The following is a 230,686-nucleotide window of genomic DNA, read 5'->3' as shown; positions in this document are numbered from 1 at the left end:
CGCAAGGGTGATGCCATTTCCAACGTACAGACAGATGGTGTTAGTATCCACTGACTCCACCTGTCAACGTGAACATTCCGTGATTTTATTTCTGCTTCTCTGACGCCAACGCTTGTGCGCAAGCCCAAGCCGAACTCCAAGCCCACTGGAAGTTATAACCACCGAGCCAGCCGGTAACATCAACCACTTCGCCAATAAAATATAATCCCTTCACTTTATGCGCTTCCATTGTCTTGGAAGATAGCTCATTGGTATCCACGCCACCCAGAGTCACTTCTGCTGTGCGGTAACCTTCTGTGCCATTCGGCTGTACCTGCCAGCATTGCAGGGTGGTGATCAGCTCCTTTTGTTGGGCTGCGTTCAGTTGCTTGAGCGATACCTCCGGTAATTGCCCAAGCGACTGCAAACATTCGACGAGACGTTTAGGCAGTAGTTTTGCCAGCGCGTTTTTTAAACTCTGATTCGGATGAGAATCCCGCTCTTGTTCCAGAATGCCTGCCAAATCTGTATCGGGAAGTAAGTTAATACTCACATATTCTCCGGGTTGCCAGTAACTGGAAATCTGCAAAATGGCTGGGCCAGACAGGCCACGGTGGGTAAACAGGATATTTTCCCTGAATACAGTGCCATCTTTTGCCGTGACAATAGAAGGAACAGCAACACCGGAAAGTACTTGTAGTTGCTCCAGTAGAGGTTTATGCAGAGTAAAAGGAACGAGTGCCGCACGTGTTGGCAGGATATTAAGCTCAAATTGTTCTGCGATACGATAACCGAGAGGGGAAGCGCCCAAGCCCGGCATGGACAATCCACCGGAAGCCACTACCAGTGAGTGCGTACTTACTTCTTTCCCTGCTGCGGTAACGACAAAACCCGCTTCTTTCTTTTCAACATGCGTGACTTCACTGCGCAATCGAATGGTAACCTGTCCTTTTTCGCACTCTTTCAACAATAAATCCAAAATTTGTTGTGCCGAATCATCACAGAAAAGCTGCCCCAACGTTTTTTCGTGATAAGGAATGTTATGGCGCTGTACCAGATCAATAAAATCCCACTGAGTGTAGCGAGCAAGTGCTGACTTACAAAAATGGGGATTGGCAGAAAGGTAAGCTGCGGGTTCGGTATACATATTGGTAAAATTACAGCGCCCGCCTCCGGACATCAAAATCTTGCGACCCGCTTTTTTGCCATTATCCAATACCAGAGCGCTTAACCCCGCTTGCCCCGCCTGAGCCGCACAAAACAAACCAGCCGCGCCAGCACCGATAATAATTACATCATATTTTTCCATTAATTAGTCTCTTTTGGCCGAGTTTTTTGTAGGAAATTACTGCATAGTGGGGGCAGCGTTCACGAACTACGGAGAAAAATGCGTATTTGGTTTAACTTTTTGCCGTGAAAAATAATTTTTCATTAAAAAAATATCAAAACATTAAAAGAAGATAATCAATTGATATTATTGATAAATGCAAATATTTTGCTGACACCATATTGTCATTAAATCAAAAAAAGGTCATATTTCTCTTTTCCCGCTAACGTTTGTCACTGATAATGCGCGCGTTCATGTCCTACTAACTGGCTTAACGTTTATGCTACATCTGTTTACTGGCCTGGAATTTTATACCGGCCTTATGTTAGTACTTGCTCTGTTGTTCGTGCTTTTCTATGAAGCCATCAATGGGTTTCATGATACCGCAAACGCAGTAGCAACTGTTATCTATACCCGGGCGATGCGCTCGCAGCTTGCCGTTGTTATGGCAGGCGTTTTTAACTTTTTGGGTGTTCTCCTTGGTGGATTGAGTGTCGCTTACGCGATTGTGCATCTATTGCCTACGGATCTTCTGCTGAATGTCAGTTCCTCTCACGGGTTAGCTATGGTCTTTTCCATGCTGCTGGCGGCAATTATCTGGAATTTAGGCACATGGTATTTCGGCATTCCAGCATCCAGCTCCCATACGTTGATTGGTTCAATCATCGGTATTGGCCTGACCAATGCGATAGTGACCAGCTCTTCTGTGGTGGATGCGCTGAATATTCCGAAGATGATACAGATTTTCATGTCCTTGATCCTGTCTCCTCTGGTTGGTCTGGTGATTGCCGGAGCGATGGTATTTTTGTTGCGCCGTTATTGGAGCAACACAAAGAAACGTCGTCGCATTCACATGACGCCTGCTGAACGTGAAAAACAGGATGGTAAACGTAAACCACCATTCTGGACACGTACGGCGCTGATCCTTTCCGCTGTTGGGGTGAGTTTCTCCCATGGTGCAAATGACGGCCAGAAAGGTATTGGTCTGATCATGCTGGTTCTGATTGGTGTCGCGCCTGCGGGCTTCGTCGTCAACATGAACTCAACCAGCTATGACATTGCCCGTACCCGCGATGCCGTTGTTCATTTGAAACAGTACTATGTTCAGAATGCTCCCGCGCTGGCTCATGCAATTGAGCTGAATCCTGCGTCTCCTGGGGTTGAAAACCAATTGGATATGGAATTCCATTGCGATAGCGCACGTGCTGAACAGGTGTTGAATAGTGCTGAAACCATGCTGGGGAATATCCAGAATTACAGCGAGTTGACACCGGATCAACGTAACAGCATGCGCCGCATGCTGATGTGTATCGCAGATACAACAGGTGTCGTGGCTAAATTGCCGGAAACCAGCCTTGAAAACTCCCGTTTCCTGAATACGCTGCGTAAGGATCTATTGAATACGGTGGAATATGCGCCGTTGTGGATCATTGTTGCAGTGGCATTCGCATTGTCTTTGGGAACGATGGTGGGTTGGAGGCGTGTAGCTGTCACCATTGGTGAGAAGATTGGCAAAAAAGGCATGACGTATGCCCAAGGTGTTTCTGCTCAGGTTACTGCTGCAGTCTCTATTGGCGTTGCCAGTTACACTGGTATGCCCGTGTCTACAACGCAGGTACTTTCTTCTGCGGTTGCGGGAACAATGCTGGTTGATGGGGGTGGTGTTCAAAGCAAGACCATCAAAAACATCATGCTGGCGTGGGTACTGACACTGCCGATTTCCATCGGATTGTCAGGCCTGCTGTACTGGTTTGCCCTGAAACTGATTTAATGGCGTAATCGAAAACGTAATAAAAAAGGGTTGGTTATTGCATGATTGCAAGCCAACCCTTTTGTATTTTCATTTGCCTTCTTTCCACGTTAACTTCCTGGGGTATCACGCTATCCTAGCGGTCTGCTTAAATGACGTTGACGATAAGACACAGCGCAACGACTCCACATAATATTTCCGTCAATATAAATTGCTTCCTTAATCTTTCGCACTGAGAAACGACATCGGGATCGTGATGATTGATATAACTTTGTGAATTGATATAGCGCACTAACCGAATCTGTTTGCTGAATTGACCACCGGCCGTGAAAAAACCGTTACCGTCAACGGATTGATACAGCATGGGGTCAGACTCACGTAAAATTGACAGGAGCACACGGAGTGAAGAGAAGTAGCGTAGCATGTTCACAATGCAGATTAGGCCAATAGCCCAAAAGAATGCCATAGTATTAAACATACTTCCTATATGAATACATCCCGTTTGTAAGGCAATAGTCATTTGTCATGAAGAGTAACTTCGTCATAAATAGTCACTTTGTCATGACTACTGTTGTCTCAGCAACCTTTCTGCATTCACCCTGTATCGTTGAAAGTTAATAGGTAACAGTGAAATGCCATCAATGGGGCCTGACACTGGCGTAATCATTCTCCTAATTGTCGCGGTTGCAACCGCCGCCAATAAGTGGGAATTAATCGAAAAAAAATTTCAATTCGAATAGTCACTATATTAAATATTAGGCAGAAATACAGTGTTTTGCGCATTTATGTTCAGGTGAAAATTAACACATCATGTAGATTGAATTCAGGTAAATCCCACGATAAATTTTTCAGCGATATGAGATATTTCAATTAGTTAAAGAAGTAAAACAATAAGTTGTGATCAAAACAACACTCAAGAGAGTGCTTAAGAAGTTATAGTATAAATATCAAATCATGGCGTTTATGCTGCCAGTCTATTTAATCGACGTTATGGAAGGAGTTCTTATGGCTTACAAACATATTCTTGTTGCGGTTGATTTATCCCCGGAAAGTCGGATTTTGGTGGAAAAAGCTGTATCAATGGCTAAACCGTACAATGCCAAAGTTTCCCTGATCCATGTTGATGTTAACTACTCAGATCTTTATACCGGCCTGATTGACGTTAATCTTGGTGATATGCAGGAGCGCATCGCGGATGAAACCCGTAACTCCTTGAAAGAGCTGTCTGCCAGCGCAGGTTATCCTGTTCAAGAAACGTTAAGTGGTAGTGGTGATTTAGCTCAAGTTCTTGTTGATGCTATCAAGCAATACGATATGGATTTAGTCGTATGTGGCCACCATCAGGATTTTTGGAGCAAGTTGATGTCTTCAGCCCGCCAGCTTATTAACACCGTTCATGTTGATATGTTGATTGTCCCTTTACGTGATGAAGAATGATACGACGAAGAATAATCTCCGGTTGATTATTTATTCTATAAAATCGCCTGCTTATGCAGGTGATTTTTTTGCTGATAAAAAAGAAGATGAAACTGATTTAGAAATTGTCAAAGTTATTTTTGAGGAAACCAATAAAAAATAGTTGTTGAAATTTCAGCATAAAATAGTGATATATTCAGAAAGCAAACCGTAATCACCTCACATTTTCGACAAAAAAATAATATGAAAATAGTTGAGGGTCATCACATCTGTATGACAGAAGGAAGCTTTAAATGAATGTTTCATCATCTTTAGTCTCGTTTCTCGATTCAATTCAATACCATCATCCACATCAACCAGAATATTTACAGGCAGTGCGCGAAGTGTTTACTTCTCTCTGGCCTTTCCTTGAACAAAACCCGCAATATCGCGAGCAAGGATTATTGGAACGTCTGGTTGAGCCGGAACGCGTGATTCAATTCCGGGTCTGTTGGGTTGATGATCAAGGCAAGGTACAGGTTAACCGCGCATGGCGGGTACAATTCAATTCAGCCATTGGGCCATTTAAAGGTGGGATGCGTTTCCACCCTTCTGTAAACCTTTCTATTCTGAAATTCTTGGGCTTTGAGCAGACATTGAAAAATGCGCTGACCACCTTGCCAATGGGAGGCGGGAAAGGCGGTTCTGACTTCGATCCCAAAGGTAAAAGCAACGGAGAAATCATGCGGTTCTGTCAGGCGTTGATGACAGAACTTTACCGGCATTTGGGGCCTGATACGGATGTGCCGGCGGGTGATATTGGTGTGGGAGGGCGTGAAGTTGGTTTTATGGCGGGCATGATGAAAAAACTGTCCAATGACACTTCATGTGTTTTCACGGGCAAGGGGCTTTCTTTTGGTGGCAGCCTAATCCGTCCTGAAGCGACCGGATATGGGCTGGTTTATTTCACCCATGAAATGCTTAAACGCCACGATATGGGTCTTGAAGGCATGCGGGTATCGGTATCGGGTGCCGGAAACGTTGCCCAATACACCATCGAAAAATGCATGGAACTCGGCGCGAAAGTCATTACGGCATCAGACTCTGGCGGTACTGTCTTGGACGAAGATGGTTTCACGCCGGAAAAGCTTGCCCATCTTGAAGAGATCAAGAACCAGCGTTACGGTCGAGTGGAAGAATATGCCAAAGAGCGTGGCTTAATTTTCCTCAAGGGGCAGAGTCCGTGGGAAATTCCGGTTGATATCGCCCTGCCTTGTGCGACTCAGAATGAGCTGGATTTGGAAGCAGCGAAGACACTGATTAAAAATGGTGTAAAAGCCGTTGCCGAAGGTGCCAACATGCCAGCAACAATCGCTGCTACGGATGCATTCGTTGAAGCGGGCGTTTTGTTCGCACCGGGTAAAGCGGCCAATGCGGGAGGTGTGGCAACATCGGGTCTGGAGATGGCACAAAACGCGGCACGTCTGAGCTGGAAAGCGGAGAAAGTGGATATTCGCCTGCATCACATTATGCTCGATATCCACCATGCCTGCGTAGAATATGGCGGAGAAGGTAAACAGGTCAATTACGTACAAGGTGCTAACATCGCGGGCTTTGTGAAAGTCGCGGATGCGATGTTATCGCAGGGCGTTGTGTAACCCGGCATGGGGTTTGTTCGATGCTTGATGTGCTGTATAACTTCAGCCTTGTTTAAGAATGGCAGTACCACAACTTGAATTCCATTGAAGCCGTTACTGGGAAAATGTAGAAAACTTTCAGTGACGGTTTCTTCCTTTTAAATCCTCAAGAAATCACCTTGCGTTATCATTTCATCAATTGATATAGACAGGTACTGAATTATTCCCGCGGTGATAACAGTCTGATAAGCGCATTTAATGTATGTCGTTCATTGTCGGGAAGAAGGACAATTGGATATTGATTGACGGATATGTAAGATAAATTTGATTCATATACTTGGTTCATATCATTCTAAGATAGGTCAAGGATACAATACTTAAAAATCATCGGGAAAATAATAATTATGTGTGTATATGAGCATCCTAATTATAATATAAATCCACCAACAGATGATGTTTCTCTATATCCATCCAATAATGCCATGAAGTGACTTAAATTTGACAATGAGAGTAACTATTTAATATAAAAGGATAACGGATGCTTGAAGTTACCGATATTTATTATAATAACGGAAGTCTCAATGTTATTAATTCTCTGTCCTTTTTATTAAAAGATGGGAAATTTCTCGCAATCACCGGTGAAAATGGGAGTGGTAAATCAACATTACTCGATATACTGTCAACGGTACTTAAGCCATCAAGTGGTCAGATATTTTTTCAAGGCAAGGAAGTCTATGGTGATCTGTTTTGGTATCGGAGGCAGATAGGCATTTCTTTTGGTGCTCCATCCGGTTTTTATCCCCGCCTGAATGCAATAGATAACCTCGTTTTGTTCTCTTTTTTAAAAGGCAATAAATTAACAGAGAAGGAAGCCAAAAAATTGGCTTTGGCTACCGGACTTAAAGAATTGGATATTGATAAACCTTATGCCAATTATTCATTGGGAATGCGCCAAAGATTACATTTAGCAAGAGCATGTCAGGCATATCATCCATTATGGATTTTAGATGAACCTACCAATGGTCTGGATAGTGAAGGAATAGGTTTTTTAAGTGCTAAAATACAGGAACATTGCGCCAATAATGGTATGGTCATCTGTGTTTCTCATAATAAAGATTTTATCGCAAAGCATCGTCACCAAGAGGTTAAATTGTTAAAACATGGAATAGATAACCAATGAAAAACAATTTTATAAGCGAACTGGTCTTTTTTACGAAAATTCAGTGGAAAGAAAGAATTGTAACATCATCGTTCTTGATAGGGATCAGCTTGCAAAGTATTATTTTTGCAATTAGCTGTTATCTTTATAATGGAGATCACAACAGTGCATTGTTTTTTACCATAAGAGCCGGCTTATTTACGTGTATTGGCATATTACTGTTTTCCGCCATGTCCAATATATCTAATGAATTCAAATTTGAAACTATTTCGTATGCGATTTCATCAGGAACACCATTTTATAAAATAATTTTATTGAAATCGGCTGCTAATGGTCTTATCAGTTTACCTGCCATAGTTATCCCTTTTTTGGGCTATCTGATGCGTGACGTTAACTTTCAGATTGAAATCATTTTTTATATGATTGGCGAATTATTGTTTGCCTGCGTTTTTTGTTTTGTTATCTCTTTTTTCATTAACCTATGGAAACAACCTGTTTTGGCTTTACCGTGGTTTGGCTACATCATGTTTATTATTGGGCTGGATTTGTTCAATATTCCTTATTTCAATATATTATCAATGTTATTTCCTTCATATTGGTTATTGCAAGATATTGCTTTCCCCAGTGTTTTTTTCTTTTTTTTAACGATCTTCATTTGGCTTTCGAGTGTTTATTGGCTGAATAAGAAAATAAGCCATAAGCTGGAGGGATATTTACAAGATGGTAGAATGAGGATGAGCTGATGAGAATAAGTGTTTTGATTTTTAAAAACTACTTGAGGCAAATCACCATTAAAGAATATCTCATCATGGCGTTGATTCACGTTCCTCTTAGTGTTGTTATTCTGGTTATGGTATTTGCTGAAAAACAAGATACTTTCATCAATGTCTTTTTAAATAAATATCCTTATTTATTTGCATCTCAGTCGTTTATTTCTGGCTTGTTATCTTGGGATATCGAGATTTATGCGGGCATCTACCCCTATATGCATGCAAAACCCCATAAATTAGTCCTCTCAAGAACACTGTATTTTGTGATGAGAATGCTGCCAATCACTTTTTTTTCTATCCTGCTATTTATTATTTTTGGGGAAAATTTATACGGTGTTGTTCATATTTTATTATTAATGGTGGTAATGGGATTACTCGGTATTGGTTTTGCATTGTCTTATGGTTTCAATTCTGAAAAATCACTAAATAATATTAACCACTTGAGTATTTGGATACTCTCTCTGACTCCCGGCATAGCGATACCGGTAAATAGTGGGTTATCACCCTATTTATCCTTAATTTTTCCGCAAAATGTTTCATCCGTGGATGAGTTTATGATTGAGTTATTGAAATTGGCGAGTTATCTGACTCTTGCCGTGTTTTTAATTTATAAGGGATGCCAGCCTTCCGGTCGGATGTATTTCAGAAAATAGCCCCATATATACCCGTCGTACTTCAAGATGCATTTATGTTCTCCCCGCGACGCGGGGAGAACATAAGTTGCTTCCTGCAATTTGAAGTTAATTGCGTATAAGCAGATATAGGGCTTATTTTTTCGTTCAACAAGGGTACATTCAGCAAGGGTAAATGTCGAAACGGTGATTTTTGGTTGTAATGGCGGCAGAGGCTTTAACGCCCGCCAATGGCTCGGCATAATCTGGCCGTTTTACTACAACCCGGCGTTTCGCCAGTGCACGGGCGGGTTCCAGTAAACTGTCCGCATCTTCATCGGCACCGACCAGCGATTGGAAAACCCGCATCTCTTTTTTAACCAACGCGCTTTTTTGCTTGTGCGGATACATAGGATCAAGATAAACCACATCCGGAGGCGGGGTGATATCCGTCAACGCGGTAATACTTGAAGCATGGATCAGCGTCATGCGCTCTTTCAGCCAACTGCCGATCTCCTCATCCTGATAGCCACGTTGCAGGCCATCATCCAGCAATGCAGCGACCACCGGATGGCGCTCCAGCATTCGGACTTGGCAACCAATGCTGGCCAATACAAAAGCATCGCGGCCTAAACCAGCGGTCGCATCCACTACCGTGGGCAAATAATCTTTTTTGATGCCGACAGCTTTCGCAACCGCTTCACCACGGCCACCACCAAAGCGGCGGCGATGAGCCATCGTTCCGGCAACAAAATCAACAAAAATCCCGCCCAGTTTGGGTTCATCGCGCTTACGCAATTCCAGCCGTTCGAGAGTCAGAACCAAGGCCATAGCTGAATCTTCATCGTGCAGCAGACCCCAGCGTTCAGCCAATAACGATAAGGCGCTGCTGTCAGCGCCTTCTTCACAAATCAAACAAATCTTCACAAGTTTTATCCACCGATGCCGTAGCTCTTCAGCATAGCATCCAGTTTTGGTTCGCGGCCACGGAAACGTACAAACAGCGTCATTGGATCCTCTGAGCCGCCACGGGACAAGATATTGTCGAGGAACGACTGACCCGTTGTCCGGTTGAAAATGCCTTCTTCAGAGAAGCGGGAATAGGCATCCGCAGCCAGAACATCAGCCCACAGATAGCTATAATAGCCTGCTGCATAGCCGCCATTGAAAATATGGCTGAAGGAGTGCGGGAAACGGCCCCAATCAGGCGATGGCACAACAGAAACCTGCTTCTTCACTGAACGGAGTGTTTCCAGAATTTGCGCACCTTTGGCTGGGTCATATTCCACATGCAGACGGAAATCAAACAAACCGAACTCAAGCTGGCGCAGAATACGCATCGCGGCCTGATAATTTTTGGCTGCCAGCATATTATCCAGCATCTCTTTTGGCAGCGGCTCCTTGGTTTGATAATGGCCGGAAATAAATTCCAGTGCCTCAGGCTCCCAACACCAGTTTTCCATAAACTGACTTGGGCATTCCACTGCATCCCACGGTACTCCGTTGATACCGGAAACATCCAGCGTTTCAATCTGAGTCAGCATTTGATGCAATCCGTGACCAAATTCATGGAACAGCGTGGTGACTTCACTGTGTGTGAACAAGGCAGGTTGATCGCCGACGGGTTTATTGAAGTTACAAGTCAGATAAGCAACCGGATTTTGCACTTCACCGGAAGTGTGGCGCATCCTTTCGACATAACTATTCATCCATGCACCGCCGCGCTTATGCTCACGGGCATAGAGATCTAAATAGAAGCTGCCGCGCAACGTCTGCTTATCGTCATACAGATCGAAGAAACGTACATCAGGATGCCAGGTATCAACACCTTGGCGCTCTTTGGCGGTGATGCCATAAATACGGCGAACAACCTCAAACAGCCCTTCCAGCACACGTTGCTCAGGGAAATAAGGACGCAGTTCTTCATCATTGATGGAGAAATCATGCTGTTTTTTCTTCTCAGCATAATAGGCCAAATCCCATGCTTCCAGCTCATCGGCCCAGTAGTGAGATTCTGCGAACTCAGCCAAATCATCCAACTCATCTTTACCTTGTTGATGCGCGCGTTTAGCTAAATCATTCAGGAAATCGAGTACTTGCTGAGGCGTTTTCGCCATTTTGGTCGCGAGGGATTTTTCAGCATAATTCTTGAATCCCAGCAATTGAGCGAGTTCATGACGCAACGCGAGTAACTCCGCCATGATTGCACTGTTATCCCACTTGCCGGCGTCAGGCCCTTGATCGGACGCACGGGTAGTGTAGGCGTAATACATTTCTTCGCGCAGGTCGCTATCATCTGCATAAGTCATGACTGGCAAATAGCTTGGCGCATTCAGCGTGAACAGCCACCCGTCTTGCCCCTTGGCTTCCGCGGCGGCTTTGGCTGCGGCTTTGGCGCTATCCGGCAGCCCGTCCAGATCACACTCATCGGTAATCAGTTTGGTCCATCCCATCGTGGCATCCAGCACGTTATTGCCGAATTTCGCACCAAGTTCAGATAAACGGGCGGTAATCTCGCCGTAACGTTTTTGTTTTTCTTCCGGCAGACCAATACCTGTCAATTCAAAATCACGCAGGGTATTTTCAATCACTTTTTTCTGTGGCTGGGAAAGCGTTTCGAAAGCTTGACTTGCTTTCAATGACTTATAGGCTTGATACAACCCTTTGTGCTGTCCGACCCAAGTATCGAACTCAGAAAGCAGGGGAAGGCTCTGTTCATAGGCTTCGCGCAGCTCAGGGCTATTCTTGACGGCATTCAGATGATCGACAGGAGACCAGACACGGGAAAGTTTATCTTTCTCTTCAGAAATTGGCTGGCACAGATTATCCCAAGTAAAAGTGGAATTTTCTGACAAAATCTTCTCAATTACTTGACGGTAGTTAGCTAACGTCTCTTTCACAGCAGGCACGACATATTTTGGTTCAATTGCAGAGAACTTAGGCAATGCAGAAGGTGTCAGTAACGGGTTAGTCATAATGAGCGCCTTATATGTGTAGTAGGGTATAGGCTGAAACCAGCCATTGATATCCCAATGGGTTGTTGACGATAGATGGGGATAAGATACAGTGAGTTCAATGCTAATGCCGCACTTTTATGCGAGTAATCAGGCTCTTTTTATATCAGATATCTGTGAAGCAACAGAGAAGTTTAGATATCTCGCGAGACGCGCTATAATCCCTGTCCCTCATTAGTTTCCTTAATGGAAGATCATCGTCCCCGGTGGGGCGGCTGGGCTTCAAATCCAGATGGGGCCGCCAGCGGTCCTCGGCAGGTTCGACTCCTGTGATCTTCCGCCACTCAAGTGCTGTTAAATATCACTAATTCCTTAATAGATATGTAATTAAACTACTTGGAATTCTATTAATACCGATTTAGTTCAGCCCAACGAAATCCGTTTATAGGGCATATTGGGGTATATTTATTTGTATAGGAAAAACAATATTACCAAAATTCTAAAATTGGCTAAGATGCCGATAGCAGGTAACTAATGGGTTTGAGTATTTTTATATTTATTTTTCTGGGTATATTAGTACTATCGGTTCTTCATCTATCTGAGATAATGTCTAGTAAAACGGAGGCAATTTAATGAGTGATAATCTTTCCGAAGCACCTCAGGGCGAATTTATTTTGTTCCGAAGTGATGATGGTCAGACACACGTTGAATGCCGTTTTGAGTCAGATACTCTCTGGTTATCTCAAGCAATGATTTGTGAACTTTACGGTAAAGCAAAAGCCACTATAAGTGAGCATATCAGTAATATCTTTGCGGAGGGTGAACTCGTTGTCATTAAATTCAAGTGGATTTTTATCCAATGGGGACATAAAAAATGTTGCGCCACTAAAGAAACATTCGGAATTTAACTTACAATAACAATCAATCAATATTTTCTTTTTCTACAAAATAAATTTCATCCTTTGAATAGGAAAGATTGGCTATTATATACACATAATTGTGAGTGTATTTTTCAAATAAAATTCTTCTTAATATTTCATGATCATCTAAGTTCTCCCAGTTATCTATTTTATCTAATAATTTTTATCTGTCATCTCTTGTTAAATCAATATGTTATAATACTGATATATTTCCACCTAATATAGGATGCAAAATATCATTTGCTTGTTTCATAGTATATTGCTTATGGTTTTCCATCATGCTTATCTCTGCCTTTTATGAAAATTTTATCTGTTACAGAATAACGAGCTACATCAAAGTCTCTGATAGTAACATGCGGCCTCTCATTAGTGTTTTTATGCCCTACCGGATTCCACTCTATTTTTCCTTGTTTTCTATCTGGGCTGGATTAGCCCAAATCAGTTTGAAGTCATGAGAGATTAATCGAATCTCTTAACTTTCTGTACGGAAAAGAGAACCCTCTCCACGCGCCTTACTCAGTTGGTGTCCAACTTTTGAGGCGCAGTTCAATATTAATGGCTTTTTTCTTGTGTTTTAGACTTCACAGATCTTCATCCAGAGCAAATTCAATAGCTTCTTTTACACGATAATAATCTTTATTTGTTTGTGTAAACTCTGGACAATTTAGGATTTCATTAAATTTACTATTTCCTAAAATCTCTTTTATATCAGAAAACATAACATCTAGATCAGCAACTTGATCGCGAGGAGAGTTTTCTAAATCAACCGACAAATATCGTCTTTTAAAAAGAGATACTGCATCTTCTGGGTAATTATTTAATAAAATAGAGAATGCTTTAAGTTGATAGACTCTTAATGTAACTAATTTCTCTAAGTTATTTTTAAAATTCTCATCAGATTTAAAAGAATCTGAATCTTTCACACTAGTAATGCAATCGACCAATTCATAATAACTTTTTATAAATTTATCCAATATAACAGGGAAATCGTTTCTCACTTTTCTACTCTCCCATATTTAATAATGTCGTCTTCTGTAACATTATCCTTAATTTTCCAATCCATGACACCTCCTTTAGTTTTGCCCTTTAACTCGACGTTTTTTTTGCTTGTATCAATATCCATATAATAGTCAGCTCCTAAGGCTCCTGTGCTTCGTTTTATTGAGTCTGGATTTTTAGGATCAACTTTTATAGAGGTAACACTAATCCCTCCTCGTGAATCATTTGGATCATAGATGAATCCCTCTTTTTTGAATTTTTTATATTCCTTTGTTGACATAAATCGCCTTACAGTACCTGGATTTCTCGGTATACCATCGATTAACCCACTACCTTTATCATGATTACTACTCAAATAAACATAAATCGCAGGAATATTCGATATTGGGAAAATCAGAATATAATCGCGGAAATCCTTTTCCTGCGGGGCGGGAGTAGTTAGCTTAGTTGTCCCATTATCTCTTGCATCGGGTATCGGCGTAGATGTGCTATTCTCACCCAGCTTATTCGGATCCTGCTGTGGGTTGGCGTAAATGCTATCCCGCCAATCCCTCTGCTCCGGCATCGGGAGTCCCGGTGTCTGATCGTTGATTTTGGGATCAAGTACGGCCACTTTGACATTGGCGGTCGAATTCTGTGAAACAGGGTTATCAATATGCTGCTGGGATAATTCACCAGAAAGCGCATCCTGATACCAGATCAATGTCGGCGAGGAAGCGCCATCTTCCCAGAATTCATACCGATTTAAGGATTCGTTATGCTGCACATGGCGAACTTTGACTTTTTCCAACCCACTTTCTTTACTGGTATGGTATCCCACGGCAGTCAGTTGCCCGGTTTGGGGATTTTCGGCAAAACGGTAGCGGATACGGGTTGGCGCAGTGCCTTTCTTGTCGGCAATTTTTCTCAGATTTTCAAGATGCAATAAGCCCTTGTCACTGCCATCCCACCACTGCCGCAACATGACACCCAAAATTGTCGTGGACATACTGGCAAGGCGATATTCCTTGGATAAACCAAACTGAACCCCCTCCAGTGCTTGTATTTCATTATGGGATAACAGCGGCTTTGATTCCTTTTTATGTCCGTTATTATCCTGATTTGCTGCCGCTCCTATCGTTGCCGTCGTTTGAGCCTGTGTTTGTTGCACCATTTGTAGATAAGGCTCTATAAAGACCGGATTCGCTTCTGCACGCGGGAATATCTGATTACCTACCCAGGCAACTGCCTCGAAAATCAATGGGTCAGAATGATTCTTTCTGCCCTGCTCTGCCGTTTCCATCCAATCCGATTTCGGTACGGTTTGGTAAATTTGCATCTGTCCAAAATGGGTATGCGGTTCTGTTTCTGTACCCGCATCTGTACAACCCGCAGGTTGCAGGCAAGATTTGGCAAACACCGGATTCACAATTCGTTCAACGACTATCATATGTCGACGATTATGTTCAGGCATAACTGTTATGCCCGGATATTCGGGGTTAGCGTAATAATCTGTTTGCAGGGCGTCTTCTGTCCAGCCTTTAATTTTCGGCAGACCATCACTGAGTTCACCCGGCATAATCGTCGACAAAGAACCCAGTGCTTTTTTGATTTTCATGACGTCAGCAGTGGGTTTCTCGACCAATTGATCCGCCAGCTTTTGCGTTTCCACATGCAATGTCATCGGCAGAGGCGATAAGTCTTCTTCCCGCAGTATGCCCTGACCATCAGTAACGCCCTTGGCATTAATAACTCCATCCCGGCTTTTAAGAATATATGGAATACCCGCTAATGGCGTGCCCTGATTGTCCAATAACTGAAATTCCAGCCAGTATTTGAATTTACTGCAGGGAACACAATCTAATCTGCCTATATCACTCATTCGATTAAATCCTTCTTTGCACAGATATCCAAATTAATGCCTATAAATATTTCATTGGAAATATTTATAGGCATTAATTTGGCTATAATACGCAATTATCAGTAAATTTAATTGATGGGTTCCGGTTTTTTGATCTTTCAAGAAAAATCTTAAAAAAGATTGGTATCAGGCTGATAATATTGCTAAATAACTTCATACCCTAGCCGTGTGATACAGCAACATTCGAGATCATTTATCTCTCATGGCTGCGTAGCTCTCTTAAATTGCATTACGAATATACAAACTCAGATAAAATTTTCTGGGAGTATTTAAGGGGAATTATCAAAGAACAGCAGTAGAGAATTTGCAGAAGTTAGCCTCAGCGATTTAGCGACTTTTGTATTATTTTTATGGAGGAAAATAACCGGAACTTTGATTGAATTCCCATCATTAACTAGTTGGATTTTTTGGAATTGGCTATTTACCCAAAATCTCCGGATGTAATGACAGCCACTTTTCCAGCAGAGACACGACTTGGTCACTTTCCTCACCATATTGCGCCATGACAATGGCACCCTCAATGAGCAATGTGATTTGCTTGGCCAGAACCGATTTTTCAGATGTAGCCGGAAGATATCCTGCGAGGATCTCCGTCATTTCTTGCTTATGAGATTGCACGACACGCTGTATTTCTGGTAATGCCTGAGAGAATTCAACCGTAGAGTTGATAAAAGCACAGCCACGGAATTCTGGGTTGATAAACCATTTTCCCAATACAGCAGGCAGCGCTTTTACGAGCGTGCCATACACCGATATCTCAGCGGCTAATGTTGTGCTGAACCAGTTAATCCAGCGCTGATGCCGGTATTCGAGAAAAGCCATAATCAGATCATTTTTAGACGGGAAATGCCGGTAGAAAGTGACTTTGGTGACATTGGCTTCTTTGATAATGCGGTCTATTCCGGTTGCCCTGATGCCTTCCTGATAAAAGAGATCATGGGAAACTTGGAGAATGCGTTCACGGGCAGTTGAAATATTTTTTGACATGTTGGCTCCTTTAATAAAATTATCAACCAAGTAGACAGATCTGTCTACCTGTATTACGATAAAAAATGTAGACAGACCTGTCTACCTAATCAACCAGGAGTAACACTATGCAAGTTCGTCTCCCAACGCCTCCTTTCAGCAAAGAAACCGCAATGGAAAAAATTCGCTTGGCTGAAGATGCATGGAACAGTCGTGATCCACAGAGAGTTGCAGGGGTATATGCTCTGAATACCCACTGGCGCAATCGTGTTGAATTTGTTGATGGACGTGAAGCTGTTGTGGAGTTTTTACGTCGGAAATGGGCCAAGGAATTAGAATATCGGTTAATTAAGGAACTATGGACTTATGATGAGAACCGTATTGCGGTCAGATTTGCCTATGAATGGTGTGATGATTCAAGAAACTGGTATCGCAGCTATGGCAATGAAAATTGGGAATTTAATGAACAGGGGCTGATGATCAATAGATATGCCTGCATTAATGATATGCCGATCAGGGAAGAAGAGCGCCTTTTTTTATGGCCAATGGGACGCCGACCTGATGAGCATCCTGGGCTTTCGGAGTTAGGGCTTTAATTTTCAATTAAACCTAACCTGATTTAGTTTGAGACAATCAGTAGATATTGAGTAATTTCAGCGCTGAAAAATAGCTGTAATTTACTTTGTCAAAATCATGCTTGGTTAATATACCTGCCTCATATTTTCTGATTTTTATTATCTGAAATTTAGAGGCTTTTTTATTAATTTGTTTTTTATTGGTATTTTTCTTAAAAAAGTTAATAAATTAAAATTAGGTGGAATTAATGAAATGTTGCTTTTAAATGCCGAAGGTTTTTAATAAAGTGTTTGGCTTGAAGGGACAACACGTTAAAACTGATGAAATAAACTCCCCTGAAAATTAGAAATAATGAAAATCAAAGGGTTATTTGAATTGATGTGTTTTTTCTTGCTTTGATGATATAACTGCTTTTCACTTATTATTTGAATCCATATAACATTATTATATTAATGGATGGGTAAAAATAAGACGTAATTTCTTGTAAATTAGTTGTTCTTTTGCTTTTTTTGGTTTGCGATCCTTTGAATGCACAACATAATTATTAGGGAGTAACAATACAGTTATGGCACAAAAAATAACGTCTCTACCTATTCTGAAAGCAGCCAAAACGATTCTTGAAAGTGGTGTTGTTCCAGAACAGCCTTTTTTTATTTTTGATGCCGACAGCGTGCGGCAAAAAGTAAAAGTACTTCGTTCATCCTGTGCTAACTTTTTCAATAACTTTGAAATTTCTGCCTCACTGAAGTTTTGTTCGTTGGGGCTTTTCTGCCGCATAATGGCAGAAGAAGGCGTCAGTGCCGAAACTTGTTCCATTGAAGAAATGTACATGAGTTCTGCGGCAGGATTCCCACATCATCGCATCATGCTGGGTGGCCCACTGAAGTTATCCAGAGAACTTTCATATGCCGTTCAAAACGATATCCTTATTCAGGTGGATAGTGTTGAGGAATTGAAAAGGCTGGAAGAAATTGCCGCCAAGCAAGGTAGGCAGTGTGGCGTGGGTATTCGTCTTTCACATATGTATCGTGAGAGTAAGCCGTCCCGTTTTGGGGTGACTGAAGATGAGTATCTGACAAAAGTCTTACCGTTATTATCTAAATCCAGGACGTTGTATCTGGCTGGCTTTCATTTGCACACCGGCTCAAATCAATCCGGCTCCTATAAGTTAATCGAAAACCTGAGTAGCTGGTTGCCTTTTCTCGTTGAAAACCTCCCGGCAGGAGGGCATCTCAGCCTCGGCAGTGATTTTCCTGCGGAGGCATTTTCTGAAAGTTCGGAGATCGAAACGTTATCGCCAGAGGTGTTTTTTAGGAAAATCAACATATTGCTGGAAGGTGATGCCAGTGATTATTATAAAAAGTGGAAACTGATTTTTGAATCCGGTCGTTACCTCAGCGAAGACAATGGGTATCTGTGTGGCAAAGCTTTCGGCAGCAAGTGGCGCTATAACGCGGAAGTTATTCAGACGAATTTGGGGATGAATTGGGTTCCATCAATACATAAATCTGCCCATTCCTTTACGGTCATAGATGCCGGTTGCATGACTGAGCCAAATTATGCTCAGGTTGCTGCTGGCTATAATTGCGTTGAAAATGACACTTTCCTGCCGGTGGGACGGCACGGTTTCAGGCAAGGGTGCCATTTCCTTATCCGGGGATGTGGCGCGTATGATCTACAGACTGGCGCAGAGTGGAGCCGTCGGAAACCCGCTGTATATGCGTTACTGGATGGCAAGATTGAACTTGCCCGAGTACAGCAGCCAGAGTCTGAGCTATTTCCCCGCGATCTGCTACACAAGCGCGATTCTATCATCGTCAATGCGTATTTAGCCTTGGTTACTCCGTCACGAAATTATGCTCGTGGCCTTTATACTATTATCAATGAACACCGTGATTACTTTAGTCAATTTATGGCATGGCCGCGCTATGTGACCTGTGAGAACGATACTGCGGAATTCATGGACTCATGTCAGCTCTCACACCAAAAAAGCGAAGGAAAGACGTATATTATTTTGCACCAGAATGCACCGGTGGGTTTATTGTCATTCAATAGTATTGATAGCGGAAATAAAACCGCTTATATAGGTTACTGGCTCGATCCTCAAATGCAGGGGAAAGGTATCGTCACGGAATCATTGAATGCGCTGATTAGCCATTATTCTGACAAGGATATAATTAAGCGATTTGTCATCAAATGCAGCGTTCAGAATGCAGCCAGTAACAATGTAGCGAAACGTTGCGGTTTCCAGTTTGAGGGTAAACTGCACTATGCTGAATTACTTAATGGGATTTTTCATCACCAGAATATATATGCAAAAATTGCCTCAAAAGGTGTGGAAGAAAATTAAATTATCAGGCAGTGAAACTATTTTTATTCCGGTATTACCAGAGAATTGATGTTAATCATAATGAACTCAACAACATATAGGTATATACCCTATTAACTCAAAGTTTCAGGAAGCAACGTATTATCATTCCGCGTCGCGGGATGATAATACATGCACCTTGAAGTACGACGCGTATATCAACTAATAAGGCATTAAGGAAAGGTAAATTATGCATGAAAACTTTCATTGGATAAAAGAAGGTTATAAAGTCTCAACAGATAAATCGCTATTAAATATTACAGCCATTCATCAATTTCTTGCACATTCATCAGGTTGGGCTAATGGAATTGATCACGAAACAGTAAAGTGCTCGATTGAAAACAGTCTGACATTTGGGCTGTATAAGGATAACACCCAAATAGGTTTTGCCAGATTTGTGACGGATTTTGCTACCTTCGGCTACCTATGTGATGTTTATGTATTAGAAGAATATCAGAAACAAAAATTAGGTCGTTGGTTAATCGAATGCTGCCAAACTCATCCGGCGATACAGCGGTTACGAAGAATTATGCTTGTTACATCAACGGCGCCTTGGCTATATGAAAAATTTGGTTATTCTCCCGTTAATTCTGAACATCATGTTTGGCAAATAGCGCGTCCGGATATTTATAAGCAAGGGCAAAATGGTTGTTAGATATAAAAAACTCAAGGAAAGAAAATCTCTCCTTGAGTTCCTGAATCTTTGCCATTAAATGGGTTTATCTATCGAGTTATACAGCGTATCCAATTGATTGATGCGTTGATGATAACTCTGCATTAAGCAAGCGGTATCACCTTTGCATTTTTGGCGCTGCTTCAACCATGCTGTTTGGTTATCATACATTTCGCCTGAAACGCCCATCGCGAACAACCCTCGCAGAAAGTTATATTTCACACTCATTTCCACATCCAGATCATTCAGCTTCTTGTTTGCGCAAATTGCTTTTTCATCAGGTGCCTTGGCTTTTGCACAGTCAAAACTGGCGGCAAAACTGAATGGCGACAGGAGCAGTAGCATCAACCAGAGAGATTTCATTTAGTTCTCCTTATGAGGCAGAACAACAGGCCCTGGGCCAGTTTGCAACTTGGGCAGCACTATTTTTTCGAATGTAAAAGAGTGTGCTTTACCTGTCGCATCCAATTTGCAGGTAAATCGAATATCATGCCAATCCATGCCTGTCCGGTACATGCCTATACCAACCAATTCAGAAGCCGATGTCAGTTTTATATCATCTGGTGATACCTCACCAAGAAAAATTTTGTCAGCATCTTTATGCTGTTTTTGAATAACAGGCAAAGCAAAAGGGCGGCAAATAAATTCAGCGACTTTTTTGGTATCAGACCAACTTTCTACGTCTTTCAGTGCAGACTTATCTGTGACGTGTTTACTAATCTGCTTTTCCAGATATTTTTTCTGGCTTAAAGATAATTGATTCGATGGTGTTTGCGCTTGTGCGAGAGAAGACAAGAGTAGACAGCTAGCGCCAAAATAAATTAAATATTTTGAAGAAAACATAATGGCATACCCCTTGTTTGAGATTAAAAAAGTATGACACAGATTTTGAGAGTATGCCATTGTACGAATATATTCAGTATAAATATAATGTTAACTTTTCTATTTTGGCTTATAGGAGAAAACTGTCCAATTGATGGCGAGAGCAAGAGTTGCTACTAAGTCATCTTTCACATTATCAATATGAATAATATTAGGATATATTGTTTTTGTCATGCGGGGGTATATAGTTTGAATTAAATTCTCATTTGCATAATCAGCTAACTTCTTGATGCTGTAGGAATCAACCACATTACATGTTGATACTTGTACGCCTTCTTGAGTTAAAGTCCATGATAATAGGAAATATTGTGAAGGAGAATGTTTATTCATTTTATCGATTTGATCTTCGGTCATTTTATATAAGTCACTTGTATGTGAATACTTATCATACATATTTATATCACTAATATAAAAGAATCCTTTATTCTTATATTCTCCCAAATCAATATAGGTTTTTTTGTTTTCAGCAAGGAATAAGACCGCTGGGCGAGTTCCATTGTTTGTCAGCTTATTGACGGTTAATTTTGTAATATTATTTGAACCATCATGATGATACAGATGATTGACAGTAGATAATTTCTTGAATAATTTAAACCATTCTTCTTGATTAAATTTACGATAAGACTGAAAAAAACCCACATCTAAAGTTAGGGAGTGGTCAAGCCTGAGTATAATGACTTCATTATGGTTTTTTGTGAACTCATTAATACCATCAATGATAGAATCAAGCGACTCTCCGTTAGCGCCTTCCCATATGTTAATTATTTTTGAATAGTGTCCAGTATAAAATTTAGCATTTTGGATGACTGGCCTGATATCAAAATAGCGTATACCTAATTTCAATTGCCCTAAAACATTATGTGTCTGGGTTAACGTATTGCATGCGCTGGCCAACAGGGTTTTCCATGTCACACTACTCATTCCGGCATCGTGGGTGCCTGGAATGCATACTGCATCCAATGCGTGATCCCCCAATATATTTCGGTGATCTTGCATCCAAGATTCCGTTTTTATACTAGGCCCTATATAATGACCAGACTCACCAATGAAAAATAATAGGTAGGTGTTTTTAGATCTTCTGGGGAGTATTACTACTGAACCTTTTGCTTGGTTTTCTGTTTCTAGATTTTCTAGATAAATTTCTAAATCGGGGTCTTTAGCACCATCAATTTTTCCACGAATGGTGAAGGTGCTGTTTTGTGAATCCATTATTTGGTATTTTATTTCAAAATAATCATTTGTAATTGTATTCTCTGAATTATAAATGAGATTTAATATGAAGATGCTTCTGGGTTTTATTAATTTTTCCTGTTCTGGATATGCAACCTTTATATTCGGTAAGTGCTCGTCAATCACTTTCCAGTCATGAAGTGTGCTGTTCATGACAACAATATCTTTCTGCCACCATGACATAATAATATCCCCTTGTTTGCAAGTGATGATATGTTTTTCTATTTTAATTTAAGTATAGCAGATGCTATCAAATGTCAAACTTACTCTGAGGATATTTCTACAGCGAAGGAATATTGTTTTGTTAATTGGTTATTTTATTTTTCGTTAATTTATTTAATATTTTTTAGATGTACGCATCCCTTTTTTTAAAGGGATACGTATTTATTTATTTTACCAGTCATTTATTATGAGAATGGCATTGCATAATAAATGGTTTTATGAAGTGGAAATTAAGTACGCGGCCTCATAAGGTCTGATTTCATAATCTTTATTGATGGAAAACGGATAATTACTGATTAATACTTGCCATTCTTTATCTGCCAGCGAAGGTGCCGGAGACCACAATTGAGTCTCATTGCTCAGGTTGGCGATAACCAGTAAGGTTTGATTCTGCCAACGGCGCAAATAACACCATAGTGACGGATGCTCAGGAAGCAGATCCAAATAATCGCCGTAGATCAGAATAGGCTGCTGTTTTCTCAACTTAATCAGATCGCGGTAGCAATAGAAGACAGAATTTTTATCCTGTAATACGGCTTCGGCATTGATTTCTGAGTAATTACTGCAAAGGCCAATCCACGGTGTACCTGTTGTAAAACCGGCATTTGCTGAATTATCCCATTGCATAGGGGTTCGGCTATTATCACGGGATTTCTGCGCCAGAATTGCCAGTATGTTTTCTGGCTGCATGCCTTGTACTATGCGCTCGTGATACATGTTCAGGCTTTCGATATCCCGATAGTCTTCAATATGCGTGAAATGCGGGTTCGTCATGCCAAGCTCTTCGCCTTGAAAAATGTATGGCGTTCCCTGCATACCGTGCAACACCATAGCCAGCATTTTGGCCGATATATTGCGCAGTTCATTTTCATCGCCAAATCGCGAAACGATGCGGGGTTGATCATGATTGCACCAGAAGAGCGCATTCCAGGCCTTTTGGTGCATTCCTTGTTGCCAGGTTGAGAAAATCTTTTTCAATTCCACATAATCTGGTTTGGCGCGAGTCCATTTTTCCCCATTCGGGTAATCAACTTTCAGGTGATGGAAATTAAACGTCATGGACAGCGCTGTTCCATCCAATGCACTGTAGCGCTGGCAGTGCTCAAGGACTGTGGAAGACATTTCACCGACAGTCATCAACCCCTTGGGCTGAAAAACATCACGGCTCATCTCTTGCAGGAATTCATGTATCCGGGGGCCATCGGTGTAGAATCGGCGCCCATCCCCACGATCATCATCAGGATAATCTTGTTGCTTGGAAACAAGATTCACGACATCCAACCGCAATCCATCTACGCCTTTATCGGCCCAGAATTCGCAGATTTTTTTCAATTCAGTGCGAACAGGTTCATGCTCCCAGTTCAGATCGGCCTGTTCTACAGCAAACAGGTGAAGGTAGTACTGCTGGCTCTCTGCATGCCATTGCCATGCATTACCGCCAAATTTAGATTTCCAATTGTTGGGCAGGGTGCCTTCAACGCCATCTTTCCAGATATAAAACTGACGATAAGGGCTGTGAATATCCTGAGCGGCCTGAAACCATGGATGTTGCGTGGAAGTATGGTTAAAAACCATATCTAAAATAATGCGGATGCCTCGTTGATGGGCGTTTTGCACCAAGTTATCAAAATCCGCCATAGAGCCGTAATCGGGGTTGATGGCACAGTAATCGGCAACATCATAGCCATTATCAATTTGTGGAGAGGGATAAATGGGGGTGATCCAGATAGCATCCACACCGAGTTGCTGCAAATAGTCCAGCCGTCGGGTGATCCCGTTGATATCCCCCGTGCCTTTACCTGTGCTGTCCTGAAAACTTTTTGGATAAATTTGGTAGATAACGCTGTCCATCCACCACGGTTTTTGTTCGGTCATATTTATACCTGTTAATTTAATGCGCTTGATCGGATTTTTATTGATTACATTAACTGGTTATTTCATTGGCCTGAGCTGCTTTGCGCTCATTTCTGCGATACGCCAGAATGGTCAGCAACATTGGAATAACTATGGCAACAAGCATTGCGACCAAATAAATCATCCAGAACTGGGGCTTAATGGAAAGGATCCCAGGGATACCGCCAACGCCAATACCATTGGCTGTCACGTGATTGAAACCACAAATTAAACCAGCCAGACTCGCGCCTATCATCGCGCAGAACATCGGATAACGATATTTCAGATTAATACCGTACATAGCAGGTTCAGTAACACCCAGATAGGCTGAGATGGCTGCCGGAACGGAAATCTCCCGCTCTTTCTGTTTTTTGCTTGCCCAGATAATGCCAGCGACAGCAGAGCCTTGAGCGATATTGGAGAGTGCAATAATCGGCCAAATTGGGGTTCCCCCGGTGCTCTGTATCATTTGCAAGTCGATTGCCAACGTGGTTTGGTGTACACCCGTAATGACCAGCGGAGCATAGAAGAAACCGAACAGAGCCGCCCCGATGGGAGCAAAGCTGCCTGTCATTAACCCTTTCACCGCCCAAGCGACACCATCACCGATAGCACGGCCGGCTGGGCCTATCAGGGCGTGGGCAAGGAAAACGGCCAGTAATAACGAAACAACAGGGACAATAACAAGATAGAGGTAATCCGGAATCAATTTTTTCAGTCGGGTTTCAATCCAGCCCAACGTCAGGCCTGCCAATAGGGAAGGAATAACTTGAGCCTGATAGCCGACCTTGGCAATGGTAAACCAACCGAAATCCCAAACCGCGGGGGTTTGTTGGCCCAAGAGATAAGCATTCATTAATTGTGGGGAAACCAGCGTGATCCCCAGAATAATCCCCAGAATAGGGGTGCCTCCCATTTTTTTAACGGCAGACCAACAAATGCCTACCGGGAGGTAGAAGAATATCGCTTCACCGATGAGCCAGAGGAAATCATAAATACTTTGCCAAACAGGATAGATTTGTGCGAGTGACTTGCCATTACTGAATGGGATATCGCCGATTAGGTTGCGGAAACCGAGAATCAAACCGCCGCTGATAAGTGCAGGCAGTAATGGGAAAAAGATCTCGGCAAAATGTGAAATTGCATTTTCATACCATTTCATATTTTGACGAGCGGCTTGTTTAACTTCTTCTTTATTGGCGGATTCTTTGCCCGTAGTTTCAATAAGGGCTTTATAATAAGCATCCACATTTGTCCCGATAACCACCTGAAATTGACCAGCATTGGTGAAACAACCCTTAACCATAGGCAATTCTTCAATGGCTTTGGTATCGGCTTTTTCTGGTGCATTGAGAACAAATCTGAGGCGGGTAATACAATGGCTGACGGAGGCGATATTCTCTTTTCCGCCGATTAAAGTAATAAGTTTATCAATATCCTTTTGATCTATAGATTTTTTCTTCATGCCTTTTCTCCTTGGTGTGGCAGGAGTGATAAATAATGGGATTTTCTCTCTACAATGCGATTAACAGAATGATTATGCTCGTGATGAGATAATGGATAGACTGAAATAATAGCAAATTTATCCTAGTCAGATTTCACGCCTTTTAATATGAAAATATGTATTGTTTGAGTTTTGGATCACACTTTGTACTATCACATTGAATTCAATTGAATATTTATATTCACAAAACTTATTTATGAAGAGTGTATTAATTACTTGTGGTATTAATGGCTACTGATTATGATTATGATTCTGGTATCCGTGTCCATACTTACAATATTCTTCCTTGAAAATATCAGCCCGCTTTGTGCATTAGTATCAATTTAAAACACAATATGGTTTTATTTGTCTTTATATATAAGAAATGTTGAGGTTAATTATGAGAGACATAAATGAAGAAAAAAGGATAAATGCTGCTAATCTTATTAAGAGAAGTATGCGCCAGTACTTTGAAAATAAAGCAATTGATAGAATGAGTAGCACACTGATCCATAGACATAGAAGGCATCATAGTAAAAAATTATTTGATTTTCATAAGACTAAAGATGGACGTGATTATCCAGACTTGCACTCAAATATGAAAACGATTGCAAAAGACTTAAAAAATAAGCTAGGTGCATTTAATGAAGATGAGTTAGGTTTTGTAAGAAATTTTTATTCAAAAGAGTTTTATATTGTCCATGCCAGTGATTATAATCTTATAGATAGAGCTAAAAAATCATTAACTCTTTTATCAAGGGTTAGTCTTCAGGAGAGGAAAATTCCGTTTGATGAGGCAAATTCTAAGGACGATGCAACTTTTTTAGGAAATGATAAATATGTATTTTTTTCACTTGAGGTAGGCAGGGAACCTAAAAAAAAGAGAAGTAATTTTGGAAATCATTTTTATCGCATTAGGTATTCAGCTAATAAATACTCACTTGTTTATTCCTCAATGGTATTATATGATCAGCTCTATAAATGTAAGCATTTAAATATGTTGGAACATAGCGTAAGGATAATCGATAGAATTGGTATTAGTTCCGATTCAGTAGAGCAAATTGAGCTTTCAATATTACGCAGAACGAATGGGGGCAGTGCTTTTTCTGGATATTTTAATTCTATTAATGGACTCTTGTATTCTCTTCTTATTGATATTCGTGAGTTAAAAAACGAACAGGATAAGAAAAAACTCCTTTCCGCCAGTACAGATGAAGAATTCAATAATATTATCAATGGGTTTTATCGCCCTGAAGTTAGGATTCCGATAGTGGCAGGATTTTTTCAGTGGGAGTATGAATATATAGAACGCAATATTTAAATATGAGTTTTTATTCCGGGTTGTATCTATTCTTTAATTTTTCACAAAAATGAGAACGCTTTGCGTATGGAGGGAATTAAATTATAGTTTTGTTTTTCTTTATGTATAAGAAGTAATGAGGTTGATTATGAAGAGCATGAATGCAGAAAAAAATATAAATGCTGCTAACGTAATTAAAAGAAGTATTCGCCGGCACTTTGAAAACAATGCGATTGATGAAATGCGCAAGACAATGATCAATGCCGCTAATAATCATAATTTTGGCGCGATATATGATTACCACAAACTTAAAGATGGAGATAATTATCCAGATTTGCGTTCGAATATGAGAACGATAACGCAAGACTTAAGAAATGAATTAGGTATTATTAACGAAAACCAGCAGGGTTTTGTACAAGCTTTTAAGTCAAAAGAATTTTATATTGTTCATGCCAGCGAAAATAATCTGATAGATAGTACTAAAAAATCATTAAATCTTTTCTCAAGAGCTACCCTCATGGAGAGAAAAATGACATTTTGTGATTATAGCGGCGCAACCCAAAAAGATTTGTCCTACTTAGGAAATGATAGATTTGTGTCGTTTTCACTTGAAGTCGGCAGAAATCCTAAAAAATGCAAAAGTAGGTTTGGGCACCATTTTTACCGAATTAGATATTCTGGAAATAAATTTTCACTTATGCATTCTTCTATGATGTTATTTGATCAATTAAACCCCTATTTATATTTGGAGGGGAGTGCCAATAGAGAAAGGTTGTTCAATCATTTTAATATTAGTGCGGAATCAAGAAAACAACTTGAGGGCAGAACGATACGCAGAGGAGACAGTTCTTTTTCAGGTTTTGATAATTCTATTAATGGGCTATTGTATTACATCTTAAATGACATCAGTAAGTTGTGTAATGAACACGATAGGAAAAAGCTCCTTTCAGCGCGCAGTGATGATGAGTTTAACCTTATTATCAATGGGCTATATCGCCCTGAAGTAAGAGTGCCAAGAATGGCGGGATTTCTTGACGGTGAGTATGAATATATAAAACACGGTTCTTCCGGTTGTTGTATTTCGTAATTAAAGCTATCAATCTACTTTGGTAGATAACTGATTTTATTAGGCGTGTGATCTGGTTTTATTAATGACGAAGGGTTTTTTAGAAAAACAGCCATCAGTACATTTTAAATGTGGATTGTTGGCTGTTTGCATAGTAACTTTTTTATTTTTTCAAATATCTCAAACCCGCTCGCAAGTTTCATTGAAACTCCACTATTTACTGGCGATATGTGATTTCTTTGTCCTAACTTTCCAGAACCATACGGGGCCGCTGACAGATCTCAGGGGAAAAGAGGGTATTTTTAGTCATCCTGTTTACTTCTCTCAAGGAGTTTAGTTTCCAGGACTCCCGGGGCGGTTCAATTCATTACGGGTGAAATTCGTGGCTTAAATAAAAACTATTACACATTAAAGTAATTATAGTTCTTATTACCACTGAAAATATTTAACTTTTTTTTTAATAAACCTGGATGTATAAATATGGAAACGATATATATCGTATTCCTTTTAAAGGAGGCTAACACTGTGTAAACTTCATAGGAAGTATTCCTCATAACTCTTCCTAGCGGCAGCATGCAACATCAAGATATTGCAACGAATGATAGGACATATATCATATTCTGTGAGCCACCATATAAACCCATAGTCACCATATAAACCCATAGTCACCATATAAATCCATAATCACAATATAACCCCATAGTCACAATATACTTACTTGATCATTATATTGAGGACAACATAAATGGTACTACTATATAAAAAACGTGATGTGATTGGCATACAACCCATGATCATGGAAAGAAAATTTCCGACATGGCATTTTTCTATGTTGAATGATAAATTAAGAAATGAAGCAATAAAAGAAGCTATTACTTATTATGGTGTTGATAACAAAGTTGTTTTAGAAATAGGTACTGGAGCAGGCCTTACTGCGATATATTTCGCAAAACATGGTGCTAAAGTTGTTTATACGTGTGAAATGGATGAACAACTTTATCATGTAGCAGTGAAAAATATAAAAGAAAATAATTTTGAAAATATTATAAAAATATATCACATGACTAGCAGTGAACTAATAAAATCAGGCATTATGAAAGAACCGCCTGATGTCATATTCACTGAAACATTAGACTGCGGTATTGTTGGCGAGGGATTTTGGTCAGTCGCAAAAGATATTCGCACAATAGCAAGTTCCAACACAAAAATAATTCCTGATATAATAAAACAATATGGCTTTATGATTGAATCAGAAGAAATTTATAACCAAAATAAAATATCAGGAAATTTTAATGGAATTAAACTAACTCATATTAACGATCACTCAACAACAACATATTTTCCTATCAGATATAACAATTTCAATGTAAAAACATTATCTGAAAGTATGAAAATCAATGAATATACATATACTACTCTCGAACATGGCATAAGGTCATCAAAGTTCATTGCCTACCGAACAGGTATATGCCACGGTATAATTTCATATTTTCAGGCCCGAATGGGGCCATCGATTATTTCAAATGATCTTAGGGATAAAGGGCATTGGCACCAAGCGTTCCATCCATTACAAGAACCAATAAATGTTAAAGCTGGGAATACATACATAATGAAAATTAACAAAAATGGCTCAATAACTATTGTATCAGAGAAGGGGTAGAATATGAAAACAGATATCAAAGACACAAAGGTTATTGCCGACTTTAGTACAAATAACCATGAATTATGCAGGGATGCTATTCTTAACTTTTGCGATGATACACTATTTATCGATAATGAACATCGTTATGAGGAACTATATTGGGGGCGACGCCTACGGCCTCACGTAGTTAAATTTCTAAACTTCAAAAACCCACTCAAAAAAGAAAATCTCAATGAATATTCAGCCTTTGCTGCTAATAGAATACTATTTGCAATGAATGAAGTAGATTTTTTAATGTTACCTAATTCTGGCGAGGACATCGATCTTTTAGGGAAACGATACAATACAACAAAATCCGCCGAAGCATATATAGGAATGCCATACCTTGAGAAATATTTATTTTCATTCCTTGATGATGATATTAAAATATCAGAACACTGGAGTAAGGCCCAAGTTAAAGAGTATTTTTATTCATTTGAAAATGATATTCGCACAATAAAAACACTACCTTCCTCTGAGGTTATTCTTAATTCGAAAAACCCAGAATTAGCGGCAAAAGATTTTTTAGTTCAACTTTGTCCTGATTTTCTCATTGAATCAAGCCCTATGGCACGGTATGCTCCAGGAAATTACGGCCAACTATCCTCATCTCTATTTAAAGTCATTATTGATGAATTAGGCTATGGATGCCATAATTCCAAACACTCAACTTTATTTGAAAATACATTAAATTCTGTGGGGTTAAGTTCAGAACCACATAAATACTGGCAATATTATTTAAATGGTAGTTTATTATTAGCTAATTATTACAATTCAATAACTCGAAATAAAAATAATTTTTTCAAATATATTGGCGCTATTTACTTAGCAGAAACAGGGTTCATACAAAGTTGTAAAATTTGGAAAAAATGCTTAGAAACCGCATTACCAGGAATAGACACTAAATATTTCAGTGAACATCACCATATTGATGTGGATCACAGCAGAATGGTACTTGAAAATTTAGTCATGCCAGCAATAGATAAATATGGCAATTATGCCGCAAGGGAAATTATCAGAGGCTTTGAAGAAGCCCGGTTAATCTCTGATATTGCTGATAGCGACTTTGTGAAACAAACTTTATGGAAAGACAGTGCTGAAGATTATGTAAATATCTACAAAAAAATCTGGCCTGACGTAAAAAATGCTGCAAATAATGGGGATATCCCTTTAGCCAATTTAGATGAACCTCTAGGTGAACTATCAATCACTCACAGTCACGATAAAGATGAATTGTGCCACGTGATTGAAGGGCAAATGGAGTTCCTTAATGGATTCGGTAAATCAACCATGTTAGGCCCGGGGGATGGAATTATAATCGAGCACAACAGACTACATGGCGCTTTGATTCACTCTGAAAATTGCAAATATCAGATTTACACTATAGGGGATGTGAATAAATGGCAATAAAGAAAATTAGCACAAAAGGTGCAAAAAGTCTTATTGTTGACCTTACATCTACCAACGATCGGGTGGCTATTTACCTAGATGAAAAAAGTGTTAAGGCTTTGAATGATAAATGCACTCATCGAGGTGGGCCACTTCATTTGTGCTATAGAGATAGCAATAATATCCGAAGATGCCCTTGGCATGACAGACCAAATCCGTCGGACCGCTACAGTTCGGAAGTTGCATTGATATACTATCCGAAAGATGAAACTATTATTTTAGTTGCGCCCAACCAACATGATGAACCATGGCCTGTAAAAGTATGCATTTGAATCCAGAGCAATATAATTATCGTACTGCCCCGGAACATCGGGGCAGTTAGCACTCTCCCCATAAGCTTCCCTCTCATCACTAGGCTGTGTCCCGCAATAGATTTTGATAGAGTAACACCCCCTATTTTTCACATAGTTAACTCTTTTGTTTCCATATTGCATATTGTTCTGGCATACAGGCAGCACAGGGTCGGTAACCCGCTGCAATTGCAGTTTTCTCATCTAGAAAAAAAATCCGATTATTCACATATCCACCTCGTTCAATTGCCCGGACTGCTACCTGACAATCAAGCATCCCATAAATACGTGTTAGCTTGTTTCCCCCAATAGTTCCTGGGATTTCGCTTAGATAAATCTTACCGTTCAGCCCAACTAGCTTCCATATTAATTTTGAATTTGATTTATTTTCCATGATGAAAAAATACCTCTAATCCAATGCGTTGCCCACGACGAACCCGACTAATGGCATGCTTCAGGTTCGCGCGATAGTAGCCTCGCGCTCCTTTTACTGGTCGATCTGATAATGCAATAAGGGCAACATCCCCCTTTTCTAAGGGGACAACAATTGGACGTGATTGCATGCGAGGACGTTGTTCGACCATAACAAACTCACCTCCTGAAAAATCCGTTTCAGGTGAGGAAAAAAGGCCAATCAATTTAAATGGAAAAGTTATTGTAGTACTTTCATTATTTTTTAGCGGAATTAAATTTTTTCTGCGCAGGATATTTAAACAAGATAATTCTTTCCTTTGGCCTATTTCATAGTTTAGTTTCTGAAAATCGTGGGGAGTATCTGGAAAACGAAACTCCTTACCGAGAATCTCGTTCCATTGGTTAGCAATTGGCATAATTTTGCGGTAAAACATATCTCGACAGACTGTAAGAATTTCGCTTGTAGGTATTTTAAAAAAAGACTGTTCACCTTGCACATCAACCAGTTCACTATTTGGAGATAACGCTAAATCCATTGATGAATATAAACTATCATGAAGAGCTTCAAAATATGGGTGGGATAGCATATTAGAAAATATAATATACCCCTCATTTTGTAACTGCTCTGCAATATATTCACAATCCAGTTTTTCTATATAACTATACAAAGTATTTAACTGGCTCATGATTTCTTCCCATTCTGTTCGCAACTTAAGAGCTGTTGTTTACGCTCTACGCCCCAACGATATCCAGAAATATCACCGTTATGACGTATAACCCGATGGCAAGGAATCGCTACCGCAATATGGTTGGCAGCACATGCCCGTGCAACTGCACGAACAGCTTTCGGGGACCCAATACGTTCAGCAATGTCACTATAGCTGGCTGTTGTACCAGGCGGAATTTCCCGTAGTGCCTGCCAGACGCGTTCTTGAAATGCTGTACCCTGAACATCTAATGGTAAATCTAATCCTATAGTCGGTTGCTCTACAAACCCGATAACTTGGGCAATAAGTTGCTCAAACTCACTATCTGCACCTATCAAATTAGCCAAGGGGAATTGATCCTGCAGATCGCGTACAATCTCTTCCGGATCGTCTCCCATGAGAATGGCACAGATGCCTTTTTGGCTCTGAGCCACCAGTATAGCCCCCATGGAACATTGACCTACTGCGAAACGAATCCGTGTTCCTTGCCCTCCACGTCGGTAATCTTTAGCCCTCATTCCAAGTCGAGCATGTGATATTTCATAAAAACGGCTATTGGAATTGAAACCTGCTTCATAAATTGCATTTGTTACAGTTTGCTTTTCATTTTCCAATTGTTCTCGTAGGCGGCGCACTCGTAATGCAGCAATATATGCTTTCGGTGTCAGTCCCGTAATCGATTTGAAGATCCTATGAAAATATGCCAGGCTCATACCCGCATGCTTAGATAACGTTTCCAGGTTTGGTGGAGGATCCGATGTTTCAATGAATCTACATGCTGCAGTGACAACGTCTGTCCAACGAGACGTCGCGCTGCTGCGATCTCCGGAATTATGGCGGCTTGGGCGATAACCTGCTGCTTCAGCTTCCTGTGGAGAATCGAAAAACATCACATTTTCTCGTTTAGGAAGTCTTGCCGCAGAACTTGGTCGGGCATAGACCCCCGTTGTTTTGACTGCATACACGAAATGGTCATCTGCGATACGATTCCGAGTTCGCACCGCTTGCCAGCGCTGATCATCTGTTTCGAATGTAGAATAGTCCGATGGAGAGGCACTCATATAAACCTCCAAATTATCGTGAGCTTAAGTTCAATATAGAAAGAAATCTGTTCACTGAAAATACGATTTTATCAGTTAGCTTCTTCTCCGCTCCGGTACTCGCCGCAAATACCAGGAAGCAGTTGTCCGTTATGGGCTCTATATGTGTCCCAAGATACGCATCTGGATTACTGTGGGGGATTTATCCATATCTTTAAGCCGCCGATAACTTTCATGAATGCCAAAGTCATCAGCAGAAAAAATATCGGTTCGTTTCAACATATAGATTAAGAGCATCTCGACAGTCCAACGGCTAATGTCATGGAGTGAAGTTGAATATTTAATTGAACCATCGTCTGTAAGCTGCATTGCCTAGACATGCGAACTGATAAACTCATCATTGTCAGTCGCATCCTCGGAAAACAAATCATTCTGATTCATCATATAAGTTCCTCATCGTGAATCATGGAAAATGAGGCCCAGCGTATGTCGCTGCCCATAACGAATCCTGCTAACACCATGTCGCATGACTGCACGACGCATGCGCCCACGTTTCCCAGGGACTGGCCGTGAATGGACTGGAAAAATCACACCATCCCCCTGCTTTAGCGGGACCACATCAACCGACCGTGAATCTGCCCCAATACTTTGAGTCACAATGAACTCCCCACCAGTAAAATCTTCCCCAGGAACGGATAGCAGAATCGCAATCTGAAGAGGAAATACAAATTCTCCATAAAGATCTTGATGAAGGTTATTATAATCCCCCTCCATGTACTTGAAAATTAGCGGGGTTGGTCTCACTTGCCCTGCCGAATGACAATGAGAAAGAAAAAGCGATAAGTTATCTGGATATACAGCAGGCTTTCCTAACTGTAAATTCCATCGATTAGCTATCTCAGCCAAAGGACCGTACAATTCCTGACGCAGCGCCTGTATCTTCTCAGGCAGGGGATAAGTAAAGTATTTATACTCACCACGCCCAAATCCATGACGGTTCATTTGAATGCGAGTTCGGTAAAGTTCATCTTTATTGAACAATGTTGCAAACTGTTCACAATCAATTTTATCAAGAAGTAAATCCAATACGGCATACCCAGATTGCTGAATCGTGTTTTCAATTGCTAACCAGTCATACCGTTCTGACATCGCATTCCTCTCTTCAGATGTTTCAGACGCGATTTTTGCCGAATGTTGTGTCTGAGTTAACTTCATATTTAGGTACCTATTTCTTTATGTCCGAGGCCGTCGATGGATGAAAGGCGGGATGGGGCTGACAAGGCAATTATTCCCAATTGAATAGAAAAACCAATGGCCACTGCGATCAAGCAGCTTGTGACGCTAAAAGTGGCACTAATCCAAGCGCCTAAGGCTGCCCCTAGCGGACGTGCACCAAATGTTGCAGTCATGATGACAGATGAAACCCGGGCAATCAGTCCACTGGGCGTTACAATCTGTCTTAACGATGTTGTCGAAATGGTCCAAACAATAGGGCCAAAACCAAAAAGAAAAAAGGCAATGAATACAATAAAATGAATCGGTACTAACATCGTTCCAACCATTAAAAGCGCTGCCGAAAATGCACAAATTGGCCCCAGCATAATTTGCCGGCCGAAACTTATGTATCGGGAAATGAATGGATACAGAAAAGCGCCAACAACCATCCCTGCGCCAAAAAATCCAAGAGTTCCGCCTACCGCTGATGCACTGAAGTGCAGATTATTAATTGCGTAATATGCGAAAATAGCCAGTAGCAGATACCATGATGTGTTGAATATAAAGGCAGTCGCCACAATAGGACGCAGGAAACTATTATGGGCAATGAAACGTACGCCTTCGGATAATTCCTGCATTACATGCCTACCTGAAGGGGGCTGACGTTTTTCATTTGGCAAGCGGGACAAATACCAGACACTTACCATAGACAATATAAATGCAGCGAGAAAAGCAAATATTCCAGATGACCAGCCAGCTAAAACACCACCAACTGATGGGCCGGCAGTAAATGCAATACTTCTGGCGATTTCAAGTTTCCGATTCGCAGTCAGTAAATGATCTTTATCAACCACTGCAGCGACTAATGCCGGTGTTGCTACACTATAAACAACTGTTCCGGTAGTAATCGCGAAGCTCAGAGCCGCCAACTCATATAGTCCGAGGGATTTGGTATAGAACAAAAAAAACAGTAAAAACAGAGCTAAAGCCCGAATTATCTCAGTACCAATCATCAGATGTTTTCGTCGATATTTATCAGCAAGAAGACCCGCAGGGATCGACAGCAGCAGAAAAGGGAGTGTATTGACGGCCTGCAATGAGGCCGATTGTTCTGCTGAAACACCTAAAGCGACGACAGCAAGTATTGGAATCGCTGAAATGGCCATTTGCTCGCTAAATTGAGCAGCCAAATTGGAGCTTGAGAGGCGCCGAATAATGACGTTTGTGTTTTCACTGTGCATAGTTCATTAGCCTATGATCTTTTTAATATTTTCAAGCAAAGAATCATAGGCGCTACGTGCAAAACGGTAATAATAACGAGCACGGATTGAACCGTGAATGGCAATTTCATCAATATGAATATAGGTAACGGCACCGACTTCCTTTAAGCGTTTATGCATTTGGTCTGCTTCAACAGAAAGTGGATCAGATTTTGCAGCAAAAAAGATAGTTGGTGGCATACCTTCCACATTCTCAATCAGAAGTGGTGACGCATACTCTGGAAATACATCTTGGTTCTCACCTAAATAATGACTTGTAAAAAAATACATTTCATCCTGATATTCTTTTGAGCAATCATGAACTTGCCGGTTCGCCCAGCGATGGGTATTTAATACAGGGTTAATTGAAATAACACCTGCTACTTGCAGGAGGCCTTTATCTCTAAGCATTAGGGGCACGGCAACAGCAATACATCCGCCGCTACTTTCACCACTAAGGAAAATCTTATTTGGATTTATTCCATATTTTTCAGCATGCATTCTGACATGCTGAACCCCGGCCATAAAATCTAATGGGCCAGTAGGGTGTCTGAATTCAGGTGCCCCGCGGTAGTCTACAGCGATGACTGTCACCCCTAAATCAAAAACGAAATCCTGGCAGAGGCCATCGACAAGTTCGAATCCACCACCGATAAACCCTCCCCCATGAGCATATATAATGCACGTATCGCCATTTAAATTTTTCTGACGTGTATCATTTTTGTATATTTTTATTTGGATATCACACCCGTCCCGCTCAAAGGATTCTAGCGTTGTTTTCAGATGCGGATTAGGGGGAACTGGAAACCGTGCGAACTTAGCTTTGAAAGTCTCACGAAAATACTCAACTCCAATATCGTAGAAGTAGGGATCTTGGGCTACAGAACAAGCATAATTATAGTCGAGAATAGAATCAGTATATTGAGTCATGTTGAGATTGCCTCTTAGCGAACCAATAGTTTGTACTACACGACGACTGGTTTCCCAGATATTACAACCGTTGCCGCTAGCTGCTACTTGTATGCTAAATTCTGATAGGCATTCCGATCTATCCGATTCTTGTACCCGAATTCGAAGTGTTACAGCCCACCCTCCTTATGGTGGCTTGTCATCTATACGCAATCCACCTCCGACCTTTCGTTAGCGTCACATTAATACAGACTGTGTTGACGCTCGGATGTAGCGACTCTCTGAACAATTTGCGTTAATCGAAAGATTCAGCGTGCATTACCCCGTCGTTCTGCTTTGCTAACTCTTTGGAGTACGGCGCCGCATTTATCAGGCCTAGCAAATGCGAGGAAATTGCCAAACCCCGAACTATTACGTTGATGGTTACCGCGAAAGGTCGGCCATTAGGGCGTTGGCTGGTGGGCAAATTAATGGTTGGAGCTGGTCAGCCATCAAGGAAATGGAGTATGCGAATCTAAAATTGGAAACAGGTGATGAGTCGTTTTATGATTAACGGGCAAATACACAGAGTTATTTACAAGTTCCATATCAATTTTGGATACGAGTATTGTAACTATTGAAATGCCCATACATGGCTTCCCTATTTTTAATACTTACTCAGAAATTTTCTAAAACAATTTTCCCTTTTGATCTGCCAGACTCAATCAGCTCATGTGCATGCTGTAAGTTTTCAATATTGATTTTACCTAGGTTCTGATTCAACGTGCTTCTAATTTTTTTATCATCTACAAGTTGTGCGACTTCTTGCAGGAGATTTTTCTGTGCTTCAATATCATCAGTTTCAAACATGGAACGCGTGAACATGGATTCCCAATGCACAGAGATAGATTTTCTCTTAAATGGCATAATATCAAATAATGCTGGGTCGTCGATGAGACTTAATTTTCCTTGAGGAGCAATCAGTTCGACAATTTGCTTAACGTAGGTTTCGGTATGATTGGTTGAAAATACATATTTCGGTTGTTCCAGATGTAATGATTGAATCTGCGCATTGAGATCTTTGGTATGATCAATGACGTAATCCGCTCCCAGTGATTCAACCCAAGATTTCGTTTCTTCTCTAGACGTAGTTGCAATAACAGTAAGGTTTGTTTTTGCTTTTAGTAGCTGAATGGCAATAGAGCCTACACCACCAGCCCCGCCAATAATGAGAATATTACCTGATTGCTCTGCGGAAATATTGAAACGGTCAAATAATACTTCCCATGCTGTTATCGCTGTTAAAGGTAATGCAGCCGCTTCCGCATTAGATATTGTCTTAGGTTTAAGGCTAATAATTCTTTCATCTACAGCTTGAAATTCTGCATTGCTCCCATCTCGAGTTAAATCTCCAGCGTACCAAACCTGATCACCGACTTTAAAATGTTCTACGTTAACGCCGACTTCAACAATTTCACCTACCGCATCCCATCCCAAAATCCGTAATTTATCGGATGGAATGTCGCCTCTTCTCACTTTAGTGTCTACCGGATTGACAGATATCGCCTGGACTTTGACAAGGACATCACGTTCTTTCAAATTAGGCTGCGCTTTTTCAATTTCAATGAGTGGGTTTTTAAACGTGTTATCAATATTAGCTATAAATGATATTGCTTTCATCGGATTATCCTCTTGTTATGTTTTTTTAGTTTAACTAATATCCAAAAATAAGTTATACAGATAAATTAGTCATATAGTGACCAAAAGGATACTATTGCAATGGGTAAACTTAAGCATTCTCGTTTTGATTGCACTCCCGGATGTTCTGTGGAGGCTGCTATTGGGATAATTGAAGGCAAGTGGAAAAGTATTATCCTTTGGCACCTACTTTGTGATGATGTATTGAGATTTAGCGAACTAAGAAAGAAGATTCCTGCAGTGACCCAAAAAGTGCTGACACGTCAGTTGCGTGAGCTTGAAGAAGATAAAATTATTATAAGAAAAGTCTATGCACAGGTTCCTCCGAAAGTTGAATATCGGCTCTCAGATTTAGGGGTTTCATTAACTCCTATCCTTACTGCTTTGAAGGAATGGGGGGACAAGAATATAAATCTGTATGGAAAATCACTCTAGCGATATTCAGGTTCATGCATCTTAAGCGGCCCAGCGCTTAGGTTATAACTGAAAAAACCATGTAAGCCGTCAAAATGCCACCAACAGGCTATTTTTCCAAAATTTCCATGGTTTTTTAGCCACCGATGCCAGTTGTGGCTCGGTTATGGTTGGTCGCTTGGATTCGATCAATAATATGGCTTGTTTCAAACGGTCTGTATAAGATTGCTGGGCCGTAACTCGTTGCTTCAAGTGCTGAGGCTAAACACTGAGTACGCGCTTAATTTCCACAATAATGGTATCAAGTTGAGCAGATGTCACACTGCGAATATCAACTTCGATTTTGCCTTCATCCGCTTTATATTCCCGGAAGTAGATGGCAATCGTCCCTTGCCGGAGTTGTGCCAGAATATCGAACGTGTTTTTGCCAATTAACCGTTCATCAAAAGTAATTTCTGTTCGGGCGATATCACGGTTTGCACTGTCCCAAACGACTTTGGCGGAAACCCCCGCAATACCGTTCAATTTCTCAATGAACGGCGTCATTTTTGCAACCATCTCAGCGCCTGTTTCTTTCGTTTTTTGAAGATAGTTTTCGATAGCCAGTGTCAGGCCGAGAATGCCTTCTTTGCCGATCTTCATGGCACGCCCGATCCCATAGCGCTGCCGCTTAACCCAATCAACATAAGGTTGTTTGCCAATCACCAGCCCGCTGGTAGGGCCTTCGATGGCCTTTGCCCCGCTGTAGATGACCAAGTCAGCCCCTTGCTGATAATAGAAGGTTAAATCTTCTTCGGCAGCGGCATCCACAATCAAGGGTAAGTTATGTGCATGTGCGACGTGTGCCGCCTCCGCCACCGTCAGCATGCTTTTTTGTACGGTATGGTGTGATTTGATATAGAGGATCGCTGCGGTTTGTTGTGAGATTTTATTGGCAATTTGTGTGGCGCTGCATTCATTGGCAAAACCCGCTTCAACGACTTTACCGCCTCCCAATGTAATCATGGTTTCAACAGGTGCGCCAAAATTGACGTTATGTCCCTTGGGCAGAATGATTTCACGGGGAATTGACGCTTCTGAATAGGGATTAAGCAGGCGTTCGCCATTATCTTGGCAAATCACTGCCGCAACGGATTGGGCAATGCCTGCTGAGGCGCAAGACACAACAACGGCACTTTCTGTATCAAGTAATCCGGCGATGTGATCACCGGTTTTTTCTATCAAATCGTCCATTTCAAAATAGTGTTTCAGCCCTTCCGTGATTTGATTGATAACCGGCTCGGAAGGCGTTGAAACACCCAATATGGTCAGGCGTCCGGCTGCATTGATCACTTGGCGCAATTGGTATTTTTCATTGAGAGAGGTCATTGATTGCACTCCTGTCAGCAGTTGTATTTTTGACGGTCAGGTCAACTGTTGCGGTATTTTCGGTCACGGCGATATGCGTTCCGGAGACAATGGCCGCAATGGGGATAAATTGTTGCGAGCCGATTCTGACTTGCCCTTCAGCATCGACAAGCTCGATACGTTGGTCTTTTAGTTCAAATATGGTGATATCAGCGTCGCAGCCCCGCTCCAATCGTCCTTTCTGCGGCAGATGAAGCAAATTCGCCGCGTTGATTGTTACACAGTTTAGAATGTATTCAGCAGGCAGCCCCATGTTGAGGAATTTCGTCATCACACTGGCAAGGCTGTAGACTGGCCCGCCAACCCGGTTTCTTTGATAAATATCGGAGCTGATCATATGGGGATGGGCGCCGAACTTGATGGCTTGCTCGGCAACAGAAAAACTGAGGCTCTCTGTTCCATGACCTACATCCAGAATAACGCCTCGCGCCAGCGCTTTTTGGACTGCGTGTTTCAGCTTGCCGGTACCGTCAAGAATGCGGTTGGGCTTGCCGTTAAAACAGTGGGTAATGATATCGCCCTTGGTCAGCAGATCGACCATGGCTTCCAGATTGGGGGGAGGATTGCCAATATGCACCATCAATGGCAATCCGTTCGTTTTCTGCATGATTTTGGCTTTGAGCAGGGGCAAAAGCCCATTTTCACCAATGACGCTTTTACTCATGCGTGCTTTTAGTCCGATGACAAAGCCTTTGTGCCGCCTGGCCGCATCCTGAAATTGTTCATTGTCAATGCTGTTCATGTCAGCCAGTTCATTTTGGCTGCGGATACCCGTGCGGGCGATATTCAAAAAGGCATAAACATGGGTCTTGGCCTTACGTGACACCGCATAAAAATGGTCGATATCGTCAGCACCGGCACTGCCGGCATCTACTACCGTGGTAACGCCACTGGCTATACCAATCAAATCTGGTTCGTCAAAATAGAGGGGGGATTGTGGGTAGCAATGGGTGTGGGCATCAATCCACCCGGCACTGATATGATAATGCCCATGCAAGTCAATTTCCTTGATAGCGTTCAGGCCCGTTGCTGCGAAAGGGCCAATGGCGGTGATTTTTCCATCATTGATGACAAGATCGATGATAGTCCCATTGATGAGTTTGCCTTGCTTGATGATTAAGTCATTCATGAGATACCTGCCCTTAATATGAGTTATGCTGCGACAGGGAAAAAGTAGCCGAGTACCATCGCTCCCAAAATTGCGCCGCCTGCTACGGGCTTTTTCCACAGATAAAACAGCAGGGCGCCAGCCAGAGAACCCAGGCCAATCGGGATGGATGCGGTCATTGCGGCCAGAATGATGAGGGGGCCGAGGAAGCGGCCGGATGCGTTTCCTGCTCCCATCATGACATCGGCACCGAAAGTGGAGTTGCCCTGTGCTACCGTGAATTTACGGGCGAAAATAATAATCAGGCCAATGGCAACCCCCAGCAGCATGCCCGTGAGCAGCGACGCCCAGAAATTCGTAACCAGAAAATCAAAGCCTCCCGCCAGCAGTAACGCAGGAATGCCCAAACCAACGCCAGTTTGCAGCGCTCCCCCGATATCGAGGATCCCAACCAGCGAGCCTTCAACGACGCGGGCAAACAGAAAACTGGCACCGAATGCGGCAACTGCGCCATAAACACCAGTATCAAGGCCGGAACGCAGCATTGCGACGAACGCCACTTCATTAAATGCCCCAAACCCATACACCACGTACATATGTGTACCGGCAAAGATCCCCGCAGACAGCAGGCCGACAAATAGGGGAAACGTCCACTCGGCGTACCAAAAATCGTGTTTTTTCAATTCATTATTCATGGTTATTTCCCGCTCAGGATTTGATGGATACGGTGCAGCCAGTTTGGTGCATCCAGCATGAAGGAGTGCAGGAGTTTCAGATCGAACTCACGGAAGAAGCCGCTGAGAATAAACAGTAAAACGACGGCAACCAGCATGGTCAGGGTGATTTTGTTCCAGCCGCTGTCATCAACGCCTTTGCCTATCAGGATACCCAGCACCAAGCCGGGAATGGCATTGCCCATGATGAGCTGGGCACAGCCACCAAACAGCGTGGCCCAGAAACCCGAGCGGCGTCCGGCATCCATTGCGGCGAGCCAAAACAGTACGGGCATTACGGTATTCACCAGCAAATTGGCGGCGGGGACAAGGACATTGGCGGCAGTGGTTTGTAAGGCAGCAGGCACGGCGGAAGCGGTTGTATTTAAAAATGCCACCAGCAGTGCGCCAATCACCCCGCAAGCTATCGCCATTTTTTTCGGATTGTGCAGCGTTTCCGCGACGTTGCGGTTCTTGATCATCAAAACGGCAGCGCCCCAGTTGGGGATGATGCGGTGATCCACATCCTGCGTGAATGCCCCTACGGCGACCGATGACGCCCAAGCGTTAAAAAAGAAACCGAGACCAAAAGAGAAATGGGAAGCGGGATCGCCTTCACAGGCATTCAGCTCACCCAGCGTGCGAAATGCGCCCATGCCCTGAACGGTCGGAGCGTGGAACATTCGTGCCGCTCCGGCTCCGAGGCCGAAGCCACACAGCCCGCCGATAATCAAAGACATGCCCAGTATTTCGATAAAAGAGGCAGCAGTATTCATGATTTTTCCTCCCTATCATGGCTTGCCGGAATAGTATTTTTTTTCGGCGTGGCCCTGTCCGGATAAACCAGATGATTGTTTGGATAAAACTGATGATTTGGATGCAGCAAATGGTTTGGGTACAACAGACGCTTTGGGTACAACAGACGCTTTGGGAACAACAGAAGGTTCGGATAAAACGGATTCCTCGAAAGGAATCGCCTGAACATCCAACGAAGTGACACTGACGGCAACGTCCAAGACGATGGAATAGTTTTCACGCCGACGGGGCAGAAAAAAGAACAGGAATTTTTCGGTTGTCACTTTGCAAACAGCGCTGACGATGGAAATATCTTTCGGTTCAATGCGCAGGATAATGTGGGACGTTCCTTGCAATACGGTACGCTGCACTGAGTTTAAAGCATCAGCGATGGCTTTCTGGCGCGAATCACCGGAGCCGCTGACACGGACGGAGGTTTCAAATGATTCTTTCATGATGTTTCGCTCCGTTTTTTTATAAAGGCATGAACAAGACGTTCCCCCAGCTCGGCTTTGTCCATAAAACCAAATCCGAGCACAATACAGTTTTCACGGATTGCGGTTTCTCCTTCCTCAATGGAACGCATGCCGTGGCGGGCGGAATAACCATATTTATTCTGCGCGGTGATGGCGCCGGCACCACCGCTGCCACAAAACGAGATGCCGATATCGGCTTGTTCTTGGTGCATGACATCACCCAGTTTCATATCGGCAGCCATGCCCGGAATGACAATCGCTTTGCCGCCAGCGGCCTCAATGCCAGCGGCAACGTTTTGCCCTTTGCCCAATCGATCGCCAATAACGACGACCACTTGTTTTTTAATGGATTGTTCTTTAGAAAATAGCTTGTTGCCCATAGGTTCTGCCTCCATTTAATCAAGGATTGGAACGCGCAATTTCAAAATGTACCGAGAGTAAATAAACCTCTTCGACAGCCAGCTCAGGCAGGATTTCGACGATTTGTGCAGCCAGTTTTATGGACTCCGGAGAAATCTCATCAAACAGAGAAAGATCGACTTCCGGTAAGGACTCACCGGTCTTGGCTCTCAAGACCATTGCGTTAACATGGGATGCCAGCATCTGCTGCTGGGTTGGTGTGGTATAGGCGCCTTCTGCCGTCAGCCATTTTTCGATAAGAGTAAGCAACTCTTGGCTCACCGTTTCGGGATCAATGTGGTGATCAGTTGTGTGATCAGAAGGCTGATCAAGCGTGTGATCAAAAGTGGCTTTCGTCATATTGAAACGTATGGAGGAGTTATTCATAAAAAACCTCTCAGTCAAATTGATCGCGACGAATCACGCATTGCCGCAAACAAATGCAATTTTGTTTGCTGAAATCACCTTATCGATTTTATTTCTGGTTTTGGAGCAAGCTAATTTCCGTTTCAAAGTGGAAATCAATTAAAAATGGGGGGAAGGCATGCATTATTGTGGGGTTTTTAAGTGAAAAAATGAGTAAAAATAGAACAATATGATTTTCTTATCCTTTGAATGCGGTCACATTAAACCTGTGTAGATTCTTTTGATGGCCGCTATCTGGCCCTGCCAAGGCTATCTTTGGCGATTAGCTGAAAATCATCGAAGTTCCGGCTATGCAACAACCTTTTAGTGGCTTTTTCCCTGATAAATGTAACAAACAGGTCGTAAATCGACATGGCTTCTTCATAATCTTCTTTGCTGATTGCGAGCAGAAAAATGACATTGGCCCGTTCCCTGGTTTCTTTATTCCACTCGACACCGTTAGGGGCGAGGATAGTCACAACAACTGTTTTGAGGGCCAGTAACCCCAACGTATGTGGCAGGGCAATATTTTCTCCCAGCAAGGTAGAAACAATGGATTCCCGCTCAATTAATGAGGGGTAGAAATCATCATGGATATAACCACCCAGTTGTAATTTACGGCAGACTTTTTTGAACAGGGCTGACTGCGTTATGTCTTCCTTGATCACCATAAAATAATGGCGGTCAAAGAAACGCTCCAGAATATAAGCGCGTGACTGGTCTGCTATTGTCAGTTTCCCAATCATCTCTAGCTGATAAGGGGTAGGAAACGGGGAGATTCTGGTGATGGGCTTATTTTTATCGGTCAGGTGCAGGGTTGTAATAATAAAGTCCTCCTCCACATAAGCCAATTTATTATATTCATGGAATGGCAATGCACGTTGAATCTTGAGTTGCGGGAATTTGCGGGCAATTTGCGCTTCAATCATCCTCCGTATTGCGTTGCCGGCATCGGTCACAAGCAAGACAGGAATAGCGCGGTTGTTGCCTGTGCCGTAATGGCGCTCCAGCCCAACGGCGATATGCACGGCCAGATATCCCAGTTCGTTTTCATTAATGACGCCGGGAAGCTTATCTTCAATGCGTGCCAGCGCGCTGACGGTGACTTCGTAGGCGAAGGGATAATATTGCTTGATGTCCGCCAACAACGGGTTTTTTGAGCTGATTTGGTGCTGCAACCGGCTGGTTAGCAAACTTAAGTGGGCGGCCAGATCATTTCTCAGCTTGCTGTCATGGCGTAAATCATAGTTATATGACGTATTGATATCATTGAGTATTTTATCAACCCAACTCAGGCTTTCATGCATTCTGCAAACCGGGTCGTCATGTTGGGGAATACGCTGTGCGGCGATTTGCGTTCCGAGATAGTGGATTTCTGCAAGCGGCATTTCATTATCTAAAAACGCAGCCAGCGCGGTTGAGATTTCCTCGCTCGCCTGTTGTATGGCGCTATCTGGCTGGTCAGGCGGGCTATATGCCATTGAATGAGACTGACAAAGGCGGAGCAGAGACGCCGCACAATTGAATATCAGATATTGGCGCCCTTCATCGGTGAGCTGGATATTAAACCGACTAAGGCTGTTTTGCAGGATCTCTGCGATATCCGCCAGATCGATATGTGCCAGTAAACCGCCATTGAATGGAAACGGTGACAGCGCCATCCCTTGTGCGCTGTGATGCAAAAATTGATGCGACAATGTGTCTGTCAGGCAGGCCCGAACCAAACGTTCGTCACCCTTCAACCGAGTACCCAAGTGGGGAATACTTTCCAATCGCAGGGAATACCTGCTGAATATTTCGCGTATTGCGCTCATGTCATGCTGTAGCGTGCCACGGCTGATGCACCATGCTTCGGCGATATCATCCAGTTTGATCGGATGCGATGCCAGCAATAATTTCAGCAGCAACGCATCAACACGATCCCGTGCGGCGCGGGGGATCGTCTGGATCACTTGTTGCTGTTTTGGCAGGGAGGAAAACAGCAAATGATCTTCAATGTGAAGAGCGTAACCTTTCCCACGCTTGTAAGCGATCTTCGCCCCATAAAGATGCAGGATATCATTTAATGTACTGATATCCGTGCGAATGGTACGGCTGGAAACACTAAAGCGCTTTGCCAGTTCTTCCTGTGGCAAACTTTCGGCTTGAATCGCCTCAAAGAGTTGGGCAAGTCGCGGATAGGGAAACAGAGCCATGTGGATACCCTGACGCGGTTATTCTTTTGTTTTGATATCGACGATCATCTCAATGGCGCCGCTGCGTAAAAAACGTCGTTGAGTCGGGACTGCATGGATAGCTTGACTAACAGGCAGGAGAGGGATGCCTGATCCCAAAAATATAGGAACGCTGGTGATAAACAGTTGCTGTAACTCCCCTGCGTCGGCAAAACTGGCAGCGGTTTTCCCTCCACCAATAACCCAAACATCTTTGCCCTTGGCGGCATCCCTTGCTTTAGCGGCAATATCCTTGGGGTGGCCTTGCATGACGGTAGCATCAATACTGGCTGGAATGCTTAAGCTTCTCGATGAAAGAATAAAAGAAGGGATGTTTTGGTACGGCCATTCACCCGCAGCATTTTTCATAATCCATTCATAGGTGTTTGCCCCCATAATTGCGGCACCGATATTTTTATAGAACTCATCATAAGGAGTGGCATCATTACCCAGCGGAGATGCGTATAGCCAGTCTAACTCATGGTTTTCTGTAGCAATGTAACCATCCATTGTAGCGGCGACATAATAAATGAGTTTTGACATATTTTTTCCTTATTTTATTTTATACGTAGGGATAACCAATCAGGAGATGATGACGATACTTGATTAGATAAAAGTAATACACATAAGCTAATTTATTACCATACCAAGAAGAGAAAAAATGATCTGCTTTTTTAAGTTATCTTTCTCCAAAAAAGAAAGTAGGAAAAAAGAAAGTAGAAAACTTCTATATTTATTCGGTGAGTGAAAATAACAAAACTATATTGTGTACTAATTATTATTTATTTCACAAAGTGACTTTTACACAATTTAAATATTGTGGTGTCTGGCAATTTGGTTAACATTTATATTTGCCAGCATAATATAAAACAACATTCATTTAATGTTCAAAAACAGGATGTAACTCACTCGACAATAATCTTATTTATTTATAGAATTTTTCTATTATAAAGTCGTTATCTCTTCAAGAAAATTTATTACATGAGTGTGTTTTTATTGCGAACTCAAAAAAACTTATAATTTTTCTGATAGTTATATTAGATAAGAGATCATGTATGAGACTTTTATTTTTTATTTTTTTCACTTCATTGACTACTACTGCTTTTTCACAGCAAAGTGATCTTAACTTCAATGCATGGGAGAAAAAAGGCGGCTGGGGCATATATAATAAAAAACCTGATAGTCACTTTAACCCATTGAATATTAAGAAATATAGAGAAGGTTATTTAATTTCATTTAGTTATATTATTGGCCTGTTTGAATTTAAAAATGTAAATAATAAATACTGTCTGATTGGCTATAAATGGAATGCAACAAAAGAGAATAAGGAACATAAAAGCATTATTGTCTTTTGGGAGAATGCTAATTATTTGATTGATTGGGATTTACCTGATGAGAAAATGGAAAACCGTTACAAGGCCATAATATTTAGTAAGCTCTTTATTGATATCAATGAATCTGTTGTTCCTTATAAGGAAATAGGGAGAGGGCAAATTTTATGGGCTAAAGAAGGGGTAGTGCAAGTAATTGAGGATTGTGGGCGGTATGGGCAGAAAATCACAATCAAGCCTTCTGAGGTGCTGAATATTGAGTAATTTGAAGTTGAATAAATTAAAGTAAAATAATTTAAGGTTAAATAACGTAAGATTAAATAATAGAAAGCCTGCCCGTGAACTACGGGCATTTTCGAAAGACTTCATTTTTTAAACACGGGCTTATAATCCTTTGAAAAATTAAAGTTTATTTTTCGGCACAAAATCTTGGCTAAAGACCATACGCTTGCGGTCAGGCTCAACTTCTGTCAACGGTTCGACTTCTTGCAGTGTCTCTTTGCAGCGTGTGACGAGCGTATGGTATTCACGGGTACTGACGCGTTTCCATTCCAGCTCTTGCTCTGTCAAATCACGCAAGGCGCGGGCGGGGGAGCCGATTATCAATTTATTGGCATCAAACCTCGCTTCTGCCTTGATAAACGCCATGGCGCCGACAATGCAATTCTCGCCAATTTCCGCACCATCCATAACCACTGAATTCATGCCAATCAGCACATTACGGCGGATCTGGCAGGCATGCAGGATTGCGCCATGCCCAATGTGCCCATTTTCTTCCACGATCGTATCTTGCTGGGGATAACCGTGGATAACACAGTTATCCTGAATGTTAGAACCATCCTTTATCACCAGACGCCCGAAATCTCCGCGCAGGCTGGCATTGGGGCCAATATAGACTTGTTTGCCGATAATGACATCACCGACCAAAACGGCGGTAGGATGAACATAACTGCTTGGATCGATAACTGGGGTCAGGCCGTCAATCTGATAGATTGGCATGATTTATTCCTCCAAAACGTTGGTAGTAAACCGCGGCGGGTTGGGGCAACTGGCCAATGGTCGTTTCACAGTGTTCACTGACGTAGCGCGTTGCTCCAAGGTCAATGTGCTGATAAATATTTATACACAAGTTGCGGGCGATTTGCCCTTCCCATTGTGCGGGTAGCAAGGCATCCGGCAGCAGAGGGTCACGCAGTGCCACGCGCCGGTAAAAATGGATCAGTAATAAGCGTAGTTGGAAACAGCGTTCTGGTGTCAGGTCATCTTGAGGGCAATCCCGCAACAGGGTCATCAAGGGACGGAAAATCACGATAAATTCATGATAATGCTGTGATACTTGATCCAACGCCCAACTGGTTGCCACACGCTCTTTCAGAGTCTGCTCTGAACGGGGGTAAGGATAATCAGCACGGAAGTAGATGACAGAATCGCTGGCGTTGAGTTCGCCCAATAAAGCCGGGATATCGCTTTGGGAACTGCTTGGCGCGGCCATCAGTGTGCTGTTGAGTTGACCAAATCCAAGCCAGCCCAGCTCTTTTTTCAGGCGGGCGCGTTCGTTTTTGGGGGTATTTTCCAATAACAGCAGATCCCACTTCCCATCCCAGGCGGGTTGCCCGTTAAGGTAGATTTTCCCCTCGGCATGACGAAACTGATTCATGCCTCGTTCGGTGATACGGTAATAACTGCGTCGGCCTAACTTTTCGACTTCGAGCCAACCTTCTTTTTGCAAGCGGAATACGGATGTCCTCACAAAACGATCACTGAAACCCATCGGTTCCAGCAAAAGACTTAAGCTGCCAAGCCAGACTTCACCGCCGCGGTGGCTGAGTGCATCTCCATATAGGGAGATGATCAGCGATGTCCCGCTGACGGGCTGGGCATCAAGGGCATGCCGGATAAAGTCATCGAGTTTGTGTGTCATATTTTTCTGTAATCTGCTTAAAAGTGTGTCATGACATTAGCATAACGGTATAAATATGCTTAAGGGAAGTGCATATTGTTCAACTTATTCGTGCGAAAAGACCATTCATTTTTCAGGTATTAACGGCTCTCATTGGCTTGACCTTTATTTTCTAACTGCCAATTAATTGCATTTACTAAGCGATTTTTTCGACGGTGTCGGAAGGCGTTTCCAAGCGCTGCTTTGTTTGTCCCAAGGTTTAAAACAATCCGCATTTACCCATTGTTAAAGGCGTGCACTTTGGTATCAATTGCCAGTATGAGTGGATTGATGTGATTTTTATTTGTTGCCTGACATGGAATTAAAATAGGTGATTATCTGATTTTATATAGTAATAGAAGTTAATCACAATTTAGCTGATGTATTTTCATTTATGTTGGAATACATAAACAATTCTATTATATCCTGTTTAAGAATTATTCAATTCGCACAATGTATCCGATGGTGATTTTATTGCTGAATTATTTTTGCTATTCAGGTGATAGCTATTCAGATGATAACCAAGGAGTGGTACGCCAAAAAATTATGGAGAGTGCAAATGAACAGGGCAATAGACAAAATCCATCAGCTCCTTGAACGTTCCGGCTTGGTATTCACACTGATTACGGAAAACTTACCCGAACAGGCTTTTGCGGTTGTCGATTTTTCTCTGAATGAAGCGCTATCAACCCCTTTCCGGTTGGAAGCGACGTTGACCTGTCAGACTTCAGATATTAATTTTTGTGATGTTTTGGACAGAGATGCCGTCTTCACCGTTTACCGCAATGGGCGGGCTGAACGGCAAATTACCGGCATGGTGACGCATTTTTCACTGCAATCAACCGGGCGTCATCGCAGCCATTACCATATCACCCTCCAGCCTGCTTTGTGGCGCGCATCATTGCGGGTCAATAGTAGGATTTTCCAAAATCAGTCCGTTGTGGATATTGTGGAAAATCTGCTTAGGGAAAACGGGGTGCGCAACGTTTTCTTTGCGCTGGGTTACAAACACCCGCCGCGGGAATTTTGTGTTCAGTACGATGAAAGCGACTTGGCCTTTATTCAGCGTTTGTTGGCCGATGAGGGCATTTTTTACTACTTCACTTTCGATCAGGAACAGCACGAACAACGTATCGTGTTTCACGATTCCTGTTTGTCCCTCAATCACGTTATTAGCGTTCCGTATCGCCCGGAAACCGATGTGACGGGGGAAACCACCTGTATCCGCCACTTCAGTTGGTCAGAGCGTGTCGGGGTTGCCAATATCACCACCAAAGACAGAACCTTTAAGAACCCGCGCTGGAATCGGGAATTCTGGTATGAAGGGCGCAATCTTGATAACCAGCGGATATTGAGCAGCTATCACTATTATGACTTTCCCAGCCGCTATAAAGATGATGAGCTGGGGCAACGGGCAAGTCAGTATCGGCTGGAATACCTGCGTCGGGATACCCAACTTGGCAACGGTCATGGAGACTGTTTTGCCATGTGGCCGGGGCAATTGTTTCATCTGACCGATCACCCCAGAGCGGCTTTCAACGATCAATGGCAGCTTATTCACATCACGCATTCCGGGCGGCAACCACAGGCTGATGAAACCCAGTCCGGTGAAGACGGCACAAGTTTGTCCAACCAATTTACGTTTACCACCCGAAAAAATTCGTACCGTCCTTCCCCCTATCCAAAGCCCAAAATGGAAGGCCCCCATATCGCCACGGTCGTCGGGCCGGAAGGAGAAGAAATCTTCTGTGACGAACATGGGCGGGTTCGTATCCAATTTGACTGGGACAGGTACGGTGAATTCAATGATCAAAGTTCTTGTTGGGTACGGGTCAGTCAGGCCTGGGCCGGGCAATTAATGGGGATGATTGCCATTCCCCGCATTGGTCACGAAGTTCTGGTGGACTTTGTCCACGGCGACCCCGACCAACCGATTATTGTCGGGCGGGCGTATCACGCCAACAATATTCCACCGAACCGCCTGCCGATGGCAAAAACCCAGATGTCGATCCGTTCGAAAACCCATAAGGGCGAAGGATTTAACGAACTGCGCTTTGAAGATGAGAAAGATCGTGAAGAAGTCTTTATCCATGCGCAAAAAAACCTCGCCATTCAGGTTCGCAATTCACGGGGAGAGCGCATTAACTATGACCGCACAACCAGCATTGGTCATGACGATGAACTGGTGATAGCCAATAATCGCAAAGTCACGGTTGAGGGGCAGCAGGATCATAAAACCACTGGCAGCTATATTGAACAGATTGATGGTGACCGTTCGCTACAGCTCAAAGGCGATCTGGCTGAAAAAATTCAAGGGGTTGTCAGCGTGGATGCGCAGGGCGATATCACCCTGCAAAGTGGCAGCAAAATTACCCTGAATGTCGGCGGAAACTTTGTGGTGCTTCATGCGGGCGGCGTTGATATCAAAGGGGCGGCGATCAACCTGAATTCCGGTGGCAGCCCCGGTGACTTACTGGCACCCGCCAATCCCGCCATCCTGCTTGCGGCGGCAAGCGAAGGCTCCATGTTTGTCGCCCACTGTCCAATGAAAGAGCAGGAGGCGCAGGAATGAGTCAGGAAAAATGCTACGCCATTATTGATGGTGCGGCAGAAGCCGATCTGTTTTTGATGCTGGAACGGTATGACCCACCTTCTGCCTGTCTTTACGGTGAACCTCTCCAGCCTGAGTTGGTGGAAATTGCCCCTTATTTGGTTGAGGTGGATGAAAAAGTCAACACCTGGCTGGAATGCCGCAAAACCCCGTGGGGAATTTTCGTCCACAGCGCCGCAGACATGAAAACCGTGCGTCAACATTTACGGAAATACCTGCAAGTGCTGCTTCCTCAGCAGGAAAAGCCGGTATTTTTCCGTTTTTATGATCCGCGCAATATCTGGGATTTTTTCGGCGTATTGAGCGATTGGGAAGTGCACTGCTTTTTGGGGCCTATTTCACGTATCACGACGCTGTATCTTGAAGAAGAGCGCACGGATAACTTTGCCAAGATGAGAGAACCTTTTCCTGATAGTGCCAAGGGAAAATATAAAATTTTCAAAATCAGTGAACAACAGTATGAATTGATAGAAATAAAGCAAAAAGAAAAGTATTTACAAAAACTTAATTCAATTTTGCTATCTGAATTGGCTGAATTAAGGAAAAGCATAAGCATCGCCAATTCCATGCCCTTTTTAACTTTTTTCTATGATTATTTGCTTTCTGAGAAAATTACAGACACTCGTTCTATGGAAGGAATTCTTAAAAAAATGATCCGAGAAGACGATTTTGATATTGATGATTTTGAACAATCCATTTTAATCAGTCTTGCTGATAATGGAACTCCTGGCTGGTATAGAGCAAATCAATTTATTTATAATATTGAGGAATAATAGTCGTGGATACCGTAGTTGGGACTAATGCAGGAAAAGCTTGTGCAACATGTGATACACCACCATCTTGCACTCATAAATATGAAATAAAAGGTGAATCAGAAACTCATCTCAGCTTTCCTGAAAAACATAAAATTTTTGAAGTAGTTAATATCATTTCAGAGAAAAGAGAATACGAAATCACTTCAAATCTAACACCTGTTAAGTGTATAAGTGGTAAATTAAATTGTCCGATTACTCATATATACTCACAAGACAGCCAAGAACAATTCGAGCTAAACCCTAATAATAAAAGTTCGACGTATACTATTAAAAGCGATGTAAAATTACCTGAAATGGACATTTGGGATAAAATTAAAAGTTTATTTACATCATGGGATAATAGTATAGAAGGAAAAACATATTATTCACAAACCTCGGATTGTTCAGGGTTGGTGCAAAGCACGCAAATTAATGTATATCCGAAATATTTAATTTCAGCATCTCTCGGAATTGGGGTAACAACTAATGCCAAGGACCATATTGAAGCTAAACGATCCAATTATTCTAAAGAAGAATTCGAGAGATTAAAAAAAGAGTTAAAGGTTGAAAGATGGAGCCAAATTGGTAAATATATTCATGAAAGAGAGTATACAATAGATTTCAGTTGTTCAGATACATTATTTGATGAGGAAAATAGCTTTGAATTAACTCCGTATGAAAAAAAGAAAAAAATATGGACACATAAAAATTCAATAGTTGAAAGATTAAGAAAATCTGTAGAAAATATGGGGAGTAATCTTTTCAAGAAAGCAGGAGGGAATTTTGGTATAAAAGATGTATCATTAAATGGGCCCAACATATCAATAGAAGGAAAAAAAGAATTAGTAATTATTAATTCACTTCCTGATTTTCAGTATGAGTGGAAATGTTCTTTTTTTCCATTATTCGGAATGATAATAAAAATTGATTTAATTAACGTAATAATCGCAATATTAGGAACACCAAGAGCAGGAAGAGAATGGAGGGAACTACGGGAATTAATGGAAGAACAGCTTGATAATTTAAATGATCCGAAAAATAAATTAGCTGGCGGAACAATATTTTATATAGATCTTACAATAGATGGTGAGTTATTAAATACGGATTTTATATTAACAAAGAAAAACAAAGAAATAGAACCAATAGGAGAGATTGGTGGTAGTTTAGGCTTAGAATTGAGTGTTGGGGTTGAAGCTGGAGCAAGAATTCTGTTTATTGAAGGGTTATTTACTGCATATGGAAAGATGGAGACAAAAATCTCAACGGGTCTAATATGTGATAAATCAGGGCTAGGTATTAATTTCTCTCATGACGGATTAAAATTGATTTTTGAAGTGGAGGTGAAAGCAGGATTTAAAATAAAAAGTAAAAATAATAAAGTCACTCAAGATAGCTTAGAAGAATATGATATAAAGGGGGAGTTATGGAGTAAGAAAATAGCAAGTATTGAAGTGCCTATTGCCGATAAAGGTGAAATGGAACCTATTTATTTTATTGACTTCAAAAAGAACTAAGAAGATTATGATTAATAAATTTTATTTTTTTATTTTTTTATTTTTTTGTTTTTTATTTAAAGGTTATGCTATGAATATAGAGATTGAACCAACAGATTATAGGTTGGAAATTAAATTAAAAAAATGTGCAATGGATGTTTTTGTCAATGATCTTAAAGTGACTTCATATTACGGAAATGGCCCCATGAATACCTTAATTGGAATAGGTGAATATCTAAAGCCTGAAAAAAATAAAATCAGGTTTGTTGTTAAATCATCAAATAATCAGGAAGGTTATTTTGATAAGGGAGCACTTTGCCAATTTACTTTAAAAGCAAGAGAAAGAAATTTGGATACTAACCTTTCGGATTTTTTTAGTTTAAAATACAGCCCAACAAATAACATGCAGTATAATAAATCACTTTCATCTTTAAATATAATTTCCGGGTCTAATGAATGGGGAAAGCTGTTACCCAGTGAGGGGATAATTTACCATAATGATAAACACCTTTATGAATACACGCAACAATTTGATATAAAAGAAAATTACTCTACATGGATGTGGGTCAATTCTACTCAATTCTCGAAAGACAAAAAAGTAGTTAATTTTTTACCGGAACAGTATCAAAATTTACTTCAATCTGCTTATCAAGAATACTGGAGCTTACTAATTTCAAAAGATATATCAGGATTGAAGGAAGCTCATCAAGAAATGTTAAATGAATCGGTAAAAGCTAATGGTGGTGATATACAGTCATATTTTTCTTCTCTAGGATTCGAAAGTATATTCAACGATAATATGTTAAAACTACAGCCTACAGATTTTAGTGAATCTAAAGTGAAAATATCTTTAGATGGAAGAGTTGTATATATGAGCCCATCACCTATTAGATATTTAGATATAGGTGAAGATACAATTTTACTTATATCACCAAAGTTTCGTTTTGATGGTAATAAATTCATTGTAACTCGTTAACTAAAATATTAAGAGGAAGCCAATCTGAAAAGCGGCGCTCCTCTTTTCATGAAAAATTGGGGTAAAAATATGGGTAATGCAGTCAAAATTGGCGATATCGGTACAGGGCATGGTGATTGTTCATCTACTCCCGTTATTGCCGGAGCCAACACAGTGAAAGTTGATGGATCTTATTTTGCACGACAAGGTGATGCGCTAGCCTCTCATTGCTCACACCCACGAGCAATAGCGGGAGGTTCCGGCTCCGTGTTTATTGAGGGAAAACCTGCCGCCAGAACGGGCGATAGTGTGGATTGTGGCGGTGTAGTGATTGGTGGCGGTAGCGTATCTATTGGCTGAAAAGGATAAAAAATTACATCAACAAAAGTGTGCACAGAAACGGAGTTAAAGCACTGATAGATTTAAGTTCTGTTTTGGATTTGAGAAAAGAAAAGGCGGGTGAAATGAGTGCGCTTAGTCAACGATAGCTATAGAAAAAATAAGGAACAGAGCGTGAATGGATATTTCAACCACGACCTGCTGTTAGTCGTGATTTGTTGAGTAAAAATATTTCCTAAAACATCTCCATAATCTATTCAGCGCTATTTTGCTTGTCCCAAGGTTTTTTTGAAATAAAGCTATCAGCCAAGGCATCTACGACGACGCGTACTTTCGGGGACAGGTGTTTATTTTGAGGCCATACGGCGTGAATTGGGAATCCCTGAGTCTGGATTTCGGGGAGTAATCTGATGAGCTGTCCGTTTTGCAGGTAATGAGAAACCAACCAATCCGATAATAGCGCGATACCATGACCATGCAGTGCTGCATCCAATATGGTTTCACTGTGGTTGGACGTTATGCGTCCTTGGACTTGTATCGGTTGGCTGTTGCCTTGTTCATCAAGAAAATGCCAAGGAAGAGTGTGGCCGTCACTGCCAAACGTAATGCATTGATGTTTCGTTAGCTCATTTATTTCGCTGGGATAACCAAATTTCGCCAAATACTGTGGGCTGGCACATACCACGGATTTTTGTACTCCCAGAGGTCTTGCGACAAGCGTTGCGCTTTCATTTAATTGACCGATTCTTATGACCAAATCTACGCCATCATCAATTAAATTAATCCTGCGATCCGTCAGGCTCACGACTAACTCAAGCTCAGGATATTTGTCCACTATATCCATCAGTATGGGCAGAACCCAACGTTTCCCAAAGACGACAGGCATATCAACACGCAATTTTCCTGATGGTGCGATTTTACGTGCTGAAATTTCTAACTGAGCATTTTCAAGCTCGGCTAAAGCGCGTGAACATCTCTTACTGTAAGCATGACCTTCGTCTGTCAGGCTTAATCGTCGAGTGGTTCGATTAAATAAACGCACGCCTAATTGCGCTTCTAGTCGAGAAATGCTCTTGGCGACACCTGACTTTGACATGCTGAGTTTTTCTGCCGCCAGCGTAAAGCTGCCCGTTTCCACGACATGCAGGAAAACAGCGGTATAGCGAAAAGGATCAGAATAGGCCATTTTTAGCACCTAATTGGCGATTTTGGGTCAACTTACTTATGAGTCATTTGCTATATATCATACAACGATCCTTAAATAAAATAGAACAATCATAGCGTGATCCCATGCTGTGAACGGGATAAGGAATAAGATGATGAATGCGAATGTTAACCCCAACATTGTGTTATCACAGAAACTCTTATTTCTATTCGCGCTCGGCGCAGGGCTTGGTGTGGCCAATGTTTATTATCTCCAACCTGCCTTGCATCTTGTTCAGCTTGAGTTTGATGTGGGAGCCGAGCGCGTTGGTTTAGTGCCGACGTTAACCCAAATTGGTTATGCTGCCGGCATGCTATTTCTGGCTCCATTGGGAGATATTCTTTCCCGAAGAAATATGATTTTTGCAAAATCGTTATTTCTTGCATTAGCGCTTATTTTGGCTGCCTTATCCCCTAATCTGATTTCATTGGCGATTGCCGGTGTCGCCATTGGATTGTTAAGCAGTGTTGGACAAGATTTCGTTCCGGTTGTGGCTCAGTTATCCCCTGAGTCACGAAGAGGGCATGTAGTGGGTATCGTAACCACAGGGATATTAGTTGGCATATTGTTGTCGCGCTCCTTGGGCGGGATTGTTTCTGACCTGTTGGGATGGCGGGGAATGCAACTGATAGCGGCAGGATTAATGCTTATTGTCGCTCTATTAGCACGCAGCCGCCTTCCGGCGTTGCCTCCTGTTGTTCACAACACGAATTACAATCAGTTGCTCAGAAGTTTATGGGATTTATGGCAACAACATCGTTCACTCAGGCTTGCTGTAATGACCCAAGCCCTGCTTGCTTCAACGCTGGGGGCATTTTGGTCTACTTTGGCAATGGTGCTCGCCTCTTCCCCCTATTACTTGAGTGCAAGTATTGCCGGGGCATTTGGGATAGCCGGTGCGGCCGGCGCATTGGGGGCTTCTCTTTTTGGCCGACTTGCGGACAAAAAAGGTCCATTGTTGGCGATACGACTAGGATGTGGGCTGGTAGCTGTTTCATTCATAGGCATGTGGTTTTTATCGGGTTCACTGGTCGCGCTTGCGATAGGGGCAATGACATTCGATTTGGGTGTTATGGCGGCATTGGTTTCCCATCAATTTATCGTTAACAACGTAGACCCTAATGCCCGTAGCCGACTCAATGGATTATTGATGACCGGAGCTATGTGCGGCATGGCTATTGGGGCTGCGGCAGGAAGTTTTATGTGGGCCAACTTTGGTTGGGGCGGCCTATGTGCGTTCAGTTTGTCTGCTAGCCTATTGGGGTTAGCGCTGTCATCATTTCATCGTAGCAATGGAGCATTCAAACATGGCTAACTTCATTGAAGAGCAATTAATTCGTCCTCCTTATATTAAGGCTCGGCCCGGTACGCAGGAACCACTAACCGTTGTGTGCTCTTTTCTTTCTCGGGCAGATGATACCCCGTTAACAGAAAGAAGCCGTGCTGACGGGCATGTATTAGACCACAATGGTCATGTTGTCGCTGATCCGGCACAGAACCCTGCGGATAATGCGCTTGAAGGGGAACCTAATATCAATTTTGAACATTGGGGCGAGTATTGGCGGAAAGTGCATGGAGTCCGTTTCATTCACCCAGAAACGGACTCGGATACGGATATTTTAGACAAACTTATCCGCTATGATCAGTTGCATCGTTTAGCGGCTGGGCCGACTCAAGAGGATTCAGTGCCTTATCGTGTTCCTGCGGATGAAAATAGAAAATTGTGGCCCACAGTTATTGGTCACATCGCCCCGTATAATCGCCCGGCTTGGGATGGCATTGCCTATTTAAATTTTTTAAATGAAGATGATATTCCGTTATTACTCGGCAGTGATCGAGTCTTGCAAAAAATATTGCCGGAAGACCAAACGATTTTTCGGGATATAGCCCCTCTGTTGTCGAAACAATACATAATCATTCCTAGCGAGTTTGGAAATGAAGCAATTACATTAGTAAAAACGCATAAGAGGAATACCAATATTTCTCGGTCTGAGTTTCAGGCTTGGTGGTTAGGGGAATATGCTGACGAAATACTTAACCATAATAAGAACACAAAAATTATCAAACGATATGTGCAATTACACAATATTGGGCCAACGGAAAAAGGGCAACCGTTCTACCATAAATACAGTTCTTCTCTTGATGGTGTATCTTTATTAAGTTTTTCCAATATAAATGATTTGGAAGATTATCTAAGAAGCCCTGCGTATCAGAATGTGATAGCGCTTGAGACAAGTAATAATATGCAGACTGAATATTGGACTTCTGCTTCTATTACCCTCGTTAATCGTATCTTTCCTGAATACTTAACTCACAAAAATAACTAAGAACGGTGTTAAGGATAGCCAGCTACGATAACCTGTAGCTGGCTTAAAAAAGTCCAATACCAAGATTATCGTTGACTAATAATTAGAACAAATCCTCTCAAAACTTATTCTAATTTTTTCACAGCGCTAGATGGTTATTTACTGTCGATTAAATCAATAGATTATGGGCATCAGCATCGCTGATCGCGTTGTCTATACCCTATGGATTGCGAGTTGTTACATTTAATTAGCGCGGAAATGGCGTACCAGAGGTGATAATGAGTTATCAACAACCACACTTTTCAATTCCACCTCCACCTAAAGGAGGAAAAGACCGGGATCATTTAGTGATTATTGTGGGTGCTGGTTTAGTTGGGCTCACTCTTGCTTTGGATCTCGGTTTGCGTGGGATTCAGGTTGTCGTACTTGATGAAGACGACACAGTAGTTGATGGATCACGCGCGATTGTCTTTGCTCGTCGTTCCCTGGAGATTTTATCGCGATTAGGGTTAGGTCATCGGCTAATCGTCAAGGGAGTGGCATGGGAAAATGGCACGGTATACCACAAGGATATTCCTCTTTTTCGCAACTCAATTGGTGAATTGAACAAAAGTGAATACCCCGCATTTTTAAATTTGCAGCAGTATTATGTTGAGGAATGGCTTGTGGAGGCTTGCATTGCGACGGGTCATATTGAATTTCGCTGGAAACACAAAGTCATTGAGATAAAGCAAGCGGGTAATTATGTCGATTTAGATATAGCCACCCCAAAAGGAAACTATACTCTCCGGACAAATTGGCTATTGGCGTGTGATGGCGCTAAATCATTTATACGTCGTTCACTTAATTTGCCATTTATTGGCCAAGTGTTTCGGGATAAATTCCTTATCGTTGATATCAGAATGAAATCCTCATTTCCTGCGGAGCGCCGGTTCTGGTTTTCACCAACATTCCACTCAGGCCAATCAGTACTTATGCATAAACAGCCTGATAATATTTGGCGCATTGATTTTCAACTTGGCTGGCAAGCCAATCCCGAAGTTGAACGTCAGGAACAGCATGTACTCGCCAGATTAAAAAGCATGTTTGGGGATACGTCTGATATCGAAGTCATTTGGTCAAGTATTTATACATTTCAGTGCCGTCGTCTTGAAGAATTTGTGCACAACAACATCATTTTTGTCGGTGATTCCGCTCATCAAGTCAGTCCATTTGGGGGACGGGGCGGTAATGGTGGCATTCAAGATGCGGATAACTTAGCCTGGAAACTCGCCGCTGTTCTATCCGGCGTTTCTGATACACGACTGTTGGAAACGTATAATGATGAACGTCGTGTGGCAGCGGATGAAAACATACTGCATTCAACGAGAAGTGCTGAATTTATTACACCGAAGAATCAAGGAACCCTGGCTTACCGTGATGCAGTGCTTGCTCTTGCCAGAACGAGTGAATTTGCTCGTAGCATGGTGAATTCCGGGCGGTTGTCTGCACCGACGGTATTGCATTCAAGTCCGCTGAATTATCCTGCGGGCCTTATCGCGAACAAGATCTTGCCTCTTGGCGCACCGGCACCAGATATGCCATTACAGAGAAACGGTGTTATGGATTGGCTATTGCGTTATATCGGCGGAAATCATTTTACTTTGATGACCTATTCATTGGATCTGAATAAACAAGGAAAAATTTCACTTATTGCTTACCCGACAACACCGAGTTTATTCATTGAATTGACTGATTCAGAAAACCTTTTGAATAGCCGATATGGCATTTCACCGGGTGAAGCCATGCTTTTTCGCCCAGACCAGCATTTATGTGCCCATCTGGTAAACCCGACTCCTGCCGAGCTGGAATGTGCTTATACTACCGCGCTTGGGCAATGTTTCAGGGAGGGAATATAAAAATGTATCTAAACACACGTGGTTCAACCGTCTCAAACGATGAACTTTTCACTTTGCTTACTCAAGCGCATGAACAACTGAGTGAGAGTGAATCACGGCAATTTGATGCCAGTTTAGTTTTATTATTGGCAAATCATATTAGTTCAATGGAAGTAATCAAAGAAGCCATTGAATATGCCAAGAATTCACTTATTTAAAAATGATAATACGTTTTTAATAAACTGTGTTTTTTTTCACAACTTTTTTGTTTTTTTAGAGATATTCTTATGAGATGTAATTTATTTTGATGATGTCATCCGAGCCTTAACGCTTTATAGATAATAGGGAGTGGCGGAAGGAACGATATTTACCATGAACTCTTTTTAACGTGTTATATTTTTTGATTGTGTAATTAATATCGTTTGCATGCGGTGTTTGAAATCAATTTTTATTGGTTTGTTTTTTATTTTCTATTTTTTAATTTATAAAGCGCCATGCGTAACAATTAAGGTATATCTATTGATTTTGGCGAATTATTATCTTGGTGGTGAATAAACTAATTACATTATTTTAGAATAAGAACCGAGCTGATAATAATAAATATATTTTCCTATTCATTCATAAAAAAACACGACTAAAAAATCACGCCTTATGTCAGTAAACATTTTGCGGAGATATTGGATGACTAGTTCAACAACGAAATTTATCACCGGCACTGAAGCACTTGTTGAATTACTGCTTGCCCAGGCGGCTATCGACAAATCTCAAGGTATTAATACTGCTGGCTTTGTATCTGGCTACCGGGGGTCTCCATTAGGTGGGTTTGACCAAATGCTATGGAAACATAATAAAGAATTAAGCGAAGCAGGAATTCGATTTCAGCCAGCAATCAATGAGGATCTTGCTGCAACGGCGCTGATTGGGACACAAAAAGTGGAAACAGATCCGGAGCGTAAAGTCAGTGGCGTTTTCGGGATGTGGTATGGAAAGGGGCCAGGGGTTGATCGCTCAGGGGATGCCTTAAAACATGGCAATGCCTATGGCAGTTCGATGCATGGTGGTGTGCTTGTTGTTGCAGGTGATGATCATGGCTGTGTCTCATCGTCCATGTCTCATCAATCAGACTTGGCAATGATTGCATGGAGCATGCCTGTATTGCATCCATCTTCTGTTGCTGACTATAAAGCCGTTGGTCTGTGGGGCTGGGCCGCTTCACGCATTAGTGGCGCTTGGGTCGGATTTAAGGCTATCAGTGAAACGGTAGAAAGTGGCACGACTCTCCGAACGCATGTGCCAACAGAATTCAAGCAACCAGAGTATATAGACCAAGGGCCGGATGGGTTGCATTGGCGATGGCCTGATCTGCCGGGGCCTCAGGTGGAACAAAGGCTGCAATATAAATTGAAAGCCATTGAAGAATTTGCTCGTCTCAATCCCATTGATCAGGTATTGGTTCCATGCAAAGAGCCGCGAGCGCTGCTGGTTACAGTAGGAAAAACGTATAATGATGTGCTTGAAGCTCTTCGTGTCGGCGGTTTGACACCCAATGATTTGGCTTCACACGGTGTTTTGTGGGTACAAATTAGCTTGGTTTTTCCTTTATCCCCCCTCCTGCAAGATTTGGCTCCACAGGTTGAGCATATCTTTGTCGTGGAAGAGAAGGCGGCTGTGGTAGAAACATTGCTCGCCCGTTATTTATTTAACATCACAAACAATCATCCAATATCCTTATCAGGCAAAAAAAATCCGCACGGGCACATGATATTGCCAGAAGATATTGAATTGCGCCCCTCCCGGATCAGCCAGCCGCTGGCTAATTGGTTATCCCAATTTGGCATTAGTCTCAATATTCCTCTGGAATGGTCTGTCACGCCTGAAAAACAATATTCAAAGTTTCTGAAACGCACACCCTATTTTTGTGCCGGTTGTCCTCATAGCACGTCAACGCGTGTCCCCGAGGGTAGCCACGCCCAGCCAGGGATTGGTTGCCATGTTATGGCTGCCTGGATGGATCGCGGCACAGGGGGCGGCTCGGTTCAGATGGGAGGTGAAGGCGTCGATTGGATTGGTCATGGGCCATTTACGGACAGGAAACATGTTTTCCAAAATCTGGGGGATGGTACTTATTTCCATTCCGGTCATTTGGCGATTCGTCAATCGATAGCGGCAGGCAGCAATATTACCTTCAAGATCTTGTTCAATGATGCTGTAGCAATGACAGGTGGGCAGCCTATTGATGGTGCCATGTCTGTATCCCAAGTTGCCGCTTTAGTTTTGGCTGAAGGCGTGAAAGCGGTTGCTGTCGTGGCCGAAGATATTAAGAAATACGACAAAAATAACTCACTTCCCCCAGATGTTGGCCTTTACCATCGCGACTTTTTAGAACGTGTCCAGCGTGAATTCCGTAACACGCAAGGCGTCACAGTCATTATTTTTGATCAAGCCTGTGCTACCGAATTGCGCCGTAAACGGAAACGCGGGCTGGTTCCTCGTTCTAAGGTCAGTACATTCATCAATGACCGCGTATGTGAAGGATGCGGAGATTGCCAAATACAATCCAATTGCCTTGCTATTACGCCAATAAAAACGTCTTTGGGGCAGAAAAGGTCAATTGATCAGAATAGCTGCAATTATGACCTCTCTTGCTTAAAAGGGTTTTGCCCAAGTTTTATCACCATTGAAGGTGCCAACCCCAAAAAGGATATAGCGAGGCGCATTCCTCAAACTGAATTAGATGTGATGGTCAGCCAACTGAAATATCCCGTGATTGCCGCACAAGCTGAACCGTATGAAGTTCTTTTGGCCGGCATTGGGGGAACCGGAATTGTGACTGCGGCAAGGCTTCTTGCTTATGCTGCAGAGCAGGATGGCAATGCGGTTAGTGCGCTGAATTTCAGTGGATTTGCACAAAAAGGCGGAGAAGTTCTCTCCCACGTTCGTTTCTGTCGCAACAAAAACATTCTCCATCAGGTTCGTATTGATAGGGCGCGGGCAAATCTGGTCATTGCTGCGGATCTCGTTGTCGGGGTCGGCATGGCAAGTCTGGAGGTTATCTCTGCGGTTTCTACGGCTTGTGTCGCGAATACCCATGAAGCTCAAACCGGTGCAATGTTGCGGGATACGGCATTGCAGCTTGATGAAGGGGGGATGTTGAAAACCTTGCGTAATCACTGCCGACGTTTTAATAGCATCAATGCGAATATGATTGCTACGCATTTGGTTGGCGATCATGATCAAGCCAACATCGTGCTTCTCGGTTATGCCTGGCAATCGGGCTTTATACCCATCACTTTCCCGTCGATAGCGTCAGCCATTGGACGGCTTGGCAAGGCCTCCCAAAGTGCCCTGAGTGCTTTCCACTTAGGGAGAATAGCGGCAGCCCATCCGGAAATGATTCACAGCCACCTGATGGATTCAAAAGAAGCAATACCTGAGTCTCTCGATGATTTAATCGCCTACCGTAGCGATTTCCTCACTAAATATCAGAATCCGGCTTATGCCAAACGTTATGCAGAACGGATAGAACGTGTGAGAGTCGCTGCATCCAAATTAAATACACCGACATTGCAAGGTGACAGCTTGGCACACGTTGTCGCGGAAAACTTGTTCAAGCTGATGGCTTATAAGGATGAATACGAAGTCGCGCGGCTTTTTGTCGAGACTGATTTTCTTGCCAAGGTGAAAAATCAATTCGAAGGCAAATATAAAATACGTTTCCATATGAGCCCCCCTCTTTGGCATCGTAAAGATGCCCGTACTGGGCAACGAGGGAAAATCTCACTCGGCTCTTGGTTGATCCCTTTGTTAAAAATCATGGCGAAAGCCCGCTTTCTTCGAGGGACTGCCTTTGACCTGTTCGGGCTGCAAAAAGAACGAAAAATGGAGAGACAATTACTTTCTGATTATGAAAAGCTTGTCGACCATATCGTCAATATTGTGACTCCAGAACGACTCTCCCTTTGCCTCCAACTTTCTGCACTTCCCAGCCAAATCCGTGGATTTGGTTATGTTAAGTCTCATGCTGTTAAACAGGTAGATAAAAAAAGACAAGAACTGCTTACGCAGCTCAATAAAACACTACAAAGCTCAGAAGAAGGTACTGACACAGTACATGCATAATCTTCTGCCGAAAAAATATTCCTTACTGAAAATGGGCATTAAATATTATGACGACTCAGCCGGCCATATCAGTAGTACGAGAACTCATTGATAGTTTTGTTGACAGAAATTCTTTTTTTGAATTGGACGCCCTCGCTGAACATGACTGCACTTACTTTGGATCAGAGCGGCGTAAGATCCCGGGGGATGGCATTGTCACCGGATTTGCCCGCATAAATGGACGTTCGGTCGTGCTTTATGCGCATGACGATAGCTTCCTTGGTGGCAGCTCCAGCCGAATGCATGCCCTGAAAATAACCAAGGTTCTGGATTTGGCCATCAAGACCGGTGTGCCCGTGATTGGGCTTAATAGTTCTAGTGGGATAAGGATCCATGAGGGGATTGATGCCGGGGTACAATTTGCCGAGGTTTTCTATAAGACGGTCAAAGCCTCTGGCGTTATTCCGCAAATCTCAATATTGCTGGGGGATTGTGCCGGTGGGGCAGCCTATACCCCGGCGCTGACCGACTTCGTTATTATGGTTAAGGACAGTTCAACGATGTTTTTAACTGGCCCGACAGTGATACGGCAAGCTACAGGTGAAGAAGTCACAAAAGAAGATATTGGCAGCGCCATGTTGCATGCCAAAACGACAGGATTGGCGCATTTTGTCGTGAATACCCCAGAAGAAGCGCTGAGTGTGGCCCGTGAGCTTTTAGAATTCTTGCCCCAGAATAATTGCTCGCCAGCGCCACAACGTGTTGCAGAAGAACGAATAACCGCCCGATTATCCGGCATCATTCCTCGGGATAGCAACGAACCCTATGATGTCACAGAAGTGATTGGGGAAATTGTGGACGGCGCTAACTATCTTGAAGTGCATCATTACTATGCTCCCAATATCGTCACTGCATTTGCCCATCTTTGCGGTATTCCCATTGGTATTATTGCTAACCAGCCTAAAACCCTCGCAGGATGTTTAGATATCGCGGCTTCTGAAAAAGCGGCGCGTTTCGTGCGTTTTTGTGATGCTTTTAATATTCCTATCCTAACGTTGATTGATGTTCCGGGATATTTGCCGGGCATTAATCAGGAAGCGGGCGGGATCATTGGTGCCGGCGCAAAACTCTTGCATGCTTATTGCGAATCTTCTGTGCCCAAAATAGCGGTCGTCCTGCGTAAAGCCTATGGCGGGGCTCATCCAACGCTTGCCAACAAATGGGCCACTGACATGATTTTTGCGCTGCCGGAAGCTGAAATTGCCATTATGGGCCCCCAAGCGGCGGTTGATGTCATTTTTCGCCGCCAGATGGCGGATGCTGAAGATCCCCAAGCCCGGCGCGCCGAACTTGTCACCGAATACCGCAATGCGCACGCGAGCGCAGATTATTCAGCCCGCCGAGGCTATATCAATGGATTTCTGGACGATCAAACGATACGTCCGGCTCTCGCCAACGCCTTCCGAATTCTCCAAGACAAAATTGCTGTAAGCCCAGGGCGTAAGCATTCCAATATTCAACTTTAAGTGAGGGAATACCGTGAAAATACCCCGCAATGCAGAGAATGATTTTCTCCCTGATACCGTCAAAATTCGTCAAGAGTGGTTGGTTGAACAGATTGGACGGGATTTTCCGTACTTGTTTAACCAATTATCTACACCATTATCTTCGCTGATTGGCACGATAGAGAATTATGTGGGGATGGCAGGCATCCCTGTTGGGCTTGCTGGCCCTTTGCGGATTGAAGGCAGCTATGCCAAAGGTGATTTTATCGTTCCATTGGCCACAACGGAGGGGGCGCTGGTGGCATCGTTTTCCCGAGGAATGCAGGTAATGACCGAATCTGGCGGATGTCATGTCTTTTCACCAGCAAATGAGTGGGGAACAGAAGGCAGTGAACATACCCACTATAAGTTCCGCGGCAATGCGTTGACTAAGATATCCGCCATTTGGCTGCATCGCGCTTCTGATGCTGCATTGTTTGACGAATGGTTGCGCCAACATGCAGAAAAAATTGCCGAAGCAGCAAATAAGACCAGCCGTTTTGCACGGTTGAAAGAAGTGACGCCCCTATTTCAGGGAAATATTGTTGGTCTGGCGTTTCGCTACGAAACCGGAAATGCCATGGGACTGAACATGGCTACAAAAGCGAATGAGGCGGCATGTGCCTATATTCAATCTCATGCCAGTCACTGGGTTGGAGGATATTTTAACACCTTGGGAGGGGATAAACGTTTTGTGCCGGATGAAGCCAAAGGGCGCTATGTGACAGCCAGCGCAGTGTTGCCGGCAGAATTGATCATGCAAAAATTCCGTTCCACACCCGAGCGTATGCAAAAATTCCTGCAAGCGTGCCATCTGATTTTAGGCCAGCGGGGAGCGACCGGGCAGAATATTCACATCGCTAATGCGCTGACTGCGCTTTTCATTGCCTGTGGGCAGGATCCTGCTTTCGTCACCGTGTCTTTCTTCAATGCCAGCACCTCTTTTGAAATCAATGCCGAAGGCGCACTGGTAGCCAGTGTAACGTTGCCGAATATTATTGTCGGCGCAATTGGCGGAGGAACAAAACTTCCCATACAGCGGGAATGCCTTGCGATGATTGGGTGCGAAGATGATGCGGATAAGCTGGCTGAGATTTGCGCTGCTGTTGCGTTGGCGGGCGAAATTTCTGTCGCGGGGGCTGTCAGCGCCGGGGAGTTTACCCGGGCGCATACCCGACTTGGCCGTGGCTTGCTTGATAGCAATATTAACCACGCATCCAAAAATTCGGGGACATCGCTATGATTCAACGTGTATTGCTTGCCTGCCGTGGAGAAATTGCCCTGCGTTTCATTCGGACAGCACATCGTCTTGGTATTGAAACAATTGCGGTGCACGATGCGGAAGAAAAGGCCGCACCTTTCGTTATGGCTGCAACCTATAAGGTACAAGCGGAGACGGTTAATCCCTTTGCCTCAGCGGATTGCCTGTTGGCTATTGCCGGTAAATACCGTGCTGATGCCATTGCGCCCGGCTATGGCCCGCTGGCTGAAAATGCGGATTTTGCCAAAGCATGCGCAGATGCCGGCATTCTTTTTATTGGCCCAAATGTATCCGCGCTTCGTCTGGTTGGAAATAAAATTCAGGCACGCCAACTAGCCGCCTCGGTGGATGTGCCGATTATTCCCGGCTCAGCCGTGACATCGCTGGGTGAAGCCCAAGAATTGGCGGAAGGCATCGGGTATCCAGTGCTGTTAAAGGCGGCAAATGGGGGCGGCGGGAGAGGGATCCGGCTTGCAGAAAGCCGCGACAGGCTAGAATTGGCTTGGAAAGAGGTTGAGCGGGAAGGTTTAGCGGCATTCGGCACCGCCGAGCTCTATATTGAGCGTTTCCTTGGGCACGATATTCGTCATGTTGAAGTTCAGATTTTGGCTGATCTGGCTGGAAACGTCATCGCACTTGGTGAGCGGGGCTGTAGTGTTCAACGCCGGCGGCAAAAGATGGTGGAAGAGTCTCCGGCACCCGGAATTGATACGGCCTTAAGTCAGGCAATTCATGAGTCAGCTATCAAATTTGCCCGAGCTGCGGGTTATTCCAGTGCAGGAACAGTGGAGTTCTTGGTTGATACTGCCGGACAGTTCTATTTTATTGAGATGAACGGGCGTATTCAGGTTGAGCATCCTGTGACTGAAGCCGTGACGGGAATTGATATCGTGGAAGCGATGTTTACTGTCGCAGAAGGGAAGCCACTCAGCAATGATGTGCTGAATGCCGTCATTCATGGTCACGCGCTGGAATTTCGCATTTGTGCGGAAGATCCATTTCAGGAATTCATGCCAATGGGCGGGGCTATCACCGCGTGCAATTATCCACACGGGCCGGGGATACGCATTGACAGTGGCATCGCTGAAAATCAGGTTCAACTTACACGATATGACAGCCTTTGCCTGAAACTTATTGTTTGGGGCAGACATCGGGACGAAGCTGTTTCCCGGGCGAAGATAGCGTTAAATGAGTTGTTAATCGCAGGACTGCCAACCAACATTCCTTTTCATCGCTGGCTGATTGATTATGAGCCATTTTCGACGGGAAACTATGATTTGTCCCTGACATCTCATTATCATCCCGAACCTCCCAGTGAAACTCTACAGCATGACATTGCTATCGCAGCCGCGTTGCGGGAATTCTTGACCATGAACGCAACGTCTGAAGGGGCTGCCGTTTCATCTTCGCCCTCAAATTGGCGTCTTATGAACGAACGGAGAGTTTCCTATGGTGAATAAATTGTTTTCCATTCAAATGAAAGTTCCTGGCGCTGCATCGAAACAACATGTGTTGCGTATTGCTGATGAGGAGAATGGTCAATTTTCTGCAACAGTTGATAAAGGTGGCCCGACGCGTGTCCGCCTTCTCAAGCTGGATCAAACAGGAAAATATGATCGCCTGATTATCGATTTTGACGGAACAATCAAGAGCATCATTTTGGGTAAAAAAAGTGAGTCTGTGAAAACTTTTTCTGCGGATGCAGACAGTTACCATCTGGATATAAACGTAACAAATGGTGTGCTCTCTGCGTTTAGCCATAAGAAGGATGAACTTGATAGAAATGAAATCCGCGCGCCATTCCATTCTATCGTTTCGGAAATATTAGTTAGCCCCGGTGATGTTATTGAGGCAGATCAGCCTGTATTGAGACTTGAGTCCATGAAGGTTATTTCGACTTATTTTTCACCTTCATATTGCCGTGTAGCAGGCATTTTTGTTGTGGAAGGGCAAGCTGTTGAAACGGGGCTTTTGCTTGTTCGTTTTGAACCTCTTTCAGTAACACCATAAAGCATGATCCTAAAAATAATGATCCCATAAACCATGAATCATCAGGAGTTCGGTATGCTTAGTGTGACAAGTATTGAAGACCAAATTACAGCATTTTCCTGTGAATTGAAGTATGACAATATTCCATCAAACGCGCTGAACGCAGCACATTTGTCTATCCTTGATATATTTGGGGTTACCTTGGCAGGCTCAGTCCGCCCAGAAATTCAACTATTGCAGCGAGTCATCGGACAATGGGGTGGACGTGCTGTTTGCCCTGTTTTTGGGACAGATTTGCGCCTTCCTCCCAGCGAGGCTGCCCTGCTCAATGGTGCCGCATCGCGGGTTTTGGATTTTGATGATGTGGTCGATCCTTTGGGTATCCATCCCAGCGTGGCTATATTTCCAGCCCTCGCAACAATCGCAGCTATCCGCCGGAACCATGTTACTTCCCGTGAGTTTTTGACCGCGACGGTTATTGGACAGGATTTGATTACCCGACTTGCTCGCGCACGTAAGGAAACACTCCTTGAAAGTGGGCGGTATGATCTCAGTAAGGTCATTGCGGCAACCGCAGCCGCGGGGCGCCTGTTTGGCCTTGCACCTGCCCAGTTGCGTTCTGCGATGGGAATTGCCTACACATCTGCCCTTGGTGAAGCTCAGTGCATGGTAGAAGGAGCGCCAACCGTTTCTTACCAGCAAGGGCTTGTTGCTTCTAATGCAGTGAAGGCGGTTCTTCTGGCCTCGGAGGGATTTGATGGCACCCATCATTTCCTCACGGGCCGATACGGCTTGTACAGCGCGTTTGAGCCGGGTTCAAAACCAGCCAGTATCGTCGAGGGATTGGGTACTGTATTTGCCAGTGAACATGATCTCGCATTCAAATACTACCCAACTTGTCGGCCTAATATTTCGGCGACCCTCTTGGCCATCAGTTTATCTGGTCACGTTCAAGTCAGACCTGAAGATATTGCTCACATTGATATTGCAATGAACCAGCAAATCTACGATTTGGTGTGTGAGCCGGCCGATAAAAAATGGAAGCCAACAACGCCAGTAGAGGCGAGATTCAGTATGGCGTATACCGTAGCCGTTGGTTTGCGGAATGGGAGTGTTCATATTACGGATTATGATACTGATGCATTGACGCGTGCAGATGTGCTCTCCGTGAGTGAAAAAGTGCGGCCACGTGTTGATCCCAAGTGTGACATTCCTGAACTTGGGACTCATGGGCGAATCGAAATCAGTATTCATTATACCAATGGGGATGTTCGTACCGGATTTGTTGATATACCGAAAGGGCATCCGCAAAACCCTCTTGAGCCTGCTGACATCATTGAAAAATTCACACATTGCGTTAGTTATTTCGACCCTGAGAACGGGGCAATGCGGGCGCATAATTCAGTTCGGGCTTGGGAACGGCTCACCAAGGATGAAACAGCCTTGAATGACTTTTTAGCCTATGGAATAGCGTCGGTGCAATAACCACATTATTGAATCAGGGCCTGGGGCATTATTCGATGATTTTTTGACGAAATTTTCGATGTACCCCAGCCCGTTATTTTTACTCTTAAATGCGTTCCCGGTTAAGCATGAGAGCGATTGTCTATCACCCGAACGGCTTTTCCTTCTGAGCGAGGAATTTCGCCGGAACTGACAATGTTGATTTCTGTACTTAGCCCTGTCATGGATTTGATGTGATGACGCAATTGATGGCTGATATCGCTGCGTTGTTCTGCGCTAAATTGATCGGGTTCTTTCAATTCGACTTTGACGGATAGCCTGTCGTAATTGCCGATGCGATCAATTTCCAATTGATAGTGCGGGGAGAGCTCTTTAATGCGCATAATCTGCTCTTCTATCTGCGAGGGAAAGAGGTTGATGCCGCGAATGATTAACATGTCATCGGAACGTCCGGTGATCCTGTCCATGCGGCGCATATTGCGTGCCGTACCGGGCAATAAGCGTGTCAGGTCACGGGTACGGTAACGAATGATGGGCATGGCTTCTTTGGTTAAAGTCGTGAGCGTTAATTCTCCCTTTTCGCCATCGGCTAAGTTATTCATGTTGTCAGGGTCAATCACCTCTGGGTAAAAATGATCTTCCCAAATCGTCGCGCAGTCGGCATATTCCAGCGATTCCATAGCGACACCCGGCCCGATGACTTCTGATAAGCCATAAATATCCAATGCCTTGATGCCCATGCGAGCTTCAATCTCATTGCGTATGGCATCACCCCAAGGCTCCGCACCGAAGATCCCGACGCGCAAGGAGCATTTTCTGGCATCTCCGCCCATTTGCTTTTCCAGTTCGTCGAGCAAAGTCAGGCAGTAAGAAGGTGTCATCATGATAACGTCAGGTTTGAAGTCCTGAATCAACTGTGCTTGTTTTTCTGTGTTGCCACCGGACATAGGAATGACTGTCGCACCCAGTCGCTCTGCACCATAGTGCGCCCCCAATCCTCCTGTAAACAGGCCATAACCGTAGGCGACGTGCACTTTGTCTTTGGCGCTGGCGCCAGCAAAACGCAGGCAACGGGCTATGATATCGGCCCAATTGTCGATATCCCGCTGAGTATAACCCACTACAGTAGGCCGGCCGGTGACGCCGGATGAAGCGTGAATGCGCACTACTTGCTCCATTGGAACGGCGAAGGTGTCAAAAGGATAGTGCTCCCGCAAATCTTGCTTGGTGGTGTACGGGAATTTACGGATATCTTCGAGCTGTTTGAAATCGCTCGGATGGACACCGGCTTCGTCAAATTTCCGGCGGTACATGGGAACATTGTTATAGGCGTGATTGAGCGTCCATGCAATCTGTTGCACTTGCCACGCCTGAATTTCGTCACGTGAGGCAAATTCGAGCGAGTCAGGATGTCGGTTCTGATATTGATTCTGGTGTTGGGTTGAATGTTTGTTGGAGTATGCTCTGAGGTCTTGTACGTTGTTGCTCATAATTGCCTGTCCTTTTGTTGGTGTGTTTGTAACAGGTTGCTTTTGTACGTATACCCTTTGTTTTTCAGGTTACAGCGTTGTTGGCTGCTCTTACTCCAGTCACTGTAGTGAAAAAATTACAGTCAGTTTTGCTCCCGGGGGAGCGGTTCCCTTGCCATCGTGCTGCGATTTGAAATCCATTGGATATTGATGCAGGTGTTGGTTGCGTCAGGTATTTATGAAACTCGTTCAATAATCATGGCGATGCCTTGCCCGACACCGATGCACATGGTGCACAAGGCGTAACGGCCAGCACGCCGTTCCAGTTCAAGGGTTGCCGTCAGCGCAAGACGGGCGCCGCTCATTCCCAACGGATGGCCCAAAGCAATTGCTCCACCATTCGGATTGACGTGCTCTGCGTCATCAGGCAGCCCCAGTTGGCGCATGACAGCCAGCGATTGGGCTGCGAAGGCTTCGTTCAGCTCAATGACATCCATTTGATTTAGGCTCAAGCCAGCAAGCGCCAGCACTTTTTGGCTGGCTGGCAGTGGGCCGATCCCCATGATGCGGGGTTCGACGCCGCAGGTAGCCGTAGCGACAATGCGCGCCCGAGGCGTTAACCCTTGTCGCAATGCTTCTGCTTCTGAGGCAACAATGAGTGCTGCCGCGCCATCATTGACGCCGGAAGCGTTCCCGGCGGTCACCGTTCCGCCAGCGCGGAATGGGGTTTTGAGCCGTTGCAATTGTTCAAATGTTGTTTCCGGCCGAGGGTGTTCGTCTTGTGAAACGGTGGTTAAGGCCCCCTTTTTGCTGGATGCCGGCAGGGTGACGGCAAGGATTTCTTCTGCCAGTATGCCTTGTTGCTGTGCGCGGGCGGCACGTTGCTGGCTGCGCAAGGCAAAAGCATCCTGAGCGTCACGGCTGATTTGAAATTCAGCGGCAACGTTCTCTGCGGTTTCCGGCATGGAGTCCGTGCCAAATTGCTGCTGCATCAGTGGATTGATAAAACGCCAGCCGAGGGTGGTATCGAAAATCTCGGCCTGACGGCTGAATGCGTTGTCTGCCTTGCCCATAACAAACGGGGCGCGGGTCATCGATTCTACGCCCCCGGCCAATACCAGTCCGGCATCGTTGGATTTGATGCTGCGGGCAGCAAAGGCCAGCGCATCCAGACCAGAGCCGCACAGGCGATTGACGGTTGTCCCTGATATTGTGTCTGGCAAGCCGGCCAGCAGCAATGCCATGCGTGCAACGTTGCGGTTATCTTCTCCGGCCTGATTGGCGCAGCCGAGGATCACATCATCAATTTTTCCCCAGTCCAGTGCCGGATAGCGTGCCATCAATGCCCGAAGCGGCAGGGCAGCCAAATCATCGGCACGCAGGCCGGAAAATACGCCGCCATAACGCCCGATGGGGGTACGGATACCATCGCAGATAAACGCGTGAGTCATGATTTTTCTCCGTGGCTGCCTGCCAAAATAGAGTGATCCAAGCGGTGGGCGCGGCCGTGGAACAAGGCCACGGTTTTGCCTTCTTGATTGAGGATTTCGACGTTGTACAGCCCGGTGTTTTTACCCTGATATTTTGCAGACGCGGTGGCGATAAGGTGATCGCCGGCCAATGCCGGGCGGACGAAGTCGATACTGCCGGACGTTGCGACCGCGGCTTGTCCTTGGCTGTTGCAGGCATAGGCAAAGGCGGTATCCGCGAGGCTGAACAGGATGCCGCCATGACAACTTTGATGACCATTGAGCATGTTGGGCATTATTGTCATGCTGAGTCGGGCTATCCCTACATCAATATGCTCAATGTGCATCCCCATATTTTGGGCGCAGGTATCTTTGGCATACAGGGTTTCAATGCAGCGGTGAGCCTGCTGGGTGGTGGCGTTATCATACATGGGTGCTCCCCCTATTCTGGTTTTGGTGCTGCGGGGAAAGCTGCAATTTGGCATGGCCTGCCGCCAATTGGCGCAGCAAAGGCGCCGGACGGTAACGGGGATCGCCATAGTATTTTTGCAGGTTTTCCAGTGTACTGAGCAGGTGCTTCCAGCCTATTTGCTTTCCCCATGCCAGCGGGCCGATGGGATAGTTCACGCCATAGCGCATTGCCAGATCGAGATCTTCCGCGCTGGCAACGCCTTTGTTGAGGGCATCCAGTGCTTCATTGCACAGCATGGCGACGGTACGCATGGTCAACAGGGCAGGATAATCCGGCAGGAGAATGACCTGTTTGCCGAGAGATTGCAGGAAGCCTATCACTTTTGCCGTCTGTTGGGGCGGATTCTGGTAAGCCGTGCTGAGTGTAATGATGGATGCCGCCTGATGGTTGGCGGACAGATCAAACTGCATGACCGGGACTCTGATTTCATCAGCAATCTGGGCGCAGGTTCTCCCTTTGGTCAGCGTCAAGACAACATCATCAATCTGCAAGGTGGGAGAGTGGAAGCGATCATTTTTGTGTTCTTCGAAAATGATCCCATATTTTTGTAACTCAGCCTGTTTTAGAAAATCCGTGAAATACGGTAAAGAATCCCAATTGCCCGTTGCCCTGATTCGTTCAGGTTGTTTTTGTTCTTTGGCGTGTTTCGGTTCTATTTTAGGTATCGGTTGAGTCTCTTTCTTGTTGCTGCCCCGCCCTTTAATATCGCTGTCGTGGCCTTTAATATCATAGTGATAAAACCCTCGGCCGCGCTTGCGTCCCAGATGTCCGGCATCCACCAGCTCTTTTTGTTGCAGTGAAGGCTGGAAGCGGGGATCGCCGTGGAACGCGTGAAACAGGGATTCGGTCACGGTGTAATTGATGTCATGTCCGATCAAATCCATCAGTTGCAAAGGCCCCATCGCAAAGCCACCTGACTCTTTCATGACGGCGTCGAGTGTCGCGGGGCTGGCAACCTGTTCCTCCAGCGCACGCAGTGCTTCGGCATAGAAGGGACGTGCGATGCGATTGACGATAAAACCCGGGGTGGAGCGGCAAATTACGGGCTGTTTTTTCCAGTTGCTGATCAGCGCCTTGAGTGTCATCACGGTTTGGGGGGAAGTTTCCAGACCCTGTACGATTTCCACCAGTTTCATCAAGGGTGCCGGATTGAAAAAATGCAGCCCTGCCATGCGTTGGGGGGCTGGCACCGCACGGGCGATGGCGGTAATCGACAATGATGAGGTGTTACTGGCAAACAGCGTCTTGGTTGAACAAATCGTTCCCAATTGACGGAATAGCTCTTGCTTCGCTTCCAGTTGTTCGATAATGGCCTCAATCACCAGCGCACAAGGCGCCAGTGCTTGCAGTGAATTAACCTGAGTGATGCGCTGCAATAACGCTTGGGTTGCGCCGGCTTCTGCCTTGCCCGCTTCCACGCGTTGATGCAAACGTGCTTGGAGGCTATCCAGTGCATGGCGTGCAGCAGCGCCATCCATATCAAACAGCAGGACGGTATGTCCTGCCTGAGCCGCGACTTGAGCGATGCCAATGCCCATCGTTCCCGCGCCGATAACGGCGATGGGGCCTTTGAGTGCTGGCGCGTTCATCGTTATTTCCCCTGAAATTTTGGCTGGCGTTTTTCGACGAATGCGCGGACGCCTTCACGGAAGTCTTCACTGCGCCCGCACAGGCGCTGTAAATCACGCTCGAGGTCAAGCTGTTGATCCAGCGAGTTGGCGGCCGCGGCATACGTGGCCTGTTTGATGTAGCCAAGAGCCAGTGTGGGTTGTGTCGTCAGGTGCTGGGCCAATTCTTGTGTTTTGCGCTCCAGCTCTTCAGGTTCGACGACTTGCCAGATCATGCCCCATTCCAATGCTTGCTCTGCGCTGATTTTTTCACCCAACAACGCCATGCCCATAGCGCGCGCATGCCCGATTTTTTGAGGCAGGAACCAGCTACCGCCGGAATCGGGAGCCAGTCCAATGCGGCAGAAGGCTTGAATGAAGCTGGCGGAGCGGGAAGCGATAACAATGTCGCAGGCCAGGGCGAGAGAAACACCGGCACCCGCCGCGACGCCATTGACTGCGCAGATAATCGGTTTGGGCAAGGAGGTCATGCGCCGGATCAGCGGATTGTAGTAACGTTCAACGGATTGACCGAGATCGGGGATGTCTCCGTCAGTAATGATAGAGTTTCTGTCATTCAAATCCTGGCCAGAACAGAAACCACGTCCGGCGCCGGTCAAAAGAACACAGCGCACAGATTCATCCTGTTCAGCAATATCCATCGCTTGGCTTAACTGTTGGTGCAGCTCTTCAGTAAAACTGTTGAGGTACTCCGGGCGATTAAGAGTAATGCTAAGGACACCCGCTTTAATTTCGGTCAGTACCATTGACTTGTTTTCCATTTATTAAAATCCTTTAAATGTAGGTTTACGTTTTTCCAGAAAGGCGGCGATGCCTTCCTGACGATCGGTTGTGCCCGCCAAAGCGACAAATTGTTGGCGCTCAGCGAGTAATCCTTGTGACAGGCCGGTTTCTTGTGCGGTCTTGAGTGCGGCTTTGGCTGCCCGTAGTGCCAAGGGGGAAAATTCACTGATGCGTTGCGCAATTTGTTCCGCCCGCGCCAGCGTGTTTTCATCAATGCACACTTCGCTGACCAATCCCGCCAGTTGTGCTTGCCGGGCGTTGATGGCTTCCCCTGTCAGTACCATTTGATGAGCCAGTGCCTTACCGACGCTGCGGATGAGCCGTTGTGTCCCTCCCGCCCCCGGGATCAGCCCCAACGTGATTTCGGGCAGGCCAAAGCGGGCGCTTTCGCCACAAATCACAAAATCACAGGCCAGAGCCAATTCGCAGCCAGCGCCAAGCGCGTAACCGTTCACGGCGGCAATCATGGGCTTATTAATATTGTGCAGGCGTTGCCACAGTTGTGGGCGGCGATCAGTGATGGCTGTTGCCACGGTTTGTTGTTGCAGTTCTTTCAGGTCAGCCCCGGCCGCAAAATAGCGCGCTGCGCCGGTAATGACGATAGCGCCGGTTTCTTTATCTGCATCCGCCTGTTCCAACTGTTGTACTAACAGTTCAAGGCAATCATTGCTGAGAGCATTGCGCACGTCCGGTCGGTTGAGGGTCAATGTGCGTACTCTCTGTTGCTGGTGGCTGATGATCCATTCCTGATTCATTGCGGGTTCCTCAGTGATACCCTTCGTCTTTCAAGTTGCAGTTTGGTTGGCTGCAACTTGAAACCCATTGGGTACATTTATGCAGCTGTTTAAACAAAGTGCTTAAACGTCAAAATCGACAACGACGCCATCGCCTTTCGGCCACGATTGGCAACTCAGGATATAACCTGCCGCCAATTGGTCCGGTTCAAGGCTGTAGTTCACATTCATCTCCACTTCGCCGGATTTAAGCTGGCATTTACAGGTTGCGCATACCCCTCCCTTGCAGGCGTATGGCAAATCTGCGCCTTGGCGCAGGGCTGCATCGAGAATGCTGTCATCCTCGGTATTCATGGCGATGTTGAAAGTACGCCCGTCCAGATGAATTTCAACGCGGGTTTCACTGCGATCGGCAAGATTGGCCGGGCGGGGGCGTGCTTGGGCGTTTCCGGTATTGAAACGTTCGCTGTGGATGCAATTAGCCGGCATGCCTGCTTGTTCGAGTGCAGAATGGGCATCGTCCAGCATCGTTTCTGGCCCACAGAGAAATGCCCGATCAAACTGCGTAAAATTGAGCAGGGTTTTGCCGATGCGTTGCAGGTGTTCAATATCAATGCGCCCATTGAGCAGGGGGCTGTCGGTGGCTTCCTGACTGAATAAGTACAGCACCTGAAAACGGCTCAGGTAGCGGTTTTTGAGATAGGCCAGCACTTCCTTGAACATGACGGAGCGGCTGGTGCGGTTACCATAAATCAGGGTGAAAGTGCTGTCTGGTTCCAGCGCCAGCGTGCTTTTGATGATTGATAAAATCGGCGTGATGCCTGAACCGGCGGCAATGGCTAAATAGTGCCCTTGTTGGTCGGCATTGGGAATATGGCCAAAATTGCCCTGCGGCAGCATAACGTCCAGCTCATCCCCGACTTTTAATTGCTGATTGATAAAGGTGGAAAAACGGCCTTGATAGATGGCCTTGACGCCAATTTGCAATGCATCATCCAGCGGTGAACTGCAAATAGAGTAGCAACGGCGCAGCTCTTCACCGTTTACCTGTGCCTTGAGTGTCAGGTGCTGGCCCGGCTGGTAGAAAAAGTGTTTTTTTAGCTCACTGGGAACATGCAGTGTGACGGTCACGGCTTCCGGTGTTTCTCGTTCAATGGCAGCAATGCTTAATCGGTGGAAGCGATGCCGTTGAAAATCATGTGAACGTGTTCGGTGAAAAGTAGCCATCTTCACTCCCTATTAAATGCATTTGAAGTAATCAAACGGTTCCAGACACTGCTGACAGCGATAAAGGGCTTTGCAGGCCGTAGAGCCAAACTCGCTGATTTTTTCTGTTTCATGGCTGCCGCAACGCGGGCAATGGATGGGATCTGCCTCCGCCGGTTTTTCGCAGGACAGGCCTTGGGGCGGGGCGATGCCGGATTCTTTCAGGCGTTGCTTGGCATCGGCATTCATCCAATCCGTTGTCCATGCGGGAGACAGGCTCACGTTGACATGCACTGGCGCAAAGCCCGCCTGAGTCAGCAACTGGCGGATTTCGTTAATCAGAAACTCCGTCGCCGGGCAGCCAGAATATGTCGGGGTAAATGTCACCTGCCACCCTGTTTGCAAAGGCGTGACAGCGCGCACCATACCGAGATCGGTAATGGAAAGCGCCGGCAGTTCTGGATCGGCAATTTTATGCAGACACTGCCAGATCTGATGAACTTCCGGCTGTTGCAAGGCTTTTAATTGCTGTTCCATGATCCTTTCCTCTTTTACCAAGCGCAGTTACCAATTGCAGTTGGGATAAGCGCGTTGCAGGGACTGCATTTCTGCCAGCATGTACCCTAAATGTTCTGTGTGTAGTCCTTGCTTGCCGCCTTGCCGGTAGGGTAGCTCTGCCGGTATTTCCAACGTGGCTTCCGCCAATGTTTCGGTGACGATATCCAGCCACGGTTCATGCAGGGTGCGGGGATCCACGGCAATGCCTTCTTCGGCCAGCCGTTGCTCGATATCGTCGCAATGGAATAACTCGCCGGTGAAACGCCATAGCTGATTGATTGAATGCTGGATTTTTTTGTGGCTTTGTTCTGTTCCATCCCCCAGACGGATCATCCAACCACGGCTGAAGCGCAGGTGATATTCCACTTCCTTCAATGACTTGGCACTGATGGCTGCGAGTTGGGAATCTCGGCTCTGTCCCAATGCCTGATGCAGCAGGACATGGTAGACATCAATGAAAAACTGGCGCACCAGTGTGTCGTTAAAGCCGCCGTTGGGTTGTTCAACCAGCAATAAATTGAGGAATTCACGCTCATCGCGATGAAATGCCAGATAATCTTCATCAGGCTTTTTCTCTGGGCCTGGATGTGAGTTTGCGCCTGGCATGATCGTGGCGGCATAACTGAGAAAATGGCGTGCCTGCCCCAGCAGGTCGAGGCCAATATTGGACAGCGCGAGGTCAATTTCCAGTTCTGGTGCATGGCCGCACCATTCGCACAGGCGCTGTGCCAGAATCAACGGCGTATCTCCCTGCCGCAGCACGTAATTCAACAAGTCATGATTGGATGCCGAAACGCTATGTGTATTCATGTTTCCGTTTCCCTACATATTCTTGATGCCATCAGGAATGGTATAGAACGTCGGGTGACGATAAATCTTGGTTTCCGATGGCTCGAAAAAAGCGCCGCGATCTTCCGGTTGGGAAGCGATCAGATAAATGGATTTAACGACCCAGATTGAGCAGCCCTCATTGCGGCGGGTGTAGGCATCACGTGCGTTTTCCAGAGCCATCTGGTCATCTGCCGCATGCAGGCTGCCAACATGTCGGTGTGCCAGCCCTTGCTTGCTGCGGACAAAGACTTCATAAAGTGGCCAATCGGTATTGTTCATTTTATGTCTCCTCCTGTTCCGATTTTGTTCAGATAACGCAGCGGATTAAGCAGCCCGTTTTTTATCTGCCATTTTTTTGGCATGGACAGAAGCCGCCTCACGCACCCAGCTTCCGTTTTCCCAAGCCCGGCGTTTGTCTTCCAGACGTTCGTGATTGCATATCCCTTGCCCTTTCAGTACCCGATAAAATTCATCCCAGTTGATTTCACCAAAGCGGTAATGCCCGGTCGTTTCATCCCAGGCCAGTTCAGGATCGGGGGCTGTCATGCCCAGAGCTTCCAATTGGGGAACGGTGTTATCGAGGAATTTTTGCCGCAATTCATCGTTACTGAATCGCTTAATTTTCCACGCCATACTTTGGGCACTGTTGGGAGAGTCATTGTCATTGGGGCCGAACATCATCAATGTAGGCCACCAGAAACGGTTGATGGCATCTTGCAACATTGCGCGTTGGGCTTCACTGCCGTTTGCCAGAGCCATGACGGCTTCATATCCCTGTCTCTGGTGGAAGCTCTCTTCTTTGCAGATTTTCACCATGGCGCGGGCGTAGGGGCCATAAGAGGCCCGGCATAAAGCAACCTGATTCACGATTGCCGCACCATCGACCAGCCATCCGATGACGCCAACATCCGCCCAGCTCAGCGTGGGGTAGTTAAATATAGAGGAGTATTTCATCTTGCCATCTAATAATTTTTGATAAATGTCTTGACGAATACAGCCCAGTGTTTCAGCCGCACTATAGAGATACAGCCCGTGCCCTGCTTCATCTTGCACCTTGGCGAGCAGTACGGCTTTGCGGCGCAGTGTCGGGGCGCGGGTGAGCCAGTTGGCTTCCGGCAACATGCCGACGACTTCCGAATGTGCATGCTGACCAATTTGGCGTATCAGGTTCTGACGATAGGATTCGGGCATCCAGTCTTTGGCCTCAATGGACAGATCCGCTGCAATTTTTGAGTCGAAATGCATCTGAAGTGGGTCAGTTGTCATGTTAGGCTCCGTTATGATTCTTATTTTCAAGTTAACAACATAAAAACGAATCATTTTTTAACTATAAATCTATAAACCGTTAACAAAAATATCAAACACATATGTTGTATATTTGTTGTACACATCACAATATTAATTTAAATATGTTTAAAATCAGCCCATTAAAATTTAATGCCTAGCGATGGGTGGATTGCGAGCTAGGATTCGAATATAAATGTTTTATTTTTGTTGCGTCAGATGGTGGTTATTGTTAGTGAAATATGTGATACATAAATAACAAGCCATATCTTAATAAATGATTCATTAGTGAAATTGGTGGAGAAAAGAATGCAACAATTAACGAGTTACATTTGTGGTGCTTGGGTATATGGGCAGGGCAACTCCAGAACCATTCATCATGCAGTCAGTGGCGAAGCTTTGTATCAGGTATCTTCAAATGGTCTGCCATTGAAAGAGAGCCTAGAGTACGCCCGCGTACAAGGGGGCAAGGCGCTGTCTGCGATGACATTCCAGCAACGGGCACAGATGATGAAAGCCGTTGCCAAGCATTTGCTGGCCAATAAAGAAGCGCTATACGCCATTTCTTCAGAAACGGGCGCAACCCGCTCAGATAGCTGGGTGGATATTGAGGGAGGCGTGGCGACACTTTTTTCTTATGCAGGCTTGGCAGGACGTGAATTGCCGGATGATACCCTGTGGCCGGAAGATGAAATGATCCCATTGTCCAAACAATCCCAATTTGTCGCTCGCCACGTACTGACTTCGCGCCCCGGTGTGGCTTTGCACATCAATGCCTTTAACTTTCCCTGCTGGGGAATGCTGGAAAAACTGGCACCAACCTGGATGGCAGGCATGCCGGCTATCATCAAACCCGCAACCGCCTCTGCGCAATTGACGCAAGCGATGGTGAAAATGATCATCGACAGCGGTCTGGTGCCGGAAGGGGCATTGCAATTGATCTGTGGCGGCATTGGCGATCTGTTCGATCATCTTGATTATCAGGATGCGGTGACGTTTACCGGCTCTGCGCAAACAGGGCAGATGTTGCGTGCACACTCTCGGCTGATCGAAAAATCCATCTCTTTTACGATGGAAGCGGACTCTCTCAACTGCTGCATTTTAGGTGAGGATGTGACGCCTGAAATGCCGGAGTTTGGCGTATTCATCAAGGAAGTCGTGCGTGAGATGACCGTCAAGGCAGGCCAGAAATGTACGGCCATCCGCCGCATCATTGTGCCGGCCAACCAGATGGAAGCGGTCAAACAGGCATTGCTCAAGCGCTTGTCCGGCGTTGCGGTAGGTGATCCCTCCCTGCCTGATGTACGCATGGGGGCGCTGATTAATCTGGACCAGCGTGACGAAGTACAAATGAAGGTCAATGAACTGCGTGATAGCGGCTGTGAACTGTTATGCGGCGGTTCGCTGGATAAACTGGTTCTGACGGGCAATACCAACAGCAACGGCGCATTTTACCCTGCGACATTGCTCTATTGTGCCGATCCCATGACAAATCAGGTTGTGCACAGCACAGAGGCCTTTGGGCCGGTCTCCACGTTAATGGCGTATGAAGATACCGAACAGGCGATAACATTGGCGGGAATGGGGCAAGGAAGTCTGGTAGGTTCGTTGGTGACCGCGGATGAGCAGGTTGCAGTACAGGTGATTCGGGCGGCGGCGTGCGCCCACGGGCGCATGTTGGTATTGGATGAAGCGGCTTCTGCGGAATCCACAGGGCATGGCTCCCCATTGCCGATGCTGGTGCACGGCGGGCCTGGGCGGGCTGGCGGAGGTGAAGAGCTGGGTGGATTGCGTGCCGTAAAACACTATATGCAGCGTACCGCGATTCAGGGCAGCCCAAGTATGCTGGCTGCGATTGGCCGTGAATGGGTTCGTGGCGCAAAAGTGAAGGAAGATCCGGTTCATCCGTTCCGTAAGTACTTTGAACAAATTGAAATAGGCGAAAGCCTGCTGACTGCCCGCCGGACAGTTACGGAAGCCGATATTGTGAATTTTGCCTGTTTGAGCGGGGATCATTTCTATGCTCATGTAGATAAAATCGGTGCGGCTGAATCCCTGTTTGGTGAGCGCGTGGCGCATGGCTATTTCGTCGTATCTGCTGCGGCAGGCTTGTTTGTGGATGGCGCAGTGGGGCCTGTACTTGCCAACTACGGCATGGAAAATCTGCGTTTTATTGAGCCGGTCAAAATCGGCGATACGATCCAAGTACGCCTGACGTGCAAGAAGAAGATCAAAAAAGCCCAGAAAACGGCAGAAGATAAACCGCATGGTGTCGTGGTGTGGGATGTGCAGGTATTGAATCAGGAGCAGCAGCCTGTGGCGCTTTACAGCATCCTTACGTTGGTGGAACGGCAACAGGGCGACTTTACTGCATCGGCATAAATGCCTAATTAATGGATAACACAGACCGCCGGCAAACCGCGTAGAAATCCTGTGGTTTGTCAGCGGCCTGACACGGAGACAAAAACGCCGGCGGTTGCTGGTTCAATGCGTTAAGGAGTATATATTGCTACTACTTAATCCCTTACCATTTCGCCTCTAATGGAGAGACTCCCACGTGGGACGGAAAATGTGGCAGCACGTATTCTGCCATTTCCTGTAAAATTTCCTGTGCCGGTCTTTCTGAAAAATGTATTCCTAAAGCCGCATGGTTTACCCCAGCCTCTTTCCATTCGTGAAGTAAATCAATCAAGCCGTTACGCCCTGTTTTTAGTGTGAAACCACCACGTAATGGCGTTCTTGGGAAATTTGGATCTTCTACCAAATCAATCCAATCATTTGTCATATGTGGGCGGAACTCATTTTCAGGGAGTAATCCTCGCCAAGCTTTAATTTTTTCAGCCAACCGCCGTGGGCCGGCGCTGTTGTGAGTTGGCTCAGGATAAGTCAGCCATCCATCGGCATATTCAGCGATCCAATCCAGCGATTGGCGCGAAGCACCGGTAACAATTAATGGAATTGCGCCAAATACAGGCTTAGGCAGGAGTTCTGCACCAGTAAAACCACCAAGAGCAGAATTAATATTCAGGTATCCATCTTTCATCAACTGACGGAAATAAGTGACTGTATCAGCGAAGCGTTTGCCGCGTTGTTCAAAGTCGATTCCATAAGCCGGGAATTCAATGGGCCTGTCTCCGGATGCGATACCAAGCACTAAACGGCCACCGGAAATTTGATCAATGGTCGTCGCTGCCTTTGCAAGATCAATTGGATGGCGTAACGTGAAAATGGCACTTCCCGTTGCTAAAGAAATGGATTTTGTTTTCGCACTCAAATAGGCCAGATAGGTAAATGGATCGAAAAGTTGTCCCGCATCGCCAAATGAAGGGTCAAATAAAGGCACATCCCGAACCCATACTGCTGCAAAACCATATTTATCGGCCTGAACAACGAGATCTGATTGGCCTTCCATGACGTTCATGTCGCCTTGATAAAATTTTTGCGGTAAAAAAAGCCCTAGGGTCAGTTCGTTAGGGCGAAACATCCGTTGATAGCCAGGATGGTTCGCGAATAATTGCGATGAAGCTCCTTGAATCTTGCCAGAAGGTACTGAAGTTATTTGATTCATTTATTTTTCCTCACATATTATTTCTAAGGGCCTGTAGCGGGTTCTGGAATAGAAATTCCACGTTGCACCGCGGGTCTGGCTGCGATTCTGTCATGCCATTCGCTTAAATATTTATAATGGTTAAAATCAAAATTGATAATTTTGGCAATATGAGTCCAACCGAAATGAGCAATATCAGCGATTGAATAATCCTCTCCGCCAAAATATAAATTATTGGCTAAATGATTATTCATGGTTGAAAAAGCACGTTCAGTGAGTTTTTTATAGCGCTCAGTCGCTTCTTTATTTTTTCCGGAACCAAAAAACTCAAAATTAACTCTTTGCCCGATAATTGGCCCAACGCTGGATGCGTGGAAAATCAGCCATTGGATAGCCTGCCAACGTGCATTATGATCAACGGGAATTAATTTATTCGTTTTATATGCCAAATAGAGAAGAATTGCCGCAGATTCAAAAATTGTTGTATTTGTATCGCTGTCAACTAAAACAGGTATTCGCCCATGTGGATTAAGCGCTAAAAACTCAGGCAATAAATTTTCACCTTTATCTATATGCACATGGTTTAATTCATAGGGAAGCTCAAGCTCTTCCAGAGCAATAGTAATTTTAAATCCATTGGGAGAACTGTCAGTGTAAAGTTTGATCATAATGTTCTCTTTTATTGACTAAATGTAATTAGGTAAAAAGACAAATAGAAACCCATCTCCTTGTTGCGAAAACTAGAGTTATTGTCTTTTTATCAAATTTTTATTTGATCAGTAATTATTCCCCATAAATAAATTTCAGAATGAAATTTTAAAAAGGGTAATAGCGTGATTTAAATAATGGAAATGTTTCACTTATAATGCTGTCGGGCATTTCCAAGCTCATGGTATTAAAAAGAAAAAAATAAAATGTTTGATATGAAACAATCATAACTATTAGCCTTAATTTAAAATTTCATCAGTGAGTCAGTTGATGATATTATTATTGAATAATCCACGTTTTCACAGAAAATAGAAAACGATATTTTCTATCTTAAGAGTTTAGAAAAACTAAATTATGGCTAAATCACTCCCATTGCTAGCGTTACGCGCTTTCGTTGAAGTCGGCCAAAGCAAAAGTATCAAGGCGGCAGCACAGGCTTTGAATGTTACTCCGGGCGCTATTAGCCAACGGATCCGGTTATTGGAAACACGGGTTGGCGCCGAGTTATTCACACGTGAAAAATATGGCGTGCGCATGACTGAAGTTGGAGAAAATGTTTACCCGCAACTGCTTGATGCATTCCAGAGTCTTGAAAAAGCCTATGATAAATTGGAAAAATTTAACTCAAGGCCAGCGTTAACAATAAATACTTCTCCGACATTTGCAGCTTCCTGGCTTGTTCCACGTCTAGGCCATTTTAAGAAACAGCACCCACAAATTGAGATAGAAATCCAAACAACTTATTCTATTGTCGATTTAAAACGGGATCGGGTCGATATCGCGCTTCGTCACGGCCTTGGCCATTACCCAGGATTGGATGTTACCCAGTTGATGGTTCCTGTTTTAATTCCTGTAGCCAGCCCTGAGTTAATTAAAGCGCATCAGCCCGTGAATGAGCCTATTGATTGCCTTAATTACCCATTATTGCAGGATGCCAGCCGTGCGGATTGGTATCTATGGTTAAGCGCACACGGCGCTTCTGTTGATGAGCGGGCTGAACGCGGTTCATGTTTTGAAGATGATTTTTTACTTATCCGGGCGGCTAAATCAGGGCAGGGAATTGCCTTGGTCGCACAGGAATATGCTGAAGATGAAATTCGCGAGGGCCAGCTTATTCAGGTGCTTGATAACCCTTGGCCTTCTAAGTTCGCTTATTATGCCGTCTCTTTGCCGGACGCAATCGATCGTTTCGAAGTTAAGGCATTTATTGATTGGATAAAAGAAGAGGCAAAAACCTCATAGTAAAAGCGGACATAAAATCTATCTCCATCTCTATGGGTAAGGACGCCCGCGACTCTATGATTATCATGGCGCTTGGTGAGAGCTAGCCTGATGAGAACGAATGAGCCAGCGAATATCGGCTGGCTATGATGTGATTAATTCAGTAAACATCATATTTCAATAACAACGCCCGTTTCTTTGCCATAAATACTGCGGATATAGCCTTTGGCTACTTGCTCGCCGGTGCAGGTTTCTTGTCCCGGGAAAAATTTCGCGTAATGAGAAAAGGAGCTTTCTAATAGGCGAGGGCTGACGGCGTTGATTCTAATATTATTCAGTTCTGACGCTGCTGAACGAACAAATGCTTCAATGGCGGCATTCGTTACGGCGGTTTGTGAGCCATAAGGTGACGATATCTTGCCAACAATGCCTGATGTCAATGTGATAGAGCCTCCCTGTTTGATGTATTTTAAAGATTGCAGGGCGACATTTATTTGCCCCAAGGCTTTATTATTGAGGCTTTCTTCGTAATCGCTTAATTTTTCAGGTGATGTCCAAACCGTTTTACCAAATGTACAGACGACGGCATCAAACATTTTATGTGTTGATAAAAAATCATTTAATTGTTTTTTATCAAACACATCCAATGCATTTTCTTTTGAGTTTCGACTTGAGGCAATAATTTCTAATTTTGTCTGGTTGTCCGTTAACAAAACATGCTGTTTTTTTAGGTTATCAATGACGTTTTTGCCGATAGTTCCTGATGCACCTATGATTAATATTTTCATATTTATGATCCTATGCTGGAAAATTATTTATGACTATGCATTCTGCTTTACAGCGATATGCCCAATAGGCTTCAAGTTGCAGCCAATAAAGTTGCAACTTGAGAAACGAGAGTTATTGATAAGATATCTTTTGGGCATCTATTAATGATAGGTTGAAAATGCTAAATGACAAAAGCAGGTGAACTCACACGAGTAGCAGAGGCTAAATTTATAAAGTTAACTAAAAGGATCTTCATCTGAGTATTTTTTCTTGCCAATAACAGACCAATCTCCAGAAGCATCAACATCGAGAAAAATGTTATCATTTTTATGGGTGGACATAAGCCTATACTTCTTAGAAATTAGATTTTTATTTTTTGGATTGATTGTTTTGTTAATTAGAATTGGCCCTGTAAACATCATTGTATAATTGATTTTTCGTTCTTCACGTTGATAGTCTGCTATTTTTCTTCCGTTTGAAAATCTTGTTTCATCAAATAACCCTGTTCGCCATAAAGGATTTATAAAATTGCATTTTTCATCATGAATTATTTCTTTTTTCTCTTTCATTTTTAAAATAAAATCAATCCGCTTATCTCTTAGGCTAGCTTCATTGTGGCTTCTTATGTGTTTTACTCTTTCGAAGTAAGGGCTGTCACAAATTTGTTTGTAAAGATGATGCCTTTTGATTGTAATTGCCATTTCAATTATTAGGTTAAATATTTTTTTTGAATTTGGTAATGATGAAATAATAGCATTTCCGAATTCTTTTCCAGAGGCATCAAGATGCCAATTTTCTCCTGATACATCACCGATACCCATATCAGTTTTAAGGGATAGGTAGCTAAATTTATCTTTTTTTGTTTTAATATTACTGAGTTCTACATCAGCATCTAAATATATGCCGCCTTCCATGTATAGAATTACAAGGCGTGCTATGTCACTGACCGATGCATAATTGTGATAGTTTCCATTTAACTGCATAAAATAGATATGCCTTAAGTAATGGATTAACTCTCTATAATCGCCATATAGGTTTTCATGGATATCTTCATATGCATGATCTCTGTCAAAAAAAACTGAGCAATGAGGCTCTTCTTTTGGGACTACACTTTGAAAATAGGCTTGTCTGGTCAGATAATCAAAAGCCGTGTTGATATTTTTATAGTTGAAATGAAAGGAGTTTCCTATTACATAGAAGTTACTCCCTTGATAATTAAATTCCATTTTATTCAACGTGTTGGTAATTAATGATTTCACATTGCTGTTTCCCCAAATATTGACTTCAAAATTTGGATTTTTATACTTAACCAACATCATTCTTTTTAATAGATTTTCTGGTATATTGCCACCTACCCAGAAGTAATGGATTTTTTGTGGGATTTCCATGTTTTTTCCTCTTTCGGTGTAATGTGAAATATAAATGATGTGTTATTAATTAAGTTACCTTAAGGTTGATGGAAATATCAATTTCATGATAGATATAAGCTGAATTTAGTTATTAGCGCCTGATGGTGTTTTCTGTTTTGGTATTTATGATCCAAAATAATGGGTAGTTAATAAAAACAGATGAAATACCTTATGTGAAGAAGCAGTAATCGATGTAGCTAAAAATAACTTGGTTTTTAAATTAAATAATAATCAGGCGTTATGTTTTTTCAGCTTTTATATCACAATATTCCCATTCCATGATGCTGAAAAGGGTGATTCATCTCACATTATTTCAATATGATTTCTCACCGGTATTTTCGATTTGTTGATAACTTGGTGCTGAGATTTGTTTTTCACTAATCTCTCAATTGACAACTTTCCCGTAAAATCCGCATTACGGTATCGGCTCCGCTGCGATTGGGATTGATGCGAATCATACGTTGCTCCAACGTCGGATCGGTTTGGCGGAAAGTCGCGGAAATACGGTAAAACAGCGGCGGGATTTCAAATTTTGACTCTGCACCTACCGGATAAGGCAGTGCCCCGAATGTATGCGCTGCTGCAAGTACCTTTTCTGCGATAGGATCATGAAACTCCACTAATAATACTTTTGATTGGGCATTGGCGAGAAAGGCGTGTTTGACCTGAGGCAGTTCCCCTTGATTCAAGCGCATGACCAGCTCGTCATTCACTTCTGCCTGCACTGCGTGCATAACGGGGGCGAATACCATCCCACGCAAGGCCTCCATAGCCTGATAGCCCTGTATCTGGCAACCGCCGGAATACATGCTCCGCCGCAGGGCATCAATGGCAGTCTGTTTTCCTGCTACGAGACCGATACCTTGTGGCCCCAGTAACTTAAAGCACGAAAATGTGGAAAGGGTAGCACCGTGCTGGCAGCCAATTTTCGCCACTTTCATGGCTGCGTAGTTATCATCGACGAGCGACGGAATAAGGTGCTGATTCAGTGTGTCGATAACGCCTTGCAGGGTATAGCGGTCAGACATTTTCTGGCGTGTATGCTGGACAAGGCAGGCTGCTGGTTGATGTTGGCGGATTGCGGCGGAAATTTGTTCCGCATGATTGAAATCCGCGCGGATGACGTGCAGCCCCATTTGCTCAATCGATGTTTGGGTTGTGGGATAAATGGGCGCATTATGTACAAGTAAAGTTGAATTGGGGCTGGCTAACGCTGCCAGCCCTGCACGTAATGCGCCGGTTCCTGCTCCATTGACAAAGGCTGCGCTCTCGGCACCAAAAAATTCCGCAATGACCGTTTCAATGCGCCGGGTCATCCGTGGTTGGTGAAGATCCGGGACTAAGCCCAGATCACCTTGCGAAAGAAAATCAGCCCCAGGAAAATGACGACAGATAATATCCACCAGCTTGAATTGTTGTTGCTGCGCTTGTGCCATCGTCATACTTTGCAATGGATAGGTTTTCATTGGTTATTTTTTCCCAAAAGAACTTATTTTATTCCCAAAAGAAATAGCATGTTGGCAAGAATGCCCACGGCAATGGTTGCAATTGGGCCGATGGCCATTTCCACTAAAGGGCGTTTAGATGTACGGTTGAGCAGGTAGATACCCGCGACAATCATAAAGCCCATGCCCGGCAGAATCGCGTTGGAGGCAATCATAGCACCAACCAGCAAGGCAACTTCGAGCATTTTGGTGATCGCGGTACGAATATGCCCGCTGCATGCTTTCACGCCAGGGTATTTATCCAGCCAGATTGCGATTTTCGCCAGCAACTGGATCTCGATGAACATCGTGATGCCACCTGCGATAAAGGCAATCCAGGGATTGGTGGTCGCCAATCCGGCAACAAATATGAATTTCATGCCATTCGGGCTGTAAACGCCGGTGGCGATTGCAGTGGTTCCCACTAAAGGAATGAAGCCAATGGCACGAGCCAAGGCGACCAGCATGGCATTGGTTTGCTCGCCTTGTGCCATCAATTGCAGAGAAACCGGGCCTTCTGCCAGCAGGCTAAATGACATGGTTGCCGCACTGGCAGTCAGGCCTCCGCACAGGATCAGCAGCCATTTGTTTTTCTGGATGCGCTCGATGCGGGTTGAAAACAGGCCGACCAAGACTTCATTGGCTCCTTTTTGCTGTTGTGATTGGGCAGGGCGCTCACGCATTGCAAAGTAGAACATGGCAATCATCGACAGCAGCAAGGCCGCGCCATTTGGATCGATGCTGACAGGCTTTTCTATCATGCCGCCAAAACTCAGCGGGCCAATGGCTTTGGTGCCCACATAACCCACTAATGCGGTGAACATCACCAAAAGCCCTTTGCGATAGCCATATTGGTAGCCGACAACCATTGCCGGGAACAGGGCAAAACAGGCGACAATCGGATCACCGACTTTCTTGAGGTCATCAGTGAAATTCACGGGCAGCATCGCAAACAGTTCAACCACTGAGCGCAGGCCAGCCAATAAGGCGATGGCATACAGAGCGCCGATGATGCCAGAGGCAACATATCCTCTCCGGCTGTTGGTACACCAGATGCCAATCATGTCAGTGCCAAGCAGCAAACTGTGCACCAGCACAATGGGCGCAGTGAGTGAGAAGGGAATGCCGAAACCCACAACCAAGCCGATGCTCAGGGCGAAACTGGTTGCTGCGAGTGCCTTGCGGCTCATGCGCCCTTCAAGGTACTCCGGCAATAATGGGCGCAGGCCATCATGGAAAACGGCGATACCGCGGTTTGCCATCATCGCGGCAATGGCCCCGATGGCTGCCAGTAATCCTGCTTTGAAAGGGTCAACTTCTATCAATCTCATCAGGAATTCATGTAAGTGTTGCATGACAATTCCCTCACTGTGAAATAATGGTATTGATGATCACTGGCAGAACCATCTCAATATCTTGTCCGGTAAACCCAAATGCCTTTTTCCCTGCCTTGACATGGGCGATTATTTCTTCATCAGACAATATCTTTCCCGGCATACTGATAGTGGCACATTGGTCTAGGCCAATAAGGGCGATTGCAATGGCCAGCGCTCCGCCGCCGCCAGTATTGCAGGCGCCAAGATAGTAATCGGCTTCGCCATTTTTCACTGCCATCGCCGCTTCAATGTCATTCATGATGGTAATTGAAGTCGCTTTGTCTCCCGCCAATTGGCGAATACCTTCGGCTATTGCCCCTTTCTCTATTTGCCCACCAACGACAAATCTCATCTTCTTATCCCTCTCTTTGTATCTTCTATCGGATTGCTTTTTGAAAAAGCTATGTTTTTTTAACACTGAATTTTCAGTGCGGTTTTTTTTTAAGGCTGTGCTGGAAAAATCGTGCAGGATTATCACGTAACATTTGATCTACCTGCATTTGGGAAAATCCGGCTTCAAACAACATAGGGACAAAGACGGTAAGCAGATAATCAAACCCAATCCCTCCGTTGTTTTTCAAATGGGAGCGGCGAGTCATATCTTGGGAAAGCATAACGCGATCCAGTAGCCCATATTTGGCGACCTCTTGCAACATGCTGATGCGCCCGATATCTGGATAATAATTATTTTTGCCGATGGTATCGAATTGCACCCATGCCCCTGCTTCCAGAATTGGAATGATGGTGCTCAGGTTATCTCGTAGATCGCAATGGCCGATGGCGATATGTTCAGGAGAAACACCAAAGCCCGTCAGCAGTGCCAGTTGTTCACGCCCCATGGTGCTTAGTGTGGTATGGGTGGAAATGGGACAGCCTGTCGTTTGGTGAGCCAACGCCGCTGCTGCAAAGACTTTTTGCTCATCTTCCGTGATTTGCCCAAGGCTGGAACCAATCTCTGCGATTACCCCCGCTTTTAATGCCGTGCCATCAATCCCGATTTCAATTTCGGTGATCATGTCATCAGCGATCGCTTGTACGCTTAATTCGTTGAAATGGTCGGGGAAAAATGGCTGTTTGTAGTAGCCGGTTGAGGCAATAATATTGATGCGGGTATCACGCATTAGATCCAGCAAAAAAACCGCATTGCGTCCCATGTAGCGGTTAGTCATTTCCACTATATTCCGCACCCCAAGGGCATGGAGCTGGAGAAGTTCATCAACTATCAGGTCATATTGATCCAAGCGGCAATCCAGGCTGCCTTTTGCACCGGAAAGATCGATATGCAAATGTTCGTGGACATAGGTATATCCCGATGTGTCAAAACCACGATTTATTTTCACTGCTAAATGATGATTAACAGCTCGATTTTTTGATGAAGATTGCAGTGTGTCCCCCCCAATGTTCAACTTGATATCTTTGATATCCCGCTGCCCTAGTGAGTCTTCAACTGCATCAATGATGGATGAGGAATACGAAGCGGAATGTGTGGGCGTATCCCCAGTTTGCTTTTAGTTTCCCATAATGGTCTTTATAAATGATGATGTTATCAATGGCTATTCCACAAAATAGCCATTTCATTAATTTATCATGCACAAATATTCATAAAGTCATCGCGCAGGATCATGAGGGAAATCTACCAGAGCGAAAATAACATTATTTAATGCCAGAGTAATACTATATGTAATAGTGATAATGTAATACCTATATTGAGGAATTACTGGGCATAGCCGTTATTTTTCCAGTTTCCCTGACTGTCATAGATACCTTCAAGTTTGGGAGCATCCGATTGAATGCCTGAGACAAGGGCTACATCACTGCGGGTCACGAAAACCTGAGAGCGGAAACACATAATCACCGGACTGCCGATTGGGTGTGTACCTGCGATTGGGAGGTGATAGTCAATGCAAGGCTCGCCCAAACGCAGTATGCGCGTAGTTTTGGGTGGGGCGGTTTTGGGGTAAATGTGCTTAGATGAAATTTCTGATGAAATGTTTTCAGAAAACACCAGTGCATGCTTCATGTGCCCACGTTTGTAGTAACCGCCACCATAACAGTAACTATTGCCATCGTGATGATGCGAAACTTCGGTGACATAAGCCATGGCGATATGTTCTGGCTCTTGTCCGGTGATATTGGCGGGAATGGTTCCGGTTAACGCATGGCCGGGTTCAAGGTGGGTCGCACCATATTTGGCCAGCAGTGGGATAGTGTTGCAGCTTGATGCGGAAGGGGCATTAATCTGCGAAAGCTTAACTCCGAGTTGTTCAAGTCGGTTTCGCGCACGGATGAGGGTCAGCAAATTGGCTGTCGGTAAGGTGGTTTGATAGCGTGCATCCCACGACAGGCAAGGAAAGTGGGTCAGGCCGCTCAATTTAATTCCGGGCATCTGTTTCAGGTCATCGACAACAGATTCAAGCTCATCAAAAGTAATGCCTGCTTCTTGGCAGGGGAAGACAATGTCCCGTTTATCAAAGACTTTTAGCATTATGGGTTGAACGCGTCCCAGCTTCTCTGCTGCATCCGAAATCGTTTGCGCCTTTTCACGAGAAAAAACGGTAATGATGTCTGGATTGCGCTTGAGCAGGGTTTCAATTAAATGCGTCGGAGTCTGTACCAGATGGCCGATGTGACATAGCGGTATATCGTGCTGGCTCAGGCTATAGGCTTCCTTGAAGTCGACAGCGACGACACCGCGGTAGCCCAGCTCAATCAGTTTCTTGGTCAACCAAGGATTGCGCCCGAACTGCTTGGTCATCAAATAGAGTTCAATATCGTGTTGGTTAGCCGTTTTCAGCAGCTTGCGGCCGTTATTTAAAACCTGATCGACATCGATAATATAGGTATCTGGCAATATTGCGCCTTGTTGCCAAAGTCTTCTTGCAACTTCAATCAATTTGGGGTTTTGTTTTTTCAAGGCATTAATAAACATAGGTTTCTCTTCATGGCTGCAAAGCAGCAAGGCTGTGTAAAAACAGAAACTGTTTACGAAACAAAAATCTTCATTTTTTTGAATATTTATAATGTAATCAAAAGCTAACTGCTTTCGAAAGAAAGCATTAAACCATATAAATTTACTAACAGGTAGCCTTCTTCATTAGGATGCAGTGTCACCGTGAATTTTTTGATGAGGGAGCGATGGATGGTGATGAGTTGATGGTAATGTTCAGAAAGCTCGATTTTTTCCAGTATTGCCCTGTCCAGCGCGGAAACAATTTCTCCGTGACGTGAGCGCATCAACGCGCTTGCCATATGGGTTAGGGCCATTTCACCTTGTGGATGGCGGACAGGAATGAGCCAGACATCTTCCAGTTCATGCATAACAGCCAGCATGTTATCGTAGATATCTTGTTCGATGACGCCACCTTGCAGCAGGATAGTTAAGCGTTGTTCTATCATTGCTTTTTGTTACACGTCTTTGTTAATAAAGTGGTTGCTTGAATTGTTGGAATATCAGTAAACGGGCGTGATGATACCTGCTACAACGTCTTGTTGATGGTTCAGCAATTCATCTCGATCAACCATGGTATGCAGGAGTTGCTGGATGGGAATATTATCTTTGCGGGCAAGAATAACCGCTTCTGAGGCCTTGACAAAGCTGTCGCTATCACCGGGGATCAATGTCATCAGACCCTGTGAGAGCAGCTCATGGCCTTGCCCCACGTTCCAGATAGCCGCATCAATGTGGCCTTTTATTATTTGATTCAGACATTCATGATAGGAAACTTCGACCAATTCAATCTCTTTGCCTTCAAAGTACTGATTTGTCATTATTTTTTGGTCTGCCGAGGTGCTATCTAGCCCTACGCGGCGAATCGATTCCATTTCGCCTTGACGAAAGATCAATCTATGCCTGTCTGTATAACTTTGTGTCCCTAGTGAAAGCGCAATATATAAATCTTTATTTTCAGGATGTTGTTCTGCGGCAAGTCTTGATGTTACTGCTAAGTCGTACACACCGTTTAGCAGACACTCAATGCGGATATCTGAGCCACGCATATGTGCAAAGTAAAACGGTATCCCTGCACACAGGGCTTTCAAACCACTTGCCAATCCTTCATAGGCGCGGGTGTAGGGAAGCGGCATCGCACAAACCACATTGCCGATATCAGCATACTCCAAGAGCAATTTGTGGTTAATTTGTGCAAGAAAACTACCATTACGACCACGACGCTTAATTCCAACTGCCTGTGTTTGTTCAAGGGATTTTAATGCTGCTTGCATTAAACCCACGGACAAACCACATTCTTTGGCTAACAATTCTATAGTTTTTAGTCGGTTGCCACTTTGTTCTGAGAGGAGGTAACGAGCAAGAAACGCTTGTGCAATTCCCTCTTTTTTAATGAATGTTTGACTCATCATTGCAAGTTGCTATCCATTCTTGTTTATCTTCATAAATTTGAACATAAATCGCAATAAGCGAATTAAAGAAAGTGGATTAATATCACAATTGCCAAAAAAATGAAAATTTAAAAAATAGCAAAGTCCAATATTATCAATCTTTTGAAGATATATATTTATTTTGCTTTGAAGATATAAAAATGCATTGATTTGGAAGAAAATAGGGATGACAAGGAGATTAACTGCATTTGATTGCTGTATTTTTCTATCTGGTTAGTGATTTTTGCTGCGCTATTTATCACGTTACAGAATAATTAGGATAACATTTTGCAGCTAATTCTTGCGTTAATCAACAAAATATCTCACCGTCGTAATTTATTTAAATGTATCGAGGATTTAATTTAACTATTTTGAATATTATTTTTTACATGTTTATACCAAATAATAAATTTGATTTGTTTTATGCCTATACTTTAAGTTTATATTTCGGTCGGTTATAAAAAGTCGAAAGGTTGTCGCTTATGAAAATTACAGCTAATAATATTTCGATTGAAATTGAAGACAGCGGTGGAGAGACACGTCCGGTTGTTTTACTGATCATGGGGCTGGGTATGCAGCTTATTGACTGGCCGGATGAAGTTGTCAGCCAATTGGTTGCCGCTGGATTTCGGGTAGTCCGTTATGATAATCGGGACGCGGGGTTGAGCCAGCACTTTGACCATGTCCGGCGAAGCTCTCTTCTTTGGCAAAAACTTCGCTTTCGTTTCGGGTTGCCTGTGCGCCCGTTTTATAGCCTGCAAGATATGGCGGGCGATGCCGTGGGGGTGCTTGATGCGTTGAATATTCCGCGAGCGCACATTATTGGCGCATCTATGGGGGGAATGATCGCCCAGAGGCTTGCCGCCACTTATCCTGAACGCGTGATGAGCCTGGTCAGTATCATGAGTTCCAGTGGTGCCCGCCACCTTCCTTCGGCCAAGCCAGAAATTATAGCTGCATTATTGTCTAAGCCTGACGGCCCGCGTGAAGACCAGTTAATTGCTCATCAGCTTAAAGTCACTCAGGCTGTGCTTTCACCTGATGAACCTTTTGAAAAAGATAAACTGACCCGGCATCTCAGGATAGCCTTGCGCCGCGGCGGGTATGACCCCAATAGCTCGATTCGGCAAATACTGGCGATAATGGCTGATTCCGGCAGAGCCGAACTGTTGGCCCAAATTCGTTGCCCAACCTTGGTTGTGCATGGTGAGGACGATCCTTTAATTCCAATGGCCTGTGGAGAGGATACGGCTAAACGCATTGCCGGCGCTGAATTTTTGCCGATACAAAAAATGGGGCATAGTTTTCCGCTTTCATTCATGCAAGCGCAGGCTGGAAAAATAATCCCATTTTTACATGGAATACAATAATAATGCCTAATTGAGCAGTTTTTTCGTCATTATATGTAATGTGCTTTGCTGTTTGGAGCTGGAAAATAAAATATCTTTTTGCCATGTCATGCCTTTTTTGGCATAAAACTTAATGGCATATTTGTTCTTTTCCAACACTTCCAACCAAAGCCATTTTTGCCCCCATTCCTGACCGAGTGTTACCACATGATCAAACAATTGTTCCCCGTAATTTTTTCCCGTCAGATGCGGAATTAAATAGAGTTTATGTAAATAAAGGCCAATGATATTTTCATCGGGAATGGTTTGATTGGTGATAATTTTACTGAAACCGATGACATTGGAATTAATGGCATCAGTTTCGGCAATAAACCATTTGTGTTCGGGAGTGTTAAGTGACGTGAATATTGTGTCTACCGAGCACTGTTCCGCAATGTATTTTTCTAACTCCTCTTTATCAAGCCATAAATCGGTAAAATGAAAGCGGTAGCTCGTTTCATACAATTGAGATAATAGTGTCGCGTCTTTTGATGTCGCTTCTCTAATTTTTAACAGCGAATTCTCCGAAACTATTTACCCCCGTCGTCTTTCAAGTTACCTCTTTGTTGGCTGAACTCACTCACCCCGGTCACATAGTTTGTTATATTCCCGAGGATGACTGAAAGACTCCTGCCTCTCACCGGCGGGCAGCCTTTTCCCGCCGCGATGCATCTTGAAATCCATAGAGTATAGTGGTCGTCAGGGTTTGGCTATGAGCCCGTTATTTGATATTTCGTTGATGAGATGCTCACCTGCCAGCCATTCTCCATATCCTGCAGCAGTATGAATATGGCCTGCCCCGGGTAAAACAATTAAATCAGATCCCCAGCAATTGGCTAATGTACGGGCTTTTTCCACAGCTAGAAATTCATCATTATCACTGCATACCAGGGTAGACGCAAAAGGCAAAGGTGACATTGCCAGAGGGCGCTGAACCTGAATTTCCAGTGGCGCATCGGGGCTATCGATATCCGCGGGAGCAACGAGCAATGCGCCTTTTACCCTGCCGCATATTCTTTCTGCCGCCCACTGAGTAATTGTCACTGCGCCACAGCTGTGGCCAATAAGAAATATTTCCCCGGAGGTTTTTTCGATTGTTTCATCAAGTCGGTTTAGCCATTGTTCCCGGATGGGAGAATTCCAGTCGCTTTGCTGTACTCTGATAATATTTGCGTATTTTCTTTCTAAATGGGATTGCCAGTGATCTGGGCCGGAATTGGTATATCCCGGAACGATTAAGAACGTCTTGTCTGCCATTATTTATTCCAGAGGTTTTTTCCAAAATATTATCATGGCAATAAAAATTTGCATGCTGAATAACCTGCTCAACTCAGCAGAAAATAGGGAAAGCGAATAGGGGTATCAGAGTGTTTTATTGCGAAAATTTATGCGTTCTTTGAGGGATTATTGATGAGCGGTAAGTGGTTGGTAAATTAAATATGGCGATAATTTTTTATCGCCATATTTCAATTACGCAAAATCAGTCTTGTAATTAAGCTTATTTAACGTTCTGGGCCAGCCAGTCAGCAACGCGTTGCTTTTGCTCATCGGTGAGCCACATACCCAGTTTGGTACGACGCCAGATAGCATCATCCAACTGTGTAACCCACTCGTGTTCGACCAAATAACGCAGTTCAGCCTCATACAGGCCATGACCAAAGCATTCACCGAGATCAGCCAGTGCGTCTGAACCTTTCAGGATAATTTGGCTGTTGCTGCCGTAAGTACGGGCATAGCGCAGAGCCACGCCTTCTGGCAACCAGTTGTGACGTTGGCGCAGCAGACGGGCATAACCATCACGGTCACAGCCTTCCAGCTCGCCGCCCGGCAATTTGCCATTTTTAGTCCATGCCTTGCCGGCATTTGGATAGTACGCGACCAGTTTCTCCAACGCGTGCTCTGCCAGTTTACGATAGGTTGTCAGCTTACCGCCGAACACGGACAGCAATGGTGTCTTGCCTTCCTCATCCTGCACATCCAGCGTGTAATCACGTGTGATAGCTTGCGGTGAATCTGATTCATCATCACACAGCGGACGGACACCAGAGTACGTCCAAACAACGTCATTGCGTTCAAGCTGTTTCTTGAAGTGATCGTTATAGACTTTCAGCAGATAATCGATTTCTTTATCGTCAATTTTGACGTCTTTCGGATCGCCTTTGTATTCAACATCGGTTGTGCCGATGATGGAGAAATCATCATTCCATGGAATGACAAACACGATGCGGTTATCTTCGTTTTGCAGAATATAGGACTGCGGTTCATCATGGACGCGAGGAACTACGATGTGGCTGCCTTTGATCAAACGGATGCCATAAGGGGATTTCAGTTGCAGTCCGTTGTCGAAGAAGTTTTTTACCCACGGGCCAGTTGCATTCACCAAGCCTTTGGCGCGCCATGTATGGGTTTCACCGGTTTTGAGATCCGTAGCTTCAACGACCCAGAGGTCATTTTCACGATATGCACGCGTCACTTGAGTGCGGGTACGAACTTCACCGCCGTGTTTCTGTACTTCTTGCGCGTTTAGTACAACTAAACGAGCGTCATCAACCCAGCAGTCGGAATATTCAAAACCACGGGTGATGGATGGCTTCAATACTGAGTTTGCCCCGAATTTCAGCCCCTTACTGCCCGGCAAGCTAACACGTTTGCCCAAATTATCGTATAGGAACAGACCAATACGGATCATCCAGGCTGGACGCAAGTGTGGTTGGTGTGGCAGACGAAAACGCATTGGGAATGCAATATGCGGAGCCAGTTTAAGCAATACTTCACGTTCTGCCAATGCTTCACTGACCAGACGGAATTCATAGTGCTCAAGGTAGCGCAAGCCGCCGTGGATCAGTTTAGAGCTGGCAGACGAAGTCGCGCTGGCCAAGTCTTGACCTTCCAACAGCAGGACAGAAAGTCCCCGGCCAGCAGCATCTGCCGCAATACCAGCGCCGTTAATTCCGCCGCCGATTACAATCAAGTCTTTGGTTTCCATTGCATACCCTCTGAAATGTTCGAAACAGTTCTTTAATGTTCGTTTTCGCTCAGGGATTGTAATCAAAAATTCATCAATCGCCAACTATTAACTCAGAAAAAACACCTTCGCGTGATACAGATAACAAATCATTATCATATCTATAAGATTAATCAGGATTTTGTGGGATACAAATTTAGGCTGAAGTTTGGGAGGCAGTTTAGAGGAAAGTTTGGGGGGCGGTGCAGGTAAAAATATTGAGGCAAATCTTGAGCCGGTAGTCTCAGGGGAAAGCCTTGGGAAGATATGGAAAGGCATTTACAGAGGAGAACCCCACCAACAATCAATATCAGGTGGGGAACGCCTGTGAATGAGGGAAAGCTAGCAAAGCTCTAACTTGACGCTGTATTGGTCGATGATTTTCTGAATATTGGGGGGCGGCGCTTTATTAGTGAACAAATAATCAATCAGATTCATGTTACCCAGATTAACCATCGCACTGCGGCCAAATTTCGAGTGGTCAGCAACCAGCATGACACAACGGGAGTTTTCGATAATGGCCCGTTTGGTACGAACTTCGTGATAATCGAATTCCAGCAGGGAACCATCATTATCAATGCCGCTGATCCCAAGAATACCGAAATCAAGGCGGAATTGAGAGATGAAATCCAGCGTTGCTTCACCAATGATGCCACCATCACGGGAGCGAACTTCACCCCCTGCTAAGATCAGACGGAAATCTTCCTTGCCCATAAATAGGGTGGCCACATTGAGATTGTTGGTGACAATCCGTAAATCCCGGTGATTGAGCAGTGCGTGCGCCACCGCTTCCGGCGTTGTTCCAATATCAATAAACAGCGTCGCGCCGTTTGGAATTTGAGTGGCAACTTGCACTGCAATTCGGGCTTTTTCATCTGACCACATGATCTTGCGGTCATGATAAGCGGCATTAACTGAGCTGGAGGGCAAAGTGGCCCCACCGTGATGACGGTGGATTTTATTTTTATCTGCCAGATCATTTAAATCACGGCGAATGGTTTGAGGGCTGACCTCAAAATGCTCAACCAGCTCTTCAGTGCTGACATAACCTTGAAGGCGCACCAGCTCGACTATCGCATCATGTCGCTGAGTTTGCTTCACAAAATTCCCCTAATATTTGCATATATCCACTCTGTTTTATTTCGCCCCGATCTGTTTCGGGCCACAGCAAAACATTCATGGATATACATGGATTATAGTTGACCCAAGTGACTTGGAATATTATTGATTTTTTTGTCTGCGTAAATTATCCCATAGGCCCATTAATAACCCGATAATTAATCCTGAAACATGAGCGGCATTTGCGATGCTCAATGAAAATACATCGAAATAACCAACCAATAACCAGACGACAGAAATAACAATTAGCCCTCTGGGAAGATGAATCCCTCGATTGGGTGAAATTTCACCAGTCAACCAAACATATCCTATCAGTGCATAGACCACACCAGAAAGCCCACCGAAATGAGATCCGCTAAACAATGATTGTGCCCAACCACTGAAAAATGCAGATACTATTGTGATTTCAAAAAGTTTTCCTGCCCCAATCTTACGTTCCACCTGACTGCCCAGATACCACCACAATGCGATATTGAAGAGAATATGCATTAATGAAAAATGCAATACAGCAGGGGTCACCCAACGCCATAACTCGAAATATTGCTCACTGTTAGGCCATGCCAGCCAGTTCATGACTTCGGATACTCCCGCAACCTGCATCCAAATAAACACAAGCAGGCAGAGTACGGTTATGGCGATAGTGAGCGGGCCGGACTGGCTTTTGAGGGTTTCCCAATTGAGATTGTTGCGATACTTAAAAGTGTTGTTGAATTTCCCGGTTTGCCAGCTGGCTGCCTGATAGCGTTCATTAAGGGGATCACGGGAAAAATGGCGAAGTTCTTCTTCAACCAGGCTTAGATGGCTGGCATTTTCCAGCCATAATTCAACCAGCAAGGGTTCACTGGTAGGGCGCATGATCAAATGAATGCCCTGTGTCGCCATATAGTCAATAAAGGCCTGAGCCAGCCGAGGATTGGATATTGAAGTTACATGAATCATTACTCGTCTTCTGCCTTATGTTGAAGTTAATCGCACAGGGTTAATTGTGTTGAAACTCGCTAACTTGAAGCCAATCTGTTTTTAAACCAGCATGTTAAATACCACCGATTATTAACGCCATGAAACAGTATGAACGTCACGAAACAGTGTCAACGGCGTGAGGATAATCCCTCTGCCAGGCTTCAAAACCACCATTGACGCTGTAAACTGTTTCGAAACCAATATTGATAAGGTATTGTGCGGCGCCTTGGCTACTGTGACCGTGGTAACACATCACCATGACCGGGGTATCGAAATCTGTTTCCTGCAAGAAATTATTGATAGTTTCATTTGTCAGGTGGAATGCGCCTGTTGCATGACCGGCCCGGAAACTTTGCGGATCGCGGATATCAACCATGGCTGCGGTTTTATTTAGCCAATATTGATAAGCTTGTTCTGGGTCTATTGTTTGAAAATGATCCATAAATACTCAATGATGTAATTTCTAAAATTTTCGCTTCCAATATATTCATTTCTTAATAGTTATCTGGTATGACCTGAGCGCCTTCCCAATATTTGCATTGGAAAGGCGTGGAAATACAGGCAGAAAGATCAGAGACGGAAAGCGGTTATATCCTTAGTCTTTCAAGTGGCTGCTTTGTTGGCGGCACTCACACGCCCCAGTCACCGTTATGTTCCTGAGGATTACTGAGAGGCTCCTGCCTTTCACCGGAGGCCAGCTGTTGTCATTCCTTTGCCGCCGCGCCGAAACTTGAAATCCATTGGGTATACAAAATAATCCAAATATCAGTAATACGAATGTTCACCGCGCTGGTGTTCAGTCAAATCTCTCACCCCTTTCAATTCAGGGAACATTTGCAATAACTGTTTCTCAATCCCTTCTTTCAGAGTGACATCGACCATTGAACAGCCGTTGCATCCACCACCGAATTGCAAAATGGCAAAGCCTTCATCGGTGATTTCCATCAGGCTGACACGGCCGCCATGCCCTGCAAGCTGAGGATTGATCTGCGATTGTAGGACGTATTCAACGCGTTCAATCAGCGGAGCATCGTCAGCCACTTTACGCATTTTGGCGTTCGGTGCTTTCAGGGTCAGTTGGGAACCAAGTTGGTCGGTTACAAAGTCAATGACAGCTTCTTCCAGAAAAGGTGCACTGATTTCATCAACGTAGGCAGACAGTTGATCGAACTTCAGTTCGGTATCAGTAGCTTCAACAGCATCTGGTGGGCAATAGGAAACGCCACATTCCGCGGTCGGTGTTCCTGGATTAATGACAAAAACGCGGATTTGTGTTCCCGGTTCTTGATTTGCCAGTAGCTTGGCAAAGTGCGCTTGCGCTGCTTCAGTAATATTAATCATGTCATTTGCTCAATAGTTGACTGTTCTAGTTGGTTATAATACGCCCATTTATAAAGGAACTACAAGGTGCGGCATATTGCCCAAGCCTGTACAGAGCGGGTACCAGCACGAATTAATAATTGTGATGCCTCATGCAGTGTGGTGCCTGTGGTGATCACATCATCGAAAATCGCGACATGCTGATTGGTAAAATCACCTTGCAATTGAAAAGCATACTTAAGATTGTTTTTCCTTTGGGCGGCAGATAGGCTCCGTTGTGTGAGTGTAGCACGTGAACGTTGCAAAATATTGGGGTGATATGGGCATTGCAGCCAACGCGACAGGGTATGGGCCATTAGCTCAATTTGGTCGAAGCCCCGTTGCCAGCGTTTTTTTCTGTGCAGGGGAATGGCCACAATGCATTCCGGCTTGAACCAGCGACCTTCACGATATCCCTGCAACCAATGCAACAGGAACTGACGGGCCAGTATTGGCGCGAGTTGCGGTGTGTTGTGATCCTTGTAGCGCTGGATAAGCTGACTTAACGGCGGAGCGTAATCTGTAATGGCAATTAAGTGCTGCCACGGAGGAGGATGCTTCAGACAGCGGCCACAGGCAATGTCACGGGTTTCGGCAGGCAGTGCGCAGCGGGGACAGACGGCTTGCAGCCGTTTAAATTTCCGGTGGCAGGTGCTGCATATTCCATGATAGGCAAAATACAAATTTTGATGGCATAGCCAACAGTATCCAACCATTGTTAGCATAGTCCCTTCCTTGGTGAGAAATAAGGTGAGAATAACAATGAATCAATTGTTTTGGCAGACAATCGGTGATGCGCCTCGCGACCTTGTGATGCTGCACGGCTGGGGATTGAATGCAGAAGTCTGGCGTTCAGTGGAAACGCGATTGGCTCCGCATTTTCGCTTGCATCTGGTGGACTTGCCCGGATATGGGCGTAGCCAGCCGTATCCGGCCATGTCATTGGGGGAAATGGCGGAAGCGGTGTGGCAGCAAGCGCCGGAAAAAGCGTTGTGGCTAGGGTGGTCTTTGGGCGGGCTAGTTGCCAGCCGGATTGCGTTGGATCATCCGGAACACGTTTCAGGTTTGATCACGGTTGCATCTTCACCGAAATTCAGTGCTGACAGCAGTTGGCCGGGTATTAAGCCTGAAGTTTTGAGTGCATTTGAGCAACAATTGAGTACTGATTTTCAGAAGACAGTCGAACGTTTTCTGGCATTGCAGACATTGGGAACAGAGAGTGCCCACCAGGATGCCCGTTTACTGAAGTCCGTGATATTGGATCAGGCAATGCCGACGGTTGAGGTACTGAATGCGGGCTTAGAAATATTGCGCACTGATGATTTAAGGGAGGAGCTTGCCCTGCTTCGATTACCTTTCCTGCGCATTTATGGTTATCTTGATGGCCTTGTGCCGCGCAAGATCGCGGAGCAACTAGAACAAGAGTGGCCGCATACCCATTCCGTTATTATGCGTCATGCAGCCCATGCGCCTTTTCTTTCCCATCCGGATGAATTTGCCGAAGTGTTAATAAATTTCACGTCCAATATCGGATAAAAATTATTTACACCTAAAAATTACCCATAACATTAAAAAATTATGGGTATCCCCTTTGTCTTTCAAGTTGCCTCTTTAATTGGCTTCATTGGGTGCGCCCATTCACCCCGGTCACTTTTTTATGCTTCCGGGGATGATTGAGAGGCTCCTGCCTCTCACCGGAGGTCAGTTTTTGGCTGGGCAAATTCGTTCCCTTGCCGCCGCGATACAACTTGAAATCTATTGGATGTGATTAATGGGATTATTTTATTGGATAAATTTCGGTGACGATTTCCGGCGTATTGACGATGGTATCGAGAACAGGGCAATTACTCTCAACAAAGTCAATGAAATCGTGGATTTCCTGCTCGGTATTATCTGCCTTGATATAAAACTTGGAGGTTATTTTGGAAAACCCCATTTTGGCGTCTTTATTTCTGCCGGTGAAACCATCGGTATCCAATTCACCTTCCATTTTAACCTGAATATCGATTAAATTGATTTTATGCTTACGGGCATAACTCTTTGCCACGATACACTGGCAGGCGCCGAAAGCTGAAAGCAACGCCTCCACGGGGTTCATGGCCTCATCTGTTCCCCCCAGATTTTTGGGTTCATCAATATGGAAAGTAAAATCCCGTGATGAACATTTCATTTTGAGACGACCAACTGATTCAATTGTTGCAGTAAATAACTCTTTAGGCATGGAATTATCCTCTGGTCATTAATATTGAAAAACAGCATGCAAGATAATAAGAAAATGCTGTTTACTTTTCAATTACGCCAATGTGAATGAATTTATTCTTCACCAGCGTTATTTATTGTTTAATATTGAATGAGGTATTTTTTTTATCCTGCTGTTTTCATTGGATGATTCAAATGAAAAATGGACCGTTCATTGCTAATAAGGCATTTTGTATGGAAATTAAAATAAAAAAAGAATTTATAATATTTATCGCTTTCATCACGGTTTTTTTAGCGCAATTAGGTAATTCAATGTATTTGCCTGCATTGCCGCTGATAGCAGAAAAATTATCGGCCTCGCAACAAGATATTGCATTATCTTTTCCCGCATTTTTAATTGGTATGGCGGTATTGATGCTTATTTGGGGAGGGGTAAGCGAAAAATATGGCAGAAAAAAGGTGCTCTCAATTGCCATTCTCTTTTATTCCTTGTGCAGCTTTGCCATCGCGATAGCCAGCAATACCGAGGTATTCATCTTTCTCCGTTTCTTGCAGGGAATGGGAGCGGGAGGAATGACCGTTCTTTCCCGTATCTTAATCAAAGATTATTTTAGTGGTGATCGGCTAGCGAAAAGCCTTTCCTGGATCTCGTTTTCATTTGTGGTTTCCGTGGGAATAGGGCAATTTCTAGGTGCCCTGGTGACCAAGTTCTGGGGCTGGCAGGCCATCTTTTTCAGTCTGACTTTCACCACACTTGCATTGTTTGCGTCATTCCTCCTGATAAAATTTCCGGCCATTCAGCTAACGCCTTCCTCTCTTTCTTTTAAGCAGACTTACATCACCATCTTGCGCTATAAGCCATTTCTCTTGCCTGCTCTGGCGGGGGCATTGGGATATGGCATCGTCGTTACCTTTAACACTAATGCGCCGTTTATCTTCCAAACACACCTGCAATGGAACGCATATGAATACGGTTTGTTGGGGTGGCCTATCAGCATGACCTATTTTTTGGGGGCGTTTATCGTTAACCGCTATGTTGTCAGGAAAGGCCGTGAATTGATCATAATGATGGGGTTGGGAATACTGCTGTTTGGCTGTTCTGTCATGCTATTGGGCGGGATTTTCTATCTTGCATTGCTGTTCTGGTTGCCGTACTGCGTCGCCCTTATCGGGCAGGCGATTATTTACCCTGTCAGTATGTCAATGTCGATTGAAAAATCGCCCATCGGGGGTGGTTACGCAGTTGCTTTGTGTGGTTTTCTTCATCAAGTGATGGCGGCCGTGATCGGTATTGCCGCAAGTATGTTGCCAATCCAGTATCCTTGGATGACGACGTTTTTAATGCTCTGTCTTGCGCTAGGTGTGATGCTTTGTGTACTGCATTCACTGCGTCAGCCCATCAGGCATTGAGTCGGCTGATGCAATGAATTCGGGGGAGAGGCAGGGGAAAACGTGGCGAATGCGTTAAAAAGGTTGAGCGCCTGCTTTAATTGCACGCAATAAAGCAGGCGCGATATCTCAATTTTTGGCAGCCAATTGATACGCTTTAGTGTCGCATCTCTGCGTTTCCGGGCATTGCTTGCAGCCCCCGCTGAGGCAGGAGGAAGCATCTATTTCCTCCAGTTTACCCATCATGACAAGCTGCTTGAGCATGGCCTCCACCATCGGCAGCGGTGATGAAAACTGATGGCTCAGTGATCTCGCATCAGTGCGCCCATTGAGGGCAACGGCATCTCTGATTTCCAGCAAGCTAATCATTTATGGCTCCTGCGACTAGTGACAACTGTTATCTGAACATGCACAGTTACGTTCAGCAGTATTGTTGAACGTTAATGTGACTCTGCTGCGTGCGCGGCGTAAGCCAATAAATATCAGAATGTTAAACATCACTACCGCCAAGATAGTGATCAGGCTTTTTTCTGGATGGGCAGAAAACATCGTTATCTGGTAAAACAGTGCCGACAGTGAATAAGCAACGTTCAAGCCCCACAGAATGGAGAAAGTCATCCAGCCACGGCTGGTTTCACGGGCGATGGCGCCCATGACGGAGACACAGGGAACGTACAGCAACACAAAAATCAAATAACTGTAAGCAGAAATGGCAGAGCCAAATTTGGCGCTCATGGTGCCCATTGTCCCGTGATCCATATCCCCATCACCTTTGCTGGCCTCAATCGGATTGGAAAGTGCGCTCAAGGTAAAGGTTTCTTTCAGGCTATCCCAAGTTTCCTCAACGGAATCTTTCAACTGGCCCAGTAAATCGAACTCATCTGGATTAAACGGCTGTTTAGTGATGTTTTCTGCGGTATACAGGGTGTTCAGGGTTCCAACGACAACTTCTTTTGCCATCGCACCGGTTACCAGACCGACCGTCGCTTGCCAGTTATCGGGATGGACGCCAATGGGTTGCAGTATGGGTGTGATGACCTTACTGGCGGAAGCCAGCGCAGATTCATTGATGTTGTCCACGGTTTTCCCCGAAAAGGAGAAACTATTTAGGGCGCCAATGAACATACTCGCTGCGACGATAACTTTACCTGCACGTATGACGAATCCCTTCAACCGTTGCCATGTCTGGAGCATCAGGGTCTTGGCGTGGGGAACGTGGTAAACCGGCAATTCCATGATAAATGGGGATGCTTCACCACGCATCAGGGTGTATTTGAGCAGCAGGCCCGTGAGAATAGCCACGACAATCCCCAGAATGTATAGGGAGAAAACGAGGCTTGCGCCGCTTTTGCCAAAGAAGGCCGCAGCGAAGACGGCGAATATTGCCAGCCTTGCCCCACAGGACATAAACGGCGCCATCATAATAGTAATCAGCCGCTCGCGGGGGGCATCCAGTGTTCTGGCGCCCATCACGGCAGGTACGTTACAGCCAAAACCGACAATCAGGGGCACGAAAGACTTGCCCGGCAGCCCTATTGCCTGCATCAGCCTGTCCATGACAAATGCTGCCCGCGCCATATAGCCTGAATCCTCAAGGAAAGAGAGGAACAGATACATCATGCCAATTTGCGGAACCAGTGGCAGCATGGTGTTGATCCCGCCGCCGATGCCTTGGGCAAGGAACACCGTGAGCCAATTGGGGAAATGGAGCGTATAGCCCAGCCACTGCATTCCATCAATGAAAATGGCAGAAGAAGCGCCATCGAAAATAGGCTGTAACGCTCCGCCAATATTGATGGCCAGCACAAACATCAGATACATGACAAACAGGAAAATCGGAATGCCCAGCCAGCGGTTCAGGATAACGCTGTCCAGCGCTTGGGTCAGTTTGTTGGGAGTCGCTGTTCGGGTATCAATGACCACCTGACAAATGCCATTGATGGCTTGATAGCGTGCGCTGGCAATAATCAGGTCTGGCTCTTCAATTTGCTGTTGTTGCAGACGAACTTTGCTTTCTTCCAATTGTGCCTGAGTCAGCCCGGAAATTTCACGGCTATAAATATCGCCTTCCAGCGTTTGCAAAGTCAGCCAGCGGCGCTGCTGTAAAGGGAATTTTTCTGGGATCTGGCTGGAAAGGAGGTCAACTTCCTGCAATAACGCATCTGGATATGCTATCTGTTTTGGGGTTGGCGCTTGGGCATATTTCTGCGGATAGTTATCGATGACTTTTTTCAGGGCATCGATTCCCGTCGCCCGGGTGGAAACCAGCGGAATAACCGGGCAACCCAGGCGTTGCTCCAGAGCGGCAACGTCAATGTTGATATTTTGGTTTTGGGCGATATCCAGCATGTTCAGCGCAATAATGCAGGGTACTCCCAATTCAATCAGTTGCAGCGAAAGATAAAGATTGCGTTCCAAATTCGAAGCATCAACGACATTGATCAACATATCGGCTTCACCACTGAGAATATAGTGGCAGGCAATTTGCTCATCAATGGAGGTTTGCTCTGAAATGGTCGTGAGAGAATAGGTGCCAGGTAGGTCGACAAGCTCAACCTGATGGTCATGGGTGGCAAAGTAGCCTGTTTTGCGTTCTACTGTAACACCAGCCCAATTCCCCACACGTTGTCGGGAGCCGGTAAGCTGGTTAAAGAGCGTTGTTTTGCCGGCATTTGGATTGCCGAGCAGGCCTATGGTTAATTGTTTCATCATACTTCTGCCAATCAGGAAGTGATACTGTCGTACCCTGTTATATGAAGTGAGTAAGTGATGGTTGCATTGAGCGATATGTCTATTTGCATTTGCCCTGAACCATAATTATCTCTGAATAATATTGACTCTAAACTATATTTTCATTTTTGCTGGGCGTCGTTAATCCAGCGCTTCATCCAATATGAGACATTCCAACTCGCTTTTACGAAGACTGAGATTAACTCTGAGTACCTCTATTTGTACTGGATCGCCGAATGGTGCGATGCGAATAACCTGAAATGTAGCATTAGGCAACATGCCAAAAGACAATAACTTTTGGCGGTAAGCTGGGGTAATATCAGGAGAATATCCTAATATTTTATACCTGCATTCCGGAGTGAGTACCATATAACCTTCCGTTCAAATTGGAAATATAAGTGATTATAAGAATTATTATCCTATATAAAGGGGAATTAACAAGTGTTAATTACGCTAACATATCTGAGATATGATTGCTAATGAGAATAATATTCAATTGCATCATGGGTTATTTATCCCTGAATTTGCTCGAAACAAATTGATATTAATCAAATTAATGTTACTTTCTTTGAAAAAGAAATGATTAATATAACTGTAGAGTATTTTCAGAAAATTCCTTTTATTGATAAAAAAATGAAGCACTGAAAGTGGGGATATTGATGCGGGTTATCATTTCTAAGAACCATTTTTTTCAAAAACAATAAAAACAAGCCCTGAATAATAACCAAGGCTTGTTGATTTTTACTTTTATATCAGTTTTTTAAATGATTATTTATTGCCATACATTAATCTTTAGGGGGATAGCGTAATTCACTCAGGGGAACCTGCACACGATCATCGTCTTGATGTTGGCTCCAGGCATCAGAATCGTATACCCACCATGATTGAATTTCCAATTCATAGAAACGGCGCTCTGCATTGCCTTGATAATCACTGATAGGGCGAGACTTTTTCTTTCTGATATTTGCATCAGGATAGGTTTTCAGGAAAAAGTAATCGTAAGTTTCTTGTAACCGATCATCAGGAACTTGGCGGGCATAGCCGACGAATTGGGAACCGGCCAGATCCAGCGATGAATCCGGCAGCAATTTGCTGCTGTAGATAGTACCGCTGACACGGGGATTGATATGCAACTCTCGTGAGTGCCGTGTCTTTTGCTTTGAGTACCAAATAAGTGTCAATGGATTATATTGGGGAATATAAAACATCGTTGATGACCAGACAGAATCTGCATCTGGATCATGAGTGGAAAGACTGAAAAAACGGATATTGCTGAGTAAATCAAAACTGCTTTGGACGTATTTGTTCATCGTGTTTCCTCTACAGTGTGAATTTATCCTCTATATCCCACATTTTTCGAGGTGCATATCGAAATCAATAAGATAGAGAACATATTGGTTTTAAGCTGATTATATTTTTTATTTATACAATAAAGTCTCATTATTATGAGGTTTATTGCAAGGCGAATTATACGGAGGATTAAAAGAAATGGGCAGCATTACAATCTATTTAAATTTATCATGTTATAAATAAATATGATAAATTCCATAAAATTTAAGTTATTAATTATAATAAGTTAGAGTGTTTTTACCAAATTAATTGTTTTTCATTCATGATAATAAATAAATGAAAAAGTGATTTACTTAAACAATATATTGAAATTAGAACGATATTCACAATATTCAGGGTCAATTTTATCGTAAGTAATAAAAATTGACCCTGTTATATTTCGCTTTTAAATCGAAATGGGCAAGGTGCCTAAGATTAACGTTTCTTGCCGAATGCAGCAGCTAACGCATCACTCATCGCGCTGTTAGCAAAAGGCGAGGAACCTGATGAACGGGATGCATGGCGGTTTTTGCCATTGCCGTTGCGATCATTTCCGGTGCGTTGCTCCTGACGGTTGCCACCTTGTGGGCCACGACGCACTGACGTTTCGCCGGGTTTTTCATCAAGGCGCATGGTCAATGCAATGCGCTTGCGGTTCAGGTCAACATCCATGACTTTCACTTTCACGATATCGCCTGTCTTAACCACAGTATGCGGATCTTCCACAAAGCGATCGGACAGAGAAGAAATATGCACCAAACCATCCTGATGAACACCGATATCAACGAATGCACCAAAGTTGGTTACGTTGGTTACAGTGCCTTCCAAAATCATGCCCGCTTGCAGATCGTTCATGGTTTCAACGCCGTCGGCAAATGTCGCGGTCTTGAATTCAGGGCGTGGATCGCGGCCGGGTTTCTCCAGCTCTTTCAAAATATCGGTAACGGTCGGGATACCAAATTTCTCAGTTATGAAATCTTGGGCGTGCAAATTACGCAAGTTGGCAGAGTTCCCCATCAACTCAGATAATGTCTGTTTGGTGGTCAGCAAGATTTTCTCAACCACTGGATAGGCTTCTGGGTGAACAGTTGAAGAATCCAGAGGGTTGCCACCCTGATTGATACGCAGAAAGCCTGCACATTGCAGGAAGGCTTTCGGCCCCAGGCGGCTGACTTTCAGCAATTGATCACGGTTATCGAAACGACCGTTTTCATCACGCCAGTTAACGATATTTTGGGCAACAGTGCGGCTCAGGCCGGCAACGCGGGTCAGCAAAGCGACCGATGCTGTGTTCAGGTCAACACCGACGCCGTTTACACAGTCCTCAACCACGTTATCCAGTTTTTTCGCCAGCAGGGTTTGGCTGACATCGTGTTGGTATTGGCCAACCCCGATGGATTTAGGGTCGATTTTCACCAGCTCTGCCAGTGGATCTTGCAGACGGCGGGCAATGGAAACGGCACCGCGCAGGGAAACATCCAGATCAGGGAATTCCTGTGCTGCCAGTTCAGAAGCGGAATAAACCGATGCGCCGGCTTCGCTGACCACCACTTTCTGGGCGGTGACGTCAGGGTACTGTTTCTGGACATTGGCAAAGAAACGCTCTGTTTCACGGGAGGCAGTACCATTGCCAATCGCAACCAGCTCCACTTGATGTTTGGTACACAGGGCTGCAACGCTGGCGGCGGCTTTGTTTTCCTGTCCGGTGTGTGGGTAGATGGTGTCGGTCGCGATCAGTTTTCCGGTTGAATCAACAACAGCTACTTTTACACCGGTACGCAAGCCCGGATCCAGGCCCATAGTTGCACGCATGCCCGCAGGTGCAGCCATCATCAGATCGTGCAGGTTACGGGCGAATACGTTGATGGCTTCCTCTTCGGCTTTTTCGCGCAGGGTGCCCATCAGTTCGGTTTCCAGATGCAACAGCACCTTGATGCGCCATGTCCAGCTCACTACCGCCTTGCGCCAGCTGTCAGCCGGTGCGTTGTTCAGACGCAGATCCAAGTGCTCGGCAATCAGTTGCTCACAGTAACTTTCTTTCGGTGCTTCCTCAAATTGCGGGTCTGCATTCAAGGACAGTTGCAAAATACCTTCATTGCGCCCGCGGAACATGGCCAGGGCACGGTGGGAGGGAACAGAAGCGACGGCTTCGTGGTGATCAAAATAATCACTGAATTTTGTTCCTTCTTCTTCTTTGCCTTCGACAACTTTGGCAACCAAGTGCGCATTTTTCCACAGGTATTCGCGTACTTTTGCCAACAAAGCCGCATCTTCAGCAAAGCGCTCCATCAGGATATAGCGGGCGCCATCCAACGCTGCTTTGGTATCGGCAACACCTTTGTCAGCATCCACATAGGCAGCCGCAGCCAATTCCGGCTCTTGTTGCGGGTCTTGCCACAGCAAATCAGCCAGCGGCTCCAGACCTGCTTCAATTGCAGTCTGCCCACGGGTGCGGCGTTTAGGTTTATAGGGGAGGTACAGGTCTTCCAGTTCAGTTTTGCTCGAGGTGGCGTTGATCGCGTTTTCAAGCTCAACTGTCAACTTACCCTGTTCTTCGATCGATTTAAGAATAGTCTGACGGCGGGAAGATAGCTCACGCAGGTAACCTAGACGGCTTTCGAGCAGGCGGAGCTGTGTATCATCCAGACCACCGGTGACCTCTTTACGGTAACGAGCGATAAAGGGAACCGTATTTCCCTCATCAATTAGAGTAATGGCGGCTTGGACTTGCTGTGGCTGAGCCTGTAGCTCACCGGCAATGATTTGACTTAAGGATTCATTCATGGTCTGTTTTCTTCAAATTTCTTAACGCCTGTTAATACCCTCAGATATTGTCAGGCAGAGCTGGATAGGATTCGGGATTTCACCTGAAATACTACCGGCGTGGTTCAAACTGGCTCCATTTATACGTGCTGAGCGCGATAATTTCCAGTTTAGTGCGATATTTGACGTATATGCGACAGAATTTATCGCACATCTTCCGGGTTGAGATTGGGTTGAGATATAGTATTTCGCTATTAATCATCTTTTCTCATGTGAGTTTTTTCATGGCCAAAAGTAACTACATCACCCGAGAAGGTTGGCTCGAACTTGATAAGGAACTGAAATATCTTTGGAAAGTTGAACGACCCCAAGTCACTCAGGCTGTTTCAGATGCAGCGGCACTGGGAGACCGTTCGGAAAATGCCGAATACATTTATGGCAAAAAAAGGTTAAGAGAAATTGACCGTCGTGTTCGATTTTTATCTAAGCGGTTGGATGTGCTGAAAATTGTTGATCCTGATCCTCGGCAAGAAGGGCGGGTTTTTTTCGGGGCATGGGTAAAAGTTGAAAACGAAAATGGTGAAGCGCTTATTTTTCGTTTGGTAGGGCCAGATGAATTCGAGCCGGCTAAAAAGTGGATCTCCATTGATTCTCCGGTCGCAAGGGCATTACTTGGCAAGCAGGTTGATGATGAAATCACCGTTATGACCCCAAGTGGTATGGCAATTTACTGGATTCTGGAAATTGATTATAAGCCTTTAGCATAAGTCAAGATGATTGAGCGATATAAATAGGAAAACAAGGATAGAAAACCAATACATAAGCAATTATTGCTAATGCAGTTAATGGCCTTAAAATACATATGGTTGGTTTCTATTGCGTAATGGGTTTTCTATAAGAGTCATGGAAATTGCAGGCATGGAGCATCTTGGGAGCTGAAACATGCAAGAGAGTTATAAGATCCTTGTTGTTGATGATGATATGCGTTTGAGAGCGTTGTTGGAGCGCTATTTATCGGAGCAGGGTTTTCAAGTTCGTAGTGCAGCAAATGCGGAACAAATGGATCGCTTGTTAACCAGAGAGTCGATTCAATTGATTGTTCTGGATCTCATGTTGCCAGGTGAAGATGGACTGTCTATTTGCCGGAGGCTGAGAAGCCAGAATAGCTCGATACCGATCATTATGATATCTGCGAAAGGAGAAGAAGTTGATCGGATTGTTGGCCTTGAAATCGGGGCTGATGATTATATTGCCAAGCCCTTTAATCCACGTGAATTACTGGCACGCATGCGTGCTGTGTTGCGTCGCCATGCCCATGAATCGCCGAGAACACCAACACCGAGTGATGCCGTGGTCAAGTTCGGTAACTTTAAACTTGATCTTGGGACACGCGAAATGTTCCATCAAAATGAGCTATTGGCTTTAACCAGCGGGGAGTTTTCTGTTCTGAAAGCGCTGGTTTCCCATCCGCGTGAGCCATTGTCCCGGGATAAGCTAATGAGTTTGGCGCGGGGGCGAGAGTATGGCGCAATGGAACGCTCCATCGATGTGCAGGTTTCCCGCCTTCGTCGCATGATTGAAGAAGATCCGGCTCATCCCCGCTATATTCAGACCGTTTGGGGCTTGGGTTACGTCTTTATACCCGATGGAAACAAAATATGAGAAAGCAGCGGATTTCGCCACGTCCCCGGCTTTCCGCTGTTCTGTATTCGGTGTTGGCACTGTTTTTGGGCAGTTTGATTATTAGCTATCCTTTTGCCCAATTGCTGGTAAACATAGAAAAACTGCCATTCAGCACGGTGTTTCCCTATCTCTTTATGAGTGTCTTTGTGGCTGCGCTATCTGTATGCGCAGCTTTTTGGCGATATCTCCATATTCAGAAACGCGCCTTAAAATCCATCCAAAAAACCATCATGGAGATGGGAGAAAAAAAACAGGTCAAGTCACTGTCGGCAACAGGGATGCCGGCTGTACGCTCGGTTAGGCAGGCGGTGAACCAATTGTCGGGCAGATTGGCATCACAAGAAAGCACTCAGGCAGTATTGCTGGCTGGTGTCAGCCATGATTTGCGTACCCCGTTGACCCGGATTAGGCTGGCAATGGAGATGATGGAGGGAAAAGATGAATTCCTCACGGAGTCCATTTATCAGGATATTGAGGAGTGCAGCGCCATTATTGATCAGTTCATCGATTATCAGCGGGCAGGACAGGATATGCCAAAGAGCCGCTGTGAACTCAATGAGCTGCTTGCTGCTGTGATTAAATCTGAAACTGTCATAAAACCAGAAACTGCCGGAACCCCAGAGCAAGGCAGTCATGCGGGCATTGAAGAAAACCTGTCTGCACAGCCAATTTTTGTCATGGCGAATTCCCTTTCCATTAAACGTGTCATTGCCAATATGTTTACTAACGCCCGGCGTTATGGCAAAGGATGGATTCAAATCAGTAGTGGCACCACAGAGAAATTTGGTTGGTTTCAGGTGGAAGATAATGGCGTCGGCATGACAAAAGAAGAAGCGGCCATTTTGTTCCGGCCTTTCGTGCAAGGGGAGCGAATTCGTAATGCGCACAATGATGCGAACAATGATGGCAACACGAGTGGTGGCGCTGGATTAGGGCTTGCAATAATCCGCCGTATCATCGACAGCCATGCAGGATATATCGAAGTGAATAAAAGTATAAAAGGAGGCCTGTCTATCCGAGCTTATCTGCCATTGGATACACAATCAGGTCAATAATCACCCCCTCAAAAAATCCCACTGTCATAAAAATGTCATGATTCATACATTTTACTGTCATTTAAGTCTCCTATTTTCCCTCTGCACCAGATTTTTAATCTAAAGAACTAAATTGTTAACGATATCTGACATGCGTTTTCAATTAATGATGTGTATCCCAGCGGGAGCCAGCAGGAGAGATAAATAGTATGAAACTAATGCGTACCACCGTGACAAGCATCATGGCAGCCATAGTTACCATGACATCCCTGTCTTCATTTGCTGCTACCAGCCTGACGGGTGCCGGTGCGACATTTCCCGCGCCGGTATATACCAAGTGGGCAGATTCTTACCAAAAAGAAACGGGTAACAAAATCAATTATCAGGGCATCGGTTCTTCCGGTGGTGTAAAGCAGATTATTGCGAATACCGTTGATTTTGGCGCATCGGATGCACCACTGACGGATGAGAAATTGGCAACGGATGGCTTGTTCCAGTTTCCAACGGTAATCGGCGGCATTGTTCTGGCAGTGAACATTGCTGGCATTAAATCCGGTCAGTTGATTCTGGATGGCAAAACCTTGGGTGACATCTATCTGGGCAATATCAAAAAATGGAATGATCCAGCCATAGCAAAACTGAATCCTGAGCTAAAACTGCCGGATCAGAATATTGCCGTGGTACGCCGTGCAGATGGATCGGGAACGACGTACGTTTTCACCAGCTACCTGTCTAAAGTCAATGCAGACTGGAAAGATAAAGTTGGCACGGGTAGCACCGTTAAGTGGCCAACCGGCTTGGGCGGTAAGGGCAATGATGGCATCGCGGCCTTTGTTCAGCGTCTGCCCGGCTCAATTGGGTATGTTGAGTATGCCTATGCAAAACAGAATAACCTCGCTTACACCAAACTGGTGACCGCAGATGGAACGGTGGTAGCGCCTACGGCCGATAACTTCAGCGCAGCGGCCAAGGATGTGGATTGGAGCCGCAGCTTTGCTCAGGATCTGACAAACCAGAAAGGCAGCCATGCATGGCCGATTACTTCCACAACATTCATTCTCATCCACAAGCAGCAGGCTAACGCCGCAAATGGCGCTGAAGTCTTAAAGTTCTTCGATTGGGCGTATGACAAGGGTAAAAAACAGGCGAAAGATCTGGATTATGCAGTACTGCCGAAAGAAGTGATCAATCAGGTACGTGCAGCATGGAAGAGCAACATCAAAGACAGCAGTGGCAAACCGCTATATTGATGAAATTTCTGTACCCTGAATCAATCATTGTCAAACTTCCCCCCTTCACGGGGGGAAATAACCCAAAATGAGAATCAAGCGTATGGCCGAACGTAAAACGGCACTGAAAGCTCCAAGCAAAAACGGCGACATCATTTTCAGCGCATTGGTCAGACTGGCCGCGTTGCTGACGTTGTTCTTGCTTGGAGGCATTATCATTTCTCTGATCTTTGCTTCCTGGCCGAGCATAAAAACCTTTGGTTTTTCTTTCTTGTGGAATAAAGACTGGGATGCACCGGCCGGGCAGTTTGGTGCCTTGGTACCGATTTATGGCACATTGATGACGTCATTAATCGCTTTAATCATTGCCGTTCCGGTGAGTTTTGGCATCGCCCTATTTTTGACCGAGTTGGCTCCGAATTGGTTAAAGCGCCCGCTAGGCGTGGCAATTGAACTGCTGGCAGCTATCCCGAGTATTGTTTATGGCATGTGGGGGCTGTTTGTTTTCGCCCCGCTGTTTGCGACCTATTTCCAACAACCCGTCGGAGATGTGCTGTCGAGCATTCCCATCGTGGGTGAACTGTTTTCTGGCCCGGCCTTTGGTATCGGCATTCTGGCGGCAGGAGTCATCCTTGCCATCATGATTATTCCGTACATTGCTTCTGTCATGCGTGATGTATTCGAACAAACTCCCGTCATGATGAAAGAATCTGCCTATGGAATCGGCTGTACAACTTGGGAAGTCATTTGGCATACCGTCCTGCCTTACACCAAAAATGGTGTCATTGGCGGCGTGATGCTGGGGCTTGGCCGTGCCTTGGGAGAAACAATGGCGGTCACCTTTATCATTGGCAATACCTATCAACTTGACAGCTTGTCGCTGTACATGCCGGGAAACAGCATCACGTCTGCTCTGGCAAACGAGTTTGCCGAAGCTGAATCCGGTCTGCATACCGCGGCCTTGATGGAGCTGGGGCTGGTCTTGTTTGTTATCACCTTTATTGTATTGGCGTTATCAAAGCTGATGATTATGCGTCTGGCAAAAAACGAGGGGCGCTGAGATGACAACTATCAATAATCAACCGCCACTCGCTCCGGTGAAAACAACCCTCAGTGAAGCCGATCTGAAAAACCGTCGCCGCATGCAGTCATGGCGTCGCCAGAAAAATCGCATTGCGTTGATGCTTTCCATGGGCACCATGGCATTTGGCTTGTTTTGGCTGACTTGGATTTTATTCTCCACCATCACCAAAGGCATTGATGGCATGTCATTGGCGTTATTTACCGAAATGACACCGCCTCCCAATACTGCGGGCGGTGGATTGGCAAACGCGATTGTCGGCAGTGGCTTGCTTATCTTCTGGGCGACAGTATTCGGCACGCCACTGGGCATCATGGCGGGAGTCTATCTGGCAGAATATGGCCGTCGCTCATGGCTGGCCGAGATCATCCGTTTTATCAATGACATTCTGCTTTCGGCTCCATCCATCGTTATTGGCTTGTTTGTTTACACCGTTGTGGTGGCGAAAGTGCAACACTTTTCTGGCTGGGCCGGGGTGATTGCACTGGCGCTGTTGCAGGTTCCGATTGTGATCCGCACGACGGAAAACATGCTGAAACTTGTACCGGATAACTTGCGAGAAGCCGCTTATGCCTTGGGGACGCCGAAATGGAAAATGATCTCTGCCATTACATTGAAAGCCTCCATATCCGGCATCATTACCGGCGTATTGCTGGCTATTGCCCGTATTGCCGGTGAAACTGCCCCGTTGCTGTTCACTTCGCTTTCCAACCAGTTCTGGAGCACCGATCTCAGTCAGCCGATTGCTAACCTTCCTGTCACGATTTTCAAGTTTGCGATGAGTCCATTCTCTGACTGGCAGCAACTGGCGTGGGCGGGAGTGCTGTTAATCACCTTGTGTGTTCTGCTGATTAACATCGTGGCGCGCGTTCTGTTTGCGAAGAATAAATACTAAGTATTAAGCAGTACTCAATATTTTATATAGGTAAAGAGAAGCACTAATGAATAAAGCTAATGACACTGCAGTAAACAAAACCGCGGTAAGCAAAATTCAGGTACGTGATCTGAACTTCTATTATGGCAAGTTTCATGCGCTGAAAAACATCACGCTGGACATTGCACAGAATAAAGTAACGGCATTCATTGGGCCGTCAGGGTGTGGCAAATCCACCCTGCTGCGTACATTCAACAAAATGTATGAACTGTACGGTGAGCAGCGTGCAGAAGGCGAAATTATTTTGGACAGCACCAACATCCTGACGGACAAGCAGGATATCGCTTTATTGCGTGCCAAGGTCGGCATGGTTTTCCAGAAGCCGACACCATTTCCGATGTCAATCTATGACAACATCGCTTTCGGTGTCCGCCTGTTTGAAAAGCTCCCAAGGGCTGAAATGGATGAACGTGTCCAGTGGGCGCTGACCAAGGCGGCACTGTGGAATGAAACGAAAGATAAATTGCACCAGAGTGGGTATAGCTTATCCGGCGGCCAGCAACAGCGCTTGTGCATAGCCCGCGGTATCGCCATTCGCCCGGATGTTTTGCTGCTGGATGAACCTTGTTCGGCGCTTGATCCCATTTCCACTGGCCGGATTGAAGAATTGATCAGTGAACTAAAATCGGAATATACCGTCGTTATCGTCACGCACAACATGCAGCAGGCCGCTCGTTGTTCAGATTACACGGCGTTTATGTACCTTGGTGAACTGATTGAATTCAGTGACACCGATAGATTGTTCACCACACCGAAGATGAAACAAACCGAAGATTACATTACCGGTCGCTACGGTTGATACGCGATATAGGCGGGGCATATAGGGGTATACATTGATGGACAACCTGAATCACAGCAAACACATCTCCGGCCAATTCAACGCTGAGCTGGAATATATCCGTACGGAATTGATGACGATGGGCGGCCTGGTGGAAGAACAGCTCCGCAAAGCTGTTCTGGCGATGCACAATCAGGATGAAGATCTGGCACGACAAGTCATTGAGGATGACCAGAAAGTTAACATGATGGAAGTGGCTATTGATGAAGCCTGTGTGCGCATTATTGCAAAACGCCAGCCGACAGCCAGCGATCTGCGCCTTATCATGGTGATTTCGAAGACCATTGCTGAACTGGAGCGCATTGGCGATGTCGCCGACAAAATCTGCCAGACAGCACTTGAAAAATTTTCGCATCAACAGCAATCATTGCTGGTCAGCCTTGAATCATTGGGGAACCATGCCATCCAAATGTTGCATGATGTTCTCGACGCTTTTGCCCGCATGGATTTGGAAGAAGCGATTCGTATCTATCGTGAAGATAAAAAAATCGATCAGGAATATGAAGGCATTGTGCGCCAGTTAATGACATACATGATGGAAGATCCGAGAACTATTCCAAATGTCATGACCGCGCTTTTCTGCGCCCGCTCCATTGAGCGGATTGGTGACCGTTGCCAGAATATCTGCGAATTTATTTTTTACTATGTCAAAGGACAGGATTTCCGCCACGTAGGCGGTGATAAGCTGGAAAAATTGCTGACCAAATAAGAGCGATCTCTTTGGCCAATAAAAAGCGCCGGTATTTTTACCGGCGTTTTTTATTCTATAAGGGAATAAATATAGCATTTTATATTATTTCAGGTGCTATACCGAAATTGATAGTTTTTGTCAGTCATATAAGAACTTATAACTAAATTTATCACTAACAGGGGTGTTTCAATGAAGGTTCGCAATAAATCTCGCGTAGCGGTGACAGCACTGCTGGCTGGTCTGGCATTGATTTCAGGTGTGGCAAAAGCAGATAAACTCGATGACATTAAAAAAGCAGGCACCGTACGCATTGCGGTATTTGACAGCAACCCGCCATTTGGTTTCATCGATCCTAAAACGAAAAAACTGGCGGGCTACGATGTCGATATCGCCAATGCCATTGCCAGTGATTTGGGCGTCAAACTGGAACTGCGCCCAACCAATCCGGCAAACCGCATACCTCTTCTCTCTTCCAAAAAAATTGACTTGATCGCAGCTAACTTCACGGTGACTGATGAGCGTGCAAAACAAGTTGAATTCTCGATTCCTTATTTTGCGACAGGACAGAAATTCATCGCCCGCAAAGGTATTCTGACCCATCCAGACGACATTGCTAAATTGCGCATCGGGGCAGATAAAGGAACCGTGCAGGAGATCACCCTGCGCGAGCGTTACCCGACTGCAAAAGTCATCTCTTATGACGATACCCCGCTGGCCTTTGCTGCCCTGAGAAACGGCAACGTTCAGGCAATCACACAGGATGACGCGAAGCTGGTTGGCTTGTTGGCGAATGTACCTGAAGCCCAAAAAGCCGATTTTGAAATTTCACCTTTCAGCATTACCCGTGAATATCAGGCAGTAGCGGCGTCCAAAGGGGAAGGTCGATTAATTGGCGCGGTTAACCAGACTTTGCTGAAACTGGAAAAAGAAGGTGAAGCCGAGAAAATTTATAACCGTTGGTTCGGCCCAGAAACCAAATCCGCCCAGCCGCGTGGCGACTTTAAATTTGCCCCACTGGAAAATCAGGCAAAGCAGTAATCTTTTTTTAAAGCAGCATTTGATACCAGCCCCGCGACCGTGGGGCTTTGCTGTTTGCGTAGATTGAGGGCAAATAGAATGATTAAGACAAAATGTGAATTTATTCTCATGAAATTTATATCTAAAAAATAGGCTGAGAATTATCTTATGTATTTAATTAATTAAACATGTTAGGCGAATGCTCAGGATATAAAATTTACCTTTTAAAAAATATAATTGAAATTAAATTAGAATAAGTCTAACTCGTATAATGCCAATGGTTTAAATTATAAATGTAAATCGGAATATTCCAATATAAGTTAATGTCATTTTCTGATGATTAGCTATCATCATTGTTGAGTAATTAAATAAATTCATGATAGAGTGAATATGAGCATTTACAATACTTCATTTTAATGTGCTTAATTTTTATTGTTTATATAAATAGATATCTATACCCAACGGATTTCAAGTTGCAACCAATAAAGAAACAACTTGAAAAACGAAGGGCATATAAGGAATTTTCAAATGGTTTGGATTTACCATCAATACTCAGGTGATTTATATCATAACGATAAATTAGTTTATCGTGGTGGCTATAGTGGCAAAGGGGTTCATAAGAATAATCCTGCGTCAGAATCAGTGCGTGGGAAAGGGCCTATTCCTAGAGGACGATATACTATAGGGGGATATACAAGCAGTAAAGGGCCAATGACTATCATTTTAGAACCTTGCAATTGCAATAATATGTATGGTAGGAATCTTTTTAGAATTCATGGTGATAGTAGAGAACATCCAGGGGAAGCATCGGAAGGTTGTATCATTGTCGGGCCAGATGCAAGACGGGAAATAATCAGCTCTGTAGATAGGGAGTTAGTGGTAGAATAGTATGAAAAAATTTATCTTACTAATAATGTTATGTGTTCCTAGCATTGCATTATCTTCAACGAAAGAAGATTTGGATTATTGCGCTACAGTCAAATCTTGGGCAGCTCAAAAAGTGATAGATGCAGCATTCGAGAAAGACAAGCAGCTTGATCGAGAGAAAGCAACTTCTTCCTTAATTGAGAGAACTAAATTAGTAGAAGGGAATAAACCAATTACTTTTAAAGATTGGGGGCAACTGTATGCTCAAACAATAAAAGTATCTATTCCATATATCGATAAGCAAAAAAAATCTGCTATTTTCATAGCCTCATCAATTATATCAGCAGAAGAATGTTCATTAACAACTCCTTCTTACTTTGATATGACCCCAGAACACTATATTTTCAATTGAAAATAAACATGCTAAACAAGGTTAATAAGGGGGTTATACCTTTTCAAAGGGAGTACTCCCCTTTAACTGCCACAATCAACTGCTGGTTCATAACTACGACTGGGTTTATTTAATATGATTGTATGTGACGCTCAATACCTGAAGCAGTTTGGGAATATTCCGCGTTCTGTCTAGGTCATCTGAATCCATAGGGCCATTCCGGGCTCTAAAGTGGAACACATCTTGCCGATTATATGTGGGAATCCTGACCATACTTTCGCTGTACTGGTGAAACGTAAAGGGGAAAATATTGCGCGCCAGTAGCCACTGACTCATGGTTATATTAACATGCTGGGACATTATACTTTCAGATTACCGGAAGTATTCTGAAGGAAGAATTGAGAACATTAAATATAAACAATGAATTATATTCTTAACGTGTGTTTTCGTTCCATTACCTCTTAAACCCCTTTGCTTATGCGATGAATGTTATGTTTGAGCAATTTATTACCGAGCACTTATTGGCTCCCGAATATCTACAATGGCTTTGGCAGGGTTTTCTGATTACCTTGTGGCTTTCGGCCTGTGCCATTGTTTCCTCCACTTTACTGGGCTTCGTGATTGCCGCGGCGCGGGATAGACAAATCAGGCCACTGCGTTGGCTGGTTACATCTTATACGACCCTATTTCGTAACACCCCCTTGCTGGTTCAACTGTTCTTCTGGTATTTCGCATCCGGCCAAATTTTACCGCAAGGTGCAATGATGTGGTTGAATACGCCCCATGAAGCAACAATCTTCGGTCTGGAACTGGAATGGCCATCCTTTGAATTTTTGGCGGGGTTCATCGGCCTGACACTTTATTCAGCGCCTTTTGTCGCAGAAGAGCTGCGGGCTGGCATCCAAGGGGTTGGGCGCGGGCAAAAGTACGCAGCCCACGCCTTGGGTTTAACCGGTTGGCAGGCCATGCGATATGTTGTACTGCCGCAGGCATTGAAAATTGCCATGCCACCTTTATTGGGGCAATACATGAATATCGTCAAAAATTCCTCATTAACCATGGCGATTGGCGTGGCGGAACTTTCCTATGCTTCCCGACAAGTGGAAACCCAGACTCTGCAAACTTTTGAAGCATTTGGTGTCGCCACCGTGCTTTATATTGCCATTATTGCTGTGATGGAAGCTTGGGGGCAGTGGCGTCAGCAGAAAACTTTGGCGAGAGGGCACTGAGATGGATTTTACCGTTATTGCAGAAAACTGGCGCTATTTGCTGTTGGGAACGTTTCCCGACGGGCCATTGGAAGGAGCGGCTTTGACGTTGGCAATCAGCGTTATGGCGGGTGCGATATCTATCGTACTGGGCGTCTTGGGCGGCGTTGCTCTGGCGATGCTGCGCGGGTTCTGGGCCAACTTGCTGGCGGCAGTATTGGGATTTTTCCGCGCCATCCCTGTGATTATGCTGATTTTCTGGACGTATTTCCTGTTGCCCGTGATATTGGGAATGGAAATTCCCGAAATCACGACTGTCGTTTGTGCGTTGGCATTAATTACTTCCGCTTATCTGGCACACGGTGTTAAAGCAGGCATTCTGGCAATCGGCGAAGGCCAATGGCGTGCCGGATTATCGCTGGGATTCAATCGTTGGGAAGTCTTGTGGCATATTGTCTTGCCGCAAGCATTACGCATGATGATCCCCTCATTCATCAACCAATGGATTGCCTTGATTAAAGACACCTCTCTTGCCTATATCGTTGGTGTATCGGAATTATCATTTTTGGCAACACAAGTTAATAACCGCAGCATGGTATATCCGATGGAAGTCTTTTTATTTGTTGCGCTGGTTTATTTTGTGATGTGTTTATCACTGGAGTTAATTGCCAATTATATTGCCAGACGATTCTCTGTGAGACGTGAAAAAAGCGCAATCTTTGGCTTTTGGCGTAAAAAAACCTCGAATATAGTTACGTAAAGTTAATATTTTTATTTGTAACTTGTTCTCTATTTTTTATATAAATCCCTGCAGATAGAAGCAGGGATTTTTTTTATCTAAAACGAAAGTAATAGTAATTTAATTCATTGAACGAACAGATATTTTTCTTATTGAAGCCAAATGTTTTTATCTATGGGACTGATCTTGATTTTAGGCGTTTGTCAGTATTTTTTGGTTGAAATTCCTGCTATAACACCGGCGGTAAAATAAAAAAATGATGAAGGATTAATGTAATATGGCTAATTCGATTTATGTAACAATTAAAGGTAAACTTCAGGGGTTGATTTCTCAAGGCTGTTCTACACTGGACTCTATTGGTAATAAATTTCAGCTGGGGCATGAAGATCAAATCTTTGTATTGCAATTTAATCATGGTGTTTCACGTTCACAAAACGTAGCTCACCAACCCGTTAAATTTGTAAAGCCGCTGGATAAATCCTCTCCGTTATTAATGATGGCAATTTCAAATAATGAAGAACTTGACCTGATGTTTGATTTCTATCGAACATCACAAGCAGGTGGTCAGGAACGTTATTACTCGGTTAATTTACGTAATGCGAAATTACTCAATTTGAATGTGCAGTACCCGCATTCTGTTAACCATAATGATCAGCAACCGGAAGAAGTCGTTGCAGTTAAGTATAAAGATATTGTATGTCAGCATCATACTGCCGGGACATCAGGATATTGTGTTTGGGAAGATACCGTTTATTAATTAACAATCACGAGTGGTAATTAAAATGCGATTTGAAAGTCTTACGTCACAACTGAGGAATGAGTTTGATGAAAGTAAGCTGCCAGATTTTCATCTTTCCTACAGAATTAGTAACAACGTTCCTTCTGATTTAGACTTTAAGGCAATAGCCGATGCCTTAGATTGCCACCGTGATTTTTATGGTGCTGGAATTATTTATTCAGATGGTTTGTATGAGCGTTATTTGGTGAGGCCATCGAAAAGACGCGGCAATCCCGCTGTTTCTGAATTAACCCATATTATTATCTTCAATCTTGAAGCTGGGGCGGTTCCAGAAGTCGAACTGAAAAAAACAGTTTCTGAACCCAATTTAGCGTTGGAAATTGGTTCTACGGCACTTGCGTGTGGTGCAGCGGCAGCTTATTTGGCAACAACAGTAGGATCGGGTGCAGCGACACCACTTACTGGAGGAACTAGCACTATACTCTCAGGCTTAGCTTTTAGCGGGTTTCTGGCGAGTGGGGCTCAATGTCTGAATGGTACATACCGAGTTGTTGATCTTACTTTCGGAGGGGATGACGGCGCTGAACGTATAGCGTGGCTGGATTCACAGGATTGGTATACGACGACCTCGACTATGTTGGATTTTATTTCTTTGGCTTCTGGTACAGCAGCACTAAAGGAAACATATCAAACGTATAAGATAATGAGATCGACTTCCCCTCGTAAGGCATCAGAATGGTTGAATAATATGCCACGACATGAAAAAAAACGATTAACAGAAGAAATCATACGGTATTATAACCCTGGAATTTCTAATCAAGAAATAAAACGATTGATAGCATTAGGCCAATATCCTAAACGTTATCCAACCGAACAGATTAGAAACGCGCTTAAAAATAATCTTATCAATACACTTTCTTCAGGTGGCGCTTTTATCAGCAGTGGAATGACGGGCATTATTAAAAACCCTGAAAATGTATTTACTTCCGGTAAGTATGTTATTGGCGTTATTCATTCTTTTGCCGCCGAAAACCCTGCTGGTTATCGTCCAAATTGATATTAAGAGTAGTGCAATGAATAACAAAATAAATATGAAAGGGTTTATTTGTAATAAGAGGTTGAATAATCTCTTGGCTGAAATGACTAAATTAGATGATAAATTTAAGAATGGTGAATCATCATTGAAAAATGATATCGGATTCAAAGAATTTAAATATCATTTTAACCCAGTAACAGTAAAGGGGAGTTTTAGTCTGAGCATAATGGGGTTTAGCCTGATTTTGCCCTTTTCAATGCTCATGGCTTTTTTTATTCATTACTTTATGCAATCCGGTATTGACACAATATCAATTGCGACTTGTATATTCCTGATGTTTTCTTTTCTGTTGTCTGTTTTTTTTGTATTTTTGCTTTTAGGTCGTGGCGATAAAAAAGGGATTTATATAAATAGAACTTTGTATCAAATTATATTGGTTAGTGGTGTTATTTCTCTGATTTATCATTATGCATATGGTTTCATGCATATTTTATATTTTTCTATTGTGATTCTTCTTTCATTATTAACAAAATCCATCATGAATAGTCAGTGTTTTTTTAATATGATTATTGATATTAAGTCTTTTAAATTGACACATTTGTTATTAAAAAAAGATAACAAAGAAATAATGAAAATGAGCAAGAAAGAGTTCAGATCTCACTTAAAAGAAAGGGAAAGAAAAAAACGGCTGAGAATTGAAAAGAATAAAAAATAAAGACAATAGATAGCAAAGTGGAATGAAACAGGAATTACCGAGATGAATATAACCGAAGCATTATCAAACAGGCAATTCAAACGTATTTTGAGTCTGTATAAAAACATAGATGATAGAATAAAAAGTGATGATTCGTCTCTTATCGAAGAGCCTGATATTGCAAGGCTTAAAGATAAAACCGCCATAAATCGCTCTTCAGAAGAAGGCGTGTTATTGGTTTTGTTTCCTGTACTGTTATTTGTCTCTTATATCATATTGGTAATTGTCTTTTACGATTTTTATTTCTCTTCTGATGCAGCCGGATTTCGTCGCTCTGCCAGTATGTTTATTATTTCGGTTATTTCTTTACTGTCATTTTATACTTACAGGGGTAACACTTCCTCTTTGAAAATTCTTAATGTGCTGAATACATTAAGTTTTTTTATTGCCTTGTTCATCATTTTCCTTGACTTCTTTGTCTATAATATGCACCACGAATGGTATTTGTTGATTATCGTGTTTTCTAATTTTTTCTCAAATAGAATTATTATAAACAGCACTTCTTTTTCTCAAGCCATGACAGAAATTTTATGGTTTAAAACAACGAATCATCTGCTGAGGAAACAGATAAACAGCGAATCTGATGAACACACTGATTTTCAGAAGAAAAATATATTCATGATGCTTTGGCAATATTGTGTATTGAATACAAATCTTAATAACACACTAAAAGAAAGTGACAAACTGAACCTGCGAATAGAAAGAAACGACTCTACGCTGATGACAGAAAAAAGGATAAATAAATATCAGAATTTGCTGGATTTCGGTATGTCAAAAAAAGCGTTATTAATGACGGTATTCGCGACTATTTTATTGATGAAGGTTTATGTGATTGGAACGTTTATGCTGTTATCCCATTTTGATAATAAAAATGATCTACCTATCTTGTTTTTTACAGCCGCATTATCCATGGTGTTTGCTTCCTTATCTATGCTACTCACTCATCGAGGCGTGACATTAGGTTTCAGAATGCTCATTTTGGCACGTTTTCTTTTTATACTGATGGTCATCTTATTGGTGGGCTTCAAATTTGTCATGGGTATTCTGGAGTACAGCAATATCGCTTTATCTATGATTGTTTTAGAATTTTTATTGGTATTCTTTATGCTGAATACGGAGTATTACAGCAAACACCTTAGAGAGCTACATTGCTTTTTGGCGTGGCATAAGATAGCCAGAAATAAGCATAAGTAAATTTCAGAGGTACACCGCATGGTAATGTGTACCTCTGATGTATTAAATCAATGACGTTTTTCTTTCCCGAACACTGCAATTGCGCCAGCAATCAACAGCAGCAGTGTCCCAGACGCGATAAGCACCGACAGGAATGAATGATTGAACGCCTGTTTTGCGGCCTGAATCAGCGATAAGGCCGCATCTTCCGTCAATTGTTCAGCGGCGAGTAGCGCGTCGTCAATGCCGTTCCTTGCCAGCTCTGGCATGCCAGCATCTACAGGAAGTGTAAAGGAAATGCTGTAAACGGCTACCATCAGGCTGCCGAGAACCGCTATCCCGAGCAAGCTGCCCAATTCATAGGCGACTTCCTCAATGGACGCGGCTGTGCCTGCATTTTTCTCCGGAACATTAAGCATAATGGATGTAGAGGCGGCAGTCATAGCAGCACCGGCACCAAATCCAATGATACTGAACGTCACAATTTGCACTAACATGCCGGATTGCAAACCAAACAGATAGCCAAAGGCACCCAGCCCAGTTAAAGCGAGTGAAAGCCACATGAGTCGCTCTGCGCCAAATTTGGGAATAGCTGTTCCGGCCAACGGGCCTGCAATAAAAGAAGCGATAGCTATGGGTAGGATAAATAATCCCGCCTGCAAGGGTGATAGCTCCATCGCAAGTTGTAATCGCTGGCTAATGGCGAGTTCCATACCGACAAGCGCGGCGGTGGAGGCAAAAGCTGCAATGATGCCGGTTGTAAAACCCCGGTTGCGGAACAGACTGAAATCTATCATGGGCTTTGGCGAGCGCAATTGTCGGCGCACAAACATGGTTGTGAATATCAGCCCAATGGTGCCTGCTATCATTGCTGTTTCCAACGATGACTCTAATTTGCTGACTTCCTTGATGGCATAAGTGATACCAATCAGGCCAAGCATGATTTGTATTGAGGCAATCAAATCGAAAGTATGGCCTGGGTTGGTCTGGCTTTTGGGGATGAAAATCAGTGCGAAAGCCAGTGCAATAAAAACGATTGGAACGTTTATCAGAAAAACAGAACCCCACCAATAATATTCAAGCAGCAACCCGCCGATAACCGGGCCAAGCGCGGCACCTCCTGAGGCGACGGCTGACCAGATGCCGATAGCAAGCGCCCGTTCATTGGGGTTTTCAAACGTATAGCGAACGATGGCGAGTGTTGCTGGCATCATCATTGCTGCACCGAAAGCCAGAATGACACGCGCTGCGATCAACATGTCGGGACTAGGGGAAAATGCAGCCATAAGCGATGCGGCACCAAAAACAGCTAACCCATTGGTAAATAGTTTTCTGGCACCGAAGCGATCGCTCAATGCGCCCATTGCGGGAAGCAATCCGGCGATCGTTAAGGTATAGGCATTCATGATCCATAATTTTTCAGAAGCGGAGGCCCGCAAATCATGAGCCAGCCGCGGTAAAGCGGTGTATAGAACGGTCGCATCAATCACAATCAGGAACAACGCACTGGAAATGATGAGCAAAACCAACCAACGGAGATTTGTTTTCATAAAAATTTTACCAATACGGTTGGTAGCGATAGACTGCCAAACCTTGATTTAACGGTTGGCGGATATTATAAATACATACGTATTTATTTAAAAGGGGGAGAGTATGGGACGTCGCAAAACCATTGACCGGGAAGTTCTGTTGGATGCCGCGGAACAAATCGTTACAACACATGGAGCGGCGGCGCTTACGATTGATGCAGTGGCGAAAACAGTCGGCATAACCAAAGGCGGTGTACAGTACAGTTTTGGTACGAAAGATGCCCTGATTGATGCGATGTTTGACCGTTGGGGTGAGAGCTATGCTCAACAGTTCCAAAAGATCGCGGGAGAAAATCCTGATCCGTTGACTGCAATGTATGCACATGCTGAAGCGACCCGACGGTCTGATGCTGCATCAACCGCAAAGGCGGCGGGATTAATGGCTGCACTGCTGCAAACACCGGAGCACCTGAAATCGACTAAAGAGTGGTATCAGGAGCGCATGGCGGGATTAGATATGACAACAGAGGAAGGCCGTCAGGCACGTTTGGCGTTTCTGGCCACTGAAGGTGCGTTTATTCTGCGTTTTTTCGGTTTAATGGATATTAATGAGGATGAGTGGAAAGACATCTTTAATGATATTTCGACTTTAATGCCATCAAAGTGTGCTGAATAGTAAAAATAACGAATAAAATATCGTCACGCAATGAATGTCCTCAATAATCATCATGTTATTTAACTTATTGATTGCCATTGACGCAAACGTTTTCTTTTTTGTCGTTCTACGGTAACGATTTTTATGGGTTTCCTGTAGGATAAGTCGAAAACTTCGTTTTTTGGGATGGGAAATCACATTACATGAACACAATAACTTCTGGCTCTGAAAAACGTCAGGGCTTGCTTCAGCGCGTGTTTAAATTAGAGGAACACGGAACGACGGTTCGCACTGAAATGGTTGCCGGTCTGACAACCTTTCTGACAATGGTTTATATCGTCTTCGTCAATCCGCAAATATTGGCGATGGCGGGAATGGATATTAAAGCGGTCTTTGTCACTACCTGCTTAATTGCGGCAATTGGCAGTATTTTGATGGGATTGATGGCGAATTTGCCCATTGCCGTGGCACCAGCGATGGGGTTGAATGCCTTCTTCGCTTTCGTTGTGGTGGGGGCGATGGGAATTTCATGGCAAGTTGCGATGGGCGCGATTTTCTGGGGTGCGGTGGGGTTGTTGCTCTTGACGGTCTTTCGTATCCGATATTGGATGATCGCGAATATTCCGCTGAGCCTGCGTGTGGGAATTACCAGTGGTATTGGTCTGTTCATCGCAATGATGGGGCTGAAAAATTCGGGCATTATCGTTCCCAATCCCGACACAATCGTGTCAATTGGTAACTTTGCTTCCCATAATGTGCTGTTGGGAACGTTGGGATTTTTCATCATTGCGATTTTGGCAGCACGCAACTTCCATGCCGCAGTATTGATTTCTATCGTGGTAACGACCGGCATTGGCTTGATGACGGGGCATGTGGAATATCACGGTATTTTTGACTTGCCACCCAGCGTGATGAGCGTGGTAGGTAACGTCGATGTGAAAGGCGCATTGGATATCGCGTTAATTGGCGTGATTTTCTCGTTCATGCTGGTGAACTTGTTTGACTCTTCCGGCACATTAATTGGCGTAACGGATAAAGCCGGGCTGGCGGACAGCGAGGGTAAATTCCCGCGCATGAAGCAAGCACTGTATGTAGACAGTCTCAGCTCTGTTGCCGGGTCTTACATCGGGACGTCTTCGGTGACCGCCTATGTTGAAAGTTCTTCTGGTGTTTCTGTCGGTGGGCGTACTGGTCTGACAGCAATTGTGGTCGGGATCCTGTTCCTGCTGGTGATGTTTATCTCTCCTCTGGCTGGTATGGTGCCTGCTTATGCCACGGCAGGAGCGCTGGTCTATGTCGGTGTTCTGATGACTTCCAGCCTGACCCGGGTGAAATGGAACGATTTGACGGAATCCGTGCCAGCCTTTATCACTGCGGTAATGATGCCATTTAGTTTCTCCATTACCGAAGGCATCGCACTGGGCTTTATTGCCTACTGTGCAATGAAACTGGGGACGGGGAAATGGCGTGATATCAGCTTATGTGTTGTGGTTGTCACGCTGCTGTTTATATTGAAAATGGTCTTTGTTGATGCCCATTAAATGCGGCTGATGCCATAATAAAAAGCCTGACAGATTATTTTCTGTCAGGCTTTTGTATGAGATAGGCAATCTGCTGTTATCGGTTTTTATTGGTGATTTTTTGGCGCGACAAAACCAATGCAGACGGTTTCAGGTTCAGCACTGGGTTGTGCTTGGAAGGAAAACGCTGCTTTATGGATGATTACCAAAGCCGGCCATTCCTGCAAAGTATGCTGAAAATCTTCCTGATTGCAGCTCTTACCCCGTTCACCCACCAGCAATGCGCCATGTTCCACAATATCTTTTTCTTTGACATGCCGGTTGTAGATATTTGGCGGCATACCTTTGTTTAATTCCCAAGGCTGTATTGTTTCTGGGCGATAGTGGCTATAGAACGTTATCCATTGATGCAAATATTCCCCACCGACATAACGCAATGGTGTTGAATACAACGCATTCCAGCGTTGGTCAAGCTGGCTGGTAAACGTTTTGATCCCAACGAATTTCTGGCCAGAGCCACGAACATTCGCCATCATTACACTGGCATAGCCGAGCACAACCAAGACACCGAATATGGCTAATCCCCGCAACGTTCCATGCAGCGATTTGGTCGGATATACCGTGATTGAACCGACCAATAGTGCCGGTGAAACAACCATAAAAGGTTGTAACCACTCGGTCATGCGTCCGCCTTGATTAAAGGAAAACCAGCTGTAAATAATCAACAAAGGCAGCAGGATAACGATATTCACCAAGGCATTGGAATGTTGTTTAGGCCAACCAATCCGGCCACCGAGCAAATAAATAATGACACTGAGGATAATCAATGGATAGAACACGGAAAGGGCGGCTTTGGTGGTATGCAGATTGAACCCTTTTTGGATTTGGGAATCTACCCACTTAAAGGCCACAAAATCGTTGTGCACCAGCCACCAAACATTCGGCAGAACGAGTGCGAACCATATGAGAATCGCGAGATAAAACAGCGGCTCCCGATAGTTGCGACGGACTTTGGGGACGAACAGGGAAAGCAAAAAAACGGAACCGATGATGGAAAGTGATGAGTATTTCCCCATCGTTGCCAGCCCGGAGCAAAGCGCGAATGCCAGCCACCATTTGGGATTATCATCAATGGCGCGCAAGAAAAACAGCAACGACCATGGCCAGAGCATCACTAAAAGGTAATTATCGTTATAAGGAATAATATCAAAATTGATAATGCCGGATAGATTCAGCGTCAGCATGGCAAGCCAAGCGAGCAGGATGTTGCCGGTCAAACGGAAAGCCAGCTGCCAGACCCCCAGCATACCGATGGCAATGGCAACAAAGTGGGTAAAATACCAATAAAAACTCAAAGAGATATTGCCGATATGGATAGCAGGTAGCATTATGGCACCGACTAGCCAAGGGTTTTTAGGGGAGCCCCACTCTCCATTTATTCCCCAGTTGAGTGCTTCAACAGCATCATAGGGAACAGTTGGATCGAGAAAATAACTGACTAGTATCCATAAAGCAGCATAACCAATGACCCAAAGATACAATGGTACGCGGTAAGACGAAGTATCAAAAAGACGCATAATGGTTAATGATCATATTATTTGAATTAATGTGACCTGAATATTAGCCGAACTTTGAACCATAAGTGAATGGCATTGGATGTTATAGGGCGTTTCTGTTAGATTCCGCCGAAAACATCTTGATAAAAGTGAGTTGAGTCACAAGCTATGAGTCCGTTAAAGAAAAAATCACCAGCGAAACCTTCCGCTGGCAAGCAAAAAAGAAAAAGCCGCGCAGAGCTGGATGCAGAAGGACGTGAACGTAAGCGCCAGAAAAAACGTCGTGGTAATCCGACCGGCAGCCGCAGTAGCAGCAGCGACAATAAACACCGGTCAACGACCAAGCAGGAAACCGATCCGCGTATTGGCAGTAAAGTTCCGGTTCCTCTGATTGTTGGCGAAAAGACAGCGGTTGTGAAACCTGCAATCAAACCGGTTGTGGAAAAAGCAGCGCCTCGCCTGTCTCCGCAAGAAGAACTGGAAATGCTGGAAAATGATGACCGTTTGGATGCGCTGCTGGAGCGTGTTGAACAAGGAGAAAAACTGTCTCAGGAAGAAAATGCCTATGTCGACGACATGCTCGATCGCATTGATGTACTGATGGAAAAACTGGGTATCAATCCAGAAGAAGATGACAGTGAAGAAGAACAGCAGGAAGATATCATGCAGTTGTTGAAAGGTAAGTAATTACTGCATCAACGGGTTATGAGCAAAAGGCGGATTCTTAATGAACAGTGTCTTAATAACCACTGTTCTAATAACCACAATATTCGTATGTTATTTATTGTGGTTATTGGGTAAACTGTGGCAGCTATCGCGACGTAAACGTCAGTTACGCAATGCCATCATGACACAGCGTTTCAACTCCATGAAAAAGTTGCGTTTTGGTGGGCGAAAACAGCGGAAGGAATAAGCATGTCAGAGCAAGCCATTGTTTGGGATCTGCCTTTGATCCAAAAATATAACTATTCAGGGCCTCGTTACACTTCATACCCCACGGCACTGGAATTTAACCAACAATACGATGACGCCGCTTTTATACAAGCCGCGAACCGTTATCCTGAACGGCCACTTTCCCTCTATATCCATATCCCATTCTGCCATAAGCTGTGTTATTTCTGTGGCTGCAATAAGCTGGTCACTCGCCAGAAACACAAAGCTGATGATTATCTGAATGTGCTGGAAAAAGAGATTGCAGCCCGCGCTGAATTATTTTCCCAGCGGAAAGTCAGCCAGATGCATTGGGGTGGAGGCACGCCAACCTTTCTGGATAAAACGCAAATCAGCCGGCTAATGTCGATGTTGCGAAGGCATTTCCATTTTCTGCCCGAAGCGGAGCTTTCCATTGAAATTGATCCGCGCGAAATTGAGCTTGATGTCATTGACCACCTGCGCCATGAGGGTTTTAATCGCCTGAGCATGGGTGTGCAGGATTTCAATAAAGACGTACAGCGTTTGGTAAACCGTGAACAGGATGAAGAATTTATTTTTGAGCTGGTCAACCGTGCGCGTGAAACGGGTTTCACATCCACCAGCATAGACTTGATTTATGGCTTGCCGAAGCAAACGACAGAGAGCTTTGCTTTTACATTGCAGCGTGTGCTGGCATTGTCGCCTGATCGTCTGAGTGTATTCAACTACGCTCACTTGCCGGATTTATTTGCAGCACAGCGTAAAATCAAAGAACAAGACTTACCCGGCGCAACGCAAAAACTGGATATTTTGCAGGAAACGATTTCCACTCTGACAGGCAATGGCTACCAGTTTATCGGGATGGACCATTTTGCCCGCCCTGATGATGAGCTGGCGGTTGCCCAGCGGCAAGGCATCTTGCACCGCAATTTTCAAGGGTATACCACACAGGGGGAATGCGATTTACTTGGCTTGGGAGTTTCGGCGATCAGCATGCTGGGAGACAGTTATGCGCAGAATCAAAAAGATCTGAAAACCTACTATGCTGCGGTGGAAGCGCAAGGTCATGCGCTGTGGCGTGGTTTGGCGCTGACGCACGATGATTGTATTCGCCGTGATGTCATTAAGTCACTGATTTGCAATTTCCGCTTGGATTTTGCGGACATAGAACAGCGTTATGCACTCGAGTTTGCGGATTACTTTGCGGAAGATCTGCAACTGTTGGCACCATTGGCGGAAGATGGGTTGATTGATGTGACAGAATCGCAGATTCAAGTATCCCCGAAAGGGCGTTTGCTTATCCGTAATATTTGTATGTGCTTTGACAGCTATTTACGCAGCCAGATGCGACAACGGCAGTTTTCGCGGGTGATATGAAGCTATAATTTTCCAGTTGCATTGCGTTGCGCTGACGAATGCAACTAATGAAGCACTGCTGATATATTGCAATTAATGACATTTATTCCAGCGTCGCCAGCATTTAGGAACATTCAGGAAATAACAATAAAAAGCAATAAAAAGCAGGTTGGATTGAAGTGATTATGCGTTTGAACCAAAAGTGATCATAGGTGTTGTACAAAATGAAGCGGGCTTTTTGCCACTCCCAATAACAGTAGAACACGCTAGCGATTAGTTATTACGAATTACCCAATGTAACGCATCGAGATCCTTTTGATCTGATGCTCATTACACAAGCTTTATATGAAGGCATAGTATTCGAAAGCATAGTATTCGTTACAAATGATGAAGCGATATTGCCTCAATTTGTTGATTTTAAGGAATATTTAATCAGCAATAGATAGTGGCTTTACTGAGGGGAGTGTCATCACTCCAGCCCCAATTCCTTCAATTTTCGCGTGATTGTATTCCTACCCCAGCCCAGCAAACGGGCGGCTTCCTGCTTATGTCCATTGGTATATTCCAGTGCACAATTAAGCAGAGTGCGTTCCAGCAGCGGCAGAGCATCAGAAAGCAGATCGGTTTTTCCCTCTTTTAGGGCGTTTTGTGCCCACTCTGCCAGCAGCTCTGACCAATTTTCATATGAAGAGGCAGGAAGAGGCAGCAAGTTTTCCGCTTGCTCTGGGGATTGGCTGCCAATTAAATCAGCCGGGAGATCTTGCACCAGCACTTCTTTACTGGCAGCCATGACCGTCAACCAGCGGCAGACATTTTCCAACTGACGGACATTTCCCGACCACGGTAAGCGAGCCAAGGCAAGTTCTGTATCAGGATGCAGGACTTTGGTTTCAACGCCCAACTCTTTGGCGGTTTGTTGCAGGAAATGGTGAGCCAGACGAGGAATGTCTTCTATCCTGTCCCGCAACGGCGGAAGCTGAACCCGAATGACGTTCAGGCGATGGTAAAGATCTTCGCGAAATTTCCCTTCTGCCACCCGTTGCTCAAGATTTTGGTGAGTGGCGGCAATGATACGGACATCGACTTTTATCGGCGCATAACCCCCAACCCGATAAAATTGCCCTTCAGCCAGTACCCGCAGCAGACGGGTCTGGATATCCAGCGGCATATCACCGATTTCATCCAAAAACAGGGAGCCGCCATTGGCTTGTTCAAAACGCCCATGACGTACTTGATTTGCGCCTGTAAATGCCCCTTTTTCATGACCAAACAATTCGGATTCGATTAAATCTTTTGGGATCGCGGCCATGTTCAAGGCGATAAATGGAGCGGAAGCCCGCGGGCTATGGCGGTGTAAGGCATGGGCGACCAGCTCTTTACCGGTACCGGATTCCCCGTTGATTAACACGCTGATGGAAGAACGGGAAAGCCGGCCAATAATCCGGTATACCTCCTGCATGGCCGGTGCTTCCCCAATCATATCTGAGACAGAGGCGGCCACTTGCGGGTTGGTGATGGATTGATGTTGTTCGCGATAATGACTTAATGCCCGTTCAACCAGTGCAACCGTTTCATCAATATCAAAGGGTTTTGGCAGATAATCGTAAGCGCCGTGTTGATAGGCACTGACGGCGGCATCCAGATCAGAATGGGCCGTCATAATGATGACCGGAAGCTGTGGGTGAGTTTGTTTGATCTGATTGAGCAGACTTAATCCGTCTAACCCGGGCATGCGGATATCTGAAAGCAGAACTTCGGGGCTGCCTTGCGATAAAGCTGTCAGTACCGTATCGGCATTCTCAAAACTGGTGCACTCCATTCCTGCGCCACTCAGTGCCCGTTCCAGTACCCATCGGATAGAGCTGTCATCATCAACGATCCAGACTTTTCCCCGTTGCATAGTCATCCTCACTTCTTGATAGGCAGGTAAATGGAAAATTCCGTGTGCCCCGGCCAACTGGAAAACTCGAGCTTTCCAGCATGCTGAGTAATTAGATTACGGGCGATGGATAGCCCAAGTCCAGTACCACCTTCATGCCCACTGACCATCGGGTAAAAAAGTGTATCCTGAATATGCGTGGGAATGCCCGGCCCATTATCTTCAATATCAATTCTGGCTGCCAGACGGTAGCGTTCGCCCTGTAGGGTCATCTGGAATGCGGTTCGTGTTCGCAAAATGATAGTGCCGCCTTTTTCTCCCAGCGCTTGCAGGGCGTTGCGGGTGATATTCAGTAATACTTGCTCAATTTGATCAGGATAATGCGCCAATTCAGGCAGGCTGGGGTCATAATCTTTGATTAGAGTGACATTGGCTGGCATTTCCAGCGAAACTAGCTGATAGACGCGTTCAACGACATGATGGATGCTCTGGCTGGTTTGGGTTCCCGGATATTGCGGCCCCAGCAAGCGATCAACAAGCGCCCGCAACCGGTCTGCTTGCTCAATAATCACTTGAGTATATTCCCGCAAAGATGGCTCTGGCAACGCCTTGGCAAGCAGTTGGGCGGCTCCCCGCAATCCCCCGAGAGGGTTTTTTATTTCATGTGCCAGCCCCCGAACCAATTCCCGCGCAGCCGCTTGCTGTGCTTGTTGTATCTGCTCTTGGCTTAACCGGCGTTGACTATCCATAGGCGCCAGTTCCAGCAAAATAAACTGTCCGGAAATTGGTTGGGCACTGAGCGACATAACATGAGAGTGATTGTTGATAACCAAGATAACTTCGTTGTCGGTAAAACCATGGCCGCTTATCAGGCTCGAACGCATCAACTCTGTATCCAGTGAGATATAGCTAAACAGAATGGGAAGAGGCGTGCCGAGTAATTTGCGCGTACTTGGCGCCAGCAGCTGCATTGCAGAATGGTTGGCGTAACGGACAATCAAATCATTATCCAGTACCAGAACGCTGTTTATCAGTGAATCGAGAATTTGTTCTGTTTCGGGCAAATTAACCATTGTCATTCAATCTCTGCACTTTTTTGGTGCATTGTAGTCTATCCAGCTTAACTCGGTGAGTCATTCATTCAGTCTGTATATTTTTTATTTTGCCTGGAATGAATATTCTGAATAGCTTGCGTGTGTGGGAAAAAAGCCCATCTTATGATGGGCTAAAAGTTTCACGGCAACAAAAAAGGGACAGCAACAATGCCATCAAAATACAGATTAAAACTTACACACTGTAATACAGTTCAAACTCCAAAGGATGTGGAGTCATACGGACGCGCTCAATTTCACCTTTCAATAAATTGATATAAGCATCAATCGCATCATCAGTGAAAACACCGCCGCGAGTCAGGAATTCACGGTCTGCATTCAGTTCAGCCAAGGCTTCTTCCAAAGAAGAGGCGACAGTTGGGATCTCTTGTGCCTCTTCTGCTGGCAGGTCATACAAGTTCTTATCCATGGCATCGCCCGGATGAATCTTGTTGATGATTCCGTCAAGACCGGCCATCAGCAGTGCGGAGAAAGCCAAGTATGGGTTCGCTGCCGGATCGGGGAAGCGGACTTCAATCCGGCGGGCTTTCGTACTGGCGACAACCGGAATACGGATAGAGGCTGAACGGTTACGGGCAGAGTAGGCCAGCATGACAGGCGCTTCAAAACCGGGCACCAGACGTTTGTATGAGTTGGTGGTTGGGTTGGTGAAGGCATTCAATGCACGGGCATGTTTAATAATGCCGCCGATATAGTACAGGGCCGTTTCAGACAGGCCGCCGTATTTGTCACCGGCAAACAGGTTAGTGCCATTTTTGGACAGAGACATGTGGCAGTGCATACCGGAGCCATTATCGCCAACCAGCGGTTTTGGCATAAAGGTGGCCGTTTTGCCAAATTTATGGGCAACGTTATGAACCACATACTTATAGATCTGGGTTTCATCCGCTTTTTTGGTCATGGTATTAAAGCGGGTAGCCACTTCGTTTTGCCCGGCGGTTGCGACTTCGTGGTGATGTGCTTCAACCACCAATCCCATTTCTTCCATGGTCAGACACATTGCTGAACGCAGATCTTGGGAAGAATCCACTGGCGGAACCGGGAAGTAACCTCCCTTAATGCCGGGACGATGGCCTTTATTACCACCTTCATAACGCGTTCCGCTGTTCCATGCAGCTTCAGTATCATCAATATGGTAATACGAGCCGGAGATAGAAGTACCGAAGCGGATGTCATCAAACAGGAAAAACTCAGGTTCAGGGCCGAATAAAACCGTATCGGCGATATCGCTGGCCCGCAGAAAATCTTCTGCACGTTTAGCAATGGAGCGGGGATCGCGGGTATAGCCCTGCATTGTGCCCGGCTCCAGAATATCGCAACGTAAAATCAGCGTGGCAACGTCGAAGAACGGATCAAGCATCGCTGTGCTTGGGTCTGGCATCAGCACCATGTCCGATTCATTGATGCCTTTCCAGCCACCGATAGAAGAACCGTCAAACATTTTGCCATCTTCGAAGAAATCTTCATCAACTTGATGGGCAGGTATGGTGATATGCTGCTCTTTACCTTTGGTATCAGTAAAACGTAAATCAATAAACTTCACCTGATGTTCTTCAATCATGGATAAAACATGTTCAACGGACATACTAAGCTCTCCTGGTTTGCATCAGCCTGATAAAACGGGGTAAAGAATTTACGGTTTTATTCTGGGCGACTGTGTATCTCTGTGCAGTCAATTTTTACGAGATTTCTGCTGCAAAGAGAAATGCGAAAAGTGTGCCAACTTTTCAAAAGTCTTTAATATCAGCATGTACAATCTCGGGGGAACAAAAAACAAACAGAAAGGAAAACGATTTTAACGGTGTTTGCACCAAATTGGGGAGTTGCAAGATTGCGCGCTGCATCATTATAGTGCAAAAGGGCATACCATTAGGATAACAGCACATTTTTTAGAAGAATTTTTTAGAGTAAAAGTGGGATGTGCAATTTTGATACTTAAATGGATTGCGCTTGTGGCTTGTTTGATTACCAAAAATGTCGTAAACCCCCGTCGGTTAGGCGGGGAGAAAAAATTTACCTTTTTGCATCCCTGCTTTTACCTGAATGCAGAAAATTTCTGTACGCAATAGATTTCAAGTTACATCGCGGCGGAAAGAGAATGACAAATTCGTCAGGAACGAATTTGAACAGCCAAGGGCTGGCCTCCGGTGAGAGGCAGGAGCCTCTCATAATCCCCGGGAGCATAGATAACAATGTGATCGGAATGGACGAACGCAGGCAACAAAGAGGCAGCTTGAAAGACGAAGTATATATAGTTAATACCTTAATCTTAGCTGCCTTAATTTAAGCCATACTCAAGGGTAAGTGTCTATATTACCCTGCCAACAGTTTCCATAGGCAACATCAGGATCAAAATCACTTCCTATCTGATAATCAAAGAAAATTAGGCCCTCATTACCATTGGTATAACCTAAATTATTATTCAAAAGATTATGGGGGATAGGAATAGTTAATGTAGCTGTCTTTCCTCCTGCATCATCAGGATTAGTTGGCATTCTATGAGTAAAAGGCTGTATGAACGATCTGGTGCTAGAAGTAATGTATAAATTTAATATAATCTCAGTACCAAAAGGCACTTTACTTGTGTCAGTGGGATCATTGGTTCCCGTTATCTTAACAAATAACCCCGCATTTTCTGGATTGCTTGTAGATATAGTATCATCATTAATGACATGATATTTCTCTATAAGGTTATTGCCAGATGAATCGTAAACTTTGCACATATCATATGTTCTAGTGACATCTTTCCAAGGCCTATTTGGTCTGCCTTTATAAACTAAATCCATATGAACAGATTTAGATTCAGTTATATCACCTGAAGGCCTAACAATGACATAATAAAAATGTGATTGTACGTTTTTATCAAAAATCTCATAAGGAACGGAAATTGAATAGCTGCCTAAACTTTCTGTTCTAACTTGGAGAGAAACTCTAGTATAGTGATCGTTTACAAAGAAAAGTATATAATCTCCAGTTGATGCATTTTCATATTTTTCAATTTCAACTAAAAATTTTTTATCTCCATTTGAGCTTAAATCCCCACCAAAAAAACCAAGAATGTTGGGCCGCTCATACTTGACGGCCATATTTTCTAAAGTGCTGTCTACAATGTATAAGGTGTCATTTGCAGGAACTTGGTTTGTATAATTAAGTACTTGTGCATATAAATGAAGGACAACGGGAAGTGTTTTTATGGGATGAATAAAAAATATTATATTACCATCATTGCCAGTTTTTACAAAAAATCCTTCGGCACCATTTTCCAACTGTAAAGGAATTTCATTTTCATTGTCTTTATCGTAAATCCTTACATCTTTTATGGCGCTGTTTGATTCGGAGGATATAAATACAGTAATGTTAGGAATGGATATTCCATTTTTATCTTTAACGTTTGTTGTTACTTTAGTGAATAATTTATTATCCTGATTGGGTTTAAGTGGGACTGTTAAAAATGGTTTTTCAATATTTAATTTCAATGAGTGTAAATCTATATTATTAAGTTCGTTGTTTTTCATATTTTCTACCATTTTAAAATTTAATAGATAATGATTTTTATGGAGCTATCCTAGATGTGTTGATTATCTAGAACAGCTCATAAAGAAAATTATAAATATTTATTATTCTGGTCTTGTATCAATATTCCCTTTCCACAGCTTGCTATAGTAAATATCTTCCCCTATAGAAAAAGTATAATCAAACCAGATGGTTGGAACCGCACCGGTAACAGGATCAGGTGCAATATTAGTAATTTTTTGTATGTCAATATTAATAAGTGTTGTTGCATATTCCCTACCGGTATCCAGCTTAAGTGGCACGGTTGCGCTAAAAGGTACCTTTTTATTTATAGACGTAGATTCTATATACATATTCAGAGTTACTTTGGTGCCCAATGGTACATTTGTTGTAGAGTTATTTTTACCCAATATTTCAATAAATAATCCGGAATTTGGGATTCCTATATTACTTGGATAGGCTTTTATATTATCGATTCCAATTGTTGCCCCGTTAGGGATACGATGTTTTTCTTGGGTTGGATCTTTATAGGTGCTTGTATAAAGGTTACAAGCATCATAGTTACGTGTTACATTAATTTTGGGCCTATATATTGCTCCACCCTGATATGCTAATGGTAAAGATGCAGAAGATTTTGAACCTGAACCACTTTCAAATATAGCCATATAGGAAAAATCAGTCTGAATATTTAAATCAAATATATCATAAGGTAATGTAAATGAATAATTATTTAAACCCAGTTCTGTAATAGGATCTTGCACTCGATAATAATGTCCGGTAAAAACGTTGTTTGTATCTTTATCTTTTTTAGTGAAAAATAATATATAGTCACCCTGCCTTGCATTGTCATACTCTTCTACAGCAACATAAAAATCAGTATTACCATTTGATATTAAAGGTCCATTAAAATATCCAGCAATGTTAGGCCAATGTATGGAATCAAAAATACTAACAGGTTGAGTATTAGCAATAAAAAGAGGTGTGTTGGCAGCTTTTGGCGTTTGGGTGACTCCTGTGACCATAGCACCCAACTCAAGCACAATTGACAAAGAGTTCTGTGGGTAAATATTAAATTGTACTTCCCCTTGGCTATCGGAACTTATCCATATTCCTTTAGTTGAGATAAATTTCTGTTGTTTAATTTGAGTTGGTTTTTCGAGATTACTATAAAAATCAACGCTGTCTAATCTTGATTCTGATCGAAAATCTGTTATGAAAATATATGCATTAGGTATTCGACCACTACTACCCATTAATGTCGTTGTTACAGGGGAATAAATTTTCCCATTTGGGGGAATATTTGCTATTGTTGGTGCTTCTAAATATGATTTTTCTTTCCCAATTGTAAGGATTAATGAATCTAAATTGATTGTCCTTGCAACCCATTGCACATCTATATTATTAATAATAGATGTATTGGCTGTCATGGTAAATGTAATGCTATCTTTGTCATTTATCGGTTTGCCATCTTGATTTTCCACACTCAAATAAACAATTCCTGAAGACTGTTTGTCACCTGAAGGCAATTGTATTTGTGGAATGGGGCTACCTTTCTCATTTAGAAATGTAATATTTTTAGACTTTTCAAAAACAATGGGGGGTAAATTACCCAGAGCTTGGTTTGTTGTTGATGTTAATGTGATAACAAGTGGAATAACTTGCCCTTTTATCAGACTTACATTATTTGATACTGCTACATTATTTGGTAAATATGCTTCTAATTTGACTTTAATTCCAGCATCTGCTTTTTTATTATTTTCGATGGTCATTTTATTACCTTATGTGAATGTTATTTGTGTTATTATTTATAGTAACTAATTTATTGTATTAAATTAGCAAAATGTGTTTATAACAGCATGTTGGATTTTAAGTTTATGAAAAATAAAAACCAATGAAAAATATTTATCACCTGATAGGAATTTTATATCACCATTCCATGTGATAATTAAACTTTGTTATGTAATGAGTTGTTGATATGGGAGGCTATTATTATTGGGGAATTTATTTTTATTTTGTGTATAGAAAAGCTAAGCATACTTTATATGAAAAAGTCTTTGAAATTATTAATAATATTTAATCTGCTTTGGGATTTTAAACCCAGGGTAAGGATGTCATTACCCGTGAAACCTTGAGAAATTAAATAAAGAAACTATACATTAAAAATAGCTGGCTCAATATATTGAACGCTTTGATATTAAGGGCTGTATTAATCACTTCCTATAGCACATATTATCAATCCCTCAGCATCTATTGATTCGTCTATTTTTTCAGTGATGGTATTATACACGGCTAAATTATGGGCATTGTCATAGGCTATTACGGTAAGTTCATCTCTCTTTGCTTGTGTATCACCAGATTGTGTGAAAATTCCCCAATCATAAAGATTTTTGTATTCCGAATTGATTGAAGATTTACCATAGGAACTTTTTAAATGTTTAATTTTTGGTGTGTGCTGATAACTAGAATTACTAGGATCATTAATAGTGTTACTAGCTTCACAGGTGTTGTTTGTTTTAGAGGTGTGATACCCACTAAATTGCTCATCTCCTAGAGATTTAATAAGTCTTATACCTGTGTAATTATATTTATATAGATAAATACTACCATCTTGTTTGGTAACTTTTGCTTTGATTAATGCGTTTCCAGGATTATGAAATTTTATTGGGCCCTTATCATTTTTACCAAGAGTAATAAAATAAATATAATTAGAGTTAATATCAGCGCTATATTCAAGCTCATTTTTATCAAAGGGTGTTTTAGGATCTGAAAGTGCTCTTAATTCTGCCGATACAGATAGTAATATATTATATGGCTGTGGCTCATAAAAAATTTTATTTTTTTTATCATTATATTGATTATAAACATACATGACTGCTGGCTTAGCCTCAGGATCAAAACGAACTGAATTACTCGCATTCGTCTCATTAGTTTCATTTTCTCCTGTTTTCTGATTAAACATCTTCAATGCCACTTTAATATCTTTACCCACACCAACATGGCTGTCTAATGTTGCGTATAAATATCCTTCACCATCTGTTGTGTATGATGAAACTTCATTTTTAGGGTTATCAGGTTGAGGTTCTGGTAATTCTGCTGTATCGATCTGAGTTTGATCACGCGTCCACTTAACGTTACTAAAAGTATGGCGTTTAATGGCATCAGTTGTGCCTTTTTTAGTAATCAGAGCCCTGTATTGATATTTATCTTTTCCATTACCAATAAGTCGTTTTTTCGAATCAAAAGGTCCACTAGAGCCGCCTTGTTCAACGCCATAAACTTCAATTTTGTTGATATCAAAATCGATTGGTGGTTCTTGAAAACTGATAGGTTCTGAACAATTTTGTTTGGAAGGTTTAGGGCCATTCACAATATTAAGGCAGACAGTTGCCCCTTTTATGACTGGATCCGGATCTTTCTGCGTACTGTACAAGAACACCGATAATTTCCCGCCGGGTTGAGCTGTCATATCTTTTGTATCTGACAGCCAAGTTTCTTTTGGTTTTGATTCTGTAGGCAGGTTCAATTCCCATTTAAATTTGATCTTTTGCTCTGTGTAAGGTGTTGTACTGTGATCAGATTTTAAGACGACATTGGTATCGATTTGGTAGGCTTTTTTTCCGTCAGGTGGAACCGTTCCATTTTTGGGCGTCAGTGTTATTTTTTCAATGGTTGGCCATTTGAATTCCACAGGTGGTGCTGGTTTTACATTATTTTTATTGGTAGAAACGCTAACAACCACATTTGAAGCCTCAACGGTGCTGGTAAGTTCTGCCTTGAATTGGCCGTTTTTAATGTCATAACCTTCAAGAGGTAATTTCTTGAGCGTGATACCTGTAATCTTTGGTTCCCAATCCCAATGCACATTTTCAATTGACTCTGGTTTACCATCGGCATCAGTGATGGTGGCCGTATAAATATAGGTCTCATAAATCGCCTGAGGAGTGGATTTATCTGCTTGGATTGTAATATGTTCCGGCTTAAAAGAGACGGTCTGTTGCGCTTTAACAGCGGCTTGCTCTTCAATGGCGAGTGATACAGCAATGTTATCTACTGCTGCTGTACTGCTCAATGTTGCGTATAAATATCCTCCACCATCTGTTTTTGTATTTGGATATTCGAGATTAAGACCTTTAACTTTTTTATCTGAATCCCATTTGACATTGGCAATGTCCTGATTGGGGACAGGGTTTCCATTAATATCGGCAACTACAGCAGAATAGGTATAATGTTGGCGACCATTTGCGGTTAAAAACGGTTTATCTTTCGGTTTAACTTCAATAATCCCTTTTTGAATATGATAACTCTTGGTGTCAGCAACAAAGGCAACCGAGTTTTTGGCGTTAGCTGGCTGCTGCTTTCCGATAACAAGAGAAACGAGTAGATCATTCATGGCTTCTGTACTGGTTAAGGTTGCGGTTAATTTTCCATCGGGAGCCGTTGTATCACTGTTAGGATGAAGCTTAAGTTTTGGGTTGTGGCTTTCATCTTGACCCCCCTTCGCAATACTCCATTGCATGTTCGCAATTTTCTGTGTGCTCACTGGCTGACCACGACCATCAATGACGATGCCGGTAAAAGTATAGGAATGATGGCCATCAGCGCTTAAGGGGCCTGGAGGATCGACATCCAAGCTATTGCCTTGAATATGGTAGCTGTCCGTATCGGCAATAAAGGACACCGCACGTTCTGCATTAACCGGTGTTTGATTGTCAATGGACAGTGATACCATGACATTCTCTATAGAGTCATTACTTGCCAGGGTTGCGGTTAATTTCCCGTGCTCATCGGTGGTGATATCGCCTTTTTGCGGTTCCCAAATCAGCCCATCTACATTTTTATCTTTACTCCATGCCACATGGGGTATTTTTTGCGTTTTGGCGGGATTCTTCTGATGATCCAGAATCACTGCTGTATATGTGTAGGCTTGTTTACCATTCGCCACTAGGGTCTCTTGGGGGGAAACTGTAATTCTATCGACATAAAAACTGGCAACAGTTTCATTAAAACTGACTTCGCCTACTAATTGCGGAGGCTGGCCATTGAATTGGAGGTAAACTTTGACATTTTTATGTGGCTGAGTGCTGGTTAAGATGGGTTTAAGATTGAATTGCCCATTACCATCAAGCGCAGCAGAACTGGGTTGCTGCCAATTAATGAATTGCAATCCTGACGCTGGGCCGGCTTTAGGTTCGGTGACCCACTGGACGTCATCAAGGGAGATATTTTTTATTGGTGTGTTATTCACCGTATCAAAGGTCACAACAGGGTTAAAGGTATACCCGTCTTCTTTATGACCGGTAGCCGGTAAAGGGCCTGCTGGAATGAAATTGGCTTCTGACTGTTTTTTCACCATAAATGGGCGGACAATGACCATGATTTCAACCGGGACTGATTTTTGGTTATCTTCCATCTCAGCCAAGGCATAAATTTGGTAATTATTCTTTTGGTTATTACCGGGCAAATAATTTGGCAGAGTGACTTTGATTGTTTTACCTGTATTAGAAGAGAGTTTTCCACCGTGTTCTATAAAATCTTTATTGGTTGTCCAGTGGATTTGCTTAACGGATGCATTAGAAGATAATGTCGCTGTAATATCTTGCTGTTCATGGCTGTACCCAATGAGCGTTGCGGGGAGGGACAGCTTTGCGATGGGTTTTTTCTGATGTTCAAGTACGATATTGTTATTTCTTTCCACCAGATCATAACGGCTGCCCGCTAATGTCCGCATCGACGCGACATTTTCTGGCGATAATTGCGCCCTAAGTGAAGTCCCCAATTTATAGTTTAAACTGGCCAAAAATTGAGTTTCAGTATGACCACTTTCGCCTTGTTTATAATCAACGCCTAGCGTGAATAGCGGAATGGGGGTATAAGTCAGGCCCAGTTTCGCCAGACTCGGGTTTTTCTGTTTGGTATCACGGTTGAACAAGGTAATGTTATCGCCAAAATATTGCTCATAAGCGAGTTTGGCGCCCAAATTAGGGTAAGCCGGAAGGAAAAACTCACCCTGAATGTCATAACCGTTAGCAGGGCGCTCATGATAATTTTTAAAACTTCGAGAATCCTGCCAATGGCTTAAACGCCAATACGTATTGGCCGAAAGTTTTATGTAATCTCCCCAAATTTCGCCCCCCAATCCCAGCCGCTGATTTTGCCCGGTAAGATCGTGGTCATAAAATGTATTCAGCCCATACATCCAATTTTGGTAAAAATAACGTCCTCCTAGCCCTATATTAATAGTATTTCGGTTATCTTTGTGGCGATAACCCACTTGAGAAAAGAACAACCAATCGGTTTTGTTATCATAGAAGGGAAGGAATAAATCGAAGGAGCTATTTTCCAGTGTGCCTTTTTTATCTAGCCCGAAGTTAATTCGGGTTGTTCCAAATTGGGATAGCCATTTTTGGGTCTCAGAGGCAACCGTGCTGTTTAATTTGCCTAAAGCATAAGATCTTGCTTGATCTACCAGCCCGGAAGGCGAAGAGGATAAAATATGGCTCGCAGTGTATAAATTTTTCCCAATATCATCAGGGGGTTCAGCGTGTGAGATTTCATTGTTTTTTTTTATATTATTTTTTGTAGGCGTATTAGAACTTAAATTTTTTTGACTTGATTCGTTAACTTGAGATTTTATATTTTCTTTCGCATCTGTTCCTTGTGAAAGTGTTTTATCTGAGGATAAATGTCCTTCTGCAAAGGCGTTTATCATTGCAGGTGGTATTAGTAATGTATAAAGAAAAACAAAAAGAACAATAAATTTACTAATATATGATGACATATAAAATCACCTCGAGGTATTTTGCCTTTGATAGCTCCTATTTTTTAAGTTTTTAGTCAAAAAATGAAGCTATTTCCCTACTATTCTATATTAGTAAGTACTGATAGCTTAGTTATGAAAAGTAATTATCAATTGATAACTAAAGGTTATCTATATTCCTTTCTATATCAAAAAATAAACCGCGACTGAATTTTTTCTATTCAGAAAAATATTCCAGTAGCGGTTTAAGGAAAACTTAGGTTGAATAATTAATTATCATTGATAAAAACGACTGTCATTAAGCTGTTTCAATCTCTGCTGACCAAATTTCGCTATGTGATTCTGTCCCTTTGTTTTTAAAAAGATAAGTTAACTGAATGGTTCCAGGCCGCATCTCATATGCCTCAATCATATTGAGGTCATCATAAGGCATATTGAAAATTCCATAAATATTACCATCTGATTGCTGTTTTATTTCAAAGGGTGGGTATGAGGTGATGCCATTCTTATTAGCAGAATTAATGTATGACTTTAAGGTCACCATAGTCCCTATTGGCACTTTATCTGGTTCTGCATTAGGATCATTAGTTCCTAACACTTGAATAAATAGACCTGTGCCAGCACCATCTGGATACTTAATTATATTGTCGTGATTAACTTGGCCATTATTTGCTATTCTTACACCTCCACCAACACCTAGGCTTGTATAAACAAGACAGCGTTTATAATCTCTTGATACACCATCTTCAGGGCTATATGGTGTTCCTCCCATATAAGTTAATGGCAAAGGTATTGATGTTAATGAACTTCCTGATTCTTTAACGATAATATAAGAAAATGTAGATTTAACACCGTATTTGAAAATTTGATAAGGAACATGAAAATATGGAGCCCCTAATTCACTTTTGGGGTTTGTAATTGTTATATTTTGGCCTGAATATTCAGGATTACCTCCTTGTGTACCAACAAGAAAAAATACGGTGTCACCTGGCGCTGCATGGTCATATTGCGGTATTGTAACGATAAAATCCCTCTCTCCATTTTTAGAGGTCAAATACCCAATGGGATCATAACCTAAAATGCTTGGTGGCCATGCGATCTGGCTACTATCATTAGGTTTTCCGCCATAAAGAGAATAAATGGGACTAGCATAACCTACGTTAAAAATGCCAAGGATGTTAGAGATTAATTGTACTTTTCCTGATAATGATTCTTTTGTGTGAACATAAAGAGTGATTTTCCCCGTTGAATCTGAATTGATCATCATTCCATTTTTATGCTCAAACGAAATAATAGGAAGTATTTTATCACCTGCATCATCAGAAGAATAAGTAAAGAGTTTCAACTGACTGTTTTGGGCTGCTGCTATAAATATGGGCACATTAGATAATGGGTTGTGGTATTTCTGGTCAGTAATGACGGTATGCACTTGAGTGGAGCTCGCGTTTGTTTGAGCATTATTTACATCAGTGGGTTGCAAATACGTATTATCAACAATGAGATTTAATGAAACGGGATCAATATCTTTAGCTGTACGCTTATATTGCCTATTCGTGAAGCCTATAATATTTGAACTAATATCAAATGTAATGTCATCGCCATATTGTGTTTTGGAGTTAACCATACATTCAATGGTGACTGTAGCAGATGTCATACTCTTATTTAAGTCTGGAGTGAAATGAATAGAGGATCCGACAGCCGCTTTGCCTGGGCCTGAAAAACTGATGTTGTTTGATATGTTACTAATTGAAATATGCGCTTCTGGAGTTATTTTTTCTTTTGAATCTACTGTGATGCCAAGTAAAAATATTTGGCCTATTATTAAATCCCCCTTTGCTTCCAAAGTATATTTAACATTCAGTTTGTCGTTATCTAGATTGATTAATTCTGACATATTTAACCTCATTTATATAAAATTATTGGTTTTTACTTTGATGCTATATAGATGGCCAGAGTTACTTCGGCATCCAATGGCAATTTTATTGCAAAATTGTTTTTTACCTAAGACTTCAATAAATAGCCCGGCATTTGTTTTTTTGTGGTTATTGGGATAGGATTTAATATTACCAATCCCAATAATTTTTACATTAGTTGGTAGTGTATATTACTCTCCCTGATACTTTAATGTTAAAGGTAAAGAAGTTCTTGAGCCTGTCCCAGATCGGTAAATGGCTATATAGGAAAATTCAGTCAGAATATTCAAATCAAATATATTATAAGGTAATTTAATAGTGTAATTATCTAACCCCAGATCTTTATTAGGATCTTTCACACTATAATAATGCCCGGTGAAATTTTTTTTTGTATCTTGATTATCTCTTTTAGTGAAAAATAATATATAATCACCATGACTTGCATTATCATAATCTTCTACAGCAACATAAAAATCAGTATTACCATTTGAGATTAAAGGGCCGTTAAAATATCCACTAATATTAGGCCAATGTATGTAATCAAAAATGCTAACAGGTTGATTATTAATAATGAAAACAGGTGTGTTGGCAGCTATTGGATGCTGAGAAGCGCCTGCGACCATAGCACCTAACTCAAGTACAACTGAGAGAGAATGTAATGGGTAAATGTTAAGTTGCACTTTTCCTTCACTATTAGAGTTTATCCATACTCCGCTATTTTGGCCAAATCTTTGCGTTTTAATTTGAGCGGTTGGGGTAATATTATTATAAAAATTGACTTTATTCAATTTTGCATCTGATTGAACATCGGTTATAAATATATATGCATTAGGTAGTGGACCACTTTCACCCATTAATGTTGTTGTTACAGGAGCAACGACTGTTCCGCTGGGAGGAATATTTTCTCCTAATGGCGCCTCTAAATAGGAACTTTGGTTTTCAATTGTCAGGGATAATGAATCTAAATTGATTGTTCTTGCAGTACATTTAATATCTATTGCATTAACCATTGGCATGTCAGTTGTAATGGTAAATGTAATTTCATCCTTGTCATTTATTGGAGCATTATTTGGATTTGTTACACTCAAATAAACCGTCACTGATGATAGGGTTCCACTTCCACACAAGGGCAGGCTTGTAATAGGCGTGCCGTTTGGCGTTAGGAATGTAATGTTTTTAGTGTGCTCAAATTTAATGTTAGGTGGAATACCTTGGGGTTTGTCTGTTGTTAATGTAACAACCAATGGAATAATTTGCCCTATTATAAAGCTAAAATTATTTGTTAATTCTATATCGTTTGGCAAATATGCGGTTAATACACCTTTATTTTTATCCGTCATTTTATCACCTCATGTGAACTGTATTTGTGTTATTATTTATAGCTGCTAATTGAGCCTGGTTTGATGCGACTAATAAGATGGGGAACATTTTCATGCTAATTTTTATGAAAAATAAAAACCAATGAAAAATAATTATCATTTGATAGGGGTTTTATATCACTGCACCATATAATTAACGTGATAATCACATTTATTTAATTGAAAATATCATAATTAAGTAATTGATAATGCTTTGTCTGAAATAAAATTATTAAAGATATTTCAATTATTATTACGGTAAGCAAAAATAAAACACATAAAAATAAAGCAGTATATTCTGATGTATACCCATGGATTTCAAAACACAGCGTGATGGCAAGGAAGTGACAAATTCGTTGAGAACGAACTTGCTCAGCTAAAGGGCGCTCTTCTAAAAGATGGTTTTAGGTGAGAGGCAGTCACCTTTCAGTCATCCCCAGGTATGCAGATAAGCGCATGTCTAAAAAACGACAACGGGTCTGAGCGTAGCGAACAAATAGGAAATGAGATAAAGGGCATATTAAGGCCAGCAACAGTGTACAATTAACAAAGCCGAAGCTGGGATGAAACAAAGGCATAACCAAACTTCCAAGGTGATGCACTTCACATTTATTTCACTCTTTAGGTATAACGTGTAAAATAGCAGCATATTTGTGTTAGATGAGTGTAGCGGCGTCCTGCCACGCTGCATCCATGTAACATTTTTTCAAATAGCTAAAACGGTAAAAATACTTGTCAATTAATAACTTAAGAAATATCGCCATCATCGCGCACGTCGACCATGGCAAAACCACGCTGGTTGATAAACTGCTGCAACAGTCCGGTACTTTCGGTGAGCGTGCTGCAACTACTGAGCGCGTGATGGATTCCAATGATCTGGAAAAAGAGCGTGGCATTACCATTCTTGCGAAAAATACCGCAATTAAGTGGAATGATTACCGCATCAACATCGTAGACACCCCAGGGCACGCCGATTTTGGTGGTGAAGTTGAACGTGTAATGTCAATGGTTGACAGTGTGCTGCTGCTGGTTGACGCGATGGATGGCCCAATGCCACAAACTCGCTTTGTAACCCAGAAAGCGTTTGCACATGGCTTGAAACCAATTGTGGTTATCAACAAAGTTGACCGTCCTGGCGCACGTCCTGATTGGGTTGTGGATCAGGTGTTTGACCTGTTCGTAAACCTTGGTGCAACTGATGAGCAGTTGGATTTCCCAATCGTTTATGCTTCTGCACTGATGGGGATCGCAGGTAACGATCATACTGATATGGCTGAAGATATGACTCCTCTGTATCAAGCAATCGTTGACCATGTTGAACCACCTAAGGTTGACTTGGACGGTCCATTCCAGATGCAGATTTCTCAGCTGGATTACAACAACTACGTTGGCGTTATCGGTATTGGCCGTATCAAGCGCGGTTCAGTAAAACCAAACCAAAACATCACCCTTATCGATAGCGAAGGCAAAACACGCAACGGTAAAGTAGGTAAAGTCTACAGCCACCTGGGACTGGACCGCATCGAAGCTGACAAAGTGGAAGCGGGTGATATCATCGCGATTACTGGTCTGGGCGATCTGAACATCTCTGATACCCTGTGTGAAGTGAATGCGGTTGAAGCATTGCCTGCACTGGCGGTTGATGAGCCTACAGTCAGCATGTACTTCTGCGTAAATACTTCACCGTTCTGTGGCCGTGAAGGTAAGTATGTGACTTCCCGTCAGATCCTTGACCGCCTGAAAAAAGAGCTGGTTCACAACGTAGCACTGCGTGTTGAAGAAACTGAAGATCCAGATGCATTCCGCGTTTCTGGCCGTGGTGAACTGCACTTGTCTGTTCTGATTGAAAACATGCGTCGTGAAGGCTTCGAGCTGGGTGTTTCCCGTCCGAAAGTTATCTTCCGTGAAATTGATGGTCGTAAGCAAGAGCCATTCGAGCAGGTGACTCTGGATATCGAAGAGCAGCATCAGGGCGATGTGATGCAGGCACTGGGTGAGCGTAAAGGTGAAATGCGTGACATGCTGCCAGATGGCAAAGGCCGTGTTCGTCTTGATTACGTCATTCCAAGCCGTGGTCTGATCGGTTTCCGTACTGAGTTCATGACCATGACTTCTGGTACGGGTCTGTTGTACGCAACATTCAGCCACTATGATGATGTTCGCCCAGGTGAGATTGGCCGCCGTCAGAATGGCGTACTGATCTCTAATGGTCAGGGTAAAGCGGTTGCTTACGCACTGTACAGCTTGCAGGAGCGTGGTAAATTGCTGCTTGGTCACGGTACTGAAGTGTATGAAGGCCAGCTCATCGGTATTCACTCACGTTCTAACGACCTGACTGTTAACTGTCTGACCGGTAAGAAACTGACTAACATGCGTGCGTCAGGTACGGATGAAGCGACAACACTGACTCCACATATTAAGAAATCCCTGGAGCAGGCGTTGGAATTTATCGATGACGACGAACTGGTTGAAGTGACTCCGCAGTCAATTCGTCTGCGTAAGCGTCATTTGACTGAAAACGATCGCCGTCGTGCAAGTCGTAGCAAAGATGCTTAATTGCTTAATACGCATTGCGTAATGGCAAGTTGAACATGAAGAGCTTAGGGTGTTTCGGCACCCTGAGTTTTTTTATAACCCCGCGTTTTTCCCTAACTATCAATTTCTCTTAATCTTTCCTGTTATATATTTCCGATTTTTAATTTTTGCAGTTTTAACTATTTCCTTTCGAGTTTTAACTATCTCCCCCTAAATATAACCGCAATTCAGCAAAAAGCAGTTTGTTTGTTTTTTTGTCTACTTACCCTTTTTTCTGAATAAAATTATGATAAAAGTAACGCACGATGAAAATCAGTCGGGAGGGGTTATGCTGTATATTTTCGATATGGGTAATGTAATTATTGATATTGATTTTAAAAGGGCTCTGGCTGTCTGGAGTAATCTGAGCGGGACACCATTGGCAACATTAACCACCAAGTTTTCATTGGGGGAGCTGTTTGAAAAACATGAATACGGGCAAATCAGTGATGCTGACTTTGCAGAAATGATGTGTGATGAACTGGATGTTTCACTCAGTTTCGAACAATTTGCTGAAGGATGGAATGCAATATTTATTGATGTCAGGCAAGACGTCATTGAAATAATGAATAAATTGCGTGAGCAAGGGCATCGTGTGGTTGTACTGTCAAATACAAATCACCTGCATTTTGAGTATTGGCCAGAGCATTACCCTGAGATTGCGGCATCAACCGATTTCCTTTATTTATCTCACAATTTGGGCGTACGTAAACCGGAACCCGGCATTTTTAAACATGTACTTGAGAAAGAAGGTGTGGCAGCGGATCAAGCCATTTTCTTTGATGATGTTTTGGAACATGTTGATGCAGCAAAAGCATTGGGTATCAACGCTATTCATGTGACTGACAGGAATGTCATCCCTGCTTATTTTGGTAAGCATGATTTTTCACTTCCCACAGAAGCTTAATATCTTCCGCTCATTCAGGCGGGAAATGTTTTCCTCCACTTTACCTTGCCCGGATAGGGCAAGGACTACAGGTAAGAAGAATGATCGCATTAATACAACGTGTAACACAGGCAAAAGTTGTTGTTGAAGATGAAACGATTGGAGAAATTGGACAAGGATTACTGGTGTTATTGGGGGTCGAAAAAGAGGATGATCCACAAAAAGCACAGCGATTATGCGAAAAAGTAATGAAATATCGGGTATTCAGCGATGAACAGGGAAAAATGAACTTGAATGTTCAACAAGCGAATGGAAGTTTGCTGGTCGTATCTCAATTTACATTGGCTGCGGATACTCAGAAAGGCTTAAGGCCCAGTTTTTCCGGCGGGGCTGAACCGCAAAAAGCAGATGAACTTTATCGCTATTTTGTTGAACAGTGCCGTATAACTGGTGTAAAAACAGAAATGGGGAAATTTGCAGCGGACATGCAAGTCAGTTTAACAAACGACGGACCTGTGACTTTTTGGCTGCAAGTATAACGCCGGTTACAAGTATAACGAAATAAAGTAACCCATCTAGTGCTGCGCGTTCCCTTGACTACACACGACAACACACAAGAGAAGGGGCTGTTTTTATGTACCACCTGAGAGTACCTCAAACAGAACAAGAGTTGGAAACCTATTACCAATTTCGTTGGGAAATGCTGCGTAAGCCGCTCCATCAGCCCATTGGTTCAGAGAAAGATGGTTACGACTCGATGGCTCATCATCAAATGGTGGTGGATGAACATGGTAATCCGCTTGCTGTTGGGCGCTTATATATCAATGCGGATAGCGAAGGGGCAATCCGTTTTCTGGCGGTTCATCCTAATGTACAGCGCAAAGGATTGGGTACGCTGATTGCGATGGCACTGGAATCTGTTGCCCGGCAGGAAGGGGTGAAACGGGTTGTTTGCAGTGCGCGGGAAGATGCAGTTGATTTCTTCGGCAAGCTGGGCTTTCAAAACCGTGGGTTGATCAATGGTGCCAAGGCCACACCCATTAACCATTTCTTGATGATCAAACCCATCATGACCCTTGATGATATTCTGCATCGTCCGGATTGGTGTGCTGAATTGCAGCAAGCCTGGCACAAACATATTCCTTTGAGCGAAAAGATGGGATTGCGGATCACACAGTATACCGGCCAGCGTTTTATTACCACCATGCCGGAAGCCGGCAATCAGAATCCACACCATACTATTTTCGCGGGCAGCTTATTTTCCCAGGCAACGTTGACGGCTTGGGGGCTGATTTGGTTGTTGTTGCAGGAACGCCAATTGGGCGGTGACATTATTCTGGTTGATGCCAATATTCGCTATCGGCAGCCGATTACGGGACGCCCCAGTGCAACGGCTGATTTCAATAACATGAGCGGCGATTTGGCTCGTCTTGCCCGGGGCAGCAAAGCGCGCGTAAAACTGGAAGTGTCTTTGAGCGGCGAACAGGGCGTCGGTAGTGTGTTCACCGGTACCTACATTGTTCTGCCGCCTGAACGTTTTGCTACAGCCTGATTTTTGTGCAGCCCTGTTCTGTTACTGCGTGTTTGTCTGCTGCTGAGTGTTCTGCCTCATTGGTATCCACGGATGAATGGGCTGTCGGAGAACAGCGGTTCGTTGAGATCAAACCTTGCTCAACAGACTGTAATTCTTTGTTTGATGCCTTATCTTCGGCAGCCAGTGTACCCGTGATGCTTCCCTTAATATCATCGGCGGAGAGGTTGCCGGTGATAGCGAGTGAGAAATTCCCTTCGCCTTGAATGTGCAACGGAACCCAGCCCCACTGGGGAAGAATGTCCAAATTTACATTCATCCCTTTGAAACTAAAGTTAAAAGGTGTTTGGGATGGGTGTTGTTCAGCCGTGCCGGTAAGTTGCAGTAAGCCATCATGGGTAAAGGCATTGAATTTATCAATGGTGACTTTCTCATCGCTGGCATGTAATTGCAGATAAGGCCGGTTAACTTCAATTTTGTTGAATGTTGCTCCGGCAGCTTGCAGAGATGCCTGACCATTCCACAATCCCCATTTGCCCTCTTTCAAGATCTCCATTGTATCAACATGGCCTGCAAGGGTAGTCAGCTGGAGCGGAAAACGGGGATTGGTATCAATCAGCAACGTGTTATTGATGGTAATGTCATTTAGCTTTAAACCCGATATCCATGTTGGTGCCGCTGATTTGAAATAGTGGAGCCAATTTGCTGGCAAACTATAAAGTAGCCCTGATACTGAACTGTTTTTGAGAATCAGTTGCCGATTTTTGCGATCCCACTGAGATTGGATGTTGAACAGCCCTTTTTGATAATGGGTTGTCAGATTGGCAATGGTAAACAGAGAACCAGAAAAACGCAGCTTCCCAAGCGTATCGCTGAACTGTGCATTGTTGAAGGTGATATCCATGGCATTAAAATCGATCAATCCATCTTCAGCCTGCCAACTGCCATTGACCAGTCCCACGTTTTTAATTGTGCCGTCCAGATAGTCGACAGACCAATTTTTTCCTTGCACTTTGGCATTGGTGATATTGAGATCTTTGACGTAAAGCGCCGGAAGGCGGCTGATTTTCGCTATCAATGCCTCCAGAGTGTCAGGAGACTGCCAGCGGATATCATTAACCAGAAGATTGTTCCAATGCCAACTGCCATCGGGTGATTGCTGACCGTCTCCAGAAATGGCTCCTTGCAAGAATGTCGCACCGAACGAATCAATATTCAGGGTATTATTTTGGTAACGGCCTTGCACAACGACATTTTCAACAGGAATGCCATTCCACTGAATTGAGTTGGCGCTGAATTGATATTGGCCATGACCAAATGGCTCCCCAGCCGTTGGGAACCAAGGCGCGATCCCTCCGGTGATGTTTTCCCCTTTAATGTCGGCCTTGGGGGTCTTGAACTGAATGTTCATTTGATTCAGCTGTAAAATATCTGCTTTCAGGGCGGGAGGAAATTGACTGCCAGATAATGTTAATGCTCCCTGCTGTAAAGTGAAACGTTGGAATCGCTGGGGAGTGAATAAATCTTGCCATTTGAAATCGATGTTAATGAGGTTGGCATTCAGTGAGACAGGGCTTTGTTTATCGTGAATATCCACATGGTTCAATGTCAGGCTGAAAGGGGAGCGCCAGTGATGGCTGATGCTTTCAATGCTAACCTGATAATGCCCTTGCCGGTTGAACCATTGGCTTAATTGTTTAGCACCCCAATGTGTCTGAATAACAACATAGAAGACGATGATTGCCAGAATCAATAACAGTAAAAGGGTGATAACAAATTTCCCTAGCCACTTCATGATCTCACCTCCATTTCCCCCAGAAAGAAGCTCTTTTATGCCGCAAAAAGGATGTGTACTCAAGAGACGATAGTGTCAAAAATAAGAATGAGTCCTTTTTTGACGATGTTAGTTTAAATATTGCGAATGACTGCGCAAAAATATGAATGATTATGAATGAATAACTATGGCTGTATAAAAGACAAAAGAAAACTCCCGCTGGGCGGCGGGAGGAATAAACATTCAGCCTGTTGGTTTTATCTTTCTGGCGGAAAAATCAGGTTAAGCAGAATGGCTGTCAGGCCACCAGCAGCAATTCCCGAAGAGAGTATGTTTTTCACCCAATCAGGGGAAAATTGCAAAATCAGGGGTTGTTGGGAAACGCCCAAACCGACTGCCAGTGATAAGGCGATAATCATAATTGCACGGCGATTGAGCGGCTCACGGGAAACGATTCTGACACCAGAAGCCGCAATAGTACCAAACATCACAATCGTAGCGCCCCCCAAGACGGGTTCGGGGATATGCTGTACAAAACCGGCGACGGCGGGGAATAATCCCAATAAAACCAACATGGAGGCAATGAGGTAACCAACATGGCGGCTGGCAACGCCGGTCAGTTGGATAACGCCATTATTCTGGCCAAAGCATGAATTTGGAAATGTATTGAATATCGCAGAAACCATGGAATTGAGACCATTTGCCAGCACGCCTCCTTTGATGCGTTTCATATATAGCGGGCCGCTGACAGGCTGCTCAGAAACATCAGAAGTGGCCGTGATATCACCGATAGTCTCCAGCGATGTCACCATAAAAATCAAAATGAGAGGGATCAATAGGTTCCAGTCAAAAGTGAGTCCGTAATAGAACGGAGAAGGAATTGAGATAACAGGGACATCTTCTTTTGGCATGGCTTGGGGAAGCATGCCCATGTACCAAGCCACCAGATAGCCTGTCGTCATGGCAATGACCAGAGAAGCAACCCGCAGATAAGCGTTATTTTGGCGATTTAGCAGGATGATAACTGCGAGGACAACACCCGCCAGAAGCAAATTTTTCGGTGCACCGAATGTACCTTGCTGAATTGCAGAGTAACCACCGCCAATTGAAGTCAATCCGACTTGTATCAGCGACAGGCCGATAATCATGACCACAATGCCGGACACCAGAGGTGTAATGACTCTCCTTGCCAGATGCAACATGCGGGAAAGTACAATTTCGGTTGTTGAGGCAATCATCAGCGTACCGAATAACGCAGCCATCATGGTTGGAATATCTGCTCCACCATTCTTTAGCGCCAGTCCGCCCATAATCAGTGGTGCAACAAAGTTAAAGCTGGTTCCTTGAATTGAAAGCAGGCCAGAGCCAATGGGCCCCAACGAGCGAATTTGGATAAGTGATGCCAGACCTGAGGCAAACAAAGACATGCTGATAATGCGCTGTGTATCTTGCTCTGGAAGCCCAAGTGCCTGACAAATTAACATCGCCGGCGTAATAACGGCAACGAACATTGCCAGCAAATGCTGACATGCAGCGAATAAAGCGTGAGGAAGTGGCGGCTTATCTTCGAGGCGATAGAGCAATTCACCGTCTGATTTTTTGGAAACTTCTGATGAATTGGATTCACGAACGGAATTGAGCATGTTGTGAAATTCCTGATAAACAAAAAAACGCAATTTAAATGATCTATATTATTAAAGCAATCGTTTGCGTTTAATTTTCATTATAAAAAACGACTTAATTCCGTCACATTTTTAAATGTTTTAACTTGTGTTTATTAATAATTTTCTTTCTAATCCAATCCCTACCTGCTCTTGGCGTTTTTATAGGATGATTATAACGTCACATTAAGTTTACATAATATTAACAATGGAAGAGGTACATAAATGTATCATCTGGATATTTATGGCACGCTCGTTGCTGCCACTCTTGTTTTGCTACTAGGAAGAAAACTCGTACAAACAGTTCCATTTCTCGAGAAATATACAATCCCCGAGCCAGTTGCCGGCGGATTATTAGCAGCCTTCGCTCTGCTGGTAGTGAAACAGTTTACGGGTTGGGAGGTTTCGTTTGATTTATCTCTCAAAGATCCCCTCATGTTAACTTTCTTTGCCGCAATCGGCCTGAATGCTAACCTTGCCAGCCTGAAAGCTGGCGGAAGATCACTCGTTATCTTTATTTTCGTCGTTGTTGGCCTGTTGTTTGTGCAAAATACAGTGGGTCTTGCATTGGCGAAAATGCTGGGCCTCGACCCACTGATGGGGCTGCTGGCTGGTACTATTACGCTTTCAGGCGGGCATGGCACTGGCGCAGCATGGGGACAGATTTTTACCGAACGTTATGGCTTTGAGAGTGCGACAGAAGTCGCGATGGCCTGTGCGACATTTGGTTTGGTCTTGGGCGGTCTGATTGGTGGCCCGGTAGCGCGTTTTTTGGTGAAAAACACCAAAACCCCGGGTTTGAGCGCAGATGACACTGAGATCCCGACTGCATTTGAGAAACCGTATACGGGCCGACTGATTACCCCATTGGTCATGCTGGAAACCATTGCCATGATCTCAGTCTGTCTGCTGGCTGGCAATTATATTCAGAGCGCATTGAAAGGCACTCCTTTTGAATTACCCACTTTTGTGTGTGTGCTGTTTATCGGTGTAATACTCAGTAATGGTTTATCCATGCTTGGTTTCTACCGGGTATTTGACCGTGCGGTTTCCGTATTGGGTAACGTTAGTTTGTCGCTGTTCCTTGCAATGGCGCTGATGAGCCTGAAATTATGGCAACTGGCTTCCCTTGCATTGCCGATGTTGATCATTCTTTCTGTTCAATCTGTGGTCATGGCGCTGTACGCTATTTTTATCACTTATCGGGTGATGGGAAAGAATTTTGACGCGGCAGTCCTGTCGGCAGGCCACTGTGGTTTTGGCTTGGGAGCAACACCTACTGCTATTGCGAATATGCAGGCAATCACTGACCGTTTCGGGCCATCTCATGTGGCGTTTTTACTCGTGCCGATGGTTGGGGCGTTCTTTATTGATATCGTGAACGCAGCCATTATCAAATTGTATTTGTTGTTGCCAGTCTTTCCATCCATAGCAGGTTAAATTAATTTTCTTTTAACTTGCCTGTATTCTGGCGATATATGCCGTTGAGTCTCTCAACGGCATTTTTTTGCTTGTTGATTGGCATTCAGTGATAAGAATTGAAATAAATTATTTTATATTTAAATAATATTAAAAAGCGTAAGGATTAATCATTCATAAATATAATTTATGGAAATAATAAATTATCTATCTGTAAAGAATATAGTTAATAATATTTCTAAATTCGCATAATAATTAGTTTCTTTCTATGGACAAACGCTATATAAGATAAAATATCACTGCCAAGGATAATAATAGCTATGTCAAAAAATCTTTCTATTACGATACTCACCCTGGCCTTATTTACGACAACTTTTGCTGTTAACCTGCAAACGCCTTTATATAGTGTTTATGCCGCACAAAGCGATGTTGGGGCAACTGCGGTGACTGTCGCTTTTGCTGCTTATGTCGCAGGGTTGATGCCAACTTTGCTTTTGTTGGGAGGATTGTCGGATAGAATTGGCCGCCGCTTGCCCATTACAATGGCTTTATTGCTTGCAACAGCAGCGACGGTACTTTTGGTTTTATTCCCCAATTGGGAAAGCCTTTTTATTGCACGGGTATTGCTTGGCATTGGAACAGGATTGGTCACAACGGCTGGTACAGCCTACATGACCGAAATTATGGGCGCGAATAATATCCGGCGTGCTACCTTGGTAGTCACATCGTCCACCTCACTGGGTTTCGGCGGAGGCGCTTTGGCGACGAGTTTAAGCCTCGGGTTACAAGGCCCAACCCTCATGCCTGCCAGCTTTGTTGCCCTATTTGCAATCGCTCCTGTCCTTGCCCTCATTGGGCTTAAAATGCCGCGTCTTGACGTACCCCAGCGGGTATCACTCCTCCGGTTCCCGGTATTTCCTGAGAAAATATGGGTATTTGGTATTGCTATGGCTTTGGCATGGTCAACCACGGGCATGATCATTGCGGTTGTACCGTTGGCGTTAAAAACGCAGAATCTGGATGGCTGGACAGGGTTTGTTATTTTCTTGGCGATCTTTGTTGGCTTTCTTTGTCAACCGATTGCCCGCCGAATGACAAATCAAAAAGCACTTTCTTTGGGATTATTGTTAACCCCGCTAGGCTTTTTTGTTCTCCTTGCCGGACTATGGGTTCAATCAATAATACTCATATTGGCAGGAACCGCGATTACCAGTGCATCAAGCTATGGTTTCACTTATCTTGCCGCGTTATTCGAGTTCTCTTCAAAAGCCCCGGATAATCGAGCCAGAGCAACCGCAGGCCTGTTTATTTACGCTTATATAGGGTTCTCTCTTCCGGTGATTGCGAGTGGCGCTTTAGCTGATCAGTTCGGTTTGCTGCCAGCAATGGTGATATTCTCGGTAACCCAGATAATCATCACGTTGGTTACGGCTTGGTTTTGGCGAAAAGATTTTCTCAAGTCCTGATTAAGCGTGACTGTATTGCGAACGATCCGGCAGCCAGCGCTCAATCAGGGCCTTGGCATGTTCAGGATAGTGCTGGTGGATATAGCGGGCGATGCGTTGGACTTCGGGCAACATACTTTGGTCACGCAATAAATCCGCTATCCTGAATTCGGCATTGCCGGTTTGACGTGTACCCAGCAATTCTCCCGGCCCACGGATTTCCAGATCTTTTTGGGCGATGACGAAGCCATCGTTGCTGTCCCGCAAAACTTGCAAACGTATTTTGGCCGTATTGGTCAATGGCGTTTTATAAAGCAGAACACAATGGGAAGCCACGGCGCCACGACCGACACGCCCGCGAAGTTGGTGCAATTGGGCCAACCCGAGGCGTTCGGGGTTATCGATGATCATCAGGCTGGCATTGGGCACATCAACCCCGACTTCAATGACGGTAGTCGCAACTAATAGCTGTAACTCTCCTTGTTTGAACGCCTCCATAATGGCTTGTTTTTCAGCCGATTTCATCCTTCCATGGACTAAGCCAATTTTCAGTTCAGGCAATGCGAGAGTCAATTCTTCACTGGTTGCCTGAGCAGCCTGTGCTTCCAATACTTCAGAATCTTCTATCAGAGTACATACCCAATAAGCCTGACGCCCTTCATCCAAACAGGCACTTTTAATGCGCTGGATAATGTCATTGCGGCGGGTATCAGGAATAGCAACGGTTGTAACTGGTGTCCGGCCGGGGGGTAATTCATCAATGATGGAGGTATCCAGATCAGCATAAGCCGTCATTGCCAATGTGCGTGGAATGGGAGTTGCTGTCATGATCAATTGATGGGGATGGAAGCCTTGCTCCCGGCCTTTTTCCCATAATGCAAGGCGTTGGTGCACACCGAAACGGTGCTGCTCATCGATGATAACCAACGCAAGGCCTGCAAATTTTACCTGTTCCTGAAACATGGCATGAGTACCGACAACCATGCTTACCTGACCACTCTCTATCGCGTCTTGCTGTGCCTGTCGCGCCTTGCCTTTCTGCTTGCCTGCCAACCAACCAACCTGAATACCCAAGGGTTCAAGCCATTGGCGAAAAGTGTTGGCGTGCTGCTCTGCCAGCAATTCGGTAGGCGCCATCAATGCCACTTGTTTGCCGTGGGCAATGGCACGGATGGCGGCCAATGCGGCAACCAGTGTTTTCCCCGAGCCGACATCCCCTTGTATCAACCGCATCATAGGGACATTCTTCTCCAGGTCATGCTCTATTTCTGCAACGACACGAGTCTGTGCGTTAGTGGGTGAGAATGGTAGTTGACGCAAAAATTGCTGTTTCAGTGAATCACCCGCCAGAAGGGGTTGCGCATGAAAGCGCTGGGCTCCCGCCCTGACCGCCAGCATACTTAAGTGGTGTGCCAGCAGCTCTTCCAGAATCAATCTTTTTTGAGCTGGATGCCGGCCATTTTCCAAATCAGTCAGAGAAATATCCGGCGGAGGATGGTGCAAGGTATGCAATGCATTCGGCAAGCTGATTATCTTCCGGCTGAAGTCCTCCGGCAATAATTCATTGATGGCGCAGGTGTCCAGTATTTCCAATGCTTGTTTGATTAATTTTCGCAGCGTTGTTTGACGCACACCTTCAGTCGTGGGATAGATGGGCGTTAGCGTCTCTTGCAATTGAACGGTGTTTGCGTGTTGCTGGACTTTATATTCGGGATGAATTATCTCCGGCCCTTGATTGCCACGACGGATTTCACCATAGGCAACAATGTGTTTTCCTTCTGCCAAGTTATTTTTCATGGCAGCGGTGAAATTGAAAAAACGCAGGGTTAAAACACCAGTCCCATCACTGATCTGGCAGGTCATGATGCGCCGCCGACCAAAAACCACATTGGTACGTAATATTTCACCGGTTATTGTGGCATAAACGCCGGGCAGTAATTCATTGATAGTATACAGGCGGGTTTGATCTTCGTAGCGCAGAGGCAAATGCAAAAGCAAATCCTGGAGATTGACCAATCCCAATTTGGCAAGTTTAGTGACCTGACTGGCTCCAACACCACGCAGCGTGGTTAAAGGAATGGCATCAAGCAATTGGCCTTTCATGGGATATCTATCTCCGTTGGTGTGATTTATTTCCTTTTTGATGGAGCAGTCGTTGCCTGCATTGCTGCCCACCATGCTTCACTTGCGATGATTTGCCCCTGTTTATCAATCAACGGCTGTTCCAGACCTTTACGGCGAGAAACGGCAGCCAATACGGGATATCCCCCTTCAAAAAGCAGTTTTTGTTGCTCTTCTTCTGGCAACGTACTCTCTTCCCGTTGGTACATGCCTGCCAATTGGCGCTGGCGTTGTGCCTCATAGAGGATAAGCGCAGATGCAACGGAGACATTCAGGGATTGCACCATACCTGCCATCGGAACAATGATGTCATGATCGGCCAAGGCGATAGCCTGTTTTGAAATGCCTTTTTTTTCTTGGCCCATAATGATGCAGGTAGGTTTAGTGTAATCAATTTGGCGGAAATCGACTGCTTTATCAGAAAGATGGGTTGCCAATACCTGCATGCCATCGGCTTTAAATTGTTGGACAGCATGTTCAATTGTGGTGTGCTTTTCCACCTGAACCCAGCTATTACTGCCTGCTGCGGAGGAGAGCTGAGTTCTTAATTGCTCTGTGGGCCAGATAGCGTGGATGCGGTGGATGCCAACAGCATCCGCCGTACGAATGACAGCGGATATGTTATGAGGTTTATGGACTTCTTCTAAACAAATCGTCAGGTCTGGTTGACGCATTGCCATCATCTGGCATATCCGGGCGTAACGTTTAGGATTCATAACCTCTAGTTTCGATTACGGCTAACTCGCATCACGTCTGGCATAACACGTATCTTACGCATGATATTTGCCAGTTGGATACGGTCTTTGGTCGTCAGCCTGATGAAAGCACAGTAGACGCGGCCATCTTTTTCCTCAGTATTCATGCTTTGAATGCTGGAATTTGCATCGTTAATGGCTGCGGTCAGATTGGCCAGTGCACCTTGATGGTTAAACATATCGACTTTAATTTCGGCAATAAAATCGCTATTGATATCTTTATCCCACTCGACAGGCATGAATTTTTCCGGTTCTTTCTGGTATCCACGGATATTTCGACAAGATTCGTGGTGAATAACCAGACCTTTTCCCGGGCTGATATGGGCAATAATTGGATCACCAGGAATTGGGCGGCAACATTTGGCAAAAGTAATCAAAATGCCGTCAGCGCCCTTGATTGGCAACTTGCGGGATGAATTTCCGTTGTTGTTCGGAACCTTCTCTGCTGCACCAAGTAATAAATTGCGGGCGACGACGACACTCATCGCGTTGCCCAGCCCGATTTCCGTCAATAAATCATCCAAAGTCGCGAGTTTCATTCTCGCCAGCTCTTTGTCGATATTTTCCTGCGGAATATCGGCAATCTTAGTGCCGTTACCCAAAGCATGATTGAGCAAGCGGCGCCCCAGCCCAATTGAATCATCCCGTTTCAGGTTTTTCAGCAACTGGCGGATTTTGGCCCGTGCCTTGGAACTGACGACAAAGTTTAGCCATGCCGCATTGGGCCTTGCTCCCGGTGCCGTGATGATTTCAACGGTCTGACCGCTGCTGAGTGTTTGTGAGAGAGGGTAAGGCAGGCGATCAACGCGGGCACCGACACAAGCATGGCCGATATCTGTATGAACAGCGTAAGCAAAGTCAACAGGGGTGGCGCCAGCCGGTAATTCAACGATGCGGCCTTCGGGGGTAAAAACGTAAATCTCATCAGGAAATAAATCAGATTTCACGCTTTCAATAAATTCAAAAGAACTTCCGGCACTTTGCTGAAGTTCCAACAAACTCTGCATCCAGCGCTGGGCACGAACTTGCGCAGTTGTGCCCGATTCCCCTTGTTCTTTATAGGCCCAATGCGCAGCAACCCCCATTTCAGCCATCTGATCCATATCTTCGGTACGGATCTGAACCTCAACAGGCACACCATGCGGGCCGATAAGAGAGGTATGCAGGGATTGGTAGCCATTGGCCTTGGGGATGGCAATATAATCTTTTACTCTTCCTGGGCGCGGCTTGTATAAGCTGTGCATTTGCCCCAGCACGCGATAACAGGTATCCAGATTATTGACGATGACACGAAAAGCGTAAATATCCATGATGGAATGGAAACGCTGTTCTTTGAGATGCATTTTTCGATAAATGGAGTAGAGATGTTTTTCGCGGCCGCTGACGATACATTTAATGCCAGCATCCGTTAACCTGCCTTCAATCTCAGACAGAATTTTCTGAATCATCTCTTTGCGATTACCGCGTGCGGCTTTGACAACCTCTTTAATTACACGGTAACGATTGGGATACAGGGCTTCAAACCCAAGCTCTTCCAGCTCTGTTTTCAGGTGATGGATACCCAAACGATGGGCCAGAGGGCTATAAATTTCCAGCGTTTCCCTGGCAATGCGCCGCCGTTTATCTGGGCGCAGGGAGCCAAGGGTTCGCATATTGTGTGTGCGGTCTGCCAGTTTGATCAAAATGACGCGGATATCCTGCACCATTGCCATGATCATTTTACGGAAGTTCTCGGCTTGTGCTTCTTTCTTATCACGAAAGTTCAGCTTATCCAGTTTGGATACACCTTCCACTAAGCCGGCAACGGCCGTACCAAATAACTGCTCTATATCCTGAAATGTGGCTGGGGTATCTTCAATAACATCATGCAGAAGAGCCGCCATAAGTGTTTCATGGTCAAGGCGCATTTCCGCCAAAATGCAGGAAACGGCAACAGGGTGAGTAATGTATGGCTCACCACTGGAGCGGGTCTGCCCCTCATGGGCATCCCGCGCAACCACATAGGCCTGCTTAAGTAGATCGATTTGATCTTCAGGCAAATATTTCAGAACAAGCTGATTCAGGCTTTCAAACAGGTACAAGGCAGACCTACCGTAAAATTAACGACGACCTTCAGCGATAACAGAAACGGCTTTGATTTCTGCGGCTTCTTGTTCTTGCTGTTCCTGACGCTCACGAACATCCAGAATTTTATTGTTAATGAGGCCTTGCTCGATTTCACGCAGAGCGATAACAGTCATCTTATCGTTTTCTTCAGGAACGAGAGGATCTTTACCACCTGATTGCAATTGGCGTGCTCGGCGAGCAGCGACCAACACTAGGTCAAAACGGTTACCAATTTTCTCTACTGCGTCTTGAACAGTTACGCGTGCCATATATGTGCTACTCCACAGATAAATAAATGACTGGGCATGATACTGAAACTTGGTTCAGTCTGCCAATAATTTGCTGATTAAGGCGTCATGCCGCTGGGTTTGGCGATCTAATCGTAGACGCTCTGAACGAATAACAGATTGTAAATCGGCCAATGCCGTATTGAAATCATCGTTGATGATAACGTAATCATATTCGTTGTAATGTACCATCTCTGCGACAGCCTGAGCCATGCGAGAGGCAATAATTTCTTCGTTGTCCTGACCTCGCCCACGCAGGCGGCGGAGCAACTCTTCCTGTGACGGTGGAAGAATGAAAATGCTGCGGGCTGCCGGCATTTTCTGGCGGATTTGCTGTGCACCTTGCCAGTCAATATCAAGAAAAACATCAACGCCACTGGCAAGGGTATCTTCGATAACTTTCCGGGAAGTGCCGTAATAGTTACCAAAAACACAGGCATGTTCCAAAAATTCATCATTACTGATCATAGTTTGGAATTCATCCACAGTGACGAAAAAATAATGCTCACCATGATTTTCGCCCGGACGCGCTTGGCGTGTTGTATGTGAAACTGAAACCTGAGTGTCATACAAAGGCTGAGTTTTCAATAAAGCCTGAATAAGGCTTGATTTGCCTGCTCCACTCGGTGCAGAAACAATATATAACGTTCCTTGGTTCATGATGATTTCTTGACTGATTGGGTATAAATAAATGCAAGCGCAGGAATATAAAATCCCACATAGTATACACGGATACGTAAACCCATGCAGCGTTACAATACATGCCAATGGGAATTTCAACAAAATTTTTTCTTAACAAGTCGATGTTACTGCTTAATTTTGCGAAACAATTTCAGGAAAAAGAAATGGTTGCAGATAACAGTCATTTCTTTTTCGAAACGCTTCGCAAACCTGTCTTTTCCATCTTGGTAAAAATCATGGAGTTCCCTATGCTCTGCTCGTGTTTTTAGGAGCCTACGGAGCAAGGATGCTTAATTCTCTCATTATTTTTTTAATCACAGCATGGATGTTGCTATTCGGCATGCCAATGGCAGTCGCAGACGAAGTCCGTTGCCCTGAATGGCTGCCGGAAAAACTTCAGAATGAAATTAACCAACTGACACTGCAGGTGAATAAGTGGGAACATCTTTATCGTCAACAAGGCATTAGTGAAATAGACGATGAAATCTATGACCAATTACTGGAGACCTTGGGATTTTGGCAACGTTGTTTTCAACAGGAGTCAGGTCGCGCGGATTTTTTGGAAAATAAGGTAACAGATATACCGATGCTGCCTGTGACACAAGGAAGCAAACAGGTTCATCCCGTCCGCCACACAGGCTTAAATAAGCTGAAAACCGTGCAGGAGGTTCATCAATGGTTACAGGGGAGAAAAGACGTTTGGCTGCAACCTAAGATTGATGGAGTTGCTGTGACTTTGGTGTATGAAAAAGGCCAGTTAAAGCAGCTTATCAGCCGCGGCAATGGGATAGAAGGGAATGATTGGAAAGATAAAAGCCGATTTATCACCAGTATTCCTGAGCAGATAGATAATGCGCCGGAACGTTTGGTATTGCAGGGGGAGCTTTTCTGGCAGCAGGCAAACCATCGGCAATCCGTCATGGGGAGTCAGGGGGCACGCAGCAAAGTTGCGGGTTTAATGATGCGTAAAACACCTGCACCGGAACTTAAGCATATAGGCATCTTTATCTGGGCTTGGCCTGATGGGCCACAGCCAATGGGAGCCAAGTTAAAGCAATTGGCATTAATGGGGTTCCCTGTCACTCAGCAATATAGCCATTCAGTAACGACCGGGGAAAATGCTGAAAAGAGGTGGAAAGAGTATTTTTCCCAGCCTTTGCCTTTTGCTACGGATGGGGTTGTTTTACGCCAAGAAGTCGAGCCTAGAGGCCCGCAATGGCAGGCAGGATCGAACAGTTGGGCTGTTGCATGGAAATATCCCTTACAGCAGCAAGTCACAACCATAAAAAATGTCAATTTCACGATAGGCAGGACAGGAAAGGTATCTACGGTATTGGAGCTAGAAAAAGTGAAATTGGACGAGCGGTCAATCAGCCGCGTCAATATCGGTTCTGTCAGGCGTTGGAAACAGTGGAATGTTTATCCGGGCGATAAAGTGACTGTCGCTCTGGCGGGGCATGGTATACCCAAGCTCGATAAAGTGGTGTGGCGTATTTTTGAACGTGCTGATATTCAGCCACCGGATGAGCGAGACTACCATTTTCTCAGTTGCCTCACATTCAGACATGATAGCGGTTATGGCGCTGACATGAAGGACGGAGGAAAAGACGGGCAGTATTGCGAACAACAGTTTATCGCCCGTTTAACATGGCTCGGCGTAAAATTAAAAATGAAAGGCCTCGGACAAGGAACGTGGTCGGTGTTGGTAAGACACGGGCTGGTAGCGAATTTAACGGATTGGTTGACGTTGAATAAGGAGCAGCTTGAGGAAGTACCAAATATCGGTGCCAAACGTGCAGAAGCAATATTTTCCCAATTTCAGCAGGCAAAATTGCGTCCATTTCCATTGTGGCGTGAAGCCATAGGAATGCCTTATGCCAATCGGTTGACGGACGATATCAACTGGCATGGGTTGTTATCAAATAAAGTGGCAACAAACACTCTGACCGCAAAACAAACAGAAAAAATCTCAGCGTTTTTACAGCATCCAGAGATTAAGGCCGTGATTCAGAAACTGGCTTTACACGACATTAAGGAAATGCCGTGGAGTAGGGAGCATGGAACAGAGGCAGAAAAAAACAACAGGGAAAATAACAATATGAAAGCTAAAAACATGGCACCGATAGGAATGGATAAAGGCGATTGAAAGAATTAGGCAATAAAGTGGAAATAGAGAGAAGGGCAGAGAAAACTGCCCCAAAGAAGCAAGTTAGTTAATGATCGGTTCCATCATAATTGAAGATGGGCAAACCAAGACGGTAACGGATTGCAATCAAACGGGCGGTTAGCCCTGCAACAAGTGTAATTAAGATCACACTATTTGGATGTAATGGAGTATGTAATAAAGCGATATACAGCCAGGCAGCTGCGAAAGAGACGCCAGCATAAATTTCTTTTTGGAATACCAGAGGGATGGTATTGCAAAACATATCGCGTAATACTCCGCCAAAAACGCCAGTAATGACAGCCGCAATCGCTGCGATAATCGGACTGTAGTGCATGTCCAACGCAATTTGTGCGCCAATAATGGAAAACACGATTAAACCAATTGCATCAAGGATGAGAAAGAGGCGGCGTAAATGTTTCATCATGGGAGCAACCCAGATGGTGAGTACAGCAGCACAGGCAACGGTCACAATGTATTCTGGGTTTTTTACCCAACCTAGCGGGTAGTGACCTAGAATGATGTCACGGACGGTTCCACCTCCAATGGCTGTCACGGAAGCAATGATGATAACGCCGAACACATCCATTTTTCGACGCCCTGCGGCTAATGCGCCTGTCATGGCTTCAGCCGTAATACCGATGATGTAGAGGACACTGAGTAGCATAAATTTGTTCAAATGGAATATAACGTATAAGTAAAGAGTACTGTTGAAATAATAACGCCTCGACTGAAATTTTTTAGTTAAATCTCAATAAAATTAGTTTTTATTATCCGAAACCTCGCGAAAAAAGGTGGGAAAATGGTCTTCAAGGAACGCCAAATTACATTCGACAGCCGTAGCCATCAGATAACTAATATAAATATCTGGACGCCGGATAGCCAGTGGATAGTATACGATGTCCGTCCGAGCGGGGCGTCTTTTACGGGGTTAACGATAGAAAAAATTCATGTCGAAAATGGACAAATTGGAATTATCTATCAGGCAAAAGAGGGTGCCCATGTCGGTGTTGTGACAGTCAGCCCTAAAGAGCCGGTAAATTATGCGTTTATTCATGGCCCGGAAAAGCCAGACGACCAGTGGCAGTACGATTTTCATCATCGCCGTGGGGTCATTGTTTCTGATACTCAGCCAAATGTGGCAATTAACATTGATGCCATGGACATTACTCCACCTTATACCGCAGGTGCATTGCGTGGTGGCACACATGTCCATATTTTCAGTCCTGATGGCAGTCGCTTGAGTTTCACCTACAACGATCACGTGATGCATGAGTTAGATCCTGCCCTTGATTTACGTAATGTCGCTGTGGCTGTTCCACTGCGGGCTGTGGCTTCAGCGAAAAAACATCCGCGGGAATACGATGGCAGCTATTTTTCAGTTGTTGTTAGCGAGACTACCGTAAATCCACGCCCTGGAAGTGATGACATTAATCGGGCTTACGAAGAGGGATGGGTCGGGCAACAGGGATACCTCAAAGAGAATGGTCAATGGCAACGTTGGGCACTAGCTTTTATTGGTGATACTCGTGCAGAAAATGGCGACAAGGTTCCGGAAATTTATCTCGTTGATTTGCCGGAAAACGACGAAGATTATGCAATTGAGAGCCAGCAGCCCTTGGCGGGAACTGAAACAGCATTGCCGGCTCCCCCTTTAAGGGTAAAACAGAGGCGTTTGACTTTTACGCATGGTAAACGCTGGCCGGGAGTGGTGAATGTTCCTCGGCATTGGTTGAGGGCTTCGCCGGATGGCAGCAAAATCTGTTTTTTAATGAAAGATGAAAAAGGGATAGTCCAATTATGGTACATCTCGCCAACTGGCGGTGACCCCAAACAAATAACCTATGGCATGGACGATATACAGTCTGCTTTTAGCTGGGATAGCCGTGGTCAGTTTATTGCCTGTGTTTGTGACAACAGTATCGTGCTTTACGATAGTGAAAATGGAAACATGCGGCGTTTAACAGAGCGCACCGACGAAGCACCCTGTGCAGATGCGGTAGTCATATCACCGGATGATCGCTACGTTGCCTTTATGCGCGATATTGACGGATATCGGCAAATATTTATAGCCGAAACAGGGATTGTATAGTTGCATCTGTAATAAATTTGCTTAATGGGCATCGTCAATGAATGGCGATGCTGATATGGCTTTATGATGACTTATTTTTTTCCAGTTGCTCAATTCGATGTTTGGGAGATTCTGTCGCGTTGTCCCGATCAGAACGGGCGTAATCGTAGGGAAGTAGGAGTGTATCTAAAAGCGCGGAAAAAGGGAGGTCGGCCGCAAGCAGGGGCTTCATGATCCACCCAGTATTTTCGTCTCTGATCATGCTAATATTGGCTTTTGCGCCAGAATAGTAGCCTTGATGGGGGCCACTGTGTGTCATAATGCTGGAGCAGCCTGTCACAAGCAGCCAGCCCAATGTGGAACATAACAATAGAAGTATTTTACGGTTTTTCATCATTTCCATGATCTCAATGAATTAATTTGCCAGTGTCCAGAAACCTTATTCGCCCTTAAACGCTACTGTTCTCAACGCGTGAAAATAACCTTCAATACTGTTTATTCATTAATACTATTTACTATAGTCATGTAGTACTCAGTTTGCTATAGCACTTATCGTTAAATTTAATAAATTTTTGTGATGGAAATTTCAAATTTGTTTTTATGTTGATTTTTGGGAGGAGAATATCGGGAATAGTTGTTCTCTTTAACTCAATAACAAGAAAAAGTATTTGTCTTTTTAGAGGATTTAATAGCCAGATTTTATGTTTATCAGGAAATTCATCTCCCTAAGATGAATTTCCTGATAAACAGGTATGAAAATACGCAAATTCTAGCTTAAGGCATATATTACGAAAATTATTTATACATAGTGTTTATATGTATCGTTTTTTAAATTGCGGTTTGGGGTTGAATTAAATTGTTTGTATTTTTAATACGAGTACCTTGTTTATTGGTATTCAATAGATTATCCAGTAAAAGAAAAACAGTAGTTGACCCGGTAACATAGTGACTGGAGATCTAACGTAAATCTTGGCGATACACTGATACCATCTATCAGCATGTTCAGTTGAGCCAGATTAAGGAAGAACCAAACCAGCCATGATTCAGCATTCCCATATTGGAATGCGAGATCTCTGAGTGCTATTTGGGCCTCTACCTTATTGAGTTTTATGAGATTGGTTAAATCTCATATGCTTTATCAGTTGCAATATAATATTCAATATCTTGAGTCAATTTACGTGTTGATTACTTATTGGCTATTGGTTTTTTCTGTAATTTTCCTCTGAAATTTATAGAAAATATTAGGGTGTTATAAAAGCATCTTTTGATAACAATCATAAAAATACATTATGTAAATTCAGAAATTAACACTTAATACATCGTGTAACTTAAGGAAATGTCTTTATGATTTCAACAAAGGCTTGGCAGTGGTTACAAAATCCCGATCCTCTCCATTTATCGCTTGGAACAAAAGAATTACCAGAACTTAAGGAACATCAGGTCTTAATTGAAAATCATGCAGTAGGACTCAATCCTGTTGATTGGAAATTATTATCTGGATTATCGGATAACTGGGAGAAATACCAGATTCCGGGTATAGATGGTATGGGTGTAGTGATTGATACTGGAAAGAATGTAAACCATATTAGGTTGGGTACAAGAGTCGCCTATTTCGCTGATTTGAATCGAGACGGAAGTTTTAGCCAATATACTATCGTCGATGCCAAAGCACTTCTGGTAATTCCTAATTCATTGAGTGACTTATCTGCGGCTGCATTTCCTTGTGCTGGCCTAACAGCCTATCAGGCGATGAGTAAAGTGCCTTTCTTGGCCGGAAAAAACGTTTTAGTAAACGGTGCAGGAGGGGCGGTAGGCAGCCTCCTTTGTCAGTTATTGGTAAGTAAAGGCGCTATAGTTCACGCTGTTGCGAGTTCTCATCGCCATGATTTTTTACGTGCCAGAGGGGTGAAGGCGACATATGACTATCATCAACCCCATTGGCGAGAAGAATTAAAGCAAGCCCCTTTGTATGCTGCATTTGACATGGTGAGCAATCAGAGCGCCTTATTTTTAGCCCCAATGCTGGAATATTATGGTCATTTAGTATGTGTACAAGATCGAGTAGAGAGTGCGCCATTGGCCGCATTTACTACATGTATATCGCTGCATGAGGTAGGTTTGGGAGCAATCTATACTTATGGCAATGATTATCAGTGGAATCAGTTAGTAAAAGAAGGAGAAGCTCTTTTACAACAAATTAGTCGCGGTGAATTAATGTTGCCTAAAATTAAAACGATAGCTTTTGAGGAAATACCAACGGCACTTAATTTATTGTTGCAGAAGAACGAGGGTACGAAATATGTCGCGGTTCTTTAAATAAAAATACACTTTTACTTGGCATGAAATGTATTAGCTCAGGTTTGAGCTAATACTGCTGAATACCCCGAGCCCTAGGTGTATAACTCGGGTATTCATATTTATTCACTGCTACATAGGCGCTGACATTGATAAGGGCATAACTATTCTTTCGAAGTAATCAATTATTTGATTAGAAGATATTTGCGGTTTTGCCCTGAAATTATATGAAATAAGAGGTTAAGAATCGCTTTAGATGGAGATGCCAATCGACCAATTTAGCTATCATCTTTCTTTGTACCTATCAGAAATAAAAGCTTTCCTGTTTTTGAAGTCGATAAGTATCTTTCTATTTCTGAGGAAGTTGTTTCCTAGCAAACCGCCAACGTTACCCAGATGTTTAAAATGCCCATCATCAACAACAGCACCAAAACTCAGGAAATTTCCAATTTTTGGTTTAATTGTGAGCGTGGCGGCCTGACATCCTGCGTTATCCATCTTCGGGTCGACCACTAGGCAGCTTATGGGTTCAAACTGTTTAAGTCTCTCCCGCCAAACCATAGACACTGTAGCACCCGTATCAATCATCATATTTACGGGATTACCCTCAATGATGAAAGTTGTATGGGGGTGGAATATTCGTCAAAATTAAGTGTAAGAGTTACCGAGTCTTCTTTGTTAGCAAAACAAGATACAGAATAAATCGTGAGAACAGCGCATGAACATGTTGATAATCAAGAATTGATTTTTACCATTGTTCAGCTCCGCTATTTTTGAATATTTTTTCGTTATGGTTTCTTCATCAATGCTGGCTTTCATCAGGCGCAAAGCCGCGCAACGGGATTGGCAGTATCTGGCAAAGAATCTAAATCGTTTTGAAACGGATTGGCAGAATCATCAAAACAGAGGGTATTACTGCTGACTACTCTGAAATGGTTTTTCAGCGGAAATAAGATTCATTGTTAATATATTTACTCAATCCATTAAGTGTGCTTTAGGTCACATAATACTGCCCAATCCACCTTATTTGGCCGTAATTTGGGATAGTAGAGGCAATTTAAAGTTAAAAAATACAGCTTATTCAAACTATTACATAAATATTTTTCTGGTTAAATATACGCAGTTCAGGGAAGGTATATAAACAAGGATTGTTTTCCTTTCCTAGTGTGTGTGAAGAATTCTTTTGGGATTCTAATAACTACTGTCCTGTTCGCAGGTAAAAGTCCTCGTTATCATCTTGCTCCCTCCCCCCTAAATGAGGGAGCTTTTTTTTATTTTGATGATGGCCGCTTGCTGTACAGATTAACGTTCAGCCTCTCTATGAGCTATTTCAACCTCTTCAGACAGAATACGGATGCCTTCTTCGATTTTTTCCTCATCAGGGATATAGTTCATGCGCATACATTGATGGGCATGAGGCCAATCATGTTCCAGTCCAGGGAAAAAGAAATGACCCGGAACCATCAGTACTTTCCTTTTCTTTAATCGCTGATAAAGCACTTCCGTTGTAATTGGCAGGTTTTTGAACCAGAGCCAGAGGAATATTGCCCCTTCCGGTTTATGGATAAGGCAGCGCCCTTCTGGTAGATGTCGGCGGATAATCTCAATTACGCGCTCTACCCGTGCCTTATAAAACGGCTGAATGACATTTTGCGATAGACGGAACAGATCATTGCGTCTGATCATCTCCAGAGCGATAGCAGGCCCGACGCCACCCGGAGCGAGGCTGATAATGCCATTCATGTTGCTGATAGCATTGATGATTTTTTCATTGGCGATGATTATCCCGCAGCGTGAGCCAGGAAGGCCAAGTTTGGACAGGCTCATGCACAGGATAATGTTGGGATTCCACAGCGGGGTCGCTTCGCTAAAAATAATGCCGGGAAATGGGACGCCATAGGCATTGTCGATAAGTAGGGGGATTTGATGCTGTTGGGCAATTCCATCCAAACGCAGGAGTTCTTCGTCAGTGATGACATTACCGGTTGGATTGGTTGGGCGAGAAACACAAATCAGATTGATATCTTCGGTAATATTTAAATGTTCGAAATCAACGTGATATTTAAATTGCCCGTTGGGCAGCAGTTCAATATTGGGTTTATTCGCAACAAATAACCCTTCATCCAAACCGGAATCTGAATAACCGATATATTCTGGCGCAAGGGGAAATAAAACCCGCTTCATTGAACCGTCTTCAGACCGGCCGGCAAATAAATTGAATAGATAGAAAAAAGCGCTTTGGCTGCCGTTGGTCAGAGCAATATTCTGTGGTTGGATCTCCCAACCCAGCTTTTCTTGTAATTCTTGGGCCAGTGCATTAATAAGCGTATTTTTCCCTTGTGGCCCGTCATAGTTACAGAGTGTCTCGCTCAATTGGCCGCTTGACGCCATGTCAGTCAATATTTGCTGGAAATAATCATCCATTTCAGGAATATGGGCAGGATTACCGCCACCCAGCATAATTGCGCCAGGTGTTCTCAGGCCTTGGTTGAGATCATTCATCAAGCGAGTAATCCCTGAATTTTGTGTAAATTTGTTTCCGAATTGCGAGAATTTCATAACGGTGTTTGCGTCTGTTTTTTTGTATAAGATGGAGACACCATACTCTGCCCATTACTAGGGTGCAATGGAGAAAAGTAGCTATTCTGTATTTATATATATTGTATATCAGGTAATTTCTGGATTTAACAACCTGATATTTGAGTTTAATCCAGTTTTTTATTTTAACGTGATATTTTTGTTTATTTTTATGCGCTAATTTTAAATTTTTCTCCATTGATAGATAATTAACTTACGTGACAAACAATTTTTAATGAACGCCATTATTAATTTGGGCTACTTTCTTGTGGTTGCCTATAGTTATTTTCGGCATAAGCAAGTGGTGAGGTGATCATTTACCAAGCCTGCTGCCTGCATAAAAGCATAGCAAGTCGTGCTGCCAATAAATTTAAACCCTCGTTTTTTCAATGCCGTGGAAAGAGCGTCAGAAATGGCAGTTTGAGCAGGAACTTCTGCCGATGTTTTCCAGTGATTGATCAGGGGAGAATCATCAACAAAGCGCCAGATAAATTTGCTGAAATCGTCACCTTGTTCTTCCATGCGCAGATAAGCGCGGGCATTATGAATGATGGCGTTGATTTTCGCGCGATTGCGCACAATGGCAGGCTCTTTCATTAACCGTTCAACATCGCTTTCATTCATTTTAGCTATTTTGACCGGATCAAATTGGTGATAACACTTTCTGTAACCTTCGCGCTTTTTCAGGATGGTGAGCCATGATAAGCCAGCCTGTTGCCCTTCCAGGCAAATCAACTCGAACAGCCGTTGGCTCTCTTTCAATGGCTTGCCCCATTCATTGTCATGGTAGGCCAGATAATCAGGATCGGATGTTACCCAACCGCAGCGAGTACTTTCTGTATGCATAAATGATTGGCTCATAAACTAAACATCCCCACAGATGAAATTGAAGAATAGAGCTGATTTTAACTGTATAAATATACAAGTAAAGAGACTTAAATAAGATTTTTTTATACTGCGGCAAAATTGGCAGGCGATCAGTGCTGTATATCTTACGGTCAAAGGGTATACTGGCTCCTTTCGTTTAATTCTTATGTATCGCGTGCGGATTCAACATGCAAAAGTTTGATACCAAAACCTTTCAAGGGCTCATCCTGACTTTACAGGATTACTGGGCAAATCAAGGCTGTACCATTGTCCAACCACTGGATATGGAAGTCGGCGCAGGAACTTCTCATCCTATAACCTGTTTGCGTGCTTTGGGGCCTGAGCCTATTGCCGCAGCTTATGTGCAACCCTCCCGTCGTCCAACTGACGGTCGTTATGGCGAAAACCCAAACCGCCTCCAGCACTACTACCAATTTCAGGTTATTATCAAACCATCGCCGGATAATATTCAGGAGCTGTATCTTGGTTCTTTGAAAGAGCTGGGGCTTGATCCTACCGTTCACGATATCCGTTTTGTTGAAGATAACTGGGAGAACCCAACCTTGGGCGCCTGGGGGCTGGGCTGGGAAGTTTGGTTAAATGGCATGGAAGTGACCCAATTCACTTACTTCCAGCAGGTTGGCGGCCTTGAGTGCAAGCCTGTAACCGGCGAGATTACTTACGGTTTGGAACGTCTTGCCATGTATATTCAGGGCGTTGACAGCGTTTACGATCTGGTATGGAGCGATGGCCCGCTGGGTAAAACCACGTATGGCGATATTTACCACCAGAATGAAGTAGAACAATCCACTTATAACTTCGAGCATGCCGATGTGGATTTCCTGTTCACCTGCTTTGAACAATATGAAAAAGAAGCGAAGGAGTTGCTGGAACTGGAAGTTCCACTGCCACTGCCAGCCTATGAACGCATTCTGAAAGCGGGTCATACGTTCAACTTGCTGGATGCCCGCAAAGCGATTTCCGTGACTGAACGTCAGCGTTATATCCTGCGCATTCGCACCCTGACCAAGGCAGTTGCTGAAGCTTATTATGCCTCCCGCGAGGCGCTTGGCTTCCCTATGTGTAACAAGACTATTCGTAATAAGAACTAAGAGGCCATCATGACTCAACAGACTTTCCTTGTGGAAATCGGTACAGAAGAGCTACCACCAAAAGCACTGCGTTCGCTGGCTGAATCTTTTAAGGCTAATTTTGAAGCAGAGCTGGATAACGCTAATCTGGGTCATGGTGAAGTTAGCTGGTTTGCGGCTCCTCGCCGTTTGGCGCTGAAAGTGGCAGATCTGGCAGCAGCACAGGCTGATCGCGAAGTTGAAAAACGTGGCCCTGCCATTGCTCAGGCATTCGATGCCGAAGGTAAACCGACCAAAGCGGCGGAAGGTTGGGCCCGTGGTTGTGGCATCACTGTTGATCAGGCCGAGCGCATGGTCACGGATAAAGGTGAATGGTTGCTCTATCGCGCCCAAGTCAAAGGCCGTGAAGCCAAAGCGCTGTTGGCGGAGATGGTGAGCAACTCGCTGGCTAAACTGCCTATCCCTAAATTAATGCGTTGGGGTGATAAAGAGACCCAATTTGTTCGTCCGGTGCACACTGTCACGATGCTGCTGGGCAGCGAAGTGGTTGAAGGCAGCATTCTGGGTATCAAGTCAGACCGCATTGTGCGCGGGCATCGCTTTATGGGTGAGCCTGAATTCAGCATTGAGAATGCTGAACAGTATCCGACTGTTTTGCTGGAACGTGGCCGCGTGATCGCAGATTATGAAGCACGTAAAGCCGTAATCAAACGTGATGCAGAACAGGCCGCTGCTCAACTTGGCGGTGTGGCTGATCTGAATGACAGCTTGCTGGAAGAAGTCACTTCGCTGGTGGAGTTCCCAGTTGTTCTGACTGCGAAATTCGAAGAAAAATTCCTCGACGTTCCTGCTGAAGCATTGGTTTACACCATGAAAGGCGATCAGAAATATTTCCCTGTTTACGACAAGTCAGGGAAATTGATGGCGAACTTTATTTTTGTCAGCAATATCGAATCTTCTGATCCGCAGCAAATTATTTCCGGTAACGAAAAAGTTGTGCGCCCACGTTTGGCGGATGCTGAATTCTTCTTCAAAACAGACCGCAAACAGCGTCTGGAAGATAATCTTCCACGTCTGGAAACCGTCCTGTTCCAGAAACAATTGGGTACACTGCGTGACAAAACCGACCGCATTCAGGCTCTGTCTGGCTGGATTGCGGAACAAATCGGCGCAGATGTGGAACATGCAGCTCGCGCGGGTTTGCTGTCCAAATGTGATCTGATGACCAATATGGTGTTCGAATTCACCGATACACAGGGTGTGATGGGCATGCACTATGCCCGTCACGACGGTGAAGCCGAAGAAGTGGCGTTGGCATTGAATGAACAGTACCAGCCGCGTTTCTCAGGTGATGAATTGCCATCAACAGGCGTTTCTTGTGCGGTCGCCATTGCCGATAAAATGGATACATTGGCAGGGATCTTCGGTATCGGCCAGCATCCGAAAGGGGATAAAGACCCGTTTGCGTTGCGTCGTGCGGCATTGGGTATTCTGCGTATCATCGTTGAGAAAAAACTGCCTCTTGATCTCCAGACTCTGGCAGAAGAGGCGGTGCGCCTGTACGGTGACAAGCTGACCAACGAGAAAGCCGTGGATGATGTGGTGGAGTTTATGCTCGGCCGTTTCCGCGCATGGTATCAGGAGCTGGGTTACAGCGTTGATACTATTCAGGCGGTACTGGCACGTCGCCCGACCCAACCGGCTGACTTTGATGCCCGCATGAAAGCGGTAACGCATTTCCGCACCTTGGATGAAGCGGTTTCTCTGGCGGCTGCCAATAAGCGTGTTTCCAACATCTTGGCAAAATCAGAAGAGAAACTGAATGACAGCGTTCAGGCTTCCGTCTTGAAAGCAGCAGAAGAGATCCAACTGGCAACACATCTGGTTGTGTTGAAAGAAAAACTGGTACCACTGTTTGCGGAAGGCAATTATCAGGATGCGCTGGTTGAATTGGCTTCCCTGCGCGAAGTGGTAGATGCGTTCTTCGATAATGTGATGGTCATGGATGAAGACTTGCAAGTCCGAGTCAATCGCCTGACATTATTGAGCGAATTGCGTGATCTGTTCTTGCGTGTTGCAGATATCTCACTGCTTCAGTAAGTACTGTCCGGCGAATATGATTGAACTGTTTGCCTGAAGCTGTTGTTTTGTATAGAACTCTTGTTTGACATAAAACTTTAGCTCCGTAAAACCGCCCGCTTAATCACGGGCGGTTTTCTTTTTAGGTTCAGGGTTTGGTCGGCATCTCAGTCTGGCAAACTGCTTTATTTACATGCATACATATTGCGACAGAGGTAGCTAGCCAAGAGCACCAGCGTACCTCATGGTTTGTTACGTCTTTTTTATGGCCCAGTACGTACCGACAGACACTAACAGCCAAGTCATCATAGTGGCGCTGATGGTGGCTTCTGAGAGGATGCTGGTATTGCCATACAACTGCATGAGCACAACCAACACGGGCATCAGAGGAGAAATAATCGCTACCCTGAACGGATCGAGACTTTTTAGGGCGAATTGTATCAATACCATAGGAATCATTACAAAGATCAAGGTTGTCAGTAGGATGGACAGAGCCAGATCCTGATTGAACACGACCTCGTGAGTGGAGAAACCAATAATGCCGGAGAGGATGATGGTGAGATAAAAGCGAAGGCACATGACATCCACAATACCAAAACCATTCAGCATGATTTTTTTAGTCAGAATATTGTTCACCGAAGTTGCAATCCCGGCCAGACAGCAACACAGCAACGACAGCGCGACTTGCAGAGGCGGTGTGCCTGCGATGATGCCTTCACCGTACCAAGCCTGAATGCTAAGAAAGACAATAATAAGAAACAGGGCCAAACTGACACCCAGCAGCTTGAGTGATACAACCTGTTTCAGGAACAAACGAGAAATTACTGCCGTTGCAATCGGGTTGATTCCAAGGGTAAGTGTCGTGACCAATGTGGGTTGGAGGTAAGTGAGTGGATAAATCAGCAAACCCCAACCGACGAAACTACTGACATTGAGGAGCAGCACTGGGCCGATAACACTCTTTTCTCGGATACGGCGCCACAGTGCGCCGATGTGACGGATATTCCAGAATAAAAAGACCACCGTAGTCAATGTAAAGGTAAAAAAACAGACGATGAAAGGACTTAAACGCTGACTTATTTCACTCGTCATGAGCATTGAAAAGGCGGTGATAAAGCACCAACTATAAGCTGCAAAGTAACCCATATATTGACGCATACGATTTCCTTTAATGAACAATGATTACCATATTCATGGTTTATTTTTTCATCATGGACTTATCACGTACGGCCAAGAAGGATATTGAGCATGCGTCGCAGTGGTTCCGCCGCTCCCCAAAGTAGCTGATCACCTACAGTGAATACGGAATAAACCGGTTCATTATTGAGCGCCATTTTTTTGTAACGGCCGATGCCAACTTTGAGCGAACCACTGATAGCGGCAGGGGTTAACTGGCGAACGCTGTCTTGTTTATTGTTTGGTACATAATTTACCCATGGGTGCGCATTCTGCACTAGGTCGGCAAACTCTTGCTCACTCACTTCACGTTTCAATTTCATCGTAATAGCCGCACTGTGGCAGCGTATAACCCCAACTCGAACGCACAGCCCATTGACGGGAATGGTATTAGGTTTCAGGCCGAGGATTTTGTTGGTTTCCGCTTCTCCTTTCCATTCCTCCCGACTATTGCCATCACCGAGGTCGCTATCTATCCAAGGGATAATGCTACCCATTAATGGCGCGCCTAACGCGTCAGTTGGCATTTCTGAATTGGAGATCAATTTGCTGACTTTTTTCACCAACGGCAGTATGGGGGATTTATTGGTGAGCTCTTCCTGATCAAGGTGCTGGCTGATGTAAGCACTCTGGGCGATTAATTCACGTACTTGTTTGGCACCTGCACCGGAAGCAGATTGGTAGGTCATCAGGCTCATCCATTCAATCAAATCTGCTTTGATTAACCCTGCGAGGCCTATTAAGCTCAGGGTAATAGAACAGTTACCCCCCACAAACAGCTTGAGGCCATCATTGATCGCTTTGTCGATTTGTGGGCGATTAACCGGATCAAGGATAATGCAGGAGTCTTTATCCATACGCAGCGCCGAGGCGGCATCAATCCAATAACCTTGCCAGCCACTCTTCTTCAATGTTGGATAAATCGCGTTGGTGTAATCGCCACCCTGACAGGTGATGATAATGTCCATCTTTTCCAACTCTTGAAGATTATTGGCATCCTTTAACTGATAAGTGACGCCATTAATTGTTGGCCCGATAGCACCCGCGCTGGAAGTACTGTAAAAATGCGGGGCAATACCGTGGAAATCATTCTCTTCCAGCATACGTTCCAGCAAGACTGAACCCACCATTCCCCGCCAACCGACTAAGCCTACTTGTTTCATATTCATCAACCTATATTTAAGTTGGATATTGTTAATAAATTGAACAAAATTTGTTATACATCACAGCTAGATTGATGTCACCAAATATCGGGTGGCGTTCTTTGACGAAAACAAATTTCATGAATAACATCTTAATGGCTTACCTAATCAGATAGGTCATGGTATGTATTATGGTTGTATTCTCGCCAATTAAACACTTATCTTTAAAAAGGTATTGACGGCTTGCGACGCTGGCAGTAAGATGCGCTTCGTTTTCGGCGAGTAGCGCAGCTTGGTAGCGCAACTGGTTTGGGACCAGTGGGTCGGAGGTTCGAATCCTCTCTCGCCGACCAGCATTCTGAAACCCCGCTCTTATGAGCGGGGTTTTTTCGTATGTGGCATTTTTATTTTTTTTATAAGCTTTGCCCTTATAAAAAAGTAAAAGGTACTCCCTATCATTTTTTTATCATTCTTACTGAGTTCTGCTTTTAATTTTCTATAAAATAAATTAATGAATAAAATAGTGGATTTAATAAAGGACGTGATAACTTTCTCTTTAACTGGTTATATTTAAAACAGTTATACAGAAAGAATGTTCCTCGAATCATATGTTCCCCCACCTTTTTTGTAAGCTTCCCTGTCTATTATTTACGTATTTGGTCACAAATTAGAAAATATCATTATTAGATATTAATTCTGCTTATTTGCCGATTATTTGGTTGTATTGTCTACTTAATGTGCTTGTTGTCATGTTTTTTAACCAAGTTTGTTAATAATTCTTTAATTTTATGTTCTTCTTATGTTCGTGATGCAATGTGTGCTTATGTTGACGTTAGGCATAACAATTGATTAATTGATAAACGAAAAACTATAAAACAAGCTGGGACAGTGGCATTTAGGAAGAAAACTCTGGGCTGGCTGAAACACAATAAACATAACAAACGGAGCTTAAGTAATGGCAATCTCCAAAAAAAAACAGTCCAGCTTTTTGAAACTGGGCGTCGGCCTTATCGCTTTGGCTGTAACTGCCAGCATTCAGGCTAAAACGCTGGTTTACTGTTCTGAAGGTTCCCCTGAAGGATTCAACCCACAGTTATTTACGACTGGGACAACTTTCGATGCCACGGCCAGACCCATTTATAGTCGGCTGGTGGATTTCAAATTAGGGACAACAGAGGTTATCCCTAGCCTGTCTGAACGGTGGGAAGTCAGTGAGGATGGCAAAAGCTATACATTTTATTTGCGTAAAGGCGTGAAATGGCAGAGTAGTAAAGATTTCAAACCAACACGTGATTTCAATGCCGATGATATTATTTTTTCTTTTATGCGTCAGAAAGATAAAAACAATCCTTACCATAAAGTGTCTGGCGGCGGCTATGAATTCTTTATTGGCATGGATATGGGGAATATCATCAGCAAAATAGAAAAAGTGGACGACTATACTGTTCGCTTTGTGTTAACCCGCCCTGAATCTCCTTTCCTGGCTAATTTGGCAATGGATTTCGCTTCAATTCTTTCCAAAGAGTATGCCGATGTCATGATGAAGGCTGGTACACCGGAGAAAGTTGACCTGAATCCGATTGGTACAGGCCCGTTCCAACTACAGCAATATCAGAAAGACTCTCGCATTCTCTACAAGGCATTCAAAGATTATTGGGAAGGACCCGCGAAAATTGATCGTCTGGTTTTCTCCATTACTCCTGATGCTTCTGTTCGCTATGCAAAATTGCAGAAAAATGAATGTCAGGTGATGCCGTATCCAAACCCGGCCGATATTGCGCGCATGAAGCAGGATAAAGATATTGTCCTGAAAGAGCAGGCGGGCTTGAACATCGGTTACCTCGCATTCAATGTCTCTAAGCCTCCTATGGATAACCTGAAAGTGCGTCAGGCATTGGTACTGGCTACGAATAAAGACGCCATCATTGAAGCGGTGTATCAGGGCGCAGGGCAAAAAGCGAAAAACCTGATTCCCCCTACAATGTGGAGTTACAACAATGACATTAAAGATTACGGCTATGATCCCTCCAAGGCGAAGGAATTGTTGAAAGAAGCAGGCTTCCCGAATGGTTTTGAAACGGATTTGTGGGCTATGCCAATACAGCGTCCGTATAACCCAAATGCCCGTCGCATGGCGGAAATGATCCAAGCTGACTGGGCGAAAATTGGTGTTAAAGCAAAAATCGTCAGCTACGAGTGGGGAGAATACCTGAAACGTGCCAAAGACGGAGAGCCGAAAACCGTCATGATGGGATGGACAGGGGATAATGGTGATCCTGATAATTTCTTTACTCCACTGTTTAGTTGTACAGCCAAAGAGCAGGGTTCCAACTATTCAAAATGGTGCTACAAGCCACTTGAAGATCTTATCGTTGCAGCCCGTGAATCCACTGATATCAATAAACGAACGGATCTTTATAAGCAAGCTCAGGTGGTAATGCATGAGCAAGTCCCTGCATTGATGATTGCCCACTCGACGGTTTACGAACCTATCCGTAAAGAAGTGAAAGGCTATGTGGTCGATCCGCTCGGCAAACACCTCTTTTACCACGTTGATCTCGAAAAATAACTCTTGCTGTTGAGCTGTTGTGATTGTCCATCCCCCAGATTTTTCTGTGGGGATGGTTTCGCTTCTTTAATGGGCAAGTCAAATCAGGCATTACACCAAACGGCCTCAAGAGCCGTGACTGGTATTTAAAAAGAGAATTCAGGATATGCTGCAATTTATCCTCCGACGTCTGGGGTTGGTGATCCCGACGTTTATTGGCATTACGCTGCTGACTTTCGCTTTTGTACATATGATCCCCGGTGACCCGGTGCTGATTATGGCAGGGGAACGCGGTATTTCTGCTGAGCGTCACGCTCAATTAATGGCTGAAATGGGGTTGGATAAGCCTCTCTGGGAGCAATACTTTCATTATGTTAATGGAGTAATGCATGGTGATTTGGGCATTTCTTTAAAAAGCCGAATTCCAGTATGGGACGAATTTGTTCCGCGCTTTAAGGCCACTCTCGAATTAGGCTTCTGCGCGATGTTACTGGCTATCTCAGTCGGTATCCCGGTTGGCGTATTGGCGGCAGTCAAGCGCGGCTCCATTTTTGATTACACCGCGATTGGTGTGTCATTGACCGGTTACTCCATGCCAATTTTTTGGTGGGGGATCATGCTGATTATGCTGGTCTCTGTCCAATTAAATCTAACACCCGTGTCTGGGCGGATAGGCGATAGTGTTTTCCTTGATGACAGTTATCCCCTGACGGGTTTTATGCTGATTGATACGCTGTTTTGGGGTGAAGAGGGCGATTTTAAAGATGCTGTGATGCATATGATCCTGCCTGCTGTGGTGCTGGGAACCATTCCATTGGCGGTCATTGTGCGCATGACCCGCTCTTCCATGCTGGAAGTCCTGAGTGAAGATTATATCCGTACTGCTCGTGCGAAAGGCTTGAGCCGTATCCGTGTCATTATCGTTCATGCATTGCGTAACGCCTTATTGCCCGTCGTTACGGTCATCGGTTTGCAAGTGGGGATGACGCTGGCCGGAGCCATTTTGACAGAAACTATTTTTTCATGGCCGGGACTGGGGCGGTGGCTGGTTGAAGCCTTGCAGCGTCGCGACTATCCCGTTGTGCAGGGCGGCGTATTGCTGGTGGCGAGCATGATCATTCTGGTTAACGTGATCGTCGATTTGCTGTACGGCATCGTCAATCCACGCATTCGTCATAAATAATAGGAGCACATGATGACTCAAACAACTGAGCCAGCAGTATCGGGTGCGCCAGAATTGATGACGCCGATACAGGAATTTTGGCACTACTTTAAACGTAACAAAGGGGCAGTTGCTGGCCTCATTTATATTATTATCATGCTGCTCGTTGCCTTATTGGCGGGAGTATTGGCACCACATGGCCCGGCCGAACAGTTCCGCGATGCTTTGCTGACGCCTCCGGTATGGCAGGATGGCGGAAGCTGGCAGTTTATTCTCGGTACTGATGACGTCGGGCGCGATATTCTGTCCCGCTTGATGTATGGTGCGCGCCTTTCATTGTTGGTTGGCTGCATGGTTGTGGTGATGTCACTGATAATGGGCATCGTATTGGGCGTGCTGGCCGGTTATTTCGGCGGCATAGTGGATATTGTCATCATGCGCATTGCCGACATCATGCTGGCATTGCCAAGCCTGTTGCTGGCATTAGTGCTGGTGGCAATCTTTGGGCCGTCAATCGTCAACGCATCACTGGCCCTGACTTTTGTCGCCCTGCCGCACTATATTCGCCTGACGAGAGCGGCGGTGTTGGTTGAAGTTAACCGTGATTATGTCACTGCTTCTCAAGTGGCTGGTGCGGGTGCCATGCGTCAGATGTTCATCAATATTTTGCCAAACTGCTTTGCACCGCTGATTGTGCAAGCGTCATTGGGTTTTTCCAATGCCATCCTCGATATGGCTGCCCTTGGGTTTTTAGGAATGGGAGCACAGCCACCGACGCCAGAATGGGGCACGATGCTGGCTGATGTTTTGCAATTTGCCCAGAGTGCATGGTGGGTTGTGACCTTTCCGGGACTGGCTATCTTACTGACAGTACTGGCATTTAACCTAATGGGGGACGGGCTGCGTGATGCACTCGATCCCAAGCTCAAGCAGTAGGGGTATTGTGAAATGGCATTGTTGAATGTAGAGCAATTATCGGTGCACTTCGGAGAAAAAAGTGCGCCATTCCGCGCCGTTGACCGTATCAGCTACCGTGTTGAGCAGGGCGAGGTTGTCGGGGTTGTTGGAGAATCTGGCTCCGGGAAGTCAGTCAGCTCATTGGCAATTATGGGGTTGATTGATTATCCGGGTCGGGTCATGGCTGAAAAACTGGAGTTTAATGGCCGTGATTTGATGAAAATTTCAGAAAAAGAGCGCCGTCAGTTGGTTGGTGCGGAAGTGGCTATGATATTTCAAGATCCCATGACCAGCCTTAACCCGTGTTACACCGTCGGTTATCAGATTATGGAGGCGTTGAAAATCCATCAGGGTGGCAATCGGAAAACTCGGCACCAACGGGCGATTGATCTGCTAACACTCGTGGGGATCCCTGATCCTGCTTCTCGTCTGGATGTTTATCCGCATCAATTATCGGGCGGGATGAGCCAGCGCGTCATGATTGCTATGGCCATCGCTTGTCGTCCGAAACTCCTGATTGCCGATGAACCGACAACCGCATTGGATGTCACCATTCAGGCGCAGATCATCGAATTGCTGTTGGAATTACAGCAGCAAGAAAATATGGCCTTACTTTTGATTACCCATGATTTGGCGCTGGTGGCAGAAGCGGCACACCATATCATTGTGATGTATGCCGGGCAGGTCGTCGAAATTGGTAAAGGAACGGAGATTTTCCGTGCTCCCCGCCACCCTTATACGCAGGCACTATTACGGGCATTGCCGGAATTTGCAACGAATAAATCCCGTCTGGAATCCCTGCCGGGCGTTGTGCCCGGAAAATATGATCGCCCGACCGGATGCCTGCTCAATCCCCGTTGCCCTTATGCCAATGAGCATTGCCGTCAGGTAGAGCCTCCATTGCAGTCAATAGGAGGGCATCAGGTTAAATGTCACATGCCGCTGGATGACGAGGGGAGGCCGACAGTATGAGCACTCAAAAAAATAGCAGCGAACAGAAAAAGCATACGGTGCCTTTGCTGAAAGCCATTGAGTTAAAGAAATACTATCCGGTGAAAACGGGCGTATTTTCTGCTGAACGTATGGTCAAGGCGCTGGATGGGGTTTCATTTGAGCTGGAAAAGGGCAAAACACTGGCAGTTGTCGGGGAATCAGGATGTGGAAAATCCACACTTGGCCGTTTGCTGACCATGATTGAGAAGCCGACTGACGGAGAACTTTATTATCTGGGGCAAGATTTATTGGTGCCCAATAAAGAGGCAGAAAAACTGCGTCGGCAGAAAATTCAAATTGTATTTCAAAACCCTTATGCCTCTTTGAATCCCCGCAAAAAAGTGGGGCAGATCCTGGAAGAGCCATTACTGATTAATACTTCACTGACGGCAGACGAACGCAAGAAAGAAGTTTTGCAGATGATGGAAAAAGTGGGATTAAAGGCAGAGCATTATTCGCGTTATCCGCACATGTTTTCCGGTGGTCAGCGCCAGCGGATTGCCATTGCTCGTGGGTTAATGTTGAATCCGGATGTTGTGATTGCGGATGAACCGGTTTCTGCGTTGGATGTTTCAGTGCGGGCGCAGGTTTTGAATTTGATGATGGACTTGCAGCAGGACTTGGGACTATCGTACGTCTTTATATCCCACGATCTTTCGGTTGTTGAACATATTGCCGATGAAGTGATGGTAATGTATTTGGGGCGTTGCGTAGAAAAAGGTCATAAGGAGATGATTTTTAATAACCCGCGACACCCTTATACTCAGGCGTTGCTGTCTGCGACTCCGCGCCTGAACCCTGAATTGCGGCGTGAGCGCATCAAGTTGACGGGGGAATTACCCAGCCCAATGAATCCACCTCCTGGGTGTGCCTTTGCAGCCCGTTGTCGTCGGGCATCCAGCCACTGTACTCAATTCCAGCCTCAATTGAAGCAATATGGAGAGCATCGGATCGCGTGTTTTGCGGTCGAACAGGACGAAGGCGTATCCATTTAAGTACATCTGACCGGGATGGGTGAGCGCAGCTAACCAAGCTGCAACGGGAAAGACGACAGGTATATAATAAATTAAAGCGTTATGTCGTCATATTAGTACATATCACCGTTATATCCCGGTCATTTTTCTATTTTGAATTCATCAAAATAAGACGACCGCAAAGAAAATCAAGTATACTCAGACGCATTGTTAAGGTGCAGTAACCAGTCTTTTTACAATTATCGGTTTGGATAAGATGAAATTGCGTGTCAAACGTTCTCTAACCATTAAACAGATGGCCGCAGTGACAGGAGTCACTTTGGTAACCATTGCCATTTTCATCACGATCCAGTTATCGCACTTGTTGCAGCAACGGAAAGATGACTATATCAACCAGCTTAATAATGCGGCTGCACAGATTCAGGCTCCTTTGACAGACGCGTTATTGAGTTCAGATCTCAATAGGGCGAAAACCCTATTAATCGGGCTTAAGACTTCAGGCATTCTGGGGCGGGCAGATGTGGTATTGTCTGACAATGTTCGGGTCATGAGCTTGGATTTTGCCACTCATCGGCCTATCCCGGAGTTGGCGAAGCGGGTTTTCGGCATTCCCGTTGAGGTCAATATTCCTCTCTACGTTTATGGCGTATCGCCAAAAACCGTAGAATCACAGGGGCATCTCATCTTGCAGGTTGATTCCAACAGGGTCTACCGCTTTGCCTTAAATACACTTGCATTAATGCTGACGACCTATTTATTGCTCGCACTTATTCTGACAGTGGCGATAAGCTGGTGTGTCAATCGCATTATCGTACACCCTTTGCGCGATATTGCGCGTGAGTTGAATGAAGAACCGCCTTTGAATAAAGAGCAGCCACCAGCACCAATGCCTTGTCCTAAAGGCCATCAAGATGATGAGTTGGGATTACTGGTAAAAGGCTACAATCGGCAAGTTAAGAAGCAGAAAACGCCATCTAAATGAAACCTTATAAGATGAATAATGGTCTATATCCTATGGGTTCCCAGTTGCATTGAGACGACAAGGGAATACATACAGCCAACAACGAGGCAACTTGAAAGGCGACGGGCATCATGTGCGATGGTAATATTCATGTCGTTATCATTGTCGTAGGTTGTAAAGGATAAAACTAAACAGGTAGGGGTAAGTGAGAATGCAGGGCAACAAAATTGGATATCTTATTGGTGGCACGCTCCTGGCAATGACTTGCCTGGCTCAAGCAGAAACCTTGCAGCCCGATCCTGCCTGGCAACAGGGTAAGCTTGAGAATGGATTCAGTTGGGAGATCCTGCAAACACCACAGCGGCCCAATGACAGGATCCAGTTGCGGTTATTGGTCAAGACAGGCTCACTCTCTGAGAAGAAACAGCAACAAGGTTATACCTATCTTATCCCGAAAATTGTTTTATCCAGCAGTAAAGATTTATCATCCCAAAAACTTGAAAACCTGTGGCGCAACGTCATTGATACCAAAAACCCCTTTCCTCCCGCCATTGTTTCATATGATTTCACGCTCTATAGCCTGAGCCTGCCAAATAACCGCCCTGAACTGCTGCAAGATGCATTGATCTGGTTATCCGATATTGCCGGTGGAGCAGTATTTACGCAGAGGACATTGGCGCAGGCCATGAAAGATTCCGGAAACCTCGTCACAACTTTTCCATCTGATACCCAAGATCCGGTATGGCGTATGCGGCTGCAAGGCTCGACCCTGATCGGGCATGATCCGGGAAGGCCGCTGTCCATGCCCGTGGATGTGAAGAAAGTGGCAGATTTCTATCAGCAATGGTACACCCCAGATGCAATGACTTTATATATTGCGGGTAACGTTGATAGCCGGACATTGCCAGAGCGGATCAATCAAACATTCACGCCATTGGCAGGCAAGCGGCAGACACCCGTTCAGGTTCCCACATTATTGCCCCTGAAAGCAGCAACCGTCGGTGTTGTAAGCGATAAAGCCCAACAGGACAATTTGTCTCTGATCTGGAATCTGAATTGGTTTCCGATTAATGACTCTAAGGCACTGACTCAGTATTGGCTCAACGATCTGGCACGTGAAGCGCTTTTCCACTACCTGCAATTGGGGCTGAAAGAGAAACAAAATCAGATGAAACTGAGCTTGGATTGCCATGTGATTTATCAACGGGCGAACTGCTCATTAAACCTGAGTGCTCCCGCAGATAAACTGATGGCTTCCACACATTATCTGGCTTCCCAGTTGTCATCATTGCGTGAAAACGGTCTGCCGCAAGATCAGTTTGATGAGCTTTATGACCAAAACCGTAAGCAGCTCCAGCATGTGTACGCCATGTATGCCCGTTCAGATACCGCTTCGTTGATTAACCAGCGGCTGTTATCGCAACAAAATAATGTGATAGACATCGCTCCGGAACAATACCGACGTTTAAGACAGTCGTTTTTATCCTCCCTGACGCCACAGATTTTGAATAAAAAAATGCAGGAGATGTTGTCTCAAGAAATCTCTTTTATTCTGCTGCAACCAAAAAATGAAGCGGCAATTGATGTTAACCAGATAAGAGACAGTTTTAATCAGATCATGCGGCCGGGGCCATTGCCCGAGAGCGCAAAAGAGTCTGGCACCGCGAAAGTGGTGGAGCAATAAAGTCAGCCATAATCTGGATTGATGGGTAGCCTAATGGCATTTTAAGATAGCGAACTTAAAGCCGTGAAACTCGCCGAAATGTGAGGTTATAACGCACGTTATCTTGCAATGGTAAGGGGGCTATTCCATCTTTGAGCGGCAATACACCGTGATAGCACAGACGAGCATCCCCACCCCATACCGCAATATCGCCATGAGTCAGTGTCACACGCTGGCAAGGCTGTGTACGCTGTAGCCCACCGAATAAAAAAGTTGCCGGCAAGCCTAAAGATACCGACACAATAGGCTGGGAAAAATCCATCTCATCTTTATCCTGATGTAAAGACAAACGTGCCCCCGGATGATACCGATTAATCAAACAGGCATTCGGTACGAAGTGGGGGAATCCCGCGTGATCAGCAGCCCGTTGAGCGAGTTGCAGAAAGATTGCTGGTATCTGCGGCCATGCTTGCCCCGACAGCGGGTCAACTTCGGTATAGCGATATCCTTGCGCATTGCTTGTCCAACCAAATGTGCCGCAGTTAGTCATGCCGATCGACATAGTATGCCCGTTCGGGATGATAAAATGGCGAAAAGGAGCAGTTTCAGCAATCGTTGCAATGTGCTGCAATAATGTGGGTGCTTCATCATAGGCAAAACCGCGCAAAACAACGGCATCCTTTGCCAGAGGTTCTTGCCATTGGCGAATGATGCTGTCGTCGTTGGCAAATAAATCATCTATCATCATTGTCACCGAGCATCGTAAAAAAGCCTTTCGAAGGCATGGCATCCCAGTTTACACCCACCAATCGGCAGATAAAATCAGCGAGCATACTCATCGTTTTTTGGCCTCCCGAGCCAACAACTCGCGTTTACGCTTCACTCCCCAACGATAGCCGGATAAGGTGCCGTCATGCCTGATTACGCGATGACATGGAATCGCTACCGCCAGCATATTGGCAGCACATGCATTGGCAACTGCGCGCACAGATCTTGGCGAACCAATGCGTTCCGCTATTTCGGTGTAGGTCACTGTCTTACCTACAGGGATTTCCCGTAAAGCGAGCCAAACACGTTGTTGGAAGGCTGTGCCCCGAATATCCAGTGGCAATTTTAGCGCAACTTCCGGCGCTTCGATAAACCCGACGACATGGGCAATAAGCTGTTCAAACTGGGGATCTCCACCGATAAACTCTGATTGCGGGAATTTATCTTGCAGATCTTGCAAGAGCTTATCTGGGTCATCTCCCAATAAAATCGCACAAATTCCTTTCTGGCTTTGCGCCACTAGAATATGACCCAATGAGCACATACCGAGCGCAAAGTGGATTTGCATCCCTTTCCCGCCTGTGCGCCAAACTTTTGGTGTCATGCCCAATAAATCAGATGAAATTTCATAGAACCGACTACTGGAATTGAAACCTGCCTCTAAAATCGCTTCGGTCACGCTATTGTTTTGCTCTAAATTATCTCGCAAACGTTGACCACGGTAAGCATCGGCGTAGGCTTTTGGTGTCAAACCCATTTGAGATTTGAACAGCCTGTGGAAATGAAATGCGCTCATTCCGACATGGCGGGCAATCTTTTCCAGTGTGGTGTTATCATTTTGTTCGATATAACGGCAGGCTTGCGCTATTTTTGCAAGGTATCCGGCCGTTTGCTCTGGTTGGTGATTAGACAAGCGCTTGCTTGGGCGATAGCCTTGTTGTTTGGCATCGTTTTCGTTATCAAAAAACACGACATTCTCTCGCTTTGGGAGACGGGCGGTACTGGAAGGCTGGCAATATATGCCCGTAGTACGCACAGCATACACGAAATGATTGTCGGCTCTTTTGTCACGTTCAATGATGGCCTGCCAACGTTCGTCATCGGTTGTCCACAAATTTTTGCTACTCATATATCACCTGTGAGAATCAGCTAGTGAATATCGGGATAATGATATATTGATATATGATGGCTGAAAAAACACTCCGCTCCTTGCTTTTTTAATTTTTGGAAAAACTGATGCCAATCTGTATTGAAAGTTTATTCTGATTTTTTTTGTGTATTACTGGGGAGTGGACACATAGACCGCATTTCCAGACTAATAGCAAAGTTGGTATCTATCTACGTATTCATTGGACAAATAGATCTATTTGAGATGAATTGTATCAAGATATCAATGAATAACAGTTATGGTGGACAATTAATCGTTAAAATATTACATGATGCAGTATATTATTTCTTATTGGGATGAATGGACGTTGTTTAATAAAGAGTAAGCGTAATGAATATTTCTTGTTATATATGGAGTGTATTGATATTTAATTTTGTGACATTAATCACAATTATTTGATAGGACGTTTTTTAGCCTAAGAAGTTAAATATATTAACTTGATTGTTTGTACTGAATTTATTTAAAATGATTCTAGGACTATTATCATTTTAAATGATAATAGAGTCACTCTAATTTATATTAAGGCAAATATGTCAAGTCTAATTTATTTAACAATAAATGGTGAAAATCAAGGTTTCATTTCTGCTGGTTGTGGAGAGAAAAATTCGATAGGTAACAAATCTCAAAAAGGCCATGAAAATGAAATATTTATTTATAGTATTCAGCATGTTATGTTAAGGAAGCAAAATGTTTCCCATCATCCAGTTATAATCAATAAACCCATAGATAAATCATCTCCACTATTGGCAAAGAGTATCAATGACAATGAGAAGCTAGAATGTATATTTCATTTTTGGCGTACAAATGAAAATGGAGGGCTAGAGCTTTTTTATAAAATTAGACTGGGTGGTGCTTATATATCTAGCCTTAAATCAGATTATCCTCACTCTCTGAATAGTAATCAAATGACGCCGCAAGAAATTATTTCAATAGAATATACGGATATTACTTGGAACAATGTAGCTTGTTCAACAAGCTCATATAGCTTTTGGGATGAAAGAGTTTACTGATGGACGGTGCTAAAGATATTGCTGAAAGCATGGTATCCACAATCACTGATAATGATAGTGGATTTTTTTCAGGTGTTGCCACAGGTTTATTAGATGTTCCTGTGGATCTGTTTTATTTAGGATACGATTTTCTAGATACAGAACATAGATATGAGAATGAAAACGATAAATATCGTTTTGCTTATATGATAAAGGCAAATCTGCTTTCAATGCAAAGCATTGAAAGAGTTATCCAAATTATCTTTGAAGAATATTTCGACAAACTTAGTGATGAACAGAAACGACGATTAGTTGAAACAAAAGTTGGAAGTATTTTAGGAGGAATGGTTGGAAAGCAGGTCATTTTTGGAGGCCACTTAGGTGCTATTTTTGGATCAAGGTGGCTGACTAAATTTGCTGGTTCAACAATTGCTCTTAGTGTAGTAAGCGTTGGCTCATCAGTTTCAAGAGCAATCTATACATCTCGAGATCTAGCAGAAAAAAATCCTGAGTTATATATGAAATTGAGGAGAGAGGGGGACTTAGATTTGCTTTATTTTCTAGTAGAAAATAAAATGAATCCCTATGTTAAAGCGATAGAAAACTATAGTAAAAATAGAGAGTTATTCGATACTATATTCGATGAATTTGTGAAAAAATTGGAATAATAAAAAATGCGATTATTTAGATTATTGATGCGATTCTCTATGTACTTATTACAAAGCGTGATCATCGGTCTTAGCTCTGGCTCATTTATAGCTCTTGTTTATTTTGGGCTGCTAACAGATTTCGATGATAAATATAAATATCTATTTTTTTCACTAGTGGGATTGGGTGTTGCTGCTTTATTATATTATTTAACTGAAAAAATTAAGATTAAATTCAGTACCCTACAATAAGATATGTTTATTCAGCATCACTGGAGCAAGTGCACGATGATTTTTGTTTTAGGGATATCTAATAATAAAAAAATCAGCCGTTAAAAAACTGGCCGATTTTTTTATTATTAGAAATGATGTGATGACTTTACGACTTCGCTTTCGCCGCAGCCCTTAACTCAGTTACGTTTTTTCCGCCAATCCCCCAGTTATCTGTTTCTACTTCATCGATGATTACAAAGGTTGTAGCGGGATTTTTTCCAAGTACATCCACCAGCAGTTGGGTTGCACCTTCACGGGTAATTTTGATGTTCACAAATGGCATAAAATGACTCCTTTTTTAGTTTGTTATGAAATGCTTCTGATGAAGCATTCCCGCTTTGGTGCGGGAGTGTGGGTACAGCAAAAAACAGTCTTATCATTGGATGAGTTTTATTCTGATTTCTTCTCTTCAGCCGTGGCAATCCACGCGGCACAAAAGAGTGTCAGGCGGGCGAAGAAATAGAAGAATGCCATTAAACCGATCACTGAACCAAATGCGGCTCCGGAAGGGGAGCTGGCAAGGCGTGGCAACATCATGGTCATAATGGATTTGATGATTTCAAATCCGATGGCTGCCATGAGTGTCCCTTTGAACAAGGCCTTCCGTTCTGGTCGGTGGCGGGGCAATATCCATAATATCCATAGAAATAATAAGTAATTGGCAGAAATGGAAATGATCAGGCCAATTGATGTCCATGCAGGGCGGAGCCATTCAATGTTCTCCAATCCGAGGGCATGGACGATAGTGGCTTGGGCTGATCCTGCAATGGAGGTCAGTGAAAGTGTCATGACCAACGCGAATAGCAGCCCGAATAAGGAAAAAAAATCGCGAATGTATTGAAAATAGATTTTCTCTTTATCTTCGTGATTGCGCTCCCAAATATCCCGGGATTGGGCGAGTATCGCCTCACGTAAGTTTCCAACCCAATTCACCCCGGAATAAAGTGCGATTGCAAGCCCCGTAAGCCCCACCGTTGTTCTTTGGTTAACCGCGGTATCGACACTGTTTTTCAGTGTATTGGCGAGAGCAGGATCGCTGATGCTATTGGCGATGCCGTTGATCAGGCGGGTCAGTAAGTCTGGATTGGAGGCCAGCACAAAACCGGCTATCGCAAAGGAGAGCATCAGAATCGGGATCAGGGATAAAAAAGAGAAATAGGTGATTGCAGCGCCAAATTGGCTGCCCATTCGATCGTTAAAACGCTGTGCTGCCCGAATTAAATGAGCAATAAAAGGAATACGCCGGATAGCATTGCCAATACGAATTGTCACGGAAAGCGCTTTTTTGCTGCTATGCAGCCCTTTTTCTAACGGAGTGCGGTTTTTCCTCATATTGGTTTGCTGTTTATTCTCAAGCTCAATTGGCATTACTTCCCCTTAAATCTGGTCGTGCTGAGTGTTATTCACCATTGATGACTCACCATACCGTTATTCATCATATTGTTAAGTAGAAAATAGCGGTATGAGAAAAAAAGAGTAACAGGCAAAGCAGAAAAGGCAATAAGGAGAGGGGGAAAGTACGGCAGCAACATCAGCCGCTACCGTACAGGAGATCAAAGCGTGATCATGATGATCAATCTAATTTGTGGCCTTTTATGCCGCTGTTAACAGCAGGCAGTTCAGTATTATGGCTTTCGTTTTTCAAGAAAGGCACTTTGCCGGATAAAACATCTTTTTGTACCGAGAAAGCCAGACTTGCGATGGAATCCGGTACGTTAGCCCCCATGTTTCTGCCTCGGTCGTATCCCGCTACAGATTGATGGTGGATCTGTTGCGTATTGACCACGACAGGCCCTTGGGTGCTGTCAATTTTACCTGCCACTAAAGACGTGTTATTGGTGATATCCAGATTAACTTTTTGGGTGCCGGTCAGGGCTGTCTGTTCCCCGATTGCTTCCCGATCGAGTGTATCGTAATTGCCTTTAAGTTTGCCTTTGAAGCCCTTGAACGTCGCCGCCAACTGCTCTTTCAGCCCCGGATTTTCTTCATCAGCCTTGGCATTGTCGGTTGCGACAGTAGGAAGAGCCAGTTTATTAGGATTGTCGCCCTTGACGGTTCTGCTATAACCCAAGCCAGCATCCAGGCCGACGTTCAGGCTGTGGGTGCTGTCTTTCAGGCTTTCAACATTGAAACTGCCACCGACTTTACCCGTTATTTCATCTGCCGTGACATTTGCGCCTTTGAGTGACGTATCTCCGGCACTGGTCAATGTGACATTACCGCCGGAAATTTGTGTGTTGCGGTGGGTCGTCTGAGCCAGTTGATTGACGCCAAATTTCAATTCACCACCCAGATTGTATTTGTTGTCGATGATGCTGGTTGCGTTATTATCCGCTGCTGTGTCATCACCTTCACTGCTGCGTGCCTTGGAAGAGGTGCCACCGTTGGCCTTGGCTCCAAAATTCCAACCATCGGCATTGGCGATGTCTTGTGCTGAAGTCAGGTCGATTTTTCCACGCTGGGCGGTTAAGTCAACTTGCTTACCTGAAACATGGGTTCCTTGTAAGGCCAGGTTATTACCGGCATGCAGATTGACACCCCTCTCGCCGGCAATCGCGCTGGTTTGGGCGGTTATGTTGTTTTGGTGGTCAGTGTTGTAACCGCCCCCCAGACTGCCGCTTAAGTTATTGCCATCGGGATTGGTTCCCGCTGTCAGGGAAACTTCGGCATTGTAACCGTTGCTTTTTTGCTCGTTTCGATTGGTTGCGTGATTGAACCGGATATTCCCACCCGCATCAATGTTGGCTGAACCATTATTGGCCTTGATCGCTGTCCCTTGATAGCGTGCATCTCTGGTTACTTGGACATTGACGTTGTTATGGGCATTGATGTTGCTGGTGACTGCACTGGTGTTATTGTTTGATGTTGCCTGATAGCTGCCGCTGCCTTTGCCGTTAACGGAAATATCCGCGCCTGTTGAGGTATAGACACGCAAGCGGGCATCGCCTTTGGTGTCAGCAGAATGGCTGTTCTGGCGATTGAATGCAACTTCGCTGGTGTGGCTGCCGGCGGTCAGCGAGACACTGTCTTTCTTGGCCTGATATTGGGTACCTTGATCGTAGATATCACCATTTGTCGTTGCCTTGATATCGCTGGCCTTGACGGAAGTCACAACCGCATTGGATTGATGATTATTGGTGTAGCGGCTGTTGCCATTCATGGCCAGCTCAATGCCGGCATTAGGCAGGCGTGTTTTCGTGATAGCGGTATCCAACTGCTTGTCGGCGGCGGCTTTGGCTGTTTTTTCCACCGGGCGGGTTGTTGCGCTGTAATCGGCTGTACCGCTGATCTCCCCTCCTACCCGCAATTGTTCCGTTGAGGTGGATTCGGTGTTAAAGGTTGCCACATTCTTGATGCTGCCGGCATTGGCCTGATACGTTCCCTGAACTTGGTGGTCAGTACCTTGCTGTTTCAATTCACCCCTTGCATTCAGTTCGAGATTACCGGTCACCCGAGTTTGGGCTACAGTTGCTGTTGTTTTGCTCTGGGATTGGTTATTGCGGTTATAAACGCCTTCAGCACCACTGCCGAGTTTATCCATGCCGCCGGTGAGAAATACGTTGCTCTGGAGTTTTTCTTGCGAAGTCGAAGCCGAAGAGCTGTTTTCTCCCGCCAACAGGGAAATATTATTGCCGGTGATTCTCGCATCTCCTTGCTTGGCTACCAGATTGGAGCCTGTCACCGTCACATTTTGGCCCGAATTCACAATGAGCGTGCCGCCATTCAATTCGGATGGTTTTTGGGTGGTACGCTCGTTTTCCTGTTTGTTGAGTGAGTGTTCAAAACCTACACCCGCTCGGTATTGCTTATCTTTTGTCTCTTCTGTGTAGTAATGCCACTTAAGGTCGCTTTTTGTCTGCTGGTACTGACTTTGCTCACCATAATTCAGTATGTTGATATTACCCGAAGTGTTTATTTGCAGCTCGCCGGCACTTTTCGCCAGACTGCCAATGACATTGATATCTTTATTGCTGAGTAATTTCAGCTCGGTATCAGAACTCAAATGGCTACCGGAAGATTTCTGCTGTTTGTTCTGTTCTTGGTTGGTATTTTTGGTGATGTTGAAGACCGTGCCTTGTCTTTCATCTACGGATTTATAGATATGGCTGACGGCGTTATCAATCGTTAATTGTCCGTCGTTGGCTTCAACATAGGCACCTTTTTGAGCTTTAACTTTACTGCCTGTAATGGTGATTCCATTTGCACTGCTCAACAGTAAATGCCCGTTGGCGGTCACCTCGGAAATATGGTGTGTTTCAGTCTTGTCACTATTATTTTTATTGCTTCCACCCGCGAGGCCACCCCAGTAGGTTTTATCTTTGGTGATGAGGTGTTCATTCGTGAGAGATTGCACCGTAATGTTGGTTTGCTGTCCCGCAGAGACGATCAGGTTTTTGTCGGAATGAATACGAGTGCCGACAACATCGATATTCCCACCCGCCTTAATGCCCAAATCACCGCCGGAGCGCAATTTATTGGCAACGTTTCGTTGAGAGGTATTGATATCATTCCAGTAACCTGTTTGTAATGAGGCCTTATGATTTTTCTTATACCCGCTCTCTTTCTCCATTTCTGATTCCACCAGCCCGGCCAGCTTCACCTCTTTTTGGGCGGAGACAGACAATTGATTACCGGCTGCAATTGTACTGCCAAGTACTTCGACATTTCCTTCGTTGGCAGTCAGGTGAATATTTTCACGGGCAGTAATGGTATTGCCTTCATACTGATATTTTTCATGCTCTTTAGTGACGTCATATTGCCAAGACATTTTCCAGTTATTATCAGTGTCGCTATTCAGCTGGTGAAGTTGTTGGCCTTCTAATGTCAGGTTGGCGCCCGTCAGTTTGACATTATCCCCTTTAATATCCGTTGCCGTCACTTTATTGTCCTGCTTGGCAACCAAAGTGATATTTTTACCCGCCAATTGGGTACGGGCGACTGATTCACTGATCTGTTTTTGTTCGGCATACCGGCCTTTGAATCGGCCTTCGGAGTTGTCATCACCCAGAGTATTTGACGAAGATTTGTGTAATAACCCCTGAGACAGTATGTTTTTGCCTTGTACGGCAATATCGCCGCCTTGCAGTGTGGCTGCCTCTAACTTCACATCGCCAAGGGAGGTAATATCGATACTATTATCGGCGGTCATCTTGCCTTGTAAATTGGCGCCACTTCCTTCTGCGGTATTTAACAGACGAATGCGGCCGGCCTGCATACTGCCGAAATAGTAACTATCGAGTGCACCAATTCTCGCTGGCTGTGAAGCCAAAATACGCCCATCGGCTGAAACTTTGTTATTCCCGGTGGTGATGTTGAGGTCTTTTGAGGTAACAATTTGCCCATTGCTGTCAATTTTTGGCGCAATCAAGTTCAGGACATCACTGTGAGACAAGCCATTGTTCCTGATATTCAGGGAATTTTGGTTATTGAAGTTGCTGAATCCCTGCAAAATGCCATTGTCTACCAGCGGATTGCCGACAACCAATGAAGCCTGATTGGTATTGATAAAGCCACAGCCATTGCAGGTAATGCCGTTGGGGTTTGCCAGTACGTAATCGGCGGCCATGCCAAATATTTCCTGCTGACCGAGCAATAATGACGGGTTGCGGCTGATCACCTCATTTAATATCACGGTGGCCGTGCGCCCGTTCAGATTGCTGTTGGCCGACAGTTGGCCGGCCAATTGCGATTGCCCATCAACCAATGAGTTATTTAATACTGCCCCCATTTGATTAACGTTGAAGTCTGTGAATTGGTTATGTGATAACCCGGATTCTGAAGGGGCAACAATATTGACGACGGTTGCCCCTGAACTGGCCTGGTTCACATCCGGGCGGTGCGCTGCATCACCTCCGGGTGTAATGCCATTGGCGAAACTGGCTGAACAGGAGGCCAGAATAATGGCCATTGATGCGACGAGTTTTCCCGTGGGAGATAACTTGAATTTTTTTCTTTTCATATTATTACCTTTTATCTTCTTTCTTTATTTCTACCCGCCGTTTTTCAAATTGCCTCTTTGCTGGCTGTATTCCCTTGCCGTCTTGATGCAACGCGAAATTCTTAAGGTATCCATGTGCAGTGATTCAGGGAAAAAAATCCCCCCTGGCTTTCTACTTTCAAAAAAACATCAAACGGATTAAAAAATTAAAAAGTGTAAGAAAAACGAGTTAACAGTTGCATTGGTTCATTTGCGTCCCTGCCTTGGTGAAAGAGAAACTTGCCCCGACTGATTTCAACATCCGCAAACAGGTGCTGATAACGTAGGGTCAAACCTGCGCTCAATCCGGCGCTGCTTCTCCAGCCATATTGGCTGCGATAGCCTTTCGTTTGTCCGATATCCACCCCCGTGCGCAGCGACAGTGAGCCGTTGGAAAAAGGAATGGAATGAGAAAGTGTATTCCGCAGGTACCAGCCGGTATCACCTGATAAGGTATTCTTGCTGAACCCACGCACGGCATTGCGATCAGTGACATTGAGCCATTCAATGCCCGGCAGCGCTTCCCGGCTGTATTGGGCATAAAGCTGGCTGTCAAATCGGTAAGGCACATTCAACAGCGTGAAACGCTGCTGCAAGTTCGCCGATAACTTGCCTTTCGTAAATTGGTTATTCCCATCGTTTGTTGACGCTTGATTGCCGAACCACGGCACGCCTTGCTCGATACCCATATCTAGGGAGAGCAATCCGGCAGGAATAATCTGTAAATGGCTGACTCCCAGCTCCAGTATTCCCAAGGTTTGGCTGTTGACAGATAGGCTGGAATTCTGAAAAGAAGATCTGTAATTTTTGTAAACCAGTTGGCCATACAAAATATCAAGCTGGTGCTGGCTGCGGTGGAACACCCAATCCGTACGCATTCCCGTCTGGTGTGAGTTGCCGTGCAGCTTGATTTGGCTTGATTGTAAACGAGGGCGGCTGGTGTACTGGGAATAGCTGTTGAAGCCACTGAATGTCAGCGCGCCATAAGGGAGCGAATAGAATAGGGTATAAGCACGGTTGTATTGATTGTTGTACTGACCGTCGAGCTGGTTGACGCTACTGCTGCCGTTGAGGCTAACAAAGTCAGACAGCCCCAATGGGCTATCCACACTGGCATTGAGTCGGGTAATCCACTTTCCGGTACTTTTTTGCCCATAATTATCCGTTGTGGTTGTGATCCGCCACGGGGAAGTGTGCCGGTTGTGCAGTTTAACAATGGAACCACCACTGATCGTTCCGGGCAAAATGTCGAGGGTCGCTTTGTTTGATTGCAGCCGGTTCGCCTGATCCAGTCCTTGGTCAAGCTGGTTTAAATTAAGCGGCCTGTTTATCAGGTTCGGGAATAGCATGCTGCTGTTAACCCAGCGATCACTGCCTTCTATTGCCTCAATAAAACCTTCGACAACATTGATCCCCAGTTCACCATCCTGATTGGGCGGAATAAATTGTACCCGCGCAGTGATATAGCCTCGGGCAATATAGAGGTTAGTGATTTCTGCTGATAACTTATTGATATCGTTGCTGGTGATACAATTGTCAGACAGTGCGCTGAGGGTATTCAAATCACTTAAGGGGAGCAGCGTAATGCCTTGGAGGTAAACGCCCCGAAGATAAATGCCATTGATAGTTAAACAGGAGGGGGTTTCCACCAGCACAGGAGAGACTGTCTGCGGTGAAACGCGATCAGCGCGATTAATCAGTTCCTGATGGCGGCGTTCTTCAATTAATTGTTCGATTTCCCTGGTCGTATCCTGCAAAGTCTTTCTTGTTTCATCTGTAGGGAAAGTCGGTGTAGGGAAAGCAAGATCGGGTGCGTCAGGTGATGCACTTGCTTGAAGTGAAGTACTCAGTGATATTGAGGTACTTAGTAAAATTAAAGTTGCCGTCCTTTTAATCATTGGAATACCCAAATGACAATTATTAATGAGGAAAGTATCGTTTTGGGCTAAATGTAACCTTCCTAGTTTATTAATTAATCATTAAAGCATAGAAAATATTTTATTTTGCTCTGATTAATAGTCGAGTATTGTACTAAGGTATTATTTCTGGTCACAAATTTGTTTTATTGACTTATAATTTCTGATTTTACTTATTTCTCTGCCTTATTATTAGTCACTAAAGTAAATTCAGTGTGGTGTTAATTGCAATTTCAAAACGATAATGGGTAAAAATTAGGATTGAATTTTACTTTGTGTTATTTGGCTTAAATAATTTCACTTATGTCGTTTTTATAGCAGGCCAGGGAACGAGCCTGAAAGAGAGAATGAAGAAGGTGCAATAAGAAGGACTAATAAGGAGAGTGTAATAAGTGAAATGGAATAAGGCTTCTTTGGTTGGGCAACTTCTGGACGTTTAATAACTGGTGTAATTATACATCAATTCATATTTATTTATTATGAAAACAATTTCCATATAAAAATCTTACTGTAGTAAAAAAATCACCAAGATGAATATCTGAAAGAATAATATATAAAATAATAATGGGAATTAAATCAAATTGGCAGGGGTTTTAGATATTCCCGAATTAATTCAGCCGATGAATATTATTCATCGGCTGAGAGGTTATTGCCTAATATTTAATTAATAAGATATTAAGCAACAATTGGCGCACGCCAGTCGTCAGCACCAGAAGTACCGGCAGTAGTGTGTTCCCATTCGATCTTACGGTAAGAAAGAGAAACACGAACCAGCTGAGTGAACTCTGATTTTGCTGGGTCTTGGCAATGTGGCATTTTGCAATCGATATCAACGATAGTTGAATCTATCAGTTTAGTAGTAAAGAAGTGCTCTTGTTTGCCTTCGATAGAAGTACGGTACCACTTCAGTTCTACAGTAGTCAGCATTTCGCCAGAAGCCAGCGCGTTATAAAGCAGAGGAACGGCTTTATTCAGAGCAACGGTAAAGCGGAATGGCTTGTGTGCACGCTGGCCAGAAGGCTGTCCAGACTGTGGATCAGTTGGAACAGTTACGATGTGGTCAAATTCTTGAACCAGCATTTCGTCTTCGTGACCTTGAACAAAGATATTACCTACTGATTCAGCGGTGAATGCACCAGCAGTAATATTGCCTTGAGTTTTACCATTGATGGAAATATAACATGGAGTTGGCATATGAATATCCTATAAAAGTTTACCAATATATGTGTAAGTGTTCATTCCTTGCGTGATAATTACACAAATTAATCAAATGAAATTATCGCTTGCCAAACACTCGGGGCGAATAATAAAGCTGAAATTGTCTAATGCAAAGCCATTTGCAAAATGCAACTCGAGCTATAATTCAATGGCAAATAAAAATTTTATAATTATTGCCGTCGTGAAATTTATACCTGAGTGTTTATAAAAAAGAAGTCAATTTAACTGGCGATAAAATGGCTGTTTATTTTTTGTATATTGTAACTTTATGATATTATTTGGTTTTTTTCGTAAAGGTTTAAATGTGCATTATGATCATTTTAAAAGTGTTAACTAGATCAAAAAATGGAAATAATTAATAATTCGTTGATACATAATTAATCAAAATGAAATAAAAAATAACATTGACGGCAATTATATAATTTGACGCGTTGATTATGATTTATTCGCTTGAAGATAAAAAATATTCCTCTTTATACAATTGGTAGTTAATAGGTCTGTGTACTCTTATAGAGAGTAAAACCAAACTTTTATCTATTTTAGGATAAAAGATTGCTTATAGCGGCTTATGAATTGATATTAATGGACTAAAAGCGTGAATAGAGGGTTTTATCAATTTGTGTTTAGGCTTTACATCAAAAAAATAAAGTGTCAAACTCGGAATTGACGATTTTTCATATCGATGTTATTTCCGTACGTGGATTAGGATATTTCTGATCATTTAACTATATATTGATATAAAAACCATTCGTATCTACAAATACGTTTGCTTTCTTTAGCCTATTTATTAGGGGGAGCATCCGTATTTGTTATATGAGTAAACATTGGAATCATTCTCTCACCAATAATGGGTTGTTAGACAGTTCATGGTTGTATTAGCCAAAGGATTCAAATATGAGTAAGAATAGTCCAGGTAGCGTAGCTCCGAAAGAAAGAATTAATATTAAGTATGTTCCTAATACTGGTGACCAGACAGCAGAAGTAGAATTACCTCTGAATCTTCTGGTAGTTGGTGACTTGAAAGGGAAAAGTGAAGATACGCCAATTGAAGAACGGCAGACGGTTTCTATTAATAAGAACAATTTCAATGCCGTAATGAATGAAGCGAACATCAATCTTTCTTTTAACGTCCCTAACCGCCTTGAAGAGAAAAGCGAAGAAGACCTGCCAGTTAATCTGGAAATAAAATCCCTGAATGATTTCTCACCTGACAATATTGCCAAGAAAGTACCTGAATTAAACAAACTTCTTGAGCTTCGTGAAGCATTGGTTGCATTAAAAGGCCCACTGGGAAATATCCCGGCATTTCGTGCTCGCTTGCAGTCACTGCTGGATGATGAGTCCGTTCGTGAGCAACTTCTGAAAGAACTTGAAATCGTCAATAAAAAATAACTGGTTAAAGGAATCTTTAAATGGCTCAGCACGAAGAAAACAGCACAGCTATTGCTTCCGGCGCAACGACTTCCTTGCTTGACGAGATTATGTCCCAAGCAAGAATGACTCCGGAAAATGATGGCTACTACATCGCTAAACAAGGCGTAGCTGCATTTATCGGCAGCATTCTGAATACTGGCTCCAATGAAGAACCTATCAACAAGCTGCTTGTTGATAAGATGATTGTTGAACTGGATAAAAAGCTGAGTGAGCAGATGGATGAAATTCTGCACGCCAAGCAATTCCAGGAGCTGGAATCTTCCTGGCGTTCACTGAAAATTCTGGTGGATCGCACCGATTTCCGTGAAAACATCAAAATCAACATTATCCATGCAACTAAAGATGAGTTGTTGGAAGATTTTGAATTCTCACCTGAGATTATCCAATCTGGTTTCTATAAGCATGTTTACTCTACAGGTTACGGCCAGTTCGGTGGTGAACCTGTTGCGGCCGTTATTGGTAACTATGCGTTCGGCAATACCTCACCTGACATTAAATTGATGCAGTACGTCAGTGCGGTAGGTGCAATGGCTCACGCGCCATTCCTGTCTTCTGTTTCACCTGAATTCTTCGGTGTTAACAATTTTACTGACCTGCCAGCCATCAAGGATCTGAAGTCTGTCTTCGAAGGCCCTTCACATACGAAATGGCGTGCGCTGCGTGAGTCTGAAGATTCTCGCTACCTAGGTCTGACAGCACCACGTTTCTTGCTGCGTCTGCCTTATTCCAACGTTGAAAACCCAATCAAGAACTTCAACTACCAAGAAAATGTCAGCCGTGACCACGAGCATTTCCTGTGGGGCAACACTGCGTACTTGCTGGCAAGTTGTCTGACAGACAGCTTCGCTAAATATCGCTGGTGCCCGAACATCATCGGCCCACAAAGCGGTGGTGCAGTAAGCGATCTGCCTGTTCACCTGTATGAAGCAATGGGTCAGGTTCAGGCGAAGATCCCAACTGAAGTTCTGATCACCGACCGTCGTGAGTTTGAACTGGCAGAAGAAGGCTTTATCACCCTGACCATGCGCAAGGGTAGCGATAACGCAGCATTCTTCTCTGCAAACTCAGTTCAGAAACCAAAAGTTTTCCCAAATACTCGAGAAGGGAAAATGGCCGAAACCAACTACAAGTTGGGTACGCAGCTTCCGTACATGTTCATCATCAACCGTCTGGCTCACTACATCAAAGTATTGCAGCGTGAGCAAATCGGTTCTTGGAAAGAGCGTCAGGATCTGGAGCGTGAACTGAACATGTGGCTGAAGCAGTACATCGCTGATCAGGAAAACCCACCAACTGACGTTCGTAGCCGTCGTCCTCTGCGCGCCGCTGAAATCAAGGTGCTGGATGTTGAAGGCGATCCAGGCTGGTATCAGGTTGCGATGCAAGTTCGCCCTCATTTCAAGTACATGGGTGCAAGCTTCGAACTGTCTCTGGTTGGACGTTTGGATAAGGAATAATCATGGCTGCGCTGTACAGTTGGAACAGAGGCAGCTCTGCCAGTCTGTTTGAGCGCATTCAAGGGAAGAGCTCCGGCTCTTCCCGTCAGTCAAGGATGCGTGCACTGCTTGATTCTATCAAGAAGCATTTGAATGAAGTTTTGAACACCCGTCCCGGTGCCTGCCAAAGTGCCGTTGAGTTGGGGGTCATTGATCTCAATGACGCGACTGCGACATCGGTGGATTTTAAACAAAGTATCGAATGGGCGATTGAAGAGTGCATCAGAAATTATGAGCCCAGAATATCAGCGGTTTCTGTCAGTGCCATTAATGATGATTCAGATCCGTTGCTGTTGAGCTTTCATATCAGCGCTGAAATCTCTCTGGATGAGATCAACGATCTTGTGGAATTTAGCATCCAGCTGGATAACAACCGGCGCTATTGCCTGGAGCGAACTCAATAAATGTCATTTGAAAAATATTTCAGAGATGAGTTGAATTATCTGCGCCAACTGGGGAAAGAAGCCGCAGTTGAGCGCCCTCATCTTGCCGCATTTTTATCAGAACAAGGTTCTGATCCTGATGTTGAGCGTTTGCTTGAAGGTTTTGCATTTTTGACAGGCAACTTGCGGGCAAAAATTGATGATCAGTTCCCTGAACTGACGCACGGCTTGCTCAATATGCTCTGGCCAAACTATCTGCGCCCGACTCCCAGCATGACTATCATCGAATACACGCCTGATGAAAGCGTTGTGACGAAAGCGACACAAGTCAAGCGTGGCACACAGATTATGAGCCATGCACTGGCAACTCAAGATGATATTTATTCGAACGAAAAATCGAGCGGCAAGAAAGACGATCATGGGCGCTGCACTTTCACGCTTTGCCGTGATGTTTGGCTATTCCCGTTTTCCATCCGTGACATTTCCGTCAATAACAGCAATGAAAATGGGATCATCGGCCTGGATTTCACCTCGAAAACCGAGCTGGATCTGCATGAGCTGGAGTTGAACAAGCTGCGTTTTTACCTGAGTGGCGATGATTACACGACGTCTCAGCTCTATTTCTGGATTTGCTATTATTTCAGAAAAGCCGAGCTGGTCGTGGGCGACAAGGTTATTCCCCTGCCGGACTTTGATTTTGTGCCAGTAGGCTTTGAGCGGGAAGATGCGCTGCTGCCTTACCCGAAAAATGCCTATATGGGATATCGCATTTTGCAGGAATATTTCTGCTTTGCGGAAAGTTTCATGTTCTTCGACGTGAAGGGTTTCCCTGAGCTGCCTGAAGATCTCAAAACTAAAGATTTCAAACTGAATTTACACTTTTCTCAGGCCCTGCCGCCGGAAGCCAAGATTCGCCACGATACTTTTCGTCTGCATTGTACGCCGGCCATCAATCTGTTCCCAATGGACAGCGAAGCGATTGAACTCAACGGCAGCCAGACCGAGTATCCCTTGAAGGCCAGCTACAGCTTCCCGGATAACTACGATATTTTCTCTGTCGATGGCGTAGAAAGCTGGCTGACAGGTGAAAGTGGTGAACGCAGCCGCGCCCGTATTGGTGAGCGGGTTTATACGCCGTTTGAAAGTTTCAATCACCAGATTGATACCGAAGACGCAAATTCAATGCGTTATTACCGCCTTCGGGTGAAAGAATCCCCTTTCCGAAAAGGGTTGGAACATTTCATCTCATTCGTGCGGGGAGATGAATCAAATCTGCTCAGACTCAAGCTGAAAGAAAATGTTTCTATCAGATTGACCTGTACCAACCGCGAAATGCCTCTGGATTTGCGGGTCGGCGACATCAACTACCCCTCCATCGGCAGCCCGTCATTTGCGACATTCCGCAATATCACGCGACCGTCAGTCCCGCTCTATCCATTGTTGGATGGAGGCCTGCACTGGTCACTGCTGTCAAATATGTCGCTGAACTATATGTCATTGCTGGATAAGGATGCATTGAAGCAGGTACTGCGTACTTACGATTTCCCGAGCATACACAATCGGCAATCCAAGCGCTCATCGCAGAAACGGCTTGATGCCATTGAAAAGATTGAAACAGAGCCGACAGATCGTCTGTTCCGCGGCCAGCCAGTGCGTGGGTTGCGTTCAACACTGTATATCCGGCAGCACGCTTTCAGTTCAGAAGGTGAGCTTTATCTGTTCAGTACGATCTTGTCACGGTTTTTCTCACTGTATGCCAGCGTCAATGCTTTTCATATGTTGAAGGTAATCAATTTAGATAATCAGGAATGTTATGAATGGCCGGTACAGATAGGTCAACACTCGTTGATGTAATCACTGAGCAAGATCCTGCCACTCCGCTGGCATTGGATATCTCACAGTACAACTTTTACCAGCTGGTTGAGCTGCTTAACCAGCTGGCGGTAGCGTGGGAAAACACCGGAGAAACCGATCGTCCCGATCTGGAGTCTGTCCGTTTCCGATCCAGCGCCAGTCTGGCATTTCCGACTCGTGATGTCATCTCGCTCGCGCAGTCCAGAAAGGGATACTTCGAACTGGAAGTGTCCTTTTTGGGATTGCACGGCAGCCAGTCTCCGATGCCGGGCTACTATCTGGATTCACTGGCATGGGAAGATGCTCAGGGAGAAAACCGCCTGACGGATTTTCTCAACCTTTTCAACCATCGCCTGATTACGCTCCTGCATCAGATCTGGCGGAAATACCGCTACTACATCTGCTTCAAGAAAGGCGGGGAAGATAATTTTTCCCAACGCATGTTCTCGCTCGTCGGTCTGGGCAGTGAAGTCAACCGCCGGATGTTGAACATCAACCACAGCAAAATGCTGGCATATGCCGGATTGCTGGCAAGTCCCGGCCGTTCACCGGAAGTGATATGCAGCCTCGTTTCCCACTGTTTTGATTTGCAGGATGTCACGTTACATGGCTGGCAATTCAGAAAAGTCACAATCCCGCAGGATCAGCAAAACCGTCTGGGGGGAACGAATAAAGGACAGAAAATCGGGGATACCGAGCTGTCTGTATTGGGCCATAACTTCACTATCGGTTCATGGGTCGGGGATTATAGCGGTAAGTTCCTGCTAAGCATCAATAACTTAACCAGAGATAGATTCTTGTCATTCCTGCCAGATGGAAAGAATTACACCCCTTTGGTGATGTTCATTTCTTTCGTGATGCGCAGCCAGTTTGCTTGGGAATTGCGTCTTGGTCTGGCTGAAAATCAGGTAAGTGGCATGGTGCTGGGCGCGAAGCAGAACAACCATCTGGGGTGGACCAGTTTTCTCGGCGAACCGGAAAAGAAACCCTTTGTCACAATTTCAGTTATGGAATAACGACTATGGAAAAACATCAACCAATCCTTTCATTGCGGGTAATGAACAGCGAACAGCTGGAAAGTGGTAAAGCGGCCAGCTGCCTGTTCTCGACACAGGGAGGCACGGTCGGTAGCAGTGAAAGCCACCTTTGGTCTGTGCAGGATCAACAGGGCAATATCCACCCATCGCAATTTGCCATCAAATGGCAGGATGGCGCGTTTTGCCTGCAAGTATTGTCTGAGCCAGTCAAGATCAACAACGCAGCATTAACCTCCCAGTCAAGCCTCATCCGCTTGCAGCAGGGGGATCAGATCAGCGTGGGTGATTTGTCCGTCAAAATTCACATCAGCTTTTCTGAGTCAGATCGCGTTGATCCTTCAACGGTTTCGCCGGAATCACTGGTTTCCAGCTACAGCAACCCGCTGGACGCCATGCTGGAAGGCGCGCCGTTACAAAAATCTGCATTTGCCCATGATGAAAGCATTGCGCCAACAGTAATGCACCGTTTCAGTGATGATCCACTCAAGGTGCTTGACAGCGAAAGCCTGACCACGCTGCAACCACAGATTGAAGCAAATGATACTGAGCAACTTTTGCCAGCCGATCATTACCAGTCACCCCCATTTGCTAACCCTATTTCTGATAACCGAGGCAGTGTTATGGATCAGGAGTTCCTTGATTTACCGGATATCGATTCCGACCAGCGGTACGAAGATATGGATGTTGACCATGTTGCTATTACCCCTTTGATGCGCGGATTGGATGTGCAATTGCCTTTGCATGACACCCAGCAGGCAAATGATTTCCTGCAAGAGATGGGTAAGGCCATGAAATCCGCCATTGAAGGACTATTGGCGCTCCAGCGCGAGCAGCATGGATTGCGTGATAAGCAGCTTCGTCCTATTGAAGATAACCCGCTGCGCCTGAACATGGACTATGACACCACCATGCAGGTGATGTTCTCAGATCAGAAAAGCCCGGTTCACCTGTCTGCCCCTGCGGCGGTTGCGGAGAGCCTGCAAAACCTGCAACTGCATTACCAAGCCAACCGCACGGCGATTTCTGCCGCGTTGGACACCATGCTGGAAGCCTTTTCCCCAGATCAATTGCTTCGCCGTTTTTCGCATTATCGCCGCAGCAATGAAATCAAAAACAAAGATGCTTCCTGGGCATGGGAAATGTACACCAACTATTACCGTGAATTAGCTTCCAGCCGCCAGCAAGGATTCGAAAAGCTATTCCGCGAGGTGTATGAGCAGGCTTATGACCGCGCGCTGCGTCAGGGCTTAGAGGAATCCAACAATGATACGTTCCGCTAGTCACCGTGTGTGGGCTGTAGGGATTTTATTGCTGTCCGTGATGTTGCTGAACGGTTGTAGCAGTGCATGGGATGCAACAAAGAAAGTAGGTCAGGTTATCTGGGATCCTTCCACGCCAGTCGGCAAACCGGATGAACAACCTTCAGTTGCCAGCATCACATTGCTGGCAGAACCCGACATCAACCCTAATGAAAGTGGTGAAGCGGCTCCTGTTGAAATGAATCTGGTTTATCTCAGCGAAGATTCACGCTTTTTGGCAGCCGATTATGAGCAACTGGAAAGTGACAAGCTCGAAAAGGCGCTGGGGAAAAACTATATCGATCATCAGGATTACACCTTGTTGCCGGGGCAATACAAGCCCTTGGAAGCAATCCAGTTGGAAAAGAAAAACCGTTACATCGGTGTCATCGTTCACTATGCAGATGCAAATCAATCTGAATGGAAAAAGATCATCCGAGTAAAAGACATCGGCCGCCGTTACCACATCTTGGTGCATGTCAGGAATAACGACGTCGAATTTAGAAAAGAGGAGGAGTAATCATGCCGGGTAAAAATCGGGTGATTTGGCACGAAGGATTATTCATCAAACCACAGCATTTTCAGCAACAACAAAAGCACATTGATTACCTGACGCACAGCCTTGTTTCAGTGTTGACACCCTATGCGCACGGTTTCAGCTCCCTGAGCATCAATGATGACTTGCTCAAGCTGGGGCGCATCGGCATTACTGAAGCCAGCGGCATCATGCCGGATGGCACGGTATTTTCCGCGCCAAGTCAGGACTTGTTGCCAAAACCGCTGGATATCGAAAACCTCAATGACCTGAAAAGCAAAGACATTTATCTGGCATTGCCAATGTCCAGCGACACCATTCGGGAAATTGCTGACAGGGATGCAGAGACTCAAAGTGCGGTGCGTTATCGGGAACTTCCTACCGATGTCCGTGACCTGCATACCAAAGGCGGCGACTCCTTTGCCCTCAACCTTGCCCAATTGACCCCGGTCTTGATGCAAGGCTCCGAGGACATGAGTGCATACACGGCACTGCCTCTGTGTCGCATCAGAGAAAAGCAAAAAGATGGCACGATTGTTCTGGATAACGACTTTATCCCGACATGTTTGTCGATTTTCGTGGCAGACAAGCTCAAGCGCTTCATGGTGGAAATTGATGGCCTGTTGACTGAGCGCTCAAGAACTTTGGCTAAACGCATTGGTTCTCCGGGTCAGCAGGGTGTGGCGGATGTGGCTGAATTTATGATGCTGCAATTGCTTAACCGTGTTCAGCCCCTGTTCAACCACTATGCAAAACAGACCGTCCTGCATCCGTTGTATTTATACACCGAGTTGCTCCAGACCTGTGGTGAGCTGAGAACATTCACGGACGCAAGCCGCTTGCCGGGCAATATACTGGCGTACGATCACAATAACCTGACAGACACCTTTCAGGACGCGATGCACGCGATTCGTGATTCACTGAACGTTGTACTGACACCTCGTGCGACATCCATTGCACTGAAACAGAACGAAGGCGGCATCCGAGTGGCAACGCTCCACGACAACGATTTGTTGCGCAAGGCCGAATTTGTACTGGCAATCAGCGCCAGCACGCCGCAGGAACAGTTGCGCCGCCAGTTCGTCCAACAAACCAAAGTCACTTCGATGGAAAGAATCCGCGATCTGGTCAGCGTCCAGTTGCCGGGTGTGCCATTGATTGCGCTGTCCGCAGCACCACGCCAGTTGCCGTATCACTCTGGATACACCTACTTCCGTCTGGATCAGAAGAGTCCTGCATGGAAAGAGATCCAGCAAGGCAATTCCATCGCATTCCACGTCTCGGGGGATTTCCCGGACTTAGATATGCAGCTCTGGGCTATCAGGAGCGGTAAGGAATAATTATGAGTGATATCAATGTTGACAGTCTGTCACTGGAAAAGCCTGAAACGCTGAAAGCGTTTCAGCGCCAATACCAGTTACCGCTACGTGGTGAAAGCCTCAACCCAATGATCGACGCCGCCACTCCTTTGCTGGGAATGGTCTTACGTTTGCAGGATATGCATGACCAGGCACTGCCGGACAAGCTTTACCAGCAGGTTGTCACTGATATCCGAGCCATTGAACAGTTCCTGCAAACCAAAGGTTATGAACCGGGCGCGATTGTTTCATTTCGTTACGTCCTGTGCACCTTCATTGATGAAACTGCATTGGGGCACGGTTGGAACAGCCAGAATGGTTGGTTGAAGCAGTCACTGCTTGTGCACTTCCACAATGAAACTTGGGGAGGTGAAAAGGTTTTTGTATTGCTTGAACGCTTAATGGGTGAGGCACAGCGCTATCAGCACCTGCTGGAGTTCATCTACCTCTGCCTTTGTCTGGGATACCGCGGACGTTATAAAGTCAGCGCCCAAAAAAGCGATGACTTTGAGCGCCTGTTCCGTCGCCTGCAACAGCAGCTTCATTCATTGCGTGGAGAAACTCCGCCAACAACGCTGTATGTCAACATCAACGAGAGTGATGCGCGTTATCGCCTGAGCAGAAGATGGACTATCAAACACCTGCTCGGCATCAGCGTAGGTTTACTGGTGGCAATTTACAGCTTTTATGCCATTCGCCTCGGTGATCAAAGCCAAGACATATTACAGCAGCTAAGTAAATTATTAAGATAGGAAGTCGCCATGATTCAGATTGATCTGCCTACCCTTGTAAATCGTTTAAACCCGATGACCCGCCATGCATTGGAAGCTGCTGCGGCATCTTGCGTCAGCCAGCAACAACCGGAGATTACGGTTGCGCAACTGCTGCTGCAAATGATCGACACACCCCTGAGCGATGTGCGATTGATTTTAAATAAAGTAGATATCGATAAAGATCTACTGAAAGAACAGCTCGATCAGGTGATGACTCATCATCAATCGCTGGTTCAGACTTACCCAAATTTCTCCCCGATGCTGGTGGAGTGGTTGCAGGATAGCTGGTTACTGGCTTCCACGGAGATGCAACACAGTGAATTGCGCAGTGGCGTGATGTTGATTGCGTTGCTGTTCAGCCCGCTGCGCTATCTGGCACCGCAAACAGCGCGCCTGCTGGCCGGCATCAACCGCGAACTGCTGCGCCAGAACTTTGCCGAATGGATCAATGGTTCCGCCGAGCAACCTTTTGCTGCCGGCGATAACGAAGGTCAGGGCGTACATCCTGCCAACAGTGACAGCCTGCTGGCGCGCTTTGCCCAAAACATGACTGAGCAGGCTCGTCAGGGCAAGCTGGATCCGGTTTTATGCCGCGATAACGAAATCGATCTGATGATCGATATTCTTTGCCGTCGCCGCAAAAACAACCCCATCGTCGTGGGTGAGGCGGGTGTCGGTAAAAGTGCCCTGATTGAAGGCTTGGCGCTGCGCATCATCAATGATCGTGTACCGGATAAATTGCGCAACAGTGAACTGATGACGCTGGATCTGGGGGCATTGCAGGCGGGTGCGGCAGTAAAAGGTGAATTTGAAAAACGTTTCAAAGGCATCATGGCTGAAATCAGCCAGTCGCCAAAACCCATCATCTTGTTTATCGATGAAGCCCACACGTTGATCGGTGCCGGTAACCAAGCGGGCGGACTGGACATTTCCAACCTGCTGAAACCTGCGCTGGCGCGTGGTGAACTGAAAACCATCGCTGCAACGACTTGGAGTGAGTACAAAAAGTACTTCGAAAAAGACGCGGCACTGTCCCGTCGTTTCCAACTGGTCAAAGTTTCTGAGCCAACCGCAGATGAAGCAACCGTCATCATGCGTGGCCTGCGTGCCATTTATGAAAAAGCGCACGGCGTGCTGATTGATGATGAAGCCCTGAAATCCTCTGCGGTATTGAGTGACCGTTATCTTTCTGGCCGTCAGTTGCCGGACAAGGCCATTGACGTGCTGGATACCGCCTGTGCCCGTGTTGCCATTAACCTGACTTCACCGCCACGCCAAATCTCTTCATTGACGACCGAGCTGCACCAGATGCAAATGGAAATCGAGGTGCTGGAGCGGGAGCAACGCATGGGGCTGAATGACCATGCAGATCGATTGGAAGAGCTGAAAAATCAGCAGGCAGATGTTCAGGAAAAATTGGTTGATCTGGAAAAGAGCTGGCAGCAACAGCAGGAATTGGTAACGCAAATTATCGAACTGCGCAGTCAGCTATTGGCTGATGATAAATTGCCTGAAGAGGCGTCAACTGAGGCCGAACCTGCGGAGAAAGCCGAGGCTACTGAGCAAGCGGCTGATGAAAACGCAGACGAGCGCGCAGAAGAACACGATGCAGAAGAACAGACTGACGTCGCCATTGATGATGAATCATCTATTAATGATGAACCATCCACGAATGACGAGCAGTCCCTGATCGAGAAACTGGCGGTTCTCAACGCACAGTTGGAAGCGCTGCAGAAGCAGCAAACTCTGGTTTCCCCGCATGTGGACAAAACCCAAATTGCGGCGGTCATTGCTGAGTGGACGGGCGTGCCATTGAACCGTCTGTCACAGAGCGAGCTGTCCATCGTCACCGAACTGCCTACCCATTTGGGACAAAGCATCAAAGGGCAGGAAATTGCCATCCAGAACCTGCATAAACACTTGTTGACCGCCCGCGCAGACCTGCGCCGTCCGGGACGCCCTCTGGGCGCGTTCTTGCTGGTGGGGCCAAGTGGTGTCGGTAAAACGGAAACCGTCCTGCAAATTGCAGAGCTGATGTTTGGTGGCCGTCAGTACCTGACAACCATCAACATGTCTGAGTTTCAGGAGAAACATACCGTTTCCCGCCTGATTGGTTCACCTCCGGGCTATGTGGGTTATGGCGAGGGTGGTGTACTGACCGAAGCGATCCGCCAGAAACCTTATTCCGTTGTTCTGCTGGACGAAGTGGAAAAAGCGCACCCTGACGTACTGAACCTGTTCTATCAGGCTTTCGACAAAGGGGAGCTGGCAGATGGGGAAGGGCGCATCATCGACTGCAAAAACGTCGTGTTCTTCCTGACGTCCAACCTGGGTTATCAAACCATCGTGGATAACGCCGAGCAACCCAACCAAATCAACGATCTGCTTTACCCGGAATTGGCGGCATTCTTCAAGCCTGCCTTGCTGGCTCGCATGGAAGTGATCCCTTATCTGCCGCTGGGCCATGAAACACTGAAAACGATTATTCAGAGCAAACTGGCTCGTCTGGATACCTTGCTGACTCAACGCTTCAATGCAGAAGTCACTATCAGCGATGAAGTATCGGAAGAGATCTTGCTGCGCGCTACCCGTGCAGAAAACGGTGCCCGCATGCTGGAATCCATCATTGATGGCGCACTGTTGCCGCCTGTTTCATTGCTGCTGTTGCAGAAAATGGCTGCGGGGACACCCATCAGTGCAATTCGCTTAACCGTCGCAGAACACGAGTTTAAGGCAGAGGTTGAGGAGGCAGCATAATGAAACAGAGGCTGAAAAGCGCGTTAGCGTTATTGGAAGATGACACTATAGAACAACTGGTTGACCATTTTTTGCAGGTCAGCCATAGCTCGCGTTTTGATGCCTTGTTGGTTTTCCTGCTTAACATCACTGAAAACAGGCTGGAATGCTATAACTTGCCGGAACCTCAGCAAGCCAATTCCCGCCGGCTGTACGTAGACATTGATGACGTCAATAACCCCTTGATTCAGGTATTGCGCAAGGGAAGCCCGACCGTCTGGGATTCCCTTAATCACGGGGCGCGCATTGATGATGCCTATTTCCGTACATTTATTGCAGAACTGCCGCATAACTGTGGGTTATACGGCATTCCCCTGTTTGACTGCAACGGACAGGCTTGCGGCGTAATCGCCATTTTTGCCGAAAATGTCAACCATTTCACCAACAATGAAAACATGTTCGGCATCTATTGCCACCTTATGCAGCATCGCCTGAAAAAATTGCAGGAACTCGAACAACTGCGCGGACAGTTACGCCAGATCCGTCAGGTATTTCAGGTTCAACGCCAGAAAGAAAAACAACTGGATGAACTGCTTGCCTCCCTGAGTGAATCAAAAAACCCAGCGGCGACCAGCAGTATCTCCGTGGATTACAGTCATATCGATAATCTGCCAAAGGCCATAGAAGAATTTGAAAGCGCCGTGTTAGTCCAACGTCAGCGTCAATGTGGCAATGACACCAAATTGATTGCGCAAAGTCTGGGAATTCCCCAGCGGACGTTGGTTTACAAACTGGCTAAATACGGGTGTAGATTATGAATATTGTTTTAATTGTTAGTTCATTGCTCGCGTCATTGGCAGGGAATCCCAAGCTTGCAGAAGTGCTGGGGCCAAAGGATGCTGTTGCGGTAAAGGAAGAACAAAATTTAGTTGAACTGCAAAACTGCCGTTTTGAGCCATCTCCGCTTATTCGGCTGGCATGTTATGACAGCGCATTAAATAACCTCAAATTCAAGGAAGTCGAAGTTCCCTTTGAGAACATGGGACCTTCATGGCGTAAGGCGATGGAACAGGAAATGCAACGCGACGATTACTCCACCGGGTTCATTATGACTCAGGGAGAAAACGGCGCAGCACCCGTTATCCTGACCACACCGGCGATTGGGGTTCCGCCGCCCCGTCCCGTCTTAATGCTGAGTTGTATTGACCATATTACCCGCCTGCAAGTGGCACTGCCCCATGTCGTGAAATCAGGTGAAGTCACGATAGAAACGGACAAAACCCAATTTCGCACCGAATGGTTCGTGCGCGAAAACGGCTATTTATGGGAATCCAGCCGTGGCTTGCCGGGCATTGACGAAATCAAGCGCCTGATGAACAGCGAACGCATGACCATTACAGGCAGTAATGGCAACCGCGTAACCTTTAACATTTCTCAGTTGGAGCAGGCAGCGAAGCCATTGCGTGCTGCTTGCCGTTGGTAATCGACATGGACATCAGAACACAATTCGACTGGTTCGGCTCCCTGCTGGCTCCCCTGTCCGACGAACAGATTGGCAAGGCACTGGCGGAAGATGAACCTGCATGGGAATACATTGACGGTGAGATGATTAAATTCGGCTCACTGTCGCATGGTTCGTTGGATGTTGAAGAGATCCAGCGAAAATCATTGCAGCTATTGAGCGAAAGTAACAAAGATTTCCGGTTGATGGTTCATTTGCTGCGCACACTGCAACATGCGGGCAAACCGGCTGAGTTGATCCTCGCCATGGAACTGCTGACGGAGTATGTCAAAAATTATTGGGAAAAAGCATGGCCAGCCAAGCCGCTGATGAAACGTCGATTGGCACAGCAGGTGCTAAAGCGTTTTGATTCAGCTCAAGGCAGTTTCATAGAACAGGCAAGCAAGGGTGAGCGGGAAGATGCGCAAGGGGCATTGGCTCACCTTGCACAATGCTGGCATGCCAATGAACCGGAACTGGCGAAAGAAGTTGATCAGTTGCGCATTCGCTACAACCGACAACCAGAAAACGTACCAACGGCATCCAAGCCGGAGCCTGCGGCCGCTTCTGTCTCTGCCGGGAAACCGACCGCCGGAGATAGTGCGGCGCAAGCACCTCAGCACTTTGAGGCAGCTCCGATGCCGGAAGTCGACGTCAACAGCTCAAGTGAAAAAGCGTGGAAACAGACTCTGATGACTGTCGCCGATTTACTGTGTGAACGGCATCCAGAATCCGCCATTGGCTATTCCCTGCGCCGTCACGCTGTCTGGCACACCATCACCACGGCACCGATGGCAAATGCCACGGGCAAAACGCCATTGGCCCCGACTTCCGCAGATCGCACCGCTGATTATCTGGCGAGATTACCTATGGCGGACAACAAATTGCTCCAGCAAATTGAGCAAAGTCTGACATTGGCGCCTTACTGGCTGGATGGTCATGCCATTGCTGCAAAGGCCGCTTTGCAACTGGGTTACATGAACGTTGCACTGTCCATTCGTGACGAACTGAATACTTTCCTGGAACGGTTGCCCGTGCTGAAAACTTTAAGTTTTTCTGACATGAGTCCGTTTATTTCTCCAGAAACGCTCGACTGGCTCGCACCTGAACCGGTGGCAACGGGCAAGGGATCTGTTTCTGCTGATCAGGAAGGCATTTGGCAGTGCTTCCAGCAACAGGGTCTGGAAGCCGCCCTGAAAATGCTGGAAGAACACCAGCAACAGCTTACCGAGCCACGGGATCAATTCTACGGCCAACTGCTCAATGCCCAATTGCTTGAAGAAGCGGGCATGACGGCACTGGCCCAACAGCACTACCGGAACTTGCTACACACGGGACAACACATGTTACTCACTCAATGGGAACCCAACCTGCTGACGATGTTGACGGAAAAAACCACGTCGACAGAAAAAACGGCACAGGCTGAGAAACTTCCTTCTTCTATTAAGGATACTGCTTCAAACAGGAGCGTTAACCCATGAAATGGCCCTCTTTGTCATCTTTGGCACCCCTGAAATCGGTTCTGCCGATGCTTGGAAAGTTTAAGTCCCTGACACGGCTCAAGGCGCTGTTTGCCATTGTGCTGGCACTGATCCCCTGCCTGCTGTTGATTGCAGTCTGGTGGTGGGGGCCAGAATGGAAAATCCGTGAAGACTATCCACTGGAAAGTTTGACTTCGCGCTGGCTGGCAACCGCCCTCATTATCATGATGGTGTTGCTCTGGATCGGCATGAAAGCGTGGCGTCGCTTGCGGACACTGGAAAAACTCAACCTTGATGTTGAATTGAAAGTGGTTGACCCGGTTCGGGTCGATATCGAGTATCAAGATCGCTATCTCGACCACTGGAAGTCTCAGTTGCAGCGCCATCTGGATTCGTATAACTACCTGTACGAACGCCCGTGGTACATGGTCATCGGTAGCCAGAAAAGCGGTAAAACCGCACTTATCAAGGAAGGCTACAAACTGTCAGAAATCGCAGCGCCGGAATACCTGCGTCAGGATGGAAATGTCTCGCTGATGCTGCGCTGCTGGTTAGGGGAAAAAGCCGTCATCATCGATCCGAAAGGGCAATTGATTGACCAACCTGTGCCGCTTAACAGTGACAAACCGCAAATCAACAGCCGCCTGTGGGAATCCCTGCTGAGCTGGCTGGCCGAAAACCGCCAGCGTCAACCGCTCAACGGGATTATCCTGACCGTGGATACCCTGCGTTTACTGACCGACAATCGCGAACAGCGTGATCGTTATGTGCGGGAAATCCACCAGCGCCTGCAAGAAGTTCGACTGACTTTCCACAGCCAGTTGCCGATTTACCTGGTCATGACCAAAATCGACTTGTTGCACGGTTTTGAAGCGATGTACCAGTCATTGGATCGCAAATTGCGTGATCAGATCCTCGGGGTAACATTCAGTCTCAACAACCGTGATGAAAAAGCATGGCGTGGCGAGCTGGAGCAGTTCTGGCAACAGTGGATGAACAACCTGAATATCGCCATGCCGGACATGATGCTGAACAACGTGGATGCCAACCAGCGCAGTGCCCTGTTCAGTTTCACCCGTCAGATCCAAGGGTTGCACAGCTACATCGTCCAGATGCTGGAAGATATCCTGTATAACGATGAACACCACCGTCCAACATTGCGTGGCGTTTATTTGACGTCGGCGCATCAGGTGGGGCAGATGGATGACCTGTTCACCCAATCCGCTTCGGCGCAGTATCACTTGGGTTCCCAAGCCTTCCCGACTTGGCCGGCGGGAGATACCCTGCCGTACTTTACCCAGTCCCTGTTCGAAGATGTCCTGCTGGCAGAGCCGAACCTGGCAGCCGAAAACCGCATCTGGCTGAGCCGGAACCGCCGTCAGCTCTACACTTTCTCCACCATCAGTGCGTTGGTCATCATGGCAACATGGGGCGGCTGGCATTACTTCTACCAGAAAAACTATCGTGCAGGCGAAGAAGTTCTGACGCAGGCGAAAAAATTCCTGTCCGTACCGCCACCTAACGGTGAAGACCACTATGGCAACCTCCAGTTGCCCCTGCTGAACCCGATCCGTGATGCGACACTGGCCTACGGCAACTACCACGAACATACCTCTATCCTGACCGATCTGGGACTGTATCAGGGCGGGCGTGTTGGTCCGTATGTGGCGGGAACTTACCTGAAATTGCTTGAGCAGCGTTTCCTGCCATCCCTGATGATGGGATTGCTGGACGACCTGAATAAAGCCGCAGCAGGCAGCGAGGAAAAACTCGAAGTCCTGCGTGTCATGCGCATGATGGAAGACAAAAGCAAGCGCAACAACGGATTGGTCGCACAATACATGCGTGAGCGCTGGAGTAAGGAATTCCACGGGCAGCGAGACATTCAGGATGCATTGCTGACCCATCTGGATTACGCCCTGGATCGCACCGATTGGAAAAAAGATCGTGATGAAGGCAAGCAAGAAGCGATTGCCAGCTTCGCACCTTTCGTCAAGCCGATCCGACAGGCGCAGCAAGAACTGAAAACGCTCTCCGTCAAACAACGGGTTTACCAGAACCTGCGCATCAAGGCACAGGATACCCTGTCTGCTCCGCTTAACCTGCGTGACCAGATTGGCCCGAGCTTTGATGACGTGTTTGTTGCCAGCAACGAAAAACGGTTGGTGGTTCCCCAATTGCTGACACGCCACGGTCTGATGGATTACTTCGTCCGGCAGAAAGACGAACTGACGAAATTGACCGAAATGGATAGCTGGGTGCTGAATATCGCGAAGAATACTCAGGATAAATCCAGCGTGGCAGGCTCGTCACAAAGCAACGATCGGTACAGTGACGAAGACCAGCGACGGATACTGAAAGAAATCAACGACCTGTATTTATCGGAGTACACCGCGACGTGGCGGGCGGCGATGAATAATCTGGAAGTGCGTGACTTTGATGATCTGCCGCAGGCCATCAGTGCCATCGAACAGGTGATCAGCGGAGAACAGCCCATCAAGCGGGCACTGCAAATCCTGAGTGAGAACACGACCGTGCCTCTGGCGGGCGACGCCCTGAGCAGCAAGGAAAAAGATGAGCGACAAGGCAAACTGGAATATCAGCTGCTGAACAGCATCAGCCATGACTTTGCCCAAGAAACCGGCGTACTGGTTGAACACGGCGACAAAGGCAGCACGCTGCAAACCGTCTACCAAAAATTGATGGCATTGCACCGTTACCTGCTGGCTATCCAGAACTCACCGGTTCCCGGCAAAGCCGCCCTGCAAGCCGTTCAGATGCGTCTGGACAAAAACAACAGCGACGCGATTTTTGAAGTGCAGCAGATGGCGAAAACCCTGCCGGCACCGCTGAGCCGTTGGGTGGGGGATTTGGCTGAACAGGCATGGCGCGTTGTGATGATGGAAGCCGTGCGTTCGCTGGAAGTGGAATGGAACAACACGGTAGTCAAACAGTACCAGACCTATCTGGCAGGGCGTTATCCCTTCAATCCAAAAGCGACTGAAGAAGTGCCGCTGAGCGAGTTCGATCGCTTCTTCCGGCCGGGTGGAACGCTGGATGCCTTCTACCAGCAGAACCTGAAACCGTTTGTGGAATATAACCTGACCACGGGCACCGACGGCAAGATGCTGATCCGCCCAGACGTCATGAAACAACTGGATGTGGCGAATCGTATTCGCACGACCTTCTTTACACCACAGAACGGCCTTGGCGCCCAGTTTGCCATCGAACCAGTCAGCCTGACCGGCAACAAACGCCGTGCCTTGCTGAACCTTGATGGTCAGTTGGTGGATTACTCCCACGGACGCAGCAACGTTGCACGCTTGATTTGGCCTAACTCCATGCGGACAGGCACCGAAAGCAAGCTGACCCTGATGCCGGACAGAAGCAACCAGTCACCGCGTTCTATCAGCTTCACTGGTCCTTGGGCTCAATTACGCCTGATTAACAGCGGCAAGCTGACCAACGTCCAGCCGGGCTTCTTTGATGTACGTTTCAGTGTGGATGGCGGCGAAATGACTTACCGCATCTACGTGGATGAATCTGACAACCCGTTTGCGGGTGGGCTATTCAGCCAGTTCAAACTGCCGGACACCCTTTACTGAGGTGAAGATCTGTCAGCCTTTGTATCGCGGCGGCAAGGGAGAGCATCACCGGGAGCATAGCTAACCGTGTATTTATAAAAACGGTGACCGGGATGCGCAAGCGCAGCCAACAAAGAGGCAGTTTGAAAGACGAAGTGTATTAGCTGTCAAACCTTCCCCTGCCTTTGGGCAGGGGTTTTTTTAAGGAGAAATGCGAGCGTATGAGCGGGCATCCTGAAAATCTGATTATCCGGGCGGGCGGTAGTCCGCTGAACCTGCCGGAATTTGCGGTCATCCGCGATGAAATCAACAAAACCAGCCACCCGTCGCAGCCGGAAGTTAACTGGCCGCTGGTGGAATCCCTGTCACTGACCGTGTTTAAAACCAACGGTGTCGATTTACAAACCGCGATTTATTACACACTGGCCCGGATGCAACTGAACGGACTGGCCGGATTTACCGAAGGCTGTGAACTGCTGGCGGGTGTCATCGTCAGCGAGTGGGATACCCTGTGGCCGCCACAGCCGCAGGTTCGCACTGATCTATTGGAATGGTTCCATTCCCGCACCGGCAGTGTGTTGCGTCAAATGGACTTTGCCGCTAATGACTTGCGGATGATTTACCGTGCTGAACGGGCGCTCCAGTTGATTATCGATCGCTTGCAGCAATCGGATCTAAAACGCTTGCCACGGGTCGAAAACCTGTTGTGGTTCTTCCAGAACGCAGCGAAAAAACTGGAGAAACCGCGTCAAGCCCCGAAACCCGCCTCACAGCCAGTGCAGATGCCGCCGCTGGTCTATTTGTCCCAGTCGGAGGCTGAACCGGAAGCGCCGCCTCCTCCTCCTCCTCCGCGTCATGAACCTAAATCGACAGCGGATAACCAACAACGAGTCAGGGTGCAGTTTCCTGAAGAGCCGCCGAAAGGTTTAAGTGCCTGGCAGGGTTTTGGCCTGGGTGCCATGTTGGGGTTACTTGTGTTGGTGGGCAGTTGGCTGCTGTTCTACAAACCGTTGCAACAACAATTGAACGTCATGACCGAACAACCGGCGGGTGCCCGACTGGCTTGGCTGTACGAACCGACACTGGACACCTATGCCACCCAGCTTGAGCGTTTGGCAGAAACCTCCCCTTTGACAACATGGGAGGCCGCCCGTGCCTTGACGGAGACCGCAGAACAACACTGGCCGGCGTCTCCGGTACAGCAACAAGCCACCCGCCAGTGGCAGCAGCAGGTCACGGCCCGCATCGACAGCGTACCCCTGAAAGGCGGCTGGGACACCACCCGCGACCAGCTCCAGCAGCTGGCGGACAAAATCCTGTTACAGGAACGTACCCGTGGCAGCTTCACGCTCTCTTACCTGAAAACCGCCATCTATGACATCCAGCGCAGCCACGGCAGTGACGTCCCGCTGGAAGAGTTGTTGCG

192 protein-coding genes, 2 tRNA genes and 3 pseudogenes (1 of these 197 cut by a window edge) are annotated in these 230,686 nt (G+C 44.7%); 99 read left to right on the top strand and 98 right to left on the bottom strand.

Annotation, left to right across the window (positions count from 1 at the left end; translation table 11 throughout):
* A protein-coding gene (locus tag BM100_RS08575) for a Gfo/Idh/MocA family protein (protein ID WP_169924676.1) crosses the window boundary here: on the top strand, positions 1-11 show its 3' portion. The gene continues 1,000 nt to the left of window position 1, outside the view; only the last 11 of its 1,011 coding nucleotides appear in the window; the start codon falls outside the window, past its left edge; it ends in the stop codon at positions 9-11.
* 74 nt (positions 12-85) lie between these two features.
* Here BM100_RS08575 and BM100_RS08570 read toward each other — a convergent pair whose 3' ends face one another.
* Entirely contained in the window at positions 86-1,288 is a 1,203-nt protein-coding gene (locus tag BM100_RS08570) for a BaiN/RdsA family NAD(P)/FAD-dependent oxidoreductase (RefSeq protein WP_092509919.1), read from the bottom strand.
* A 298-nt stretch (positions 1,289-1,586) separates the two neighbouring features.
* On the opposite strand from BM100_RS08570, the gene pitA reads away from it, so the two are divergent.
* Positions 1,587-3,077, top strand: coding sequence for an inorganic phosphate transporter PitA (gene pitA, locus BM100_RS08565; RefSeq protein WP_092509917.1), 1,491 nt, complete (start codon positions 1,587-1,589; stop codon positions 3,075-3,077).
* Between the two features lie 127 nt (positions 3,078-3,204).
* On the opposite strand, the gene uspB is transcribed toward pitA, so the two are convergent.
* Positions 3,205-3,534, bottom strand: coding sequence for a universal stress protein UspB (gene uspB / locus BM100_RS08560; RefSeq protein ID WP_092509915.1), 330 nt, complete (start codon positions 3,532-3,534; stop codon positions 3,205-3,207).
* Between the two features lie 527 nt (positions 3,535-4,061).
* Here uspB and uspA point away from each other — a divergent pair.
* From uspA to BM100_RS08535, 6 genes are all read left to right on the top strand, one after another.
* Complete coding sequence (gene uspA, locus BM100_RS08555; protein ID WP_092509913.1) at positions 4,062-4,493, top strand: universal stress protein UspA; 432 nt, start codon at positions 4,062-4,064, stop codon at positions 4,491-4,493.
* Positions 4,480-4,635, top strand: a complete 156-nt coding sequence (locus BM100_RS23010; protein ID WP_175494929.1) for a hypothetical protein — start codon at positions 4,480-4,482, stop codon at positions 4,633-4,635. Before uspA ends, BM100_RS23010 begins: the two co-directional genes overlap by 14 nt.
* Before the next feature lie 130 nt (positions 4,636-4,765).
* On the top strand, positions 4,766-6,109 hold the full coding sequence (gdhA, locus tag BM100_RS08550; protein WP_092509911.1) for an NADP-specific glutamate dehydrogenase: 1,344 nt from the start codon (positions 4,766-4,768) through the stop codon (positions 6,107-6,109).
* Positions 6,110-6,626: 517 nt separating this feature from the next.
* Positions 6,627-7,268, top strand: coding sequence for an ABC transporter ATP-binding protein (locus BM100_RS08545; protein ID WP_092509909.1), 642 nt, complete (start codon positions 6,627-6,629; stop codon positions 7,266-7,268).
* Entirely contained in the window at positions 7,265-7,990 is a 726-nt protein-coding gene (locus tag BM100_RS08540; protein ID WP_092509907.1) for a hypothetical protein, read from the top strand. Before BM100_RS08545 ends, BM100_RS08540 begins: the two co-directional genes overlap by 4 nt.
* A complete protein-coding gene (locus tag BM100_RS08535) occupies positions 7,990-8,670 on the top strand; it encodes a hypothetical protein (protein ID WP_092509905.1) in 681 nt (226 codons plus the stop codon). The genes BM100_RS08540 and BM100_RS08535 overlap by 1 nt, the downstream gene beginning before the upstream one ends.
* A 141-nt stretch (positions 8,671-8,811) precedes the next feature.
* Here the strand turns inward: BM100_RS08535 and rsmJ are convergent, their stop codons facing one another.
* Both rsmJ and prlC read right to left on the bottom strand, forming a co-directional pair.
* Positions 8,812-9,555: a 16S rRNA (guanine(1516)-N(2))-methyltransferase RsmJ gene (rsmJ, locus tag BM100_RS08530; protein ID WP_092509903.1), complete on the bottom strand. Its 744-nt coding sequence runs from the start codon at positions 9,553-9,555 to the stop codon at positions 8,812-8,814.
* A 5-nt stretch (positions 9,556-9,560) separates the two neighbouring features.
* On the bottom strand, positions 9,561-11,603 hold the full coding sequence (gene prlC / locus BM100_RS08525; RefSeq protein WP_092509901.1) for an oligopeptidase A: 2,043 nt from the start codon (positions 11,601-11,603) through the stop codon (positions 9,561-9,563).
* Between the two features lie 227 nt (positions 11,604-11,830).
* Here prlC and BM100_RS23005 point away from each other — a divergent pair.
* Both BM100_RS23005 and BM100_RS08515 read left to right on the top strand, forming a co-directional pair.
* A tRNA-Sec gene (locus tag BM100_RS23005) sits at positions 11,831-11,925 on the top strand.
* 289 nt (positions 11,926-12,214) lie between these two features.
* Positions 12,215-12,409: pseudogene (locus BM100_RS08515) on the top strand (virulence RhuM family protein); the annotation flags it as partial.
* Between the two features lie 674 nt (positions 12,410-13,083).
* On the opposite strand, the gene BM100_RS08510 reads toward BM100_RS08515, so the two are convergent.
* The 3 genes from BM100_RS08510 to BM100_RS08500 all read right to left on the bottom strand — a co-directional run bounded on the left by BM100_RS08510 (position 13,084) and on the right by BM100_RS08500 (position 16,388).
* The gene (locus BM100_RS08510; RefSeq protein WP_244590595.1) at positions 13,084-13,500 is read right to left on the bottom strand and encodes a hypothetical protein; all 417 of its coding nucleotides are present in this window, start codon (positions 13,498-13,500) and stop codon (positions 13,084-13,086) included.
* Positions 13,497-15,362, bottom strand: a complete 1,866-nt coding sequence (locus BM100_RS08505; RefSeq protein WP_092509899.1) for an S-type pyocin domain-containing protein — start codon at positions 15,360-15,362, stop codon at positions 13,497-13,499. The genes BM100_RS08510 and BM100_RS08505 overlap by 4 nt, the downstream gene beginning before the upstream one ends.
* A gap of 456 nt (positions 15,363-15,818) precedes the next feature.
* Positions 15,819-16,388, bottom strand: a complete 570-nt coding sequence (locus tag BM100_RS08500; protein ID WP_092509897.1) for a TetR/AcrR family transcriptional regulator — start codon at positions 16,386-16,388, stop codon at positions 15,819-15,821.
* 107 nt (positions 16,389-16,495) lie between these two features.
* Between BM100_RS08500 and BM100_RS08495 the strand changes: the two genes are divergently transcribed.
* The 3 genes from BM100_RS08495 (at position 16,496) to BM100_RS08485 (ending at position 19,966) form a co-directional block, all read left to right on the top strand.
* On the top strand, positions 16,496-16,963 hold the full coding sequence (locus BM100_RS08495; protein WP_092509895.1) for a nuclear transport factor 2 family protein: 468 nt from the start codon (positions 16,496-16,498) through the stop codon (positions 16,961-16,963).
* A 545-nt stretch (positions 16,964-17,508) separates the two neighbouring features.
* On the top strand, positions 17,509-19,293 hold the full coding sequence (locus BM100_RS08490) for a GNAT family N-acetyltransferase (RefSeq protein ID WP_092509893.1): 1,785 nt from the start codon (positions 17,509-17,511) through the stop codon (positions 19,291-19,293).
* A 208-nt stretch (positions 19,294-19,501) separates the two neighbouring features.
* Positions 19,502-19,966: a GNAT family N-acetyltransferase gene (locus BM100_RS08485; RefSeq protein WP_092509891.1), complete on the top strand. Its 465-nt coding sequence runs from the start codon at positions 19,502-19,504 to the stop codon at positions 19,964-19,966.
* 54 nt (positions 19,967-20,020) lie between these two features.
* Here BM100_RS08485 and BM100_RS08480 read toward each other — a convergent pair whose 3' ends face one another.
* The 5 genes from BM100_RS08480 to treB form a co-directional block, all read right to left on the bottom strand.
* The gene (locus BM100_RS08480) at positions 20,021-20,347 is read right to left on the bottom strand and encodes a lysozyme inhibitor LprI family protein (RefSeq protein WP_092509889.1); all 327 of its coding nucleotides are present in this window, start codon (positions 20,345-20,347) and stop codon (positions 20,021-20,023) included.
* On the bottom strand, positions 20,348-20,827 hold the full coding sequence (locus BM100_RS08475; protein WP_092509887.1) for a hypothetical protein: 480 nt from the start codon (positions 20,825-20,827) through the stop codon (positions 20,348-20,350).
* 99 nt (positions 20,828-20,926) lie between these two features.
* Positions 20,927-22,279: a PI-PLC domain-containing protein gene (locus tag BM100_RS08470; RefSeq protein ID WP_092509885.1), complete on the bottom strand. Its 1,353-nt coding sequence runs from the start codon at positions 22,277-22,279 to the stop codon at positions 20,927-20,929.
* A 255-nt stretch (positions 22,280-22,534) separates the two neighbouring features.
* Positions 22,535-24,193, bottom strand: a complete 1,659-nt coding sequence (gene treC / locus BM100_RS08465) for an alpha,alpha-phosphotrehalase (RefSeq protein WP_092509883.1) — start codon at positions 24,191-24,193, stop codon at positions 22,535-22,537.
* A 49-nt stretch (positions 24,194-24,242) separates the two neighbouring features.
* The gene (gene treB, locus BM100_RS08460) at positions 24,243-25,676 is read right to left on the bottom strand and encodes a PTS trehalose transporter subunit IIBC (protein ID WP_092509881.1); all 1,434 of its coding nucleotides are present in this window, start codon (positions 25,674-25,676) and stop codon (positions 24,243-24,245) included.
* Between the two features lie 418 nt (positions 25,677-26,094).
* On the opposite strand from treB, the gene BM100_RS08455 reads away from it, so the two are divergent.
* The 5 genes from BM100_RS08455 to BM100_RS08435 all read left to right on the top strand — a co-directional run bounded on the left by BM100_RS08455 (position 26,095) and on the right by BM100_RS08435 (position 31,462).
* Positions 26,095-27,015, top strand: a complete 921-nt coding sequence (locus BM100_RS08455) for a hypothetical protein (protein WP_092509879.1) — start codon at positions 26,095-26,097, stop codon at positions 27,013-27,015.
* A gap of 127 nt (positions 27,016-27,142) precedes the next feature.
* Positions 27,143-28,081, top strand: coding sequence for a hypothetical protein (locus BM100_RS08450; protein WP_092509877.1), 939 nt, complete (start codon positions 27,143-27,145; stop codon positions 28,079-28,081).
* 724 nt (positions 28,082-28,805) lie between these two features.
* Positions 28,806-29,720, top strand: coding sequence for a 50S ribosomal protein L11 methyltransferase (locus tag BM100_RS08445; protein ID WP_092509875.1), 915 nt, complete (start codon positions 28,806-28,808; stop codon positions 29,718-29,720).
* 3 nt (positions 29,721-29,723) lie between these two features.
* Positions 29,724-31,151, top strand: a complete 1,428-nt coding sequence (locus BM100_RS08440; RefSeq protein ID WP_092509873.1) for an iron-containing redox enzyme family protein — start codon at positions 29,724-29,726, stop codon at positions 31,149-31,151.
* Positions 31,142-31,462, top strand: a complete 321-nt coding sequence (locus BM100_RS08435; protein WP_092509871.1) for a Rieske 2Fe-2S domain-containing protein — start codon at positions 31,142-31,144, stop codon at positions 31,460-31,462. The genes BM100_RS08440 and BM100_RS08435 overlap by 10 nt, the downstream gene beginning before the upstream one ends.
* Positions 31,463-31,598: 136 nt before the next feature.
* Here the strand turns inward: BM100_RS08435 and BM100_RS08430 are convergent, their stop codons facing one another.
* The 6 genes from BM100_RS08430 to BM100_RS08400 all read right to left on the bottom strand — a co-directional run bounded on the left by BM100_RS08430 (position 31,599) and on the right by BM100_RS08400 (position 37,045).
* On the bottom strand, positions 31,599-31,874 hold the full coding sequence (locus BM100_RS08430) for an Ada metal-binding domain-containing protein (RefSeq protein ID WP_092509869.1): 276 nt from the start codon (positions 31,872-31,874) through the stop codon (positions 31,599-31,601).
* Entirely contained in the window at positions 31,864-32,580 is a 717-nt protein-coding gene (locus BM100_RS08425; RefSeq protein WP_092509867.1) for a 2OG-Fe(II) oxygenase, read from the bottom strand. Before BM100_RS08425 ends, BM100_RS08430 begins: the two co-directional genes overlap by 11 nt.
* Positions 32,577-33,662 carry a bifunctional DNA-binding transcriptional regulator/O6-methylguanine-DNA methyltransferase Ada gene (gene ada / locus BM100_RS08420; protein ID WP_092509865.1) on the bottom strand — a complete coding sequence of 362 codons (1,086 nt, stop codon included), beginning with the start codon at positions 33,660-33,662 and terminating at the stop codon, positions 32,577-32,579. The genes BM100_RS08425 and ada (BM100_RS08420) overlap by 4 nt, the downstream gene beginning before the upstream one ends.
* Positions 33,663-34,094: 432 nt before the next feature.
* Complete coding sequence (locus tag BM100_RS08410; RefSeq protein ID WP_244590596.1) at positions 34,095-34,856, bottom strand: 2OG-Fe(II) oxygenase; 762 nt, start codon at positions 34,854-34,856, stop codon at positions 34,095-34,097.
* A gap of 2 nt (positions 34,857-34,858) precedes the next feature.
* Positions 34,859-36,097: an MFS transporter gene (locus BM100_RS08405; protein WP_092509861.1), complete on the bottom strand. Its 1,239-nt coding sequence runs from the start codon at positions 36,095-36,097 to the stop codon at positions 34,859-34,861.
* A gap of 6 nt (positions 36,098-36,103) precedes the next feature.
* Positions 36,104-37,045 (bottom strand): alpha/beta hydrolase fold domain-containing protein, encoded by a 942-nt coding sequence (locus BM100_RS08400; protein WP_092509859.1) that lies wholly within the window; start codon positions 37,043-37,045, stop codon positions 36,104-36,106.
* 361 nt (positions 37,046-37,406) lie between these two features.
* Between BM100_RS08400 and BM100_RS23000 the strand changes: the two genes are divergently transcribed.
* Positions 37,407-37,577 (top strand): hypothetical protein, encoded by a 171-nt coding sequence (locus BM100_RS23000; RefSeq protein ID WP_169924677.1) that lies wholly within the window; start codon positions 37,407-37,409, stop codon positions 37,575-37,577.
* A gap of 104 nt (positions 37,578-37,681) precedes the next feature.
* Here BM100_RS23000 and BM100_RS08395 read toward each other — a convergent pair whose 3' ends face one another.
* The gene (locus BM100_RS08395) at positions 37,682-38,683 is read right to left on the bottom strand and encodes a zinc-binding alcohol dehydrogenase family protein (RefSeq protein WP_092509857.1); all 1,002 of its coding nucleotides are present in this window, start codon (positions 38,681-38,683) and stop codon (positions 37,682-37,684) included.
* 99 nt (positions 38,684-38,782) lie between these two features.
* Here BM100_RS08395 and BM100_RS08390 point away from each other — a divergent pair, with 99 nt between their 5' ends.
* On the top strand, positions 38,783-39,136 hold the full coding sequence (locus BM100_RS08390; protein WP_092509855.1) for a winged helix-turn-helix transcriptional regulator: 354 nt from the start codon (positions 38,783-38,785) through the stop codon (positions 39,134-39,136).
* A gap of 240 nt (positions 39,137-39,376) precedes the next feature.
* On the opposite strand, the gene BM100_RS08385 is transcribed toward BM100_RS08390, so the two are convergent.
* The 9 genes and pseudogenes from BM100_RS08385 to BM100_RS08345 form a co-directional block, all read right to left on the bottom strand.
* Positions 39,377-40,483 (bottom strand): DgaE family pyridoxal phosphate-dependent ammonia lyase, encoded by a 1,107-nt coding sequence (locus BM100_RS08385; RefSeq protein ID WP_092509853.1) that lies wholly within the window; start codon positions 40,481-40,483, stop codon positions 39,377-39,379.
* Positions 40,467-41,651: an amidohydrolase/deacetylase family metallohydrolase gene (locus BM100_RS08380; RefSeq protein ID WP_092509851.1), complete on the bottom strand. Its 1,185-nt coding sequence runs from the start codon at positions 41,649-41,651 to the stop codon at positions 40,467-40,469. The genes BM100_RS08385 and BM100_RS08380 overlap by 17 nt, the downstream gene beginning before the upstream one ends.
* 23 nt (positions 41,652-41,674) lie before the next feature.
* Complete coding sequence (locus tag BM100_RS08375) at positions 41,675-42,325, bottom strand: DUF4310 family protein (protein WP_092509849.1); 651 nt, start codon at positions 42,323-42,325, stop codon at positions 41,675-41,677.
* Positions 42,326-42,327: 2 nt separating this feature from the next.
* The gene (locus tag BM100_RS08370) at positions 42,328-43,119 is read right to left on the bottom strand and encodes a DUF4311 domain-containing protein (RefSeq protein ID WP_092509847.1); all 792 of its coding nucleotides are present in this window, start codon (positions 43,117-43,119) and stop codon (positions 42,328-42,330) included.
* A gap of 183 nt (positions 43,120-43,302) precedes the next feature.
* Positions 43,303-43,593 (bottom strand): annotated as a pseudogene (locus tag BM100_RS23580) (DUF4312 family protein); the annotation flags it as partial.
* Positions 43,590-43,994: a glycine-rich SFCGS family protein gene (locus tag BM100_RS08360; protein WP_092509843.1), complete on the bottom strand. Its 405-nt coding sequence runs from the start codon at positions 43,992-43,994 to the stop codon at positions 43,590-43,592. The gene BM100_RS08360 and the pseudogene BM100_RS23580, both read right to left, overlap by 4 nt.
* 19 nt (positions 43,995-44,013) lie before the next feature.
* A complete protein-coding gene (locus BM100_RS08355; RefSeq protein ID WP_244590597.1) occupies positions 44,014-44,400 on the bottom strand; it encodes a PRD domain-containing protein in 387 nt (128 codons plus the stop codon).
* A 269-nt stretch (positions 44,401-44,669) separates the two neighbouring features.
* A complete protein-coding gene (locus BM100_RS08350) occupies positions 44,670-46,613 on the bottom strand; it encodes a BglG family transcription antiterminator (RefSeq protein ID WP_092509841.1) in 1,944 nt (647 codons plus the stop codon).
* 18 nt (positions 46,614-46,631) lie between these two features.
* Positions 46,632-47,174 (bottom strand): dihydrofolate reductase family protein, encoded by a 543-nt coding sequence (locus BM100_RS08345; protein ID WP_092509839.1) that lies wholly within the window; start codon positions 47,172-47,174, stop codon positions 46,632-46,634.
* 512 nt (positions 47,175-47,686) lie between these two features.
* On the opposite strand from BM100_RS08345, the gene BM100_RS08340 reads away from it, so the two are divergent.
* On the top strand, positions 47,687-48,226 hold the full coding sequence (locus BM100_RS08340) for a hypothetical protein (protein ID WP_092509837.1): 540 nt from the start codon (positions 47,687-47,689) through the stop codon (positions 48,224-48,226).
* Between the two features lie 138 nt (positions 48,227-48,364).
* On the opposite strand, the gene paaY is transcribed toward BM100_RS08340, so the two are convergent.
* A complete protein-coding gene (paaY, locus tag BM100_RS08335) occupies positions 48,365-48,961 on the bottom strand; it encodes a phenylacetic acid degradation protein PaaY (protein ID WP_092509835.1) in 597 nt (198 codons plus the stop codon).
* On the bottom strand, positions 48,942-49,883 hold the full coding sequence (gene paaX, locus BM100_RS08330; protein ID WP_092509833.1) for a phenylacetic acid degradation operon negative regulatory protein PaaX: 942 nt from the start codon (positions 49,881-49,883) through the stop codon (positions 48,942-48,944). The genes paaY and paaX overlap by 20 nt, the downstream gene beginning before the upstream one ends.
* Before the next feature lie 577 nt (positions 49,884-50,460).
* Between paaX and BM100_RS08325 the strand changes: the two genes are divergently transcribed.
* The 5 genes from BM100_RS08325 to BM100_RS08305 all read left to right on the top strand — a co-directional run bounded on the left by BM100_RS08325 (position 50,461) and on the right by BM100_RS08305 (position 56,114).
* Positions 50,461-52,473, top strand: a complete 2,013-nt coding sequence (locus BM100_RS08325; protein WP_092509831.1) for a type VI secretion system Vgr family protein — start codon at positions 50,461-50,463, stop codon at positions 52,471-52,473.
* Positions 52,470-53,285 (top strand): DUF4123 domain-containing protein, encoded by an 816-nt coding sequence (locus BM100_RS08320; protein ID WP_092509829.1) that lies wholly within the window; start codon positions 52,470-52,472, stop codon positions 53,283-53,285. The genes BM100_RS08325 and BM100_RS08320 overlap by 4 nt, the downstream gene beginning before the upstream one ends.
* Before the next feature lie 5 nt (positions 53,286-53,290).
* Positions 53,291-54,820 carry a hypothetical protein gene (locus BM100_RS08315; RefSeq protein WP_092509827.1) on the top strand — a complete coding sequence of 510 codons (1,530 nt, stop codon included), beginning with the start codon at positions 53,291-53,293 and terminating at the stop codon, positions 54,818-54,820.
* A 70-nt stretch (positions 54,821-54,890) separates the two neighbouring features.
* Positions 54,891-55,775 carry a hypothetical protein gene (locus BM100_RS08310; protein WP_139216941.1) on the top strand — a complete coding sequence of 295 codons (885 nt, stop codon included), beginning with the start codon at positions 54,891-54,893 and terminating at the stop codon, positions 55,773-55,775.
* 69 nt (positions 55,776-55,844) lie between these two features.
* Positions 55,845-56,114 (top strand): PAAR domain-containing protein, encoded by a 270-nt coding sequence (locus tag BM100_RS08305; protein ID WP_092509996.1) that lies wholly within the window; start codon positions 55,845-55,847, stop codon positions 56,112-56,114.
* A gap of 232 nt (positions 56,115-56,346) precedes the next feature.
* On the opposite strand, the gene BM100_RS08300 is transcribed toward BM100_RS08305, so the two are convergent.
* Entirely contained in the window at positions 56,347-57,279 is a 933-nt protein-coding gene (locus tag BM100_RS08300) for a LysR family transcriptional regulator (protein WP_092509823.1), read from the bottom strand.
* 130 nt (positions 57,280-57,409) lie between these two features.
* Between BM100_RS08300 and BM100_RS08295 the strand changes: the two genes are divergently transcribed.
* The 10 genes and pseudogenes from BM100_RS08295 to BM100_RS08250 all read left to right on the top strand — a co-directional run bounded on the left by BM100_RS08295 (position 57,410) and on the right by BM100_RS08250 (position 71,857).
* The gene (locus tag BM100_RS08295; RefSeq protein WP_211284490.1) at positions 57,410-58,612 is read left to right on the top strand and encodes an MFS transporter; all 1,203 of its coding nucleotides are present in this window, start codon (positions 57,410-57,412) and stop codon (positions 58,610-58,612) included.
* The gene (locus tag BM100_RS08290; RefSeq protein ID WP_092509819.1) at positions 58,605-59,624 is read left to right on the top strand and encodes a hypothetical protein; all 1,020 of its coding nucleotides are present in this window, start codon (positions 58,605-58,607) and stop codon (positions 59,622-59,624) included. Before BM100_RS08295 ends, BM100_RS08290 begins: the two co-directional genes overlap by 8 nt.
* Before the next feature lie 257 nt (positions 59,625-59,881).
* Complete coding sequence (locus tag BM100_RS08285; protein WP_092509817.1) at positions 59,882-61,501, top strand: FAD-dependent monooxygenase; 1,620 nt, start codon at positions 59,882-59,884, stop codon at positions 61,499-61,501.
* A 2-nt stretch (positions 61,502-61,503) separates the two neighbouring features.
* Entirely contained in the window at positions 61,504-61,698 is a 195-nt protein-coding gene (locus BM100_RS08280; protein WP_169924678.1) for a DUF2783 domain-containing protein, read from the top strand.
* A 430-nt stretch (positions 61,699-62,128) separates the two neighbouring features.
* Positions 62,129-65,599, top strand: a pseudogene (locus BM100_RS08275) (indolepyruvate ferredoxin oxidoreductase family protein); the annotation flags it as partial.
* 47 nt (positions 65,600-65,646) lie between these two features.
* Positions 65,647-67,104 (top strand): acyl-CoA carboxylase subunit beta, encoded by a 1,458-nt coding sequence (locus BM100_RS08270; RefSeq protein ID WP_092509811.1) that lies wholly within the window; start codon positions 65,647-65,649, stop codon positions 67,102-67,104.
* A gap of 13 nt (positions 67,105-67,117) precedes the next feature.
* Complete coding sequence (locus BM100_RS08265) at positions 67,118-68,365, top strand: hydroxymethylglutaryl-CoA reductase (RefSeq protein WP_092509808.1); 1,248 nt, start codon at positions 67,118-67,120, stop codon at positions 68,363-68,365.
* Positions 68,362-69,843, top strand: coding sequence for an acetyl-CoA carboxylase biotin carboxylase subunit (locus tag BM100_RS08260; protein WP_092509806.1), 1,482 nt, complete (start codon positions 68,362-68,364; stop codon positions 69,841-69,843). Before BM100_RS08265 ends, BM100_RS08260 begins: the two co-directional genes overlap by 4 nt.
* Positions 69,833-70,393: an acyl-CoA carboxylase biotin carboxyl carrier protein subunit gene (locus tag BM100_RS08255; RefSeq protein ID WP_092509804.1), complete on the top strand. Its 561-nt coding sequence runs from the start codon at positions 69,833-69,835 to the stop codon at positions 70,391-70,393. The genes BM100_RS08260 and BM100_RS08255 overlap by 11 nt, the downstream gene beginning before the upstream one ends.
* A gap of 54 nt (positions 70,394-70,447) precedes the next feature.
* Entirely contained in the window at positions 70,448-71,857 is a 1,410-nt protein-coding gene (locus BM100_RS08250; protein WP_092509802.1) for an MmgE/PrpD family protein, read from the top strand.
* Between the two features lie 101 nt (positions 71,858-71,958).
* Here the strand turns inward: BM100_RS08250 and paaK are convergent, their stop codons facing one another.
* From paaK to paaA, 11 genes are all read right to left on the bottom strand, one after another.
* Entirely contained in the window at positions 71,959-73,326 is a 1,368-nt protein-coding gene (gene paaK, locus BM100_RS08245) for a phenylacetate--CoA ligase PaaK (protein WP_092509800.1), read from the bottom strand.
* Between the two features lie 215 nt (positions 73,327-73,541).
* A complete protein-coding gene (gene pcaF, locus BM100_RS08240; protein WP_092509798.1) occupies positions 73,542-74,756 on the bottom strand; it encodes a 3-oxoadipyl-CoA thiolase in 1,215 nt (404 codons plus the stop codon).
* A complete protein-coding gene (gene paaI, locus BM100_RS08235; protein WP_092509796.1) occupies positions 74,753-75,205 on the bottom strand; it encodes a hydroxyphenylacetyl-CoA thioesterase PaaI in 453 nt (150 codons plus the stop codon). Before paaI ends, pcaF begins: the two co-directional genes overlap by 4 nt.
* On the bottom strand, positions 75,198-76,835 hold the full coding sequence (locus BM100_RS08230) for a 3-hydroxyacyl-CoA dehydrogenase (RefSeq protein ID WP_092509794.1): 1,638 nt from the start codon (positions 76,833-76,835) through the stop codon (positions 75,198-75,200). Before BM100_RS08230 ends, paaI begins: the two co-directional genes overlap by 8 nt.
* A gap of 2 nt (positions 76,836-76,837) precedes the next feature.
* Positions 76,838-77,635, bottom strand: a complete 798-nt coding sequence (gene paaG / locus BM100_RS08225; RefSeq protein WP_092509792.1) for a 2-(1,2-epoxy-1,2-dihydrophenyl)acetyl-CoA isomerase PaaG — start codon at positions 77,633-77,635, stop codon at positions 76,838-76,840.
* Positions 77,636-77,638: 3 nt separating this feature from the next.
* Positions 77,639-78,412: a 2,3-dehydroadipyl-CoA hydratase PaaF gene (gene paaF / locus BM100_RS08220; protein ID WP_092509790.1), complete on the bottom strand. Its 774-nt coding sequence runs from the start codon at positions 78,410-78,412 to the stop codon at positions 77,639-77,641.
* Positions 78,413-78,514: 102 nt separating this feature from the next.
* On the bottom strand, positions 78,515-79,618 hold the full coding sequence (paaE, locus tag BM100_RS08215) for a 1,2-phenylacetyl-CoA epoxidase subunit PaaE (protein ID WP_092509788.1): 1,104 nt from the start codon (positions 79,616-79,618) through the stop codon (positions 78,515-78,517).
* Positions 79,619-79,630: 12 nt separating this feature from the next.
* The gene (gene paaD, locus BM100_RS08210; protein ID WP_092509786.1) at positions 79,631-80,134 is read right to left on the bottom strand and encodes a 1,2-phenylacetyl-CoA epoxidase subunit PaaD; all 504 of its coding nucleotides are present in this window, start codon (positions 80,132-80,134) and stop codon (positions 79,631-79,633) included.
* Positions 80,135-80,161: 27 nt separating this feature from the next.
* Positions 80,162-80,965: a 1,2-phenylacetyl-CoA epoxidase subunit PaaC gene (gene paaC / locus BM100_RS08205; protein ID WP_092509784.1), complete on the bottom strand. Its 804-nt coding sequence runs from the start codon at positions 80,963-80,965 to the stop codon at positions 80,162-80,164.
* A 12-nt stretch (positions 80,966-80,977) separates the two neighbouring features.
* Positions 80,978-81,265, bottom strand: coding sequence for a 1,2-phenylacetyl-CoA epoxidase subunit PaaB (paaB, locus tag BM100_RS08200; protein ID WP_092509782.1), 288 nt, complete (start codon positions 81,263-81,265; stop codon positions 80,978-80,980).
* Positions 81,266-81,310: 45 nt separating this feature from the next.
* On the bottom strand, positions 81,311-82,252 hold the full coding sequence (gene paaA, locus BM100_RS08195) for a 1,2-phenylacetyl-CoA epoxidase subunit PaaA (protein WP_092509780.1): 942 nt from the start codon (positions 82,250-82,252) through the stop codon (positions 81,311-81,313).
* Positions 82,253-82,579: 327 nt separating this feature from the next.
* Between paaA and paaZ the strand changes: the two genes are divergently transcribed.
* Positions 82,580-84,652: a phenylacetic acid degradation bifunctional protein PaaZ gene (gene paaZ / locus BM100_RS08190; protein ID WP_092509778.1), complete on the top strand. Its 2,073-nt coding sequence runs from the start codon at positions 82,580-82,582 to the stop codon at positions 84,650-84,652.
* A gap of 142 nt (positions 84,653-84,794) precedes the next feature.
* Here paaZ and BM100_RS08185 read toward each other — a convergent pair whose 3' ends face one another.
* Together BM100_RS08185 and BM100_RS08180 are read right to left on the bottom strand one after the other, a co-directional pair.
* The gene (locus tag BM100_RS08185) at positions 84,795-85,838 is read right to left on the bottom strand and encodes an LLM class oxidoreductase (protein WP_092509776.1); all 1,044 of its coding nucleotides are present in this window, start codon (positions 85,836-85,838) and stop codon (positions 84,795-84,797) included.
* A 23-nt stretch (positions 85,839-85,861) separates the two neighbouring features.
* On the bottom strand, positions 85,862-86,485 hold the full coding sequence (locus BM100_RS08180) for a glutathione S-transferase family protein (protein ID WP_092509774.1): 624 nt from the start codon (positions 86,483-86,485) through the stop codon (positions 85,862-85,864).
* A 394-nt stretch (positions 86,486-86,879) separates the two neighbouring features.
* Here BM100_RS08180 and BM100_RS08175 point away from each other — a divergent pair, with 394 nt between their 5' ends.
* On the top strand, positions 86,880-87,767 hold the full coding sequence (locus BM100_RS08175) for a LysR substrate-binding domain-containing protein (RefSeq protein WP_092509772.1): 888 nt from the start codon (positions 86,880-86,882) through the stop codon (positions 87,765-87,767).
* Positions 87,768-87,916: 149 nt separating this feature from the next.
* Here the strand turns inward: BM100_RS08175 and BM100_RS08170 are convergent, their stop codons facing one another.
* From BM100_RS08170 to yhfZ, 9 genes are all read right to left on the bottom strand, one after another.
* Positions 87,917-88,534, bottom strand: coding sequence for a short chain dehydrogenase (locus tag BM100_RS08170; RefSeq protein ID WP_092509770.1), 618 nt, complete (start codon positions 88,532-88,534; stop codon positions 87,917-87,919).
* 216 nt (positions 88,535-88,750) lie between these two features.
* Complete coding sequence (locus BM100_RS23395) at positions 88,751-89,902, bottom strand: glycosyltransferase (RefSeq protein WP_092509768.1); 1,152 nt, start codon at positions 89,900-89,902, stop codon at positions 88,751-88,753.
* A gap of 398 nt (positions 89,903-90,300) precedes the next feature.
* Complete coding sequence (locus BM100_RS08160) at positions 90,301-91,389, bottom strand: aminotransferase class I/II-fold pyridoxal phosphate-dependent enzyme (RefSeq protein WP_092509766.1); 1,089 nt, start codon at positions 91,387-91,389, stop codon at positions 90,301-90,303.
* A gap of 23 nt (positions 91,390-91,412) precedes the next feature.
* Positions 91,413-92,762: a YhfT family protein gene (locus BM100_RS08155; protein WP_092509764.1), complete on the bottom strand. Its 1,350-nt coding sequence runs from the start codon at positions 92,760-92,762 to the stop codon at positions 91,413-91,415.
* A gap of 10 nt (positions 92,763-92,772) precedes the next feature.
* Positions 92,773-93,135 carry a DUF2620 domain-containing protein gene (locus BM100_RS08150; RefSeq protein ID WP_092509762.1) on the bottom strand — a complete coding sequence of 121 codons (363 nt, stop codon included), beginning with the start codon at positions 93,133-93,135 and terminating at the stop codon, positions 92,773-92,775.
* Positions 93,136-93,208: 73 nt separating this feature from the next.
* Positions 93,209-94,123 (bottom strand): phosphotriesterase family protein, encoded by a 915-nt coding sequence (locus tag BM100_RS08145; protein ID WP_244590599.1) that lies wholly within the window; start codon positions 94,121-94,123, stop codon positions 93,209-93,211.
* 374 nt (positions 94,124-94,497) lie between these two features.
* Entirely contained in the window at positions 94,498-95,712 is a 1,215-nt protein-coding gene (locus BM100_RS08140; RefSeq protein ID WP_092509758.1) for a YhfX family PLP-dependent enzyme, read from the bottom strand.
* 104 nt (positions 95,713-95,816) lie between these two features.
* Positions 95,817-96,179 carry a PRD domain-containing protein gene (locus BM100_RS08135; protein WP_092509756.1) on the bottom strand — a complete coding sequence of 121 codons (363 nt, stop codon included), beginning with the start codon at positions 96,177-96,179 and terminating at the stop codon, positions 95,817-95,819.
* A gap of 54 nt (positions 96,180-96,233) precedes the next feature.
* A complete protein-coding gene (yhfZ, locus tag BM100_RS08130) occupies positions 96,234-97,139 on the bottom strand; it encodes a GntR family transcriptional regulator YhfZ (RefSeq protein ID WP_244590603.1) in 906 nt (301 codons plus the stop codon).
* Positions 97,140-97,642: 503 nt separating this feature from the next.
* Between yhfZ and BM100_RS08125 the strand changes: the two genes are divergently transcribed.
* Complete coding sequence (locus tag BM100_RS08125; protein WP_092509752.1) at positions 97,643-98,530, top strand: alpha/beta fold hydrolase; 888 nt, start codon at positions 97,643-97,645, stop codon at positions 98,528-98,530.
* Positions 98,531-98,536: 6 nt separating this feature from the next.
* Here BM100_RS08125 and BM100_RS08120 read toward each other — a convergent pair whose 3' ends face one another.
* The 8 genes from BM100_RS08120 to gntX form a co-directional block, all read right to left on the bottom strand.
* Positions 98,537-99,013: a GNAT family N-acetyltransferase gene (locus BM100_RS08120; protein WP_244590600.1), complete on the bottom strand. Its 477-nt coding sequence runs from the start codon at positions 99,011-99,013 to the stop codon at positions 98,537-98,539.
* A gap of 234 nt (positions 99,014-99,247) precedes the next feature.
* The gene (locus tag BM100_RS08115; RefSeq protein ID WP_092509748.1) at positions 99,248-99,805 is read right to left on the bottom strand and encodes an RBBP9/YdeN family alpha/beta hydrolase; all 558 of its coding nucleotides are present in this window, start codon (positions 99,803-99,805) and stop codon (positions 99,248-99,250) included.
* Between the two features lie 241 nt (positions 99,806-100,046).
* Positions 100,047-101,534: a glycerol-3-phosphate dehydrogenase gene (glpD, locus tag BM100_RS08110; RefSeq protein ID WP_092509746.1), complete on the bottom strand. Its 1,488-nt coding sequence runs from the start codon at positions 101,532-101,534 to the stop codon at positions 100,047-100,049.
* Positions 101,535-101,894: 360 nt separating this feature from the next.
* Positions 101,895-102,653 (bottom strand): DeoR/GlpR family transcriptional regulator, encoded by a 759-nt coding sequence (locus BM100_RS08105; RefSeq protein ID WP_092509744.1) that lies wholly within the window; start codon positions 102,651-102,653, stop codon positions 101,895-101,897.
* 120 nt (positions 102,654-102,773) lie between these two features.
* A complete protein-coding gene (gene glpG / locus BM100_RS08100) occupies positions 102,774-103,610 on the bottom strand; it encodes a rhomboid family intramembrane serine protease GlpG (protein WP_092509742.1) in 837 nt (278 codons plus the stop codon).
* A 136-nt stretch (positions 103,611-103,746) separates the two neighbouring features.
* Positions 103,747-104,073 carry a thiosulfate sulfurtransferase GlpE gene (glpE, locus tag BM100_RS08095; RefSeq protein WP_092509740.1) on the bottom strand — a complete coding sequence of 109 codons (327 nt, stop codon included), beginning with the start codon at positions 104,071-104,073 and terminating at the stop codon, positions 103,747-103,749.
* A 323-nt stretch (positions 104,074-104,396) separates the two neighbouring features.
* Positions 104,397-104,972, bottom strand: coding sequence for a Fe-S biogenesis protein NfuA (gene nfuA / locus BM100_RS08090; RefSeq protein ID WP_092509738.1), 576 nt, complete (start codon positions 104,970-104,972; stop codon positions 104,397-104,399).
* Between the two features lie 59 nt (positions 104,973-105,031).
* Positions 105,032-105,715 carry a DNA utilization protein GntX gene (gene gntX, locus BM100_RS08085; protein ID WP_092509736.1) on the bottom strand — a complete coding sequence of 228 codons (684 nt, stop codon included), beginning with the start codon at positions 105,713-105,715 and terminating at the stop codon, positions 105,032-105,034.
* 37 nt (positions 105,716-105,752) lie between these two features.
* On the opposite strand from gntX, the gene bioH reads away from it, so the two are divergent.
* Positions 105,753-106,526 carry a pimeloyl-ACP methyl ester esterase BioH gene (gene bioH / locus BM100_RS08080; protein WP_092509734.1) on the top strand — a complete coding sequence of 258 codons (774 nt, stop codon included), beginning with the start codon at positions 105,753-105,755 and terminating at the stop codon, positions 106,524-106,526.
* 241 nt (positions 106,527-106,767) lie between these two features.
* On the opposite strand, the gene BM100_RS08075 is transcribed toward bioH, so the two are convergent.
* Positions 106,768-107,211 (bottom strand): OsmC family protein, encoded by a 444-nt coding sequence (locus tag BM100_RS08075; protein WP_092509732.1) that lies wholly within the window; start codon positions 107,209-107,211, stop codon positions 106,768-106,770.
* A 212-nt stretch (positions 107,212-107,423) separates the two neighbouring features.
* Here BM100_RS08075 and BM100_RS08070 point away from each other — a divergent pair, with 212 nt between their 5' ends.
* The gene (locus BM100_RS08070) at positions 107,424-108,599 is read left to right on the top strand and encodes an MFS transporter (RefSeq protein WP_092509994.1); all 1,176 of its coding nucleotides are present in this window, start codon (positions 107,424-107,426) and stop codon (positions 108,597-108,599) included.
* Between the two features lie 108 nt (positions 108,600-108,707).
* Here BM100_RS08070 and BM100_RS08065 read toward each other — a convergent pair whose 3' ends face one another.
* The 5 genes from BM100_RS08065 to BM100_RS08045 all read right to left on the bottom strand — a co-directional run bounded on the left by BM100_RS08065 (position 108,708) and on the right by BM100_RS08045 (position 115,421).
* Positions 108,708-108,947: a FeoC-like transcriptional regulator gene (locus BM100_RS08065; RefSeq protein ID WP_092509730.1), complete on the bottom strand. Its 240-nt coding sequence runs from the start codon at positions 108,945-108,947 to the stop codon at positions 108,708-108,710.
* A 15-nt stretch (positions 108,948-108,962) separates the two neighbouring features.
* Positions 108,963-111,287, bottom strand: a complete 2,325-nt coding sequence (feoB, locus tag BM100_RS08060) for a Fe(2+) transporter permease subunit FeoB (RefSeq protein ID WP_092509992.1) — start codon at positions 111,285-111,287, stop codon at positions 108,963-108,965.
* Between the two features lie 162 nt (positions 111,288-111,449).
* Positions 111,450-111,677: a ferrous iron transporter A gene (gene feoA / locus BM100_RS08055; protein WP_092509728.1), complete on the bottom strand. Its 228-nt coding sequence runs from the start codon at positions 111,675-111,677 to the stop codon at positions 111,450-111,452.
* Positions 111,678-112,093: 416 nt separating this feature from the next.
* The gene (locus BM100_RS08050; RefSeq protein ID WP_092509726.1) at positions 112,094-112,618 is read right to left on the bottom strand and encodes a pyridoxamine 5'-phosphate oxidase family protein; all 525 of its coding nucleotides are present in this window, start codon (positions 112,616-112,618) and stop codon (positions 112,094-112,096) included.
* A gap of 454 nt (positions 112,619-113,072) precedes the next feature.
* Positions 113,073-115,421: a Tex family protein gene (locus BM100_RS08045; RefSeq protein WP_092509724.1), complete on the bottom strand. Its 2,349-nt coding sequence runs from the start codon at positions 115,419-115,421 to the stop codon at positions 113,073-113,075.
* A gap of 263 nt (positions 115,422-115,684) precedes the next feature.
* Between BM100_RS08045 and greB the strand changes: the two genes are divergently transcribed.
* From greB to BM100_RS07960, 17 genes are all read left to right on the top strand, one after another.
* Complete coding sequence (greB, locus tag BM100_RS08040) at positions 115,685-116,167, top strand: transcription elongation factor GreB (RefSeq protein WP_092509722.1); 483 nt, start codon at positions 115,685-115,687, stop codon at positions 116,165-116,167.
* Between the two features lie 175 nt (positions 116,168-116,342).
* Positions 116,343-117,062, top strand: a complete 720-nt coding sequence (gene ompR / locus BM100_RS08035) for an osmolarity response regulator transcription factor OmpR (RefSeq protein WP_092509720.1) — start codon at positions 116,343-116,345, stop codon at positions 117,060-117,062.
* A complete protein-coding gene (locus BM100_RS08030) occupies positions 117,059-118,138 on the top strand; it encodes an ATP-binding protein (protein ID WP_092509718.1) in 1,080 nt (359 codons plus the stop codon). Before ompR ends, BM100_RS08030 begins: the two co-directional genes overlap by 4 nt.
* Positions 118,139-118,326: 188 nt before the next feature.
* Positions 118,327-119,367, top strand: coding sequence for a phosphate ABC transporter substrate-binding protein PstS (gene pstS / locus BM100_RS08025; protein WP_092509716.1), 1,041 nt, complete (start codon positions 118,327-118,329; stop codon positions 119,365-119,367).
* Positions 119,368-119,449: 82 nt separating this feature from the next.
* On the top strand, positions 119,450-120,406 hold the full coding sequence (pstC, locus tag BM100_RS08020; protein ID WP_092509713.1) for a phosphate ABC transporter permease PstC: 957 nt from the start codon (positions 119,450-119,452) through the stop codon (positions 120,404-120,406).
* 1 nt (position 120,407) lies between these two features.
* Positions 120,408-121,322, top strand: coding sequence for a phosphate ABC transporter permease PstA (pstA, locus tag BM100_RS08015; protein ID WP_092509711.1), 915 nt, complete (start codon positions 120,408-120,410; stop codon positions 121,320-121,322).
* A 46-nt stretch (positions 121,323-121,368) separates the two neighbouring features.
* The gene (pstB, locus tag BM100_RS08010; RefSeq protein WP_092509709.1) at positions 121,369-122,160 is read left to right on the top strand and encodes a phosphate ABC transporter ATP-binding protein PstB; all 792 of its coding nucleotides are present in this window, start codon (positions 121,369-121,371) and stop codon (positions 122,158-122,160) included.
* A 37-nt stretch (positions 122,161-122,197) separates the two neighbouring features.
* Positions 122,198-122,908, top strand: a complete 711-nt coding sequence (gene phoU, locus BM100_RS08005) for a phosphate signaling complex protein PhoU (RefSeq protein ID WP_092509707.1) — start codon at positions 122,198-122,200, stop codon at positions 122,906-122,908.
* A gap of 171 nt (positions 122,909-123,079) precedes the next feature.
* Positions 123,080-123,928, top strand: coding sequence for an ABC transporter substrate-binding protein (locus BM100_RS08000; RefSeq protein ID WP_092509705.1), 849 nt, complete (start codon positions 123,080-123,082; stop codon positions 123,926-123,928).
* Positions 123,929-124,435: 507 nt separating this feature from the next.
* Positions 124,436-124,795: a tlde1 domain-containing protein gene (locus BM100_RS07995; protein ID WP_092509703.1), complete on the top strand. Its 360-nt coding sequence runs from the start codon at positions 124,436-124,438 to the stop codon at positions 124,793-124,795.
* 1 nt (position 124,796) lies between these two features.
* Positions 124,797-125,186: a hypothetical protein gene (locus BM100_RS07990; protein ID WP_092509701.1), complete on the top strand. Its 390-nt coding sequence runs from the start codon at positions 124,797-124,799 to the stop codon at positions 125,184-125,186.
* Positions 125,187-125,656: 470 nt separating this feature from the next.
* Positions 125,657-126,394, top strand: a complete 738-nt coding sequence (locus BM100_RS07985; protein WP_092509699.1) for an amino acid ABC transporter permease — start codon at positions 125,657-125,659, stop codon at positions 126,392-126,394.
* Between the two features lies 1 nt (position 126,395).
* On the top strand, positions 126,396-127,133 hold the full coding sequence (locus BM100_RS07980) for an amino acid ABC transporter permease (RefSeq protein ID WP_092509697.1): 738 nt from the start codon (positions 126,396-126,398) through the stop codon (positions 127,131-127,133).
* Positions 127,134-127,389: 256 nt separating this feature from the next.
* Complete coding sequence (locus tag BM100_RS07975; protein WP_092509695.1) at positions 127,390-127,869, top strand: Hcp family type VI secretion system effector; 480 nt, start codon at positions 127,390-127,392, stop codon at positions 127,867-127,869.
* Between the two features lie 25 nt (positions 127,870-127,894).
* Complete coding sequence (gene ssp4 / locus BM100_RS07970) at positions 127,895-128,908, top strand: Ssp4 family T6SS effector (protein ID WP_092509693.1); 1,014 nt, start codon at positions 127,895-127,897, stop codon at positions 128,906-128,908.
* 16 nt (positions 128,909-128,924) lie between these two features.
* On the top strand, positions 128,925-129,602 hold the full coding sequence (locus BM100_RS07965) for a hypothetical protein (protein WP_244590601.1): 678 nt from the start codon (positions 128,925-128,927) through the stop codon (positions 129,600-129,602).
* Between the two features lie 42 nt (positions 129,603-129,644).
* Positions 129,645-130,835 carry a hypothetical protein gene (locus BM100_RS07960; protein WP_092509689.1) on the top strand — a complete coding sequence of 397 codons (1,191 nt, stop codon included), beginning with the start codon at positions 129,645-129,647 and terminating at the stop codon, positions 130,833-130,835.
* A gap of 47 nt (positions 130,836-130,882) precedes the next feature.
* On the opposite strand, the gene BM100_RS07955 is transcribed toward BM100_RS07960, so the two are convergent.
* Positions 130,883-132,364: an MFS transporter gene (locus BM100_RS07955; protein ID WP_092509687.1), complete on the bottom strand. Its 1,482-nt coding sequence runs from the start codon at positions 132,362-132,364 to the stop codon at positions 130,883-130,885.
* Between the two features lie 103 nt (positions 132,365-132,467).
* On the opposite strand from BM100_RS07955, the gene BM100_RS07950 reads away from it, so the two are divergent.
* Positions 132,468-133,019: a TetR/AcrR family transcriptional regulator gene (locus BM100_RS07950; protein WP_092509685.1), complete on the top strand. Its 552-nt coding sequence runs from the start codon at positions 132,468-132,470 to the stop codon at positions 133,017-133,019.
* A 182-nt stretch (positions 133,020-133,201) separates the two neighbouring features.
* On the top strand, positions 133,202-134,539 hold the full coding sequence (locus tag BM100_RS07945; RefSeq protein ID WP_092509683.1) for an NCS2 family permease: 1,338 nt from the start codon (positions 133,202-133,204) through the stop codon (positions 134,537-134,539).
* Between the two features lie 86 nt (positions 134,540-134,625).
* On the opposite strand, the gene BM100_RS07940 is transcribed toward BM100_RS07945, so the two are convergent.
* Positions 134,626-136,095 carry a glycosyltransferase family 39 protein gene (locus BM100_RS07940; RefSeq protein ID WP_092509681.1) on the bottom strand — a complete coding sequence of 490 codons (1,470 nt, stop codon included), beginning with the start codon at positions 136,093-136,095 and terminating at the stop codon, positions 134,626-134,628.
* A 147-nt stretch (positions 136,096-136,242) separates the two neighbouring features.
* On the opposite strand from BM100_RS07940, the gene yihI reads away from it, so the two are divergent.
* Genes yihI through hemN form a run of 3 tightly spaced genes read left to right on the top strand, consistent with a single transcriptional unit; the run spans position 136,243 to position 138,363 of the window.
* The gene (yihI, locus tag BM100_RS07935) at positions 136,243-136,761 is read left to right on the top strand and encodes a Der GTPase-activating protein YihI (RefSeq protein ID WP_092509679.1); all 519 of its coding nucleotides are present in this window, start codon (positions 136,243-136,245) and stop codon (positions 136,759-136,761) included.
* A gap of 40 nt (positions 136,762-136,801) precedes the next feature.
* On the top strand, positions 136,802-136,987 hold the full coding sequence (locus BM100_RS07930; RefSeq protein ID WP_092509677.1) for a high mobility group protein Z: 186 nt from the start codon (positions 136,802-136,804) through the stop codon (positions 136,985-136,987).
* Positions 136,988-136,989: 2 nt separating this feature from the next.
* A complete protein-coding gene (gene hemN, locus BM100_RS07925; RefSeq protein WP_092509675.1) occupies positions 136,990-138,363 on the top strand; it encodes an oxygen-independent coproporphyrinogen III oxidase in 1,374 nt (457 codons plus the stop codon).
* 448 nt (positions 138,364-138,811) lie between these two features.
* Here the strand turns inward: hemN and glnG are convergent, their stop codons facing one another.
* The 8 genes from glnG to BM100_RS07880 all read right to left on the bottom strand — a co-directional run bounded on the left by glnG (position 138,812) and on the right by BM100_RS07880 (position 154,856).
* A complete protein-coding gene (gene glnG / locus BM100_RS07920) occupies positions 138,812-140,242 on the bottom strand; it encodes a nitrogen regulation protein NR(I) (RefSeq protein WP_092509990.1) in 1,431 nt (476 codons plus the stop codon).
* A gap of 8 nt (positions 140,243-140,250) precedes the next feature.
* Positions 140,251-141,300 carry a nitrogen regulation protein NR(II) gene (gene glnL / locus BM100_RS07915; protein WP_092509673.1) on the bottom strand — a complete coding sequence of 350 codons (1,050 nt, stop codon included), beginning with the start codon at positions 141,298-141,300 and terminating at the stop codon, positions 140,251-140,253.
* 208 nt (positions 141,301-141,508) lie between these two features.
* Entirely contained in the window at positions 141,509-142,918 is a 1,410-nt protein-coding gene (glnA, locus tag BM100_RS07910; protein ID WP_092509671.1) for a glutamate--ammonia ligase, read from the bottom strand.
* 709 nt (positions 142,919-143,627) lie between these two features.
* Positions 143,628-144,848: a hypothetical protein gene (locus BM100_RS07900; RefSeq protein WP_092509667.1), complete on the bottom strand. Its 1,221-nt coding sequence runs from the start codon at positions 144,846-144,848 to the stop codon at positions 143,628-143,630.
* Between the two features lie 102 nt (positions 144,849-144,950).
* Positions 144,951-146,615 (bottom strand): hypothetical protein, encoded by a 1,665-nt coding sequence (locus BM100_RS07895; protein WP_092509665.1) that lies wholly within the window; start codon positions 146,613-146,615, stop codon positions 144,951-144,953.
* 437 nt (positions 146,616-147,052) lie between these two features.
* Positions 147,053-151,624 (bottom strand): inverse autotransporter beta domain-containing protein, encoded by a 4,572-nt coding sequence (locus tag BM100_RS07890; RefSeq protein ID WP_092509663.1) that lies wholly within the window; start codon positions 151,622-151,624, stop codon positions 147,053-147,055.
* A gap of 277 nt (positions 151,625-151,901) precedes the next feature.
* Positions 151,902-153,497: a hypothetical protein gene (locus BM100_RS07885; RefSeq protein WP_092509661.1), complete on the bottom strand. Its 1,596-nt coding sequence runs from the start codon at positions 153,495-153,497 to the stop codon at positions 151,902-151,904.
* 210 nt (positions 153,498-153,707) lie between these two features.
* The gene (locus BM100_RS07880) at positions 153,708-154,856 is read right to left on the bottom strand and encodes a hypothetical protein (protein ID WP_092509659.1); all 1,149 of its coding nucleotides are present in this window, start codon (positions 154,854-154,856) and stop codon (positions 153,708-153,710) included.
* 750 nt (positions 154,857-155,606) lie between these two features.
* Here BM100_RS07880 and typA point away from each other — a divergent pair.
* From typA to fabY, 4 genes are all read left to right on the top strand, one after another.
* Positions 155,607-157,430: a ribosome-dependent GTPase TypA gene (gene typA / locus BM100_RS07875; RefSeq protein ID WP_092509657.1), complete on the top strand. Its 1,824-nt coding sequence runs from the start codon at positions 155,607-155,609 to the stop codon at positions 157,428-157,430.
* Positions 157,431-157,737: 307 nt separating this feature from the next.
* On the top strand, positions 157,738-158,355 hold the full coding sequence (yihX, locus tag BM100_RS07870; protein WP_092509655.1) for a glucose-1-phosphatase: 618 nt from the start codon (positions 157,738-157,740) through the stop codon (positions 158,353-158,355).
* 80 nt (positions 158,356-158,435) lie between these two features.
* Positions 158,436-158,873, top strand: a complete 438-nt coding sequence (gene dtd, locus BM100_RS07865) for a D-aminoacyl-tRNA deacylase (RefSeq protein ID WP_092509653.1) — start codon at positions 158,436-158,438, stop codon at positions 158,871-158,873.
* Positions 158,874-158,968: 95 nt separating this feature from the next.
* A complete protein-coding gene (fabY, locus tag BM100_RS07860; RefSeq protein WP_092509651.1) occupies positions 158,969-159,886 on the top strand; it encodes a fatty acid biosynthesis protein FabY in 918 nt (305 codons plus the stop codon).
* Here fabY and BM100_RS07855 read toward each other — a convergent pair.
* Together BM100_RS07855 and BM100_RS07850 are read right to left on the bottom strand one after the other, a co-directional pair.
* Positions 159,876-161,660 (bottom strand): translocation/assembly module TamB domain-containing protein, encoded by a 1,785-nt coding sequence (locus BM100_RS07855; RefSeq protein ID WP_244590602.1) that lies wholly within the window; start codon positions 161,658-161,660, stop codon positions 159,876-159,878. The genes fabY and BM100_RS07855 overlap by 11 nt on opposite strands.
* 236 nt (positions 161,661-161,896) lie before the next feature.
* The gene (locus tag BM100_RS07850) at positions 161,897-163,282 is read right to left on the bottom strand and encodes a nucleobase:cation symporter-2 family protein (RefSeq protein WP_092509649.1); all 1,386 of its coding nucleotides are present in this window, start codon (positions 163,280-163,282) and stop codon (positions 161,897-161,899) included.
* Positions 163,283-163,525: 243 nt separating this feature from the next.
* On the opposite strand from BM100_RS07850, the gene gltS reads away from it, so the two are divergent.
* Together gltS and BM100_RS07840 are read left to right on the top strand one after the other, a co-directional pair.
* Positions 163,526-164,740, top strand: coding sequence for a sodium/glutamate symporter (gene gltS / locus BM100_RS07845; RefSeq protein WP_092509646.1), 1,215 nt, complete (start codon positions 163,526-163,528; stop codon positions 164,738-164,740).
* 299 nt (positions 164,741-165,039) lie between these two features.
* Positions 165,040-166,185 (top strand): MFS transporter, encoded by a 1,146-nt coding sequence (locus BM100_RS07840; protein WP_092509644.1) that lies wholly within the window; start codon positions 165,040-165,042, stop codon positions 166,183-166,185.
* On the opposite strand, the gene recG is transcribed toward BM100_RS07840, so the two are convergent.
* Genes recG through gmk form a run of 5 tightly spaced genes read right to left on the bottom strand, consistent with a single transcriptional unit; the run spans position 166,186 to position 172,093 of the window.
* A complete protein-coding gene (gene recG, locus BM100_RS07835) occupies positions 166,186-168,267 on the bottom strand; it encodes an ATP-dependent DNA helicase RecG (RefSeq protein WP_092509642.1) in 2,082 nt (693 codons plus the stop codon).
* Positions 168,268-168,293: 26 nt separating this feature from the next.
* The gene (trmH, locus tag BM100_RS07830; protein ID WP_092509640.1) at positions 168,294-169,001 is read right to left on the bottom strand and encodes a tRNA (guanosine(18)-2'-O)-methyltransferase TrmH; all 708 of its coding nucleotides are present in this window, start codon (positions 168,999-169,001) and stop codon (positions 168,294-168,296) included.
* A gap of 5 nt (positions 169,002-169,006) precedes the next feature.
* Complete coding sequence (gene spoT, locus BM100_RS07825) at positions 169,007-171,121, bottom strand: bifunctional GTP diphosphokinase/guanosine-3',5'-bis pyrophosphate 3'-pyrophosphohydrolase (protein ID WP_092509638.1); 2,115 nt, start codon at positions 171,119-171,121, stop codon at positions 169,007-169,009.
* Between the two features lie 18 nt (positions 171,122-171,139).
* Complete coding sequence (rpoZ, locus tag BM100_RS07820; RefSeq protein ID WP_010848451.1) at positions 171,140-171,415, bottom strand: DNA-directed RNA polymerase subunit omega; 276 nt, start codon at positions 171,413-171,415, stop codon at positions 171,140-171,142.
* A gap of 54 nt (positions 171,416-171,469) precedes the next feature.
* On the bottom strand, positions 171,470-172,093 hold the full coding sequence (gene gmk, locus BM100_RS07815; RefSeq protein ID WP_092509636.1) for a guanylate kinase: 624 nt from the start codon (positions 172,091-172,093) through the stop codon (positions 171,470-171,472).
* Positions 172,094-172,400: 307 nt separating this feature from the next.
* Here gmk and ligB point away from each other — a divergent pair, with 307 nt between their 5' ends.
* Complete coding sequence (gene ligB / locus BM100_RS07805; protein ID WP_092509632.1) at positions 172,401-174,260, top strand: NAD-dependent DNA ligase LigB; 1,860 nt, start codon at positions 172,401-172,403, stop codon at positions 174,258-174,260.
* Between the two features lie 67 nt (positions 174,261-174,327).
* Here ligB and BM100_RS07800 read toward each other — a convergent pair whose 3' ends face one another.
* Positions 174,328-174,945: a trimeric intracellular cation channel family protein gene (locus tag BM100_RS07800; protein WP_092509630.1), complete on the bottom strand. Its 618-nt coding sequence runs from the start codon at positions 174,943-174,945 to the stop codon at positions 174,328-174,330.
* Positions 174,946-175,080: 135 nt separating this feature from the next.
* Between BM100_RS07800 and BM100_RS07795 the strand changes: the two genes are divergently transcribed.
* Positions 175,081-176,370: a YidR family protein gene (locus tag BM100_RS07795; RefSeq protein ID WP_092509628.1), complete on the top strand. Its 1,290-nt coding sequence runs from the start codon at positions 175,081-175,083 to the stop codon at positions 176,368-176,370.
* A gap of 61 nt (positions 176,371-176,431) precedes the next feature.
* Here BM100_RS07795 and BM100_RS07790 read toward each other — a convergent pair whose 3' ends face one another.
* On the bottom strand, positions 176,432-176,743 hold the full coding sequence (locus BM100_RS07790) for a YceK/YidQ family lipoprotein (protein ID WP_092509988.1): 312 nt from the start codon (positions 176,741-176,743) through the stop codon (positions 176,432-176,434).
* Between the two features lie 950 nt (positions 176,744-177,693).
* Between BM100_RS07790 and BM100_RS07785 the strand changes: the two genes are divergently transcribed.
* Entirely contained in the window at positions 177,694-178,665 is a 972-nt protein-coding gene (locus tag BM100_RS07785) for an alcohol dehydrogenase catalytic domain-containing protein (RefSeq protein ID WP_092509626.1), read from the top strand.
* 264 nt (positions 178,666-178,929) lie between these two features.
* On the opposite strand, the gene BM100_RS07780 is transcribed toward BM100_RS07785, so the two are convergent.
* The 3 genes from BM100_RS07780 to BM100_RS07770 form a co-directional block, all read right to left on the bottom strand.
* On the bottom strand, positions 178,930-179,235 hold the full coding sequence (locus BM100_RS07780) for a hypothetical protein (protein ID WP_092509624.1): 306 nt from the start codon (positions 179,233-179,235) through the stop codon (positions 178,930-178,932).
* Between the two features lie 711 nt (positions 179,236-179,946).
* Positions 179,947-181,203 (bottom strand): valine--pyruvate transaminase, encoded by a 1,257-nt coding sequence (locus BM100_RS07775; RefSeq protein ID WP_092509619.1) that lies wholly within the window; start codon positions 181,201-181,203, stop codon positions 179,947-179,949.
* Positions 181,204-181,503: 300 nt separating this feature from the next.
* Entirely contained in the window at positions 181,504-182,067 is a 564-nt protein-coding gene (locus BM100_RS07770) for a DNA-3-methyladenine glycosylase I (protein WP_092509986.1), read from the bottom strand.
* A gap of 209 nt (positions 182,068-182,276) precedes the next feature.
* Here BM100_RS07770 and glyQ point away from each other — a divergent pair, with 209 nt between their 5' ends.
* Both glyQ and glyS read left to right on the top strand, forming a co-directional pair.
* Entirely contained in the window at positions 182,277-183,200 is a 924-nt protein-coding gene (gene glyQ / locus BM100_RS07765; protein WP_092509617.1) for a glycine--tRNA ligase subunit alpha, read from the top strand.
* Positions 183,201-183,209: 9 nt separating this feature from the next.
* On the top strand, positions 183,210-185,279 hold the full coding sequence (gene glyS, locus BM100_RS07760; RefSeq protein ID WP_092509611.1) for a glycine--tRNA ligase subunit beta: 2,070 nt from the start codon (positions 183,210-183,212) through the stop codon (positions 185,277-185,279).
* Positions 185,280-185,510: 231 nt separating this feature from the next.
* Here the strand turns inward: glyS and BM100_RS07755 are convergent, their stop codons facing one another.
* Both BM100_RS07755 and asd read right to left on the bottom strand, forming a co-directional pair.
* Positions 185,511-186,416 (bottom strand): DMT family transporter, encoded by a 906-nt coding sequence (locus BM100_RS07755; RefSeq protein WP_092509609.1) that lies wholly within the window; start codon positions 186,414-186,416, stop codon positions 185,511-185,513.
* Positions 186,417-186,478: 62 nt separating this feature from the next.
* Positions 186,479-187,597, bottom strand: a complete 1,119-nt coding sequence (gene asd / locus BM100_RS07750; protein WP_092509607.1) for an aspartate-semialdehyde dehydrogenase — start codon at positions 187,595-187,597, stop codon at positions 186,479-186,481.
* Between the two features lie 255 nt (positions 187,598-187,852).
* Between asd and BM100_RS07745 the strand changes: the two genes are divergently transcribed.
* The 8 genes from BM100_RS07745 (at position 187,853) to BM100_RS07710 (ending at position 196,855) form a co-directional block, all read left to right on the top strand.
* Positions 187,853-187,929: transfer RNA gene (locus tag BM100_RS07745), tRNA-Pro, on the top strand.
* A gap of 602 nt (positions 187,930-188,531) precedes the next feature.
* Positions 188,532-190,145 (top strand): dipeptide ABC transporter periplasmic-binding protein DppA, encoded by a 1,614-nt coding sequence (gene dppA, locus BM100_RS07740; RefSeq protein ID WP_092509605.1) that lies wholly within the window; start codon positions 188,532-188,534, stop codon positions 190,143-190,145.
* Between the two features lie 145 nt (positions 190,146-190,290).
* Positions 190,291-191,307, top strand: coding sequence for a dipeptide ABC transporter permease DppB (gene dppB, locus BM100_RS07735; protein WP_092509603.1), 1,017 nt, complete (start codon positions 190,291-190,293; stop codon positions 191,305-191,307).
* A 12-nt stretch (positions 191,308-191,319) separates the two neighbouring features.
* Positions 191,320-192,222 (top strand): dipeptide ABC transporter permease DppC, encoded by a 903-nt coding sequence (gene dppC / locus BM100_RS07730; protein ID WP_092509601.1) that lies wholly within the window; start codon positions 191,320-191,322, stop codon positions 192,220-192,222.
* Positions 192,223-192,234: 12 nt separating this feature from the next.
* Positions 192,235-193,215, top strand: a complete 981-nt coding sequence (gene dppD / locus BM100_RS07725) for a dipeptide ABC transporter ATP-binding protein (RefSeq protein ID WP_092509599.1) — start codon at positions 192,235-192,237, stop codon at positions 193,213-193,215.
* Complete coding sequence (gene dppF / locus BM100_RS07720) at positions 193,212-194,231, top strand: dipeptide ABC transporter ATP-binding subunit DppF (protein WP_092509597.1); 1,020 nt, start codon at positions 193,212-193,214, stop codon at positions 194,229-194,231. Before dppD ends, dppF begins: the two co-directional genes overlap by 4 nt.
* A gap of 235 nt (positions 194,232-194,466) precedes the next feature.
* Positions 194,467-195,192 (top strand): HAMP domain-containing protein, encoded by a 726-nt coding sequence (locus tag BM100_RS07715; RefSeq protein ID WP_092509595.1) that lies wholly within the window; start codon positions 194,467-194,469, stop codon positions 195,190-195,192.
* 190 nt (positions 195,193-195,382) lie between these two features.
* A complete protein-coding gene (locus tag BM100_RS07710) occupies positions 195,383-196,855 on the top strand; it encodes a M16 family metallopeptidase (RefSeq protein ID WP_092509593.1) in 1,473 nt (490 codons plus the stop codon).
* 55 nt (positions 196,856-196,910) lie between these two features.
* On the opposite strand, the gene alkB is transcribed toward BM100_RS07710, so the two are convergent.
* Entirely contained in the window at positions 196,911-197,576 is a 666-nt protein-coding gene (gene alkB / locus BM100_RS07705; protein WP_092509984.1) for a DNA oxidative demethylase AlkB, read from the bottom strand.
* A gap of 93 nt (positions 197,577-197,669) precedes the next feature.
* The gene (gene ada, locus BM100_RS07700; protein ID WP_092509591.1) at positions 197,670-198,731 is read right to left on the bottom strand and encodes a bifunctional DNA-binding transcriptional regulator/O6-methylguanine-DNA methyltransferase Ada; all 1,062 of its coding nucleotides are present in this window, start codon (positions 198,729-198,731) and stop codon (positions 197,670-197,672) included.
* Positions 198,732-199,300: 569 nt separating this feature from the next.
* Here ada (BM100_RS07700) and BM100_RS07695 point away from each other — a divergent pair.
* Together BM100_RS07695 and BM100_RS07690 are read left to right on the top strand one after the other, a co-directional pair.
* Entirely contained in the window at positions 199,301-199,780 is a 480-nt protein-coding gene (locus tag BM100_RS07695; RefSeq protein WP_092509589.1) for an Hcp family type VI secretion system effector, read from the top strand.
* Positions 199,780-200,427, top strand: coding sequence for a hypothetical protein (locus BM100_RS07690; protein ID WP_092509587.1), 648 nt, complete (start codon positions 199,780-199,782; stop codon positions 200,425-200,427). The genes BM100_RS07695 and BM100_RS07690 overlap by 1 nt, the downstream gene beginning before the upstream one ends.
* A 358-nt stretch (positions 200,428-200,785) precedes the next feature.
* Here BM100_RS07690 and BM100_RS07680 read toward each other — a convergent pair whose 3' ends face one another.
* From BM100_RS07680 to BM100_RS07660, 5 genes are all read right to left on the bottom strand, one after another.
* Positions 200,786-200,962, bottom strand: a complete 177-nt coding sequence (locus BM100_RS07680) for a tautomerase family protein (RefSeq protein ID WP_092509583.1) — start codon at positions 200,960-200,962, stop codon at positions 200,786-200,788.
* Positions 200,963-201,069: 107 nt separating this feature from the next.
* Positions 201,070-202,011, bottom strand: coding sequence for an inner membrane protein YhjD (yhjD, locus tag BM100_RS07675; protein ID WP_420855307.1), 942 nt, complete (start codon positions 202,009-202,011; stop codon positions 201,070-201,072).
* 241 nt (positions 202,012-202,252) lie between these two features.
* Complete coding sequence (locus BM100_RS07670; protein WP_092509579.1) at positions 202,253-206,638, bottom strand: hemagglutinin repeat-containing protein; 4,386 nt, start codon at positions 206,636-206,638, stop codon at positions 202,253-202,255.
* A gap of 185 nt (positions 206,639-206,823) precedes the next feature.
* The gene (locus BM100_RS07665; protein WP_092509577.1) at positions 206,824-208,554 is read right to left on the bottom strand and encodes a ShlB/FhaC/HecB family hemolysin secretion/activation protein; all 1,731 of its coding nucleotides are present in this window, start codon (positions 208,552-208,554) and stop codon (positions 206,824-206,826) included.
* Positions 208,555-209,247: 693 nt separating this feature from the next.
* Positions 209,248-209,766 (bottom strand): Hcp family type VI secretion system effector, encoded by a 519-nt coding sequence (locus tag BM100_RS07660; RefSeq protein WP_092509575.1) that lies wholly within the window; start codon positions 209,764-209,766, stop codon positions 209,248-209,250.
* Between the two features lie 918 nt (positions 209,767-210,684).
* Between BM100_RS07660 and tssB the strand changes: the two genes are divergently transcribed.
* From tssB to BM100_RS07585, 15 genes are all read left to right on the top strand, one after another.
* A complete protein-coding gene (gene tssB, locus BM100_RS07655) occupies positions 210,685-211,182 on the top strand; it encodes a type VI secretion system contractile sheath small subunit (protein ID WP_092509574.1) in 498 nt (165 codons plus the stop codon).
* Between the two features lie 20 nt (positions 211,183-211,202).
* Positions 211,203-212,681, top strand: a complete 1,479-nt coding sequence (gene tssC / locus BM100_RS07650; protein ID WP_092509572.1) for a type VI secretion system contractile sheath large subunit — start codon at positions 211,203-211,205, stop codon at positions 212,679-212,681.
* A gap of 2 nt (positions 212,682-212,683) precedes the next feature.
* Positions 212,684-213,124 carry a type VI secretion system baseplate subunit TssE gene (gene tssE, locus BM100_RS07645; protein ID WP_092509570.1) on the top strand — a complete coding sequence of 147 codons (441 nt, stop codon included), beginning with the start codon at positions 212,684-212,686 and terminating at the stop codon, positions 213,122-213,124.
* Entirely contained in the window at positions 213,125-214,957 is a 1,833-nt protein-coding gene (tssF, locus tag BM100_RS07640; protein ID WP_092509568.1) for a type VI secretion system baseplate subunit TssF, read from the top strand. It begins immediately after the preceding gene.
* Positions 214,921-215,973 carry a type VI secretion system baseplate subunit TssG gene (gene tssG, locus BM100_RS07635; protein WP_092509566.1) on the top strand — a complete coding sequence of 351 codons (1,053 nt, stop codon included), beginning with the start codon at positions 214,921-214,923 and terminating at the stop codon, positions 215,971-215,973. The genes tssF and tssG overlap by 37 nt, the downstream gene beginning before the upstream one ends.
* Before the next feature lie 5 nt (positions 215,974-215,978).
* Positions 215,979-217,274 (top strand): type VI secretion system-associated FHA domain protein TagH, encoded by a 1,296-nt coding sequence (gene tagH / locus BM100_RS07630; protein ID WP_092509564.1) that lies wholly within the window; start codon positions 215,979-215,981, stop codon positions 217,272-217,274.
* Positions 217,258-217,812 carry a type VI secretion system lipoprotein TssJ gene (gene tssJ / locus BM100_RS07625; protein ID WP_092509562.1) on the top strand — a complete coding sequence of 185 codons (555 nt, stop codon included), beginning with the start codon at positions 217,258-217,260 and terminating at the stop codon, positions 217,810-217,812. Before tagH ends, tssJ begins: the two co-directional genes overlap by 17 nt.
* Before the next feature lie 2 nt (positions 217,813-217,814).
* Positions 217,815-219,167 (top strand): type VI secretion system baseplate subunit TssK, encoded by a 1,353-nt coding sequence (tssK, locus tag BM100_RS07620; RefSeq protein ID WP_092509560.1) that lies wholly within the window; start codon positions 217,815-217,817, stop codon positions 219,165-219,167.
* A gap of 2 nt (positions 219,168-219,169) precedes the next feature.
* Complete coding sequence (icmH, locus tag BM100_RS07615) at positions 219,170-219,937, top strand: type IVB secretion system protein IcmH/DotU (protein ID WP_092509558.1); 768 nt, start codon at positions 219,170-219,172, stop codon at positions 219,935-219,937.
* A gap of 9 nt (positions 219,938-219,946) precedes the next feature.
* Positions 219,947-222,715 (top strand): type VI secretion system ATPase TssH, encoded by a 2,769-nt coding sequence (tssH, locus tag BM100_RS07610; protein ID WP_092509556.1) that lies wholly within the window; start codon positions 219,947-219,949, stop codon positions 222,713-222,715.
* The gene (locus BM100_RS07605; RefSeq protein ID WP_092509554.1) at positions 222,715-223,512 is read left to right on the top strand and encodes a helix-turn-helix domain-containing protein; all 798 of its coding nucleotides are present in this window, start codon (positions 222,715-222,717) and stop codon (positions 223,510-223,512) included. Before tssH ends, BM100_RS07605 begins: the two co-directional genes overlap by 1 nt.
* Entirely contained in the window at positions 223,509-224,177 is a 669-nt protein-coding gene (gene vasI, locus BM100_RS07600; protein ID WP_092509552.1) for a type VI secretion system-associated protein VasI, read from the top strand. Before BM100_RS07605 ends, vasI begins: the two co-directional genes overlap by 4 nt.
* 5 nt (positions 224,178-224,182) lie before the next feature.
* A complete protein-coding gene (tssA, locus tag BM100_RS07595) occupies positions 224,183-225,676 on the top strand; it encodes a type VI secretion system protein TssA (protein ID WP_092509550.1) in 1,494 nt (497 codons plus the stop codon).
* A gap of 47 nt (positions 225,677-225,723) precedes the next feature.
* Positions 225,724-229,281, top strand: coding sequence for a type VI secretion system membrane subunit TssM (gene tssM / locus BM100_RS07590; RefSeq protein ID WP_244590605.1), 3,558 nt, complete (start codon positions 225,724-225,726; stop codon positions 229,279-229,281).
* A 200-nt stretch (positions 229,282-229,481) separates the two neighbouring features.
* The coding region (locus BM100_RS07585) for a VasL domain-containing protein (RefSeq protein ID WP_092509546.1) at positions 229,482-230,686 on the top strand (1,205 nt) is incomplete at its 3' end.

It is taken from the genome of Xenorhabdus mauleonii, assembly GCF_900113945.1.
Taxonomy (GTDB): domain Bacteria; phylum Pseudomonadota; class Gammaproteobacteria; order Enterobacterales; family Enterobacteriaceae; genus Xenorhabdus; species Xenorhabdus mauleonii.
This window is presented reverse-complemented; position numbering and strand designations above follow the sequence as displayed.

Bases quoted from the DNA above. Each gene is read 5' to 3' on its own strand.
- BM100_RS08570 (WP_092509919.1), bottom strand. From the start codon at position 1,288: ATGGAAAAATATGATGTAATTATTATCGGTGCTGGCGCGGCTGGTTTG.
- pitA (WP_092509917.1), top strand. From the start codon at position 1,587: ATGCTACATCTGTTTACTGGCCTGGAATTTTATACCGGCCTTATGTTA.
- uspB (WP_092509915.1), bottom strand. From the start codon at position 3,534: ATGTTTAATACTATGGCATTCTTTTGGGCTATTGGCCTAATCTGCATT.
- uspA (WP_092509913.1), top strand. From the start codon at position 4,062: ATGGCTTACAAACATATTCTTGTTGCGGTTGATTTATCCCCGGAAAGT.
- gdhA (WP_092509911.1), top strand. From the start codon at position 4,766: ATGAATGTTTCATCATCTTTAGTCTCGTTTCTCGATTCAATTCAATAC.
- BM100_RS08545 (WP_092509909.1), top strand. From the start codon at position 6,627: ATGCTTGAAGTTACCGATATTTATTATAATAACGGAAGTCTCAATGTT.
- BM100_RS08540 (WP_092509907.1), top strand. From the start codon at position 7,265: ATGAAAAACAATTTTATAAGCGAACTGGTCTTTTTTACGAAAATTCAG.
- BM100_RS08535 (WP_092509905.1), top strand. From the start codon at position 7,990: ATGAGAATAAGTGTTTTGATTTTTAAAAACTACTTGAGGCAAATCACC.
- prlC (WP_092509901.1), bottom strand. From the start codon at position 11,603: ATGACTAACCCGTTACTGACACCTTCTGCATTGCCTAAGTTCTCTGCA.
- BM100_RS08505 (WP_092509899.1), bottom strand. From the start codon at position 15,362: ATGAGTGATATAGGCAGATTAGATTGTGTTCCCTGCAGTAAATTCAAA.
- BM100_RS08500 (WP_092509897.1), bottom strand. From the start codon at position 16,388: ATGTCAAAAAATATTTCAACTGCCCGTGAACGCATTCTCCAAGTTTCC.
- BM100_RS08495 (WP_092509895.1), top strand. From the start codon at position 16,496: ATGCAAGTTCGTCTCCCAACGCCTCCTTTCAGCAAAGAAACCGCAATG.
- BM100_RS08490 (WP_092509893.1), top strand. From the start codon at position 17,509: ATGGCACAAAAAATAACGTCTCTACCTATTCTGAAAGCAGCCAAAACG.
- BM100_RS08485 (WP_092509891.1), top strand. From the start codon at position 19,502: ATGCATGAAAACTTTCATTGGATAAAAGAAGGTTATAAAGTCTCAACA.
- BM100_RS08480 (WP_092509889.1), bottom strand. From the start codon at position 20,347: ATGAAATCTCTCTGGTTGATGCTACTGCTCCTGTCGCCATTCAGTTTT.
- BM100_RS08475 (WP_092509887.1), bottom strand. From the start codon at position 20,827: ATGTTTTCTTCAAAATATTTAATTTATTTTGGCGCTAGCTGTCTACTC.
- BM100_RS08470 (WP_092509885.1), bottom strand. From the start codon at position 22,279: ATGTCATGGTGGCAGAAAGATATTGTTGTCATGAACAGCACACTTCAT.
- treC (WP_092509883.1), bottom strand. From the start codon at position 24,193: ATGACCGAACAAAAACCGTGGTGGATGGACAGCGTTATCTACCAAATT.
- treB (WP_092509881.1), bottom strand. From the start codon at position 25,676: ATGAAGAAAAAATCTATAGATCAAAAGGATATTGATAAACTTATTACT.
- BM100_RS08455 (WP_092509879.1), top strand. From the start codon at position 26,095: ATGAGAGACATAAATGAAGAAAAAAGGATAAATGCTGCTAATCTTATT.
- BM100_RS08450 (WP_092509877.1), top strand. From the start codon at position 27,143: ATGAAGAGCATGAATGCAGAAAAAAATATAAATGCTGCTAACGTAATT.
- BM100_RS08445 (WP_092509875.1), top strand. From the start codon at position 28,806: ATGGTACTACTATATAAAAAACGTGATGTGATTGGCATACAACCCATG.
- BM100_RS08440 (WP_092509873.1), top strand. From the start codon at position 29,724: ATGAAAACAGATATCAAAGACACAAAGGTTATTGCCGACTTTAGTACA.
- BM100_RS08435 (WP_092509871.1), top strand. From the start codon at position 31,142: ATGGCAATAAAGAAAATTAGCACAAAAGGTGCAAAAAGTCTTATTGTT.
- BM100_RS08430 (WP_092509869.1), bottom strand. From the start codon at position 31,874: ATGGAAAATAAATCAAATTCAAAATTAATATGGAAGCTAGTTGGGCTG.
- BM100_RS08425 (WP_092509867.1), bottom strand. From the start codon at position 32,580: ATGAGCCAGTTAAATACTTTGTATAGTTATATAGAAAAACTGGATTGT.
- ada (WP_092509865.1), bottom strand. From the start codon at position 33,662: ATGAGTGCCTCTCCATCGGACTATTCTACATTCGAAACAGATGATCAG.
- BM100_RS08410 (WP_244590596.1), bottom strand. From the start codon at position 34,856: ATGAAGTTAACTCAGACACAACATTCGGCAAAAATCGCGTCTGAAACA.
- BM100_RS08405 (WP_092509861.1), bottom strand. From the start codon at position 36,097: ATGCACAGTGAAAACACAAACGTCATTATTCGGCGCCTCTCAAGCTCC.
- BM100_RS08400 (WP_092509859.1), bottom strand. From the start codon at position 37,045: ATGACTCAATATACTGATTCTATTCTCGACTATAATTATGCTTGTTCT.
- BM100_RS23000 (WP_169924677.1), top strand. From the start codon at position 37,407: ATGCGAGGAAATTGCCAAACCCCGAACTATTACGTTGATGGTTACCGC.
- BM100_RS08395 (WP_092509857.1), bottom strand. From the start codon at position 38,683: ATGAAAGCAATATCATTTATAGCTAATATTGATAACACGTTTAAAAAC.
- BM100_RS08390 (WP_092509855.1), top strand. From the start codon at position 38,783: ATGGGTAAACTTAAGCATTCTCGTTTTGATTGCACTCCCGGATGTTCT.
- BM100_RS08385 (WP_092509853.1), bottom strand. From the start codon at position 40,483: ATGACCTCTCTCAATGAAAAATACCAATTGCGCCAAGTGATCAATGCA.
- BM100_RS08380 (WP_092509851.1), bottom strand. From the start codon at position 41,651: ATGAATGACTTAATCATCAAGCAAGGCAAACTCATCAATGGGACTATC.
- BM100_RS08375 (WP_092509849.1), bottom strand. From the start codon at position 42,325: ATGAATAATGAATTGAAAAAACACGATTTTTGGTACGCCGAGTGGACG.
- BM100_RS08370 (WP_092509847.1), bottom strand. From the start codon at position 43,119: ATGAATACTGCTGCCTCTTTTATCGAAATACTGGGCATGTCTTTGATT.
- BM100_RS08360 (WP_092509843.1), bottom strand. From the start codon at position 43,994: ATGGGCAACAAGCTATTTTCTAAAGAACAATCCATTAAAAAACAAGTG.
- BM100_RS08355 (WP_244590597.1), bottom strand. From the start codon at position 44,400: ATGAATAACTCCTCCATACGTTTCAATATGACGAAAGCCACTTTTGAT.
- BM100_RS08350 (WP_092509841.1), bottom strand. From the start codon at position 46,613: ATGGCTCTGTTTCCCTATCCGCGACTTGCCCAACTCTTTGAGGCGATT.
- BM100_RS08345 (WP_092509839.1), bottom strand. From the start codon at position 47,174: ATGTCAAAACTCATTTATTATGTCGCCGCTACAATGGATGGTTACATT.
- BM100_RS08340 (WP_092509837.1), top strand. From the start codon at position 47,687: ATGAGACTTTTATTTTTTATTTTTTTCACTTCATTGACTACTACTGCT.
- paaY (WP_092509835.1), bottom strand. From the start codon at position 48,961: ATGCCAATCTATCAGATTGACGGCCTGACCCCAGTTATCGATCCAAGC.
- paaX (WP_092509833.1), bottom strand. From the start codon at position 49,883: ATGACACACAAACTCGATGACTTTATCCGGCATGCCCTTGATGCCCAG.
- BM100_RS08325 (WP_092509831.1), top strand. From the start codon at position 50,461: ATGAACAGGGCAATAGACAAAATCCATCAGCTCCTTGAACGTTCCGGC.
- BM100_RS08320 (WP_092509829.1), top strand. From the start codon at position 52,470: ATGAGTCAGGAAAAATGCTACGCCATTATTGATGGTGCGGCAGAAGCC.
- BM100_RS08310 (WP_139216941.1), top strand. From the start codon at position 54,891: ATGAATATAGAGATTGAACCAACAGATTATAGGTTGGAAATTAAATTA.
- BM100_RS08305 (WP_092509996.1), top strand. From the start codon at position 55,845: ATGGGTAATGCAGTCAAAATTGGCGATATCGGTACAGGGCATGGTGAT.
- BM100_RS08300 (WP_092509823.1), bottom strand. From the start codon at position 57,279: ATGGCCTATTCTGATCCTTTTCGCTATACCGCTGTTTTCCTGCATGTC.
- BM100_RS08295 (WP_211284490.1), top strand. From the start codon at position 57,410: ATGATGAATGCGAATGTTAACCCCAACATTGTGTTATCACAGAAACTC.
- BM100_RS08290 (WP_092509819.1), top strand. From the start codon at position 58,605: ATGGCTAACTTCATTGAAGAGCAATTAATTCGTCCTCCTTATATTAAG.
- BM100_RS08285 (WP_092509817.1), top strand. From the start codon at position 59,882: ATGAGTTATCAACAACCACACTTTTCAATTCCACCTCCACCTAAAGGA.
- BM100_RS08280 (WP_169924678.1), top strand. From the start codon at position 61,504: ATGTATCTAAACACACGTGGTTCAACCGTCTCAAACGATGAACTTTTC.
- BM100_RS08270 (WP_092509811.1), top strand. From the start codon at position 65,647: ATGACGACTCAGCCGGCCATATCAGTAGTACGAGAACTCATTGATAGT.
- BM100_RS08260 (WP_092509806.1), top strand. From the start codon at position 68,362: ATGATTCAACGTGTATTGCTTGCCTGCCGTGGAGAAATTGCCCTGCGT.
- BM100_RS08255 (WP_092509804.1), top strand. From the start codon at position 69,833: ATGGTGAATAAATTGTTTTCCATTCAAATGAAAGTTCCTGGCGCTGCA.
- BM100_RS08250 (WP_092509802.1), top strand. From the start codon at position 70,448: ATGCTTAGTGTGACAAGTATTGAAGACCAAATTACAGCATTTTCCTGT.
- paaK (WP_092509800.1), bottom strand. From the start codon at position 73,326: ATGAGCAACAACGTACAAGACCTCAGAGCATACTCCAACAAACATTCA.
- pcaF (WP_092509798.1), bottom strand. From the start codon at position 74,756: ATGACTCACGCGTTTATCTGCGATGGTATCCGTACCCCCATCGGGCGT.
- paaI (WP_092509796.1), bottom strand. From the start codon at position 75,205: ATGTATGATAACGCCACCACCCAGCAGGCTCACCGCTGCATTGAAACC.
- BM100_RS08230 (WP_092509794.1), bottom strand. From the start codon at position 76,835: ATGAACGCGCCAGCACTCAAAGGCCCCATCGCCGTTATCGGCGCGGGA.
- paaG (WP_092509792.1), bottom strand. From the start codon at position 77,635: ATGGAAAACAAGTCAATGGTACTGACCGAAATTAAAGCGGGTGTCCTT.
- paaF (WP_092509790.1), bottom strand. From the start codon at position 78,412: ATGAATCAGGAATGGATCATCAGCCACCAGCAACAGAGAGTACGCACA.
- paaE (WP_092509788.1), bottom strand. From the start codon at position 79,618: ATGGCTACTTTTCACCGAACACGTTCACATGATTTTCAACGGCATCGC.
- paaD (WP_092509786.1), bottom strand. From the start codon at position 80,134: ATGGAACAGCAATTAAAAGCCTTGCAACAGCCGGAAGTTCATCAGATC.
- paaC (WP_092509784.1), bottom strand. From the start codon at position 80,965: ATGAATACACATAGCGTTTCGGCATCCAATCATGACTTGTTGAATTAC.
- paaB (WP_092509782.1), bottom strand. From the start codon at position 81,265: ATGAACAATACCGATTGGCCACTTTATGAAGTCTTTGTCCGCAGCAAG.
- paaA (WP_092509780.1), bottom strand. From the start codon at position 82,252: ATGACAACTGACCCACTTCAGATGCATTTCGACTCAAAAATTGCAGCG.
- paaZ (WP_092509778.1), top strand. From the start codon at position 82,580: ATGCAACAATTAACGAGTTACATTTGTGGTGCTTGGGTATATGGGCAG.
- BM100_RS08185 (WP_092509776.1), bottom strand. From the start codon at position 85,838: ATGAATCAAATAACTTCAGTACCTTCTGGCAAGATTCAAGGAGCTTCA.
- BM100_RS08180 (WP_092509774.1), bottom strand. From the start codon at position 86,485: ATGATCAAACTTTACACTGACAGTTCTCCCAATGGATTTAAAATTACT.
- BM100_RS08175 (WP_092509772.1), top strand. From the start codon at position 86,880: ATGGCTAAATCACTCCCATTGCTAGCGTTACGCGCTTTCGTTGAAGTC.
- BM100_RS08170 (WP_092509770.1), bottom strand. From the start codon at position 88,534: ATGAAAATATTAATCATAGGTGCATCAGGAACTATCGGCAAAAACGTC.
- BM100_RS23395 (WP_092509768.1), bottom strand. From the start codon at position 89,902: ATGGAAATCCCACAAAAAATCCATTACTTCTGGGTAGGTGGCAATATA.
- BM100_RS08160 (WP_092509766.1), bottom strand. From the start codon at position 91,389: ATGAAAACCTATCCATTGCAAAGTATGACGATGGCACAAGCGCAGCAA.
- BM100_RS08155 (WP_092509764.1), bottom strand. From the start codon at position 92,762: ATGCAACACTTACATGAATTCCTGATGAGATTGATAGAAGTTGACCCT.
- BM100_RS08150 (WP_092509762.1), bottom strand. From the start codon at position 93,135: ATGAGATTTGTCGTTGGTGGGCAAATAGAGAAAGGGGCAATAGCCGAA.
- BM100_RS08140 (WP_092509758.1), bottom strand. From the start codon at position 95,712: ATGTTTATTAATGCCTTGAAAAAACAAAACCCCAAATTGATTGAAGTT.
- BM100_RS08135 (WP_092509756.1), bottom strand. From the start codon at position 96,179: ATGATAGAACAACGCTTAACTATCCTGCTGCAAGGTGGCGTCATCGAA.
- yhfZ (WP_244590603.1), bottom strand. From the start codon at position 97,139: ATGAGTCAAACATTCATTAAAAAAGAGGGAATTGCACAAGCGTTTCTT.
- BM100_RS08125 (WP_092509752.1), top strand. From the start codon at position 97,643: ATGAAAATTACAGCTAATAATATTTCGATTGAAATTGAAGACAGCGGT.
- BM100_RS08115 (WP_092509748.1), bottom strand. From the start codon at position 99,805: ATGGCAGACAAGACGTTCTTAATCGTTCCGGGATATACCAATTCCGGC.
- glpD (WP_092509746.1), bottom strand. From the start codon at position 101,534: ATGGAAACCAAAGACTTGATTGTAATCGGCGGCGGAATTAACGGCGCT.
- glpG (WP_092509742.1), bottom strand. From the start codon at position 103,610: ATGATTCATGTAACTTCAATATCCAATCCTCGGCTGGCTCAGGCCTTT.
- glpE (WP_092509740.1), bottom strand. From the start codon at position 104,073: ATGGATCATTTTCAAACAATAGACCCAGAACAAGCTTATCAATATTGG.
- nfuA (WP_092509738.1), bottom strand. From the start codon at position 104,972: ATGATTAATATTACTGAAGCAGCGCAAGCGCACTTTGCCAAGCTACTG.
- gntX (WP_092509736.1), bottom strand. From the start codon at position 105,715: ATGCTAACAATGGTTGGATACTGTTGGCTATGCCATCAAAATTTGTAT.
- bioH (WP_092509734.1), top strand. From the start codon at position 105,753: ATGAATCAATTGTTTTGGCAGACAATCGGTGATGCGCCTCGCGACCTT.
- BM100_RS08075 (WP_092509732.1), bottom strand. From the start codon at position 107,211: ATGCCTAAAGAGTTATTTACTGCAACAATTGAATCAGTTGGTCGTCTC.
- BM100_RS08070 (WP_092509994.1), top strand. From the start codon at position 107,424: ATGGAAATTAAAATAAAAAAAGAATTTATAATATTTATCGCTTTCATC.
- BM100_RS08065 (WP_092509730.1), bottom strand. From the start codon at position 108,947: ATGATTAGCTTGCTGGAAATCAGAGATGCCGTTGCCCTCAATGGGCGC.
- feoB (WP_092509992.1), bottom strand. From the start codon at position 111,287: ATGAAACAATTAACCATAGGCCTGCTCGGCAATCCAAATGCCGGCAAA.
- feoA (WP_092509728.1), bottom strand. From the start codon at position 111,677: ATGGTACTCACTCCGGAATGCAGGTATAAAATATTAGGATATTCTCCT.
- BM100_RS08050 (WP_092509726.1), bottom strand. From the start codon at position 112,618: ATGAACAAATACGTCCAAAGCAGTTTTGATTTACTCAGCAATATCCGT.
- BM100_RS08045 (WP_092509724.1), bottom strand. From the start codon at position 115,421: ATGAATGAATCCTTAAGTCAAATCATTGCCGGTGAGCTACAGGCTCAG.
- greB (WP_092509722.1), top strand. From the start codon at position 115,685: ATGGCCAAAAGTAACTACATCACCCGAGAAGGTTGGCTCGAACTTGAT.
- ompR (WP_092509720.1), top strand. From the start codon at position 116,343: ATGCAAGAGAGTTATAAGATCCTTGTTGTTGATGATGATATGCGTTTG.
- BM100_RS08030 (WP_092509718.1), top strand. From the start codon at position 117,059: ATGAGAAAGCAGCGGATTTCGCCACGTCCCCGGCTTTCCGCTGTTCTG.
- pstS (WP_092509716.1), top strand. From the start codon at position 118,327: ATGAAACTAATGCGTACCACCGTGACAAGCATCATGGCAGCCATAGTT.
- pstC (WP_092509713.1), top strand. From the start codon at position 119,450: ATGGCCGAACGTAAAACGGCACTGAAAGCTCCAAGCAAAAACGGCGAC.
- pstA (WP_092509711.1), top strand. From the start codon at position 120,408: ATGACAACTATCAATAATCAACCGCCACTCGCTCCGGTGAAAACAACC.
- pstB (WP_092509709.1), top strand. From the start codon at position 121,369: ATGAATAAAGCTAATGACACTGCAGTAAACAAAACCGCGGTAAGCAAA.
- phoU (WP_092509707.1), top strand. From the start codon at position 122,198: ATGGACAACCTGAATCACAGCAAACACATCTCCGGCCAATTCAACGCT.
- BM100_RS08000 (WP_092509705.1), top strand. From the start codon at position 123,080: ATGAAGGTTCGCAATAAATCTCGCGTAGCGGTGACAGCACTGCTGGCT.
- BM100_RS07995 (WP_092509703.1), top strand. From the start codon at position 124,436: ATGGTTTGGATTTACCATCAATACTCAGGTGATTTATATCATAACGAT.
- BM100_RS07990 (WP_092509701.1), top strand. From the start codon at position 124,797: ATGAAAAAATTTATCTTACTAATAATGTTATGTGTTCCTAGCATTGCA.
- BM100_RS07985 (WP_092509699.1), top strand. From the start codon at position 125,657: ATGTTTGAGCAATTTATTACCGAGCACTTATTGGCTCCCGAATATCTA.
- BM100_RS07980 (WP_092509697.1), top strand. From the start codon at position 126,396: ATGGATTTTACCGTTATTGCAGAAAACTGGCGCTATTTGCTGTTGGGA.
- BM100_RS07975 (WP_092509695.1), top strand. From the start codon at position 127,390: ATGGCTAATTCGATTTATGTAACAATTAAAGGTAAACTTCAGGGGTTG.
- ssp4 (WP_092509693.1), top strand. From the start codon at position 127,895: ATGCGATTTGAAAGTCTTACGTCACAACTGAGGAATGAGTTTGATGAA.
- BM100_RS07965 (WP_244590601.1), top strand. From the start codon at position 128,925: ATGAATAACAAAATAAATATGAAAGGGTTTATTTGTAATAAGAGGTTG.
- BM100_RS07960 (WP_092509689.1), top strand. From the start codon at position 129,645: ATGAATATAACCGAAGCATTATCAAACAGGCAATTCAAACGTATTTTG.
- BM100_RS07955 (WP_092509687.1), bottom strand. From the start codon at position 132,364: ATGAAAACAAATCTCCGTTGGTTGGTTTTGCTCATCATTTCCAGTGCG.
- BM100_RS07950 (WP_092509685.1), top strand. From the start codon at position 132,468: ATGGGACGTCGCAAAACCATTGACCGGGAAGTTCTGTTGGATGCCGCG.
- BM100_RS07945 (WP_092509683.1), top strand. From the start codon at position 133,202: ATGAACACAATAACTTCTGGCTCTGAAAAACGTCAGGGCTTGCTTCAG.
- BM100_RS07940 (WP_092509681.1), bottom strand. From the start codon at position 136,095: ATGCGTCTTTTTGATACTTCGTCTTACCGCGTACCATTGTATCTTTGG.
- yihI (WP_092509679.1), top strand. From the start codon at position 136,243: ATGAGTCCGTTAAAGAAAAAATCACCAGCGAAACCTTCCGCTGGCAAG.
- BM100_RS07930 (WP_092509677.1), top strand. From the start codon at position 136,802: ATGAACAGTGTCTTAATAACCACTGTTCTAATAACCACAATATTCGTA.
- hemN (WP_092509675.1), top strand. From the start codon at position 136,990: ATGTCAGAGCAAGCCATTGTTTGGGATCTGCCTTTGATCCAAAAATAT.
- glnG (WP_092509990.1), bottom strand. From the start codon at position 140,242: ATGCAACGGGGAAAAGTCTGGATCGTTGATGATGACAGCTCTATCCGA.
- glnL (WP_092509673.1), bottom strand. From the start codon at position 141,300: ATGACAATGGTTAATTTGCCCGAAACAGAACAAATTCTCGATTCACTG.
- glnA (WP_092509671.1), bottom strand. From the start codon at position 142,918: ATGTCCGTTGAACATGTTTTATCCATGATTGAAGAACATCAGGTGAAG.
- BM100_RS07900 (WP_092509667.1), bottom strand. From the start codon at position 144,848: ATGAAAAACAACGAACTTAATAATATAGATTTACACTCATTGAAATTA.
- BM100_RS07895 (WP_092509665.1), bottom strand. From the start codon at position 146,615: ATGACCATCGAAAATAATAAAAAAGCAGATGCTGGAATTAAAGTCAAA.
- BM100_RS07890 (WP_092509663.1), bottom strand. From the start codon at position 151,624: ATGTCATCATATATTAGTAAATTTATTGTTCTTTTTGTTTTTCTTTAT.
- BM100_RS07885 (WP_092509661.1), bottom strand. From the start codon at position 153,497: ATGTCAGAATTAATCAATCTAGATAACGACAAACTGAATGTTAAATAT.
- BM100_RS07880 (WP_092509659.1), bottom strand. From the start codon at position 154,856: ATGACGGATAAAAATAAAGGTGTATTAACCGCATATTTGCCAAACGAT.
- yihX (WP_092509655.1), top strand. From the start codon at position 157,738: ATGCTGTATATTTTCGATATGGGTAATGTAATTATTGATATTGATTTT.
- dtd (WP_092509653.1), top strand. From the start codon at position 158,436: ATGATCGCATTAATACAACGTGTAACACAGGCAAAAGTTGTTGTTGAA.
- fabY (WP_092509651.1), top strand. From the start codon at position 158,969: ATGTACCACCTGAGAGTACCTCAAACAGAACAAGAGTTGGAAACCTAT.
- BM100_RS07855 (WP_244590602.1), bottom strand. From the start codon at position 161,660: ATGAAGTGGCTAGGGAAATTTGTTATCACCCTTTTACTGTTATTGATT.
- BM100_RS07850 (WP_092509649.1), bottom strand. From the start codon at position 163,282: ATGCTCAATTCCGTTCGTGAATCCAATTCATCAGAAGTTTCCAAAAAA.
- gltS (WP_092509646.1), top strand. From the start codon at position 163,526: ATGTATCATCTGGATATTTATGGCACGCTCGTTGCTGCCACTCTTGTT.
- BM100_RS07840 (WP_092509644.1), top strand. From the start codon at position 165,040: ATGTCAAAAAATCTTTCTATTACGATACTCACCCTGGCCTTATTTACG.
- recG (WP_092509642.1), bottom strand. From the start codon at position 168,267: ATGAAAGGCCAATTGCTTGATGCCATTCCTTTAACCACGCTGCGTGGT.
- trmH (WP_092509640.1), bottom strand. From the start codon at position 169,001: ATGAATCCTAAACGTTACGCCCGGATATGCCAGATGATGGCAATGCGT.
- rpoZ (WP_010848451.1), bottom strand. From the start codon at position 171,415: ATGGCACGCGTAACTGTTCAAGACGCAGTAGAGAAAATTGGTAACCGT.
- gmk (WP_092509636.1), bottom strand. From the start codon at position 172,093: ATGAACCAAGGAACGTTATATATTGTTTCTGCACCGAGTGGAGCAGGC.
- ligB (WP_092509632.1), top strand. From the start codon at position 172,401: ATGCTTAATTCTCTCATTATTTTTTTAATCACAGCATGGATGTTGCTA.
- BM100_RS07800 (WP_092509630.1), bottom strand. From the start codon at position 174,945: ATGCTACTCAGTGTCCTCTACATCATCGGTATTACGGCTGAAGCCATG.
- BM100_RS07795 (WP_092509628.1), top strand. From the start codon at position 175,081: ATGGTCTTCAAGGAACGCCAAATTACATTCGACAGCCGTAGCCATCAG.
- BM100_RS07790 (WP_092509988.1), bottom strand. From the start codon at position 176,743: ATGAAAAACCGTAAAATACTTCTATTGTTATGTTCCACATTGGGCTGG.
- BM100_RS07785 (WP_092509626.1), top strand. From the start codon at position 177,694: ATGATTTCAACAAAGGCTTGGCAGTGGTTACAAAATCCCGATCCTCTC.
- BM100_RS07780 (WP_092509624.1), bottom strand. From the start codon at position 179,235: ATGATGATTGATACGGGTGCTACAGTGTCTATGGTTTGGCGGGAGAGA.
- BM100_RS07775 (WP_092509619.1), bottom strand. From the start codon at position 181,203: ATGAAATTCTCGCAATTCGGAAACAAATTTACACAAAATTCAGGGATT.
- BM100_RS07770 (WP_092509986.1), bottom strand. From the start codon at position 182,067: ATGCATACAGAAAGTACTCGCTGCGGTTGGGTAACATCCGATCCTGAT.
- glyQ (WP_092509617.1), top strand. From the start codon at position 182,277: ATGCAAAAGTTTGATACCAAAACCTTTCAAGGGCTCATCCTGACTTTA.
- glyS (WP_092509611.1), top strand. From the start codon at position 183,210: ATGACTCAACAGACTTTCCTTGTGGAAATCGGTACAGAAGAGCTACCA.
- BM100_RS07755 (WP_092509609.1), bottom strand. From the start codon at position 186,416: ATGCGTCAATATATGGGTTACTTTGCAGCTTATAGTTGGTGCTTTATC.
- asd (WP_092509607.1), bottom strand. From the start codon at position 187,597: ATGAAACAAGTAGGCTTAGTCGGTTGGCGGGGAATGGTGGGTTCAGTC.
- dppA (WP_092509605.1), top strand. From the start codon at position 188,532: ATGGCAATCTCCAAAAAAAAACAGTCCAGCTTTTTGAAACTGGGCGTC.
- dppB (WP_092509603.1), top strand. From the start codon at position 190,291: ATGCTGCAATTTATCCTCCGACGTCTGGGGTTGGTGATCCCGACGTTT.
- dppC (WP_092509601.1), top strand. From the start codon at position 191,320: ATGACTCAAACAACTGAGCCAGCAGTATCGGGTGCGCCAGAATTGATG.
- dppD (WP_092509599.1), top strand. From the start codon at position 192,235: ATGGCATTGTTGAATGTAGAGCAATTATCGGTGCACTTCGGAGAAAAA.
- dppF (WP_092509597.1), top strand. From the start codon at position 193,212: ATGAGCACTCAAAAAAATAGCAGCGAACAGAAAAAGCATACGGTGCCT.
- BM100_RS07715 (WP_092509595.1), top strand. From the start codon at position 194,467: ATGAAATTGCGTGTCAAACGTTCTCTAACCATTAAACAGATGGCCGCA.
- BM100_RS07710 (WP_092509593.1), top strand. From the start codon at position 195,383: ATGCAGGGCAACAAAATTGGATATCTTATTGGTGGCACGCTCCTGGCA.
- ada (WP_092509591.1), bottom strand. From the start codon at position 198,731: ATGAGTAGCAAAAATTTGTGGACAACCGATGACGAACGTTGGCAGGCC.
- BM100_RS07695 (WP_092509589.1), top strand. From the start codon at position 199,301: ATGTCAAGTCTAATTTATTTAACAATAAATGGTGAAAATCAAGGTTTC.
- BM100_RS07690 (WP_092509587.1), top strand. From the start codon at position 199,780: ATGGACGGTGCTAAAGATATTGCTGAAAGCATGGTATCCACAATCACT.
- BM100_RS07680 (WP_092509583.1), bottom strand. From the start codon at position 200,962: ATGCCATTTGTGAACATCAAAATTACCCGTGAAGGTGCAACCCAACTG.
- yhjD (WP_420855307.1), bottom strand. From the start codon at position 202,011: ATGAGGAAAAACCGCACTCCGTTAGAAAAAGGGCTGCATAGCAGCAAA.
- BM100_RS07670 (WP_092509579.1), bottom strand. From the start codon at position 206,638: ATGAAAAGAAAAAAATTCAAGTTATCTCCCACGGGAAAACTCGTCGCA.
- BM100_RS07665 (WP_092509577.1), bottom strand. From the start codon at position 208,554: ATGATTAAAAGGACGGCAACTTTAATTTTACTAAGTACCTCAATATCA.
- BM100_RS07660 (WP_092509575.1), bottom strand. From the start codon at position 209,766: ATGCCAACTCCATGTTATATTTCCATCAATGGTAAAACTCAAGGCAAT.
- tssB (WP_092509574.1), top strand. From the start codon at position 210,685: ATGAGTAAGAATAGTCCAGGTAGCGTAGCTCCGAAAGAAAGAATTAAT.
- tssC (WP_092509572.1), top strand. From the start codon at position 211,203: ATGGCTCAGCACGAAGAAAACAGCACAGCTATTGCTTCCGGCGCAACG.
- tssE (WP_092509570.1), top strand. From the start codon at position 212,684: ATGGCTGCGCTGTACAGTTGGAACAGAGGCAGCTCTGCCAGTCTGTTT.
- tssF (WP_092509568.1), top strand. From the start codon at position 213,125: ATGTCATTTGAAAAATATTTCAGAGATGAGTTGAATTATCTGCGCCAA.
- tssG (WP_092509566.1), top strand. From the start codon at position 214,921: ATGGCCGGTACAGATAGGTCAACACTCGTTGATGTAATCACTGAGCAA.
- tagH (WP_092509564.1), top strand. From the start codon at position 215,979: ATGGAAAAACATCAACCAATCCTTTCATTGCGGGTAATGAACAGCGAA.
- tssJ (WP_092509562.1), top strand. From the start codon at position 217,258: ATGATACGTTCCGCTAGTCACCGTGTGTGGGCTGTAGGGATTTTATTG.
- tssK (WP_092509560.1), top strand. From the start codon at position 217,815: ATGCCGGGTAAAAATCGGGTGATTTGGCACGAAGGATTATTCATCAAA.
- icmH (WP_092509558.1), top strand. From the start codon at position 219,170: ATGAGTGATATCAATGTTGACAGTCTGTCACTGGAAAAGCCTGAAACG.
- tssH (WP_092509556.1), top strand. From the start codon at position 219,947: ATGATTCAGATTGATCTGCCTACCCTTGTAAATCGTTTAAACCCGATG.
- BM100_RS07605 (WP_092509554.1), top strand. From the start codon at position 222,715: ATGAAACAGAGGCTGAAAAGCGCGTTAGCGTTATTGGAAGATGACACT.
- vasI (WP_092509552.1), top strand. From the start codon at position 223,509: ATGAATATTGTTTTAATTGTTAGTTCATTGCTCGCGTCATTGGCAGGG.
- tssA (WP_092509550.1), top strand. From the start codon at position 224,183: ATGGACATCAGAACACAATTCGACTGGTTCGGCTCCCTGCTGGCTCCC.
- tssM (WP_244590605.1), top strand. From the start codon at position 225,724: ATGCTTGGAAAGTTTAAGTCCCTGACACGGCTCAAGGCGCTGTTTGCC.